201 protein-coding genes, 1 tRNA gene and 3 pseudogenes (2 of these 205 only partly in view) are annotated in these 230,686 nt (G+C 60.5%); 90 read left to right on the top strand and 115 right to left on the bottom strand.

Going from position 1 to position 230,686, the window contains the following annotated elements:
• The 4 genes in view from ROSERS_RS11330 to ROSERS_RS11315 are tightly spaced (at most 52 nt apart) and all read right to left on the bottom strand, a layout consistent with a single transcriptional unit that may run on beyond the window.
• A protein-coding gene (locus tag ROSERS_RS11330; RefSeq protein WP_041333527.1) for a TadE/TadG family type IV pilus assembly protein crosses the window boundary here: on the bottom strand, positions 1–740 show its 5' portion. The gene continues 244 nt to the left of window position 1, outside the view; the window shows 740 of its 984 coding nt (coding positions 1–740); the start codon lies at positions 738–740; the stop codon falls past the left edge of the window.
• A gap of 28 nt (positions 741–768) precedes the next feature.
• Positions 769–3,669, bottom strand: a complete 2,901-nt coding sequence (locus ROSERS_RS11325) for a DUF11 domain-containing protein (protein WP_011956922.1) — start codon at positions 3,667–3,669, stop codon at positions 769–771.
• Between the two features lie 52 nt (positions 3,670–3,721).
• Positions 3,722–4,393, bottom strand: coding sequence for a CAP domain-containing protein (locus ROSERS_RS11320; protein ID WP_041333526.1), 672 nt, complete (start codon positions 4,391–4,393; stop codon positions 3,722–3,724).
• Between the two features lie 39 nt (positions 4,394–4,432).
• Positions 4,433–5,113, bottom strand: a complete 681-nt coding sequence (locus ROSERS_RS11315) for a hypothetical protein (protein WP_011956920.1) — start codon at positions 5,111–5,113, stop codon at positions 4,433–4,435.
• Between the two features lie 640 nt (positions 5,114–5,753).
• Between ROSERS_RS11315 and ROSERS_RS11310 the strand changes: the two genes are divergently transcribed.
• Positions 5,754–7,007 (top strand): metallophosphoesterase family protein, encoded by a 1,254-nt coding sequence (locus ROSERS_RS11310; protein ID WP_011956919.1) that lies wholly within the window; start codon positions 5,754–5,756, stop codon positions 7,005–7,007.
• Between the two features lie 33 nt (positions 7,008–7,040).
• Here the strand turns inward: ROSERS_RS11310 and ROSERS_RS11305 are convergent, their stop codons facing one another.
• On the bottom strand, positions 7,041–7,463 hold the full coding sequence (locus ROSERS_RS11305; protein ID WP_011956918.1) for a HEPN domain-containing protein: 423 nt from the start codon (positions 7,461–7,463) through the stop codon (positions 7,041–7,043).
• A complete protein-coding gene (locus ROSERS_RS11300; protein ID WP_011956917.1) occupies positions 7,444–7,779 on the bottom strand; it encodes a nucleotidyltransferase domain-containing protein in 336 nt (111 codons plus the stop codon). Before ROSERS_RS11300 ends, ROSERS_RS11305 begins: the two co-directional genes overlap by 20 nt.
• A gap of 172 nt (positions 7,780–7,951) precedes the next feature.
• Between ROSERS_RS11300 and ROSERS_RS11295 the strand changes: the two genes are divergently transcribed.
• From ROSERS_RS11295 to ROSERS_RS11250, 11 genes are all read left to right on the top strand, one after another.
• Complete coding sequence (locus ROSERS_RS11295) at positions 7,952–13,960, top strand: Ig-like domain-containing alpha-2-macroglobulin family protein (RefSeq protein WP_011956916.1); 6,009 nt, start codon at positions 7,952–7,954, stop codon at positions 13,958–13,960.
• 87 nt (positions 13,961–14,047) lie between these two features.
• Positions 14,048–15,064: a Gfo/Idh/MocA family protein gene (locus tag ROSERS_RS11290; RefSeq protein WP_011956915.1), complete on the top strand. Its 1,017-nt coding sequence runs from the start codon at positions 14,048–14,050 to the stop codon at positions 15,062–15,064.
• Positions 15,065–15,195: 131 nt separating this feature from the next.
• Positions 15,196–16,041 (top strand): class I SAM-dependent DNA methyltransferase, encoded by an 846-nt coding sequence (locus ROSERS_RS11285; protein WP_232282826.1) that lies wholly within the window; start codon positions 15,196–15,198, stop codon positions 16,039–16,041.
• Between the two features lie 6 nt (positions 16,042–16,047).
• The gene (locus ROSERS_RS11280) at positions 16,048–17,010 is read left to right on the top strand and encodes an asparaginase (protein ID WP_011956913.1); all 963 of its coding nucleotides are present in this window, start codon (positions 16,048–16,050) and stop codon (positions 17,008–17,010) included.
• 87 nt (positions 17,011–17,097) lie between these two features.
• Entirely contained in the window at positions 17,098–17,865 is a 768-nt protein-coding gene (locus ROSERS_RS11275) for a type III pantothenate kinase (RefSeq protein WP_011956912.1), read from the top strand.
• Positions 17,862–18,578 (top strand): ubiquinone/menaquinone biosynthesis methyltransferase, encoded by a 717-nt coding sequence (locus tag ROSERS_RS11270; protein ID WP_011956911.1) that lies wholly within the window; start codon positions 17,862–17,864, stop codon positions 18,576–18,578. The genes ROSERS_RS11275 and ROSERS_RS11270 overlap by 4 nt, the downstream gene beginning before the upstream one ends.
• A gap of 18 nt (positions 18,579–18,596) precedes the next feature.
• On the top strand, positions 18,597–19,481 hold the full coding sequence (locus ROSERS_RS11265) for a DUF4230 domain-containing protein (protein ID WP_011956910.1): 885 nt from the start codon (positions 18,597–18,599) through the stop codon (positions 19,479–19,481).
• A 72-nt stretch (positions 19,482–19,553) separates the two neighbouring features.
• On the top strand, positions 19,554–20,600 hold the full coding sequence (locus ROSERS_RS25000; RefSeq protein WP_011956909.1) for a DNA methyltransferase: 1,047 nt from the start codon (positions 19,554–19,556) through the stop codon (positions 20,598–20,600).
• Complete coding sequence (locus ROSERS_RS11260; protein ID WP_011956908.1) at positions 20,600–21,523, top strand: hypothetical protein; 924 nt, start codon at positions 20,600–20,602, stop codon at positions 21,521–21,523. The genes ROSERS_RS25000 and ROSERS_RS11260 overlap by 1 nt, the downstream gene beginning before the upstream one ends.
• Positions 21,524–21,554: 31 nt before the next feature.
• Positions 21,555–22,910, top strand: a complete 1,356-nt coding sequence (gene era / locus ROSERS_RS11255; protein WP_011956907.1) for a GTPase Era — start codon at positions 21,555–21,557, stop codon at positions 22,908–22,910.
• A gap of 11 nt (positions 22,911–22,921) precedes the next feature.
• On the top strand, positions 22,922–24,355 hold the full coding sequence (locus tag ROSERS_RS11250) for an MFS transporter (RefSeq protein WP_011956906.1): 1,434 nt from the start codon (positions 22,922–22,924) through the stop codon (positions 24,353–24,355).
• An 11-nt stretch (positions 24,356–24,366) separates the two neighbouring features.
• Here the strand turns inward: ROSERS_RS11250 and ROSERS_RS11245 are convergent, their stop codons facing one another.
• Positions 24,367–25,533, bottom strand: a complete 1,167-nt coding sequence (locus ROSERS_RS11245) for a glycosyltransferase family 4 protein (RefSeq protein WP_011956905.1) — start codon at positions 25,531–25,533, stop codon at positions 24,367–24,369.
• A gap of 195 nt (positions 25,534–25,728) precedes the next feature.
• On the opposite strand from ROSERS_RS11245, the gene ROSERS_RS11240 reads away from it, so the two are divergent.
• The gene (locus tag ROSERS_RS11240; protein WP_041333521.1) at positions 25,729–26,574 is read left to right on the top strand and encodes a DUF11 domain-containing protein; all 846 of its coding nucleotides are present in this window, start codon (positions 25,729–25,731) and stop codon (positions 26,572–26,574) included.
• Between the two features lie 44 nt (positions 26,575–26,618).
• Here the strand turns inward: ROSERS_RS11240 and ROSERS_RS11235 are convergent, their stop codons facing one another.
• From ROSERS_RS11235 to ROSERS_RS11225, 3 genes are all read right to left on the bottom strand, one after another.
• Positions 26,619–28,202: a helix-turn-helix domain-containing protein gene (locus tag ROSERS_RS11235; RefSeq protein WP_011956903.1), complete on the bottom strand. Its 1,584-nt coding sequence runs from the start codon at positions 28,200–28,202 to the stop codon at positions 26,619–26,621.
• Positions 28,203–28,208: 6 nt separating this feature from the next.
• Positions 28,209–30,635, bottom strand: a complete 2,427-nt coding sequence (locus ROSERS_RS11230) for a CHAT domain-containing protein (RefSeq protein ID WP_011956902.1) — start codon at positions 30,633–30,635, stop codon at positions 28,209–28,211.
• Positions 30,636–30,738: 103 nt separating this feature from the next.
• Positions 30,739–32,640: a peptidoglycan recognition protein family protein gene (locus ROSERS_RS11225; RefSeq protein ID WP_232282825.1), complete on the bottom strand. Its 1,902-nt coding sequence runs from the start codon at positions 32,638–32,640 to the stop codon at positions 30,739–30,741.
• Positions 32,641–32,773: 133 nt separating this feature from the next.
• On the opposite strand from ROSERS_RS11225, the gene ROSERS_RS11220 reads away from it, so the two are divergent.
• From ROSERS_RS11220 to ROSERS_RS11200, 5 genes are all read left to right on the top strand, one after another.
• Positions 32,774–32,848 (top strand) — tRNA-Asn (locus tag ROSERS_RS11220).
• A gap of 124 nt (positions 32,849–32,972) precedes the next feature.
• The gene (locus tag ROSERS_RS24155; protein WP_011956900.1) at positions 32,973–33,404 is read left to right on the top strand and encodes a HEPN domain-containing protein; all 432 of its coding nucleotides are present in this window, start codon (positions 32,973–32,975) and stop codon (positions 33,402–33,404) included.
• Positions 33,401–34,723, top strand: a complete 1,323-nt coding sequence (locus ROSERS_RS11210) for a KGGVGR-motif variant AAA ATPase (RefSeq protein WP_011956899.1) — start codon at positions 33,401–33,403, stop codon at positions 34,721–34,723. Before ROSERS_RS24155 ends, ROSERS_RS11210 begins: the two co-directional genes overlap by 4 nt.
• Before the next feature lie 47 nt (positions 34,724–34,770).
• Positions 34,771–35,520: a hypothetical protein gene (locus ROSERS_RS11205; RefSeq protein ID WP_157041047.1), complete on the top strand. Its 750-nt coding sequence runs from the start codon at positions 34,771–34,773 to the stop codon at positions 35,518–35,520.
• A 21-nt stretch (positions 35,521–35,541) separates the two neighbouring features.
• Complete coding sequence (locus ROSERS_RS11200; RefSeq protein WP_011956897.1) at positions 35,542–36,204, top strand: hypothetical protein; 663 nt, start codon at positions 35,542–35,544, stop codon at positions 36,202–36,204.
• 76 nt (positions 36,205–36,280) lie between these two features.
• Here ROSERS_RS11200 and ROSERS_RS11195 read toward each other — a convergent pair whose 3' ends face one another.
• Positions 36,281–37,240, bottom strand: a complete 960-nt coding sequence (locus ROSERS_RS11195; protein ID WP_011956896.1) for an alpha/beta hydrolase — start codon at positions 37,238–37,240, stop codon at positions 36,281–36,283.
• Positions 37,241–37,324: 84 nt separating this feature from the next.
• Here ROSERS_RS11195 and ggt point away from each other — a divergent pair, with 84 nt between their 5' ends.
• Positions 37,325–38,986, top strand: a complete 1,662-nt coding sequence (gene ggt, locus ROSERS_RS11190) for a gamma-glutamyltransferase (RefSeq protein ID WP_232282824.1) — start codon at positions 37,325–37,327, stop codon at positions 38,984–38,986.
• Between the two features lie 323 nt (positions 38,987–39,309).
• The gene (locus ROSERS_RS11185; protein ID WP_011956894.1) at positions 39,310–39,831 is read left to right on the top strand and encodes a gamma carbonic anhydrase family protein; all 522 of its coding nucleotides are present in this window, start codon (positions 39,310–39,312) and stop codon (positions 39,829–39,831) included.
• On the opposite strand, the gene ROSERS_RS11180 is transcribed toward ROSERS_RS11185, so the two are convergent.
• A complete protein-coding gene (locus ROSERS_RS11180) occupies positions 39,810–40,724 on the bottom strand; it encodes a DUF4870 domain-containing protein (RefSeq protein WP_011956893.1) in 915 nt (304 codons plus the stop codon). The two genes, ROSERS_RS11185 and ROSERS_RS11180, sit on opposite strands and share 22 nt — an antisense overlap.
• A gap of 104 nt (positions 40,725–40,828) precedes the next feature.
• Between ROSERS_RS11180 and ROSERS_RS11175 the strand changes: the two genes are divergently transcribed.
• Together ROSERS_RS11175 and ROSERS_RS11170 are read left to right on the top strand one after the other, a co-directional pair.
• Entirely contained in the window at positions 40,829–41,719 is an 891-nt protein-coding gene (locus ROSERS_RS11175) for an AAA family ATPase (RefSeq protein ID WP_011956892.1), read from the top strand.
• 24 nt (positions 41,720–41,743) lie between these two features.
• Positions 41,744–42,949, top strand: coding sequence for a vWA domain-containing protein (locus tag ROSERS_RS11170; protein WP_011956891.1), 1,206 nt, complete (start codon positions 41,744–41,746; stop codon positions 42,947–42,949).
• Here ROSERS_RS11170 and ROSERS_RS11165 read toward each other — a convergent pair.
• The 5 genes from ROSERS_RS11165 to ROSERS_RS11145 all read right to left on the bottom strand — a co-directional run bounded on the left by ROSERS_RS11165 (position 42,946) and on the right by ROSERS_RS11145 (position 49,093).
• The gene (locus ROSERS_RS11165) at positions 42,946–44,142 is read right to left on the bottom strand and encodes a patatin-like phospholipase family protein (protein ID WP_011956890.1); all 1,197 of its coding nucleotides are present in this window, start codon (positions 44,140–44,142) and stop codon (positions 42,946–42,948) included. The two genes, ROSERS_RS11170 and ROSERS_RS11165, sit on opposite strands and share 4 nt — an antisense overlap.
• Positions 44,143–44,281: 139 nt before the next feature.
• Positions 44,282–44,791: a polyhydroxyalkanoate synthesis regulator DNA-binding domain-containing protein gene (locus ROSERS_RS11160; RefSeq protein ID WP_011956889.1), complete on the bottom strand. Its 510-nt coding sequence runs from the start codon at positions 44,789–44,791 to the stop codon at positions 44,282–44,284.
• Between the two features lie 42 nt (positions 44,792–44,833).
• Positions 44,834–47,887, bottom strand: coding sequence for a SpoIIE family protein phosphatase (locus ROSERS_RS11155; protein ID WP_011956888.1), 3,054 nt, complete (start codon positions 47,885–47,887; stop codon positions 44,834–44,836).
• Positions 47,884–48,630, bottom strand: coding sequence for an ATP-binding protein (locus ROSERS_RS11150; protein ID WP_041333516.1), 747 nt, complete (start codon positions 48,628–48,630; stop codon positions 47,884–47,886). The genes ROSERS_RS11155 and ROSERS_RS11150 overlap by 4 nt, the downstream gene beginning before the upstream one ends.
• 112 nt (positions 48,631–48,742) lie before the next feature.
• Complete coding sequence (locus tag ROSERS_RS11145) at positions 48,743–49,093, bottom strand: STAS domain-containing protein (protein WP_011956886.1); 351 nt, start codon at positions 49,091–49,093, stop codon at positions 48,743–48,745.
• 427 nt (positions 49,094–49,520) lie between these two features.
• Between ROSERS_RS11145 and ROSERS_RS11140 the strand changes: the two genes are divergently transcribed.
• Together ROSERS_RS11140 and ROSERS_RS11135 are read left to right on the top strand one after the other, a co-directional pair.
• Entirely contained in the window at positions 49,521–51,218 is a 1,698-nt protein-coding gene (locus ROSERS_RS11140; RefSeq protein ID WP_011956885.1) for a DUF1800 domain-containing protein, read from the top strand.
• Between the two features lie 8 nt (positions 51,219–51,226).
• Positions 51,227–52,546: a DUF1501 domain-containing protein gene (locus ROSERS_RS11135; RefSeq protein WP_011956884.1), complete on the top strand. Its 1,320-nt coding sequence runs from the start codon at positions 51,227–51,229 to the stop codon at positions 52,544–52,546.
• Positions 52,547–52,620: 74 nt separating this feature from the next.
• Here ROSERS_RS11135 and ROSERS_RS11130 read toward each other — a convergent pair whose 3' ends face one another.
• Together ROSERS_RS11130 and ROSERS_RS11125 are read right to left on the bottom strand one after the other, a co-directional pair.
• Complete coding sequence (locus tag ROSERS_RS11130; protein ID WP_011956883.1) at positions 52,621–53,040, bottom strand: secondary thiamine-phosphate synthase enzyme YjbQ; 420 nt, start codon at positions 53,038–53,040, stop codon at positions 52,621–52,623.
• 20 nt (positions 53,041–53,060) lie between these two features.
• On the bottom strand, positions 53,061–53,624 hold the full coding sequence (locus ROSERS_RS11125; RefSeq protein ID WP_011956882.1) for a thioredoxin family protein: 564 nt from the start codon (positions 53,622–53,624) through the stop codon (positions 53,061–53,063).
• Positions 53,625–53,882: 258 nt separating this feature from the next.
• On the opposite strand from ROSERS_RS11125, the gene crtI reads away from it, so the two are divergent.
• Both crtI and ROSERS_RS11115 read left to right on the top strand, forming a co-directional pair.
• Positions 53,883–55,544, top strand: a complete 1,662-nt coding sequence (gene crtI / locus ROSERS_RS11120) for a phytoene desaturase family protein (RefSeq protein ID WP_011956881.1) — start codon at positions 53,883–53,885, stop codon at positions 55,542–55,544.
• A 32-nt stretch (positions 55,545–55,576) separates the two neighbouring features.
• A complete protein-coding gene (locus ROSERS_RS11115) occupies positions 55,577–58,702 on the top strand; it encodes an outer membrane protein assembly factor BamB family protein (protein WP_011956880.1) in 3,126 nt (1,041 codons plus the stop codon).
• Between the two features lie 5 nt (positions 58,703–58,707).
• Here ROSERS_RS11115 and ROSERS_RS11110 read toward each other — a convergent pair whose 3' ends face one another.
• On the bottom strand, positions 58,708–59,904 hold the full coding sequence (locus ROSERS_RS11110; RefSeq protein WP_011956879.1) for a L,D-transpeptidase: 1,197 nt from the start codon (positions 59,902–59,904) through the stop codon (positions 58,708–58,710).
• A 121-nt stretch (positions 59,905–60,025) separates the two neighbouring features.
• Here ROSERS_RS11110 and ROSERS_RS11105 point away from each other — a divergent pair, with 121 nt between their 5' ends.
• Complete coding sequence (locus ROSERS_RS11105) at positions 60,026–61,204, top strand: hypothetical protein (RefSeq protein ID WP_011956878.1); 1,179 nt, start codon at positions 60,026–60,028, stop codon at positions 61,202–61,204.
• Positions 61,205–61,977: 773 nt separating this feature from the next.
• On the opposite strand, the gene ROSERS_RS11095 is transcribed toward ROSERS_RS11105, so the two are convergent.
• Positions 61,978–63,171: a glycosyltransferase family 4 protein gene (locus tag ROSERS_RS11095; protein WP_011956877.1), complete on the bottom strand. Its 1,194-nt coding sequence runs from the start codon at positions 63,169–63,171 to the stop codon at positions 61,978–61,980.
• Between the two features lie 21 nt (positions 63,172–63,192).
• On the bottom strand, positions 63,193–64,014 hold the full coding sequence (gene lepB / locus ROSERS_RS11090; RefSeq protein ID WP_232282823.1) for a signal peptidase I: 822 nt from the start codon (positions 64,012–64,014) through the stop codon (positions 63,193–63,195).
• A 40-nt stretch (positions 64,015–64,054) separates the two neighbouring features.
• Between lepB and ROSERS_RS11085 the strand changes: the two genes are divergently transcribed.
• Positions 64,055–65,065: a radical SAM protein gene (locus ROSERS_RS11085; protein ID WP_232282822.1), complete on the top strand. Its 1,011-nt coding sequence runs from the start codon at positions 64,055–64,057 to the stop codon at positions 65,063–65,065.
• A gap of 64 nt (positions 65,066–65,129) precedes the next feature.
• The gene (locus ROSERS_RS11080; RefSeq protein ID WP_011956874.1) at positions 65,130–65,543 is read left to right on the top strand and encodes an FHA domain-containing protein; all 414 of its coding nucleotides are present in this window, start codon (positions 65,130–65,132) and stop codon (positions 65,541–65,543) included.
• A gap of 2 nt (positions 65,544–65,545) precedes the next feature.
• On the opposite strand, the gene der is transcribed toward ROSERS_RS11080, so the two are convergent.
• From der to mvk, 11 genes are all read right to left on the bottom strand, one after another.
• The gene (der, locus tag ROSERS_RS11075; RefSeq protein WP_011956873.1) at positions 65,546–67,027 is read right to left on the bottom strand and encodes a ribosome biogenesis GTPase Der; all 1,482 of its coding nucleotides are present in this window, start codon (positions 67,025–67,027) and stop codon (positions 65,546–65,548) included.
• Between the two features lie 4 nt (positions 67,028–67,031).
• Entirely contained in the window at positions 67,032–68,729 is a 1,698-nt protein-coding gene (locus ROSERS_RS11070) for an HD domain-containing phosphohydrolase (RefSeq protein WP_011956872.1), read from the bottom strand.
• Between the two features lie 33 nt (positions 68,730–68,762).
• Positions 68,763–70,268 carry a DUF512 domain-containing protein gene (locus ROSERS_RS11065; protein WP_011956871.1) on the bottom strand — a complete coding sequence of 502 codons (1,506 nt, stop codon included), beginning with the start codon at positions 70,266–70,268 and terminating at the stop codon, positions 68,763–68,765.
• Positions 70,269–70,969: 701 nt separating this feature from the next.
• Positions 70,970–71,896 carry an MBL fold metallo-hydrolase gene (locus ROSERS_RS11060; RefSeq protein WP_011956870.1) on the bottom strand — a complete coding sequence of 309 codons (927 nt, stop codon included), beginning with the start codon at positions 71,894–71,896 and terminating at the stop codon, positions 70,970–70,972.
• 331 nt (positions 71,897–72,227) lie between these two features.
• Positions 72,228–72,758 carry a GTP-binding protein gene (locus ROSERS_RS11055; protein ID WP_011956868.1) on the bottom strand — a complete coding sequence of 177 codons (531 nt, stop codon included), beginning with the start codon at positions 72,756–72,758 and terminating at the stop codon, positions 72,228–72,230.
• A gap of 26 nt (positions 72,759–72,784) precedes the next feature.
• Positions 72,785–73,606, bottom strand: coding sequence for a DUF4388 domain-containing protein (locus ROSERS_RS11050; protein WP_011956867.1), 822 nt, complete (start codon positions 73,604–73,606; stop codon positions 72,785–72,787).
• A gap of 29 nt (positions 73,607–73,635) precedes the next feature.
• Positions 73,636–74,577: a DUF1385 domain-containing protein gene (locus tag ROSERS_RS11045; RefSeq protein ID WP_011956866.1), complete on the bottom strand. Its 942-nt coding sequence runs from the start codon at positions 74,575–74,577 to the stop codon at positions 73,636–73,638.
• A gap of 160 nt (positions 74,578–74,737) precedes the next feature.
• Positions 74,738–75,181, bottom strand: a complete 444-nt coding sequence (locus tag ROSERS_RS11040; RefSeq protein ID WP_011956865.1) for a hypothetical protein — start codon at positions 75,179–75,181, stop codon at positions 74,738–74,740.
• A gap of 62 nt (positions 75,182–75,243) precedes the next feature.
• The gene (locus ROSERS_RS11035; RefSeq protein WP_011956864.1) at positions 75,244–75,492 is read right to left on the bottom strand and encodes a hypothetical protein; all 249 of its coding nucleotides are present in this window, start codon (positions 75,490–75,492) and stop codon (positions 75,244–75,246) included.
• 18 nt (positions 75,493–75,510) lie between these two features.
• Entirely contained in the window at positions 75,511–76,632 is a 1,122-nt protein-coding gene (gene mnmA / locus ROSERS_RS11030) for a tRNA 2-thiouridine(34) synthase MnmA (protein WP_011956863.1), read from the bottom strand.
• A 112-nt stretch (positions 76,633–76,744) separates the two neighbouring features.
• Entirely contained in the window at positions 76,745–77,689 is a 945-nt protein-coding gene (gene mvk, locus ROSERS_RS11025; protein ID WP_011956862.1) for a mevalonate kinase, read from the bottom strand.
• A gap of 144 nt (positions 77,690–77,833) precedes the next feature.
• Here mvk and ROSERS_RS27405 point away from each other — a divergent pair, with 144 nt between their 5' ends.
• A complete protein-coding gene (locus ROSERS_RS27405) occupies positions 77,834–78,064 on the top strand; it encodes a hypothetical protein (protein ID WP_157041290.1) in 231 nt (76 codons plus the stop codon).
• 105 nt (positions 78,065–78,169) lie between these two features.
• On the opposite strand, the gene ROSERS_RS11020 is transcribed toward ROSERS_RS27405, so the two are convergent.
• The 3 genes from ROSERS_RS11020 to guaA all read right to left on the bottom strand — a co-directional run bounded on the left by ROSERS_RS11020 (position 78,170) and on the right by guaA (position 83,726).
• On the bottom strand, positions 78,170–81,244 hold the full coding sequence (locus ROSERS_RS11020) for an FAD-binding and (Fe-S)-binding domain-containing protein (RefSeq protein ID WP_011956861.1): 3,075 nt from the start codon (positions 81,242–81,244) through the stop codon (positions 78,170–78,172).
• A 51-nt stretch (positions 81,245–81,295) separates the two neighbouring features.
• Entirely contained in the window at positions 81,296–82,054 is a 759-nt protein-coding gene (locus ROSERS_RS11015; protein ID WP_011956860.1) for a PocR ligand-binding domain-containing protein, read from the bottom strand.
• A gap of 133 nt (positions 82,055–82,187) precedes the next feature.
• Entirely contained in the window at positions 82,188–83,726 is a 1,539-nt protein-coding gene (guaA, locus tag ROSERS_RS11010; RefSeq protein WP_011956859.1) for a glutamine-hydrolyzing GMP synthase, read from the bottom strand.
• 90 nt (positions 83,727–83,816) lie between these two features.
• On the opposite strand from guaA, the gene sixA reads away from it, so the two are divergent.
• Positions 83,817–84,296 carry a phosphohistidine phosphatase SixA gene (gene sixA / locus ROSERS_RS11005; RefSeq protein WP_011956858.1) on the top strand — a complete coding sequence of 160 codons (480 nt, stop codon included), beginning with the start codon at positions 83,817–83,819 and terminating at the stop codon, positions 84,294–84,296.
• Between the two features lie 638 nt (positions 84,297–84,934).
• Positions 84,935–85,760 (top strand): annotated as a pseudogene (locus ROSERS_RS27400) (IS5 family transposase).
• A 269-nt stretch (positions 85,761–86,029) separates the two neighbouring features.
• Here the strand turns inward: ROSERS_RS27400 and ROSERS_RS10995 are convergent.
• Positions 86,030–87,478: a TolB family protein gene (locus tag ROSERS_RS10995; RefSeq protein ID WP_198136377.1), complete on the bottom strand. Its 1,449-nt coding sequence runs from the start codon at positions 87,476–87,478 to the stop codon at positions 86,030–86,032.
• 235 nt (positions 87,479–87,713) lie between these two features.
• On the opposite strand from ROSERS_RS10995, the gene ROSERS_RS10990 reads away from it, so the two are divergent.
• Entirely contained in the window at positions 87,714–88,118 is a 405-nt protein-coding gene (locus tag ROSERS_RS10990) for a hypothetical protein (protein ID WP_157041043.1), read from the top strand.
• A gap of 34 nt (positions 88,119–88,152) precedes the next feature.
• On the opposite strand, the gene ROSERS_RS10985 is transcribed toward ROSERS_RS10990, so the two are convergent.
• Complete coding sequence (locus tag ROSERS_RS10985; RefSeq protein ID WP_011956854.1) at positions 88,153–88,725, bottom strand: metal-binding protein; 573 nt, start codon at positions 88,723–88,725, stop codon at positions 88,153–88,155.
• 102 nt (positions 88,726–88,827) lie between these two features.
• Positions 88,828–89,229 carry a VOC family protein gene (locus ROSERS_RS10980; protein WP_041333507.1) on the bottom strand — a complete coding sequence of 134 codons (402 nt, stop codon included), beginning with the start codon at positions 89,227–89,229 and terminating at the stop codon, positions 88,828–88,830.
• Between the two features lie 99 nt (positions 89,230–89,328).
• On the opposite strand from ROSERS_RS10980, the gene ROSERS_RS10975 reads away from it, so the two are divergent.
• Entirely contained in the window at positions 89,329–90,735 is a 1,407-nt protein-coding gene (locus ROSERS_RS10975) for an ATP-binding protein (protein WP_011956852.1), read from the top strand.
• Here the strand turns inward: ROSERS_RS10975 and ROSERS_RS10970 are convergent.
• Positions 90,720–91,349, bottom strand: a complete 630-nt coding sequence (locus ROSERS_RS10970; RefSeq protein WP_011956851.1) for an LON peptidase substrate-binding domain-containing protein — start codon at positions 91,347–91,349, stop codon at positions 90,720–90,722. The genes ROSERS_RS10975 and ROSERS_RS10970 overlap by 16 nt on opposite strands.
• 128 nt (positions 91,350–91,477) lie before the next feature.
• On the opposite strand from ROSERS_RS10970, the gene ROSERS_RS10965 reads away from it, so the two are divergent.
• The 4 genes from ROSERS_RS10965 to aat all read left to right on the top strand — a co-directional run bounded on the left by ROSERS_RS10965 (position 91,478) and on the right by aat (position 95,391).
• The gene (locus tag ROSERS_RS10965) at positions 91,478–92,098 is read left to right on the top strand and encodes an SGNH/GDSL hydrolase family protein (protein ID WP_442969655.1); all 621 of its coding nucleotides are present in this window, start codon (positions 91,478–91,480) and stop codon (positions 92,096–92,098) included.
• Between the two features lie 406 nt (positions 92,099–92,504).
• Complete coding sequence (locus ROSERS_RS10960; RefSeq protein ID WP_011956849.1) at positions 92,505–93,233, top strand: esterase family protein; 729 nt, start codon at positions 92,505–92,507, stop codon at positions 93,231–93,233.
• Between the two features lie 88 nt (positions 93,234–93,321).
• Positions 93,322–94,620, top strand: a complete 1,299-nt coding sequence (locus ROSERS_RS10955) for an ATPase AAA (RefSeq protein WP_011956848.1) — start codon at positions 93,322–93,324, stop codon at positions 94,618–94,620.
• A gap of 177 nt (positions 94,621–94,797) precedes the next feature.
• Entirely contained in the window at positions 94,798–95,391 is a 594-nt protein-coding gene (gene aat, locus ROSERS_RS10950; protein ID WP_011956847.1) for a leucyl/phenylalanyl-tRNA--protein transferase, read from the top strand.
• On the opposite strand, the gene ROSERS_RS10945 is transcribed toward aat, so the two are convergent.
• The 17 genes from ROSERS_RS10945 to ROSERS_RS10865 form a co-directional block, all read right to left on the bottom strand.
• Entirely contained in the window at positions 95,392–96,648 is a 1,257-nt protein-coding gene (locus ROSERS_RS10945) for a S1C family serine protease (protein ID WP_011956846.1), read from the bottom strand. It lies immediately after the preceding gene.
• A gap of 13 nt (positions 96,649–96,661) precedes the next feature.
• Positions 96,662–97,594, bottom strand: a complete 933-nt coding sequence (locus tag ROSERS_RS10940) for a TIGR01777 family oxidoreductase (protein WP_011956845.1) — start codon at positions 97,592–97,594, stop codon at positions 96,662–96,664.
• Between the two features lie 144 nt (positions 97,595–97,738).
• Positions 97,739–98,752 (bottom strand): phytoene/squalene synthase family protein, encoded by a 1,014-nt coding sequence (locus ROSERS_RS10935; RefSeq protein ID WP_011956844.1) that lies wholly within the window; start codon positions 98,750–98,752, stop codon positions 97,739–97,741.
• 276 nt (positions 98,753–99,028) lie between these two features.
• Positions 99,029–99,988, bottom strand: coding sequence for a MerR family transcriptional regulator (locus ROSERS_RS10930; RefSeq protein WP_011956843.1), 960 nt, complete (start codon positions 99,986–99,988; stop codon positions 99,029–99,031).
• A 106-nt stretch (positions 99,989–100,094) separates the two neighbouring features.
• Positions 100,095–100,982, bottom strand: coding sequence for a WD40/YVTN/BNR-like repeat-containing protein (locus tag ROSERS_RS10925; protein ID WP_011956842.1), 888 nt, complete (start codon positions 100,980–100,982; stop codon positions 100,095–100,097).
• The gene (locus ROSERS_RS10920) at positions 100,982–101,812 is read right to left on the bottom strand and encodes a methyltransferase domain-containing protein (protein WP_011956841.1); all 831 of its coding nucleotides are present in this window, start codon (positions 101,810–101,812) and stop codon (positions 100,982–100,984) included. The genes ROSERS_RS10925 and ROSERS_RS10920 overlap by 1 nt, the downstream gene beginning before the upstream one ends.
• Positions 101,805–102,194 carry a DUF309 domain-containing protein gene (locus ROSERS_RS10915; protein ID WP_011956840.1) on the bottom strand — a complete coding sequence of 130 codons (390 nt, stop codon included), beginning with the start codon at positions 102,192–102,194 and terminating at the stop codon, positions 101,805–101,807. The genes ROSERS_RS10920 and ROSERS_RS10915 overlap by 8 nt, the downstream gene beginning before the upstream one ends.
• Before the next feature lie 23 nt (positions 102,195–102,217).
• Complete coding sequence (locus tag ROSERS_RS10910; RefSeq protein WP_011956839.1) at positions 102,218–102,562, bottom strand: rhodanese-like domain-containing protein; 345 nt, start codon at positions 102,560–102,562, stop codon at positions 102,218–102,220.
• A gap of 79 nt (positions 102,563–102,641) precedes the next feature.
• Positions 102,642–103,091, bottom strand: coding sequence for a HesB/IscA family protein (locus ROSERS_RS10905; RefSeq protein WP_011956838.1), 450 nt, complete (start codon positions 103,089–103,091; stop codon positions 102,642–102,644).
• Between the two features lie 155 nt (positions 103,092–103,246).
• Entirely contained in the window at positions 103,247–104,317 is a 1,071-nt protein-coding gene (gene moaA, locus ROSERS_RS10900; RefSeq protein ID WP_011956837.1) for a GTP 3',8-cyclase MoaA, read from the bottom strand.
• A gap of 15 nt (positions 104,318–104,332) precedes the next feature.
• Entirely contained in the window at positions 104,333–105,436 is a 1,104-nt protein-coding gene (locus tag ROSERS_RS10895) for an Mrp/NBP35 family ATP-binding protein (protein ID WP_011956836.1), read from the bottom strand.
• Between the two features lie 300 nt (positions 105,437–105,736).
• Complete coding sequence (locus ROSERS_RS10890) at positions 105,737–106,714, bottom strand: ABC transporter ATP-binding protein (protein ID WP_011956835.1); 978 nt, start codon at positions 106,712–106,714, stop codon at positions 105,737–105,739.
• Positions 106,715–106,826: 112 nt separating this feature from the next.
• Positions 106,827–107,702, bottom strand: coding sequence for a universal stress protein (locus ROSERS_RS10885; RefSeq protein WP_011956834.1), 876 nt, complete (start codon positions 107,700–107,702; stop codon positions 106,827–106,829).
• Positions 107,699–108,634, bottom strand: coding sequence for an ABC transporter ATP-binding protein (locus tag ROSERS_RS10880; RefSeq protein WP_011956833.1), 936 nt, complete (start codon positions 108,632–108,634; stop codon positions 107,699–107,701). Before ROSERS_RS10880 ends, ROSERS_RS10885 begins: the two co-directional genes overlap by 4 nt.
• Positions 108,631–109,428, bottom strand: a complete 798-nt coding sequence (locus ROSERS_RS10875; RefSeq protein WP_011956832.1) for an alpha/beta fold hydrolase — start codon at positions 109,426–109,428, stop codon at positions 108,631–108,633. The genes ROSERS_RS10880 and ROSERS_RS10875 overlap by 4 nt, the downstream gene beginning before the upstream one ends.
• Before the next feature lie 85 nt (positions 109,429–109,513).
• Positions 109,514–111,139 (bottom strand): efflux RND transporter periplasmic adaptor subunit, encoded by a 1,626-nt coding sequence (locus ROSERS_RS10870; RefSeq protein ID WP_011956831.1) that lies wholly within the window; start codon positions 111,137–111,139, stop codon positions 109,514–109,516.
• Positions 111,140–111,189: 50 nt separating this feature from the next.
• On the bottom strand, positions 111,190–111,813 hold the full coding sequence (locus tag ROSERS_RS10865; protein ID WP_011956830.1) for a TetR/AcrR family transcriptional regulator: 624 nt from the start codon (positions 111,811–111,813) through the stop codon (positions 111,190–111,192).
• Between the two features lie 774 nt (positions 111,814–112,587).
• Here ROSERS_RS10865 and ROSERS_RS10860 point away from each other — a divergent pair.
• From ROSERS_RS10860 to mnhG, 7 genes are read left to right on the top strand one after another with little or no spacing between them, the layout of a single operon-like run.
• Positions 112,588–114,969, top strand: a complete 2,382-nt coding sequence (locus tag ROSERS_RS10860) for a putative monovalent cation/H+ antiporter subunit A (RefSeq protein ID WP_011956829.1) — start codon at positions 112,588–112,590, stop codon at positions 114,967–114,969.
• A gap of 11 nt (positions 114,970–114,980) precedes the next feature.
• Entirely contained in the window at positions 114,981–115,397 is a 417-nt protein-coding gene (locus ROSERS_RS10855) for a Na+/H+ antiporter subunit B (RefSeq protein WP_011956828.1), read from the top strand.
• Positions 115,398–115,401: 4 nt separating this feature from the next.
• Positions 115,402–115,749: a Na+/H+ antiporter subunit C gene (locus ROSERS_RS10850; protein WP_011956827.1), complete on the top strand. Its 348-nt coding sequence runs from the start codon at positions 115,402–115,404 to the stop codon at positions 115,747–115,749.
• A gap of 49 nt (positions 115,750–115,798) precedes the next feature.
• Complete coding sequence (locus ROSERS_RS10845; RefSeq protein ID WP_011956826.1) at positions 115,799–117,295, top strand: Na+/H+ antiporter subunit D; 1,497 nt, start codon at positions 115,799–115,801, stop codon at positions 117,293–117,295.
• 12 nt (positions 117,296–117,307) lie between these two features.
• On the top strand, positions 117,308–117,778 hold the full coding sequence (locus ROSERS_RS10840; RefSeq protein WP_011956825.1) for a Na+/H+ antiporter subunit E: 471 nt from the start codon (positions 117,308–117,310) through the stop codon (positions 117,776–117,778).
• Complete coding sequence (locus ROSERS_RS10835) at positions 117,778–118,041, top strand: cation:proton antiporter (protein WP_011956824.1); 264 nt, start codon at positions 117,778–117,780, stop codon at positions 118,039–118,041. The genes ROSERS_RS10840 and ROSERS_RS10835 overlap by 1 nt, the downstream gene beginning before the upstream one ends.
• On the top strand, positions 118,038–118,457 hold the full coding sequence (gene mnhG / locus ROSERS_RS10830; protein WP_011956823.1) for a monovalent cation/H(+) antiporter subunit G: 420 nt from the start codon (positions 118,038–118,040) through the stop codon (positions 118,455–118,457). The genes ROSERS_RS10835 and mnhG overlap by 4 nt, the downstream gene beginning before the upstream one ends.
• Before the next feature lie 32 nt (positions 118,458–118,489).
• Here mnhG and ROSERS_RS10825 read toward each other — a convergent pair whose 3' ends face one another.
• The 5 genes from ROSERS_RS10825 to ROSERS_RS10805 form a co-directional block, all read right to left on the bottom strand.
• A complete protein-coding gene (locus ROSERS_RS10825; RefSeq protein ID WP_041333498.1) occupies positions 118,490–118,870 on the bottom strand; it encodes a diguanylate cyclase in 381 nt (126 codons plus the stop codon).
• 285 nt (positions 118,871–119,155) lie between these two features.
• On the bottom strand, positions 119,156–120,718 hold the full coding sequence (locus ROSERS_RS10820) for a class I adenylate-forming enzyme family protein (RefSeq protein ID WP_011956822.1): 1,563 nt from the start codon (positions 120,716–120,718) through the stop codon (positions 119,156–119,158).
• A 182-nt stretch (positions 120,719–120,900) separates the two neighbouring features.
• On the bottom strand, positions 120,901–121,389 hold the full coding sequence (locus ROSERS_RS10815) for an acetone carboxylase subunit gamma (RefSeq protein ID WP_011956821.1): 489 nt from the start codon (positions 121,387–121,389) through the stop codon (positions 120,901–120,903).
• A gap of 17 nt (positions 121,390–121,406) precedes the next feature.
• Entirely contained in the window at positions 121,407–123,617 is a 2,211-nt protein-coding gene (locus tag ROSERS_RS10810) for a hydantoinase B/oxoprolinase family protein (RefSeq protein ID WP_011956820.1), read from the bottom strand.
• Between the two features lie 51 nt (positions 123,618–123,668).
• Positions 123,669–125,816, bottom strand: a complete 2,148-nt coding sequence (locus ROSERS_RS10805) for a hydantoinase/oxoprolinase family protein (protein WP_011956819.1) — start codon at positions 125,814–125,816, stop codon at positions 123,669–123,671.
• Positions 125,817–126,320: 504 nt separating this feature from the next.
• Between ROSERS_RS10805 and ROSERS_RS24140 the strand changes: the two genes are divergently transcribed.
• Positions 126,321–127,079, top strand: a complete 759-nt coding sequence (locus ROSERS_RS24140) for an AraC family transcriptional regulator (RefSeq protein WP_157041037.1) — start codon at positions 126,321–126,323, stop codon at positions 127,077–127,079.
• Between the two features lie 53 nt (positions 127,080–127,132).
• Here the strand turns inward: ROSERS_RS24140 and ROSERS_RS10790 are convergent, their stop codons facing one another.
• Positions 127,133–127,891, bottom strand: coding sequence for a sulfite exporter TauE/SafE family protein (locus tag ROSERS_RS10790; protein ID WP_011956817.1), 759 nt, complete (start codon positions 127,889–127,891; stop codon positions 127,133–127,135).
• 236 nt (positions 127,892–128,127) lie between these two features.
• On the opposite strand from ROSERS_RS10790, the gene ROSERS_RS26010 reads away from it, so the two are divergent.
• A complete protein-coding gene (locus ROSERS_RS26010) occupies positions 128,128–128,280 on the top strand; it encodes a hypothetical protein (protein WP_157041036.1) in 153 nt (50 codons plus the stop codon).
• A 14-nt stretch (positions 128,281–128,294) separates the two neighbouring features.
• Here ROSERS_RS26010 and ROSERS_RS10785 read toward each other — a convergent pair whose 3' ends face one another.
• From ROSERS_RS10785 to ROSERS_RS26005, 4 genes are all read right to left on the bottom strand, one after another.
• Positions 128,295–129,605: a TrkH family potassium uptake protein gene (locus tag ROSERS_RS10785; protein ID WP_232282818.1), complete on the bottom strand. Its 1,311-nt coding sequence runs from the start codon at positions 129,603–129,605 to the stop codon at positions 128,295–128,297.
• 47 nt (positions 129,606–129,652) lie between these two features.
• Positions 129,653–130,321 carry a potassium channel family protein gene (locus ROSERS_RS10780; RefSeq protein WP_011956815.1) on the bottom strand — a complete coding sequence of 223 codons (669 nt, stop codon included), beginning with the start codon at positions 130,319–130,321 and terminating at the stop codon, positions 129,653–129,655.
• Between the two features lie 114 nt (positions 130,322–130,435).
• On the bottom strand, positions 130,436–130,666 hold the full coding sequence (locus tag ROSERS_RS10775; protein WP_011956814.1) for an Lrp/AsnC ligand binding domain-containing protein: 231 nt from the start codon (positions 130,664–130,666) through the stop codon (positions 130,436–130,438).
• A 22-nt stretch (positions 130,667–130,688) separates the two neighbouring features.
• Complete coding sequence (locus ROSERS_RS26005) at positions 130,689–130,904, bottom strand: hypothetical protein (RefSeq protein WP_157041035.1); 216 nt, start codon at positions 130,902–130,904, stop codon at positions 130,689–130,691.
• Positions 130,905–130,965: 61 nt separating this feature from the next.
• On the opposite strand from ROSERS_RS26005, the gene ROSERS_RS25550 reads away from it, so the two are divergent.
• From ROSERS_RS25550 to ROSERS_RS10755, 5 genes are all read left to right on the top strand, one after another.
• Entirely contained in the window at positions 130,966–131,136 is a 171-nt protein-coding gene (locus ROSERS_RS25550) for a hypothetical protein (RefSeq protein WP_011956813.1), read from the top strand.
• A 239-nt stretch (positions 131,137–131,375) separates the two neighbouring features.
• Positions 131,376–133,151 carry a long-chain-fatty-acid--CoA ligase gene (locus ROSERS_RS10770; protein WP_011956812.1) on the top strand — a complete coding sequence of 592 codons (1,776 nt, stop codon included), beginning with the start codon at positions 131,376–131,378 and terminating at the stop codon, positions 133,149–133,151.
• A 95-nt stretch (positions 133,152–133,246) separates the two neighbouring features.
• Positions 133,247–134,473, top strand: coding sequence for a CpXC domain-containing protein (locus ROSERS_RS10765; protein WP_011956811.1), 1,227 nt, complete (start codon positions 133,247–133,249; stop codon positions 134,471–134,473).
• Positions 134,474–134,475: 2 nt separating this feature from the next.
• Positions 134,476–135,642 (top strand): iron-containing alcohol dehydrogenase, encoded by a 1,167-nt coding sequence (locus ROSERS_RS10760; protein ID WP_011956810.1) that lies wholly within the window; start codon positions 134,476–134,478, stop codon positions 135,640–135,642.
• Between the two features lie 907 nt (positions 135,643–136,549).
• Positions 136,550–137,287 carry a glycoside hydrolase family 38 C-terminal domain-containing protein gene (locus ROSERS_RS10755; protein WP_232282817.1) on the top strand — a complete coding sequence of 246 codons (738 nt, stop codon included), beginning with the start codon at positions 136,550–136,552 and terminating at the stop codon, positions 137,285–137,287.
• 332 nt (positions 137,288–137,619) lie between these two features.
• Here the strand turns inward: ROSERS_RS10755 and ROSERS_RS10750 are convergent, their stop codons facing one another.
• The 5 genes from ROSERS_RS10750 to ROSERS_RS10740 form a co-directional block, all read right to left on the bottom strand.
• On the bottom strand, positions 137,620–138,072 hold the full coding sequence (locus tag ROSERS_RS10750; RefSeq protein WP_011956808.1) for a YrhA family protein: 453 nt from the start codon (positions 138,070–138,072) through the stop codon (positions 137,620–137,622).
• Positions 138,073–138,215: 143 nt separating this feature from the next.
• On the bottom strand, positions 138,216–138,578 hold the full coding sequence (locus tag ROSERS_RS26000; protein WP_011956807.1) for a hypothetical protein: 363 nt from the start codon (positions 138,576–138,578) through the stop codon (positions 138,216–138,218).
• Between the two features lie 3 nt (positions 138,579–138,581).
• Complete coding sequence (locus ROSERS_RS27395; protein WP_011956806.1) at positions 138,582–138,941, bottom strand: PilZ domain-containing protein; 360 nt, start codon at positions 138,939–138,941, stop codon at positions 138,582–138,584.
• A gap of 285 nt (positions 138,942–139,226) precedes the next feature.
• On the bottom strand, positions 139,227–139,547 hold the full coding sequence (locus ROSERS_RS10745; protein WP_041333490.1) for a hypothetical protein: 321 nt from the start codon (positions 139,545–139,547) through the stop codon (positions 139,227–139,229).
• Positions 139,548–139,797: 250 nt separating this feature from the next.
• Positions 139,798–141,279 (bottom strand): hypothetical protein, encoded by a 1,482-nt coding sequence (locus ROSERS_RS10740; RefSeq protein ID WP_011956804.1) that lies wholly within the window; start codon positions 141,277–141,279, stop codon positions 139,798–139,800.
• Positions 141,280–141,710: 431 nt separating this feature from the next.
• Between ROSERS_RS10740 and ROSERS_RS10735 the strand changes: the two genes are divergently transcribed.
• On the top strand, positions 141,711–143,180 hold the full coding sequence (locus ROSERS_RS10735) for a GAF domain-containing sensor histidine kinase (RefSeq protein WP_011956803.1): 1,470 nt from the start codon (positions 141,711–141,713) through the stop codon (positions 143,178–143,180).
• Positions 143,181–143,202: 22 nt separating this feature from the next.
• Here ROSERS_RS10735 and ROSERS_RS10730 read toward each other — a convergent pair whose 3' ends face one another.
• The 4 genes from ROSERS_RS10730 to ROSERS_RS10715 form a co-directional block, all read right to left on the bottom strand.
• Entirely contained in the window at positions 143,203–143,826 is a 624-nt protein-coding gene (locus ROSERS_RS10730; protein ID WP_011956802.1) for a cation transporter, read from the bottom strand.
• A 1-nt stretch (position 143,827) separates the two neighbouring features.
• Positions 143,828–144,073, bottom strand: a complete 246-nt coding sequence (locus ROSERS_RS10725; protein WP_011956801.1) for a hypothetical protein — start codon at positions 144,071–144,073, stop codon at positions 143,828–143,830.
• A 420-nt stretch (positions 144,074–144,493) separates the two neighbouring features.
• Positions 144,494–144,709, bottom strand: coding sequence for a dodecin family protein (locus tag ROSERS_RS10720; RefSeq protein WP_011956800.1), 216 nt, complete (start codon positions 144,707–144,709; stop codon positions 144,494–144,496).
• 30 nt (positions 144,710–144,739) lie between these two features.
• Positions 144,740–145,231, bottom strand: a complete 492-nt coding sequence (locus ROSERS_RS10715; protein WP_011956799.1) for an aminoacyl-tRNA deacylase — start codon at positions 145,229–145,231, stop codon at positions 144,740–144,742.
• 639 nt (positions 145,232–145,870) lie between these two features.
• Here ROSERS_RS10715 and tyrS point away from each other — a divergent pair.
• A complete protein-coding gene (gene tyrS / locus ROSERS_RS10710) occupies positions 145,871–147,145 on the top strand; it encodes a tyrosine--tRNA ligase (protein ID WP_011956798.1) in 1,275 nt (424 codons plus the stop codon).
• Positions 147,146–147,201: 56 nt separating this feature from the next.
• Here the strand turns inward: tyrS and ROSERS_RS27390 are convergent.
• Positions 147,202–147,285: pseudogene (locus ROSERS_RS27390) on the bottom strand (DUF5615 family PIN-like protein); the annotation flags it as partial.
• A gap of 14 nt (positions 147,286–147,299) precedes the next feature.
• Positions 147,300–147,551, bottom strand: coding sequence for a DUF433 domain-containing protein (locus tag ROSERS_RS10705; RefSeq protein ID WP_011956797.1), 252 nt, complete (start codon positions 147,549–147,551; stop codon positions 147,300–147,302).
• Positions 147,552–147,814: 263 nt separating this feature from the next.
• On the opposite strand from ROSERS_RS10705, the gene ROSERS_RS10700 reads away from it, so the two are divergent.
• On the top strand, positions 147,815–149,539 hold the full coding sequence (locus ROSERS_RS10700; RefSeq protein ID WP_011956796.1) for an L-lactate permease: 1,725 nt from the start codon (positions 147,815–147,817) through the stop codon (positions 149,537–149,539).
• Positions 149,540–149,761: 222 nt separating this feature from the next.
• Here ROSERS_RS10700 and ROSERS_RS10695 read toward each other — a convergent pair whose 3' ends face one another.
• The 10 genes from ROSERS_RS10695 to ROSERS_RS10645 form a co-directional block, all read right to left on the bottom strand.
• Positions 149,762–151,198, bottom strand: coding sequence for a hypothetical protein (locus tag ROSERS_RS10695; RefSeq protein WP_011956795.1), 1,437 nt, complete (start codon positions 151,196–151,198; stop codon positions 149,762–149,764).
• Positions 151,195–152,493, bottom strand: a complete 1,299-nt coding sequence (locus ROSERS_RS10690) for a ParA family protein (RefSeq protein ID WP_011956794.1) — start codon at positions 152,491–152,493, stop codon at positions 151,195–151,197. The genes ROSERS_RS10695 and ROSERS_RS10690 overlap by 4 nt, the downstream gene beginning before the upstream one ends.
• Positions 152,490–152,903, bottom strand: a complete 414-nt coding sequence (locus ROSERS_RS10685) for a hypothetical protein (RefSeq protein ID WP_011956793.1) — start codon at positions 152,901–152,903, stop codon at positions 152,490–152,492. Before ROSERS_RS10685 ends, ROSERS_RS10690 begins: the two co-directional genes overlap by 4 nt.
• A 75-nt stretch (positions 152,904–152,978) precedes the next feature.
• Positions 152,979–153,977 carry a hypothetical protein gene (locus ROSERS_RS24135; protein ID WP_011956792.1) on the bottom strand — a complete coding sequence of 333 codons (999 nt, stop codon included), beginning with the start codon at positions 153,975–153,977 and terminating at the stop codon, positions 152,979–152,981.
• Complete coding sequence (locus tag ROSERS_RS10670) at positions 153,964–154,896, bottom strand: DUF4032 domain-containing protein (RefSeq protein ID WP_011956791.1); 933 nt, start codon at positions 154,894–154,896, stop codon at positions 153,964–153,966. The genes ROSERS_RS24135 and ROSERS_RS10670 overlap by 14 nt, the downstream gene beginning before the upstream one ends.
• On the bottom strand, positions 154,893–155,543 hold the full coding sequence (locus ROSERS_RS10665) for a metallophosphoesterase (RefSeq protein WP_011956790.1): 651 nt from the start codon (positions 155,541–155,543) through the stop codon (positions 154,893–154,895). Before ROSERS_RS10665 ends, ROSERS_RS10670 begins: the two co-directional genes overlap by 4 nt.
• A gap of 29 nt (positions 155,544–155,572) precedes the next feature.
• Positions 155,573–156,658, bottom strand: a complete 1,086-nt coding sequence (locus ROSERS_RS10660) for an AOC03_06830 family ribosome hibernation factor (RefSeq protein WP_011956789.1) — start codon at positions 156,656–156,658, stop codon at positions 155,573–155,575.
• A gap of 192 nt (positions 156,659–156,850) precedes the next feature.
• Positions 156,851–157,036 carry a hypothetical protein gene (locus ROSERS_RS10655; protein WP_041333480.1) on the bottom strand — a complete coding sequence of 62 codons (186 nt, stop codon included), beginning with the start codon at positions 157,034–157,036 and terminating at the stop codon, positions 156,851–156,853.
• 24 nt (positions 157,037–157,060) lie between these two features.
• Positions 157,061–158,890, bottom strand: a complete 1,830-nt coding sequence (locus ROSERS_RS10650; protein WP_011956787.1) for an SLC13 family permease — start codon at positions 158,888–158,890, stop codon at positions 157,061–157,063.
• 8 nt (positions 158,891–158,898) lie between these two features.
• Positions 158,899–160,413 (bottom strand): sensor histidine kinase, encoded by a 1,515-nt coding sequence (locus ROSERS_RS10645; RefSeq protein ID WP_011956786.1) that lies wholly within the window; start codon positions 160,411–160,413, stop codon positions 158,899–158,901.
• A gap of 180 nt (positions 160,414–160,593) precedes the next feature.
• Here ROSERS_RS10645 and ROSERS_RS10640 point away from each other — a divergent pair, with 180 nt between their 5' ends.
• The 8 genes and pseudogenes from ROSERS_RS10640 to ROSERS_RS10615 all read left to right on the top strand — a co-directional run bounded on the left by ROSERS_RS10640 (position 160,594) and on the right by ROSERS_RS10615 (position 167,560).
• A complete protein-coding gene (locus tag ROSERS_RS10640; RefSeq protein WP_011956785.1) occupies positions 160,594–161,916 on the top strand; it encodes a lactate racemase domain-containing protein in 1,323 nt (440 codons plus the stop codon).
• A gap of 156 nt (positions 161,917–162,072) precedes the next feature.
• Positions 162,073–162,264 carry a hypothetical protein gene (locus ROSERS_RS10635; RefSeq protein WP_198136376.1) on the top strand — a complete coding sequence of 64 codons (192 nt, stop codon included), beginning with the start codon at positions 162,073–162,075 and terminating at the stop codon, positions 162,262–162,264.
• Positions 162,258–162,567 (top strand): annotated as a pseudogene (locus ROSERS_RS24965) (type II toxin-antitoxin system PemK/MazF family toxin). Before ROSERS_RS10635 ends, ROSERS_RS24965 begins: the two are co-directional and overlap by 7 nt.
• 51 nt (positions 162,568–162,618) lie before the next feature.
• Positions 162,619–164,553 carry a S9 family peptidase gene (locus ROSERS_RS10630; RefSeq protein WP_011956783.1) on the top strand — a complete coding sequence of 645 codons (1,935 nt, stop codon included), beginning with the start codon at positions 162,619–162,621 and terminating at the stop codon, positions 164,551–164,553.
• A gap of 566 nt (positions 164,554–165,119) precedes the next feature.
• Complete coding sequence (locus tag ROSERS_RS10625) at positions 165,120–165,887, top strand: hypothetical protein (protein WP_041333475.1); 768 nt, start codon at positions 165,120–165,122, stop codon at positions 165,885–165,887.
• A 93-nt stretch (positions 165,888–165,980) separates the two neighbouring features.
• On the top strand, positions 165,981–166,415 hold the full coding sequence (locus tag ROSERS_RS26810) for a transposase (RefSeq protein ID WP_232282816.1): 435 nt from the start codon (positions 165,981–165,983) through the stop codon (positions 166,413–166,415).
• A complete protein-coding gene (locus ROSERS_RS26805) occupies positions 166,369–166,989 on the top strand; it encodes a transposase (protein ID WP_232282815.1) in 621 nt (206 codons plus the stop codon). Before ROSERS_RS26810 ends, ROSERS_RS26805 begins: the two co-directional genes overlap by 47 nt.
• Positions 166,895–167,560 (top strand): carbon-nitrogen hydrolase family protein, encoded by a 666-nt coding sequence (locus tag ROSERS_RS10615; protein ID WP_232282847.1) that lies wholly within the window; start codon positions 166,895–166,897, stop codon positions 167,558–167,560. The genes ROSERS_RS26805 and ROSERS_RS10615 overlap by 95 nt, the downstream gene beginning before the upstream one ends.
• On the opposite strand, the gene ROSERS_RS10610 is transcribed toward ROSERS_RS10615, so the two are convergent.
• The 3 genes from ROSERS_RS10610 to ROSERS_RS10600 all read right to left on the bottom strand — a co-directional run bounded on the left by ROSERS_RS10610 (position 167,557) and on the right by ROSERS_RS10600 (position 170,059).
• Positions 167,557–167,757, bottom strand: a complete 201-nt coding sequence (locus tag ROSERS_RS10610) for a hypothetical protein (RefSeq protein WP_041333473.1) — start codon at positions 167,755–167,757, stop codon at positions 167,557–167,559. The genes ROSERS_RS10615 and ROSERS_RS10610 overlap by 4 nt on opposite strands.
• Before the next feature lie 16 nt (positions 167,758–167,773).
• On the bottom strand, positions 167,774–168,931 hold the full coding sequence (fbp, locus tag ROSERS_RS10605; protein ID WP_011956780.1) for a fructose-1,6-bisphosphate aldolase/phosphatase: 1,158 nt from the start codon (positions 168,929–168,931) through the stop codon (positions 167,774–167,776).
• A 327-nt stretch (positions 168,932–169,258) separates the two neighbouring features.
• Positions 169,259–170,059: a hypothetical protein gene (locus ROSERS_RS10600; protein ID WP_011956779.1), complete on the bottom strand. Its 801-nt coding sequence runs from the start codon at positions 170,057–170,059 to the stop codon at positions 169,259–169,261.
• Between the two features lie 389 nt (positions 170,060–170,448).
• Between ROSERS_RS10600 and ROSERS_RS10595 the strand changes: the two genes are divergently transcribed.
• Together ROSERS_RS10595 and ROSERS_RS10590 are read left to right on the top strand one after the other, a co-directional pair.
• On the top strand, positions 170,449–171,390 hold the full coding sequence (locus tag ROSERS_RS10595) for a GNAT family N-acetyltransferase (RefSeq protein WP_011956778.1): 942 nt from the start codon (positions 170,449–170,451) through the stop codon (positions 171,388–171,390).
• Positions 171,391–171,433: 43 nt separating this feature from the next.
• Complete coding sequence (locus ROSERS_RS10590) at positions 171,434–172,237, top strand: ribonuclease activity regulator RraA (protein ID WP_011956777.1); 804 nt, start codon at positions 171,434–171,436, stop codon at positions 172,235–172,237.
• A 41-nt stretch (positions 172,238–172,278) separates the two neighbouring features.
• On the opposite strand, the gene ROSERS_RS10585 is transcribed toward ROSERS_RS10590, so the two are convergent.
• The 6 genes from ROSERS_RS10585 to ROSERS_RS10560 are packed head-to-tail and all read right to left on the bottom strand — an operon-like array spanning position 172,279 to position 178,755.
• Entirely contained in the window at positions 172,279–173,706 is a 1,428-nt protein-coding gene (locus ROSERS_RS10585) for a hypothetical protein (protein ID WP_011956776.1), read from the bottom strand.
• A gap of 7 nt (positions 173,707–173,713) precedes the next feature.
• A complete protein-coding gene (locus ROSERS_RS10580) occupies positions 173,714–175,390 on the bottom strand; it encodes an asparagine synthetase B family protein (protein WP_011956775.1) in 1,677 nt (558 codons plus the stop codon).
• A complete protein-coding gene (locus tag ROSERS_RS10575) occupies positions 175,387–175,965 on the bottom strand; it encodes a hypothetical protein (RefSeq protein ID WP_198136374.1) in 579 nt (192 codons plus the stop codon). Before ROSERS_RS10575 ends, ROSERS_RS10580 begins: the two co-directional genes overlap by 4 nt.
• A 13-nt stretch (positions 175,966–175,978) precedes the next feature.
• A complete protein-coding gene (locus ROSERS_RS10570; RefSeq protein WP_041335149.1) occupies positions 175,979–176,911 on the bottom strand; it encodes a hypothetical protein in 933 nt (310 codons plus the stop codon).
• Positions 176,912–176,958: 47 nt separating this feature from the next.
• Complete coding sequence (locus tag ROSERS_RS10565) at positions 176,959–178,068, bottom strand: hypothetical protein (protein WP_011956772.1); 1,110 nt, start codon at positions 178,066–178,068, stop codon at positions 176,959–176,961.
• The gene (locus ROSERS_RS10560; RefSeq protein ID WP_041333470.1) at positions 178,069–178,755 is read right to left on the bottom strand and encodes a cupin domain-containing protein; all 687 of its coding nucleotides are present in this window, start codon (positions 178,753–178,755) and stop codon (positions 178,069–178,071) included. It lies immediately after the preceding gene.
• A 150-nt stretch (positions 178,756–178,905) separates the two neighbouring features.
• Between ROSERS_RS10560 and ROSERS_RS10555 the strand changes: the two genes are divergently transcribed.
• The 9 genes from ROSERS_RS10555 to ROSERS_RS10510 all read left to right on the top strand — a co-directional run bounded on the left by ROSERS_RS10555 (position 178,906) and on the right by ROSERS_RS10510 (position 187,671).
• The gene (locus ROSERS_RS10555; protein WP_011956770.1) at positions 178,906–179,193 is read left to right on the top strand and encodes a type II toxin-antitoxin system Phd/YefM family antitoxin; all 288 of its coding nucleotides are present in this window, start codon (positions 178,906–178,908) and stop codon (positions 179,191–179,193) included.
• Between the two features lie 19 nt (positions 179,194–179,212).
• Positions 179,213–179,479, top strand: coding sequence for a Txe/YoeB family addiction module toxin (locus ROSERS_RS10550; protein ID WP_049767505.1), 267 nt, complete (start codon positions 179,213–179,215; stop codon positions 179,477–179,479).
• Positions 179,480–179,765: 286 nt separating this feature from the next.
• On the top strand, positions 179,766–181,544 hold the full coding sequence (gene metG, locus ROSERS_RS10545) for a methionine--tRNA ligase (protein WP_011956768.1): 1,779 nt from the start codon (positions 179,766–179,768) through the stop codon (positions 181,542–181,544).
• Between the two features lie 105 nt (positions 181,545–181,649).
• Positions 181,650–181,991, top strand: coding sequence for a hypothetical protein (locus ROSERS_RS10540; protein ID WP_011956767.1), 342 nt, complete (start codon positions 181,650–181,652; stop codon positions 181,989–181,991).
• Between the two features lie 484 nt (positions 181,992–182,475).
• Complete coding sequence (locus ROSERS_RS10530; protein ID WP_011956766.1) at positions 182,476–183,381, top strand: MBL fold metallo-hydrolase; 906 nt, start codon at positions 182,476–182,478, stop codon at positions 183,379–183,381.
• On the top strand, positions 183,363–184,484 hold the full coding sequence (locus tag ROSERS_RS10525) for a hypothetical protein (protein ID WP_157041033.1): 1,122 nt from the start codon (positions 183,363–183,365) through the stop codon (positions 184,482–184,484). The genes ROSERS_RS10530 and ROSERS_RS10525 overlap by 19 nt, the downstream gene beginning before the upstream one ends.
• Positions 184,485–184,486: 2 nt before the next feature.
• Positions 184,487–185,302 (top strand): universal stress protein, encoded by an 816-nt coding sequence (locus tag ROSERS_RS10520; RefSeq protein ID WP_011956764.1) that lies wholly within the window; start codon positions 184,487–184,489, stop codon positions 185,300–185,302.
• Positions 185,303–185,325: 23 nt separating this feature from the next.
• Positions 185,326–186,255, top strand: a complete 930-nt coding sequence (locus tag ROSERS_RS10515; protein ID WP_011956763.1) for a methylenetetrahydrofolate reductase — start codon at positions 185,326–185,328, stop codon at positions 186,253–186,255.
• 6 nt (positions 186,256–186,261) lie between these two features.
• Positions 186,262–187,671 (top strand): aspartate kinase, encoded by a 1,410-nt coding sequence (locus ROSERS_RS10510; protein ID WP_011956762.1) that lies wholly within the window; start codon positions 186,262–186,264, stop codon positions 187,669–187,671.
• A 19-nt stretch (positions 187,672–187,690) separates the two neighbouring features.
• On the opposite strand, the gene ROSERS_RS10505 is transcribed toward ROSERS_RS10510, so the two are convergent.
• Both ROSERS_RS10505 and rsmI read right to left on the bottom strand, forming a co-directional pair.
• On the bottom strand, positions 187,691–188,014 hold the full coding sequence (locus tag ROSERS_RS10505; RefSeq protein WP_157041032.1) for a hypothetical protein: 324 nt from the start codon (positions 188,012–188,014) through the stop codon (positions 187,691–187,693).
• Between the two features lie 903 nt (positions 188,015–188,917).
• Positions 188,918–189,619, bottom strand: coding sequence for a 16S rRNA (cytidine(1402)-2'-O)-methyltransferase (gene rsmI / locus ROSERS_RS10500; protein WP_011956760.1), 702 nt, complete (start codon positions 189,617–189,619; stop codon positions 188,918–188,920).
• A 159-nt stretch (positions 189,620–189,778) separates the two neighbouring features.
• Here rsmI and ROSERS_RS10495 point away from each other — a divergent pair, with 159 nt between their 5' ends.
• Together ROSERS_RS10495 and ROSERS_RS10490 are read left to right on the top strand one after the other, a co-directional pair.
• Positions 189,779–193,522 carry a PAS domain S-box protein gene (locus tag ROSERS_RS10495; RefSeq protein WP_011956759.1) on the top strand — a complete coding sequence of 1,248 codons (3,744 nt, stop codon included), beginning with the start codon at positions 189,779–189,781 and terminating at the stop codon, positions 193,520–193,522.
• 212 nt (positions 193,523–193,734) lie between these two features.
• A complete protein-coding gene (locus tag ROSERS_RS10490) occupies positions 193,735–194,886 on the top strand; it encodes an aminotransferase-like domain-containing protein (protein ID WP_011956758.1) in 1,152 nt (383 codons plus the stop codon).
• A gap of 36 nt (positions 194,887–194,922) precedes the next feature.
• Here the strand turns inward: ROSERS_RS10490 and ROSERS_RS10485 are convergent, their stop codons facing one another.
• From ROSERS_RS10485 to ROSERS_RS10450, 7 genes are all read right to left on the bottom strand, one after another.
• On the bottom strand, positions 194,923–195,441 hold the full coding sequence (locus ROSERS_RS10485; RefSeq protein WP_011956757.1) for an HD domain-containing protein: 519 nt from the start codon (positions 195,439–195,441) through the stop codon (positions 194,923–194,925).
• A 112-nt stretch (positions 195,442–195,553) separates the two neighbouring features.
• A complete protein-coding gene (gene meaB, locus ROSERS_RS10480) occupies positions 195,554–196,492 on the bottom strand; it encodes a methylmalonyl Co-A mutase-associated GTPase MeaB (RefSeq protein ID WP_011956756.1) in 939 nt (312 codons plus the stop codon).
• A 4-nt stretch (positions 196,493–196,496) separates the two neighbouring features.
• Positions 196,497–196,901 carry a cobalamin B12-binding domain-containing protein gene (locus ROSERS_RS10475; protein ID WP_011956755.1) on the bottom strand — a complete coding sequence of 135 codons (405 nt, stop codon included), beginning with the start codon at positions 196,899–196,901 and terminating at the stop codon, positions 196,497–196,499.
• A gap of 12 nt (positions 196,902–196,913) precedes the next feature.
• Positions 196,914–197,900, bottom strand: coding sequence for a prephenate dehydrogenase (locus ROSERS_RS10470; protein ID WP_011956754.1), 987 nt, complete (start codon positions 197,898–197,900; stop codon positions 196,914–196,916).
• On the bottom strand, positions 197,897–198,523 hold the full coding sequence (locus ROSERS_RS10465) for a hypothetical protein (RefSeq protein ID WP_011956753.1): 627 nt from the start codon (positions 198,521–198,523) through the stop codon (positions 197,897–197,899). Before ROSERS_RS10465 ends, ROSERS_RS10470 begins: the two co-directional genes overlap by 4 nt.
• A complete protein-coding gene (locus ROSERS_RS24120) occupies positions 198,523–199,005 on the bottom strand; it encodes a S1C family serine protease (protein WP_083763288.1) in 483 nt (160 codons plus the stop codon). The genes ROSERS_RS10465 and ROSERS_RS24120 overlap by 1 nt, the downstream gene beginning before the upstream one ends.
• A 101-nt stretch (positions 199,006–199,106) precedes the next feature.
• Positions 199,107–200,405 (bottom strand): MGDG synthase family glycosyltransferase, encoded by a 1,299-nt coding sequence (locus ROSERS_RS10450; RefSeq protein ID WP_011956752.1) that lies wholly within the window; start codon positions 200,403–200,405, stop codon positions 199,107–199,109.
• A 351-nt stretch (positions 200,406–200,756) separates the two neighbouring features.
• On the opposite strand from ROSERS_RS10450, the gene rpsB reads away from it, so the two are divergent.
• From rpsB to ROSERS_RS10420, 6 genes are all read left to right on the top strand, one after another.
• Positions 200,757–201,545 (top strand): 30S ribosomal protein S2, encoded by a 789-nt coding sequence (rpsB, locus tag ROSERS_RS10445; protein WP_011956751.1) that lies wholly within the window; start codon positions 200,757–200,759, stop codon positions 201,543–201,545.
• Positions 201,546–201,635: 90 nt separating this feature from the next.
• Positions 201,636–202,166, top strand: coding sequence for a translation elongation factor Ts (tsf, locus tag ROSERS_RS10440; protein WP_011956750.1), 531 nt, complete (start codon positions 201,636–201,638; stop codon positions 202,164–202,166).
• A 90-nt stretch (positions 202,167–202,256) separates the two neighbouring features.
• Complete coding sequence (pyrH, locus tag ROSERS_RS10435; RefSeq protein WP_041333457.1) at positions 202,257–202,988, top strand: UMP kinase; 732 nt, start codon at positions 202,257–202,259, stop codon at positions 202,986–202,988.
• Between the two features lie 93 nt (positions 202,989–203,081).
• Positions 203,082–203,639 (top strand): ribosome recycling factor, encoded by a 558-nt coding sequence (frr, locus tag ROSERS_RS10430; RefSeq protein ID WP_011956748.1) that lies wholly within the window; start codon positions 203,082–203,084, stop codon positions 203,637–203,639.
• Between the two features lie 118 nt (positions 203,640–203,757).
• Positions 203,758–204,468, top strand: a complete 711-nt coding sequence (locus ROSERS_RS10425; protein ID WP_011956747.1) for an isoprenyl transferase — start codon at positions 203,758–203,760, stop codon at positions 204,466–204,468.
• Positions 204,469–204,472: 4 nt separating this feature from the next.
• A complete protein-coding gene (locus ROSERS_RS10420; RefSeq protein WP_011956746.1) occupies positions 204,473–205,315 on the top strand; it encodes a phosphatidate cytidylyltransferase in 843 nt (280 codons plus the stop codon).
• On the opposite strand, the gene ROSERS_RS27385 is transcribed toward ROSERS_RS10420, so the two are convergent.
• The 7 genes from ROSERS_RS27385 to ROSERS_RS25995 all read right to left on the bottom strand — a co-directional run bounded on the left by ROSERS_RS27385 (position 205,231) and on the right by ROSERS_RS25995 (position 215,994).
• Positions 205,231–205,488, bottom strand: coding sequence for a PIN domain-containing protein (locus ROSERS_RS27385; protein ID WP_083763287.1), 258 nt, complete (start codon positions 205,486–205,488; stop codon positions 205,231–205,233). The genes ROSERS_RS10420 and ROSERS_RS27385 overlap by 85 nt on opposite strands.
• Positions 205,478–205,705, bottom strand: coding sequence for a hypothetical protein (locus ROSERS_RS10415; protein ID WP_011956745.1), 228 nt, complete (start codon positions 205,703–205,705; stop codon positions 205,478–205,480). The genes ROSERS_RS27385 and ROSERS_RS10415 overlap by 11 nt, the downstream gene beginning before the upstream one ends.
• Positions 205,706–206,546: 841 nt before the next feature.
• Positions 206,547–207,611, bottom strand: coding sequence for a DUF2157 domain-containing protein (locus tag ROSERS_RS10410; protein WP_011956744.1), 1,065 nt, complete (start codon positions 207,609–207,611; stop codon positions 206,547–206,549).
• Between the two features lie 472 nt (positions 207,612–208,083).
• Positions 208,084–208,377 (bottom strand): ribbon-helix-helix protein, CopG family, encoded by a 294-nt coding sequence (locus ROSERS_RS10405; RefSeq protein WP_011956743.1) that lies wholly within the window; start codon positions 208,375–208,377, stop codon positions 208,084–208,086.
• A gap of 63 nt (positions 208,378–208,440) precedes the next feature.
• Positions 208,441–210,027, bottom strand: a complete 1,587-nt coding sequence (locus ROSERS_RS10400; RefSeq protein ID WP_011956742.1) for a CHAT domain-containing protein — start codon at positions 210,025–210,027, stop codon at positions 208,441–208,443.
• A 982-nt stretch (positions 210,028–211,009) separates the two neighbouring features.
• On the bottom strand, positions 211,010–215,518 hold the full coding sequence (locus tag ROSERS_RS10390) for an NB-ARC domain-containing protein (protein WP_011956741.1): 4,509 nt from the start codon (positions 215,516–215,518) through the stop codon (positions 211,010–211,012).
• Between the two features lie 263 nt (positions 215,519–215,781).
• The gene (locus ROSERS_RS25995; RefSeq protein ID WP_157041031.1) at positions 215,782–215,994 is read right to left on the bottom strand and encodes a hypothetical protein; all 213 of its coding nucleotides are present in this window, start codon (positions 215,992–215,994) and stop codon (positions 215,782–215,784) included.
• 1,052 nt (positions 215,995–217,046) lie between these two features.
• On the opposite strand from ROSERS_RS25995, the gene recJ reads away from it, so the two are divergent.
• From recJ to ROSERS_RS10375, 3 genes are read left to right on the top strand one after another with little or no spacing between them, the layout of a single operon-like run.
• The gene (gene recJ, locus ROSERS_RS10385; RefSeq protein ID WP_011956740.1) at positions 217,047–218,765 is read left to right on the top strand and encodes a single-stranded-DNA-specific exonuclease RecJ; all 1,719 of its coding nucleotides are present in this window, start codon (positions 217,047–217,049) and stop codon (positions 218,763–218,765) included.
• Positions 218,766–218,776: 11 nt separating this feature from the next.
• Positions 218,777–220,648 (top strand): DUF294 nucleotidyltransferase-like domain-containing protein, encoded by a 1,872-nt coding sequence (locus tag ROSERS_RS10380; protein WP_011956739.1) that lies wholly within the window; start codon positions 218,777–218,779, stop codon positions 220,646–220,648.
• A gap of 10 nt (positions 220,649–220,658) precedes the next feature.
• Positions 220,659–221,351, top strand: a complete 693-nt coding sequence (locus tag ROSERS_RS10375) for a 3'-5' exonuclease (protein ID WP_157041030.1) — start codon at positions 220,659–220,661, stop codon at positions 221,349–221,351.
• Here ROSERS_RS10375 and ROSERS_RS10370 read toward each other — a convergent pair.
• On the bottom strand, positions 221,281–222,156 hold the full coding sequence (locus tag ROSERS_RS10370; protein WP_157041029.1) for a hypothetical protein: 876 nt from the start codon (positions 222,154–222,156) through the stop codon (positions 221,281–221,283). The two genes, ROSERS_RS10375 and ROSERS_RS10370, sit on opposite strands and share 71 nt — an antisense overlap.
• Before the next feature lie 433 nt (positions 222,157–222,589).
• Here ROSERS_RS10370 and acs (ROSERS_RS10360) point away from each other — a divergent pair, with 433 nt between their 5' ends.
• Together acs (ROSERS_RS10360) and acs (ROSERS_RS10355) are read left to right on the top strand one after the other, a co-directional pair.
• Positions 222,590–224,509: an acetate--CoA ligase gene (gene acs / locus ROSERS_RS10360; RefSeq protein ID WP_011956736.1), complete on the top strand. Its 1,920-nt coding sequence runs from the start codon at positions 222,590–222,592 to the stop codon at positions 224,507–224,509.
• A gap of 51 nt (positions 224,510–224,560) precedes the next feature.
• Entirely contained in the window at positions 224,561–226,513 is a 1,953-nt protein-coding gene (gene acs, locus ROSERS_RS10355) for an acetate--CoA ligase (RefSeq protein WP_011956735.1), read from the top strand.
• A gap of 102 nt (positions 226,514–226,615) precedes the next feature.
• Here the strand turns inward: acs (ROSERS_RS10355) and ROSERS_RS10350 are convergent, their stop codons facing one another.
• Entirely contained in the window at positions 226,616–227,164 is a 549-nt protein-coding gene (locus ROSERS_RS10350; protein ID WP_011956734.1) for a GNAT family N-acetyltransferase, read from the bottom strand.
• A 76-nt stretch (positions 227,165–227,240) separates the two neighbouring features.
• Here ROSERS_RS10350 and rph point away from each other — a divergent pair, with 76 nt between their 5' ends.
• The 3 genes from rph to ROSERS_RS10335 all read left to right on the top strand — a co-directional run.
• On the top strand, positions 227,241–227,978 hold the full coding sequence (rph, locus tag ROSERS_RS10345) for a ribonuclease PH (RefSeq protein ID WP_011956733.1): 738 nt from the start codon (positions 227,241–227,243) through the stop codon (positions 227,976–227,978).
• A 550-nt stretch (positions 227,979–228,528) separates the two neighbouring features.
• Positions 228,529–229,782, top strand: a complete 1,254-nt coding sequence (locus ROSERS_RS10340; RefSeq protein WP_011956731.1) for a tetratricopeptide repeat protein — start codon at positions 228,529–228,531, stop codon at positions 229,780–229,782.
• A 123-nt stretch (positions 229,783–229,905) separates the two neighbouring features.
• Positions 229,906–230,686 carry the 5' end (the start) of a M3 family oligoendopeptidase gene (locus ROSERS_RS10335; protein ID WP_011956730.1) on the top strand. Its footprint extends 1,031 nt past the window's final position, so the window shows 781 of its 1,812 coding nt (coding positions 1–781); the start codon lies at positions 229,906–229,908; its stop codon lies off the right edge, out of view.

Raw genomic sequence — 230,686 nt, 5'->3', positions numbered from 1 at the left:
GGATACTCCTGGTCGTCCATCAAGCCGCCGGTCGATCCACGCACCGCTGCCTGGTGCGCCGCAACCCGCACCGCCTGGCTTACGGTGTAGTGAGCGCCAACCGCCTGCACCGCCGCGACGCCGCCGAAAATGACAACCAGCACAACCATCAGCACGAGCGCCATCTCGATGAGCGCCTGTCCGTTGCGATGGTTCTTGATCGGTATGCTGGCAGCGCGATATGTGTCCTCCATCATCGCCGCTCCTTTCGCATCGTTTTTTGTCAAGCCAGCCTCACCACCTTTTGCGGAGCGCATATCCCTTCGCATCTTCCAGATGAATAGCAGGGCAACGCCAAAACCTCCGACGATCAGCGCCACGCCGATCATCACCCGACCAAGAACTGCGGAGGATGCCGTAGCACCTGCTGCACGATCGGTTGCCAGGGTCAATGCCGCCACACCCGCGCCGATGGTGATCAGTGCCAGCGCGCGCAACGCATTGATCGGCAGCGATCTCTTATCTTCGTCATCTGCAACGACATGCAGGAGCGCCAGCGCCGTGGCGCCGCTGGTCACGGCGCCAGCGCCGATCAACCCGACCAGTGCCGGAGTACTGGCGTCACCGGCGCGCGCAATCGCTTCCACTGCATCCGCCAGCAGTACCCAGCCGCCGACCCCAGCCATCGCGCCGAAGAGACCCATCCAGGCTTCAACGTCAACGGCGCGATCCGTTCGTCCGGTTTCAAAACGATGGTTCATCGGTCTTCCTCGCTTGCCAGAACGCCCCCTACCGCGCGTCGCGTGGTACGACGAATTCCACCCGATAGGTCGCCTCAAACACGTCGGTGCGTCGCTCCAGCACGCTGTCGGTGCGCCCGTCGCCGTCCACGTCCTCGTACCCTGTTTCCACGGCTTCCGTCAGCACCGCGTACTGGATGCGCAGGTCGGTTCCGCGCGTCGGCAACGGCGTGCGCACGTACACGTCCTGGCGCATGCGCTCCGGCGCGTACTGCCCCCAGAACAGATGCCCCTGCCAGCGCATCTGCGCCGACGACGGGCTGACGTGATAGCGATAGATGCATCCCTTCAGTCGCGACAGGTCGGCGTGCTGCACGTCTTCCGCAGTCGGCTCCTCACGCGCCTTGCACGTCGCGCCGATCAGGTTCAGGTTCCCTGTTCCGACGAAACTCCACGCCACGACCTTCCGATCCAGGCGGTAGTACGGCAGTCCGACCTGACGGTTGTCCGGCGCGATGAACGGCGTGAAGTCCATCACTTCGCCCGCCGGCCACGTCACCGTCGTCCCTTCGCTCAGGTACACCCCGCGCTCCGGGTCGAACTCCGAGTGAATGCGCAGGCGCTCTTCGCCGCGCTGCGGCGGCGGAACCACCAGCACCGTCGTCGTCGCCTGCGCCGCATTGTCCATCGGGTCTGCGTCCGCGTCCGCAGAGATGCGCGCCAGGTGCAGCACCGCCACCGGCAGCGCCGGACTGTCCGCCGGCGGAACCTGCACGCGCACGCGCACCGTTCCGCGTTGCCCGGCGGCGACCGTCCCCAACCGCCAGACCGGGCGTTCGTTGTTCATCTCCTGGTGTCCCGGCGTCGCGCCGACGATCGTTACGTCGGGGACGACCTGATAGTCGAGCAGCACGTTCGTGGCGTCCTCCGGCGAGGTGTTCTCGTAGGAGATCACCGTCTCGAACTCCTGCCCGGGTCGCACGATGCGCGGCGTCGTGATGCGCACCCTGACGTTCGTGCGCACGAAGACCGTCGTCGCTTCGGCGCGGTTGTCGTTCGGGTCGCCGTCATTGGCGGCGCTGACGACCGCAACGTTCGTCGCTGCATCCGGCGCCGCGTCGGTCGCCGGAACGGTCAGATCAATCGTCCGCACCTCGCCCGGCGCCAGATTGCCGAGGTTCCACACCAGCGTCCGTCCGTCGGTCCACGACGGCGCCAGACTGACCGTCGCCGTCACCCGCTCGGTGGTCGTTTCGCCCGTGTTCGGGTCGCGCAGCGTCAGATCGGCGCCGCCGAACGGCATGCCGAGCGGCAGCGTGTCGGTCAGCACGACGTTGTTCACCGTCGTCTGCGACGTGTTGCGCACCGTCAGACTGTAGCCGACCATCTGGTTGCGCGACGCGCGCTCCGGCGCCTGCTTCTCCACCGCCACGTTCGCGCCGGGGTCGGTGAAGAAGTAGAGTTGCGAGATGGTGGACAGCATATCGGTGTTGCACCCTGGAACGGTGTTGAGCATCACCATCCGGTACGCCCGTCCGCGTTCCGTGATGAAGCGCAGCATGAGCGGTCCGTGGTTGGTTCCGTACTCGTCCGTATAGAGCCAGTCTTCGGCGAATCGCGTCAGATTGCCGTTGGCGTCGCGCTGCTCCGGCTGCGGCCACGAACGCCAGGCGTACGGCGGCGTCCGGTTCCCCTGCCAGGAGAAGAAGGCGTTGCTCCAGACCTGCACGCCCGGCGCCAGCGCCGCCTGCCACCCGGACGGGCGTCCGGGCAGGTTGAGGCGGGGGTAGGCGTCGAGGCGCGACCCGTGCACGCGCAAGCGGCGGTTCGCCGGGTTATCGAACAAGTTTGCGTCGCCCATCGACAGGAACGCCAGCAGGCGGTCGTCGCCGCTGCCCGGTTGCATGTCGGCGCCGAGGTCCTGGAGAATGACCATCGCGCCGCGGGAACGGGCTACGTCCGAGGCGTCGAACATGCGCCGCCCGAACTCGAAGTGATAGCGCGCCTCCGCCACGGCGTTCGCCGGAACCTGCGTCCAGAGGCGGCGCTCCTGCGCCATGCCGTTGAGGTCAGTCAGGTCGCCGTGGAGCATCTGCCCCCACGCGGCGCCGTCATAGTATTTCGACCCGTCGGCGCCGGAGTAGCGCCCGCTGTACGGCGTGAACGGCTGCCCGTTGTTGTTGTAGTGGTTCGTGTTCCCCGCAAAGAGCGTCAGCGGCACGGGGTCGATCGGCGCAGGAATGCACAGCGGCGGCGTCGCCGTCGCCGTCGGAACCGGCGTCTGCGTCCCCGGATCGGCGGGTCTCGTCGGCGTGGTCGTCATGCTCGTGCCCGGCGGGGGCGTGCCCGGCGGGCGGGTGGGGGTTCCCCCGCCGCCCGCCGGGGTCGCGGTGGGAACCCAGGACGGAACTTTCTCGCACCCCTCTGTGGCGTAGAAGGCGTAGGTCGGTCCTGCCGTCGGGCGCCATTCCGATGTGATCACTACTTTATAGCGACGGTACTGGATTGGAAGATCGGCATAGGCAGGGTCGACCTCATAGGTGACTCTGACGGCTTTCACCCACCGCTGCCCGTAATGCCAGTTCCCCGGCGGATAGAAGATGAATTCGCCGTTGACGCGGCACTGCGGGCGGTCGATGACGACGGGCGGGGATGATGGGCGCTGCGGGTCAGTCGATGCGCCGACCGGGATGCGCCGCGGGACGAACTCGTACAGTCCTTCGGCGCGGACGACGCGCGAAAAGCAGTCGCTGCGGTTGGGACCGGACGGCACGCACTCCGATGACACAATGGCGTCCGCCGCGACCCATCCGGGTCCGGGCGTCGTGCTGCCGTCCGCCCGCGCAATGCCGGTCGCAGCGGCGCCGAGCGCGGCGAGGACGAGCAGGAGCAGCGCGAGCATGACCGCGCGGCGGCGCGGAACGGCGGAGCGACTGGAATGTTCGGGCATGATGATTCCTCCGTATGGTTCAACAACGATGCGCCGCGCCGCCGCGTGCGCGTCACGGGCGCGGCGTGCCGCTGAGCATGACGGTGCTGTAGCCGCCCAACTCATCTAGCACAGGATGCGCGCCGACGCCGATCTCGACCGGGATCGGGTTGAGCAGGATGGCGCGGTGGGGCGGGCTGTTCAGCAGTCCCTGCACGGCGTAGTACACCTCGTGACTGCCGCAACTGACCGCCTCGCCGTTGTAGTGACCGGGGTAGCCGGCCCACTCTACGCGGTCTCCTGGCTCCGTGCCGTCGGTGCCCCGGTGCCCGCGTCCGCCGCCGCAATCGCCGCGCGGCACCTTGTTGATGCCGAGGTCATACGCATGGCGGCGGGCGGCGAGGGTGAGGAGCGGGTGCTCGCGGAGCGGGTGCAGTCCGTGGCGGACGCGTTCCTCGTTGAGCAGGCGAATGAACTCCAGTTCCCACTGGCGGTTGACCGGCGGGTACGGCTCCGGGCGGACGACGAGCGGCAGGTAGACGCGAAACGCGGCGGCGTCCGCGCCTGCGATCTCGTCGGCGGGCGGCGCGGCGTCGGGGCGCAGCGCCGTAGACGTGCCGGTTGGCGTCGGGATCGGATCAAGCGGCGGCGCGTCCTGAGCGGCGGCGACGGCGCTTAGCATGAGCGTGAGCAAGATCGCTGCCAGCGGCAGCGCGATGGCGCGGCGTGGTGCAGTGCGGTGCATGGTTCGTTGTCCTTTGCGTTGGTTCATTGATAGCAGCGCTTACTTCGTTGACGGCGGATCGAGATCGAGCAGGATGAGCATAAAAGACGATACGGGTTCCTGTTCAAACCCCGGCATGGGGAAGAAGGCGACGCCTGCGGCGTCGATGCCCTCAAAATCGTCGGCGTCGAGGATGCGGCGCAGGTCGACGTCGCCGACGATGCACGGGTCGCCGTGGTTGAGATTGGCGGCGACGACGCCGGGAACAAGCATGGAACGCTTCAACTTCGGAATCAGGTTGCGTTCGCGGGCGACGCGCTCCAGGCGATTGAAGTCGCCGCCGTAGACGGTTTCGACGTACCAGAAGTCGGCGGCGGCGGCGTCGAGGGCGGGATCGAAGGTCAGGTCGCGTCCAGCGACGCAAGCGATGGCGGCGTGAAAGCGCGACGCAACGCTGGCGTCGGGGCGGCGCGTTGCGGGATCGATCTCGACGACGCCGCCGGATGTATCGATGCGCTCGGTGGACGATATGGGAACGGCGGCGGGACGCGACACAGGGGGCAGCGAGTCGGGCGGTGCGACGGTCGGTTCGATCACGGCGGCGTTCGGGTCGCCGAGCGGCGTGGCGCTGCGAGCGGGCGTGAGCGCAACGCCCGCGATGACGACGACGAAAGCGACGACGATCAGTGCAAAGGCGATGACGCCGAGGTTGCGGCGCACAAGCAGGGTCAGGGTCAGCATGGCATCTCCGTTTCTGGTGCGATGTGGCGACGATTGCTATGGACGCACGCCGCGCGTTTCTCCTGTTCGACAATCCAACAGACCACAACGCCCTCGTCGGCGGCAAACATTTGAACCGCCCACGTGTCCCGCCGCCGGGCGGGGGACGGGGGGGCGGATGCGGCATCCGATCCGGCGCCGCACGCCGCGTTACAGGCAGGCGTCTTGTCAGCAGTTGCTGCGTGGTATCTCGTGGCACTGGCATCGTCCCGTTGCGCCGGCGCTGCATCGCGTCGGAAGTCTCGCTGACCAGGGCGATCCGCCAACCACGCAAACGGCGTCCGGTGCGCGGGAGACGCAGCTTCGCGCACGAACGCCGTCTGCAGGTCGCGGCTGGGGGTTGGTTCCCTGCTGCGTGTCTGGTTTACTCTGTTCGATAGTATAGCCGCCGAGCGCCGAAATGAGAAGACCAACCATCTCCCACCTTTGTACCGGCAGGAATGCGACATTGGTACTATGCCCGGTGCAATCTCCAAAGCAGATCAGGTGACGATTCTGTGGCAGGATGGCTTGACGCAACGATTGCAACGGCGTACAATCGTTCGGGTTTATTGTTCGCCGGTTTTTCACAACTGGCGAGAGTACGTGGTACCGTGGTTCTATGCGCCTGCTCCATCTCGCGGATCTGCACATCGGCATCGAGAATTATGGGCGCGTCGATCCGGCGACCGGATTGCACAGCCGCCTGCGCGACTATCTGGAACGCCTGGATGAGGCGATCGATATCGGGCTTGATGCGGGGGTCGATGCGGTTCTGATCGCGGGGGATGTCTACAAAAACCGCACCCCCAATCCCACGCAGCAGCGCGAGTTTGCCCGGCGCATCCATCGCCTGCGCGCGCTTGGGTTGCCGGTGCTCATTCTCACCGGCAATCACGATGTATCGCCAGCAGCCGGGCGCGCCCACGCAGTCGAAATCTTTGACACGCTGGCGGTCGATGGGGTGACCATCGCCGATAGACCGCGCATCCACACCCTGCACACCCGATCCGGTCCGCTTCAGGTGATTGCGCTGCCCTGGGTGACGCGCCACGCGCTGCTGACCAGGGAGGAATTGCGCATGGCATCGTTTCTGGAGGTCGAAACGATGCTGATCGAGCGGGTGGAACGATTTTTGCGCCAGGCGGCCGACGATGTCGATCCGACCCTGCCGACCGTGTTGACCGTCCATGGGACTATCGACGGCGCGACGTTCGGCGCAGAGCGGCAGGTGTTGCTGGGACGCGATCTGGTGTATCCGCGCAGCCTGGTGGCGCTGCCGAATGTCGATTATGTCGCCATGGGGCACATCCATCGTCATCAGGCGCTCGGCGACCATCCGCCGATTGTGTATCCCGGCAGCATCGAGCGCATCGATTTTGGGGAAGAGGGGGAAGACAAGGGATGCATTATCGTCGATCTGGGCGCGAAGGGTGAGACGCAGTGGCGCTTCCACAAATTGTCGGCGCGCCCGTTTGTCACGATTGCGGTCGACGTGCGTGGCGTGAGCGACCCGATGGAACCGGTGTTGAGCGCGATTGGACGACGTTCGCTGCGCGGCGCGGTGGTGCGGCTGAAGATCGAGGCGCGTCCCGAACAGGAAGGCATGGTGCGAACGGAAGCGATCCGGCAGGCGATTGAGGAGGCAGGCGCATCGTTTGTCGCGGCCGTAGCGGTTGAAGTTGAACGCAGTGCGCGCGGACGCCTGGCGCGTGACGATACGAGCGTGCTCGATGGATTGACGCCGCGCCGCGCGCTGGAGTTGTACCTGCGCCAGAAGACGCCCCCGCTTGCCGAAGAGCGAATTGCCGCGCTCCTCGCTGCCGCCGATGAACTGTTGAATGAGGGGGACGGGATGGGTGTTCAGAGTCAGTAAATGCCTTCGCGATTGGCGATGGTTCCAGGGGTTTTATGATCCGGACGGATCGGGCGGCGCAAGGCGTTCTCCCACGGCGCGATGCACATCGGTCGCCATGCGGATCGCTTCTTCTGCATCGCGCGCACTGTAGAACTCGGCGGGGATAACGTCCTGGAGCGCATTGGGATAGCGCGCTTCGACGTAATAGTAGTCCAGTGTCTTGACGGTTTCCTTCAGACCGGCAAAAAAGGGGTCATAACGCGCGGCGAGGTCGCAGAGTTTGAAGATTGAATGGGTGAAGATGAGTTCTTCTCCCTGGCTGAAGAGATACGCTTTCAGCGCCTTTTCCGCCGTTTGCTGCGCCAGAAAACAGCACGTGTCATACTTCCCGGCTTGCGCCGCAATGGGAAGGAAGGCGAGATCGGCGCTCGCCTGACGCCACCAGCGGTCGGATTCACGTTGTGGGTCGTTCATAGATCACCTGACTGTGGTGCAGCGCGTGTTTCCAGAACGGTCTCTGTCGTGCGCGCTCGAAATCGGTTATGCTGTACGCCAGAATATCAACGCCTTCGCTGCTGTCGATGACACTGTACACCCAGCGCGTCAACTCGCGCGGCGAGCGGGGATCATCGAACAGCGCCAGCAGATCGATGTCGCTGAACAGCGAGATATTGCCGCGCGCCACCGAACCGAAGAGAATAACCCTGACGGCGCCGAGCGCGCCGATCTGTTCCGCCAGACGGCGGGCTTCGTTCAGTAATGTTTCGCGGCGCTGCGGCGATGCGCGCATAAGAGTACGCACCAGAACTGAACACTGACAACCGGAACCTGCTCTCGTGCTGAAGGGTATGATAACACACTGGAAGGACGCACCGCTGTCGCAGGCGGCGATGCGGAACTCCTGCTATCCTGTCGGCGTCTTGAGAGTACAGATGCTCTGTGACGCAAGGAGAGATGATGATATGCCTCCGCTCTACCGCCGGTTTGCGATCCTGTTGATACTTGCGGTGACTCTCGCCGCATGCGGCGGACCGCGCCCGCAACCAACCCCAACCCCGGTGACTGCGCAACCCACTCCGGTTGCCCCGCAACGGGATATTCCCCCACCGCCGGATCGCGCGGCGCCGATCCTGGTCGCCCGCTCGCCCGAACCGGGACAGGCGCTCGATCCGGGCGCGCCGATTGAACTGGTCTTCGACCGTCCGATGGATCGCGCGTCGGTTGCGGCGGCGCTGAATATCGCCGGGGTGACCGGCGCGATTGAATGGCGCGATGCGCGCACGGTGCGCTTCGTTCCGTCCGCGCCACTGCAACGCGCTTCCACGTATGAGGTGTTCCTGCGCGAAACGGCGAAAGGCGCGGACGGCTTGCCACTCGCGGCGCCGGTGCGCTTCCGCTTCGCCACTGCTGGATTCCTCGAGGTCGGGCAGGTGATCCCTGCTGACGGCGCGGCTGATGTGCAGCCCAATTCGACCATCACGGTCTTCTTCAACCGTCCGGTTGTGCCGCTCACGGCGATCGAGTCGCAGGCGAACCTGCCGCAACCGGTGACATTCGACCCGCCGATCGCGGGGCGCGGGGAATGGCTGAATACCGCCATTTATACGTTCGTCCCGGCAGCGCCGCTTGCCGGCGGCGCGACCTACACCGGACGCATCGCCGCAGGTCTGACCGATGTGACCGGCAATCCGCTCCAGTCGGAGTACACCTGGCGTTTCACCGTCGCCCGTCCGCAGGTGGTGATGATTGACCCATCCGATGGCGCAACCCTTGTGCCACTGCAACCACGCATCACGTTGCGCTTCAATGTGCCGGTCGATCCTGCATCGGCGCGCGCCGCATTTCGTCTGAGTCAGCCGGATGGCGCCCCTATTCCTGGCGATCTCCAGATTGACGGTGAGACGCTGGTGTTCACGCCGTCGCAGCGGCTGGACTTCGAGACGCGCTACACGGTCGAAGTGGCTGCCGGTCTGACGGGTGTTTCCGGCGGTCTCGGCATGGCAAACGATTTTCGCGCAACCCTGCAAACGGTTCCACGATTGCGCATTCTAGAGACCGATCCGCGCGATGGCGAGACGGATGCGCGGCGCGGCGGTTTGACGATCCGGTTCAATGCGCCGGTCGATCCGGCGACGGTGCTGCCGAATGTTGCGATCACGCCACAGCCGACGGAGGTGTACACCTATTTCAATGAGTATGACAATACGTTCTTCATCAGTTTCGACACGCGCCCTTCGACGGCGTATACGATTGCGATCGGACCGGATATCGCCGATCCTTACGGGAGTCGCACCGGTCAGTCCCTGACGGTGCGCTTCCGCACTGCGCCGCTGGATCCATGGGTCTATCCGCTGACACCCGGTTTCATCACGACGTTCGACGCTAACCGCGCGCCCCGGATTGCGCTGATGGCAACCAATGTCACCAGTGCGTCGCTGAGGCTCTACCGTCTGCCGATCGAGGCGCTGCTGCGCCGCGACATCCTCGGACCCGATGGTGCATCCCCTGCTTCCGGCGCGACGCTTGTGCGCAGCTGGCGCGAGCAGTTCAGCGTGCCGCGTGATGAACCGACGCCGGTGCGCGTCGATCTGGTCGAGGGGGGTGGTCGCCTCGATCCTGGACTGTACCTGCTGCTGCTGGATCTTCCCTCCGGCTATCCTGAGGCGCGAGTGCTGGCAGTGTCGCCGCTGCACCTGACACTGAAGGCGGCGGAACGCAATGCGCTGGTGTGGGCGAATGACCTGACGACCGGCGCGCCGGTTTCCGGTCTGACGCTGGAGTTGTTCGATGAGCAGGGCGGTTCGCTTGGAACGGCGACCACCGACGCGAATGGGGTGGCGACGGCGACGCTCAACCGCACCCAATACCGTGGAATGATCGCAGTGGCGCGGCAACCGTTCGCCATTTTCGGCGCAGACTGGAGCGCCGGCGTCAGCCCATGGGATTTCAGCCTCCCGGCATCATTCGATCTGCCAGAAGTCATCGCCTATGTCTACACCGACCGCCCGATCTATCGTCCCGGTCAGCGGGTGTGGTTCAAGGGCGCAGTGCGCGCCGATAACGATGTGCGCTACACCCTCATGCAGGGGTTGAACGCGGCGCAGGTCACGGTCTACGATGCCGCTGGCGAAGCGGTCTTCCAGCAGGCGGTGAATCTGAACCAGAACGGCGCCTTCGACGGCGGGTTCACGCTGGCGAATGGCGCGCCGACTGGTGAGTACGCTATCAGTCTGAATATCGGCGGTCAGGTGTTCCGTTTCCCCTTCCAGGTCGCCGCTTACCGTCCGCCGGAGATCGAAGTCACGGTGACGCCGCGCGCTGCTGAGGTTGTGCGCGGCACGCCAACCGATGCGACGGTGCGCGCCGGGTATTTCTTCGGCGCGCCAGCCGCGAACCTGCCGGTGCAGTGGAATGCGCTGGCGGAACCGTTCGCGCCTGCGCCCGATTGGGCAGGCAGGTACACCTTCGGCGAATATGGCGATCTGTGGATTTGCCGTTTCTGCTGGTGGGTTCCATCGCCTCCGCCGCAACCGATCCTCTCCGGCAGCGCGACGACCGATGCGCAGGGGGAGGCGATCATCAGTCTGCCGGGTGAACTGCGCGACTCGGAAGGGAATGTCATCACGCGCAGCGTGCGCCTCACCGTCGAGGCGACCGTCACCGGGCGCGACAATCAGGCGATCAGCGGGCGCAGCACCGTCATCGTGCATGCCAGCGACCTGTACGTCGGTCTGGCGCCGCGCGCGTATGTCGGCAGGGCAGGCGTTGCGCAGCAGATCGATCTGGTGACGATCGACACACGCGGCAATCGTCTGGCAAACCGCACGGTCGAAATCGAACTGGTGCGCACCACGTGGGAGAACCGCTTCGTGCAGGATGACGCTGGCGGACGGTGGGAATCGCGCGAGGTGCGCGAGCCTGCCAGCACGCAGACGGTCACGACCGACGGGAATGGCGATGCAGTCATTTCGTTTACCCCCGACAAAGGCGGCGCTTATCTGGTGCTGGCGCGCACACGCGACGCTGGCGGGCGCGAGGCGCGTTCATCGCTCTACGTCTGGGTGTACGGCGGCGATGCGCTCTGGCTGCGCGAGAATAACGACCGCATCAACCTGATCGCCGACAAAGGCGAGTATCGCCCCGGCGAGACGGCGACCATCCTCATCCCCTCGCCGTTCACCGGACCGCACTGGGCGCTGCTGACCGTCGAGCGCGGCGGTGTGCTGAGCCACGAGGTGCGCCGGGTCAGCGGCGGCAGCCTGGTCTATCAACTGCCGATCACCCCAGAGCACGCGCCGAACATTTTCGTCTCGGCGGTGCTGTTCGCGCCGCCCGACAGCAATGGCGCACCGGCGGATTACAAGGTCGGCATCCTGCCGCTGAGCGTGACACCCGTCCTGCAAACCTTGCAGGTCGCCGTGACAACCACAACGCCACAGGCAGCGCCTGGCGACACGGTGCAGTTTGAGGTGCGCGTCACTGATGTGACAGGCGCGCCGGTGGCGGCGGAACTGTCGCTCGACCTGGTCGACAAAGCGGTGCTGTCGCTGCAACCGCGCGAGCCAGACGCGATCGTGCAGGCATTCTACGGTCGTCGTCCGCTGGGGGTGTTTACCGGCGCCGGGCTGTCGGTCGCCGCCGAGCGATTCGAGCGGTTGCTGGACGAGGCGCAACGCAATGCGCCTCCGGGCGCGGGCGCGGCTGGACCGGAGGCTGCCGTACCGATGGTCGGGGCAGCGCCGACAGAAGCGCCGGCAGCGGCAATGCCTGCGCGCGCAGGAGACGCCGCACTTCAACAGGGATTGACCATCCGCCAGGAGTTTGCCGATACCGCATTCTGGCAGGCGATTGTGGCGACCGATGCCAGCGGGCGCGCCAGCGTGCAGGTGACGCTGCCCGACAACCTGACGACGTGGGTGATGCGCGGCGTGGCGCTCACCGCCGATACGCGCGTCGGCGAAGGGACCGGCGAACTGATTAGCACCAAACCGCTGCTGATCCGTCCGGTCACGCCGCGTTTCTTCGTCGTCGGTGATGTGGTGGAGCTGACGGCGAATGTCAGTAATCGCACGAATGCGCCACTGGCGACAGAGGTGACACTGGGCGCCGATGGGGTGACGGTCAACGCGCCAATCACGCAGACGATCCAGGTTCCGGCGAACGGCGAGGCGTCGGCGACCTGGCAGGTGACCGTCCTCGATGTCGAGGCGGTCGATCTGGTGTTCAGCGTAGTATCCGGTCAGCTGAGCGATGCGGCGCGACCGCGGATCGCCAGCGCGCCAGGTGGACGCATTCCGGTCTATCGCTACAGCGCACCGCAGACGGTTGCGACCGGTGGGCAGATCGACACGGCAGGCGCGCGGGTCGAGGCGGTGGCATTGCCGCCGAATGTCGATGCGCGCCTGGGAGAACTGCGCGTTCGGATCGATCCCTCGCTGGCAGCCGGCGTGCTCGACGGCTTGCGGGCGCTGGAGGAATACCCGTATGAGTCGGTCGATGCAACCGTGTCGCGCTTCGTGCCGAGTGTGGCTGCGCTGCGGGCGCTGCGTCAGTTGGGCGTGGCGAATGCCGAACTGGAGGCGCGTTTGCCAGCGCTGGTGACCGATGCGCTCGACCGGCTCTCCCTGTGGCAGAACGCAGACGGCGGATGGGGCTGGTGGGCGGAGGATGAGAGCAATCCGTATATGAGCGCGTATGTAGTGTTCGGCATGCTGCGCGCGCGCGAAGCAGGTTTCACCGTGCGTGATGATACACTGGCGCGCGGGATGGAGTATCTCGTCGCGCAACTCGCCGACGACGCCGATGTGCGCACTGTGCAGCAGGCGAACCGGCAGGCATGGCTGCTCTACGTGCTTGCCGATGGCGGCAGACCGGACGGCAGACGGATGGATGCGCTCTACAACAACCGCGAGCGCCTGGGCGTGTATGGCAAAGCGCTGCTGGCGCTGGCGATCCACCGCGTCAATGCCAGCGATGCCCGCCTGAAAACCCTGCTTTCCGATCTGAACAATTCTGCAATTGTGAGCGCGACCGGGGTCCACTGGGAAGAAGCCGGGCGAGACTATTGGGCGTTCAGCAGTGACATGTGCAGTAGCGCGATTGCGCTCCAGGCGCTCGTGCGGCTCGACCCGCAGAACCAGATCATCCCCAACGCCGTGCGCTGGCTCATGGTCGCTCGCCGCGGCGACGCCTGGCTCTCAACCCAGGAGTCGACGTGGGCGCTGCTGGCGCTGACCGACTGGATGGCGCTGACCGGCGAACTCAGCGGCGACTACGACTATGCCGTCTGGCTGAACGGCAACGAACGCATCGCCGGTCGCATCGACGCCACCAACGTCATGTCGCCGACGGTTGTGCGCATCCCGACGACCGACCTGTTGACCGGCGATCCATCGCTGGTGGCAGTGGGGCGCAGCGAAGGACCGGGGCGGCTGTACTACGCCGCGCACCTGAACCTTGCGTTGCCAGCCGATCAGGTGCAGGCGCTCGACCGGGGCATTGCCGTGACACGCCGCTATGTGGCGGCAGACTGCACCGACGGACCGCGTTGCCCCACGCTGACCAGCGTCAAAGCTGGCGACACCGTGCGGGTCGAACTCTCCATCGTTGCAGAGCGCGATCTCTCCTACGTGCAGGTGACAGACCCACTCCCCGCCGGTGGCGAAGCCATCGACCCGACCCTGGCGACAACCGCGATCGCCACACATGTCGGACCGACACTCCAACCGGCGCCGGACGCTACGACGCCGTACTTCTGGTGGTGGTGGCGCTGGTACGACCGGATTGAACTGCGCGACGAAAAGGTTGCACTGTTCGCCGATTACCTGCCGCGTGGCGCCTACCTCTTCAGTTACACCTTCCGCGCCGTGCAACCCGGCGAATATCGTGTTATTCCGACTATCGCGCAGGAGAGTTTCTTCCCCGAAGTGTTCGGAAGGTCGGATGGGCAACTGTTCACCATCACGCGGTAAGTCTTAAAAAAGCGGTATAATCAGGTTCTGTCAGCACAGCACAAGCGGAGGTCTGCGACCTCCGCCTTATTTTCGCCGGAGGTTCTCATGGCTCCCCAACCTGTACGCACGGTGATGATCGGATGTGGCGGCATGGCGCGTTACCATCTGCGCACCATGTATGAACTACGCGGCAGCACGCAGATTGTTGCCGTATGCGAACCGTCGCCATCCGCTTATGAAGCCACTGCTGCCCTCTTCGAGCAGGCTGGCGTCGCGCCGCCGCCCAACGAGCCGGACCTGGAGAAACTCCTCGCGGAGTATCGCGGCAAACTGGACGCAGCGTTCATCATCACGCCCCATGCCTATCATCACAATCAGGCAAAGGTATGCATGGAAGCCGGTCTCGACGTGCTGCTCGAAAAACCAATGGTCATGAACGCCGACGAGGCGCTCAGCCTGATCGAAACCCGTGATCGCACCGGACGATTGCTGGTGGTCGCGTTTCCTGGAAGCCTCTCGCCCAATGTGCGTACCGCTGTCGCACTGCTACGTTCCGGCGCATTCGGTCGTCTGCTGACGATCAGCGGCGTCGTCTGGCAGAACTGGGGACCGATGACCGTCGGTTCATGGCGACAGCAACCAGAGTTGTCCGGCGGCGGGTTCCTGTTCGATACCGGCGCGCACCTGTTGAACACCGTCGTCGATCTGGCAGGCGAGGATATCGCCGAGGTTGCGGCATACCTGGACAATCAGGGGCGTCCGGTTGAAACGCTGGGCACCGTCATTGCACGCTTGCGGTCAGGGGCGTTGATCACGCTGCATGCGTGTGGCGAAGCCATTCCGTCGTGCCATTCGGACGTGCGGGTCTTCTGCGAGCGCGCCATTCTGTACACCGGGGTCTGGGGCGAGCGGCTCGAGGTGCAGTACAACGGCGACAAACCGCCAGCTGCGATCCCTGTGCCCGAATCGCGCGGCGTATGGGAACAGTTCCTGGCGGTACGCGCCGGCAAACAGGAGAACCCATGCCCGCCGGAAGTGGGACTGCGGATGGCGCGTCTGTGGGATGCCATCCAGGCGTCGGCTGCGCGCGGCGGCGCATCGGTTCGTGTCGTTGAAGGTTGAAGGTTGGAAGGTTGAAGGTTGGAAGGTTGAAGGTTTTCCGGCGACACCCGCGCCATTCCTGGTTGATCCGTCCCAGGCACAGGGCAAACCCTGTGCCTTCGCACAAAACGCGGTATGGTACAATACGCGGGATGGAAGTTAAAGAAGGCGTCCCAACCGAGCATATGCCCGGTGAAACATCCGATATTTATCACGCTTATGCGCCCTTCTACGACGGGAGTGGTCAGATCCGATTTGCAGTCCTGTTCGCTCACTACCTCCTGGGCGACATCCTGCCCCGGCATCCGGTCGCCGGGCGCCGGGTTCTTGATCTCGCCTGCGGCACGGGAACCCTGGCGCTCGTTCTTGCCGACGCCGGATGGCAGGTCATCGGCATCGACCGATCGCCAGCAATGCTCGCAATTGCACGCAACCGCGCGCAAACAGTGGAACCCGCCTTCCGTCCATGCTTCATCGAGGCGGATATGCGACGATTCTGGCAGACAGCAGACCGGGGCATTGATTGCGAGTGGTTCAACCAGGTGCAGCCAGATTCCTTTCATCTGGTCACCTGCACCTACGACAGCCTCAACTATATGCTGACCGAAGAAGACCTGGCGGCGTGCTTCGCAACCGCTGCCAAAGCACTGGTTTCAGGAGGATTGTTCCTTGGAGACATGAACACGCGCCACTTTCTCGAGCATGAGTGGGGCGAGGTTGAGATCATCGAACGGCCCGGTTTCATTCAGATCAATCGCAGTCGTTTCGACCCGGAAACCGCCTGTTCGACAATGCGCCTGATCGGGTTTGTCGGTAACGACGATGACGGGTACGAACGCTTCGAGGAGATCCATGTCGAACGCGCCTATCCGCCAGAAACGGTCGCAGCATTGATCACCGGCGCCGGGTTGATGATCGAAGCAGTGTATGATTGTTTCACCACGCAACCGATCAGCGAGCGCACGCAGCGCATTGTATGGGTTGCCCGGAAGCGGTAGGCGCCTGTGAAGAAGGTCATTGTTGTCACAACCGGCGGGAGTATTGCATTCAAACGCAACGCAGCAACCGGCGCCATCGTTCCAATCGATGGCGAGGATATGCTCGCCCAACTGATGAACAGCGGCATTGCGGCAGAATTCAGCGAATTCAGCAGTCTGCCGGGCAGCCACATTACTCCAGCTCAGGGGTTGGAACTCGCGCGCCAGATTGATACGCTCCTGGACGACGAGACGGTGTCTGGCGTCGTCGTCACGCATGGAACCGATACGCTGGAAGAGACGGCATATCTCCTCGATCTGACCATCAGCCGTGACAAACCGGTGATCATCACCGGCGCTGCGCGTCCTCCAACGACCCCTGGCTACGATGGTTTGTCCAATCTCGCCAGCGCTATCCATGTCGCGGCAGCAACGGAAGTGCGCGAGACTGGCGTGCTGGTTGTGTTTGCCGGACAGATCTTCGCTGCCGCCGACGTGCAAAAGATATACAATCAATCCATCGAGGCGTTTGCCGCGCCCGGATCGGGTCCGATCGGCTGGATCGTGGCAGATCGCATCTGGTTGCGTCACCGTCCGGCGCAGCGGATGCACATTCCCTGTATGCACCTCGAAGAGCGGGTCGATCTCATCACCCTCGGTCAGGGAAGTGACGACCGGTTGCTGCGCCATGCAATTGCCGATCGCGTAGCCGGGATCGTCATCGAAGCATTTGGCAGCGGTCGCGTGCCTCCCTGGTGGTTGCCCGCCATTCAGGAAGCGCTTGCGCAACGCATTATGGTCGTGATTGCGACGCGCACCGGTAATGGTGTTCTGTACGATGAGTACGGCTACGTTGGCGCCTACCATGACCTTGCCCGCCTGGGAGTGCTGTTCGCCCATCACCTGAACGGTCCAAAAGCGCGGATCAAACTGATGCTGGCGTTGGGCGCGGTGCGCCGTCCGGAGGATGTGCGCGTCTGGTTCCCGTAGGGTATCGTTGCCCGATCCACGATGGAGCGCCGAACAATGAGCGCGTCACAGAATGGCATAGTGCAATGAATGCAGAACTGGTGATCTATGCTGCTCACGATCGACATTGGCAACACGAATATCAAAATCGGCGTCTATCAGGATGAGCGTCTCACGGCGCACTGGCGTGTTACGACGGAACGCCATCGGCTTGCTGACGAATACCTGGTGCTCTTGCACAATCTGTTCGACCTTGGCGGCATCGATCCGCGTGAGATTGATGGGTGCGCCATCTCGTGCGTGGTGCCGCCGCTGACCGGTGAGTTCCGCACGCTGTGCCGCACCTACTTCCGTGTCGAGCCGCTGATGGTCAACGCAACAACGCCAACCGGGCTGCGCTACAACGTCGATACGCCTGCTGAGCTTGGCGCCGACCGGATCGCCAACTCGCTGGCAGCCTTCCGCCGGTATGGCGGTCCGGTCATTGTGCTGGCATTCGGCACGGCCACCACCTTCGATGTGATCACCGCCGATGGCGAGTATATCGGCGGTGCGATTGCTCCCGGCATCGGCATTTCCGCCGATGCGCTCTTCCGCCTGGCGGCGAAGCTCTATCAGGTCGAACTGGTGCGTCCGCCGAGTGTTATCGGGAAGAATACGATCCATCATATGCAGTCGGGTGTCATCCTGGGATATGCCGGGCTGGTCGAGGGATTGGTGAATCGAATGCAGGCTGAACTGGGCACATCCTGCCCGGTGGTGGCTACGGGGGGATTGGCGGAATTGATCGCCGCCGAAACTGAAGCCATTACCACGGTTGAACCGTATCTTACGCTGGAAGGATTGCGACTGATCTACGAAATGAATCGCTCATGAGCACAACAGTGTTACCGCCGCCCGACAAAAAAGCCGAATATGTCGAGCGGATGTTCAGCCGGATTGCGCCCGGCTACGATACCATGAACGGCATCATAACCCTGGGGTTGGACCGGGAGTGGCGCGCGACGACGGTTGCCCTTGCCGCGCCGCCGAGTTGCGGTCGCGCGCTCGATATTGGCACCGGCACCGGCGACTTCCTGGTGGAACTGACGGCGTGGATGCCGGACGGACTGGCGGTCGGGGTGGATTTTACCGTGCCGATGATGCGCGCTGGTCTCCCCAAGATCAGGGACAGACGCGCAGTGTTTGTGGCGGGTGACGCACTGAAGCTGCCGTTCGCCGATGAGAGTTTCGACGCCATCACAACCGGCTTTACCCTGCGGAATGTGACCGACATTGCCGCAGCATTCCGCGAAATGTGGCGGGTCGCGCGTGTCGGTGCAACCGTCGCGTGCCTGGAAGTCGCCCGCCCGCGCCACCCGCTGCTGCGAGCAGGACACTGGTTCTATTTCCAGCGGATTGTGCCGTTGATGGCGCGCGCGCTCGGCGCCGATCCTGAAGCCTACACCTACCTGCCGCAGTCGGCGCGCATTTTCCCGCCGCCGGAAGAACTGGCGCAGATCATGCGCGCAGCCGGCTGGAGCGACGTGACGTACCGCCTGGTGGGGTTGGGGGCGGCCGCCATCCATACCGGCATCAAACGCGGGTAACACTGCCCGGAGGTCGCTATGCCTCGCCACGATGACGAAACCGAAGAAGAGGAGGAACGACCGCGTCCGCTCCGCCGCCGGGAACTGCGCCGCGAGTCGCTGATGGAGCGTCGCCTGCGCCGCGCGCGCGGTGAAGATGTGGACGATGTAATCGAAGAGGAGCCGCTGTATCTCCCGTATGACCCGGTCAGAACGGTTCGCTACGGTGTGCCGCTGGCGGGAGGAGGATGCGCGGCGACGGCGCTGTACGTGGCGCTCGGCGCCATCACCGTCGTGCTGCTGCTTATGCTCTTCTGGCAACAGGTCGTTGCGACATTTGCGCCGAATGTGCCGCAGCAGGTCTTGCAGGTGATTGCAACCCCCACGCCGACAATCCGTGATCGGGGCGGCGCGATTCAGCAGATGAAGAACCTCAACCGCCTGGAAACGCAGCGTTTCTCTATCGAGCGGGTGGTCGAAGCTTCAACAGCGCGGGGTGATCCGCTCGACGCGCTCCTTGGCGAGCGCCTGCTGCTGATCGCCAGCGGCGATGTGGTTGCCGGGGTCGATCTGAGCAAACTGACCGAGCGCGACATCATCATTTCGCCTGATGGCGCCAGCGTCACGCTTACCCTTCCCGCCTCCGAAATTTTCAGCGCGCGCCTGAACAACGAACGCACCCGCGTCTACGACCGCCAGACACGCCTGCTCACCCAACTGACCGGCGGACAGGATCCGAACCTGGAGACGCAGGCGCGCCAGGAGGCGGAACGCCAGATTCTGGCAGCGGCATGCGAAAATGGCATCATGCAGCGCGCCGCCGATGAAGCCAAACGCTCGATGGAGCAGTTTCTCCGCCTGCTCGAATTCGAGCAGATCACCGTGATTGCAACGCCGGGACCGTGCGTTGTTGAACAGCGGTAAAGATGCTCCTATAATCATTTTGCGGCAATGAATGTCGTTGTCGCTCCTATTTGATCGTATCAAAGGCAGGACATGGCTGAACAACGCATATTCACATTAGAAAATGTTACCATCTACCATCAAGACGCTGCTCTCGTTTACCAGGATTGGCCAACTCCCGATGTCATTATTTCTGATGGCGGATATGGGGTGTCAGGGTTTAAGGGCGACGCCAGAGAACCTGCGGAACTGAAAGCGTGGTATCTCGGTCATATCCAATCGTGGTCGCGCTACTCCAGACCCGGCACAACGCTCTGGTTCTGGAACACCGAGATTGGATGGGCGATCGTACATCCAGTGCTCGACGAGCATGGCTGGGAGTATGTTGGGTGCAATATCTGGAATAAGGGTATTCAACATATTGCCGGCAATTGTAATTTGCCGGTCTTGAAAGGTTTTCCGGTCGTTACAGAGGTCTGCGTACAATATGTTCGACGTGCAGAATTTTACCATGAAGGAGAATTATTAAGTTTGAAAGAATGGCTGAGAAATGAATGGGAAAGAACAGGTTTGCCAATGTACAAAACCAATGAGGCTTGCGGGGTAATAAATGCCGCATCGAGAAAGTATTTTACACGAGATCATTTATGGTACGCTCCTCCACCTGAAATATTCGAACGAATGGTCAAATACGCCAACAAATACGGCAACCCCAAAGGAAGGCCTTATTTTTCATTTGACGGAAAAAGACCAGCAAATCAGGATGAATATAAAAGAATATTCCCTACATTCAAAGGGAGATATGGAGTAACTAATGTCTGGAATCATCCTCCTCTCCATAACGAAGAAAGACTTAGAATACGAGGATCAGGGAAGTATGCTCACTTGAATCAAAAGCCAATCAAGTTGATTGAACTTATCATTGAAGCCTCTTCTAATCCAGGAGATGTTATATGGGAACCTTTTGGCGGTCTTTGCACAGCAGGGTTGGTTTCCTGCCTGATGTCCCGAATAGCCTATTGTGCAGAAATTGATGAACATATTTTCAAAATGGCGGTTTCCAGGATGGAAGAGCAAGTTCAAAAAGCCAGACAACAACCTCTCCTACTTGAACATCTGACTCAATATGAGGTCAACTGATGGAAATACCACAGCGAGTTATACCTGATACAAGTTGGCGGTACTTTGATGTTTGGGACTCGACAAAGTCTCTACTGTACTCAATTCCAAACCACTTCCAGTCTGATCTGTCAATTAGAGGAGTAAATGTAACCGAAATATTTTCAGTAGGCGCGCTTTTTTCTGGCATTCTGGAAACACAGATCGTTGAAACCTTGAACAGGATGAGAGAAATATGGGACAAGGATGCAAAATACTTTCCTTACTCCTTCGTCAGACAACCCCAAAATTTCCCTGACGTTTTGCTTATAAGAACGGCGGGTGGAGAAGAACCTAAGAGTAAAGATATCCTCTTTGGGATAGAACTCAAATCGTGGTATATTCTTAGCAAGGAAGGCGAACCAAGTTTCAGGTATCAGATAACCCCAGCTGCATGCGCCGATGCTGACTTGCTCGTGATAGTTCCCTGGATTCTCTCTGATGTGGTATCAGGAGCCCCCAAACTATTTCAACCATGGATTGAATCTGCAAGATATGTTGCGGAGTACCGCAATTTCTACTGGCAAGAATCGAGAAAGCAAAGAAATAAAAACCCAAACATTCGCACTCCCAAAGACACAAAACACCATCCTGACATCAGACAGGAGGCAGCTGACGAGGCAGAGGAGGATAAAGGAGGAAATTTCGGAAGGATAGCAAGAACAAATATTATCAATCAATACATCAACTCACTAAAGGACAGATCTTATCTTGGTATCAAAATATCTCATTGGATAGAGTTTCTTAAAGCCGTATCGGATACAAGTGCAGATATCGAGATAGAAAGAAAGATCAGGGCAATAAAAGAAAAAGTTCAAACAAGAGAAGACTGTTCAGAAAGAAGCGAGATATTCCTTGAAATCATGGAACTGGTCGAAAAATTATGGAGAGACAATCTGTGCTAAGACTCCTGCCTGATCCGCAAAGTTATACACCATGATCACTCTTCTCTATGACCCGGACGCCGGGACTCTCTTCTGGCGCTTCATCGAAACCGCCGAAGAAGACGCCTCGCTCGAAAGTGAATGCGATGCCACGCTCCTGCTCGATGCGCAGGGGCAGATTATCGGCATCGAACTTGCCCTGGACGAATCGATCAACGATGATGACCTGACCCAGGCGCTGGCGCATCCACAGGTGTCGTTCGATGCGTCGGAACGCACGCTGACCGTCAACCTCGTCGGTGAAGAACCGGCGTCGGTGCAACCGCTGGAGGAGCCAGCCATCCTCGATTTCGACCCGGACGAGCAGTTGCTGGGGTTCGAGGTGCTGCCAGCCGATGAGTTCGAACTGGAACATCGCCTGGAACGCCTGGCGCATTTCCTGGTTCAACGCGACGAGGAGCGTCAGGACGACGGGGAAGAACCGGCAACCGCTCTGCCGCCTGCCACGCGCCCGATGATGCCCGAAGGTCCCCATCGCTCCGGGTTCGTTGCGCTGGTCGGACGCCCCAACGTTGGCAAATCGACGCTGCTCAATGCGCTGCTCGGGCAAAAGGTCGCTATCGTTTCTCCCAAGCCGCAAACAACGCGCACTGCCATTCGCGGGATTCTGAGTCGTCCTGATGCCCAGATCGTTTTTGTGGATACACCCGGCATCCACGAGCCGCGTAACCGCCTTGGCGCGTATATGGTCAAACAGGCACGCCGCGCCATCCCCGACGCCGATGTGGTCTGCATGGTAGTGGATATCTCGCGCCCGCCGGGAAGCCTCGATGAACGGATTGCCGCGCTGGTGCGCAAAGCGCAGGCGCGTCGCATGCTGGTGCTCAACAAGATCGACCTCCCCACCAGATCCGGGAATGAACACCTGCAAGCGTACCGTGCCCTTGCCCCATGGGATATGGAAGTCGCCGTCTCGGCGTTGCGCGGTCAGGGTCTCGATGCCCTGGTGGACGAGATTGTGCGCCTGCTGCCGGAAGGTCCGCCCCTCTACCCGGAAGGACAGGTGACCGATCAGAGCGAACGCGAACTGGCTGCCGAACTGGTGCGCGAGCAGGTCTTGCGCCATACGCAGCAGGAAGTGCCCCACAGCGTGGCGGTCGAAGTCGAAGAGTGGGAAGAGAAAGAAAAGATCACCTACATTCGGATGACCATCCTGGTTGAACGCGAGTCGCAAAAAGCCATCCTGATCGGCGCCGGCGGCAGTATGCTCAAGAAGATTGGCAGCGGTGCGCGCCTCGCCATTGAGGACATGCTTGGACGACCCGTCTATCTCGATCTGTGGGTCAAAGCGCGCGACCACTGGCGCGATGACCCGAATGCGCTTCGCTGGCTCGGATACACTGAATAGAAAGCACTGCGATGGAACGCAAGTGGTGGGCGCTGCTGGCGGTGGCGACTGGCGTGTTCATGAGTACGATCGATGGCTCGATCGTCAACATTGCACTCAAAACGTTGCAGGAGTCGTTTGGCGCCGGATTGCACGAAGTCGAATGGGTGGTGCTGGCATATTTGCTGGGAATTACCTGTTTGCTGCCGGGTATGGGGCGTCTGGGCGATATGATCGGCAAACGGAGCGTCTACCTGATCGGTTTCGTCGTGTTCACCATCAGTTCGGCGTTGTGTGGTCTGGCGTGGAGCATCGGCGCACTGGTCGGGTTTCGCGTGTTGCAGGCAATCGGCGCTGCAATGATCCAGGGCGTTGGCGCGGCGCTGCTGGTGGAAGCTTTCCCGCCCTCTCAACGTGGACAGGCGCTCGGTTATATCGGCACGGCGGTTGCTGCCGGCATCCTGACCGGTCCAGTGCTGGGCGGCGCGCTGATCGATGCAGTTGGGTGGCAGGCGATCTTTTTCGTCAATATCCCAATCGGCATTGCCGCAATTGCGTTGATATTGTACGCGCTTCCCTCCGACCGCACGCATACCACGCAACGGTTCGATCTGGTCGGCGCAGCGCTGCTGGGTATCGGGCTGCTGCTCGTGCTGCTGGCATTGACCGAGGGGCAGGTCTGGGGCTTCGATGACTGGCGCACACTGGCGGCGCTGGGAAGCGGCAGCGCGTTGCTGGTCTGTTTTGTGTGGTGGGAATATCGCGCGTCGGCGCCGATGATCGACCTCCGCCTCTTTCGCACGCCAGCCTTCAGTTTCAGTTTGATGGCAGCCTTTCTGATCTTTCTGGCAGGCGCTTTCAATTTCCTTCTGATCCCCTACTATCTGCAAAAGGCGCTCGGATATTCGCCGCAAACAACCGGATTGACCCTGATCGCTTCACCGCTGATCCTGTCCCTCGTATCGCCGATCAGCGGGCGATTGTCGGATCGGTTCGGCGCGCGCTGGTTGGGGATCATCGGTCTGACGCTGACTGCTGCCGGTTTGTTGAGTATGGCAACCCTCACGACCGACAGTTCACAAATGGATGTGGTGCTGCGCCTGATGCTGATCGGCGCCGGTTTCGGTCTGTTCCAATCGCCGAACAACAGTCTGATCATGGGAAGCGTTGCGCGGGCGAACCTGGGCGTTGCGGGAAGCCTGCTGGCGGTTATGCGCACGCTTGGGCAGACAACCGGGGTTGCGATTGCCGGAGCGATCTGGGCAATACGGGTAACTGCGGCAGCCGGACAGCAGTACGAACCGATCACCGCCGCTCCGCCGTTTGCGCTGGTCGCCGGTATGCACGATGCCATGCTGGTCGCAGCGTTCCTGGCGGCGCTGGCGATTGTGCCGACACTGGTGCGTGGGCAACACTCCGGGGAGCAGCAGCGTGACGTGGTGCGCCCGGTGAAGGTGGAAGGGTGAAAAGCAAAGGTTCACCGGGGCGCTTTTTTCCGCTCGACCACTTCCCTGTACACCTCCTCGTGTCGTCGGGCGATCTCTTCCCAGGAAAACTGTGCTGCCAGCGCTGCGCCACCGGCGCTCAGACGCGCCCGCAACGTCGGGTCGCTCGCCAGCAGCGCAATGGCATCAGCCAGCGCCGCAGCATCTCCCGCAGGCGTCAGCAGAACATGGGTTTTATCAATGAGAGCAGCGGCGCCGGGCGTCGTGATCGTCGGCACGCCGTGCGCCAGCGTCGCCAGCAGGCTCCCCCGGCGAAACGAAGCGCCATCGACGAACGGCAACGCAGCCAGATCAGACGCCAGCAGGTGTGCTGAAACCGTCGCTTCATCGCAGTACCCGGTTGTGTGAACACGATCTTCCAGCCGCGCATCAGCGATCTGCTTCAGTACCTCACCGGCAAAGGCGCGGTCGTGGGGCGCTGTCGCTTCACCACCGATCACCAGCAGGCGAAAGGTGTCCGGCAGATGCGTCAACGCCTGCACCAGCGTGTCGATCCCCTTGCTCCGCGAGATCAGACCAAAATAGGCGATCAGCGTCTTCCCCGGTGTGATGCCCAGACGTGCGCGCCACGCCTGGCGATCATAGGCGGGCGGCGGCGCAACGGTCACATTCGCGCCGATAGGGATGGCTGCCAGCACATGACGTCCCTGTCCCGCGCCCCAGCCCTGTAGCAGCGCCGCGTCAACCTCGTTCGTCGCAACTGCGGCATCGGCGTCGATCAGGAGCCGTCGCGTAACCCAATTGCGGATCGGACCAGCCTTCGGAAACAGATAGGGGGGCAGCAGATCATGCGCCGTCGCCACAATGCGCGGGCGATTCGTCCATGAGCGCAACCGCCAGGGTAACAGATTGATCGCCGGATGCATGCCGTATGCTCCGGTCTGATACTGAATATGCAGAATATCCGGCTTCAGATCGACCAGCGCACGGCGTACAACATACCAGCAGCGCCAGTTCCACCTGCGCAACGGCAATCGGACGACCTGCACCTTCTGCTGCCCATCCGGATCGCCCCCGACGCCGGTCAGTACGGTTACGTCATGCCCCCGCTGAAGGAGCGCCGTCCCCAGATTGCGGGTATAGTCGCCAACACCGCCGGGCATCGGCGGGTATTCGGCGCTCAGCAGCACAATCTTCATAAACACCGGTTGTTTTGAGAGCGATCTGTCATGTACGCACCGATATGGTAGCGCACTATCGGTGCTACTATATCCCCACCGCTGTGCATTTTTGCAGTGAAGGGTACGCTCTCAATCCTCCAACACACTCCGAGGTTTGCGCCCATGCGCCCTTCAGACAACAGCAACTCAGGCGCGGATCCATGGTGAGGTGACATGATGCTGGAAAGACGCTCCTTGATCAAACCCGGATTTGTCGGACTGCTTGCACCATTCCTGTTCATCTGTCTCGTCATTATCGCCCGAAGTGTGACGGCATCGGATCAGGAGCCACCGCCGCTCGTGCCGACAGCGACCCCAGCAGTAATGCCCGAACGAACAGACGTCCCGGTTGGACCGGCGCCATTAGTGCTGACGAAGAGCGCCTCAACCACCACCGTAATTCCTGGTCAGTCGTTCACCTACACGCTCCACGTTACCGCCAACCGCGAACAGGCGCGCGTCGAAGTGCGCGACATGCCTGATCCGGGGATCGAGATCGTCAGCACCGACAGTAGCACAGGCTCATGCTCGATTGCCAGCATGGTCATATGCACGGTGCAGGCGGGCGCGAGCAAACCCGCCGTCATCACGATAGTCGTGCGAGCGCGCAACAACGTGGCGCCCAACACCTGGTTGATCGGTCAGGCATTGGCGCAGGACGACCTCAATTTTACCGCAGCGTCCGAGCGTGTCGCAGTCCAGGTTGTCGCGCCGCCCCCCGTCATATCAGCGCCAGTCCCCAGGATGCCAGTGCCGCCCGACAGTGCATCAGCACCTGCCGAAAGGACGCCCGATCAGCCGGCTGCGCCGGAACCCCCTGCTCATACACGCAGAGAGATGAGAACGGCGCCGTCCACTGTTCCCCAATCACCAACTGCGGCTCCACCATTGTTATCACGCGCCGCAGCTGCATTATCGGGCGCCGTTGAGCCAGTGCCGCCATCAACTGGTGCGGAAATGCCCGATCCTGGCGGTGCTCCAGAGTCCTGGCTGGATCTGGTCGTTCCTCGCACCCCCTGAGATCACATCTGGTAGAACACGATGCGTGGTCCTCGCGCCACTCGTCACGGCGGTATATGACCGGCTGCACCACGAAGCGTTGCCAGCAACCGCTCAATCGGGACGAGCGCCGCGATCAGGCGGTCGCGTTCATCGGGCGAAAGGAAGGCGACCTGATCAATCGGCAATGCTTCCAGCAACTGCATCGTGCGTTCGCGCACCACATCGGAAAGGGGCAACGCGCTGGCCGTTGATGGGCGCCGCGTCAGGCGCTGAAGAAATTCTCTGACAGCCGCCTGATCGGTCGAACCCGGCAGCGGGGGCCAGCGCTCTGTATCCGCCCACAGCGGCAGATCGCGCCCGGCGAGCGTCAGGCGGATCTCGCGCTGTTCATATGCCGTTGTCAATACGTCGAGCGTTTGAATGGCGTCGCTATCGGTCAGCCAGTGCGTGTTCGCCACAACAACCGCCCAGCGTCGCCCGCCAATCGTATTGGCGAGTATGTCGAGATGCCAGACGAGCGGGGTCGCGTCCGGCGCTGCCAGGTACCGCCACAGTTCATCATCGCCTTCCGCTGCCAGCGCAGCTGCAAGGGTTTGCAACAGACGCAATCCCGGTCGTGGTTCGGTGTCGAGCGGTGCAGCTGCGTGCCAGATGACCTTCTGCCCCCGGCTCTGCAAATGCGCTGCAAGCGTGGCAGCCAGGTTGTACGCCTCGTCCGGATCGCCCCAGATGAGCGCCAGACCGTCACGTCGCAAGGAGGACACGTACAGGTCGATCTCGTCTTCGTAACCGGGAACCGATACGGACGGAGGGGTGTAGAGGTGAACCGGTGGCGCCAGCGGCGGTAATGCTTCGATTGCGGACGGCAACAGCGCTGCCAGTCGTTCCAGCGCCTCGCGTTTCGCGCGACTATAGGTGCTGGCACTCAATGCCAGCATTTCCTGGAGATCGGTGCGCGTCTCTCCTGCTTCGTATTCACCAGCGATGATCAGGTAGTGTCGCCAGCGCGGATCGTTCAGAACCGGACCGGCATCGTCTGATGGGCGGAGTTGTTCGATCGCTGCGCGCAGTGCCGTCTGCAAGCGACGCCCACGTTGCTGCACATCGGTCTCGTCCGCCAGCACCAACTTCGCCAGGTCGCTACGTCCCAACGTAAGCGGCGGGTCTTCAGGAAGCGAGCCAAGCGCCTCACGCACCAGACGCACAGTGGCACTGCTCGATCCGGTGTCGCTCTCTTCATCACGCAGGCGCGCCAGCAGTCGATAAAAGGTGCTGCGCGGAACATCGACGACTCCTTCATCGCGCAACCGTGCCTGCACTCTCTTCCAGAGCACATTCGCAGGTAACCCTGGTTCAGCGGCGAGTTCCTGGCGCAAGGCACGCGCCAGCGGGCTGCCGCGCACAAGATGTCCTCCACCGCGCTTGCGACTCTTCAGCGCTGCCAGACCGCCACGCCGGAACGCTTCGCGCAACCGACGCAGGCTTTCGCGGCTGACGCCAAAGGTGCGCGCCACCTCTCCCGGTGAACGTCTTTCACGCAGCAGTGCCACAAGCATCCGGTATCGTCGCAACGCCGCCTCATCATTGCCGAAGCGCTCAGCAAGATCAGCACTGGTGAGGCGGGGAAGTTCGAGATCGGTTTTCATGACCGGTTACCCGTTACGTGTGACGATCAGTTCTGCGTTGCTGTACAGAGCATAGATCAACGGCAACACATTCCGTTTCTCGCGCAAATACTCGCGCCGCAGATCGCGGAGCAGATCGCCGAGGCGCGTGTTGCCAGCAGCAAAGCGGCGCAGCAGGACAGGCGCGAACTCGGCGGCGAAGTAGGCGGGCATCAACACTTCCGTGCCGATGACGCCACGCGCTCCACGCCCGATCAGGTAGGGAACGAGACCATTGTACAGTTCTGGCGATAATTCGGCGCTCTCACAGGCGTTGAGGATCACCAGCGGCGCGCTGTCGAACCGGTCGAGGTCAAGTCCGGCGTACAGGTTCATCTCGTCGAGCGTCACCGCTTCGCCGTTAATGCTCAGGTAGGAGTCGCCCAACCCATACTCGATGCCGGTGGCTGCGTCCTTCTCTCCCGGTGAACGACTGACGGCATGCCCGTAGAAATAGATAATGTGGGGCACGTCCTGGGAACGGCTCAAGAGATCGAGGAACTTATCACGGGTATCGTATTCGGTGACGGTCACCCCGCCGATGCCGGGCAGAGTCTGACGTTGCTCGCCGATAATCGGCGCATTGAACTGCGCGTCGATCGTCTGATCGAAGACGAAACCAAAATGGAGCCGGTCTCCTGCCCTGATTTCGGGTGCGAATGCGGTTGGTTGCCGGGCGCTGAATTGTGGTGTGTACTCGATAATGTGGCGGTACCCCCAGAAGCCGTTCGGATCGACCGGATCGGTCGGCTTGAAGGGCAGGGCATAGATCAGCGACCAGGGGAAGGCGAAGCGTTCAGCAATCACGTTGATGCGCAGTTCGCGTTCGGCGGTGGTGGCGCGCAACAAATGCCCCATCTCGCGCCCCTGATCGCCGCTGCCGGGGGCGAAGAACAGCGCGCGGAACAGCAGATCGCCGATCTGCCGCAGATCGCGTAGCACCTCTTGATGGATCGCCTCCGGGATCGTCGTATCTTTGAGTTGATAGGCATAGACGTTGCGTGATGGATCGAGTTTTTTGACGATTTTGTCGAGAAAACCGGCGCGCGCCCGGCGGATTGCATCGACGATCTCTTTTTCCGCCAGGTTCAGGCGCGCAACGGTGTACCCGCTTCCCAGCGAAAGGAGGAAGGTATAGCCGGTAGTCTCGCGAATAATAACCAGGCTTGCATCGGTCTCCGGGGGATAGGCGCGAGGATTGCTCATCGTCGTTGCGGCGGCGGCGAGGGTCAGCCCGCTGGCGCGCACCGGTTCGGCAGGCAACGCTGCCAGGGCTGTATCGCCAATCGCCACCTGCGCAACGATCTTCTGAAATGGCTTTTGATTGAGTGAAAGGATTGCGGTAATCTCGCCAACCCCCTGCTTCAGCGGTTCGATTGTGAAACTGGCGAGGTTCTTCGAGACGCCGCCGCGCGGGAAGATGATCTTCTGTTGCGGAATGCCGTACACCTTGAAGTATCCGACATCGGCGACCAGACGCACATCCACCTCGATCTGTGGTGCGGTTGTCATCTCTTCCGCCTGCTCGACGCCTCCTGATCGCACGCGGGCGCTGGCAAGCGGCGCGGCGACATTCACGTTGACCGTGTACATACCGCCAACGCTCAGCGCCTCGTTGGGCGGCACGACGCGCGTCAGGGTCCTGCCGCCGCCGACAATCTCCGCTTCCTGCACGAGCCGCTGTTCGATCCAGAGATTGAACACCCGATCATCCTGCGACCCTGAACCGCCGAGAGTGTTCAGCAAGGCTGAAGCGGAGCGCTCCGGTTCGCTCACGTCTGCCGTTTCTCCCCCAATACCATCAACCTGCGACTCAGGAGGCGCCGCTTCCGCATATATCATGTCAGCCGTTTCAGGCAGATATGTCGGTTCGTCGCTCGGAGCAGCCATTCTGAGTGCTGGTTGCGCAAATGGATCGGCAGCGACATCGCCAGACATGAGTGGTTCTTCAAAGACAACGCCGTAGATGACGCTGTTGTCCAGCACAACAACGCGCCTGCCGGGATGATCGTCGCGTGCGGTGCGCGCCTGGTGGGTGGTGTGCGCCTGGCGATCCAGAGCGGGCGCAGGTTTCAGGCGCTGGATCAGGTTCGCAAGCGGAATGGTTGCCAGTTTCGCGGCAATATGGTCGTCCGGCTCGACGTAGTCGGACGGCGGTGTGTAGTTCGCCAGATCGACGAGCGTCCAGTCGCGCACATCATCGTAGCGCAGCAACCGATGGACGATCTCTTCGACCTCGATCCAGCGTGCAACAATGAACGTCCCATCGGCAAGCGGCGTGACGACGAAGCGGTAGAGACGATCATCGCGCTTCGGCGGCAGCATCGCATAGATCTGCCAGAGCGATGCCGTCTCTTCAGCGACAACGCAGGCGTTGATCGGCGCCAGAGAGAGTTTGTTGAAATCAACAGGCACAGGGTTGCTCCTTCTTCTCGCCTTTTCAGCGTTGAACGTTCAACCTTCGCACTTTCAACCTTCAACCTTCAACCTTCAACCTTCAACCTTCAACCTTCAACCTTCAATCCCCTCGATACCAATCCCTGGGAAGATCGGCGAGATCGTTCGCCGCAGACGGCGCCATATCTCCCCAACGAACAACGCCGGATGGCGGGATGTCGTACCGTGCGCGCAGACGAGCGATCAGCCACGCCAGAGCGCGGCGTGATGCGTCGGTATACCCATGGTTCGGGCGCTCGAGGGCAATGCCAATACTGCTGCGATTGATGTTGCGGCGCGCGCCATTCCAGTACGCGATACCGCTGTGAAACGCGGCAAACTCATCATCGAGCAACTGATAGATCGCGCCGTCGGCGGCGACATAGTAGTGCGTCATCGAGGCTGCGCCGGGCATCGCCATCTGTTCAAGCGACCGGAGCGCCGGTCCTTCATCGCCATGCAGCACGATCAGGCGGATCTTCGAGCCGCTGCGACTGCCATACGCGCTCGGCGCGCGCCCGGCGACTGTAAACCGCCGGATGTAGAATGTGTCCCACTCCGGCGCGAGAACCGCGCCGGGCGAAAGGAGCGCCGCAACCGGCGTCGGCGCAGCAAGCAGCGTCTGCTGCGGACTGAAAATGGCGCTGAGGCGTTTCACGTCGCTCCAGTTCGGCACGATGTTGTAGAGCGTATCGGTAGCGTACACCTGAACGTTGTACTGCTTGCCGCCAACCGTGATCGGATCGGTTTTGCCGAGCGGTGCACCCAGGTTCCATGTACGCGCCAGTTGATGGAACGCCCAATCGGGACGGTACTGCTGTCCTGCAGCGGCGTAGGTGGCGTTGAGCAGCGCATCGCGCACCTTCGCCTGCGTCGGGTTTGTGGTGTTGGCAAGGGCGCTGAGACGCTGAATGTTTTGCCATTCTGTGCCGCGGTTGAAAATCGTATCGGTGGCGAAGACCTGGTAACTGTAGGAAACCCCATCCACAACCAGTGTTTTGCTCGGTTCCAGCGGCGGACCTAGCGTTTGACCGGCAATCGCGTACTGGTGAAATGCCCAATCGGGGCGAAACGGCGAACCGCCAGTCGCGTAGGTCGCATCGAGCAATGCACGCCCGAGGGTTCCGGGAGGCGGAATGGAACCGGCGAGCAATTGTGAGAGTCGTTGCACCTCACCCCAGTTCGGCACTTCACAGAAGAGCGTATCCCGCGCGAACGGCTGGTAATTGTACGTCTTCCCGCCGTGCGTCAACCGCTGACTTTTGGCGGTTGGGAAGCCCAGATTGTTCTCAACCGCAAACTGATGAAACGCCCAACTGCTGTTGTACCCCTCACCGCGACGGGCGTAACTCTGGTCGAGCAACGCCTCGGCGAGTTCTTCGACATCAGGCGGGATCGGACCGATCGGACCAGGTGGCGGAGGGGGCGGCGGCGCGACATTGTTCAGCCAGGCGTTGACCTCGCCGATCACCCATTCTTTGGTGACGGCCCATCCCGGACAACTCTTCTTGCTGTAGTCGCGGTGGAAAGCGATCAGTGTCGCGGGGGCGATCCCCAGACGACGTGAAAGCCCGCCGAGTACTGCTTTCGTTCCATCCCATACCGCGCCGGACGGTCGCTCACGGTCGTAGTCGCCAACCATTTCGACGCCGATCGAGTACCATCCTGCTTTCAGGCTGCCATTGCCGGGACCGGCATGGATGCCGATGTCTTTCATCGGCGTAAACAGCCAGATTCCGTCGGGGGCAACATAAATGTGGGGCGCGGAAGTCCATCCCTTGCCAGCATAGTAGCGTTGCATGCCCTGCATAGACGCAAGCCCGCGCCACTGTTGCACCGTCGGGCGCCAGGTGTGGTGGAGCACCACCTTCGATGGAGTCAACTGCCCGAACTGATAGCGGGCGACATAGTCGAGCCATTGTGGAATCGTCAGGCAGCGTCCGATCATTGGGGGCATGCCGGTCGTAGCGTCTTGTGTGGTCAACCCAACACCTCTCTGTCGGAGCGGAGGCGATAACCGGATCCGGAACAGAGAGCATCGTAGCACACAGCAAACGCGCGAGTCAAGTTTGACAGACTGACGGGGCGCGTGTATAATCTCACATTGGGATAGATGATCCCCGATAGCTCAACGGTAGAGCGGCTGACTGTTAATCAGTAGGTTCCAGGTTCGAATCCTGGTCGGGGAGCCAGTAATAACACGATCCAATGAATGCCCGGCACACCGCCGGGTATTTTATTGCCATTCAAATCTATCTTCCCTGGTGTCACGTCCGCAGATGGTCTGGTAGCAGTATAATTTTCGCAAGAGGGGCTATGTCTAACTTGCGTCAACCCAATGGCGATGATTATCCCGAAGCGGCGCGTAAACACCTGGACGATGCGCAGGCGTTGCTGGAAACCGCCCGCTACGACGGCTCCGGGTATCACGCAGGCTATGTTGTTGAGTGTGCGCTCAAAACGCTGTTGCAGATTGGCAGCGCTCCGCGGTGGGGGCACGACCTGAGCGCGATCAGCGTCCAGGTTGCGGCGCTGGCAACCGGCGGCAGTCCGCACACGGCGCGTTACATCCCCAATCCGCCACCGGGCATCGCCTACGCCAACCCGCCTGCCGGTTGGAAAGAGACCATGCGCTACCGCGCGCCGGGCGACCTCACATGGCAGCAGGCGCAGGACTGGCTCACAGAAGCCGAACGTGTGTACCGACAAACGGTGCAGCAGATGTGGATGGATGGAGTGATTCGATGAATAGTGCTCCCATACGCCACTTTGACCAGGCGCGGCAAGCGGCGCTCCACGTGTTGGAAGATCTTGTCCGCCAGCAGCGGGTCGAACGGGCCCTGCTTTCACCCGACATTTTTGCCCGCATCCGTGTGGCGCTGTGGTTTGCCGATGCTCCGTCGTCAGACCAACGCAACGAGCTGGAAGGTCGGCTCAGCGCTGCGACCGGCCCGTTCTGGGGCGGTTTGTGGATTGCCGCTGCTCAAACCTCGAACGCCGATCGCGCACTGCTGGAGTCGCTGTGGGAGGAGGGCGCACCGCACGCAGCGAGCGTCTCCATCCGCATCAACGAACGCCATCGCAGCCTGAGCGTCTGGCTCCGCCCACTGCCCGGTCCACCCTGGCCGACCGATCCAGAAGCCGACGCAGGCGGTCCGCCAATCCTCTCGTTCTACGCCTTCAAAGGCGGCGCCGGTCGCAGCACGGCACTGGCGATTTTCGCCGCGCAGCGCGCGCATGCTGGTGAGCGCGTGGTTGTGGTTGATCTCGATCTGGCGGCGCCAGGCGTCGGCGTTTTGCTCGGCGATCCCGCTGTAGCGCAGGCTGGCGTGGTGGATTACTGGCTTGAACAACCCCTGCTTGGCGAGCATCTCGACCTGCGCGATTACTATTTCCGGGTCAGTCAACCGGCGGTGATCGGTTCGGGGGAGATCCTCGTCTTCCCGGCCGGAAATTTCGATGAGGGGTATCTTGCTAAACTGGCGCGGCTGGATTTCGCTCCGCCAACCGAGGGGAAACATCCTCTGGAAACTCTGCTCCTACATATTCGTAACGAACTGCACCCGGATTGGATCCTGCTCGATGCGCGTGCTGGTCTCTCGGAAGCCACCGGTTTTGTCTTTGGGGGGCTGGCGCATCTGAATCTGCTCTTTGGGGGCACGTCTGAGTCCAATTGGCGTGGGTTGCGTCTGGCGGTGCGCCGCCTGGGTGCAGAACGTGTCCGGCGCAACTTCCCCCAGGCAGAGTGCCTGTTGATCCATAGCATGGCGCCGGCCAATCCCCAAACGGCCCGACTGGCGGAAGCAGAATTCCTGCGGCGCGCCGAGAAGACCTTTGAAGAAGAGTATTATCTGCCTGACCCTGACGATCCAGCAGAGGACTCTTTCTGGTATCTTCGTGATATGGAGAGCCGTGATGCGCCACATGTTCCTGTTTCCTTGTTCTACAGCGAACGGATAGCTTTCTTTACCCGCCTGGAGGACCTGGTTGACTATGGTCTGGCAGCAGAAGATTATCGGAAACTCGGCGAACGGATCACCGCGCGGTTTCTCAGGGGGTCAACATGACATTAACCGATGCCCAACGACAAACATTACTGACAGAACTGCGCGAGATGGGGCGCGCCTCCAGCGCCGAATTGGAAAGTGGGAAGCAGTTTCAACGCGCCTTTTACCCGGTCGCCGAACATCTGCGCGTCTTTGAGCCAAACGTCAACCTGATCATCGGCTATCACGGCGCTGGCAAAAGCATGCTCTTCAAAGCCGCCGTCGAGCAGCAGTTGTCTGCCAAAATGATCCGCATGCTGCCAGGGCGCGACTTGTTTCTTCACACCCTCGCAGAGGAGAAGGCTTCCTGGCTGGCAGGCTACCCAATGGGCGCCGCCTTTCCGGATCCTGGCACGTTGCGTCAGTTCGTTCAACACCTTCCTGCTGGATGCGACAATGCGCAGGCGCTGGCCGATCTGTGGCTGGCGTATCTGGCGCGGTTGTTGCGCCAGGAACTTAACGTGAGCGATCTTCAACCGCTGTTTGAACTGGCCGCAACGGAAGTCAAACTGATTTACGACACGTTGCAAGTCCAGCGCGCCACAGTCATCAAGGCGTTAGATGCGCTGGATACTCGCCTGAAAAGAGAAAATCGCTGGGTGTTCATCAATTACGATGAACTGGATACCCTGGGTGGGGTGGATTGGGAACTGATGGCTGCCCTGATTCGGGGGCTGTTGACCTTTTGGTCTGAATACGCGCGCCGCTGGCAACGCATACAGCCCAAAATCTTTTTGCGCAGCGATTTATACACCAATACCCACATCTTTGCCGCCGACCTGGCCAAACTGGCGGCCAGTCGCGTGGAATTGACCTAGACTGATCGCAACCTGTACGCCATGCTCATCAAACGCATGGCCAATAGTAGCGAGTCCTGGCTGACCTACTGTCGGAACGCCGGGTTGGGTTTTGACCACGACGAACGGTTGGGTTCGATCCCTCGTCTGCCCAATGTGGAGGCAGCCCAGCCGCTGATTGAACAGATTGTCGGGCCGTTTATGGGATGCACTATCAAGAAGGGGCGCACATTTACCTGGGTTCTGGATCATCTGCGTGATGGGCGGGGGCACATCACGCCGCGCAATCTGGTTAGCCTGTGGGGCTATGCGGCTGCCCAGGAATTGGATGCGGCGCGGGCTGGCGAGCAGCACCTGCTACATCCCACCTCGTTGCGCCACGCGCTGGATCAGGTGTCGGATGAGTATGTACGGTTGCTCAAGAGTCGTGAGATGCCCTGGTTAGAAGCGCTGACCAGACGATTGTTGCAACGCGAAGTGCCGATGACTCGCCAGGAGTGGGAAGAGATCCTGTCCCAGGATTGGTCGGCCTGGCGCAACGATCCACAGGAAAAGCAGCGCCCGCCGCGCACAACCCCGGCTGAATTTCTTGACTTTTTGCTCGAATTGGGCGTCTGTCGCACACGCCCGGACGACCGGATTGATGTGCCGGATTTGTTTCTCCACGGGCTGGGCATTAAACGCCGTGGCGGGGTAAAGCAATAGACGTCACCAGCACTTTATGTTCAGCTCTTCGGTTGAATGTCACCGGTCAGGAGCGCGACACCGCACCCCCGCACCTTCAACCACTCTCCCCACCCAGCGTCTCACGGAAGAACGCGATGATCTCCGCCTGATGCTCGACGACGTACAGGTAGCCGCCGTACCGTTCGCTCGACGGCGCGACGATCACCGGACGTGCGCGGGGCGTGTTCGCTGCCATTGCTTCGACGTCGGCGAGCGACCCCCAGCGGTCGCCAGCGCCCTGGATGTACAGCACGTCGGTGTCTTGCAGGCGCGGCGTCCAGGCGGCAGGCGCAATCGCAGCAAATGGCGGCGCGCCAAACGCCCGATGGATCAATCCCCCCATCCGGATCAGAGTCGGACCGGCAGGACCGAGGACGTCACGCGCGGCATTCGGCGCAAATACGTTCGCGCTCGTCGGTTGCACTGCGACGATGCTGCGGATGGAGGCGCAGTCGGGAGCAGCGCGCAGCGCGGCGTTCGCCCCCATCGAGTATCCGATCAGACCAATGCGCGCGCCGTCCACATCCTTTCGCGTGCGAAGCATCGTCACCGCACCGATGACATCGCGCGCCTCGTTGACGCCGAAGGTCACCGGCGGACTGGCATCGCTGAGACCGTGGTTCCGCAGATCGAACAGCAGGACATGAAACCCGGCGTTGCTGAGGGCGGACGCTGGTTCAAGGAAATCAACCGTGCGATCGGGCAGCACCGTGGCGCCAGCACGGTTCCCACAGCGATTCCAGGGCCATCCGTGAACAAAAACCACCGCTGGCGCAGGCGTGCCGTCATCGTTGACGCGATGAATGAACCATCCGCGCAACGTGACGCCATCCTGCGACGGAAACTCAACATCCTCCGCCATCAACCGGAGATCGGCAGGGTAGCGCCATAACGGTTGACGCATGCCGAACAGCATCAGACGCTGCGCCTGTGCTGCGCGATAGACCGTCGGACCGACCGCTGCTCCCAGGCTCAGGCCAAGAACGAATGGCGCCAGGCGCCGAAAACTCGTCATGGAGCGTTCTCCTGTCTTAACTGCTCAACAGGTATAGTATACTGCCTCGTACTCGTTCTCATACAATGAATGAAAGCGACTCCTATGGCAGGAATGATCGTAGCGCCTGAACCTGTGGCGGTTGAAGCGGGGGCGCGGGTGCTCATGGCGGGCGGCAATGCCATCGATGCCGCCGTGACCTGCGCCTTCGTGCAAATGGTTGTCAACCCTCAAATGTGTGGCATAGGCGGCTATGCCCTGGCTGTTGTGCGGCTGGCGGGCGAACCGACAACACACACGATCCTGCTGGATGCTCCGGCGCTGGCTGGCTCGCGGGTTCGTCCTGATATGTGGGTTGACCGATTCATCGGCATGAATCCGGATGGATGGGGCTATTTTCTCACCGGCAAGGTCAATGATGCCGGGTACCAGGCAATCTGTACGCCCGGCACAGTCAAGGGACTGGCGACACTCCTCGAACGGTGGGGCAACATTAGTTGGGCGCAGGCGCTCGATCCAGCGATACAGGTTGCAGAGGAAGGCTTTCTGGTGGACAGTGTGCTGGCGAACCGCTGGAAGATGCGATCTCCCTACCCGGAAGCATGTTCGTTACTCGACTATATTCTGGCGAATGCCGAGGCGCGGCGCATCTACCTGACAGCCGACGGACGACCCTACGACGAAGGCATGATCCTGCGCAATCCAGATTATGCTCGAACCCTGCGCCGCCTGGCGGAAGCCGGTCCCGACGATTTTTACCACGGCGAACTGGCGCGCCGTATGAGCGAGGATATTGCCGCCAACGATGGGTTTGTCACGGCTGAAGATCTGGCTGAGTATACGCTGCGCGAAGAATCGCCTGCCATCGGGACGTACCGCGGGTATACCATTGTCTCGTCGCAGGCGCCGCATGGCGGTCCGACCCTGATTGAGGCGTTGAATATTCTCGAAGGGTATGATCTGCCATCGCTGGGGCACAACAGCGCCGATTATCTATTCACTGTCGCAATGGCAATGAAAGCCGCGTTTGCCGATCGCAACCGCTACATTGGCGATCCGGCGTTTGATAATGTGCCGGTAGCGTGGTTGACCGGCAAGGAACGCGCGGCACAGTGGCGCGCGCAGATCGACGCCGGACGCCCCATCACGGTCGAGACACTGCCGGGCGGTCCTCCCGACACCACCCATGTCAGTGTTGTAGACGATGCCGGCAACTGCGTGGCGCTGACCCATTCGCTCGGCATGTCGTCAGGCGTCATCACGCCGGGGCTTGGGTTTATGTACAACAACTCGATGATCAATTTCAACCCGATCCCCGGCCACCGCAACTCGATAGCGCCGCGCAAAGGACGCGCTACCGGTATGTCGCCGACGATCGTGTATGCCGGCAATCGTCCGGTGCTGGTTATCGGAGCGCCAGGGGCAAACCGCATCATTACCGGCGTGCTCCAGGTGATTGTGAATATCATCGATTTCGGAATGAGTCCGGAGGAAGCAGTGCAGGCGCCACGTTTCGATTGTCAGGGTGATCGCATTGTGGTGCAGAATCGCATCCCTGAGTATGTCTGCGCCGATGTGCGTGCGCGCCACCCGGTTCTTCGTGCGCCGCAGAGTTATGGGTCATTCGGGTTGGTGCAGGTGATCAGCATCGATCCCGAACACGGCACACTGCGCGGCGCTTCCGATCCCGGTGGGGCGGGTATGGCGTTGAAGGTGGAAGGTGGAAGGTGGAAGGTTGGGGGTTGGGGGTTGGGGGTTGAAGGTTGAAGGTTGAAGGTTGAAGGTTGCACGGTGCGCGGTGCACGGTGCGCGGTGCGGATTGTACGTTGCGCGGTGCGGATTGTACGTTGCGCGGTGCACAGAGCATTGTTGAACGCTGGCAAGGTGGCAGAGAGCGCCGTTGTATCAAACTGTCGCAGGGCATTGCGCCATCACCCCAGAATTCTCGACGGGATCAGAACGGAGACAAACGTGATGGGGTAGTATTCGTCGCCGACTTTGTCCGCATCAGCGGTCTAGCCGTTGCTGGAGTGTTCAACTTCGTCCATATGTATAAGAACTGCTATAATCCTTAAAGGTGGACAGCGTGCATGAGCGAATCATTCCATTTCCCCGACATTACCGACCGTCTCGACATCCATCCAAGCGCGTACATTTCGCCGTATGCGTATGTGCATGGAACGGTCAGCATCGGCGCCGACTCATCGGTGTGGCCGATGGTCGTGATCCGTGGCGATAACGGTGTTATTCGCATTGGGGCGCGGTGTAACATTCAGGACGGCAGTGTGTTGCACGCCGACCCCGATGCCTGGTTGACGATTGGCGATGGTGTGAGCATCGGGCATGCGGCTGTGGTGCATGGGTGTACGGTCGAAGATGATGTGCTGATCGGCATTGGCGCTGTGGTGCTGAACCATGCGCAGATCGGCGCTGGCAGCCTGATCGCGGCGCGCGCGCTGGTGACCGAGGGCATGGTCGTGCCGCCGGGATCGCTGGTGATCGGCATCCCCGGCGTGGTTCGACCGCTCGGCGAAGGGCGACTCGAACGGATTCGCCGCACGGCGCAGCGCTATGTGGCGCTGAAAGAGCGCTACCGCTCATCGGGTGGGTGATCCGAACGCCGTTCTGCTGCGATCTCGTCGGGTTGCGGGCTGACGACCGGACGGGCGCCCTGATCGAGCGCGTCCTGGAGCGGTATAACCGTGGTATCGTCGGCAGGCGAAGGAGTGGTTGCGACGCTTTCCTGGGGCGCACCACCCGGCGCGGCGAGCGCCGGTGATCGGTCGGACGGCGATGGAACAGGCGGAGATGATGCCGTCCCGCTGATCGACGTTGCTGCTGGTTCGGACGAAGGCGCTGCCATCCTTTCCCTTTCCGTTCGCAATAGTGGATCTGCCGTGGCTGGATGCTGATCCACAGATGCTGGCATATCGGCGGGTGTCGGCTTTGCCCGTTCCGCCTGAGTGGGCAGTTGAGCGTTTGCCGGGATTGGACGTTCAGAAAGAGGGAGCGATTGTCCGGGAGTTGCCACGGACGATGCTGAGTCTGGTGTCGGAGACTGCGGTTCCTGCAAATCGCGCTGCACCAGTCGCCCGGCGAGCGGGTAGGCGAAGCGGTTGCCGCGATAGACCTGATACGCGCCGTAGATGGCGTACAGCGTGGCTGCGAACCCATACCCGATTGGCAGGATCAACCCGAACAACGCAATCCAGAACGTGTCCGGCAGGGTGCCGTCGCGGTAGAGATCTGGTCGCAATGCAGCAGGCAGCAGCGATAGCAGCAAACATCCAGACCACAGCAGCATCAGCGCGATAACGCCCAGGAGCGTGCCGATCTGATAAACGATCGCCTGCACAATATGCGCCCGCACGAAGCGCGACCGCCTGCGCTGAGTCGCCCAGAGCAGAACCGCCAGGATCAAACCGGTCAATCCTGCGACATTGGCAACGACGCTGGCGTGCGCCATTGCTGCGGTCAATCGCTCATCTTCATCGGGTAGAGCCATCGGTCGACACACTCATCGTTCATTTATGCGTTGTACTGGCGATTATAGCACACGCTGCCTGTGCTACAATAATTCTATACACCCGTCCGACAGGATCAACACCTATGCAGTTTGCAACCATTGACGATTTACAGCAGGCGCTTGCCGCGCACAACTACATTGCAGACCGCCCGCTGGCAACGGCGATCTTTCTGGCGCTCAAGTTGCAGAAACCGTTGCTGCTCGAAGGCGAGGCAGGGGTTGGGAAGACCGAAATTGCCAAAACACTGGCGCGTATGCAGGATCGTCACCTGATCCGCCTGCAATGCTACGAAGGTCTCGACGTCAACACCACCATATACGAGTGGAACTACACCCGGCAGATGTTGCAGATCCGCCTGATCGAGGCGCTCGGCGGCAGCGATGCGCACGCGGCGCTGAATGAAATCTTCAGCCCGGAGTTTCTGATCAAGCGTCCGCTGTTGCAAGCCATCGAGGAGAGTTGGGAACGCCCGCCGGTGCTGTTGATCGACGAGATCGACCGCGCCGATGAGGAGTTTGAGGCATTCCTGCTCGAACTGCTCTCCGACTGGCAGATCAGCATTCCTGAAATCGGAACCATCCGCGCCAGCCAGCCGCCGACAGTCATTATCACCAGCAACCGCACGCGCGAAATCCATGATGCGCTGAAGCGACGTTGCCTGTTTTACTGGATCGATTATCCGTCGCTCGACAAAGAACTGCGAATCGTGAATGCCAGAGTTCCCGGCGCGTCTGACCGTCTGTCGCGCCAGGTCGTGGCATTCGTTCACGAATTGCGCAAACTCGATCTCTTCAAACTCCCCGGCGTTGCGGAGACTCTCGACTGGACAACGGCGCTCACGGCGCTCGATGCGCGCGAACTCACCCCTGAAATGGTGGAGGATACGCTGGGCGCCATTCTGAAGTATCAGGACGATATTGCGCAGGTGCGTGGACAGGGGGTGCGTTCGTTGCTGGAGAAAGTGGGCGTGTAGACGACAGGGATTCGCGTTGCTGTTATGGACGAGTTAGAACCACTGATTCCCCACGGGAACCTGATGACGCATGTGGTTGCGTTCGTGCACCTGCTGCGCAGCACCGGCATCAAAGTCAGCAGCGAACAGACCATCGATCTGGCGCGGGCGCTGGAGCATGTGCCGATTGTGGCGCGTGGGGATTTTCGCGCAGCTGCGCGCTGTACCCTGATCTGCCGACGCGAAGATCTGCCGATGTTCGATGCTGCGTTCGATTTCTACTGGCGCACGCAGTCAGGGTTTGATCCGTTGATGCTGGCGATCCCGGTGGTCAAGATGCCGCCGAAACCGCTGCGTCTGCCGCGCCGACCGCGCAGCCAGGGCGATGGACACAATGAGCCGGATCGTCATGAAGAACAGCAGGAAGAGAAGGTTGGCTTTACGCTCACCTTTACGGCTGCTGAGACGTTGCGCACCAAAGACTTCGGCAACTTCAGTTACGAAGAGGTGCAGGCGTGCAAGGAGTTGCTACGCACACTCGAGTGGCGCATCGAGCCGCGTCGCACCCGTCGTCGTCGCCCGGCAGTGCGCGCCGGCGAGATCGATATGCGCCGCATCCTGCGCCGCAACCTGCGCCACGGCGGCGACCCGATTGAGTTGACCTTCCGCGAGCCGCGCTATCGGCAGCGTCCGCTCGTCGTGCTGTGCGACATCAGCGGTTCGATGGATCGCTACAGTCGTATCCTGCTTCAATTCGTGCATACTATCTCGAACGGCTTGCGTGACGTGGAAGCGTTCGTATTCGGCACGCGCCTGACGCGCATTACCCGTCTGTTGCGTGAACGCGATATCGATGAAGCCATCGCAGCCGTCAGCAAACATGTGGTGGACTGGTCGGGCGGGACGCGGATTGGCGAGGCGGTCAGGCACTTCAATTACTACTGGTCGCGCCGGGTGCTGGGGCGCGGTCCGGTGGTGTTGCTCATCAGCGACGGATGGGATCGCGGCGATCCGCAGTTGCTGGGGCGTGAAATGGCGCGGCTGCAACGTTCATGCTACCGCCTGATCTGGTTGAACCCGTTGCTGGGGAACCCGCGCTATCAACCGCTCACCCAGGGGATGCAGGCGGCGCTGCCGTTTGTCGATGACTTTTTGCCGGTGCACAACCTGGTAAGCCTGGAGCAACTCGGCGCAAAACTGGCGATGCTTGGCGCGCGCCGCCCTGAGCGACGCCAGCGGATTGGAACCTAGCGATTTGATTGGTTCAGCAACTGCTCCAGACTGGCAAGCGTCTGGCGCAGTTCACGCGGACCGGGGTGTGGCGTATTCGCGCGATGGGCGACGGCTGTCAGGCGTCTGGCAGCCTGTTGCGGCTGAAGCGCAATGCCGTGCCGCGCGAAGATATTGCGATAACTCTCGTACCGGTCGCTCAGGAAACGCGCTACCGTCTCGAAACCGTGCCGTGCGACTTCGGTGCGACTGGAGTAGCGCATCGGCATTTCGGAGAACATACGAACGTCATCGCGTGCCGGTTCGATCAGAATAATATCGACATCGGGATGCCGGCGATGGATCTGTTTCAGGTGGTAATGCAGCGCCGAGTGGAAGAGGGTGCGGAAGACCTGGTTGGCGATGCCAGGCGCCCCCATATCGCGAATGTGCAACTTCTCCTCCTCCGCCTCATCTAAATCGTAGGGCACAAGCGGATTGACGCAGACGATCAGGCGCGCCCCGCGTTCGATCGCCAGATCGAGGCTGGCATTACCGCGCACGCCACCATCGATGTAATCGCGCCCGTCGATCCGCACCGGACGGTAGACCAGCGGCATTGCTGAAGACGCAGCCACGGCGCGCGAAATCGGCACCGTGTCATACGGCGGGGTGCCGAACACCACGCGCGCACCGGTATCGAGATCGGTCGCAATGATCACCAGTTCACGCGAGAGGGCGCGGAAATCGTTGGTCAGACCGGGGCGGGAGAGCACGGCGCTGAGATAGCGATCAAGCGAACTGATATCGTACAGTCCGCCGGGGAGCGCCAGTGCAAACGATTCGATCAGGTCGAGCAGCGAGAGATGCTTCCGCGAAAAGATGAGCGCCTGCACCGCGCGTAGTATCGCCTGCGGCAGATGCATCCCCTGCGTCAGAATGTCGCGCCCATTGAGGGTGAACAGATCGCCGGTATTGAGCGGCGCGATGCCATCGAGCGGCACTTCGAGGTGCCGCATCAGTTCGTGCGGCGTCAACCCATTCGCCAGACAGGCGGCGACCAGCGCTCCGGCGCTGGTGCCGATAAAAACATCGAAGTCGTTGACGCTGAAGTGATGAAGAAGATCATCGAGCGCGCGCAGTGCGCCGATTTCGTATGCCGCACCTGTCACTCCGCCGCCCGCCAGTACCAACGCCGTTTTGCTCCGCTGCGCTTTGACACCCCTGTCGCTCATATGTACTCCTCTATATGCGGCGGCAACGACCGCGTGGTAGTTCACATGTATCAGTCCTGGGAACCGACGTCCATCCGAAAATCACCCACCCTCTCTGCCGGTTGCAGAGCCTGTAGCAAGCGGATGTCAGGTAGAACGCTTACTGCTTCCGTTGTGCCAGGAGTTGCTCAACGAGTCGGGTCAGTTCATCGACCTGTTCGTGAAGCCGATCAATGTCGCTCTTGCTGGGGAGATCGGGCGCCGTTGTTGACTGGTACTCGTCCACCAGCAACGTGCGTAATCGCTGAACCTCTTGATCGTTGAGTTTGCCCGTATCGCGGAGATGCGCCAGACGGCGTTCGATCTCGGCATTGACGAATCCGGCGCCTCCAAATACCCCCAGGAGCGAGCGTTGCAGCCCGCTCAACGTCCCTTCGCCAGCGCGGATCAGGCTGGTCAGCAACGAGGTTGGCAATCGCCCCTGATCGCCGCGTGTCTGGAGTGCAACCTGCGCCAGGATCTGTGCAGTAATATCTTCACCGGTTTCATTGTCCACCACCCGTACCTGCTCGCCTGCCTGAACCAGTGCAGCAATGCCTTCGAGGGTAATGTACTGTTTGCGATCGATGTGGTACAGTTTGCGATTGGCGTACTTTTTGATGGTTTGCATGCATGCTCTCCAGATCACACATACCTATTATAACACACTGCGTCAGGGCATCGTGTCAACACTCAACGGCGCCGCCACACGTTTGATGATGACCAGGGTGACATCGTCGTAGAGCGCTCCCTCGGCGTGGCGACCGAGGGCGTCGTTAATGGCGTCAAGGATGGCGGCAGCGCTGCCGGTGCGCACGGCGGCGACCTTCTCAATCAGTCGTTCGACGCCGAAAGGTTCTTCGGCGGCATTGATCGCTTCAGTGACGCCATCGGTATAGCATACCAGCACGTCGCCATCGCTCATCGACACATCGTCTTCAGTCAATGCAACTTCTTCGAGCACGCCAAGCGCAATCCCCGGCGTCTGCAAGGGGATGACGCCGCCGTCGGCGCGGAACAGCAGCGGCGGGTTGTGCCCGGCGCAACAGTAGCGCAGGCGTCCGGTGTGCGGTTCGAGCACGCCGTAGAAAACGGTCACAAACATGCCAGCTTCGGTGTCGCGCGTAATCCAGCGATTGGCGCGGGTAAGCGCCGCCGCAGGCGACGATCCGTCGAGCGCTGCGGCGCGCACCAGACTGCGCGCCAGTGCCATGAACAACGCCGCCGGCACGCCTTTATCACTGACATCAGCAATCACAAAACCGAGCGGTTGACAGACGGCGCCGTTATGGTCCGGTGTGGTGCGGATGCCGGATCGACCACCGCCATCGTATGGTTCTTGTGGAGGCGGAAGGTACCAGTAATCGAAAAAATCTCCGCCGACCATGCGCGCCGAGCGCCAGTCGGCAGCCGTTTCCCAGCCGGGCAGGTTGGGCGCGCGCGACGGCAGCAGGGTGCGCTGAATATCGCGGGCAACGCGCAGTTCTTCTTCCAGCCGCGCCGCCTGTGCTGCCTCCTGCGCCAGCAGTGCGCTTTCGAGCGCTCCGGCGATCTGTGAGGCAAACCCATTTGCCAGGATCAGGTCGCGCGCGGTGAAACGGTGTTCTGCCGGTCCATAGTCGATCACCAGCACTCCCAGGGCAGCGCCGCGCGTCCAGAGCGGCGTTGCCAGCAGCGACGCACTGCCGAAACGTTCGATAATCGGCGCGCAGAGATGCCCGTGCCCCCTGGCAGAGTCGAGCGCCAGCGGCGCAACCGTGCGCACCACTTCCGCCAGCAGCGGTGCATCCCGTTCGGCAATCGGGCATCCGACGAATGTCGCGCGATCGGCAGGACTCAAGCCATACGCGGCAAGTGGCGTAAACGAAGCCGCCTGTCGGTCCCAGATCAGGCAGGTACAGCGGACGCATCCGAGGAGCAGCGGCGGCAGGCGCACCACTGCTGGCAGCAGCACATCGAGCGATGTTGCGCGTGACAGGTTTTCGGCAACCTGCAACAGCGCATTCAGTGTCCAGGCTTCTTCGCGCTGCGCCTGGAATGCGCGCGCACGCTCCACCGCAACCGCCACCTGATCCGCCAGCGTTCGGGTGACGAACAGGTCGCTGCGCTGGAAGCGCCCCGCCTCGGCGCTTTGAATATCGAGCACGCCGATGACCTTTTCGGCATAGCGCAGCGGTACCGCAAGTTCAGCGCGGGTGCTTGAGTCGTCGCTGATGTAACGTGGATCGGTGCGCACATCATTCACCAGAGCCGGTTGACCGGTCAACGCCACACTGCCAACGATGCCCTCGCCCGGTTGCAGCACCATCCGCCGCAGGCGTTCGAGCGACTGTCCCTCAACGGTGCTGGCGCCGAAGTGCAGCCGTCCATCTTCACCGATAAGGAAAATGTGAACCGTATGGTATCCGAAGCGCTCACGGATCAGGCGAACGACGGAAGAGAGGAGTTGGTCCAGTTCGAGGATCGCAGTGATGCGCTCACTGACGTCCTGGATCGCCTGGAGTTGCACCGCACGTTCGTTGGCGGCGGCAAAGGCGCGCGCCTTTGAAATTGCGACTGCCGCCTGATCCGCCAGCAGCGACAGCATGCGCAGATCATCGGCATCGAAAGCGTAGGGCTGGTAACTCTGGATCGAGATCGTCCCGATCACCCTGCCGCCATCGAGCAACGGCACATAGATGCCGGAGCGCGGCGGTCGTTCACTCTGATAGCGTGGACGTGCCGGCAAGCGATCCATCTCAGTGGCGAAGTCCTCCACCAGCAACGAGCGCCCGGTCTGGCGCATCCAGCCGACCAGCCCATCGCCGCTCGGCAGATCGACCGTGAGCGGCGGCAGGCGCACCCGATCCTGCACACGCACGACCAGCGTATAACGGTCGCTCTCCGGATCGAACAGCCCCAGGTGAAACGAAGACGTATCGACGACTTTGCTGGCGGCGCGGTAGATCAATTCGCTCAGCGCATCGACATCGAGTTCAGCGCGGATAATCTCGCGACTGGCTTCGTTCAGCAACCCCAACTCACGGATGGAAGCGCCCTGGTTGCGCAGGTTCATCGCCGCCTGGCGCACGGCAATGCTGGCAGCAAACAACCCGGCTGCTGCAAACACGAAGTAGCCGATCCCCAGGCGGGTGTAAATGGCGGCGAAGAGCGCCGCCAGCGGCAACGGCGCAATTTCCGCCGCCAGGACGGGCATCCAGGATGACTGCCACCATGTCAGGACGCCGGTCGAGCCGCCCTGAATGTATTCACGGACGGCGCGATTCAGTTGAATGAGCGTTGGATAGCACAGGATCAGCGCCATGAGCGACAGCGCCTCGCCGGGTGTATCATCGGCAAGGAGCCACGCCAGCGCTCCGCCTGCTAGAACCGCGCCAGCGCGCACGCCGCTGCGCAGGAGCGGACGCGCCGCCAGCAGGTAGAAGGTGCGTGGACGGCGATAGATCAACGGCAGCAACACGCCGAAGATCAAACCTGCCACCGCAGCGACCAGCGCCCCGTCAGCAGGACCAAGCGCCAGCGCCGCAGCCAGAATGACGATGCCGGTCAGACTGTGTGGATCGGCTGGCGGAACCCGAAATGCTGCTGCTTCGATCAGCAATGCCAGAACGACGAACAACGCAAGTACACCCCAGGACGCAACACCAGGGTTGCTGAGGATGAGCGCAGTCCAGCCAGCTACGCCCACGACCAGACAGTAAAGAATGAGCTGCCGCTCACGATTCACACGTGTTCCTGACCGAATGCCGCCAGCGCTTCGGCGCGCGAGGAATGAATGGCAAACACCTGAGTAAAACCGGTCAATTCAAACACTTCGCGCACCTGCGGGCGCAGATTGCAGAGACGCAGTTCACCGTTACGCTCCAGCAGGTCTTTCCGTGCTAGCAAGAGCGAACGCAGCGCCGTGCTGCTGAGGAATGTGACATTGCCGAAATCGATCAAGACATATGCAGCGCCATCGGCGATCGCCTGATGGACCGGTGCGAGCGCCGACGCTGCTCCAACCGCGTCGAGCCTGCCGCTCAGGCAAAACTCTCGCACCTCGACGCTGACACGCGGTTGAATAATATACTTCACCATGGTCAGGAGGTTCCCGTTGGTATCGTCGAAGTCGAATCGCACCTGATCCATCAACCGATTCATCAGGTACAGTCCCAGACCGCCTGGCTGACGTTCTTCCAGCGGCGATGACACATCGGGCGGCGGAACATCATCCGGGTTGAAACGTCGTCCGTAGTCGCGCAGCGTAATGACCAGGCGACCGTCCTCGATCCGCCACGTCAGTTCGATGATTCCCGGATGATCGGGGGCATACCCATGCTGAATAATGTTCGTCGCCGCCTCATCCACCGCCAGTTCGACCTGCCAGGCGGTATGATCGTCAAGACCGGCGCATTGAGACGCCTCGTTGACAAAAGCGCTGATCTGCGCCAGAGATTCGAGAGTGGCCGGGACTGTCAGAGATTTCATTGGCATCGCCAGTCATCAGGCGTTACGCGCAATCGACGCGCGTCGAACAGGCGCCAGAGCCGGATCGGGCGACATGAGCAGCATGTGCAGCGCTGCTGACGTCGGTCTGTTTTCAGAAGGAGCCGACTGCTTCGACAGTGTCGGGATAGATCTCGAACAGCGAGGTAAAGCCGGTCAGATCGAAGACCTCCTTAATCCGTGGCGGCAGGTTGGCAATCCGCACATCGCCCCCTTCCAGGTCGGTCAGTTTCCAGTCACGCGCTCGCTTGCGCGCCTCGATCAACACGCGCAGCCCGGGGCTGGCCACATATTCAAGCCCGGCGAGATCGAGCACGATTCGATAGCGATTCTGGTCGAACAGTTCTTCGAACTTCTGCTTGAGTTGCGGCGCATTCATCGCATCGAGTCGTCCCTTGATCGTCAGCAGATCGACACGGTTGAGCCGTTTGTGCGTGATCTCCATGACCCGCCCTCCTTCGCGCGTTTGCATTGTTGAACACAATGGACTACTGACAGGAAACAGTGACGATTATAGCACAGGCACGGAAAACGACCGCGTTATGAAGATTGAAAATATGAACCAGTGCTCGACCTTGTGCCACGGGGCTAACGAAGGTCATCGAATGGGCGATTCAAACAGCAGGCATCCATGTTCTTCATACAGCATGAGCATAGCACACAATCGAATAGGCCTGGTGGGTTCTTGAGGCATCACAAGCACTATGCTACCTTGTGATACATCTGTAATCCACGCTGCACGAGTCGTACCTTACACTAAGTATCGCCACTGTTACGACCGGATGGGATCTCGCTCGATCTGTCCCGGCGTGCGTGCATTCGATAACGTACCAGTTTTACATCAACGCAAACGGTGAAGGAGAAGACACGCTATGACGTTTTCACGGCGTCGCTTCCTTGGCGCCAGCGCAACCATGGCAGGCGCAGGGATAGTTGATTTTCCCGGAAAACACACCAGCAGCATCACCTTTCGGACACATTCGCAGGCAGATCCAGCGGCAAACCCTCCCATCGAACTGATCGCGCTCAACCGAATGGCGTACGGACCTCGACCCGGCGATGTCGCGCGTGTCCAACAGATGGGATTGACCGCATATGTTGATGAACAACTCAACCCCAACGATGCGGACGATGCGCTATGTGCATCGAAACTTGTCAGTGCACGTCTGCGCATCCAGTACGACGCTGGCATGGGCTATCCGGCAGTCGATGAAATGCGCTCGCTGCGCACGATCATCGAAAACTGGGGACTGGCACAACTCTGGCCCCTCACAAAGCATCCAGCTTATCAGGAGCGCATCCGTCCCGTTGAGGAGGTGCGCGCTGCCACGCTGATCCGCGCCGTCTACAGCAAATGGCAGCTGCGTGAGGTGCTGGTCGAGTTCTGGCACAACCACTTCAATGTCGATGCCTACTCTGACACCCGCATTAGCGCAACCTGGCCCCTGTACGACCGTGATGTCATCCGGCGGCACTGTCTGGGCAATTTTCGGAACATGGTGCGGGATGTGGCGAAAAGCATCGCCATGGGGTTCTACCTTGATAACGCCTTCAGCCGCGACGGTCCAGCGAATGAGAATTATGCCCGCGAACTGTTCGAGTTGCATACGCTGGGGCAGGAGAACTATCTCAACCACCTGTACAACCGCTGGCGCGATGTTCCCGGCGCGCTTGAAGGAAATCCGATCGGCTACATCGATCAGGATGTGTACGAGGCGGCGCGTGCATTTACCGGATGGACGATTGCCCACGGTCAGACGATCAGCGGCAGTCTGCGTCTGCCGGATACGGGTGAGTTTGCGTATGTCGATCTCTGGCACGACAACGCACAAAAGAGAGTGCTGGCTTTTGAGATCGACCCCAACCGACCGCCACTTGCGGACGGCGAGGATGTGATTCGCCTGGTCAGCCAGCATCCCGGCACGGCGCGATACATCTGCCGCAAACTCTGCCGTCGCCTGCTCGCCGACGATCCGCCCGCCTCGCTGGTGAACACGCTGGCGAACATCTGGCTCACCAACAAGGACGCACCCGATCAGATCGCCAGAACCGTTCGCGCGCTCCTCCTGTCGGACGAATTCGCCAGCACGTTCGGCAGAAAGGTGAAACGACCGTTTGAAGTGGTGGTTTCATTCCTGCGTGCCACGAATGCGGAGGTCACGCCCAACCGCGATCTCTTCTGGCAGTTGCAGGAGATGGGGTATCGGATGTTCAACTGGGGACCGCCAACCGGACACCCGGAGGAGAGCGCGGCGTGGCTGAGCACGAATGGCATGCTCCGGCGCTGGAATATCATCAACCAGTTGCAGAGCACCTGGCTCAAGGCTGCAACGTTCGATCTGCCAGGGCAGACGCCACCAGGCTTGACGGCACGGCAGATCGTGGAGTTCTGGGTCGGGCGTCTGCTGGCTGTGCCACCTCCAACATCAACCATGAATCGCCTGATCGACCTGATGCGCCAGAACGGTTCGGCGGACGCCCCGCCGACCGGCAGCACCGACGAGATTGTCGACCGCATCAAGAGTGTTGTGACGTTGATTGCGATGACGCCTGAGTTTCAACTGCGCTAGAGGAGACTATGACTGTTTCACGACGTACCTTCATCGTTGGGTGCAGCGCTGCGATTGCAGCAATGACCGGTGGCGCGGTTCGCGGGCTTGCGTTTGCCCAACCCGGCGATACCACCCGCCGCGATATTCTGGTTGTGGTGTTCCTGCGCGGCGGTTGCGACGGTCTGAGCCTCGTCGCGCCGGTGAATGACCCATTCTACAAGGGAGCGCGCGGCGAACTGCGGGTCGAAGAAAGCGGGCAGAACGCCGGACTGTTGCTAAGCAACACCATTCCTGGCGCAGATTTTCGCCTGCACCCGCGTGCCACGCTGCTTCAGTCGCTGTACATCAACCGCTCACTGGCAATTGTCCACGCATGTGGTCTGAGAAATGGCACACGCAGCCACTTTGAAGCGATGGACTACATGGAAGGCGGGATTCCAGAGAGTGGCGTACCGGCGAATGGCTGGCTTGCCCGCTATCTGAACAGTATCAGCGCCAGTGGCTATCTTCCGGCAGTTGCAGCCGGAACACGCGTGCCGTTCTCGATGGTCGGCTTCAACGGCGCTGCTGCGCTGACCGATCCGGCTTCATTTAGCCTGAGCTGGAACTCGTGGCGTTATCGCTCACAACTCAACCAGGCGCTCGATGCGTTCTACTCTGGCGATTCGCCCGTCCAGCAGGCGGGCCGCACCACGCTGACGACGATTGCCAGGATCAACGAGCGTCTGCCGCGTGACTCGCAGGGCAGGGTCATTCCCTACACGCCGGAGATAGGGGTCAGATATCCGGGCGGGCGCGGCGCCAGTCTCGGCAATGCCCTGCGCACGGTCGCAAGCCTGATCAAAATGGATGTCGGTCTGCTTGCTGCAACGGTCGATTATGGCGGGTGGGATACGCACGAAGGGCAGGGATGGATTTTTCCCGAACTGGTTGCAGGGCTTGCAGAAGGGTTGTACGCATTCTACAACGATCTCTGGCGGTACCATGATCGGTTGACGGTGGTGGTTATGAGCGAATTCGGGCGGCGGCTCAAGTCCAACCGCAGTGGCGGCACCGATCACGGGCACGGCAATGTCATGCTCGTGCTTGGCGAGGGGATCCGCGGCGGGAAGATGTACGGCGTCTGGCCCGGACTGGCGACCGAGCAACTCGATAATGGCGTGGATCTGGCGATCACCACCGATTATCGCACAGTGCTGGCAGAGGTCCTGATCAAGCGCGGTGCGCTTCAGACGGTCGATCAGGTCTTTCCCGGCTTTCGCGGATCACCGCTCGGACTCGCCTACTCCCCCGGCGAAACGATCGAACGTCCAAACCGGGTGAACCTGCCGCTCGTGATCCGCTGATCAGTCACGGAGCGCAGTAGTGTCAGGTGAGGGGGAGGAGCGACGTTGCCACCAATATCGCTCCTCCCCGATGTTTACTCCCCAATGATTTTGATCAGCACGCGCTTGCGCCGTTGACCGTCGAACTCGCCGTAGAACACCTCTTCCCACGGTCCAAGGTCGAGTTTGCCGTCGGTGATCGCCAGCACCACCTCGCGCCCCATGATGGTGCGCTTCAGATGTGCATCGGCATTGTCCTCGCCGGTATCGTTGTGGCGATACTGCGACACCGGTGCGTGCGGCGCGAGTTTTTCCAGCCAGCGCTCGAAGTCGTGCCACAAACCCGATTCATTGTCGTTCACGAAGACGCTGGCAGTAATGTGCATGGCATTCACCAGACACAATCCTTCGCGCACCCCCGATTTGCGCACTGCGGCAGCGACCTGATCGGTAATGCGCACGAATGCAACCCGGGTTGGTGTGTTGAACCAGAGTTCCTCACGGTATGAGCGCATAGGCGCATGCCTCCGTCGTTCTACCGTTTCCACTTAATACTGCAACCAACACTCGGTTTCTGCACGGGGTTCACCGGCTGACCCGCCAGAATGGCATCGAGCGCTGCGCGCACATCGGCTGCGGTTGCTTCCCTGCCGCTGTTCGGGCGGGTGTCATCCAGTTGACCACGGTACGCCAGGCGCAGGTCGCCGTCGAAGATGAAGGTGTCGGGGGTGCAGGCGGCGCCATATGCGCGTGCGACATCCTGGGTTTCGTCGAAGAGATAGGGGAAGGGGTAGCCGACGCGCAACGCTTCTTCACGCATCTTATCGGGTGCATCTTCGGGGTACTGGACGGGATCGTTGGAACTGATTGCGATGAACGACACGCCCTGCGGCATGTAGTCCTTCGCCAGACGAACAAGCGCCTGATCGACATGCTTGACGTATGGGCAGTGATTGCAGATGAACATGACCACCGTCGCTTTCGACGATTTCAGTTCGCTCAGCGACATCTGCCGCCCCGAAACGGTATCGGTCAGCGTAAAATCGGGCGCGGTCGCACCCGGCTTCAGCACGGTCGATGCTTCGGATGTTGCGGGCATGGCACTCCTCCTGAAGATATCAACAGACAGACCGCTCAGCGCGCCGTGAGGCGCCCGGCAGCGACATAAACCTTCGCAGCAATGGTTTCCGAATAGTATTGTACCAGATACTGCCGGGCACAGCGCACCAACCGCATTTCGTGGTATGATTCACCCATCGCATCCAGGATGGTGCAGGGCGCGTATGGAAGGTGCAGGAGACCCCGGTTTGCCTGGTCTCCACCTGTTGCCTGTGTACAGAAAGAATATAGAACGCCTATGCAACGCAAACGCGCAGTGGTTATCGGCGCCGGTTTTGGCGGTCTGGCGATGGGTATTCGCCTGCAAAGCCTTGGCTTCGACACCATCATCGTCGAGAAACTGGACGGACCCGGGGGACGCGCGTATGTGAAGCGCGTCGATGGTTTTACCTTCGATATGGGTCCGACAGTCATTACCGTGCCGCACTTCATTGAGGAACTGTTTGCGCTCGAACGCGACGCGGCGAACCTTGCCGCGCCGGATTTTCCGCCAGACGTGCTTGCGCCGGGGGCGCGCGTCACACGCGGCGTCAGCAGCGGTCCCGCTACATCGAAATATGTGACGCTCACGCCAATCATTCCTTTCTACCGGATCTACTTTGATGATGGGACCTTCTTCGATTACGACGGCGATCCCGAACACACCCGCGAGCAGATTCGTCGGCTGGCGCCAGAAGACCTCGAGGGGTACGAACAGTTCCATGCCGCTGCTGAGGCGATCTTCAAGCGCGGTTTTCTCGAACTGGGGTACACCTACTTCGGCGACCTCGGAACGATGCTACGGGTCGTGCCCGATCTGCTGCGTCTCGATGCGGTGCGCCCGCTCTTTTCGTTCGTCAAGCGCTACTTCCGTAATCCCAAGATGCAGCAGGTGTTCAGTTTCGAGCCGCTGCTGATCGGGGGCAATCCATTGCAGGTTCCGGCGATCTATGCCATGATCCACTTTGTCGAAAAGACGTGGGGCATCCACTTCGCGCGCGGCGGCACCGGCGCACTGGTGCAGGGTCTGGTGCGGAAGTTCGAGGAATTGGGCGGGGTCATGCGATACAACAGCGAGGTGCGGCGCATTCTTGTGACCGATGAGCATGGTCGTGAACCGCGCGGTCTGCGCGCGCGGCGCATTGCCCGCGGCGTCGAACTGGCTGATGGAACCCACATTGAAGCGGACGTGGTCGTGTCGAACGGCGATTATGCGATGACCTATCTCCGCCTGATCGATCGCCCGCACCGGCGGATCAATAACGACCTGCGGGTGCGCCTGGCGCGTCAGTCGATGTCGCTGATCGTCATCTACTTCGGTTTCCGCGCCGATCCGCGTGATGCGCAGTTGCGGCATCACAATATCATCCTCGGTCCGCGCTACGAGGGGTTGCTGGAGGATATTTTCAATCGTAAGACGCTGGCGGACGATTTCTCGCAGTATCTGCACATCCCGACGCTCACCGATCCAGGTCTGGCGCCTCCCGGTCACCATGCGGCATACACCCTTGTGCCGGTTCCCCACAATGGTTCTGGCTTGAACTGGTCGCAGATCGCAGAACCATTCGTGGATCGGGTGCTGCGGTTTCTCGATGAGCGCGGCTATCTGCCGGGTCTGATGTATCGTCTGGTGCATAAGAGTTACATCACGCCTGACTATTTCGAGCGCACGCTCAACAGCTGGCTGGGGAACGGATTTGGCGTCGAACCGCTGCTGATCCAGTCAGCGTACTTCCGCCCACACAATCGGAGCGAAGATATCGAACGCCTCTACCTGGTCGGTGCAAGCGTCCAACCAGGCGGCGGCACGCCATCGGTAATGATGTCGGCGAAGATGACGGCGCGGATTATCGCGCAGGACTATGGCATTCCTGAGTCGATCATGCACCGTGCGCCGGAGTCATTGCAGGCGATACGGTAGCGGCGGATCATCTGCATCACAACGAGGCTTCCATGAGTTCAGGCGAGAAGGTTATCCATGATCGCTACCGCACGATCTACACGATCGACGAGCGACCCGGCGTGAAAACATATCGGTGTCGCGATGAACAGAGCGGCGAGTTGACGCTGGTTGCGGAGTTCACAGTTGATGATGAGGCACGGAGCGATCTGGCAATTCTCGCAAAGCAGATCGCGGCGGTGAGTCACGAAGCGCTGCTGCCGCTGCGCGATCATTTCGCCGGGGACTCACACTACTTCATGGTGTGCGCCGATCCCGGCGGTCAGGACCTGGAGCGGTCGATCCGGGCGCGTGGCGGTCCACTGCCGGAAGCCGATGTTCTGGCGCAGGCGAACCGTTTACTCCTGCTTCTGGAACATCTGCACAGTCAGCGTCCGCCCCTGTTCCTCGGCGACCTGGCAGTGACTGATGTCTGGATCACTGATCGGGGCGCCTGGATGGTGACCCCGTTCACGCTGGCGATACCGATTGGGCAGGGTCCATCGCCCTACCGTGCGCCTGAACTGGCACGCGCCGATGCGGAACCGACGACAGTGAGCGATGTCTACACCATCGGCGCGCTGATGTACCATGCATTGACGGGTTGGGCGCCGCCGACGCCGGAGCAGCAGAACGCAGGCATGCCGCTGCCGGGACCACGGACGCTCAACCCGCAGATCTCTCCGCTGGTTGAACAGGTATTGTTGCGCGCACTGCAACTGAAACCGGTCAATCGGTTTCAGCAGGCGCGTGAAATGCGGATCGCGCTGGAAACGGCGCAGATGATGGGCGGACGTTCGCTTGGTCTCGGTCCCGATGTGCTCACCCAGGTGACCACTGCCGAGGCTCAGGCAGCGCCAGAGCCGGTCGCCGCTCCGCCCGAAACATCGGTAACATCGGTTGCACCACCGAACATTGCACCCCCGCCAGCCGCTCCACCGGTTGCACCCGCTCCTGCGCCTGTCGCACCTCCACCATACCCGCAGCCAGTCGCCTATCCCCCTGGTTATGCCCCCGTCCCGCAGCGACAGGGGTTGAGCACCGGGTGCCTGATCACCTCGGCAGTCCTGCTGACTGTCGCGGCGATCGGTGTGTGCCTGGCAATTGCGGTGTTTCTGCCGGGAAGTCCGTTGCGCCAGATGCTCGGCATTGCCGGGTCTGCCCCCGCCTCGACTGCGGCGCCCGTTGATGCGACTCCCGCAGCGACAGCCACGCCAACCGAAGAGAGTGGCGCAAGCGCCGAACCAACTGTTCCGCCTCCCACACCGATCCCGGTTGACGGATCGACGACGCTCAGTCCGAACGCGATTTCACCCCGGAACGTCGCTGCAATTACTGCAACCCGTCAATTATCGATGTCGGTGCTCGGTCCAGTCGCCTATTCGCCCGATGGTCGTTTGCTGGCGGTGGGGGTGAGTGAAGCGGTGAGCCTGCACGATGCGACCACCCTCGATGATCGCGGCACGTGGTTCGACCATACGGGGAAGATCACGTCGCTCGCCTGGTCTGCCGATAGCACGCTCCTCGCATCGGGCGCCAGCGATGATAACGATATCCGAATCTGGGATGTATCAACCGGTACGGTCATCCGACGTCTGAGCGGGCACACCGGCTGGATCCGCAGTCTCGCCTTCGCCCCCGACGGAACATTGCTGGCTTCAGGGAGTACCGATCAGACGGTGCGCATATGGGATGCCGCTACCGGTCAACTGCTGGCGACACTTCGTGGTCACACCGGTTTTATCGGCGGCGTGGCGTTCTCACCCGACAGCGCGACGCTGGCATCTGCCTCGCGTGATGGAAGCGTCCGTCTGTGGGATGTGGCATCGGGGAAAGAAATCAGCGGCTTCAGTTTCCGCACGGCTCTTGACCCAACCACTAATCTGCGTTACTGGGCGACGGGCGTCACATTCTCGCCCGACGGCAAGACCCTGGCGGTCGGTTCGACTGAAGGGGTGGTCTACCTGATCGATGCCACGAGTGGTCAGATCATCCATCAGCTACGCGGTCATACCAACTGGATCGTCATCCGTGGACTGGCATTTTCGCCGGATGGGAAAACGCTCTATTCGGCGGGGCTGGATGCCACCGTGCGCATCTGGGATGTGGAGCGTGGCGTGCAGACCGCAATGCTCGATGTGCATCGGCTTGATATTTTCAGTATTGCCATCAGCCCCGACGGTGAGCGCCTGGCTTCGGTCAGCGACCAGGAAGGGCGCGTCATTGTCTGGGATCTGATGCAGCAGCGTCCCGACCTGAACCTGCGAATCGGTCTTGGATTGATCACGTCGCTCGTTTTTTCGCCAGATAGCGAGGTGCTTGGCTCGGTCGGCTACAACGGGATCATTCAGTTGCGACTGCTGGCGAATGACCAGGTGCGTCAATTCGCTGGCTCAGCCACATCGGTTCAATCACTGGCTTTCCTGCCCAATGGCCGCCTGGCGACGCTCACCGAGCAGGATACGGTGAGACTGATCGATTTCGTTCAGGAAACGACCAGTGATCTGCGGGGGATGACAGGAACACCGCTCTGCATCGCAGCCGATCCCGGCGGATCGGTTGTGGCAGTCGGTGCAAGCGATGGGACGGTGGTGCTGTGGGAAGGTTCGACCGGTCGATTGGTGCGTTCGCTCAAGACCGATCTGCCAGCCGTGTTTCTGGTGGCGCTCAGTTCCGATGGTGAGTTTGTGGCAGCAGCCGGGACGCCGAACGATCCACGGATCGAGATCTGGCGTGTTTCGGATGGTCAGCGGGTGCAAACGCTGAGCGGCATGCAGAATGCGATTACCAGCATCGCGTTTCAGCCGGGCGGAACGTTGTTTGCCGCCACAGGAACCGATGGGGTGTTGCGGATGTGGAACTATCGGACAGGCGTATCCGAACGCAATATTCGCGCCGCGCCGGAGGATGGCTGGTTTACTGCGCTGGCATTCTCGCCGGATGGTGCGCTTCTCGCAACCGGCACCCCTACCGGCGTCATGCAATTCTGGAACCCGGCAAGCGGCGCGGAGATGGGGCGCGTTGAGCAGCAGTTCGGCATTCTGGCGCTGGCGTTCAGTCCCGACGGGGTGCAACTGGCGGCAGCCGGTCGGGACGCCGGTGTCACCATTTATCGCGCCGTGCGCGCCGGGTCGTCATGAGCGAATTAGTAGGTCACACGCACCGGCGTGCCAACCGGCGCCCACTCATAGAGCCACGCTGCCGATTTCAACGGCAGGTTCACACACCCGTGCGAAGGACGCGCGCCGGTGCCGAAGAGATTGTGCCAGTAGGTTCCGTGGAGCGCGACGCCGCCGGAGAAATACATGACGTGCGGCACGTTCGGCACAACCCAGTATTTGCCATCGGTAACGCCATCCATCGTCTGCACCGGCAATTTGGCGTAAATCTGAAAGTTGCCAGTGGGCGTATTCATGCCGTCGCGCCCGGTCGCAACCGGCGCATCGAACACGAGACGATCGTCCTCGTATGCGTAAAGCCACTGTTTGCTCAGGTTGACGACGATCCGTTTGGCTTTGCCCGCAGAACGCGGAGCGGGAACGCTGGCGCGATTGGCGGGCGGGGACGGCGCAGGAGTGCGCGGTGAAGGCGAAGGACGCGCCGCAGGCGGCGGGGTGGGTGCGCCGGATGGTGCGTTGAGCGGAGCGACATCCGGCGCAGCAGGCGCAGGTGGTCCGAAGATCTCGAATCCACGGTTGGGCACAGGGGCAGTGTCCAATCCGCGCAATTCCGCCAGCGCGCGCCCGAGATCGCTGACCTGAATCTCATCGGGAGCGCCTGCAAGCGTTGGAACACGCTCCAGGCGGGCGCGCTCGAAGTACTGCACCTGACGCAATCCGGCGACGGTCTGTTCCCACAGCGGTTCGCTGATCGGCATCCCAAAGAACTCGACGCCACCGGCTGCCTGCCAGAAACCGATGAACGGCTCACGCACACTGTGCCCGGTTTCCGCAAAGAGCAGTTCACCTTCCACCGGCTGGCGATCAGGACGCGGCGGGAAGGTGCGGTAGAGCGCAGCAACATACTCAGCAACCACAGCGCCGGTTCGCACGACTGGCGTTCCGTCGGCGGCAGCAACGCGCTCCAGACGACCCTTCTCGAAGTATTGCGTCGGACCGATCCCTTCGACGGTCAACGTCTCGGTCACAGGGAAACCGAGCAGGCGCGGTCCATCGTGGCTGCGCCAGAAACTCAGGAAACCGTGATCATCGGTCAGGTGATGACCCGTGCGTGGAAAATAGAGTGCACCCGCCTGGGCGAACGCCGGTGTTGCTGCATCTGTTGTCGCCAGAGCGACGATCAGCAGGACAATGATGGTCGAGCGAGCAACGTGGCGCATCATAGATGTTCCCCGGCGGCTGCCGTCGTCGGCATGGACGATTGAAAACGGAGAGGATGGATTGTTGCGAAGACGCCTGAGCCGATTATAACGTCCAATCACGCGATGTCAAGCATGCAGGTTTATGACAGATGAACACCAGAATAACCCTGTGAGCGGGAAGCGCCGCGACATCAGCGACTCCGCCTGGCGGCGTCAACGCCGGTTGTTGATCGGCGCACCGCTCGTGATTGGCGCTGCGGCAGCTGAGTTCTGGGCGCTGCGTGCACCGCGGTCGCTCCACCTTCCCCCACAGCAGCAGGTCGTCACGATCAACCCGAAGATCGGCATCCATACCCGTCTCACCGGTATCGGTGACGAGGGGTACATCCAGCGAACGCTGGAACAGGTGCGTGAAATGGGGGCGCGCTGGGTCGTTGATCTGTTTCCGTGGGCGTATGTTCAGCCGCGCTCGCGCTTCGGGTACGACTGGGCAGGCGCCGATATGGTCGTGCGCCACGCAGTGCGCCAGGGATTGCAGGTTATTGCCCGGCTCGACATCGTCCCACAGTGGGCGCGTCCCCGCAATTCGAGCGACCGGTATCTCGATGAAGCGCACTACGCCGACTTTGCCAGTTATGCAGCAGCGTTCCTCCAGCGCTACCGCGCCGATGGAGTGCGGCATATCATTGTCTGGAACGAGCCAAATCTGGCATTCGAGTGGGGGCGGCGCCCCCCCGATCCCGCCGGGTATGCCGCGCTGCTGAAGGCAGTGTACCCGCGCGTCAAGGCTACCGTGCCCGACGCTGTGGTGATCGCCGGGGCGCTTTCGCCGGGCGGCGACCTGGGTGACCAGGCTGAAGTGCGGATGGGGGATTTGCGCTACATCACCGAACTATACGCCGCTGGCGCCGCTCCCTGGTTCGACGCCTGGGCGGTGCACAACTACGGGGCGCAACAACCGCACGACGCTCCGCCTGCCCCGGAAGAAGTCAACTTCCGACGTGTCGAACTGATCCGTGATCTGCTGACATACCTGGGTGATCGCCACAAACCAATCTTCATCACCGAAGGGGGATGGAACGATCACCCGCGCTGGTCGGCGGCGGTGCGTCCGGCGCAGCGCGTGCGCTGGACGATTGGCGCGTACCGGATGGCGCTGGAGTGGACGTGGCTGGAAGCGATGTGCCTGTGGCAATTCAGCACGCCCTGGCAGGCGCGCACCTACCAGGATAACTGGAATTTTGTGGCGGCGGACGGAACGCCGAAGGCGATCTACTGGGCTGTGCGCGACTATGCTGTACCGCCGGATCTGCGGCGATAAACGCGCGCGCGAGATCGCGATAGACAGCGGCCCGTCGCACATAGTCGCGCGCGGTCGGGTTGGCGGCGATATCCTCCGGAGCGACGATCCCCTGGTTGTGCCAGGCGGCGAGCGCCTGCCAGGTCACCGGCACGCCTTCGTGCCGCGCGCGATGGACGCCACGCTCCAGGTTGGCGGCAAGGTATTCGACCGCCAGCGCCGGCTGGATCAATTCACGGTTGATCGCGGCGTACAACTCCGTCTGCGTGCGGTAGCGTTCCGGATCAATCCGGCTCCCCTCGATGCGCAGCGGCATGAAGAGGTGTCCCGATACGCCTTTGACCGGAAGTTCGCCACGCAGCATTTCGAGCGCCACCGAAGGACGAATGTTGCTGGGCCAGACTGTCAGGTTTGCGCCGCAGGCGTTGATCACCATCTGCGCCGCCTGATACCACGGCGTCAACGGGCGCAACGGCGGCACCGCTTCCTCCAGCCATCCAAAATGCTCGTTGTAGAGCACCAGCGCAATCACTTCCGCAAATGCAGCGTCATCCATCCCGGAAATTGTTGGATCGTTGTGACGCGCCGCTGCATTGATGATCACCGGGCGCAATGCTTCCATCTGCCGCGCAAACGCCGGTCGCACGAAGGGTTGCGGGTGTGCTGGAACGGTAACGGATGCCGTCAAAGCGCTGGCGAGCAACGTGGTCAGTATGATGAAAACCAGCAGTCTGAAACCGAAAAGCAGGGGGCGCGCAACGGAATGCCGCAGTTTCGTGGATCGCCTGGAGCGTTCAACGTTCAGCATACCCGTATTCGATATGCAGCGGCGTCCCCATCGCCGCAGCGCGATACACCGCCAGTGTTCGCTCTGCGGTCGTGCGCCAGGAGAAGCAGCGCGCGCGCGCCAGCCCGCGTGCCCGCAACTCGGCGCGCAGGTCGGCGTCAGCGAGGAGACGCAGCATCGCCTGCGCCAGTACATCGGCGTCGTCAGGCGGAACGATCAATGCTGCCGCCCGATCCAGCGATCCCTGTGTCGCACCGACGACTTCAGGGAGACTGCTGCTGTTGCTGACGATGACCGGCGTACCGCACGCCATGGCTTCCAGCGGCGGCATGCCAAACCCTTCGTAGAGCGAGGGAAAGACGAACATCGTGGCAGCGGCGTACCAGAGCGCCTGATCGTCCTGATCGATGTAACCGGCAAAGCGGAGCCGGTCTCCGAGATCGAGTTGTTCGGCGCGCTTCAGGATCGGCTCGTACAGCCAGCCTTTTGCACCGCCGATGATCAGCGGCGCATCGACATCGCGCGCAATCCGGGCATACGCCTCGAGCAGCAGTGGCAGGTTCTTGCGCGGTTCGAGCGTGCCGAGAAACAGGATGAATCGATCGGGCAGGCCAGTGCGCCGGCGAAAGGCTTCGAGCCGGACAGGATCGGGCGGTGCGAAGCGTGCATCAGCGGCGTTGGGCGTCACCACCACGCGATCCGGCGGAACGTGGAGCCAGCGCACAATCTCGCGTCTGGTAAACTCCGATACCGCCAGCAGATAGCGGGCGCGTCGCGCTGCAACCCGGATCGCCCACTGCGTGTACGCCCGATTGACCCGGCGAAACGTCTGCGGGAACAGAAATGCACTCAGATCGTGGATCGTCACTACCGATGGAACCGGGCATGCCAGCGGAACGACATTGAGCACGCCATGATACACGTTTGCGCCTTCGAGACGCAGCAGCAACGGCGCCAGCAGTTGTTCCCATGGAATGCGCACACGCGGATTGATGGTCGGCAAACGACTGGGTTTGACTCGAAAATTGGTCGGCAACCCCAGCGCAGCGCCATCGAGACCGCGAGTGGTGTAGATCGTATAACGATTCTCCCTGTCGATACCACCCAGATGGATCAGCAGCGCCTCGACATAGTTCGAGACCCCTGCGCGGCGGAAGGTGCGCGTATGGGCAAGAAGATGCGCATTGACAGCAATATGCATGCAGGGTTCGTTTATAATAGATTAAGGCAATGCAGCATACGTCGGCGAAGGAATAACGCCCCAATGCTCACGCGGCCAGTACGAAATCCACGCCTGCCCGATGATCCGATCCAGCGGCAAACTGCTCCACTCGCGCGAGTCGCTGCTGTTGGCGCGGTTGTCCCCCATCACGAACACCGTGCCTGGATCGACCACGACGGGACCGCGCGCGCACGGGTCTTCCAGGCGGCACGTAGTGGTGATTCCCTGAAGGTACGGCTCATCGAGCAGAACGCCATTGATATACACGCGCCCCTCCCGGATCTCGACCGACTCTCCCGGCAGGGCGATCACGCGCTTGATATAATCTTTGCTCATATCACGCGGATACTCGAACACCACCACATCGCCGCGACGCGGGGTGCGAAAAGGATAGACGACGCGCGGCGGCAGATCGGCATTGCCGGGCAACAGGCGCAGGGGCGCATTCAGGTCGAAGTGAAAGAAGATCAGTTTGTTGACCAGAATATACTGCCCGCTGTGCAGATTCGGCTCCATGCTTTGCCCTTCGATCTTGAAGTTCTGGATCGCGCCGCGCACAATCAGAAAAACCAGGAGAATGAAGACGGCGGTTTCCAGCATTTCCCGCACCACACTGCGAACAGCAGGCATCGGGTGCGGGGCGGCGGTTGCGACGTCGGTCGTTTCGACCGGATGATCGGCGATTGATGGTCGATCAAGACCAAGGCGGCGACGGAGTGGTGTTTCGTCCATATCTTCTGTACCAGACCAGATTGTGCTGGCGCACAGGGTGATGCGCCAGATTTTCAGGAATTGATGACGATCGGCAATGCATGGCGCCATACGCACCATGCGTCAGGATTATACCTGATCAGGAACAAGAATGCTAGCAGGTGAACCCATGCGCTACACCGGTCTCGTTGACGCGCTCGATGATGAAACGTTGCGTTGCAATGTCTGTCAGTGGCGGTGCGCGTTGAAACCACGCCAGGCAGGGCGTTGCAGAGTGCGTGTGCGCGACAATAACGGTCTTGCGGTGCATAACGATGGTCTTATTAGCGTAGCGACAGTCGGACCGATTGATGAGCACCGGTTGTGGCACTTCTTTCCCGGCACCCAGGTGTTGACGCTTGGGGGGTGGGGCTACGCCTTCCCTGAGGACGGCCATCGTGGTCAGTATGGCAGCATACCTCCCGATGATCAGCATCGACGGCGGCTTGCGCCGGAGCGTGCTGCCACATTCGCGCTGGAGCGCCTGTGCCGCGGCATTGTCTGGGGGCACAGCGACCCTTCAGTGGCGCATGAGTATGTCTTCGATCTGCTGCGCACCGCGCGCGCCGCCAGCCGATACACGGCGCTGATCACCAGCGGGTTCCTGACGATTGAAGCGCTCGATCAGATCGGGCATTATCTCGACGGTATCTGCCTGGAATTGCGCGCATTCGATGATGCCGCCTACCGGCGTCTCGCTGGCGTTGAGCAATGGCGGGGCATTCTGGAGGTGGCGGAACATGCCTTTCATCGCTGGCACTGCCATGTCGAAGTGGTGACCCGCCTGCACCCCGGCGTGAATGATGCCGCCGACCAGATCCATGAACTTGCCCGCTGGATCCGATCCGCGCTCAGCCCGTTCACCCCCTGGCACGTTTTGCCGGGCGACGCAGGCGCGGCGGCGGCAGCGGCGGTTGCACGCGCGCGTCGCACCGGCGCCGAAGCAGGACTGTTCTATGTGTACGGACCGGAACCAGGACAGGAGACGATATGCCCGTCGTGCGCATCGGTGGTGATCGAGCGCAGCGGTCGGATCGCACGTATGACGGGTGTCCAGGATGGACGCTGCACCTGTTGTGGCGCAGACCTGCATCTGCGTACATCGATTTTCAAGCGATCATGACACACACCCACGATCCATGATCTGCTACAATCATACGGAGTAACCGAAACATTCAGGAGCAATCATGAACAGCGGTTCAGATCAACAACCTTCAGAAGCGCACAGCAGTACGTCCTTCATCGGGCTTTCGCCAGCTGCGCGCCTGATCGTCCGTCGCGATGGCGTGATTGAACGACGGATCGTGTTGGGAGAGGTTGCTGTGACAGCCGGACGGGCGCTGAGCAACGACCTGGTGTTGAGTTACGAGGGAGTCTCACGTCGCCACGCCGAGTTCCATCCCTGCCCGGAAGGGGTGATGGTTGTGGATGTCGGCAGCGCCAACGGCACCTTCGTTGACGGTCACCGCCTGACGCCCCACAAACCCCATTTACTGACCGACGGCATGTTCTGCACGATTGGTCCATACACCGTCTCGTACCACGCACCAGGGTCGCCGACATCAGTTGCCGCGCTGAAGACGGTTGCGCTGCCGGATTGACGCTACTCGTTCGTCCAGTAAACCTCGGCTTCTTCGTCGAAATCGTCGCTCTCCCAGGTTTCGATGCGCTCTTCCGGCGCCGCACTGTGAGCGCGCGTTGCAGGCGCAGCACGCGTCCGGGCGACTGCTGGCTTGTCGCGCTCATCACGCCTGGGGCGACTGCGGAAAACGATCTTGATCGGCGTACCGGTGAAGTCGTAACGCTCACGAATGCGGTTTTCCAGATAGCGCGCATACCCCCAGTGCACCTGTTCCGCCTGATTGGCGAAGAACAGAAAGACCGGCGGCGCAACCTGCGGTTGGGTTGCATAGTAGATCCGCAGATGTGCACCCTTGTGAACAGCAGTCGGAGGATGCTCATATGTGGCACGACGGAGCAGCGTGTTGAGTTCAGAGGTTGGGATGCGGCGCTGACGGTTGCTGGCGATCTCCAGCGCCAGCGGCAAGACCTTATCGACACGCTGCCCGGTCTTTGCCGAAATGAACAGCAGCGGCGCGTAGGAAATGAACTTGAACGCTTCACGAACATGACGGCTGAAGGCATCGAAGGTTGTGTTGTCCTTCACCACCAGATCCCATTTGTTGACCAGGATTGCCACCCCTTTGAGCGATTCGAGGATCATGCCAGCGATATGCGTATCCTGCGCAGTCACCCCTTCGGTCGCGTCGATGAGAAGCAGAGCGACATCAGCACGTTCGATGGCGCGCAGGGCGCGCATCACGCTGTAGCGTTCGAGTCCGCGTTCAATCTTGCCGCGACGACGGATTCCGGCAGTGTCGATCAGCAATGCTTTGATGCCGTCGATCTCAACCGGCGTATCAATACTGTCGCGCGTTGTGCCGGGAACATCGCTCACGACACTGCGCTCCTGACCGATCAACCGGTTGAGCAGCGACGACTTGCCAACGTTTGGACGCCCAACAATTGCGATCTTGACCGCAGCATCATCTTCCTCCGCTTCGATGATCGGCAACACGTCGGTCACCCGGTCGAGCACATCGCCAACGCCAATCCCGTGGTAGGCGCTCATCGGGATGGGTTCACCCAGGTTCAGCGCGTAAAACTCAACCGCATCAAGCGCGCGTTCGCGGTTGTCGGCTTTGTTGGCGGCAAGCACGACCGGTTTGCTGGCGCGACGCAACACTTCGGCAACAGCGGCGTCGGCAGCGGTCAACCCTTCGCGGCTATCAACAATGAAGATGATCGCGTCAGCTTCTTCGATTGCGATTTCCGCCTGTTCGCGCACGCGCCGGGCAATTTCCAGTTGTGGCGTGCCCGGCGTCAGATCATCTTCATCGAGGAGCAGACCGGCGGTATCGACAACGGTGAACACGCGACCGTTCCATTCGGTGTCACCATACAACCGGTCGCGGGTAGTGCCGGGAATATCTTCAACAATTGCGCGGCGCTCACCGATCAGTCGGTTGAACAATGTCGATTTCCCGACATTCGGGCGCCCTACCAGTGCAACGATCGGTTTCATAAGGTCATCCCTCCAGACTCACGGCAGTGCGCTCTCCCTGCGTCTTCACGAGCGGATGCCCCTTTGCGCGGGCGCGCGCCAGCGCCTCAACGCACGCGGCATCGAACTCTATCCCTTTTCGCTCACGAAGATAGGCAATCGCCTGTTCAGCGCTCCACGGTTCTTTGTACGGTCGAACGCTGGTCAGCGCATCGAATACATCGGCGACCGCGACGATGCGCGCGATCCACGAAATCTGGTCGCCGGCGATGCGGTGCGGATACCCATTGCCGTCGAGTCGTTCGTGATGCTGAAGCAACGCTGGCAGTTCAACACGCAGCAGACGCCTCAGTTCCTCCTGGCTCATGATCTCGTACCCCTTGACCGTATGGCTGCGCATCTCAATCAGTTCTTCTTCGGTCAGACGCCCCGGCTTATCGAGGATGGAGTCCGGTACGCCGATCTTGCCAATATCGTGCAGCAGACTGCCGATGCGCACATGGAATATCTGCTCGTCCGAAAGCTCCAATTCTTCCGCAATCGCAATCGAAAAATCTGAGACGCGGCGCGAGTGCTGCCGATTGTTGCGGTCGCGCGCGTCCACCGCTTCAACGAGCGCCTTGATCATGCCCAGCAGCAGGTTCTGCGTATCGGCGTAGAGGCGCGATAGTTGCAGCACCGTTGCCGAGAGGTTGGCGAACGACTCAAACAGGCTTACATCATCATCGGTGAACGCACCATCGATTTTGTTGAGCGCCTGAGCGCCGCCGATAATGCGCGCCTCGACCCGCCCGCGCCCGGCGCCGAGTTCGATACCCGGCGCACGAAGTGGCACGCACAGGATCGAGCGCGTCACAAACCCGCTCTGCTGATCGACCGCCTGGTAGTGGCGCGCATCCTCGCGCACATTGTCCACCCGAACGATCTGACCGGTCGCCACGACATGCCCGATGATCCCCTGACCAAGCGGCACTGTGATGCCGGTGACCTGCTCGCCGCGCGAACCGGTGGCGACGTGGGATCGCACCACCGGATTGGTCTCATCGCTATCGTCGATCTCCCACACCGACGTTGCTTCGCAGTTGAGCAGATCGCGGGCGTAGTCCATGATCAGGGTCAACAACTGCTGGCGGTCGAGCGTGGTCGTCAGGCGGGCGGCAATATCCGCCAGGGCGCGCTGGCGCCGTTCGCGGCGATACGTCTCTTCAAGCAGGCGGGTTTTGTCGATCACGCTGACCATCGTGTTGCCGAGGATGCGTAACAGCGCCAGTTCTTCTTCAGCATCGACCGCATCGTCGGGCAGGTTGAAGACCTGCACCACGCCAACCGGGCGCTCTTCGATCATCAGCGGAAGGCAATACATGGTGCGCAGGCGGATGGATGCCAGTTCGCCGATGCTGCGATCCCAGCGCGAATCGCTGGTAACATCGCTGACAAAGATCGGTTCACGGGTGCGCAGCGCCGCTCCCGCCACGCCACGGTTCGCCGGGATGCGCATGCCGAGCAGACGCTGGCTCGTCTCGTCGCCTTTGACCACGTGGAACACCAGTTCATCGCGCTCCGGGTCGTACAGGTAGAGCGTGCCAGCTTCGGCGCGGGCTTCTTCAACGAACAGGTCAAGCGTCCGATCGAGCAGCGCCGCCAGATTCGCCTGCGCAGCCGTCTGGGTGGCGCGCTGCACCACGTTCAGGATACGTTGAATACTCAGGGTGTGCACTGGCATGTTATTCCCTCCGCTCGATCCTGAAACCGTTGCTCAGGGCGCGACGCTCAAGGCGCGCACATAGCGCACAATATCGTCCGGTTCGCCAGCGACGGCAACCACGGCGCCGCTTTCGGCGCCAATGCGCTCGATGGTGTACTCATCGATGGTGCGTGCACCGGTATGATCGAACATAACCCGCGGCAACAGCACCCGGCGGGCCCCCGCCGCACGAATAGCCGGTGCGACATCCTGACCCATCAGCAACCCGGAGACGGTCACCGTTTCGCCGAAGAACCGGTTGACGACCGGCAACAGGCGGGCGTGCAGATTGACGATCCGGTTCAGACGGTCGATGACACGCTGAAGAATGGGAGCGATCAACGTCCCGCAGACAATTGTCAGTTCGGCGGGTTGCGGCAGACGGGCGGGCAGACGACGTTGCGCTTTCGCCCATCCATCCAGGAAGTCGCGCGTCATACCGACCCCATTCGAATACTGGGGCATGCCATCATAATCGGCAGCCGGCGGCAGGTCACGCCCACAGAGCAGGTAGAACTCGTCGGACGCATACACGAGACCGATGCCGTAGCGCCGACGAAAATCCGCCTGGTACGCTTCAACGAGATCGATAATGCGCGGCGCTTCGTCAGAGCGGTAGCAGCGCATCGGCACATCGGCGGCGACGATCTGACGTGCGCAATACCCCAGGTTCGCCACCTGTCGTTCGTGCGGATGCAGCGCATCGTCCCAGCGTGGTTGCCGTTCCCAGGTCGCATCGATCCATTCCGGCGTCTCGTGGATCTGGATCGCGGTTTTGATCGTTTGCGGTCGCTTTCCCTCGAAGCGATACTTCGTCAACCCAACCGGCACCACTGCAATCGTCTGCACAATCGGATAGAGCGCCGCCAGGTCGCGAATACTCTGATGGAGCGCCTCACCATCGTTAATCTGCGGCAGCGCAACGATCTGGGTATGCACCGTCACGCCGATCCGACCAAGACGCCTGATCTGTTCCAGGACATCCGGCACATCGGGTTTCCCCAGCAGCACCGCCCGCAACGCGCGGTCGGTCGCGTGGACGGAAATGTACTGCGGGCTGAGGCGCTGCTGCTCGATCCGCTGCCAGTCCGCCTCCGTCAGGTTGGTAAAGGTCACAAAATTGCCGTACAGAAAGCCGAGACGATAGTCATCGTCCTTCAGGTAGAGCGAACGGCGCAACCCTTTCGGCATCTGGGTCAGAAAGCAGAACGGGCATTTGTTGTTGCAGGTGCGCAGACGGTCAAAGAGCGGCTCGACGAACTCGATCCCCAGATCGTCATCAGGGTCTTTCTCGATCTCGTAGATGAACTCCTCATCACCGCGACGCACCAGCAACTCGATAGTCTCTTCGGCAATAGCAAAACGGTAATCGATCACGTCACGCAGACGGAGATCACCCACCGCCAGCACCACATCGCCCGGTTGCAATCCGAGTTCGGCGGCGATGCTGCCAGGGGCGACGGCGGCGATCTCGCCACCTTCGCCGGTTATACGCTTCAGATCGGGTTGATATTCCATAAACGCGCGCCTGCAAACAACTCAGCATTCAGCGATTGAAATCGCCTCTGGAAGGCTTTTCGCCGGGCGTCCACCTGCGTGGACGCTGCCACGGCGCCCGCCTGGGCGGTCGCCCGGCGCGAAGCGTCCTCTCAGGCGCGGTTTCAACCGCCGCCGGTTATACGCTTCAGATCGGGTTGATATTCCATAAACGCGCGCCTGCAAACAACTCAGCATTCAGCGATTGAAATCGCCTCTGGAAGGCTTTTCGCCGGGCGTCCACCTGCGTGGACGCCGCCACGGCGCCCGCCCGGCGCGAAGCGTCCTCTCAGGCGCGGTTTCAACCGCATGCCTGAGCAGTTACGCAAACACAACAAATTTGGTGCGGTTCGAACCGCACCCGCGTATCAGTATACCACAGGGGCAGGGGAATTGCTGCGTGCAACCGGCATCACACGTGTTTCGCCCAACTGGAAGTACGCGCGGTCGTCTCCGCGCCTACCTGATTGTCAGCGGGAGATACACGCGCACCGGGAACGACGAACGCACGATCTTCTGGTCTGACGTAGCATCGGCGTCTCCGCACCGCTGCGCCTCCATGTGAGCCCGTCCAGTGCACGCGGAGACGCGGAGCACGCGGAAGGATCAGAACCGTGACGGTACGATTCAACCTCTGTGAGAACCGCTATATTGCTCAATCTTCATCAACCCTACGGCGTTCTTCACGCCTCCATCTTTTTGCGCCAGTAGCGCGCCAGACCGTGCCAGCTCATCTCGACCGCGCCAGCCTGCGCATACTGCTGACGCACCGCTTCGTTCGCTTCGGCGCCCATCTCGGCATCGGCAAGCGCCGCAAGTTGCGCTGCCGCAGTCGCCTCGTCATCGCCGCGCTCGAGACCCGCGCGCACTGTTTCAGCCCAACGCATCGTATGTTCCCACATTTCGGCAATGTGCCGCTCCGGATCGTGCGCCGGACCAAAATGGGTCAGCAGCAGCATACGCGGCTTGAGCGCCAGCAGCATATCCAGCGTGCGCCGCCACGCTTCCAGATCAATGTCCGGCGGCGGCGTGGCTGGACGCACATAGGTATACCCCGGCATCCGCAGACCGGTTGTATCGCCCACCCATGCCGCACCGGTCGCCTCATCGAGATAGATCAGGTGATGAGACGCATGTCCCGGCGCATCGAAGACCCGCAGGGTTCGACCGGCGACGCGGATAGTCTCACCGCCGCCGAGGGTCACAACCGCCTCCACCGGAACCGGCAGGAACTCGCCCCACAGATAATCCATCTGCCCCCCGTAGATGCGCGTCGCGCTGCGTAACAACTTATCCGGCGCAATCAGATGCGGAGCGCCACGATGATGAACATAGACTTTCAGGTGCGGAAAATAGCGCACCAGCGATCCGGTGGCGCCCGCATGGTCCAGGTGGATATGCGACAGGACAATGCCGTGCAGATCGCTGAACTCCAGACCGATCTGTCTCAATCCGGTTTCGAGATTCGGCAGCACACTGGCAGGACCGGGATCGACAATCACCGGATTCTCCCCCAACAACACGTACGTTCCGACCACCTGGGGGCGTCCGAGGTGATAATCATCGACCAGCGCGATGTTCTCCGGCAATCCATAACGGTCGTCGGTCATGCGGGCACGCTCCGTTTCATTTCAGGGAAATGCTTGTTCCAGGCTTCTATGATACCGGAGATGGTTACTGGTATCACTCAAACACAGCGCAATCCGGGCTGAAGCGAGCGCCCTGCCGCTATCGGTGGAAGCTGAACGGTGCAACCGGCGCATCGCCAGGAGGCTTATGCGGAGCGAGAGAACTGCGGAGAACTGAACAAATCCGTCCTTTGCAGCGGCAAGGACGCATCCTGCATGACATGCCGCTGTACCGACGATGCTTACAACAATCACGCAGACGCACTCAGAACATTATGTCGATCTCGTGCTGTCACCCCTCCAGGGACAACGGCTAATCCTCGCTCCGCTGCATGATCACATCGAGGAGTTCGAGCAACACATTCTTGACGCTCTCGCGATCGGTCGCCATGCATGGCAACACTTTGATATGCGCCGGAAGGCGCAGCGCCAGGCGCAACTCTTCCGGCGACCATGCATTGGGGCGATCCTGCTTGTTGGCTGCTACCACGTAGGGGGTTTCGCGGTAGGACATAAAGAAATCGATGATGCGGTTCGTTTCGCGGAACGTCTCGGGGCGGGTGCTATCGACAAGGATAACCAGCCCCAGCATTCCTTCCGACAGAATCTCCCACATGAAATCGAAGCGCTTCTGCCCTGGCGTGCCGAACAGGTGCAACACCAGGTCATCACCGATTGCAATGCGACCAAAGTCCATTGCAACCGTGGTTTCCTTCTTAATCAGGCGGGTATCGTCAGTCGCGCGACGTTCAGTCGAAACCACCTCGATCTCGCTGATCGTCTTGATGAACTCAGTTTTACCGGCGTTGACTGCGCCGCTGATGACCATTTTTACCGTCTGCACACCGGTCCTCCGTGCTGACTGCGCCGCTACATACCACGAATGCGGTTGATAATGCGGGTTACCAGGCTCTTTTTGATACGTGGCGCCTCAGCCAGGGGTCGGCCCGTGGCCAGCATCGGCACCGGCGCCGGCTTGCGGATGACATCGACCAACCCGGCGGTGAGAAAGCCATAGACAATCCGACAGACATCGAACTCGCTCATACCCGTCTTGCGGGCAATTTCCGCCAGCGTGTCTTTGCCATTGATACGCGCAAACACGCGCCACTCATCGGCGGCGAGATTGATCCCCTTGGCACGCTCGATAGGCTGCTCAATGAACTTCACCACCATATCGGTGCTGGGAATGCGGTCTTTGATCCGCCCCCACTCATCGATACGCCGCACCCCCTCCATGATCAGGTGCTCGACGGGCAGCGGCGTCGGCATGATCGGCGCCGTCGGTTCAGGACGCTGCCCCTGCTCAAAGCGAAACTCACCCTCATTCCAGCCGAACAGCGCATACACCGACTCTTCGATATGCTGTTGCAGCACCCGTTGCAACTCATCACGCCCGATCAGGTTGAGATCGATCAACACCTGCGACATGCTTGCGCCGTTCTGATTCTGATGCGCCTGTGCTGCCTGCTCCGCCTGTACTGGCGTCAACTTCCCCTTGCGAACCAGCAGATCGGTCACCGGAACATTGTCGTCCTTGCGCGTTGCCGTGAGCAGTTTGCCCTTCTCGAAATAGAGCGACGCCATCTCATCGGTGCGACTCAGGTGCAGACAGCCTGTCTTGTAGCCTCGATCAACAAGGTACAGAAAATCCGAGAGACCAAAATCACGAATGTTACCGACCAGCGGCATGGGTTTCCTCCACTCGCAGCGTGCGAGGGTTATGCAAGCGCGGCATCAACAGGCGGGCGCGCCACGCCGTGCGCCAGCGATTCGTCGAAGGCGGCAGGAACAACACCATCGGCAGCAAGCACCGGTATCAATGCGGCTATCGCCACGGCGATCATTGTATCATCAGGCTCACGGGTTGTCAGGCGCTGCAATGCCAGGGATGGCGCAACCAGGCGCCGGACCCAACCGCGATGGAAATGCGCCGCCGACAGGCGGAGCAGTTCATATGAGACAGCTGCAATCACCGGTACCAGGATGATGCGTGACAGTAACCGTTCACCAAGCGGCAATCCCCCGAACAGTGCGAAGAAAGGAATACTCAGCACAACGACAACCAGCAAGAAACTGGTGCCGCAGCGGGGATGCAGCAACGTGAATGAGCGCACCGATTCGACCGTGAGCGGCGCACCGGCTTCGTAGGCGTTGATCGTTTTGTGCTCCGCGCCGTGATACCCAAACGTGCGCTGAATATCCGGCATCCGCCCGATCAGTGTCAGATAGCCGATGAAGATGCCAAGTTGAATAAAACCCTCGGCTGCATCGCGCATCAGCGGCGTGGCGCCCACCCGCTCCAGCAAACTGGCGATCAACAACGGCACAACGAAGAACAGCCCAAATGCGAATGCCAGTGCGATGATCAGGGTCAGTGCCACCGCGCCTTTCGACTGCGGTTGTTCTTCTTCACCGAGAGCAGCGCTGGCGGAGAAATTGAGCGCCCGCACCCCCAGGTTGAGCGTATCCCATAGCATGAGAATACCGCGCAGAAATGGTAGATTCTCCCACATGCGGCGACGCTCGACATTCAGTGGTTCGTGACGAAAGACAATCTCTCCCGAAGGCGTGCGCACGGCGACAGTCGCCTGCCGCAAACCGCGCATCATGACCCCTTCGAGCACCGCCTGACCGCCATACGAAAATGTTCGCTCGCTCATTCCCTACCCGGCGCACCGCACAATACAGACTGTTCAAAACCTGTTGATTAACAGACAACAGACGCGCGTAACCACCTGTTGACGTATGATACCACGGAGCGTAGTGAACGACAATAGTGCACCGGTACCGACGCGGAGTGGGTATATCGCCCCGGATGCACTAGGACGTCTGATCCTCATCACGCCTGGCAAGGTATGCCGCCGCAGCGCGCACTCCCGCCATGAGACCGGACACCCGAATGACCGGCGCAATCGCGCGATCTGCCAGGAACGATGTTGTGCCGCTGACAGTGCTGGTCGTATCACGCAAATTGGCTGCTACACCCCGCCCCTGTTCCAGCACCTGATCGAGTTTGACCGACACTTCCTCCAGTTTGGGGATCAGCGTCGTGCGCGATACGCGCGTCAGCGTTCGCACGGCATAAACCAGCACAAGCAGCAGCGCAATCGAGATCAGCGCTGAGATCATCTGAAAGATCGCCAGTATGACAAGCGCAATGTCGCGTGAGGCGACGCGAAAATCAGGGGACAGGTACGCGCCGATGATGAACCCGACAACGATCAGCAGCACAACGGTCAGTCCGATGCCGATCCATTTACCCACAGCGCATCTCCTTCTTCCAGGCGCGACAGCCATTCGGATGCCGCAGAGCGGCGCTGATTATATCACAGGCGCAATCGTGAAGCAACGATCAGCATGATCCAGGCGCCGAGGGTCGTTTCCAGAATCGGAACGCCCGCCGGGGTAATCAGGCGCAGCGGCAGTCGCACGCCAATCGCCAGGGCAATGAGCGCCCCACCGGCGGCAGCAAGCCAGAATATCGGAATCTGCACCCACCGACGCCCCCACAGTACGTGCGCCAGCGCCGCGCTGGCAGTCACGATCAGCAGAAGCAGCAGAAGCGCTGGCGGCATAAACAACCATCCGGCTCGTCAGTCACGCGCGATCCGCCCGCCCCCCAGAACGACGTCACCATCGTAGAAGACGATCGCCTGCCCTGGCGTGACGGCGCGCTGTGGACGTGAGAAATGCACATCGACCGTTCCTGCCTCTCCAGGTATGACGCGGGCAGGAACGGCATCGGCATGGGCGCGTATCTGCGCCAGGCAATCGAAGGGCGCTTCGGGCCACATGCCGCTGACGAACGTCACCCATTCGGCGCGCAGCGATTCGCGTCTGAGCGCCGATTCAGGACCGACAATCACGGCGTTGCGTGCAACATCGAGCGCTGTGACATACATCGGTTGACCGGTTGCGATCCCGAGACCGCGTCGCTGCCCGATGGTGTAGAGCGGCAGCCCCTGGTGCCGCCCGACTTCGCGCCCTTCGAGATCGAGGATCGGTCCGGGGCGCAGCGCATCGGGGCGCTCTTCGCGCAGCAGGTTGCGATAGTCGCCGCCGGGAACGAAGCAGATGTCCTGGCTCTCCGGTCGGTTGGCGCTTGCCAGTCCGCGTGCGGCGGCCATAGCACGCACTTCCGCCTTGGTGTACTCGCCAATCGGGAAGATCAGCCGCGCCAGGTCGTCCTGACCGAGCATGTAGAGCATGTATGACTGATCCTTTTCACGATCAACGGCGCGCAACAGGCGGTAGGTGGTGCGCTGCGCACGCTCCGCTGGCGGCAATCCGGCGTCTTCTCCATTGTGGCGCGTCTCATCGGCACGGATCCGGGCGTAATGTCCGGTGGCGACGTAGTCGAAGCCGAGGGTGCGGGCGCGCGCCAGCAGGGCGCGAAACTTGATCTCGCGGTTGCACTCCAGGCACGGGTTCGGCGTGAAGCCGCTGGCGTATTCGCGCAAGAAATACTCGATCACATAGCGCCGAAACTCACGCTGGTAATTGAAGACATAGTAGGGTATGCCGAGTTGCGCGCAGACACGCCGCGCGCTCTCGGTCATTTCCTGTGAGCAGCAGAGACTCTCCGCCAGGCGGTCATCGTCCCCTTCCCACAGGTGCAGGGTCACGCCGGTGACATCATGCCCGGCTTCGTGGAGCAGCGCCGCCGCCAGTGAACTATCGACGCCGCCGCTCATTGCAACCATGATCTTTGCCATTGCTTACGTGTTTCTAGACGCCCGGTTTTATGAACAAACCTCACAACCGTCGTTTAACAAAAAGCGGCCTGCCGCCGCTTCTCACCAATAAGTATAGCATATTGTCCGGTTCTCAGGCGGCAGCCTGAACAATGGTCTCCAGCACGCGCGTCGCTCCCGCCGCCTGTAATGCCTGCCGCACCTGTTGCGCGGTCTCCGGTTCAACCAGCGCAATCATCACCCCGCCCCAACCGCCGCCGGAGAGTTTTGCGCCCCCTGCGCCGGCACTGCGCGCAGCGGTGATCAGACGCTCCAGTTCTGGGGATGATACGCCGATTTCCTCCAGTAACGCCTGATTGCGGTCGAGCAATGGTCCTAACGCGGCACGATCACCCTCAGCCAGCGCACGCCGCGCCTGATACACCACGTCCGCCACTGCGTCGAACAGCATCTCATAGCGCGATGGGTCTCTCTCCCAGCGTCGCCGCACCTCGCCGACCGGCAGGCGCGTCGCGCTGCGCACGCCGGTATCGCCGATGAGCAGCGTGAACGGCTCAGCAATCGCGATCGGCTCGATCTGGTGTGGCGGCTCGCTGCGCCGCTGGAACCAGATTACCTGTTCATACGCAATCACCGTGTTGTCAATGCCGCTGGGCGTCCCATGAAAGCGCTGCTCACTCTCGTACACCAGCGCCGAGACCTCAGCCGCACTCAGGTTGCGCCCATACGCCGATGCCAGCGCCCGCACGATGGCGGTCGCAATTGCAGCACCGCTTCCCATCCCGCTTGCAATCGGGATGTCCGATGTGATGGCTATCTCGATGTCTGGCATACGCTGTACGCCAAACTGTCGCAGAATCGCCAGCGTCAGTTCAGAGAGAGGATCGTGCGGAGCGGATGTGATCAACCAGCGCCGCCCAAGATCGGGCGCGTCGAAGCAAACGCCGCTGCCCGGCGCACCGGGGATGATACTGACCCGCGCGCGCACATCGTTCAGCGGGATGGCAATCGCCGGGCGACCGTAGACGACGGCATGTTCGCCACAGAGAATGATTTTGCCGGGAGCGGATGCGTGCATAGAACCGAGAACTGAGAACTGAGAACCGAGAACCGAGAACTGAGAACTGAGAACCGAGAACCGAGAACTGAGAACCGAGAACCGAGAACTGAGAACCGAGAACCGAGAACCAGGAACTGAGAACCAGGAACCGAGAACCAGGAACTGAGAACCAGGAACCAAGAACTGAGAACCAAGAACCAGGAACCAAGAACCAAGAACCAGGAACTGAGAACCAGGAACCAGGAACTGAGAACCAGGAACCGAGAACCAGGAACCGAGAACCAGGAACCGAGAACCAGGAACCGGAGGTCAGGGGTCAGGGGTTGTCAGACCTTCCACTATCGGCTATCGGCTATTGGCTATCGGCTATCTCCTACCACCTTCCACCCCTGACCGGTCACGCTCATTGTTCCTCGACTATCGACCATCGGCTATCGGCTATCGGCTATCGGCTATCGGCTATCGACCATCGGCTATCGACCATCGGCTATCGGCTCGTCAGTTCAGCCGCGCCTGTTCGTGCAGGTAGTCGATCAGCGGTTGCGTCACGAGCGGCACAACGTCGCCGATCATGTGCGGCATCAACCGGTCGACGACTTTCGGCATCAGAACCGGCATTTGTTCCGCCATATAATCCGGCATCGGGATCATCTCCCCAACCCGCGCCAGCATGGTCGGCATCAGTTTGGGCATCATAAGCGGCAACAGACGCGGGAAGAGCGCCGGGAACAGCGGCTTCATCGCTTCGAGCGCGCCGGGAACCCTGCCCATCGCCCGCATCATCCGTCCCATACCCAACGGCATAGCGTCGATGATCTCGGGCCACATAGTCGTCATCAGATTGGCGAAGCCCTCCGGCGTCATCAGTTTGATCATCGCCTCGAACACCGCCCACTGCGCACGCACCTCCGGATTGGGATCGGGCAACTCGTATCCGAGCGCTTCCGCGGCAAAGTGCGCCAGATCGACAACTTCGACCGGCAAACGCTTCTTTTCGGCGCTCACCCGCAACTGGAATTCGCAGCACGGACAGAGCGCCAGCACCTTCTCTGCACCTGCCTCGATCGCCTCATCGATGCGAACCTTGCCCAGTTCGGCGGCGACATCCGGCTCTTTGATCAGGGTCAGCACCGAACCGCAGCATCTCCCACAGTCGCGGTTGTTTGCCATTTCGACGAAGTTGACATTTGGAATGGCTCTGATCAGATCGCGCGGCGGCTCGTAGACGCCCGATACCCGCCCGATGTGGCACGAGTCGTGCCAGGTGACGGTAACCGGCGCTTTGTCCGTTTGCGGGAACGCAAACTCACCGGCATGGATCTTCTCCGCCACGATCTCAGAGTAGTGCTTCGCCGTGATATTGTACTCGATGCCAACCTTCTTCGCCCACGCCGGGTAGACATGCCGCCACATCATATCGCATGCCGGGCAGGAACTGATCACCGTATCGGCGCCTGCCGCTTTCACTGCCGCGATGTTCTTCTTCATCGTCTCAACAAAGAGGTCCCAGCGACCGGCGACCAGCATCGGCGTGGCACAACAGTGTTCCTTCGGTCCCAGATAGGTGAAATCGACGCCTGCGGCATCAAGCAGGCGCACACTGGCGATGCCGATGTCCTGCTCAACGTAACTGGCGGTGCATCCGGCGAAGTAGACGTTCTTCGAGCGATGGTCGGGACCGTGCCGGTCTTTCAGGTCTTCGGGGAACCAGGCGTCGCGTCGCTCGCGGTAGCCAGCCCAGATGTTGCCCTGTTCGGTAAGAGCCGCACTCATCATCTCGAACGGCGGGAAGGTCATCTTCTTCTCTTCGTTGATCAACTGACCACGCAGTTTCATCCACGACGGTTCAATCGGCAGGTTGGCGGAGCAGCGCAGGTTGCACATCTCGCAGGTCGTGCAGGCGAGGAAAGTGTCCACCATTTTCTGATTCCACTGCTCGCGCCCCTCCATGTACTCACGCAGCCAGTACCACTTGCCGCGCGGACTCTGGCTCTCCCATCCGCGACCATAGAACTGATCGCACTCGTCGATGCAGTAGCCGCACTGCGAACAGGCATAGGCGTACCAGGCGACATCAGCGGGAATATCGCGCACCGGTGCGGTTGGTCGCTCGCCGATTGCAACCGGGGCGGCGTTGCCAAAACGACGCGCCAGCGGCTCGAAACGCGATGCCAGATCGATGAACGCACTGACCAGACCGCCGCCGAAGACCTTTCCCGGATTCATGACGCCTGCCGGATCGACCTGCGATTTGAAGGCTTTCAACCTTGCGGCGCGTTCTCTGCCCAACACCTGTTCCGCTTTGCGGGCGAAGTAGATGCCAGTCGCATATGGGCGTCCACCATGCCTGAGCGCGATCTGCATGACGGTGAGCGCCAACCCAAAGACCAGGTTGTAGCGGAAGGTGCGCTGATCGGCAGGGATGAAGCCGAGAATGACGACTTCCGGCTTGCCATCGACGCCATGCCGCACCAGCACGCCTTCTTTCACCAGTGGTTGCGCAACGCTGCGGCTGTATTCATCGAGTGTATCCGCCAGACGATCAAGCGGCACAATCACTTCCGCCGGAACCAGCGACGGACCAAGACGCTTGATCGTCATCAGTTTGAACCGCCCGTCCCACTCGTGCCGGGCGATCTCGTCGCTCAGGATCTCAGCGCCGTATGATGCCGCCAGTACTGGAATGGCGGTCTGCACCGCAGCAGCATCGGCATCACGGAAGGCAAGGGTCAGAATGTACGCTTTTGGCAGAACAATGCGATGCTCGACGACATGACCATGATGTTCGCGCAGCGGCGCTTCGTTCTTCATCTCCGCCATCTTCGGGTTGATGAAACTCATCGACCAGATCGGCAGCCTGCGGGTGATCAACGCCTCCAGCAACGCCTGAAACGCGCGGGTGTCATGCACCGCGAGCGCCAGCGTCTGAACGCCGGTCAACGGCATCACCCTCAGCGTTACCTGGCTGATCATGCCAGTAATGCCCTCTGCATCGGCAACCAGATCGAGATCGGCGTCGCGCAGTTCGCGCACCTCACCCGACGGCAGCACAAGACGCGCGGCAACGACGTTTTCGCGGAAGTAGCCGAACTCGTAACTGCCGATGCCAGCACCGCCCTGCGCCAGCCATCCACCCACCGTTGACGATGGATAACTGGTGGGATAGAGACGCAGGGTCAGTCCCTCTCGTTGCAGCGCCCTGTCGAGTTGCTCCCAGGTGATGCCCGGCTCGACCGTGACGACCTGCGCCGCCGCATCGATGCGCAGCACCTTGCGCATGCGGTAGAAATCGATGACCACTCCTTTCCTGACCGGCACGGCGCCGCCGTAGCCGGAGGACGCCTTGCCGCGCGGCGTCAGCGGAATACGGTGCGCAGACGCCCAGCGCGCCAGTTCGACCAGTTCCTCTTCGTTCTGTGGTTGCACCACGGCATCGGGAATGGCATCGCCCAGCAGTGGGGCGATGAGACCGGGAATGGCGGCGATGTCGTGACTGTAGAGTTTGCGTTCGATGCGATCAAATGAGACTCGCTCGCCAAACCGGTGGAGGAAGGACAGGTTGTGTGAGTTCATTGTTTGTCTCCCCCGCAACGCTGCGGAGCTGTCAACACGGACACCAGACGTTCAATGCGAGCGATCAATGACAGCCAGGTCGCTGATCGCCCGCAGCCGACCGATCATTGCGGCGCGTTCGCGCCCGATTTCCTCGAACGTATGCGCGACTTTCTGCAACCAGGACCCCAGTTGCGCGCGCATCCGGTCATCCAGGATCGTCACCTCGCCTAGCGCAGCATCGAGTTCGCCGGGATCGATGCCGAAGTCATGAGCAAGACGCCGGGTGTCGAGCGGCGCATCATCCACGCGGAACTGACCAGCGATCAGCATGGCTGCCGGTTGCTCGCCTATCTCGATGCGCGCGTGAATGTACTTCAACCCTGCGTGGCATGTCGCAATGCGCGGCGTGCGGTCGCTCCGCGCTGCGAGCGCGCGCCACGAAGCGCGGCAGGCGGCTCGACCTGCGTCGGTCGCCTGCACCAATGCGCAGAACCGACACCCATTGCTGACCTGTGTCAACGGCGCCCCATCGGTCGTGGTGGTAATCACGCCGACCCGCGCAAGATCGGCGAAGACATCCTGGATTGCCTGCACGCAATGGAGTGGCAGCGGCACAGGGGTGAGCGGTGATCTGGTGCGAGGATCAATGGTTGGAGCGGGACGATCCGCCGCAGCGGATGAAGCGCCCTGGATCAACGCCTCGACTTCTCGACGGTGGAAACGCCACTGCTGCCCGACCTTCACCCCCGTCAGTCGTCCTTCTTTGAGCATGCGATAGACGGTGGTTCGATCCAGTTTCAGCAGGTCCTGTACTTCTCGGGTGGTCAATAAATCGTTCACGTGTGCGACGTTGCAACAGGTTGCAATAGGATGCAATAGTATTTGAGAAAAGGATAACAAACACAGCGCGCCATGCAAGGATTAACATGACGCGTTGCAGTAAAGAAGTGATAACCGGAGGCTATTCCCATTCAATCGTTGCGGGAGGCTTGGAGGAAATGTCGTAGACCACGCGATTGACGCCGGGGACTTCATTCACGATCCGACTGCTGACACGCGCCAGCACATCGGCGGGCAGACGCGCCCAATCTGCTGTCATATAATCCTCGGTTGTGACGGCGCGCAGCGCGATCACGTCGGCATAGGTGCGTCCATCGCCCATCACGCCGACGCTGCGAACCGGCAGCAGCACGGCGAATGCCTGTTGCGTTGCGCGGTACAGCCCGGCGGTGCGCAACTCGTGCATAAAAATGGCATCGGCGGCGCGCAGGGTTGCCAGGCGTTCCCGCGTGACCGGACCAAGCACACGCACCGCCAGACCGGGACCGGGGAAAGGATGTCGCCAGACCCACTCTTCCGGCAAACCCAGTGCAAGACCGGCGGCGCGCACTTCATCTTTGAACAGGTAACGCAGCGGCTCGACCAGGGTCAACTGCATATCGGCTGGCAGCCCGCCGACGTTGTGATGAGTTTTGATCGTCACGCCCTTCTGACGATCCGGCGCCTTGCTCTCGATGACATCGGGATAGAGCGTTCCCTGCGCCAGAAAGCGCGCGCCTTCGATGCGCCGCGCCTCGCGCTCGAAGATGCGCACGAATTTTTCACCGATGATCTTCCGTTTCTGCTCAGGGTCGGCGACACCGGCAAGAGCGTCGAGGAACTCATCCGCCGCATCGACTGCGATCAGCGGAATATGAAAATGCTCGCGGAATGTGGCGACAACCTGTTCGGCTTCACCCTGGCGCAGCAGCCCGTTATCGACAAACACGCAGGTCAGGCGATCACCAATCGCCCGGTGAACGATCAATGCCGCCACCGCCGAGTCGACCCCACCAGAGAGGGCGCAGATCACCCGTCCATTACCAACCTGATCTCGTACTCGCGCAATCGCCTCAGCAATGAAACTCGCCGGTTGCCAGTCGCCGCGACATCCGCAGATGCGGAATGCGAAATTGCGCAGTATGTCGCGCCCGAAACGGGTATGAACCACTTCGGGATGGAACTGGATGCCGTACCAGCGCCGTTGATCGTCGCCGGCAGCGGCAAACGGCGCGCCAGAGCTGTGCGCCATCACGCGGAAGCCGGCGGGCAGCGCAGCGATGTGATCCCCATGGCTCATCCACACCTGCTGGTGCATCGGGGTGTCGGCGAAGAGCAGACCGGGATCGACCACCGTGATCTCAGCCGGACCGAACTCGCGGCTCTGCATACCCTCGACACGCCCGCCGAGCGCGTGCGCCTGCACCTGCATGCCATAACAGACGCCAAGCACGGGGAGATCGCTTTCGCGAAGCCATAACGGCAGTTGCGGCGCGCCCGGCTCATAGACGCTGGCCGGACCGCCAGAAAGAACGATGCCGCGTGGTTGCAGCGCCAGCACGTCCTCTTTTGGCGCATCGTGCGGCACAAGTTCGCTGTAGACGCCAAGTTCGCGCAACCGACGAACGATCAGTTGCGCCGTTTGCGATCCAAAGTCAAGGACAGGAATTGATTCGTGCATGATGAATACGGAAGGCGGTACATTGAATTATACTGGAAGACCCTTGTGGATCACCGTTGATCCATTATACCATTCCGAAGGAGTGACACGATGGACCTCTATCTGCTCCGCCACGCAATTGCGGAAGAACGCTCAAACGACGGCAGCGACTCGGCACGCGCCTTGACCCCCGAAGGGGCTGAAAAGATGCGCATTGGCGCACGTGGACTTCAGCGACTTGGCGTGCATCTCGACCGGTTGCTGACCAGTCCGCTGACCCGCGCCCGTGAAACTGCCGATATCGTTGGCGCAGCGCTGAACATCGCTCCTGAAACGGTTGGCGCACTGGCGCCGGGATGCAATGCGGCGACGTTACTCGACCTGCTGGCGGATATGCCCCGCGCGAAGAGCGTTATGATCGTCGGGCATGAACCAGACCTCAGCGGCATCGTCGCCGACCTGACAGGCGGTAGTCGGGTCGTGATGAAGAAGGGCGGTCTGGCGCTGATCGACCTCTCATCACTCGATCTCGGCGCTGGATCGCTGCTGTGGGTGTTGCCGCCGCGTGTGTTGCGGGCGCTTGGAAAATAGGGATCTGCGTTCAACCGAACATGGGGCGGCGACGAAAGTCGCGCCAGAGATGGGATGGGCTTTGAGCCGGGCGACCACCTGCGTGGACGCTTTCCTTTCGTCCCCGTCCGCGTTGGTGAACGAGTGGTCGCAATCTGCGATTGATGGCGGTTGAGAAATTGATCTGCTCCAGCCCGTGCAGGCGGGTGCGCCCCGGACGCTGGAATAGAACACGGATCGGCACGGATGCGACGGATCAGCGCGGATGAAGGTTTGTCGGGAATAGCCCGCGCAGGCGGGTGCGCCCCGGACGCTGGAATAGAACACGGATCGGCACGGATATGACGGATCAACACGGATTCGATACGTTTGAATTCGTCCGGTCCAGCCCGCGCGGGCGGGCTTCGCCTTGCATAGCCGAGGGCTTATGATCTTTGAACAATTACTCCGCTCTAGCCCGCGCAGGCGGGCTTTGCCCTGGATAGCCGAGGGCTTCAGCCCCACGGCTAGCGCAGTATAGCGGATTTATTTCTCAATCTTCATCAGCCCGACGGCAAGAGGCGCATACCGGATTATAGCAGTTCTCAGAGGGCGATCAGAAAACCGGATTTGTGGTATCATGATGGCGACCATGCCGTTCTGATGAGGAGCAATCTCATATGCCACGACGTGCACTTCGATCCTATCCAACCAAGTATGCGACCGATCTGACCGATGCGCAATGGGCCGCCATCGCGCCACTCGTCATCACCCCGTCGCCCAACGGCGGGCGTCCGACCGAAATCGATCGCCGCGCGATCGTCAACGCGCTGCTCTCCAAAAATCGCACGGGCTGTCAATGGCGCATGCGTCCGAAAGATGTTCCGCCAATGAGCTCCGTTCGGTACTCTTTCGACAAATGGAATCGTGATGGAACCTTTATCAAAATCAATGATACGCTGCGGAAACTGGCGCGACAGGCGCTGAACCGCGACCCGGAGCCGTCCATCAGCGTCCTGGACTCCCAATCCGTCAAAACGACCGAAGCAGGCGGAGAACGCGGCTATGATGGGGGAAAAAAAGGTCAACGGGCGCAAACGGCAGTTCTGGGTTGACACCAATGGGTTTTTGTTGCGCGTGTTGGTCCATCCCGCCGATATTTCGGATACTGAAGGCGCTGAGTGGCTTCTCGCCGCGCATCATCAATCGTTTCCTCGGATGCAAGAAATTCGGGTGGATGAAGGATACAAACAAGGGTTAAATGAATGGATGCAACAGAACACGACGATACGCCTGAATGTCATCGAAAAACCGCCTGGACAAAAGGGATTTGCCGTCATCCCGAAGCGATGGGTGGTGGAACGCTCGATTGCGTGGGCGGGACGCAATCGGTTGTTGCGGCGAATAATTATTCGCCGCAACAACCGCAATCCAGAATCAAGCGAAGCCTTTCTTTATCTCGGTTCTATTGCAATGCTCCTGAATAGGCTTTATCCGAGGTGTTAGTTTTTGATCACGCTCTCACAAAGGTTGAACCTGATGAACAGGGTTGAATACTCCTGGGAATGGCGCGCCCCACGCGATGACCGAAATAATGGTCTTTGAGTAATTATTCCGCTCTAGCCCGCGCAGGCGGGCTTCGCCTTGCATAGCCGAGGGCTTTAGCCCCACGGCTAGCGCGGGATAGCGGAATAAATTCTCAATCTCCATCAGCCCGACGGCAAGAGCCCGCGCCGACGGGCTGTGCACGGAGAGCCGCGATTTCCATCGCCAGGCTAAGGCAACCAGGCGAGCGGCGAGGCAAAGTCAACGTTGCTGATGAGACGAACTGACGGAGCTGCGTCGGGTTGCCACAACCACACCTCACCCGGACGTTCTGCGCCTGTCGGATCGAACGGCTCATTCAGCGACGCATCGGGCCGCCATCCGGGTGGAAGCAGGACAGCCAGGCGCGTCCCATCGGGTGACCAGGCGGCGCTGGCGGCGCGCGGCAGGCGCGTCGCACTGCCGCCAATCATTGTCATTGGACCCTGGGGAAGATCGACGGTACGCGAGCCATCGAATGTCACCACCTGCACCGACCAGGCATCATAGCCGCCAAACCCGCGCGCATCGCTGTAGTTATGTTCAATAATCGCCGCGCGCCGTCCATCCGACGCAAAGCGCACCGGCAACAACCATCCTGCTCCCTCGGCGAATGGACGCCCCTTGCCCTCAAACGACCCGCCGATCTCGCTCAGATTAATATCGACTTCGACCTGCATGCCGAGATACCGATGGTAGGTCACCGATGCGCCATCGGGCGACCAGGCGGGTCCGTAGACCAGCATGCCGGTGTTGGGCAGCGGAGCATCGGCGCCATCGGCACTGGCAAAGTTCCAGCCATTCTCACCGCGCCGATTGATCAGGCGCAGGGCATTCCCGAACACCGGCGCTCCCCCCGCCATTCCCGTATCACGAGCAGTCGGAGGTGCGCTGTATGCAATGCGTCGACCATCGGGCGACACTGCCGGGTCGCAGCCGCGCGCAAGCGTCTGACGCTGCCCGCTGGCGAGATCAATGACAGAGACCTGGCTTGCACCGCACCACAACGCCCAATCGGGCCAGAGTTGCGGCAATGGTTCGCTGGCATCGGCAGCGGCAAAAACCAGCGCCGACCCATCGGGCGCCCAGGAAAGCGAGGACTCGATATCACGATCATTGGTGATCCGCCGGAGTGCGCTGCCATCACGCGACACGATCCAGATATCGAACTGATCGGTTTCGCGCGTGACTGCGATCAGATTGCCATCAGCGCTAGAAGCGAACTCGTATGCCCGATCAACAAGCAGGCGCTCACCATTCGCATCGAAGAGCCAGAGCGCACCATCACGCAGGAAGATCAGCGCGCCGGTAAACGACCCTTCCGACGGACGTGATGGCGTGGGCGGAAGCGGTGAAGCAGTCGCCGTTTCGGGCGTCGGGAGCGGCGTGACCGTCGCTGGCGCAGGAGACGAGGACGGAAGCGGCGTCGGTTCAGGCAGGCTCGTTGGTTGCGGCTGCGCCGCTTCCGGCGTCGGCGACGGGAGCGCTGTGGGGAGGGGAATCGGCGTCGGCGAAGGCGCCGCAGTCGGCGTTTCCGGCAGCGACGTGGGAAGCGCAGCTGGCGGGGGTGGCGCACCGCCGCATGCTGCCAGCAGTAAGGTGAGGGCGGTAGACAGGACGATGGTTGCGAAGAAGCGCATGGGGTGTATCATCATTGAGAACTGAGAACCAAGAACCGAGAACTGAGAACTGAGAACTGAGAGCCAGGGTTTATGGACATTGTAGCATAGCAGCAGGTCACAAACCGATGAGGCATATCTGACACAACAATCATATTGTCGTCCAACCTGGTAATGACCCGGTAACCCTGACAGCGTACTATTGTATGGGGTTCAGGTTAAGGCATTTTGATGATTGGAGTGGACTCGAACAACCATGACATCGATCAACTCACAGGGCCACGATCAGCAGACCGACCGGCCAGGCAGCACGGACAGACTCGCCTCGCAGCGAAGCGGTAGACGACCTTCCCAACCACGATTCATCCTCCAACCGGTGGTGCTCGATGATACTGCGACAGTAACGACCGGGCGACCGTCTGACACCTTTGGAATGAACGAAGAGACCGGGAACCAGGCGCCATCCGCAGAAGAGCGCCAGCCCGACCGGTTGAACGAACTGAGCGGTAGTCGGCGCGCCCCACGCAAGGACGTACCGCTCGACTATCCCATACCGATGCCGGGGCGTCACGCGATAATCGGCGCACTGCTGGTGTGCGGCGTGATCGCCATTATGCTCTTCGTCACTCTGCTGCTGACGGGAAGGGGACCGGTCATCTAAAACGCGCACGAGGGGGACCTGGCGAGGGTCCCCTCTATTTTAGATCGTGGTTGCGATAGTCGCGGCGCAGGCGAATGCCTGCCATGCGCATATAGCGCTTTCCCCCGGTCACAAGCCAGTCGGCGATGGTGTGCGCCGCACTTCCACTGATGAAACCGAAAATGAACAGGCGCACCATATCCGGGTTGCGCCGCATCGCGTCGAAGAGCCACGCCGATGCCTGCGCGTGCAGATCGGGAACACCAACACCGATCCTCCCCAGGATCCACGCCCCCCACACGACGATCAGCAGCGTGACAAGATAGAAATAGACCAGGCGCAGCAGCGGCGCGAGAACCAGGCTGTGACTCCAGAAGTGACGGTGCGGAATAATCCACATGTACGGGCGCCATATCCAGAAGAAGAAACCCCAGCGATTGTCGATGGCCGAGTCAATGTCGAGATCGGGAGAAAAGAGGAGACCGGAGATCAGGTGAGCGCCGGTCAGCACGGCTGCGCCAGCCGCCGCATCGTCACGACCGCCCGACTCCAGCAGGACATAGGCGGCAGGCGCCAGAAGAGCGCCGGTCGCAACAGTGATGATGTCGTGCGTTCGCGTGTCTGGCATACCGCTTCCTTCAGCAGGCGGCGCTTCGTGGTGTCGGGTTACCTGGCGACGTCACCCTCTTCTATAGAGAAGACCATCTGCAGCAATCGCATCCGGCGGCATTCATTGCTTTCCCATGCCAGCGGGCCATGCCGGATCGAGAAACCGCTGAATCTCGACCAGGTAGCCATCCGGATCGCGCAGAAAGCAGTGGTAGATATTGTAGACAGGATTGTACTGAGGAGGTTTTTCTACAACAACGCCGCGCTCCGCCAGATAGCGATGCCATTCGTCAACATCGTGCGTCACCAGGGTCAGGATAAGCGCACGGGAAGGCGATGGATCACCAGCGTCGCTCCGTTGACAGATCCCAAGAAAAGCATCGCCAGCAACGCGGTAGATGCGACAGGAACCCTGATCGAGCGCCAGCGGCAAACCGAGCAGGTTCTCGTAGAATGCGGCGCTGATGTGCAGATCGCGAACGTACATGAATGTCACAAACTGATCGAACGATGGCGGTTTCATAGTTCCACTATAGCACATACATGCGAAGTGTGCAAGACGCGATCGCAATCTTGTGCTACAATCATGCCAGTTCGACGCAGGAAGGGCACAGGGCGAGCCATGGATGTTCAGGAACGGGCAATCGCCGATCTGCTCACGCAACCGGAGGATCGGCATCTGGCGTTCGTGCGGGCGAATACGCGCCCCGGTGACCTGGCACAGACGCTGGCGGCAATGGCGAATGGTTCAGGCGGAACGGTGGTCATCGGTATGCGCGGGCGACAGGTGGAAGGGGTGGCAGACGCCGATGCCGCACGCACGATGGTGCTCGACGCAGCGCTGGCATGCACGCCGCCGCTGGTGCTGCCCCTGCCAGCGGTTGTCACCTGTAACGGTGCAACGCTGCTGGTGGTTACCGTTCCTTCAGGGCTGCCGCATGTCTACAGCGTCAATGGAACCTATCTACGACGAGAAGGTCCCACGAATGCGCCACTTCCTCCTGATATGCTGCGACACCTTTTGATCGAACGTGGTGAAACCAGTTGGGATCGGATGACCCCGGCAAACGCGACCCTCGCCGATCTCGACCCGGACAAGATCGCGGCATATGCGCGTCGTGTCGGTCCAATCGCCGAAGCCGACCCGCTTGCCTTCCTGGTGCGACGTGGTTGCCTGGTGCAACGGACCGATCCGGCGAAGGGGACGCCTGACCTGATCCCAACCAATGCCGGTCTACTTCTCTTTGGCATCGAGGTCGAGCGCTGGTTTCCGCAGGCGGAAGTGACGCTGGTGCGCTACCAGGGGCGCGAGATGAGCGATGAGTTCCTGCGTGAAGACATCCGCGACACGCTGCCCGAGACGGCGCGCCGCGCCGAGCGCTGGATCGTTGAGCATATGCGGCGCGGCAGTCGGATGGTCGGGCTGGAACGGGAGGACTGGACGCAGTTTCCGCTGGGGGCGGTGCGCGAGGCGCTGATCAATGCACTGGCGCACCGCGATTACACCATCCGCGGCGACTCCATCCGGATCATGCTGTTCAGCGACCGTCTGGAATGCTATTCGCCGGGGCGACTGCCGGGGCACGTCACAGTGCACAACCTGGTCGACGAGCGCTTCAGTCGCAACGAAACGCTGGTGCAGGCGCTGGCGGACCTGGGGTTGATCGAACGTCTCGGCTATGGTATCGACCGCATGCTGCGCCAGATGGCGGACGCCGGGCTGCCGCCGCCGGAGTTCCGCGAAACTGCCGCCGGGTTTATGGTGACGCTGTATGGGCATACCGGAGATGACCGCGCCGATGCAGGCGGCGCCGATGTCGCCGCCTGGCGGCGCATGGGGCTCAACGAGCGACAGATCGCGGCGCTGCTGTTCCTTGCGGCGCATCAACGCATTACCAACCGCGACATGCAGGAACTGACGCCTGATGTTTCTGCTGAAACGTTGCGGCGCGACCTGGCCGACCTCGTCGAACGCGGGTTGCTGCTGCGCGTCGGCGACAAGCGCGGCGCATACTACATTCTCAAATGACCGCGCAGGATCGCCAGTTCCTGCGCCAGCAATGCGCCTATCCGCGCCAGACGCTCACCCACGTCGGTCAGTTCCAGCAGTTCCTGGCGTTCGGCAAGGGTGGCGCGCACCAGCAGCATCGACGCCATCAACGCTGCAAGATGCCGCGGATCATCGGTGGATTCCAGTTGAGCGCGCAACTCCTCGTTGGGTGGCAGCGCGTTGAGCAGTTCACGCGCCCGCGCCAGCGCCTCATGCATATGGGTGGTCATATCGGGGTTATCGAGACGATCCGGCAAACGGTGCGCCTGCACGCGCAGGTACGGTTCCTGCTGCGTCACCCCATCAATGACGACGCGATCAAATGCCTGGAGCGCAATACGGAGCGTTCCGTCGTGCAGGCGCACCAGGCGATGCACCAGCGCCGACGCACCGACAGCATACCACTGCGCGGGGTCATCGTCGCGCTGCGCGCTGACCACGACCAGACTGCCTGATGCGACTGCCTCGTCCACCAGGCGGATCGATGCCGGACGACTTACGGCGACCGGCACGACGCATGGCGGAAAGACCACCATGCCACGCAATGGCAGGAGCGGCAATTCATCAGGAAAAGCATCGTGAGCGTCGGTCACAATCGAGGTCTCCGCGCGACGTATGTTTCTTGCCTTGTTACTATAATACCAGCGAAAACCATCGTTCGGCGCAGCGAGTTGAGCATAGAAGCGACAGAGTGACCGGGTCGAGATTGGGTATATGGGAGGTGGCATTGGAGTGGTACGAAGATGAGGTTCGTCAGATTGAACAGTTGCACGAACAGGCGCCGCCGCAGCCGGGGGCGGTTGTGTTCTACGGCAGTTCATCGCTGCGCCTGTGGACGACGTTGAGCGACGATATGGCGCCGTGGCCCGTGGTCAATCGCGCCTTTGGCGGTTCCACGCTTGCAGCATGCGTTCACTTCTTTGATCGACTCGTCCCGCCGTGCGCACCCCGTGCAATTGTGCTATACGCCGGAGATAACGATCTTGGCGATGGACGAACACCCGACGATGTGGTGCGGTCGCTGCGCGCCATGCTCGCCAGGATCGACGCATCGCTTGGACCTATCCCCGTAGCATACATGTCGATCAAGCCAAGCCTGGCGCGCTGGAATCTGCGCGAGAGGATAAAACGCGTCAACGCCGAAGCGCGCCTCCTTATGGAGCAGCGTCCTGCCGGATATTATGTCGATGTCTATACACCCATGCTGGGCGCGGATGGACGACCGCGCGCAGAACTGTTCGATGCAGACGGCTTACATCTGAGTTCCGCGGGGTACCGGTTGTGGCGCGACGTTCTGCGCCCATATGTCGCCATACTCGCGGGCGCGGAGAAGGATCGATGAACCGCGCCCGTCATCACGAGCGTGCATCGTGAGCATAGCAAAGCGTACTGCACGTGATAAACATGCAAACGATCACAATCAAATCCGTACATGTCCTTAATGTATCCTTAACCACTGTATCGTACATCCTTAGGGTGAGGTTTCAACACATCAGTTCGGGAGAACGCGCCACAGGGTATCAGGGCGGGCAGAGCGCAGCCATCTCCTGTTCTTGAAAGATGATGTCGAACTGCTGGTATCGTGCGATGACGCATACCAGACCCGCAGGCGCGCACCCTGTTCAATGTCGCATTCCCACGCCAGGCAAGATGCAGAGGAGTCATCACCGATCGCAAGGACGCGGAAACAGGCGGACCAACGATGAGTGCCGGCAGAGAAGAACCATATATAGAGCGAGTGAACACCTGTGCAACGAGAGTATTACTGCTGGTGGAGTCCCCGCTTGCAGCGGGATATGGAGATGCTGATCATCGGACATGCAGGGGCGCGGGCGCTGGTCTTTCCAACCCGCACAGGACGGTTCTACGATTACGAAAACTGGGGATTGGTCGAGGCGTTACGTCCATCGATCGAACAGGGATTCCTGCAACTCTACTGTGTCGATAGCATTGATCGCGAAAGTCTGTATGCTTTTCACCGACCGCCGCACGAGCGCATTGCGCGCCACGTGCAGTACGAATCGTACATACTCGAAGAGGTCTTGTCGTTCTCACGACAACTCAATCCCAACCCTTTCGTTATTGCGCACGGGTGCAGTCTGGGCGCCTACCATGCCGTCAATATCGCTTTCCGCCACCCGCACCTGTTCAGTAAAGTCGTTGCACTGAGCGGGCGATACGATCTGACGGTCGCCATCGGCTCGTTTCGTGCGCTTTTCGACGGCTACTACGACGAAACGATCTATTTTCACACCCCCTGTCACTTCATCCCGCGCCTTGAGGATCCCGCCATCCTGGCGCATCTGCGGCGCATGGAGATCACCCTGGTCATTGGCGAGGAGGACCCGTTTATCTGGACGAATCGCGCCCTCAGCGCGGCGCTGTGGGAGAAGGATATTCCACACACGCTCCATATCTGGCAGGGCGAAGCGCACCGCATCGAGCACTGGCGCGAGATGGTGCGACATTATCTGTGATGTAATGCATTGCATTCACGTTCTTGCCGGGCATGCTATACTGATTCAACCGATGTCTGTACCGTCACGCTCAACGCAGGGGAAGGGTATGCAACCGATAGTATCCCAAACCGCACCGGCGGAACCCGACAAACCGCTGCTGCCGCTTCGACCGCGCAGTATCGAAGCAACCGGGCTATCCCTCTCATTCATTGCCGATCAGATCGTCCGCGCACTCTACATCGTCGGTGAGATGACCGGCGTGCAACTCGTGGAACTGCTGCACCTGCCGTGGGAAAACGTGCTCGACCAGGCGATGAACTATCTGCGACGCGAGCAGATGGCTGAAGTGAAGGGGAGCAGCGGCCTGGGAGAAAAAGCGTACCGCTACCAGGCGACGACCAAAGGGATCACGCGCGCCAAAGAGATCGGCGAGCGCACGCAATACCTGGGACCGGCGCCTGTCAACCTGCACGATTACAGTGTGATGATGCGTCAGTACACCACCCAGGGATTGATGGTCACCGAAGCGGCAATCCGTGAAGCGTTCGCGCACCTGGTGATCAACGACTCCTTGCTGATGCAGTTAGGTCCTGCTATCAACTCCGGTCGCTCGATCTTCCTCTTCGGTCATGCCGGGAATGGCAAAACATCAATTGCCGAGGCGACTGCGCGACTGCTTTCCGACTCTATTGCCATTCCTCACGCCATTATGGTCGATGGGCAGATCATTCGTGTCTTCGATCCAATCCACCACGAACGCCGTCCGCTGCCACAGGGTCAGGAACACGTCTACGACCAGCGCTGGGTACTCTCGAAGCGTCCGGTGGTGATTGCCGGCGGCGAACTGAACATGGACTCGCTCGACCTTGAGTACGATGAGTACAGCAAGTTCTATGAAGCGCCGCTTCAATTGAAAGCCAACGGCGGATTGTTCCTGATAGATGACTTCGGTCGTCAGCAAATGCGCCCGCGTGACCTGCTCAACCGCTGGATCGTGCCGCTGGAAAAGCGGGTTGATTATCTGACGCTGCACACGGGCAAAAAGATCGAGGTGCCGTTCGATCAGTTGATCATTTTCTCGACCAACATCGAACCGAAGCAACTGGTTGATGAAGCATTTCTGCGACGCATCCGCTACAAGATCGAGATCGGCAATCCGTCGCCGCCTGAGTACCGCGAGATTATGCGCCGCGTGTGCAAGGCGAAGAATGTGCCCTACAGCGACGATGGGTTGCGCTACCTGCTGGAAGTGGAGTATCCGCGTCGCAAACTGGAACTGCGCGCTGTGCATCCGCGCGACCTGATCGATCAGGTGATCGATTATGCCCGATTCCTCGGCGTACCGCCGACCATGTCGCGCGAACTGCTGGCTGCTGCGTGTAAATCGTACTTCGTCGAAATGTGACCTGACTTTACTGCAAAAACGCACCGCTGAGACGCTGAGAGCGCAGAGAACTTCAAAAATATGCGTGGCGAAGCATGATGCATTGGAGCGACTCGCTATGGCATCTTCCTCTGCGAACACTGCGACTCTGCGGTGAAATAGTCTTTTGCAGTGGACTCGTGACCTGCTATTACCGCTATGCTCACCCCAGAGATGCTGATCGCGGGGTACTGTCAGGGAATTTTCCCTATGGCGGACGAACGTGGCGTCATCACGTGGTACGATCCGCATCCTCGCGCCATTCTCCCGCTCGACGCCTTTCACGTGCCGCATCGCCTGGCACGCACGGTGCGCAAGGGCGTATTCACCATCCGCACCGATACCGCATTCACCGACGTGATGCGCGCATGCGCCGCGCCAGCGCCGGGGCGCGAGAGCACATGGATTTCGGAGGAGATGATCGAAGCCTATACTGCGCTCCACCGGATGGGGCTGGCGCACAGCGTCGAAGCCTGGCGCGAGGGGCGACTGGTCGGCGGCTTGTATGGCGTCGCCATTCGCGGGTTGTTTGCAGGCGAAAGTATGTTCAGCCGCGAACGCGACGCCAGCAAAGTCGCGTTGGTGCATCTGGTCGAGCGACTGCGGCGCGGGGGGTATGTGCTGCTCGACTCCCAATTCCTCGGATCGCCGCACCTGCTCCAGTTCGGACTCATCGAAATCCCGCGACGCACCTACAAGCAACTCCTGGCGCGGGCGCTCCAGGTGGAAGCGACGTGGAATGTTCCGGCATAATCACTCACGCGGGCGAGCGCCGAGGGTCATTTCAATCTGTTCCTGGCGGTCGCCGCGTTGCACGGTCATCACCACCGTATCGCCCACCGACGTTTCGAGTTCCAGGTAACTGACAAGTTCATCGCTGTTGCGCACCGGTTGCGCGTTGATGGCAATGATAATATCGCCGCCGACCCGCACCTCGCGCCCGCCGATCGTCACCACCTGCGAGCCGCTGCGCAACCCGGCGCGCGCCGCCGGGCTGTCGGGAACGACTTCGGTGATCAACACACCCTGACGCACTGGCAGATTCAACTGCTCCGCCAGGATCGGATCAACATCGCGCATGCCGATCCCCATCCACGGATGATCGTAGCGCCCGTCACGGATGAGCGCCGGAACCACACGACTGACCGCGTTGGACGGCACTGCATACCCGACGCCCTCGAACGCCCCTGAGCCGCTGCTGATGGCGGTATTGACGCCGATGACCTCGCCATAAATGTTGAGTAACGGACCGCCGGAGTTGCCCGGATTGATCGCTGCGTCGGTCTGGATGATGTTCGGAATGCGGAACCTTCCGCCGCCGCTGCTCGCTGGACCGCTGAGACTGCGACCAATACCGCTGACAACGCCAACCGTCAGCGTGTTGCGCAAGCCAAACGGATTTCCGATCGCAATTGCGCGCTGACCAACCTCAACAGTACGGGAGTCGGCCAGGGGCAACGGCGCCGTTCCCGGCGGCAACTCGTCTACCTTCAGCACAGCCAGATCGCTCCCCAGATCGCCACCGATCAGGCGCGCCAGCAGGATCGTGCCGTCGGAGAAGCGCACTTGAAACTTCGCTCCGTTTTCAACAACGTGGTTGTTGGTGACGATATGCCCCTGATCGTCGAAGAGAAAGCCAGACCCCTGACTGATGGGGACATTGAATGGCGATCCGCCGACCGGCGGATGATCAACAACAACTTCGATGCTGACGACTGCCGGGTTCACCCGTCGATAGAGGGCGATCAGCGCCTCCTGTTCAGCCGCCAGCGGATTGGTCAGTTCCGGCGGGAGCGTCGGGATCGGCGACCGTGTGGGCAGCGGCACGGATGTGGCCAGCGGCGCCGACGGCGTGGCAGGCGGAGGGGTCGCCTGCGTTTGCACCACAGCAGTTGGCACGGCGGTCGGATCGTTGACCACCGGGCGGGGCAATTCAATCGATGGCAGCGCGCACGCGGATGTCATCACGAGCGCTGCCAGCACTGCGGCAAGCATCAGAGTAAGGCGCATGGTGTCTTATCTCCTACGACGAACGCGCAAGCGCCGCGCGCAACGCCGGTTCTAATGTCGGATACGCAAACTGATACCCAAGCGCCAGCGCTTTTGACGGTACGGCACGCTGGCGTTCAATGAGCAATGCGGGTGCCATTTCGCCGAGAATCAGGCGGAGCACAAATCCGGGCAATGGCAACCACGACGGTCGGCCAAGCACCCGTCCCAGCGTTGCACTGAAATCGCGGTTGCGCTGCGGCTCCGGCGCGACACCGTTGAAGGGACCGCTGGCGCGCTCATCGTCGATGCAGCGCAGAATCAGACCAACCTCATCATCGAGATGGATCCACGACCACCACTGCGTTCCTGGAAGGATGGGACCGCCGACGAACAATTGAAACGGCAGCAGCAATCGCGCCAGTGCCCCCTCGCGCCGATCCAGCACAATGCCGGTGCGGATCATGACCGTGCGCACACCAAGGTCGGCGGCGCGACACGCTTCCCCTTCCCATGCCACGCATACCTGTGCAAGAAAATTGCGCCCGGGCGGAGCGCTTTCATCGACCGGCTCATCGCCGCGTGGACCGTAGTAGTCGATACCGGAGGCGCATACAAACACCGATGGCCGTTGTCGAGCGCGCGCCATAGCATCAACCAGCGCGCGTGTGCTGAGGGTGCGACTCTCAAGGATTTCGCGCTTGTAGGCTGGCGTCCAGCGGCGACCGGCAATCGACGCGCCTGCCAGATGCACGACTGCATCGACAGTCTCCAGCGCTGCTTCCCAATCGCCGGGCTTTGCGTCCCAGGCGACATACTGCGCAGCGCCTGGCATGATGGTGCGCGCAGTTGCAGGGTTGCGGGTAAACACCACCACACGGTCGCCGCGCGCAATCAGGCGGCGGCAGAGCGCCTTGCCGATCAGACCGGTCGCCCCGGTCACAAGAACCGATCTCTGTACCGACATGTCCACCTTTCCAGACGCTGCCGGAACACCCGTCAGCGATATGTATTATAGCCAATGGTGCACGTGCACGCACACCACCGGTTGCAGAGACGCACCGTGAAGTTCGGGGTTGGGCGGAAGATTGACGCCGGTAGAACGAACCGACTACCGGCTATCTCTGATCAGGCGGTTGAGTCTGCGGTACGTGCGCCAGAGGATAGCCAGTTTGCCTGCGAGCGGAACATAGGCGCGTTTCTGGAACACGTCGTAGTCATTCGCAACAATGCGCGGCAGGATGCCGCGATAAATCTCCGCCGCCGCCGCGATCGCCATGCGACCATCCGGATCGAGCAGGGCGATACCGGGCCAGGCTTCATCGTACAGCGCATGGGTACGCTCGATCTCGAAACGCATCAAAGCACGGAAGCGTTCGTCGCGCCGTCCCTGAAGAATATCATCATCGGTCAGATCAAAGCGCCGCAAATCCTCCTGCGGCAGATAGATCCGCCCGCGCTGCGCATCTTCGCCAACATCGCGCAGAATATTCGTCAATTGAAGCGCCACACCCAGTTTCACAGCGTAGGGAGCGGCGCCATCGCGATAACCGATGATATGCATCGAGAGCAAGCCAACAACCGACGCGACACGGTAGCAGTAGAGCCAGAGATCATCGAACGTCTCATATCGATGGAAGGTGAGATCCATCGCAATACCGGCGAGCAATTCATCGACAAGGGATTGCGGGATGGCATACCGTCGCACCGTATCATCCCATGCCAGCAGCACCGGATGATCGGCGGGGGGATGCGGCGCATGCACACGCGCCACCCATTGCGCCAGCGCGCGCGCCGGGTCGTCGGTCGCTCGATCAACCGTATCGTCGCTGGTGCGGCAGAACGCATAGAGCGCCCGTACCGCCAGGCGCTTCTCGAACGGCAGCAATTGCGAACTCAGATAGAAACTGCGCGAATTGATGCGCGTGATCTCGACACACTGCCGATAGGCTGCGTCGAGTGACAACGGTGGGAGTGCATCGACAGGATGCACGCCCAGCCCGATCTCATCCGGTTCGACCAGATGCCGGAGACTGGCGAGCAGGGCTGCGGCATCGCGGATTGGCGCCTCACGCTCGCCGAATGCCTGAACCGGTATGCTGGCAGAATGCTGGAGCGATGCCATGACCCCCTCGCGTGCAGATGAGCCTTCTTCCCATGATGCGCTGCCCGGTTACAGGCGCTGCCACCGCACGACGCGCGATTCAGAGCCAAAGCCTGCCAGACGCTGCCCGCAGCGCATGCCGCGTGCAGCGTTTGCAGGCACACTCTGCCACCAAACCAGAAACACGCGCGCACCTCGCCATGGCGTGCTGGCCGATTGTTTACTCAGAGCAGCGTATTCTATGCGACATTATAGCGCCGTTTGCGCTTGTCGCTGTCAGGCACGTTCTATCGGTATCTACGAACGTTGAGGGGGGGTGGATGTACCATTACTCGACATGAGCGCACTGACCGTTTGAACCAGTTCACGTGCATCCTGCCCGAGAAAGACGCCTGGAATGGCGGCACAGAGTTCCGGATTGACATTGAAGATCCGTCCGCCGTACCCGAAATGCACGTCAGGAAACTCGCGCCGAACCGCCCGCGCCACTTCGAGCAGATTCATCGCCGTTTCGAGCGTTGATGCCGAGAGACAGACGAGTTTCGGTTTGACCTTACGAATGGTTTCGAGCAGGTCGGCGAGCGGCACCTGCGCCCCCAGGTACACAACGTGCCAGCCACGCCGCACCAGGAAGAGGCTGGCGAACATGATCCCCACGTCGTGCAATTCCTGCGGAGCGCACCCCACAACAATCGTATCGCGCTGCACCTGGTTCTCGAACACATTCAGCAGGCTTGCCAGCTTGCGCCGCACGAACTCGGTGGCAAAGTGCTCCGCTGCGACATTAATCTCGCCGCGGTGCCAGCGCTCACCGACTTCGACCATCGTCGGCTGAATGAGTTCCAGCAACACCTTCTCGAATGGATACAGCGCGAATGCCTCGGAAACCACCCGTTCGGCGTTCTGCGCATCGAATGTTGTCAGCGCGGTAATGAGTTCCTCCGCCATCTGCTCAATTGCCCGCGTCGCATCCATCTCGATATGCGACGGCGGCTGGTCGGTCACACTGGTGAGCAGCATGATGGCGTGACTGATGTTCACCCCTTCCGCAGTGCGGTCGCGCAACCAGCGGATGATGGCGATGTCGCGCTCTGAGTACAGGCGATGACCACCCGGCGTGCGCTGCGGGCACGGAATGCCGTAGCGCCGCTCCCAGGCGCGAAATGTGTCGGGCGGTACGCCGGTTTCGCGCGCAACGGCTTTGGTGTTGAAAACGGGCGCGGTCGACAGCTGCCCAAGCGATGGAGGTTGCGCCATTGCTGTATCAGCCCCCGGTAATTGTTAAGTTTTCTGATTCGTTCCAGACTGTAGAGTAGCACAACGCACACCTCTTGTCAAAGCCTTGCACAGCAACATTGTACCGTTACGCGAGTCGGGCGGCGGCAATACTCCGCACAGGCGCCAGACCACGGCGCACCACCGTCCAGGAGCGACCGCGATCCACGCTGATCGCAACATCTCCATGTGCAGACGAAGCAAATACGGTATCCATGTGATACCCGGCGGGAGACAGGACGGTCGTGGCGCTCTCCCAGGGGAGCGCCACAATTGCCGGTTCCCAGGCATGCAGCGTACCACGCACGATGCCGCCGTCCGTCAGGGCTGCCAGCAGAGTCGGCGCAGCGCCCGCCAGCACAGCGCAGGTTGCCGCTTCACCCGGAAGATTCTCGACGCGATGCCAGGCATCCTGCGCAAAGACATACACAACCCCGCCAGCAAGCGCACAGAGCGCACCTGCGCCACCAGGAGGCGTTACCAGCATACGAATGACACCGGGAAGCGGTGAGCCGGGCAGTGTCCATTGTGCGCTCTGATCACCATCGATGAACACCTGATTGCCCGATGCAACCACAAGGCGCCCGGCGCCATCAATCGCACATCCGTTGCACTGTCCGGGCAGCGCAATCGCGCGCCAGGTTACGCCAGCATCACGACTCTCAAGCAGGACGTCGTCTGCCAGGAGATACACGAGCGCCGGACGACGCGGAGCGCCGTACAGAGCGGCGGTCGCGGTCAGGTCGCTTTCGAGCCGAACTGTCTGCCAGGTTTGACCGCCATCGCTGCTGCGCAGCACACGCCTGTCGGCGATAGCGAGCGTGATCAATGGATGAGAAGGATCGACCCATACCGACTGCACAACGCTGCCCTGCAACTGGTGCGCACTGCGCAACCAGCGACCCTGACCGGCAGGATCGCTGAGCAGCACCAGTCCATCATCAGTCCCGATAAACAGCAGCGTCGCTTTCGCCATCAGTCACCTCTGCCCCTGCTGCACTGTGTAAAGATCACGATGCCGTACTGTTCAGAGCGTTCCAGACGCAAACCGGCGGTGCGAAACTGCGTCAGCAACTCCTCACGCGACCAGAACGCGATGCCGCCAGGAGCAAGCGCCATTTGCACCGCGCGCCCGACCACTCCTTGCGCCGCCAGCAGGGTCATTGCCACAAAGCGACCATCGTCAACCAGCACGCGACGCACCTCACGAAGACAGGCGGCGAGATCGCCGATTTCATTGAGCGAGCCGCCAATCGTCACGCCCTGAGCGACGTTGCTGGCAAACGGCAACGCCTGCGCTGAGGCGCGCAGATACGACACCCGCACTCCGGCGGCGCGCGCACGCTGGCGCGCTTCACGAAGCATCGGCAGCGCATGATCGATCCCGACGACGTGACCGGTGAACGGACGCATCGCCCGCGCCAGCGCGCGCGCATACAGTCCATTGGAACAGGCGACATCGATCACCAATCCACCACGCGCTGCATCGACCCAATCGGTCACCAGCGTCAATTCGCGCTGGTACGGAAACGACTCGCCGCTCAGCAACGTCAGCGCGAATGGACGCCAGAGACGTTCGTATGCCCAGGCGGTCGCAGGAAGTTCATTCGTCAGTTGCGCAATCGTGGGTGGTCGGGGCGGACCGAGAAAATCGGCAATACCGTCGCGAATGGGGTAGACTGCACCGCAGGCGCAGTGCAGCGCGCCGGAGATAATCTCACCTCCGGTATCGCAGCGTCGGTCGCGCAGATCGAGCGCACCGGCGCATGTCGGGCAGCGCAGTGACGGCAACAGTTCATCATCCATGGTGCGGGTCCGCCTGGAGTGTCTGAATATGCGCTTCGAGCGCAGCGGCGGTGGGCGGATCGAGAACGATCCGTGGCGTCGGCGCTGGTGGACCGCCCATAGCCACGAACCGATCCATTGCGGCGATCAGATCTGCAACATCAAGACCGCGCATCGAAGGGCTGACCGCCACGAGTTTGGGGCGACTCTTCGCATAGTTGAGGCGCATACCGCGCGGTTGACCGCGCTTCCACTTCTCAAGCGCCGCAGCCGCCTGAATGATGCCTTTATAGAAGGTCGCCTCCGGTTCGGACGACCGACGCCAGCACCATTCCCATTCTTCGTGCGCGTGCCAGTATTCCCCTGCGTTGAACAGGCGAATACCTTCGAGATAGTGGTCCATAGCGCCTGTTTCGTCTATTCCTGTCAGTAGCGCGGCACAGATGGATCGATACGCAGCGACCATTCCTCGATGCCGCCGATCATATTCGCAACGCGCGCGAACCCAAGCGTGGAAGCGACATATTCCGCCACATACGCGCTACGCAGCCCATGATGGCAAAAAAAGACATACTCCTGATCGGGATCGAGCGTTCCGATCCATTCAGCGGCGCGACTGAGCGGCAAGAGTTCTGCGCCCTCAATACGTGCAAGCGCGTACTCTTCGGCTTCACGCACATCAATGAAGCGAAACGGCTCCCCCCGGTCGAGTTTTGCTTTGACCTGATCGGTGGTAAGGTCGCGATACGACCGCTGCATAAAGGATCGCATAGATGTTCGCCATCACAACAAGGAGAGGCGTTGCGACGCAACGCCTCCATACCTCGAAAAACCGGGCAAGAAAGGATGCCTAGTGACCGCTGCAGCAACCGCCGCCACCGCTGTAGCCGTCGTACTCATCATCGGCGCCCTGCTGATCGCGGGTGCGGAACGAGTGACCGCAGCCACAGCTCGAAACCGCGTTCGGGTTATCGATCTTGAACGCGCCTGCCAGCATGTTATCCTGCTGGTACGAGATTGTGGCGCCCATCAGATAGCGTGCGCTGATCGGATCGACCATAATCCGCAAGCCGTGGGCATTCCACACCGTATCGCCAAAGCGCTCCTCGTTGTCGAATGTCATCCCGTACTGCAAACCGGAGCACCCGCCGCCGGAGACGAAGACGCGCAGACCATACCCTTCCAGGTTGCGCTCCTTCATCATGCTTTGCAGGCGAAGCGATGCGCCTTCCGTAATTTCGAGCACCGGCGGGAATTCGTTCTCATGATGCTGAACCACGTCCTGCTCAATGGTTGCCATAATGTGTGCGCCTCCTGACTGTCACGAAGAATAATGCCTGTCTGTGTATCACCGGGCGACACTCCTGGTCGCCATCGCACTGCCAGCACAACCCGCATATCTATTCGTGCTGGAGTATACCAGAGTTACGCAAGAAACACAATATCTAAACGAACTTATCCCCCCAGTTCCGACATCCCGCGCAGGGTCGGCAGCACGCCTTCGGGCAGTCCGTGCCCCCAGGGTTTGAGCGCCACCGCATGACGGATGATCTGCTCGATCTCGTCCAGCGTTGCGCCGCCACGGATCGCTGCGCGCAGATCGACTTCCTGATCGCGCAACAGACAGAGATGCAATCGTCCATCGGAAGTCAGGCGCATGCGATTGCATGTTGCGCAGAACGGCTCACTCACCGAACTGATAAACCCCAGTTTGCCCGGTGCGCCGGGAATGCGATACCGTCGCGCCGAGTCAGACGGCGCCAGACCAAGGTCTTCGAGCGGACCATAGACCGATTCCAGGCGCTCGATCAGTTCGGCGCTCGTCACCACACTGTGCTGCGCCAGGTCTGCCACGCCAGCCAGCGGCATGACTTCGATGAAGCGCATCTCCCACGGGTAACGGAGCGTCAGCGCGGCGAGGTGTGGAACCTCATCATCGTTCATGCCGCGTACTACGACCGAGTTGAGTTTAATCGGATGCAACCCTGCGCGGTCGGCAGCCTCGATGCCAGCCCACACCTTTTCGAACGAACCACCGCGCGTCATGCGACGGAACTTGTCCGGATCAAGCGTATCGATGCTGATGTTGACGCGGTCAAGACCGGCTTCCCTGAGCGGTTCGGCGAGTTTTTCCAATCGCAGCGCATTGGTTGTCATGGCGACGTGGGTGATACCGGGAGTGCGCTTGATTTCTCGCACAATCTCGACAATATCAGGGCGCAGGGTCGGCTCGCCGCCCGTCAGTCGAATTTTGCGAAACCCGGCTCTGGCAGCGGCACGCACCACCAGCAGCAATTCACCGGTCGTCAACAACTCCGGGCGCGGCATGAACTTCATGCCGATCTCTGGCATGCAGTAGACACACCGCATGTTGCAGCGGTCGGTCAGCGAAATGCGCAGATAATCGATCCGTCTGCCATACGAGTCGTGTGCGGGAGCATCGGTTGGATAGAGTGGTCGTGCCTGACGAATCTGATCGGCGGTATAGAGCGGGATAGTTCCCCGGCGTACCTCTTCGTACTGCATAGCCCCCTCGATGCGTTAGGCATACTCCATAACGCTGATGCGCGCCGCCAGTTTGCGCGCAATCTCGCAAAAGACATCAGCATAGGCGTCCGGCAGGTCGCTGAGCACCGCCGGTTGACCGTGATCACCCCCTTCGCGGATGCTCAACCCGATGGGAATCTGCCCCAACAGCGGCACCCCAAGTTGCGCCGCCAACCGTGCCGCACCGCCCGACCCGAAGATGTCGTAGCGCTTTCCGGTATCCGGCGCGACGAAGTATGCCATGTTCTCGATGATACCGAGCAGCGGCACGTTCACTTTGCGAAACATTTCCATACTCTTCAGCACATCGGCAGTCGCCACCTGCTGCGGCGTTGTGACCGTCACCACGCCGGTCAGACCGGCATTCTGCAACGATTGCGCCAGGGTCAGCGCAATGTCGCCAGTGCCGGGGGGCATATCGATGATCAGATAATCGAGCGGCGCCCACAGCACCTGATAGAGGAACTGCCGCAACAGTTGCGATACCATGGGTCCACGCCAGATCACCGGTTGCCGGTCATCGATCAAAAAACCGATCGACATCATCTTGATGCCGTGCGCTTCAACGGGCAGCATACGCGGCTCGCCATCAGGACCGCTCACTGCCTCTGGTTGCTGCGAGCGCACGCCCATCATCAGCGGCACCGATGGACCGTACACATCGGCGTCGAGCAAACCGACCTGTGCGCCCTCACGCGCGAGCGCCACCGCCAGGTTGACGGCGACGGTCGACTTTCCCACGCCGCCCTTGCCAGCAGAGACCGCGATGACATGGCTGACGCCAGGGATGGCGACATGTTCGGGAATACCGCCACGGGGTCGCACCTGAGCGGTAAACTCGATGCTCACCCGTTCACGCGGGATGCCAGCGATCTTTTCGAGCGCTTCTTCACACTCGCGCTGGATCTGATCCTTGAGCGGACAGGCAGGAGTGGTCAATTCCACCGCAAAACGCACCGTATCGCCGTCGATGACCAGGTTTTTGATCATCCTGCGCGATACCAGATCACCGCCGAGTTCCGGCTCCTGGACGGTTGACAGCGCCTGCAACACGCGTTGCTCGCTCAACGCATCATCGCGACGTGAAAAGAGACCCATGCTCCCTCGCTTCCCAGCATGACTGTATCTGTTGTCAGTATACCATATTTTGATAGTAAAAACTATCGTAACTCAATAGTCATCCAGCCCGCTAACGCATGTGCCCACCCTGCCAGAAGGTCTGGCGGAAACCTTCCGCAGCGTTGCAACGGGGCAGCGCAGGCGCTATGCGATGCACGCAGGTGAACACGTGTCGAATATTCTACCACGCTTCCGGGGAAGCGCCACGGTTCGCGGTTGGTTCCTGACGCTTTGGGGGTGCTGCGCACAGTTCAGGACATTCGTAAGGCAAGGATGGCATCATTGGAGCGCGTCGGAGGAGGTTTCATTTTTTGCCAGAAAACGATCAACAATTGCAACAAACACATCTTCGAGCGAAGGTTCGATCCGTTCGATGCGAACATCACGCACCTGCGCCGATTCGAGGGCGACGGCGAGTTGCGGCATGCGCACGGTGGCGTCATCGACGAGCACGTGGAGACGCGCGCCATGCGGGGCGACATCGCGCACGCCGGGGTGCGCCAGCGCTACGGTGTGCGCCAGTTCCTGCGGCGTGCCTTCCACTTCCAGCACCGCGCCATTGATTGCCGTTTGCTTCAGCGCCATCGGGGCGTCGAGCGCGACGAGCGAACCGCCATACATCAGCCCGATGCGATGACAATGTTCGGCTTCATCCATGAAGTGGGTCGTCACAAAAACGGTCACTCCTTCTCCCGCCAGATCGTAGATCTGTTTCCAGAATGCGCGCCGCGCTTCTGGATCGACACCGCTGGTCGGCTCATCCAGAAACAACACCTGGGGACGATGAACGATGGCGCACGCCAGCGCCAGACGCTGACGCCATCCACCGGGAAGCTCAGATGTCAGTGTCCGGTCATGACCGCGCAGCCCGGACAGATCGAGCAACTCATCAATCCGCGCCGCGCGCACGTTGCGCGGAAGACCGTACACTTCGGCGTAAAATGTCAGATTCTCGCGCGCGGTCAGATCACCGTACAGACTGAACTTCTGCGACATGTAGCCGATGCGCTGGCGGATCGCCTCCTGATCGCGGGCAATGTCGAGACCCAGCACGCGCCCGCTGCCGCTGCTCGGCGTCAGCAAGCCGCACAGCATCCGAATAGTCGTCGTTTTGCCCGAACCGTTCGGTCCCAAGAAACCGAACACCTCGCCGTGCGACACCTGGAATGATACCTCGTTGACCGCGATGAACGAACCAAAACGGCGAGTCAGGCGGTCGGTTATGACTGCGCAAGAGTCGGTTGTCTTGATCGCCATGCCTGATCGCTCCGTTTCCCCTGCCAGACGTGTGGAACAGCGCACCGTTCGCCCCTGTTGACGACACAGGAGACATATCCAGCACACTGGCGCCGCGCCCGACGAACAGAAATCAGCCTTCTTCCTGATACGCCCGCACCAGCAGCACCGGCAACTCCGCACTATGCACCACTTTGGTCGCCACGCTGCCGAGCCAGATCTGGCGCAATCCCGTGCGCCCGTGGGTTGCCATGACGATCAGATCGGCGTGTTCGGTTTGTGCGACATAGATGATCTGATCCGCCGGAATACCTTCAACCACACGGGTCTGCACGTCGAAGCGGTTGGCGCGCAGACGCTCCGCCACACCCTCCAGATACTTGCGCGCTTCGGCAATGTCGTCGCCTGTAACGACGCAGACCAGCAGCAGGGTTGCGCCGATCCGCGCGGCAATTGGTTGGGCGGTAGCCAGTGCCTGTTCCGCGAGCGGCGAACCGTCGAGAGGCACGCAGATGGTGCGGTAGGGAACTTCAGTCACCGATGGGTGTTCTCCTCCGTTCGAGCGCACGACGAGCAACGGCGTCGGCGCGGCATGCAACACCTTCGCCGCAACGCTGCCGAATGCCCAGCGCAGGGCGCCGCCGTAGCCGTGGGTTGTCATTGCAATCAGGCGAACTTCCGGCTCGTGTTCTGCCCGCGCCACGATGGCAGTAGCGGCGTCGTCCGCCGGTTGTACGTCAAACACAACGTGCAGTCCTCTGGCACGCAGCCGTTCCGCCACGCTTGCCAGGTAGACATTTGCGCGCGTTAGCGCTTCTTCGGTCCACTCACGGCGCAATTCCGCTGGAATGGTGGTTTTCCAGAAGAGTGATTGACTGACCTCGCCAGGAGTGACAATGCGCAGCAGAAGCAGCGATGCGTCGGTAGCGCGCGCCAGTGACGTGGCATATGGCAGAATGGCTTCGGCGGTGACCGATCCATCGAGCGGTACAAGTATCCGATGTATCATTGCGACTTCCTTTCTCGTTGCAAATGCAGAAAGACATCCTCCATACCAGGCATGACGGGATGGACGGTATGCAGTGCGACGCCAGCATCTCCTAACGCCTGGCGCAATGCGGCGGCGTCGAATGAGGTTTCGGCGATAACGTGGAGACGGTCGCCGAAGATGTGCACATCCCGAATGCCAGGCAGTATGCGCAGCACCGCCTCCGCTGCGTGTCGCGGGTCGGCACGCACTTCCAGCACAACACCGGGCACGAGGCGCTGCAATTCGTGCGGAGCGCCGTGCGCCAGCAGCGCGCCCGCGCGCATAAAGCTCACCTCATGACAGCGTTCCGCTTCATCCATATACGGCGTGGTCAACAGGACGGTCATACCGTCGGCATAGACCGCTTCGCGCAGAATATCCCAGAACTCGCGCCGTGACACCGGATCAACGCCGGTGGTCGGTTCGTCGAGCAGCAGCACCTGGGGACGGTGGATCAACGCACACGCCAGCGCCAGTTTCTGTCGCATGCCGCCAGAAAGTGCATCGGTGCGGCGGTTCTGAAACGGCGCCAGGCGACTGAACCCGAGCAATCGCTTCAGCAGCGCCGGACGTTCTGCCTGTGGCACACCATAGACATCGGCATAAAAGCGCAGATTCTCGAGCACTGTCAGATCGCCGTACAGACTGAAGCGTTGCGGCATGTACCCGATGCGCTGCTTTACCCCTTCCGGGTCACGGGTCACGTCGATCCCGGCAACAATTGCGCGCCCGTGATCAGGTCGCAGCGCGCCGCAGATCAACCGCAGCGTCGTCGTTTTCCCTGCGCCATCGGGTCCGAGCAACCCGTGGATCCGTCCTGCGGTGACGGTCAGGTTCAGACGATCAACGGCGCGCACCGGACCGAATGCGCGGCTCAGATCGATTGCTTCGATAGCATACGTCTGATTCATCGAACAGTCGCCATTTCGGTTGCAAAGTCGCGTAGCGCCTGCGTGTACGCTTCGGGCTGATCCAGGTTCGCCAGATGCGCAGCGCCTTCGATCAGGCGCACCCGACCAGCGCGCAGCGTGCGCAGATACAATCGCTCGTCACGCCGGAAGAAGCGATCCGCAGCCCCGTTGAGCAACAAAACCGGACATTCGCACGCGCGGAGCGCCGGCAGCGGATCGAAGTCGATCAGCGCAGCTGAGATCTCAGGATAGAAACGGTAAAAGAACCCACGCGCCACAATAGCGTCAGCCAGCGCCGGAGGGTAGCGTTTGCGGAATGTGCGCTCTTCGGCGCGCGCCAGCAAAGGTGCGAAATTGGCGGTCAGCAGACGCGCAATCGCCAGATATGGCGCACGCAGCAGGCGACCGGCAAAACCATTGAACGCGAATGCGCATCCCGACAGGATCAGCGCCGTTGCGCGCGAAGGATAACGCGCGCCAAACGCCAGTGCAACATATCCGCCCAGCGATAGTCCACACACAATCACACGTTCGCCGACGATGGCATCGACGACTGCGGCGACCTGCTCCACTGCTGCATCAAGGGAAAACGGAACGCCAGCCAGCGCGCCATGCCCGGGAAGATCAGGGGCAATCACCCGAAACGTATCACTGAGCGCCTCGATCTGCGGTTGCCACATAGCGCGCGTCAGACGCGCCCCGTGGATCAGCACAAAGACAGGCGCACCTTCCGGTCCTGCGATAGCGCAATCGCGTCGCTGCACCACTCTCGTGTCATCGTCAGCGTCCTTCATCTCCTCCTGCCTCCCCTGGTTCTCAGTTCCCGGTTCCTGGTTCTCAGTTCTCGGTTCTCGGTTCCTGGTTCTTGGTTCTCGGTTCTCAGTCCTTCTCCACCAGCACAACATCCGCTGGCATCCCCGGCTTGAGGGCGTAGTCAGCATTCGGCAACTCAATCCGTACCGCGAACACCGTCGTTGCGCGCTCATCGCGCGTCTGCACGTTCCGCGGCGTAAATTCCGCTCTTTGGGCAATGAATGTTACTGTACCATGAAAGACTCGACCTGGAAAACTGTCCACTGTGACCTCTGCCGCCTGACCGAGACGCACACGCCCGATATCCGCCTCGCTGATGTACACCGTCAGGCGCACGGGATCGAGGGCGCCGATGGTCATTAACGGCGTGCCGGGGGTCACCTGCTCTCCTTCGTGGATCGGGCGGCTCAGGACGATGCCGGTGCGCGGTGCGCGCAACCTTGCCTTGTCGATCATCACCTCCACCTGATGCAGGGATGCCCGCGCCTGCGCCAGTTGCGCTTCCGCCGCCTGGATCTGCTCTGGACGCGCGCCATTGCGCGCCAGATCAAGCCGCGCCCGCGCCTGCGCCAGTTGCGCTTCTGCAATCGCTTGCTGCGTGCGCGCAGCATCAACGGCAGCGCGCAATTGCTGCGGATTGGCGCGCATTGCTTCGACCACGTCGAGCAACCGCTGCGCATTTGCGAGTGCAGTCTCGGCAGCAGCAATCTCCTGACGGGTCGGTCCTGCTTCCGCTTTTGCCAGCGTCGCCTGTGCGATACTCACCTGCAACTCCGCCTGGCGCACGCCGACCGCCTCTGCCTGGCGCGCCTCTTCCGCCTGCACCAACGCCTGTTCGAGCGCCGTCTCCGCCTGGCGCAGCGCGGCTTCCGCCTGAACGAATTGCGCATAGTACTGTTCGCGCACCCCGTCACTTACGGTATTCGGCAGACGTTGCACACCGGTCGGCAGTGTGACCAGCACGGTCGGCATCAACGCATCCTGACCCGTATCGCGCACATACTCCCAGTTGGTCTTCGCCTGCGCATACCGCGCCTGCGCCTGGGTCAACGCTGCCGCAGCCTGTTCCACCTGCGCCTCCGCCAGCGTTTTCGCAGCGGAGAGGCGGTCGCGGGCGGATTGTAACCCTTCCTGTGCCAGGTGCATCGATGCGCGCGCAGCATCGATATCTTCCTGGCGGACGCCAGCGCGCAGTTTTTCCAGCGTTCGCAGCGCCGCATCACGTTGCGCGCGCGCCTGCACCAGTTGCAATTCCAGTTCCTGCGGATTGTTCAGAATCTCCAGTGCATGCTCATACGCCTGCTCCGCCCCTCTTGCTGCCGCCTCCGCCTGTTTGACCTGCGCCTCAGCGATGGCAATCTCCTCGCTGCGGGTTCCGGCACGGATCTGCGCCAGGTTCGCCTCGGCTGCTGCAACCGCCGCCTTCGCCTGATCCAGTTGCGCCTCGAGCAATGCAGTGTCGATCTGCGCCAGATCCTCCCCGATCCGCACCTCCGACCCTTCATCGACGAAGAGATGCTGCACACGTCCGGCGATCTCGGCCGTCACCAGCACTTCTTCCGCTTCAATCGTTCCCGTGCCGGTCAGGGTTCCGTTCCTCGCCTGCGCCGATTCCTGCAACAACCAGTAGCCACCGCCGATGAGCACGGCGACCAGGACGAGCAGAATGATTATTCGTGCACGTGGGTGCATACTCGCCTCCCAGACCTTCAGTCAAGACGTTTGTGAAACCGCCTTGAACATTACATCTCCTCCGCTTCGAGGCTGAGACCGTGGAGAAAGATCTCAACTGCCAGTGCGACGATCTGATCATCGCTGATCTGGAGGGCTTCCGGCTGACGCAGCACCTCGCGCGCAATCACATGGATCAGAATGCCGCCAAGGAATGTGCGCACACTGACTCCCGTATCGTGCGGGCGGAGACGTCCGAGATCGATCTGATGCTGCAGGTAAGCGCGCACGACACCGAAGACACGATCGACGAAGTGCTGCCGGATCATGGTTGCAACTTCCGGGAAGTGGAGCGTTTCCGCCAGAACGATACGAAACAAGGCGACATTCTCTGGAACGCGCATCATCGTCAGGTAGGAGCGCCCAATCAGGGCCAACCCCTGACGGAGCGGCAGATCCATCAACTGCTGCGGATGATCGACCAGCGCCATAATTGCGGCGCGCTCACGCAACATGCAGAGAAAGAGGTCTTGTTTGTCCTTGAAGTAGTGGTAGATCAGGCCCGGCGAAATGCCGCCCGCTGCTTCGGCGATGTCCCGGTTGGTCGCTTTCTGAAATCCTTTGGCGCCGAACACCTGCAACGCCGCATCGAGAATGCGCCGTCGCCGATCGCGCGTATCGCTGTCGTCTTTCACCGTTATGACATCCTCATTGATCGATCAATCAATCAACATCAGTATACCAGGTGTTGATTGACTGATCAATGAAGAACCGACAATTCAGGGGCTTCTGAAAAAACGCGGCACGAAATCTTTGCCCATCCAGAACAGCACCCGTTTCCATAATGTCATGTGTACTGCGCGTGTCCAGCCGGTTTCCGTTCCATCCAAATCGATCATTGACTCCACTGCGAAAACGAACCGCTGAGACGCCGGGCGCGCAGAGGTTTATAGCAGTTCTCGCAAAGATTGGTCTTGTTGGGCAGGGTTCCACCCGCTAACGAAAGCAGATGCCCGGTGCGCCATCCCTCCGCGTGCTCCGCGTCTCGGCGGTGAACAGTACATACACCGCCGAGACGCCGAGAGCGCGGAGAGGCGGAGCGCAGCGCTCACACGGCCGTTTGGACAGGGCTGCACCTGTCGCCGCAAGCGGGCGCCGCGCGCAATGCGGCAGACCCGGACAAGGGTCGACGTCTCTGAGAACTGCTATAATCGCTCGCTGTGTCCACTGCATCGCTGTGGTGACATGACCTTTTCGGTCATCTCCCGGCACTCCTGATATTAGGGCGGAACACATCGGCTGGGGGCGCTGTTCTGAAGCAACCGGTCGGGCAAAGTTGACCAAATACATCAGGAAAGAGTACCCTGCCGATCCGACACCGAAGCATGTTATACTTGCGAAAGCGAGAGATTGCGGGGGCCGGAGTGGGCGGAACGCTTCGGACCCCGTGCTGTTTCTGAGTGACACCCATGCTGACTGCGGTTCTTTCAGGATTTGGCGGCGCAATTGCTGCGCCATGGTTGCACCGATTCGCGCCACGCCACGCTGGATGGCTCGCGGCATTGTTGCCGTTTGCATTGATGATCTATTTCATCAGTCTCGTTCCGGCAGTCGCTGGCGGCGATGCGCTGCGCTTCAGTTATGCCTGGGTTCCGGGCCTGGGAGTCAACCTGTCGTTTCGCATCGATGGCTTGAGTCTCCTCTTTGCCCTGTTGATCACCGGCATTGGCACACTGGTATTGATCTACGCCGGCGGCTACCTGGCGAATGACCCGATGCTGGGGCGGATGTTAACGCTGCTGCTGATCTTCATGGCAGCAATGCTCGGCATCGTCACGTCCGACAATCTGATCGCGCTGTTTGTGTTCTGGGAATTGACGACGATCAGTTCATACATGCTGATTGGATACAAGCACGAATACGAGAAGGCGCGCAAGGCGGCGTTGCAGAGCCTGCTGGTCACGGGTATCGGCGGACTGGCGCTGCTGGCGGGGATCGTGCTGCTGGGACAGATCGCCGGGACGCTGGAGCTCAGCGAGATGCTGAAGCAGGGCGATGTGGTGCGTGCGCATCCGCTGTACGGCGGCATTCTCGCGCTGGTGCTGTTTGGCGCGTTCACCAAATCGGCGCAGTTTCCCTTCCACTTCTGGCTTCCAGGGGCGATGGAAGCGCCAACGCCGGTCAGCTCGTACCTGCACTCGGCAACGATGGTGAAAGCAGGCGTGTTCCTGCTGGCGCGCCTGAATCCGGTGCTTGGCGGGACGGAAGCATGGCAATTGCTCCTTACCTTCTTTGGCGGCGCCACGATGATCGTCGGCTCGTTTCTGGCAGTGCAGCAGACGGACCTGAAGCGCATCCTGGCATATACAACCGTCTCGGCGCTCGGTACGCTGGTGCTGCTGATCGGCGTCGGAACGGATGATGCCATCAAAGCGGCGATGGTCTTTACTCTGGGGCATGCCCTCTACAAGGGTGCGCTCTTCCAGGTAGCGGGTTCGGTCGATCACGAAACCGGCGCCCGCGACATTTCGCAGCTGGGAGGTTTGCGCACTGCGATGCCGATCACCGCCGCCGCTGCCATGCTGGCCGCGCTTTCAATGGCCGGGCTGCCGCCGATGCTTGGTTTTATCGCCAAGGAAGTGCAGTACAAGGCGAACCTCAGTGAACCGATCCTGATCGGTGTTGCGCTTCTGACGAACATCCTGACGGTCGTTGCCGCCGGTTTCGTGTCGTTGCGCGTGTTCACCGGTCAACCGGTGCACACGCCAAAGCATGCGCACGAAGCGCCGCTGAGCATGTGGCTCGGTCCGGTTGCGCTGGCGCTGGGTGGGCTTGGCGCCGGACTGTTCTCGACACAGATCGGCAATTTCTTGATCGGACCCGCAACCGGATCAGTGCTTGGGAAGGTGAAAGCGGTCGAACTGGTGCTGTGGGCTGGCATCGAGGGCGCCGCCGGGCAGGCGCTGGCGTTGAGCGGCGTCACCCTGCTCGCTGGCATTGGTCTGTATTATGCGCGCAGCATCTTCCCGCGCATCGCTGCTGCAACCGCGCCGCTTGCAGCGCTGGGAGCGGAAAGCTGGTATCACCGCTCGGTCAACGGTATGCTTCTACTGGCAGAACGACAGACCCGCGTCTTGCAGAACGGCTATCTGCGCTTCTACATCGGACTGATCATTACGACAACTCTGATCCTGACCGGCCTGATGCTGCTGGTTGGTCGGGTGACGATCACCATACCACAGAACTGGACTGACGTACGCGTCTACGAACTGGTTGTGGCATTGATCATCCTTTCGGCGACGACTTTTGTTCTCCGTGCAACGTCACGCATGGCGGCAGTTGTCGGGCTGGGATTCGTCGGGTATGGCACAGCGCTCACGTTTCTGCTCTTCGGCGGTCCCGATCTGGCTATTACCCAGTTTGCTGTCGAGACGCTGAGCGCTATTCTCTTCGTTCTGGTTGTCTACCGCCTGCCACGCTTCGGCAATCTTTCGAGCGTCGGTGCACGAGTGCGATCTGCAGCGCTTGCAATTGCCGGTGGTGCACTGATGACGATGCTTACGCTTATCGCACTGGCAGAACCGACCGAGTCGCGCCTGAGCAGTTTTATGGCGGAGAACAGTCAACCACTGGCAAATGGACGAAACGTGGTCAATGTTATTCTGGTCGATTTCCGCGGTTTCGATACCATGGGCGAAATCACCGTGCTCGGCGTGGCTGCGATCGGCATCTATGCCCTGCTCAAACTGGTTCTGGCGCCTGAACGGGATCGGCGAGCGGAGACCGATGGATCGCGCGATGGGAAAACGGAAGGCGTGCCACGCGAGCGCGCCGAGGTGATCGACGCATAACAGGTGAACCGATGTATTCGCTTATTCTGGCAACCGCAACGCGCCTGCTGATCCCGCTGATGCTGATCTTCTCAATCTTTCTGCTCATCCGCGGGCATAACGAACCAGGCGGCGGATTCGTCGGCGGGTTGGTGGCAGGCGCCGCATTCACGCTGTACGCTGCCGCCTATGGCGTATCCCAGGCGCAAAGCGCGCTTCGTTTTGATCCCAAACAATTGGTGGGCTTCGGGTTGCTGGTGGCGGTCGTGAGCGGGTTGCTGGCGTTCATCCAGGGACTGCCGTTTATGACCGGTCTCTGGTACAAGGAGCCGCTGCCGGTGATCGGCAAAGTCGGCACACCGCTCTTGTTCGATGTCGGTGTCTACCTGGTTGTGCTTGGCATCGCAGCAACGATTGTATTTACCCTCTTCGAGGTGGAAGGAGAGTAGCGCGATGGAGTTTATCTGGGCAATCGTCATCGGTGCGTTGTATGCAGCCGGGCTTTACATGATCATGCGCCGCAGCATTTTCAAGATCGTTCTGGGGCTGGCGCTCCTCGGATACGCCGCGAATCTGCTGATCTTCATCGTCTCGAATCTGACGCGCGGCAATCCGCCACTGGTACCGCCCGGCGCAACCGCGCCGATCGCACCGTATGCCGACCCATTGCCGCAGGCGCTGATCCTGACCGCCATCGTCATCGGCTTTGGCGTCCAGGCGTTTACCATCGTTCTGTTCCGCCGTGCGTATCGGAGTTGCGGCGCGGATGACATTGATGAACTGAGAACAACAGAGCACTGATACGAATTGGGAAAGATCCTGGACTGAACATGTGCACACAGGCGCTCTTATGAATATACTGATCGTCTCGCCGGTTCTTATCCCGTTTATCACCGGCATTGTCATGCTCTTATTCTGGTCGCGGCGTGACATTCATCGCTTCCTGAATGTCGTCGGCGCTGCATTGCTGCTGGCGGCCAGTCTCGCACTGCTAGACAGCGTGGCTCGTCATGGCGTTCAGGCGACACAGCTGGGCAACTGGCCCGCGCCATTCGGCATTTCGTTTGTCGCCGATCTCTTCAGCGCCATCATGGTCGTGATCACCGGCTTGACGGCGCTTGCGGTCGCGGTCTATTCGCTGGGGAGCATGGACGAGGCGCGTGAGCGCTTTGGCTACTACCCATTGCTGCACATCATGTTTATGGGGATCTGTGGCGCCTTTCTCACCGGCGACATCTTCAACCTGTACGTCTGGTTCGAGGTGCTGCTGATGTCGTCGTTCGTGCTGATGGCATTGGGAGGCGAGCGAGCACAACTCGAAGGATCGATCAAGTATGTCACGCTGAACCTGCTCTCTTCAGCGCTGTTTCTAAGCGCAGTGGGCATTCTGTACGGCGCCGTCGGCACCCTGAATATGGCTGACCTGTCGCTCCAACTGTCACTGCTCAACCATCAGGGCATCGTGCTGACCCTGGCAATGCTCTTTCTGGTGGCATTCGGCATCAAAGCAGCGATTTTCCCGTTATTCGCCTGGCTGCCGGCGTCGTACCACACACCGCCGATCGCCGTTTCGGCGATCTTTGCCGGGTTGCTCACCAAAGTTGGCGTCTATGCGCTGATTCGTGTGTTCTCGCTGCTCTTCGTTCAGGATATCGCACTCACCCACGGGCTTATCCTGATCCTGGCGGGATTGACCATGGTGACCGGGGTGTTGGGGGCAGTGGCGCAGAATGAGTTCCGTCGCGTGCTCTCGTTCCATATTATCAGTCAGATCGGCTACATGATCATGGGGTTGGGTCTGTTCACCCCCCTGGCGCTGGCAGGCGCAGTCTTCTACATCATGCACCACATCATCGTGAAGATGAACCTGTTCCTGGTCAGCGGCATTGTGCATCGCCTGCGCGGTTCGTATGAACTGAAAGACCTTGGCGATGTGTACAAAACGCATCCCTGGCTGGCGATCCTGTTCCTGATCCCGGCGTTCTCGCTGGCTGGCTTCCCGCCGCTCTCCGGGTTCTGGGCGAAGTTGATACTGGTGCAGGCTGGATTGCAGGTCGAACAGTATATCATCGTTGCTGTATCGCTCCTGGTGAGCCTGCTGACGATTTTTTCGATGATGAAAATCTGGGCTGAAGCGTTCTGGAAAAAGGCGCCGATCCAGACCCAGCCCAATACACGCAATCTGGGATTCATGGTTGCGCCAGCAGTTGGGCTGGCGCTGGTGACGGTTACGATCGGTCTTGCAACCCAGCCATTCTATGAACTGGCGCTGGGCGCCGCCAATCAGTTAGCCGATCCCTCGGCGTATATCGCCGCAGTGCAGAGCGCATCGCTCGCGCTACGGTAGAAAGCGACTGGCATGTTCTTGCTGAACATTTTGCTGGCAATCGCCTGGAGCGCGCTGACGGGACAGTTCAGTCCAGGCGATCTGGCATTTGGCTTTGTGCTTGGTTACGCCATTCTCTGGTCACTCCGGCGACAATTGTGGGGCGAACGTTACTTTACCAAAGTACCGCAGGTGATCTATTTTGTTGCGTATGTGGCGTGGCAGATCATTCTGGCGAATCTCAATGTGGCCAGAACAGTGCTGTTCACCCCAAAAGAGCAGATCCGCCCCGGCATTGTCGCCATCCCGCTCGACATTCGCACCGATGCGGAGATCACGATGCTCGCCAATCTGATCACCCTGACGCCGGGCACGTTGAGCCTTGATGTCGCCGATGACCGGAGTTGCCTGTACGTTCACACCATCGACGTCGGCGACCCGGAGCAGTTCCGGCGTGAGATAAAAGATGGCTTCGAGCGATTGGTGTATGAGGTGTTTAACTGATGTTACAGACGATTGCGCTCTGGGTTGCGTTACCACTGTTGAGCATCGCGGTTGCGCTGCCGGTCATTCGCCTGGTACGCGGTCCGACCCTGCCGGATCGCGTGGTGGCGCTTGATGTGATGGGAACAGTTGCGATTGCGATGTTTGCCACCTACGCGCTGATCAATGCCCAGCCGGCATTTCTCGACGCAGCGCTGGTCGTGGGGTTGATCGGCTTTATCGGAACGATAGCCTTTGCGTATTATGCGGAGCGACGCCTGTGATTGCCATCATTCAAGAGATCATCAGCATTATCCTGATGCTCATTGGAGTGCTGCTTCTTATGGTCGCAGGCATCGGCGTTGTGCGAATGCCGGATATTTTCCTGCGCATGTCGGCAGCGTCGAAGGCGTCATCGCTGGGTGCCGGATGCGTCCTGCTGTCGGTGGCGGTGTCGGCGGCCGATATTGCAGTGACGGTGCGCGCGCTTGCCGGTCTCCTGTTCCTGCTGCTGACCGCGCCGGTCGCCGCGCACATGATCGGGCGTGCCGCCTATATGATCGGCGCGCCGCTGTGGAAAGGCACAATGGTCGATGAGCTTAGAGGGCACTACGACACGCGACGGCATACGCTGAGCGGCATTGGCGCTCAGCCATCGCAGCCACGCCGTGGCACCGGTCCGCTTGGGGATAAATCGTGAGGAGCAGCGCGATCCCGGTGCGACGCGCACTGCTAACCTGACCGCTCGATCATCACCCGATTGCGACCACGGCGCTTTGCGGCAGACATCAGGTCGTCGGCGGCACGGATCACCTGCTGATAATTCTTGTAACTATCGGCAAAAGTCTGGAGCGCGACATCGCCGATCTGACGCGAATACTTATCGTTGATCTCTTTCAGATGATCGATGTCGAGCATCGCAACCGCCAGCGTGCTATGCGAGTCATGATCGGCAAAAAGACAGGCAAGTTGCCCTTCGAGATACCGTCCCTTGAATAGACCGGTCAGACCATCGCGGATGCCGAGTTCACGGATCTGCTCGTGGAAATGCGCAACTTCGAAGATGCGCTGTTGCAACGCTTCTTCGGCACGGCGCCGGTCGGTAATGTCCATGAGCAAGCCATCCCAGAGAATGTCGCCATTGGGTTGTAATTCGGGACGCGAAGCGCCCTGGATCCACTTTTCTTCGCCGGTCGGAAGAATAAAGCGCCCCTCCCACCGCCAGGGGCGAAGGGGAAATAGGAACTACCGTCGGGCCGCCGCACAAACTGGTAGACTATTCCCGGTACGTTGGCAGCCAGTCGGCGGTATTGCGCCTCCATACGATCACTCGCATTGAGTGCAGCCAGCTGACGCTCTAACTCAGCAACGCGCTGACGCAGGCGCTCAACCTCTCGCTCAAGATCGGTCTGTGTCATCATAACCGGATTGTTGGCGGTATTGCTCGACCAACTGGTTTTTCTGGATCTTGCCCGTCGCCGTTTTGGGAAAGGCGTCAATGAACTCGATCACACGCGGACATTTGAAGTCTGCCAGGTTTGCCCGACAGTAGTCGGCAATCTCCTCAGTGCTTACTGCTTTGTCAGGACGGGGAACAATAAATGCCGCCACCTGTTCTCCCCAGATCGGATCGGGCAGACCAACCACAGCAGCCTCGACCACTGCCGGATGGCGATAAAGCACTTCTTCGATCTCTTTGGGATAGATGTTCTCACCGCCACGGATGATCATCTCTTTTTTGCGTCCAACGATGTAGAAATAGCCCTCAGCATCGCAGAACCCCAGATCTCCGGTATAGAGCCATCCATCACGGATGGCGGCGGCGGTCGCTTCAGGATTTTTGTAGTAACCCTGCATAACGTTTGGTCCACGAATGACGATCTCACCGACTGTCCCTGCTGGTGCCGATACGCCGTGCTCGTCCACGATGCGCACCTCTTGACCCGGCAACGCCACTCCAATCGAACCGATCTTGCGTGGACGACCGTCGAGAGGATTGAGCGTACTCACGCACGTCCCCTCACTCAACCCATACCCCTCCAGGATGAACGCGCGATAGGTCTGCTCAAAACGCTCGAACACTTCTACCGGCATCGGCGCAGCTCCACAAATGCACACCCGTAGATTGCTCAAGTCGTACTGCGATGCGTCGGGCAGATTGTTCAGAATAGCATAAATCGTCGGCACAGCACTAAAACTGGTAGCGCGGTAACGTGCCAGAGCTGGCAGGAACTCGCGTGGCGAAAAGCCTTCCAGCAGAATCAGGGCGCCACCCTGGTGCAACGCCGAGAGGACGCTGGCAACCTGTGCGTTGACATGGAAGAGCGGCAGCATGCAGAGTAACCGATCCGCTGCACTGATCTGGCACGCCGTGGCATACGACCAGACGTCGAACAAATAATTGCCGTGGGAGAGCAGAACTCCCTTTGGGCGTCCTGTCGTACCGGATGTATAAATGATGCTGGCAATATCGTCCGGGCTGACGGATGCAACTATTGGACGGTCATCCGAGGCGCTGAGACTGCTGAAGGGATGGAGCGGCACACTGACGGGCATATCCGGGATAGCGCCGACGATCACAACGTGGCGCAACAATGGACAATCACCAAGCGTGGGGGCGATCATTGACAGCAGATCGCTTGCAATAACGAGCGCCACGCTGTCGGAGTTCTGAAGGATGTACTGTACTTCTCCCGCCTTCAGACGTGGATTGATCGGTACCGCAACCGCGCCGAGCGCCGCACAGGCAAAGAAGACGCTGAGGAACTCGGGACAGTTGCCAAGCAACAGGGCAACTTTGTCGCCACGATCCACGCCAAGTGCACGCAAGCCGTGAGCTACCCGGCGCACCTGACGGGCAAACGCAGCGTAGCTCACCTCTTCATCACGCCAGTAGAGATACACGCGCGAGCCGCAGGCAGCAGCCTGTCGCTCCAGGAGCGTATAGAGTGAAGTATCCATAATCGATTCTTCCGTCGAGTAGACTGCCTGATACTGGCTACGACACGGAAACGACTCGTACCGGAAGAGCAAGCCCGTGGATAGATGCAGGACGATCCGGGTCTATCCACGGGAAGGCGCTCCATATTGTGAATCCCGGCAATCGAGCGCCAGCGCTTCATTGCATCGTACACGCCCGGATTCTACAGACTGCGCCCCAACCACTCCCGATAGAATGTCTCCAGATCGGGCTGGAAGCTATGTACCACCGGATAGCCGGGAGGCACTGCTTCGACTTCGAGTAGAGTGCCATCAAGCGGGTCAATATACTCGCGCAACTCCATCCAGCCCGGTGTGCAGTGCATCATCGCCGGGTAGAGTTCCTGAAGACTTGCATCAGTATCACGCACACGGATGCGCGCCTTGAGTTTCCAGTTCTGGCGGTAGTCACCAAACTCATAGCCGCTGCGACTCTTGGTGACGATGCTTCCATCAGCCTTACGTACAATGAACAGGTGCGGACCGAGAGGCAGCAGGATCTGATCGTCCCACGGCACCCGTTCCTGCAACACGGCGATGTACTTATCGAAGCGATCAGGGTCCTTGAAATTGCTCATCATCGCCTTGAGTTGCGACCATTCTAACCTGCCATCGACCAGATCGGCAATCGTCGATTTATCATAGTGCGTCATAAAACGCCTCCATATGGTTACAGCGACCAGTCAGCATCCAGACCCCAGAAAGAGCGGAAATGCGCAGCCCAGGTCGGGCTGAGACTCATACTCTCCTGGTACATCTGGCGCACGGGTTCGATGAAGTCCTTCTGAACGACTCTGGCTCGTTGTTGAGCGATCCACTCCTCCACTGGCATACTTTGCTCGATCCGCTCACGTCGCATCGCTGCACGTCGTTCGGCAGTGGCTTCGGCATCCAGTTCCCACTCACCTGCAGCATTCTGGAACGCCACCACGCCATAGGTGCTGGTAGCGAAACGGGGCAGCAGGTATCCCTCATTCAGGTCACGCACGACCGCCATCGGATCCCGCTCCAGCACATCTCCAAGACCATTGCCGCCACGCAACACACTCAGATAGAGGTCATACTCGGCGTGTGGATCGGGCAGATGAATGGTGCGCTTGTCGCGCTCCAGCACCCCCTCGACATGAGCCACCATCTGGCTATTCTCAGGGTCCTCATCGCTGACCGGGTAGGGGAGTTGATGAGCGATGCGACGAGCCATATCGGTGCGCTTGATGCTCTGACGATAGCCTGCAAAAGCCGGGTAGCCGCCAAAGAGACCCGTTCCAAGGAAGACATTGCCCTCACCAAGGTTGTAGAGTACCTGGTTGGGCGTGTTATACACCATACGGATCGACTCGAAACCGCTACCGCCGCGGAATTTGCCCGGACCGGCGGAATTAGGACGGATCCGTCGCCCCAGGTAGAGCAGCGGTTCGAGAATCTCCCAGGCTTCGACATCGCCCATGTCGCCTTCGGGATTCCACATCGCCGCGCAGGTATCCTCCCCATCCATAACATAGCGCGCCGAGGTGCCGCACGAACTCATCTCGAAGTTAGTCCAACCGCCTTGCTGTCCGTAGTGGTTAGGACCGCCGCCCTGGGTCATGTTCCACGTGCCGGGATGCCCGGCGATCACCTCTTCGAGGTAACCCCGACCCACATAAGCCATGCTCAGCGCCCGAAAGATCCCCGAATATCCAGGGATGAGATACACCCAGGCAATGCTCACCGAACAGAACTTATTGTCGGGGTTTGCCCACGAACCGTAGGGGAGATTGTTCTGAATAGCGAAGTAGGCGCCATCGTTGACCTTGTCATTCGGAACCAGCGTCTGGGTCAGCAGAACCCACAACCCGCCCTGCATGGCGCTCGGCGGAGCATTGAACGAGTGGTAGCCCCACTTGCTTGCTCCTTCAAAACTCACCTTGAATTCGCCTTTAGGACCGATCTCAACCTCCAGCGGAGCGTGCATCAGCGTATCTCTGGCAGCCTCTGGCGGCAACCGACCTGCCTCGCCGCCAAAGGTCACATCCATAAAGCTTGGCACACTGTATTTACCTGGAACGGTCAACTCCCTGACACGCTGGATGAAAGAACGGCGTCCATCCTCGATAACCTCACGGATAAAGCGCTTGTAGGTCTCGATCCCCTCTTCACGAATCACGCGATGGACCGCCTCTTTGATCATCTGGCAACCCGCAATACGGGTCTGTTGATCAAGCATCCAATAGAAGGGCAGTCTTACTGCCGTCTGGCAGCGCAACTCGTAATCGCGGTGCAGGCGGTTCTTCGAGCCAACCTTCTGCGCCGAGAGCATAAAGCCATCCTCGTAGCGATGGATCGGACCCATCGGCATGCCGGAGGGTAATGGCGCTCCCACGTCAATGACGTGGGTCACCCCGGCAGCCCAACCGATCAGTTCACCTTCCCAGAAGATCGGCAGGATGTCCTGCACATCAGCATTATGGACATCCCCGACGAAAGCATCGTTGTTACAGAAGATATCACCATCTTCGATGCCCGGATTTTCTTCGTAGTTGTTGCGAATCATCCACTTGATGGCATCAGACATAGTATGCACGTGAACCATGATGCCGGTCGAGAGTGTAATACTGTCACCTTCGGGTGTGTAGAGCGCAAAGCACAACTCACCGATCTCACGGACAATCGGTGATGCCGAGATGTTCAACGCTGTCTCGCGTGCATTCACCATACCCCCACGTAGGCGCGAGAAGAGTTTTTCATAGCGAATCGGATCCTCTTCCTTGAGCGTCAGGCGCTCGATGCCATAGTAACGACCGGTCTCTGCGAAAAGGCGCTCACTCTCCTCCAGCATCGCACGGAGTGGACGCCCCCCCCAACCAATTCCGGCACGGGCGATCTCAGTTGTAGCAGTCATGAGTCGTGTCTCCCTCGACAACATTGCAAGAACCTGCGCGTATCCTGCACGTCACACCTTCCGCATATGGAATATATCGTTCCGATCGAGCCATACCCATCGATCAGGCGGAACCACCAGAGTACAGGCGGGCGCTTCGATAATCGCCGGACCGACGATCCGGTTGCCGGCGTGCAGCCGGTCCATAGCAAAGATCGGCGTTGAAATCCAGGATCCTTTCCAGTAGACATCACGCATGCCAACCTGAGCTTCCGGATCGGGATCAGGCCCGGTCTCGACGCGATGCGGCAGAGCAGGCTTCTCCACATCCACCGAGCCGGTCATGATCGCCCGCGTCGCCAGGTAGCCAAATTGGGGTGTGCGCGCAGCGTTGTAGTAGATCTTGGCGTAGAGATCTTCGAATGCACGCACCAGTTGCAAAATGTCGCCCGGTTCCTCGATCCGCTGAACCGGCGAGCGAAACTCCAGATCGTTGAGTTGCCCGTAGTACTGCATGCGAATCGCTGGCTTAAAGCGGATCTGCTCGCGCGGAATACCGCTCTTGGCAAACTCGGCAGCCACCTGATCCGCCAGAGCGTCCCACGCAGCATTGATTGCATTGCCTAGTTGCATTCGGGTTGCATCGTCGATGCCAGGGAAGATCGGCAGGTCAATTGAGCGATCGTAGCGATACTCAAAGTCGCCACAGGCGCACCCAAAGGCGGAAAAGCCGGGCGCCCAGGAAGGGATGAGCACATCTTCAAAGTTGAGACCCGCAGAGTATCCGCCTACGTGCAGCGGTCCTCCCCCGCCATAGGAGAGCAGCGTGTAATTTTCGGGTCCATACCCTTTCCCAATAATGCGTCCCAGCAGGTTATTCTTCAGGCTATCCTCGAACAATTCCACCACGCCGGACGCTGCGGCGTACACATCAAGACCAAGAGGTTCGGCAATCTGTTGGCGCACTGCTGCGATTGCACGCTGGCGGTCAAGCTTGATTTCGCCGCCAAGGAAGTTGTCCGGGTTGAGGTAGCCTAGCACCACATTGCAATCCGTAATCGTCACCGTATCCACGCCGCCTTCGGGATAGCACATCCCTACTCGCGCCCCGGCGCTGTCAGGACCGATCTCGATCCGCCGGTTGCCCGGATTGACCCGCACAAATGAGCCGGTGCCTGCGCCAACTGAGTCAATCTGCACGAGAGGAATGTTCAACAGAAAGCGCGCAACGTCTGGCACATTCTTGATCTGGAATTCGCCATCGGTAATCAGCGCAATATCGAACGATGTGCCGCCGATATCGGTGCAGGCGACGTTATGCACACCGATCCGCTCCGCCAGGTACTTCGCACCGATCACTCCGCCAATTGGTCCAGAGATGAGTGTGCGCGCCAGTTCGCGCGCATCGATTGATATCGTGCCGCCGTGGCTGGCCATCACCCGCAGATCAAACCGGGCGCCGTGATCGCGCGTGACCTGACGCACCCGCTGCAACTGCTCACGTGAAGGCTCGGCTGCGTAGGCTTCGAGGAGCGTTGCGTTCAGTCGCGGAAAATCGGCCCGCAGGGGGTACAGTTCTGATGACAGATAGATCGGGACTTGCCGTCCTTCTGCAGCCATCACCTCCTCAGCGATCTCACGCACGCGCTGCTCGTGGGCAGGATTTTTGAAGGAGTAGATGAAATTAACCACGATCGAATCCACCCCCATTGCCAGCAACTGCTCCGCCGCCGCGCGCGCTTCGTGTTCGTACAGCGGAATGGCAACCTTGCCGAACACATCAACCCGCTCACGCACGCCAAAGATTCGCTTGCGTGGCACAAGCGGCGGGTTGTGATGGTGGGTCACAATGTGCAGGCGATCTGAGTAGGAGTAGCCAAGATAGGTTTGAATAGCCCGTTCCATGCGCAGGTAGTCTTCCATGCCAGCGGTGACGATCAGACCGACGGTGCGACCTTTGCGTTCGAGCAGGCGATTGAGCATCGCGGTACCTGAATAGATCCCGCTGACCATAGCACTGAAGGCTTCTTCAACCCCCATCCCCCAGTAGTGCAGCGCATCACGCGCCGAGTTGAGGAAGCCAATCGACTCATCATACGGGGTGGTTTGGGCCTTGCCAACGACAAACTCGCCACGTTCATTAATGATGAAGGTGTCGGTCATTGTGCCCCCGGCATCAATCGCCAGGATGCGCGGACGGTTCCCCATGCCGTTGCTCATGCTGTGCGCTCCTTTGCTCACCGCGCGGGATATGCCACTCAGGAAGGCGGAGATATATGGTATTATGGTGGAAATCCCTCCACCATGGATGACTGAGAGCGAACTGTTTCTTGCCTGTTTGCGAACACTCCGCCAGCGCAAACAGATGGTCAGCATTAGGGATACGACGTGGAGCGACACAACGTTGTGGAGCCTGCCCTGTGGCGCTACGGGGCTGTTGAACTGACAAGGCAGGAGAAAGCGGTGCAGTTCGCGCCCACGCTGGCATCCGAACAGCACCTGACACTCGTGCTGGCTGATGGCGGCACAGTAGATATTACTATCGCAGGACAGGACGCAACCACACTCGCCAGAATCCCAGATCCTGCGCACAGCGGGAATGAACAACCTCAGTTATCCATCCACAACAAACCGATAGGAGAGAGGCCAATCGCATCATCTTCGCTGCACGTCAGGTGCGGTGATGCGGATCACGTCGGTGAGACGCCAGCCAGATTGCCTCAGATGCCCCTGGTTGAACCGCTCCGCCAGTCGCCCAACCGGTTTGAGGCAGGGGACCCAACCGATGCTTTGCCACCACAGAGCAATACATTGATCCCCGGCACAGCACGGCTATGGCGAGAAAGCGCTACATTCGTCGTTACGCCACGTGCTCCTGGTCGCGCACTCATCGTTCGACTTCCGGCAGAGGCGCTCATAGCACGGCTTGGCAGCATCGCAAATCTCGACCGACGACCCCTGTCCTTCGCTCAGGGGAGCGGAGCAATTTGCTTTACTCTGCTGGTTGTCCTCATCGCCCAGGCGCCGTTGTTGAGCCAAGAACAACGCCAGATCCTGGGCGATTGCGCCTTTGACGCGATTGTTGTATGGCTTCGCAGCGAGCAGACGGTTCGTGTCGGCCTGTCCGCTCATCGCCGTGAATTACTCAACGCGATCTATGCCTATATCGAACGCTATCTCGACGACGATCAACTCTGTCCGCGCACCATCGCCAGCAGTTTCGGCATTTCAGTCCGCTACCTGCACTCCCTCTTCACTGCTACTGGCACAACCGTCGCTCAGTGGATCATGATCCGCCGCCTGGAAGCGATCCGCAGCGAGTTGCTGCTACGTGGCGGTGATCGGGGTTGTCTTCGTGACGTTGCTACACGATGGGGATTTCACGATCTCAGCCACTTCAGCCGGGTGTTCCGGCAACATTTTGGGACGCCGCCATTGACCTACATCCGCCAGCGCACAGGCAGCCAACGCACAGAACCATGATCGATCTGCGGCAATCCCTGGCTCACCGTTGCAGAAGGTGCATCCTGCGCCTGCTATTGCACAAGCGTCGCCAGTTTATACGCCGTCACCACCACAATCAGCACGGCAAACACCTGCTTGAGCCGCGGACCTGAGACGAATCGGCTGGTGAGCCGGGCGCCGATGAATGCTCCAGTTGCACCCACAACGACCAGGATGGCAGCCAGGCGCATGTCGATCACCATGGTCGAAAGGTGCGGTACAAGCGCCGAGAACGACGGCGGTGTGACGGCGACTGCATTGATCCCCGCAGCTCGCTTGGGTGCAAAACCTGCGATGATCAGCGTCGGCATCAACAGGAATCCTGGACCAACCCCCAGCAAACCTGCCAGGATCGAGATCGGGATGGCGAGGAGAAGCGCAAGCGAAAAGCGACGCGGCGTTACGGTATCACTGTCGGCAGGGCGATTTCCTTTCTCTGGTTGAAACATGCGCCAGGCAAGATAGAGCACCGCCAGCAGGTACAGTCCCCACAGCCACGACTGTGCGGTAAACTGCGCCATCCAGGATCCCAGCGGCGCAAACAGCGTTGTGACCAGCGCCAGCAATAGCGCTTCCCGCCATGCCACCAGACGACTGCGTGCGAAACCAAATGCAGAGAATAAAGCAGTGACCCCATTCAAAAACAGGCTCAACGGCTGCACTTCGTGAACCAGGTCGTTCATAAATAAGCCGAGAAATGGCACCGCAGCAAAAGCGACGCCCAATCCCAGCATGCCTGAAACAACCGACAGAACAAACAGTCCAGCGGCAATGAATACCGACCGTTCCATCACTGTCACTCCTGCATCGGACGAACATACCGATGCACGCTTCCGGGCTTACGATCTGGCATGGTACCGCACAGAGCATTTGGTGGCGTTACGCTTCGGTGACCCTTAAGAGCCATGTGCGTAACAATGCACAACGGGTATTTTTTCCCGTATCGAGCGGGATGCCGTTCTCTTTCGCTGCCGCAGGATGATTGCTATGCTATATAAAACGAAAAAAGAAAACAGGAGGGGAACGTATGCTTCAATCAACGGAGAATACGCGCATTGCCGCTCAACCATCGCTCCAGTCGCTGCCGCTGAGTGTTGCACAGGCCATTGCGGTAGCAATCACCTCGCTGCTGTTGATCGGACTGACCCTGCTGCTCAACGCCTTCGTCTTCTCTACGTAGCAGTGGATCAACCTTCATCCGATCAACACCTGTTCTTCGGGGTACGCCACCAGTTGCGGACGCTGGTTTGCCAGCGCCACCACGAGCGTCAACGCACCCAGGCGTCCCCAGAACATCATCACACAAATCACCAGTTGACCGAACAGGTTTAACTCGCTGGTCAATGTCAACGACAGACCACAGGTAGCGAACGCCGACACGACCTCGAACAGGGCATCATCGAGCGTTGCTTCGTGCGTCGCCAGGATCAACCAGGTCGCCGTCAGCACCACCAGCAGCGAAACGGTCAGAATAGCGGCGGCTTTGCGCACCGTTTGCGGCGCCAGGGTGCGCCCGCCGATCTGCGGTGACGCCAGACCGCGCGCATAGGCGCCAACCGCCAGCATGAGAACGGCGAAGGTGCCGGTGGTGATGCCGCCGCCCATCGATGCTGGCGCACAACCGATAAACATCAGGACAATGGTCAGCAATCGACCGGCAGGCGACAGTTCATCGAGTGGTTGGAGTGCACTGAAGCCAGCAGTTCGGGTTGAAATCGACTGAAACAGTGCGAGTGCAATCTGACGGTCGAGCGGCTCGCGTTCCAGAAGATGACCGGATTGCTGTTCTGTCAGGAACAATCCTCCTGCACCAATTGAAACCAGAATAATGACGACTGTCAACGTAATGCGTGTGTGGAGCGAAAATCGTATACGCCAGAAGGTGAGCAATTCCGCCAGCACCGGGATGCCCAACCCACCGAGGAAAATCAGTGATCCCAGGATTGCCAGCGTGATGCTATCATTCGGAATACCGTAAGGGTAGTCTGGCAAACCGGTGAACAGGTCGAAACCGGCATTGCAAAATGCCGAAACAGCGTGAAAGATAGCATACAGCAGGGCGCGCTCCGGTCCCAGCATATCGCGCCAGTGGATCCAGAGCAGGGCTGCGCCAATCGCTTCGAGCAGCAGCACTGTCAGCAAGACGCGCCGCACCAGTTGCACAATCGCGCCCGGAACCAGCAATCCCATCGAGTCGGTCAGCGCCAGGCGATCGGTCAGCGTAATGCGTCGTCCCAGCACCTGAAAGACGATCACTGCCACGACCATAAAGCCGACGCCGCCGATCTGGATCAGCAGCAGCAGCACAATCTGACCGGCAAGACTGAGATCATGGACGGGAGTAATGATCGAAAGACCGGTGACGCTCAGTGCCGAGACCGCAGTAAACAGGGCTTCGTTCCAGGTAAGTGGGCGTTCTGTGCCCATCCACGGCAGCATGAGGATCGACGTGCCGGCAGCTACCAGCACTGCCAGACCAATGACCAGCCGCAGGGCAGCGGGCATAGGACGCGGTCGGGCGGGTGAGCGCACCGATGGACGTGGCGCAAGCCTCATTTCAGTTCAGCGATGCGTGTGATGCTGCTGTTCTCACCAATGACCGCCAGCAGATCGCCCGACGCAAAGGTAAAATCCGGCGCGGGGAAGACGGTCAGATGTTCGCCGCGCTTGACTGCCAGCACCGTCACCCCGTAGCGGCGGCGTAAATCGCATTCGCGCAACGTATGCCCGACGAACGACGACGGAACGCGCAACTCGGTAATGCTATGCTCGACACCCAGCGCAATTTGATCAACCATGCCAGGAGCGGCGAGTTCCTGCGCCAGACGACAACCCGCCTCGTGTTCCGGCAGGATGACACGATCGGCGCCAACCCGCAACAGAATCGTCCGCTGGCGATCTGTCGTCGCCTTGCAGATAACGTGTGGCACGCCGAGCGACTTGACCGCGACCGTCGTCAGCAGGTTCGCCTCGAAATTCGATCCGATAGCGACGACGACCGTATCGAACGAAGGGATATCGACCGCACGCAGCGCCTGCTCATCAGTCGAATCGAGCGCAACAGTTTGCGTCAACCGGTCGGCGAGCGCCTGCACGATGGAGCGGTCGCGATCAATGCCCAGCACGCTAAACCCGCGTTCTGCCAGCGTAAGCGCCAGGCTGCTGCCAAACCGTCCAAGACCAATGACGGCAAACTCTGGTTTTCCGTTGAGCCGGGGCACAGTACCACCCTATCGAACCGCACATCGAACAGGTGCAGACATCCATTTCCCCTGAACGGGAAGACCGCCTCTCCCGGCGCCCTCCGGCAAACTGAACCGTATGCGACCTGTGCGTTAGATCGCCAGGCACGTCACGGTGCGCTTGATCCCTGGAATGCCATGCAGTTCATTCATCACCAGGCGCCCGATATCGCGCTGGTCTGGCACTTCGATCGTCACGATCACATCGTATGGACCGGTGACCGGATCGGCGAGCGTGATGCCCTTAATCGAGCGCAGGGTAGCAAGCACCGAACCGACCTGACCGGCTTCGACTTCGATCAGCACATAGGCTCTGGCAAGCATGACGCACCTCCACTTTCACCATCTATGGGGGCGATAACCCGTCCTCGTGGAGAAGATGCGCCGGTTGGGATCGGGAGATCGGGAATAGCGGCGCTGGCGCCTGTTCTGTGCATCGTCGACTCTCCAGTGAGTCGGGATCGAGTACATGTCCATTATAGCACAGCAGCACGCCATCAACACACAATGACGCGCCGCGTCCGAAAGAGAGTTGACGCAATGGCGCGCTGTGCGGTATCATACCGTTGCACCTGTTTTCAGACGTGCAGGGGAAAGATTGGACTGCGAGAGGAGTTCCGACCATGCGCAACGTTGTGGGCGCACTAGCATTTCTTATCGGTCTGGGCATCGGCATGATTGGCGGTGCAGCGTTGCTGGCATACGCCTATCAGGCTGCCGGTCTCTACCCGCCCGACGATGCCACAATTAAGTTCATCGCGCGTGAGCGCGGCTGGCTGCGCGACGACGTCTGACGTCGCGGATTTTCATCAGGGATGCGTCAGCGCTGCCAGGCGACCGCACCTGGCAGCAGCGCAGGATGGATGTTCGTTTGACGGCGCTGAGGTGGATGAAGGGATGTGTCGTTTGTGTGATCTGGCGCGCTGGCTGGCAGCGTAGCGTGATGGATGTTCGCTCGACGGCGCTCATGTGAAGGGATTGTGTGATTTCGTGGGGTCTGGTGCGCCGCCTGACGCCATGCAAAGGAGCATGAATGATGAACAACAACATGGATCGACCCTGGTTCGCGAGTTATGAGCCGAATGTGCCGCGTTCTGTCGAAATCCCCAACGTCACCCTGAACCACTTTCTGGCAGAGAGTACGAGGAAGTATCCGTATAACACCGCCACGAATTTTGTGCTGAGCTACCTGGCGCGCGGTCTGTACACCGTTGGCGGGAAGATGACGTACCAGAAGCTCAGCGAGATGGTCGACCGCTTTGCCAATGCTCTCTATCAACTGGGGGTTCGGAAAGGCGACCGCGTCGCGCTGATGTTGCCCAACTCGCCGCACTACGTTATTGCGTTCTTCGCGGCAATGCGCATCGGCGCCATTATCGTCAACAACAATCCAACGTACACCGCCCGTGAACTGAAGCATCAACTCGTCGATAGCGGTTCAGAAACGATCGTGCTGCTGAACCTGTTCTACCCCCGCCTGCAGGAGATCCGCAGCGAAACGCCGGTCAAGCGCGTCATTGTCGCCCATATCTACGATACGCTCGGTCCGCTGTCACGCTTCCTGGTGCACGCCAAACAGAGTAAGCAGCCGGATTGGGTCGATGTCTCGCGCGACTCCAGCGTGTATCTGTTCCAGCATCTGCTCGAACGCTACGGACCGAATCCGCCCGCCGTCGAGGTGCTCCCGGAAGATATTGCCCTGCTTCAGTACACCGGCGGCACCACTGGTCTGCCCAAAGCGGCAATGCTCACCCACCGCAATCTGGTGGCAAATACGGTACAGGTGGCTTCGTGGCTGACGAAGACGGATTACGGCGCCGAGAAGATGATGTGTGCCATTCCGTTCTTCCACGTATATGGCATGACAGTGGCGATGATCTACGGTCTGTACCTGGGTGGTGAGTTGACGATTGTGCCCAACCCGCGTGAACTCGACCACGTGATGGACGTGATGCAGCGCGAGCGCTCAACGCTCTTTCCCGGCGTCCCGGCGATGTACATCCGCATCGTCAATCATCCGCGCATCAATGAGTACGACCTGAAGTCGATCAAAGCCTGTATCAGCGGTTCCGCGCCGCTGCCGATTGAAATTCAGGAGAAGTTCGGTCAGATCACCGGCGGACGCCTGGTGGAGGGCTTCGGTATGACTGAACTTTCGCCGGTTTCACACTGCAACCCGGTGTTCGGCAAGCGCAAGAAGGGGTCGATCGGCATCCCGCTGCCGGATGTTGATGCCAAGATCATCGATCTGGAAACAGGTGAGGATATTCCGTTCGGATCCGACAAAGAGGGCGAACTGGTCGTCAAGGGTCCGATGGTGATGAAGGGGTACTGGAATCGCCCTGAAGAAACGGAAGCCACGTTTACGCCCGATGGCTGGCTGCGCACCGGCGATATTTGCAAGGTCGATGAGGAAGGGTACTTCTATATCGTGGATCGCAAGAAGGATATGATGATCGCGTCGGGATACAAAGTCCTGCCGCGCGATGTCGAGGAAGTGCTCTTCACGCATCCCAAAGTGCTCGAAGCAGTGGTTGTCGGTATTCCCAATCCAGCTCGCGGCGACGATACGATCAAGGCGTTCATTGTGTTGAAGCCAGGTGAGACGGCGACTGCCGACGAGATCCGCGAGTACTGCAAGCAGCAACTCGCACCGTACAAGGTGCCGCGTGAGGTGGAGTTCCGCGCCGAACTGCCCAAGACGATGGTCGGCAAGGTGCTGCGCCGCGTGCTGATCGAGGAAGAAAAAGCCAAACAGTCCGGCGCGCCAGCCATGGAAACGGCAGGTACGCCATCCGCCGGTGCTTGACGGTCAATCGTTCTGCGGTTGAGACAACGGAGGCGACAGAGGTTCGGGCGACCGGTTCTTTTCTAGCGCCTGGCTTCTGTCGCCTGTTCACCGGTATGTCGATCTCTTACGCCGAATTTGCTTCGCTGATCTGCCCTGTCTGCCGCACGCCTTTCGCGGCGGAGATCTGGACGATCATCGATGCCGGCGAACGCCCCGATCTGGCGGAGATGCTGCTGTCGGGCGCGTTGAATGTGGTCACATGCCCGCAGTGCGGTCACCAGGCGGACGCCGGCGGTCCGCTCCTGGTACACGATCCGGGGGGTCGGCGCGTCTATTTTGCGGCGCCAGCCGATGCACCGGAGCATGTGTGGCGTGAACGGGCGCAGGAACTGCTGTACGTGCTGATTGGCAGTCTTCCCGAGGAGCGGCGCCTGCCGTATCTCAGCGATGTGCAGGTAGAAGTCGAAGCCAGTGGTGTGCGTCGCGCAATGCTGCGCCGTGGACGACGGTTCGCTCCGCGAGCGTCGGAAGCGATGGAACGCACGACAGAACCATCGCCTCCCCCTCCAGTCGATGACATCCGACCGACGTCTCTGACAGCCGATTCGATGATTGGCACGATTGAAGCGTTGCTCGCCGCCGATACTCCCGCGGAAGCAGTTGCAATCATCGAGCGCCATCCGGAGATACGAACACCTGATGCCGATGCGCTCATCGAACACCTCATCGCTGCGGCGCATACGCAGGGGGATCATGATATTGCCCGCGCGCTGATGGAGGTTCGCGCGCTGTTGCACGATTTCCGCGCCAGCGCGATGCCCGCTGAACGCCAGAATGATGCATATGCCGCCTCTCCTCCCCATCCATCCGGATCGACGACGGGTGAACACCGCCTGGCAGAACAGGCGTATGAAGCATTCCTGCGCGCTGATAGTCCACACGCTTTGCGCGAAACCGTCTCGACCTACCCGGCGCTGCTCGAGCCGTGGGTCGATGATGAACTGGCAGGACGGGTCGAGAGTGCATTGGACGAAGGAAACGAACATCTGGCGCAGGTGATTGAACTCCGACGTGACGCACTTACCTGCCTGCGCACCGAAATGACCGGAGAGGAAGGGTTGTATCAGGCGATCCACGCCCTGCTGCGCGCTGGCGGTGAAGCCGACGCCCTGGCAGCGGTGGTGGGCGAGTACCCTGCATTGCTGACGGATGCGGCGCAAACTGCACTGCTCGAACTCGCCGCTGGCGCTCGCGCCCGCGGCGATGATGCCCTGGCAGAGCATGCGGTCGAGTGCCGCGCCTTGCTTCGTCGTGTTCGCGAAGGGCTTCAGGAGGAGTGATTATGATCGACTTTTTCGAGTACCATATGCGCACCCGATTGATGTACAAGATCGGTCTGGCGCGCGATTTTGCCAATGAGGTTGTTCAACTTGGCGTCCAGCGCGCGCTGCTCGTCGCCGATCCCGGCGTTGTGCAGGCCGGGCTGCTCGACCGGGTGCGCGAAGGGTTGGAAGGCTCGATCACGGTCGCCGGCGCGTTTACCGATGTCCCTCCCGACTCATCGGTGGCGACGGTCGAGCAGGGAGCGGCAGTTGCTCGTGATGCTGGCGCCGATGTGTTGATCGCCGTGGGTGGCGGTTCTGCCATTGATACCGCCAAAGCGATGCGCATCCTCTTGACCGAAGGTGGAACGCTGTACGATTATCAGGGCGCAAACCTGCTTACACGCCCACTCTTCCCCATGATTGCCATTCCAACGACTGCCGGCACCGGTAGTGAGGTAACGCCGGTCGCTGTTATTCGCGATGAGCAGGCGGAACAGAAACTCTTCTTCCTCAGCCCGTACCTGGGACCGGAACTGGCCATTCTTGATCCGGAGATGACGCGCACCCTGCCGCCGCGCCTGACGGCAGCCACCGGCATGGATGCCCTCAGCCATGCGATTGAGACGTTCGTCGGCGTTGGCGCCAACCCGATCACCGATAGTCTGGCGATCCAGGCTATCGATATGATTTCCAACTATCTGCGCGCTGCCACGCACAATGGCGAAGATATGGAGGCGCGTGGAAACATGCTGATCGCAGCGGCAATTGCTGGCATTGCATTTTCAACAACAGGTATCGGCGTCAACACCGGTATCATCCACGCCGCGTCGCATACTGTTGGCGCTGCCTATCACGTGCATCACGGCACCGCCAATTCAATCCTGCTACCGCACGGCATGCGGTTCAACGCTCCGGTCGTTCCCAACCGCATGGTCCGAATCGCGCGGGCAATGGGCGTCAATGCCGGTGGGCGTTCTGAAGAGGATGTCATTGCGGACGGAATTGCCGCCGTCGCCAAACTTGCCGCCGATTGCGGCTTGCCCACGCGCCTGCGTGATGTCGGTGTGCCAGAGGATGCGTTGCCCGCCCTCGCGGAAGGCACATTAATGGATGGCGCGATCATGAGCAATCCGCGCCCGGTCGAATACGAGGATGCGCTCGCCATCCTCCGCGCTGCCTGGTAGCAGAAAGACGGGCATCGCTCAATCTGCGGGTCGCCTGGATGTCGTGTATGACTGCATCCGGGCGACCTGATGGTCCTTGAATAAATAATCCGATATAGCCCGCACAGGCGGACCTCGCCCTGGAGAGCCTGGGGCTTATGGTCTTTGAATAAATAATTCGGTATAGCCCGCGCAGGCGGGCTTCACCTCGCATAGCCGAGGGGTTCAGCCCCACGGCTAGCGCGGTATAGCGGAATAAACTCTCAATCTTCATCAGCCCGACAACACGAGGCGCCCGTGTCCAGCGAGGTGTAGACCGAAATTTATTTCGGTCATCACATGGGGCACTGGTGCGGAACGCAAGGCGATCACGCCACAAGCGAAGAGGTGCGCCAGTTTTTCGGATAGGCTCTAATAGCGCTGCGGGCTACTGCTTCATGACGCTATCGAGATCTACCCCAATTCGACGTAATTGCTCACTCAGGTCCCATTCATCTGGTTTCAACTTCGGTTCGAACCATATGGCGCCCTGCCTGATCCATTCTTTACGGTACTTTTCCTTCGCCTGAATCGTTGCATCGTCATATCCAGATTCACATCCGCAGCACGGGCAAATATCAAAACCGGGCGCCCCTGTATGTGGATCCCAAGGGGGTTGATCCAGCTCCGAAAACCCACACACCAGGCATGTATACCTCTGCACAGTCATTCTCCTCACTGAGCATTATAGCAGTTCCCATAGAGGTTGAACCAATTGGACGGGGTTGAACACTCCCAGAATCGCGCTACCAAACACCACGGTGACCGAAATAAATTTCGGTCTACGCTCTGACGGAAACGGGCGCCTTACACGACACAGCAGATCCGGACAGGGGTCAACGTATCTGAGAACTGCTATAAAGTAGTCCAGAGCAGCGCCCTCCGGTCTATGCTCAGCCCAGGCGACGCACCCACTCGCCGAACGCATCCGCCTGGACGATTACCGGTGCTGGATCGCCTCCGCTGCCTGCAGCATCCGGTCGCAGAGGTCCGCCAGCCACACGCGCGCCGGGCGACCGTCGGCGCTGGAGCGGCAGGAACACCCCAGCGCTGCCAGCGCCGCCTCGATGCCCGCGTCGTCGCCACGCGCCGCGATCAACTGACACATCTGCGTCGCAATGGCCAGCAACTGCCAAAGCGTCGCACCGTCCGTTGCGAGTATCTGGCGTCCGACGAGTTTCGCATCGAGTTCGATACACATGGCGAAATTGGATCGCTCTACGATGCACGCTATGAGCGTGAAATCATTGCTGAAGGCGCCAGCGGCAACCAGCTCGTCCTGTACGAAGACCGCCCGATGTTCTGGGATGCCTGGGATATCGATCCGTTCTATCTCGAAAAACCGTACCCGATCCACGACATCAGCGAGTGGCGCGTGGTCGAAGACGGACCGCTGCGCGCAACGGTCGAAGGGGTCGAAACGATCAAAACTGCGGACGACGGCGATGGGTTGATTGTGCGCATGTACGAAGCGCACAACCAGCGCGGTCAGGTCTGCCTCGACTTCGGGCGACCGGTGGAGTCGGCGGTGGAGGTTGCGCGAGACCGGACCGGTCACGGTGGAGGGGAACAGGGTGCGGTGCAACGTGCGTCCGTTCGAGATTATAGCAGTTCCCATAGAGGTTGAACCAATTGGACAGAGTTGAACGCTCCCAGAATCGCGCTCCCGACACGGTGACCGAAATGAATTTCGGTCTACGCTTTGCCGAAAACGGGGCGTCTCGCGTGACACGGCAGACCTGGACGACGGTCAATGTATCTGAGAACTGCTGTAAGACGATTCGGGTACGGTTATAATGCGTGCCAGAGAGCGACGGCGCCTGTCCCATTCGCTGCTGCCGGCTCAGCGCCGGGAAGCCGGGTGGGATAAGCGCTGTGAAGATCGCGCCAGACCATCTGAAGGGCGCGCTGTCTCGATTGCGGGAACTGCCATGCCACTGCGTACACCGGCGGAATAGCCTATAAATGGTCTTCAATAGCTTGCACTATAAGGTCATCGAAGGATGGAAGAATATCTATGACATTCCCGGGAACACGATCAATAATGCGATATGAGTCATCAGGCAGGTGGAGGGTATAGTAATCCATGTTTCCCTGCCCAAAAACCAGGAAGTCATTATAAAAAGGGTCGCTTCGATGCAAGATATTCGCTTCGATAATACCCCAAACAGACAAATCTTGCCTTCCTTGAAGAAAAGATTCGTTCGACGCATATATCATCAGACCGTTATACAATAATCCATCGGTGTAGGAAAGGAACTCTATATAACCTTCAGGAAGTTTCGCACCTAATTCATTTTGCACTTTTTGTATAAGTTGATCGAGCTGGTCTCTAGTACATCCGGGTTGCAGCGTCCGTCCTATAGTCCTGATGTCTCGATCAATTTCCGTGAGTAAGTGTTTATATTTCATAGCGACTTAACTGCCAGATCGCCCTAGCTTTGGCACATTCATCCGCACAACGAATAGCATGGCGTCATCCTGGTCATAATTCCAGGAGGTATATCATAAATCAATATAAGTCCTTGCAAGTAACGTCTTTTGCCTAAAGCGTCTCATGATTGTGCACGACCTCCTCTTAACCGATAAGTTAATTCATTACGGGCTTCTTCTACCAGCCGTCCCAGTTCAGTCAATTTGGACATGTACATTGGAAAGTAGTCAGGGAGGTAAAAGTCGCTTCCACCCACTCTTGAGCGATAATCTATGACCTTCCCGACCAGCGATCTGAATTCTTCTAACACGGATAAATCGACACTCTCGAGGTATAAATCGTAAAGTTCTGTGTCGATACAAAACTTTATCTTGCTTTCTAATGAGGGAGCGGCATCTATGAATAACATGGCATCTTCAAGAAACGTGCGAGTTATCCATCGATTAGCCGCCCAAAGTCTTCCTGTAGGCAGTAGCACACTCATATCTTACTCCACGAGTATCAAGCGAGACTTCTCTGACGCCCATTGTGCATTAATATGCCTTAGTACCGTCTCTTTTTGAGCTGGGGTCATAAATCGTACATCAAGGACGATATAGTCGACAGACTTCAAGAAATGCATATCTACCGCAGGGAGAAAGTTCTCCATGTTATCCGAATGGAAAGCGCTGGCGCCTCGCGGAAGTCCGATAAGATCAAAAGTCTTGCCTTCATAAGAACCGCTTGTTCCAATCCAATCCGCTTCTGGATCGGGGCTACGTCGCAGCCCTCCAAACCAGTCCTCAATTATAGCACCGACTTCACCCTCATGAGGGCGATAACGCCCACCACGAGGCTCTGTTCCCAAAGCTCTTTGTCTGGCTTCCAGCGTGCGCAGCCTGAGGGGATCTACGTCGTCAGGGGTGATTCTGATTCGTCCTGCCAGTCCGGCGGCGTCATCGGCATGGCTCGCCGCCTTCCCCGCTGCCGTCCCCGCCGTCCGCCCGGCGTCCGCCAGCGCGTCCGCCGCCCGCCCGGTCGCCAGATCATCGTATCGGCTATGATACTACATCAACCCGCTGGCGTTCCGCCGCTGCCAGTGCAGTTGCGCATATCGGCGCACGGTCGGTACACACCACTATCATCGCAGCCGCTAAAGGGTCTCCCGCCTCAGGAGCCTTAGATTCGGAATCCTGGCGGTCAGTATCCGCTCAAGCTCTTCTGGCCGCTCTGTTCCGTTGACGTAAAGGAGAATACTAATCTCAGGAAATTCGTCTTCCACCACTTCCTCGTAGAACGGGTCGAAATTCCTCTGTAGTTCGAAGTTTTCCTCACCTACTGTATCAAGCCGATAGTAATCTCCCCGATGTAAGCTTTCGTGTGGCGCTAGTTGGACGCCGAGCGCCTGCTCGACAGCCACCCGCGCCGCCTCCAGGTCATCGTGGTCGAATCCATAGAGGTCATACGTCTTCATGCTTCCTCCTTTGACCGAGAGAAGTCGTGAGAGTTTTGTATAATCGGTCGGGACAAAAGCCGCATCCAACTTGTAAAGCAAAGGGCAAGCGTTGATGTCCATCCGCAATCGAGCTTGTATCGGATACTGCACAGAATGACCAACTCCAGGGCACAACCTGTCGGGATTTGTATGGCTGCTCAATCGCCAGCGCTTGACCCGGCGCAGGATTTTCTCGGCTTGCCTGCGAGTTGGCCTGAACGGTTTATGATTAGCGCACGATGATGTAAGGACCCCTTTGTGCGATGGACTCGATGGACTCGTAGATCATAAAGGTCACAGGTCTCCCAGCCATCTCATTAAGTTCTTGTTGTAAATCCAAGAGCCCCAGCATTTTAAGGTGTTTGTCTTTGAGCGGCACGGTCCGTGTTCCGCCGCCCCGAAGCCCGATGCCGAGTTCTTTAGCGCGCTGCAGGAGAGTGGAACTCGCCAAAGCGAGATCAAAGTCACTCACGCGTCCGACGTCGAAGGGTGCACCTGTCTTGAAGCTTACGCCAGTGACGGAACTACCACGGAAGGCTGCCTGAACATCTCCGTACCCTGCATTTTGCAATCCTTGTTTTAGTCGAGCGCCAAATTGGGCGAACTTATCGGCGTTCCTGAAACCAAGAGGGAGGGTGCGCTGAGCTGCTTCCTGAGCCAGGTTCTCGGAAATCCTGGTTGCTGATCGGGCCAGGTCTGCGGCGTCATCAGCATGGCTCGCCGCCTTCCCGGCTGCCGTCCCCGCCGTCCGCCCGGTATCCGCCAGCGCGTCCACCCCTCTGGCCGCATCGTCCACTCGCTCTACAATCCGCCCAACGTCGTCAACGTGACTCACGATCCGCCCGGCGTCCGCCAGCGCGTCCGCCGCTTTGCCCGCGTTCCCCGCCTTCGCCGCATACCCCGCAGCGCTCCCGCCCCCGGTAACAATGGCGAGGATTGCCGGCAAAAGCTCAAACACCGCTCTGCCGATCGCTTCCCCGTAGCGCCCCGCCTGCCAGTCGGTCTTGATCGGCGCGATTATCGCCTCAAAAATGCCTGCGAGGGTTCCGAGCGGGTCGCGCGCCAGCGCCTCCAGCAGCGCGCCGTATGTGCGGCGCGTGGCCTCATCGCCCGCAATGAGTTTGACCACATCGACGACCAGGGTGACCAGTCCGGCTATCGTGTCGACGACCCCCTCGCAGAAACCGATGACCAGCCCTGCGCCCTGCCGGATGAGCCAGTCGACTGCCGCGCCGACCAGACGAAGCCACGCCCCGGCGTCCGGTTGCAGCGCTCCGCCGGTCGCCGTCCGCCACGCTGCGGCAGCCGACAGCAGACCGCCCGCGATCCCGATCCCCCACGTCGCCCACGGTGCGGCGTCCGTCGTCTGCACCAGCAGCTGCGGCAGGCTCACGACGGTATGGGGCGGCGCCGTTACCGTCAGCGGCGTGATGCCCGGCGTCCCGCCGACCGACGCCGCACCCGGCGCGCCTGCCAGCCAGCCCGCGAGCGTCGCCGTCGCCGCAGCGCCGATCGCGGCCGCCCGGTCGCGCACGACCAGGCTGAGAAGCGCCAGCAGCGCAATGAGCGCGGCGACCAGCGCCAGCGCTTCGACGGCTTCTGCGCCGCATTCGTGCGCCCATACGCGCCGGACGCCGATGACGCCCCGCGCATGGCGCACTGTCGTCCCCGATTGATGCGACCCCGGCATTCGCCGGATGACCTGATGCATCGCCGGCATCCCCCTTTCGTGCATCCGTTCCGACCTGTATGGACATCACAGACGCTCCCCGGATGCGCTACGCTGGTACAATACCAGAAGACGCCGCACGATGGAAGATATGGGTCGTAACAAAGCTGTAAACGTTCGCGGATGCGATGGCCGCCGCGTCACGTCGCTCCGCCAGCGACGACGACCAGGCCCGCGTGCGCCGACCGGTATCGGAAGTGGTCAAGGGCAGTCCCGGCTGGAAAGTCTAGGCGGTCTGTTGTGCAGGCGGCAGACTGACCTTTCTCAACCCGGCTATCGATTATCGGCTATCGGTTATCGGCTATATGTCGCTCACAATGGCGACAGATTGACCTTTTTCACTCCTCCACGTACCTCCGACATACTGTAGTAACGTTCTCTTCATGCGGATAACTGCGCAGTAGGAGATCACCGTGGGACAAAAATCCACATTGGTGGACACTTATCTACGGGCGCGATTGCTTGGCATGGTGCTGGTGAACGTGAGCCTGGCGCTCCTGCTGGTCTTTCTGTACCTTGGACTGCTTATCCTGTTATCGCAGTTCGGGATCCGGGATCACGCAACCCTGCATATGCTGGCGTCGGTCGGGCTGGCAGTTGCCGTCGTTCCGTTGCGACGACGGTTGGTGATAATCAGCAACCATCTCCTGCGCCTGCGCTGGCAGGATAGCGAAGAAATCCTGCGTGAGTTCAGCGCTGCACTCAGCCGCACCATCGAGCCGGACGCATTGCGCGCGCTCCTCATCGATGATCTGCCAGGTCGATTGCGATTGTACAGCGCAACGCTCTGGATGCTCGAACCGCCGGATGACCATGTGTTTGTCGCGCTTGGTCAGGAGAAACATTTTCCCGGTGCAACCCTGCTGGCGCAGGGAGCGAGTGTGAACAAACTGCGGCGCTGCGGTGAGTATGTGCGCATTCCAGCACACTCTGACGATGAATGGGTCAAACCCTTCGTGGCGCAGGGCGTAGGGCTTGCATTTCCGCTTCGCATCGGCAGTCGCCTGGTGGGGATCTACGGATGCGGCTGGTCGATGAGTCGACGCGGATACTCACCCCAGACGATCAGCCTGCTCGTCACGCTGGCGCCGGCGGTCGCCAGCGCACTCGAGAATACTCGCGCATACACCGAAATTGCGCGCCTGAACAATCAACTGCGTCGGCTCGATAAACTGAAGGACGAATTCATTGAGCACGTCGGTCACGAACTGCGCACGCCGGTCACGAGCCTTTCTCTGGCACTGCAACTGCTGACGCGCCAACCGGAACTGATGCGCGAACTCATCCACGTTGTACGCAACAGCATCCTGCAACTCGAGACGCTGGTCGACCGGGTGCTGCTGATGGATCACGCGCTCGAAGAAACAGAAGAGCGCCTGCATCGCGCCTCGTCATCGATCGAACTCCTTCCTTTGCTCGAAGAAATTGCCGAAACATTCATGCCAGCAGTGCGCGCAAAAGGGCTTCACCTGCACGTCCAGGCGCCTGAAGGACTTGCAGTATGGGGTGACGTCACCACGCTTCGTCATGCACTGCACGAAGTCGTCGATAACGCCATCCGATACAGTGACGCTGGAACGGTGACGATCACGGCATCCCTGCGTGATGGTCTTGCCGTTATCACTATCGAAGATCAGGGTCCAGGCATTCCACCCGAAGAGCAGGACTTGCTGTTCAATGCGTTTTATCGCGGGCGCCGCACCCGTGCGCTGGCAGATCAACCCGGCGCAGGGCTCGGACTGAGCCTGGCGCGTCGTGACGTCGAGGCTCTCGGCGGGCAGATCTGGCTGGAACGCACTGGCAGTGACGGATCGGTTATGTGCATCGCAGTACCGGCAGTGGAACTCTCGCATGAAGCAGTGGACAGAGGTTCATCGTCATAGAGCGTTCCGCAGTGTTCCATCCTCAGTTTCCAGTCTCTTCTGCCAAACGCACTTCACATCGCGCAGCAATCCAGACCTTACGGGCAGCATCGGCATTAATCACCAATATCCCCAGCCCCACGATCAGATCGGGCCAACCGGAAAGAACCAGCGTTGTTGCAATCCCCGCCACAACGATAGCAACATTCGCCAGCGCATCATTGCGCGCAGAGAAGAAAGCCGCCTTAATTAGACTCCCCTGATGCTGTCGATGACGCGCAAGCACGAGGGCGCAGGTGAGGTTGACTGCCAGCGCACCCACACCTGCCACCGCAAGCCACACAGGATCAGGTGGCACAGGACGGAGAAATTTCTCCCACGCCTTCCAGACCGTTGCCAGGCTGGGGATCAAAAGAATGCCTGCCAGGATCATGCCCAGGCGCCCACGCCAGACAGCCGACCAACCCAGACCGATGAGGATGAGCAGATTGAGCGCCGTATCTTCGAGGAAATCGATGCTATCGGCAAAGAGCGCAACCGAGCCGATTGCAAGGGCAATGGCAAACTCCACACCAAAATACGCCAGGTTCGCCAGGGCAACAAAGCGCACAGCGCCACGCAACGCCTCATCGCTCGATGGAAGGGGGGTAGTTTCGTCGATAGTCATATCAGCGTTGTGCAGCAACCATTGCGGTGCTCAGATCGTGGCTCAGAGCAACGTGCCGCGGCAGGCGCCTGGTAAGACGGCTGATGAGAAGGGATTCATCGTAGCACTGACCGGCGTGGAGACAGCTCAGCGCCCAGAGGTGCTGAAGGTGCAGACGTGTGAAGACACGACCGTCGCCAAGGTCGCGATCAGCAAGAACACGCGGCAGAAGACGGTCGATAAGTGCATCCAGTTCAACAGTAGACATCCACGTCCTCCCTGGATGATGTCGATAGAGTTCGTGTCAATACTTTATCAGATGCCTGTCAGAATGCTGGCATATTGTAACACAAACCTGAGCAGAGTCCAGCAGGCAACATGACAGGATGGTCACCGACCAGCATCGACGCATAGTCGATATACCGGCGGCGCCACGCACGGCGACAGTCTTGATGACGGCTGTCCACACGGTCTCTGCTGTCACGCGCCTCCCGTCTGAGGATGGCTGCGTGAGGCGGAAAAAGCGCCAGTGCGCAATAACCCTATTGCGCCCGGAAAATCCCCCTTCCGGTGATAAACTTCTCCCCCTGCACGACGTAGTTCCCACGAGCGAGAAGGCGATGCAGGGGGAGAACGACATCACATATCATATGCGAGCGCTACGACCAGGACCGGTTGCTTCACCCGCTCAGAGATCCTCGTGATACTTGAACGACAATCTCAGTTTGGTGCGATAGACAAGATTCTTGCCATCCTCCAGATGAATGTCCATCTGAACCACCTCACCCACCCGCAGATCTTGCAGATGGCGCGAAGCAGTCTCGATAGCATTCGCCGCCGCCTTTTCCCACGACTCAGGGCTTGTGCCGACCAGTTCGATGACCTTGTACACACTCTCAGACATGGCTTCCCTCCTTACGAACCGGATTCCGAATCAGAAATGACCCGCCAGCATACGTGTATCGCGCTCAAACGATGCGATAAACGGACGCGCGAGCCGGATGAAGTCCTCACTCCGCATACTGATTGCATCCTGGTGTGTGCCAGCCTGGAACATGATCGTTTCGCATTCAGCAAGATCGCGATCAAGATACACCGGCAGACCGTACAGGTTGCCGAACGGCGGCATTGCGCCGGGTTCGCAATCGGGAAAGAGCGGCGCAAATTCGCGTTCATCCGCCAGACAGATCTCATGCGCGCCGATCACACCGGCAAGACGCGCCAGATCGGCGCGAGTATCGGCAGGCACGACAAGCATCGCCATCCGTCCGTCAATGAAGACCATGACGACCTTGGCGAAGGTATGCGGCGGAATGTGTTCGCTGGCTGCGATGGCGAAAGCGGTATACGCGGCAGGATGATGGCGGATCGTGTACGAAACGCAGTTCTCGCGCAGATACGCGCTCAGGCGTTCGAGACACGTCATCGAAGCACCTCCTTGTGCCTGTTAATCTCCAAGTATACTGCATCTTTCGTCGCTGATCCAGTCAAAATCAATGACGACCAGGGGAATATTCATTCACTTTTGACGATCAGCGGCATTGCTGGTATGCTAACAGTGAGGGGCGAGAGGGTTGAGGGGTGAACGTTGAAGGTTGAAGGTTGTAGGGTTGAAGGTTGAAGGTTGGGGGTTGAAGGTTGGGGGTTGAAGGTTGAAGGTTGCGAGTGGCAATCGAGGGTTGAGGGGTGAACGTTGAAGGTTGAAGGTTGTAAGGTTGAAGGTTGGGGGTTGAAGGTTGAAGGTTGAACGTTGTGAGTGGAGATCGAGGGTTGAGGGGTGGACGTTGAAGGTTGAAGGTTGTAAGGTTGAAGGTTGAAGGTTGGGGGTTGAAGGTTGAAGGTTGCGAGTGACGATCGAGGATTGAGGGGTGGACGTTGAAGGTTGAACGTTGAACGTCAGGCAGGTGGGAAGCCCGATCAGTCGGTAGGTTTGGATGATACGATTCGGTTCTCAGTTCTCAGTTCCTGGTTCTCAGTTCCTGGTGCTCAGTTCTCGGCTATCGGCTATCGGCTATCGGCTATCGGCTATCGGTTCCCGGTTCTCAGTTCTCGGTTCTCAGTTCCTATGACCACAATCCTTGACGAACTACGCTGGCGCGGGTTGCTGTACGAAAGCAGCGATGGTCTTGACGAACTGCTGACGCGGGAGCGCGTCACGCTCTACATCGGTTTCGATCCCAGCGCCGATAGCCTGCACATCGGGCACCTGCTGCCGCTGCTGACGCTGGCGCGCTTCCAGCGTTGGGGGCACACGCCCATTGCGCTGGCTGGCGGCGGCACCGGGCTGATCGGCGATCCGAGCGGCAAAACGCAGGAACGCCCCCTCCTCAGCAAAGAACAGGTTGCTGCGAACGTCGAAGCCATCAAAGGTCAACTCGCGCAATTCCTCGACTTCAACGCCGGTGATCACTCCGCTCTGCTGCTCAACAATGCCGACTGGTTGACGCGCCTGTCGTTGATGGATTTTTTGCGCGACGTCGGCAAACACCTGACGGTCAACTACATGCTGGCGAAGGACTCGGTGCGCTCGCGGATGACGAGCGAAACCGGCATTTCGTTCACCGAGTTCAGTTATATGCTGCTTCAGGCGTATGATTTCGCCTACCTCTTCGAGCACTACGGCTGCAAACTCCAGGCAGGCGGCAGCGATCAGTGGGGGAATATCACCGCTGGCATCGAACTGATCCGCCGCACCCTCGGTCAGAAGGCGTATGGTCTGGTGTACCCGCTGGTGACCAAAGCCGACGGCACCAAATTCGGCAAGACCGAATCGGGCGCCGTGTGGCTCGATCCGAAGCGCACATCGCCCTATCGCTTCTACCAGTTCTGGTATAACGTCGATGATGCGGATGTCGGGAAGTATCTGCGGTACTTCACCTGGTTGAGCGCCGATGAAATCGAGGAACTGGAGCGGATCACGGCGAGCCAGCCGGAGCGCCGCACGGCGCAACAGCGCCTGGCGCGTGAAGTGACGCGCATGGTGCACGGCGAAACGGCGCTGGCGCGCGCCGAAGAAGCGTCGCAGGCGCTGTTCGGCGGGTCACTGGCACGCCTTAGCGCCGGTGATGTGATCGACATATTCGAGGACGTGCCATCAACCACACTCCCGCGCCAGGACTTCGAGGGTGACGGCTTCCCCCTGATTGATGTGTTGCTGCGCTGCGGCATCGCCACATCGAAGAGCGATGCACGTCGCACGATTGAGGGTGGCGGTATTTATGTCAATAACATCCAGTGCCCCGATGTCGGGCGGCGCCTGACACTGAACGACAGCATCGACGGGCAGTTCATCGTGCTGCGCAAAGGACGCAAACAGTACCATCTGGTGAAGGTCGGGTGAGTGCAAACGACGAAACCATGCTGGCGTGCCCATCCCACAATAACATCATCGCTTGCGCGTGGATCGCCCACGTGCGACCAGTGTAACGTTTCCCACCCCTCGGCTTGGAGCGTTTCCACCCATCGAGGGGAGAGGTTCATGTCAAGCAGGATTTTCATGCACCCAGAGGGAGTTCGATTTCTTCCACGCGCCAGGCGGCATAGTGCAAAGCCGCGCGAATATCGGCTTCTTCCAGGTAAGGGTAGTCCTCGAGAACCTCCTCTATGCTATGACCAGCCGCCAACAAGCCGATGATAGTCCCAACGGTCACGCGCAGGACACGAATACACTCTAACTGCTCGCCGGGAATGACACTGTATATCTCGACCTGGACGAAGAGCAGACAGTGCGCGACTCTGCGGTGCATCGCACGCTGAACGAACCGAAAGACCTCGCCTCCTCAACCATCGGACACCTGCGCCGCACTATCCAGAAAAGTTATCAACCCGTTATAACCTGTTGACAACTATTATCAAATATCGGTCGCATCTCCTGATATGATGCACCCGACGCCACAAAGTTTCGATCCGATACAACCACCACGAACGTGGCATACCCGGCAGGCGCCGGGCGGATTTCGTGTGCACAGTTGCTGTGCACTGTTCGACGTTGAGCGGGAGGTATGGTTCCATGAGTCTCGGACTTCAGGCGTTGCTGGCATTCAGTCCAATTCTGATCGCAGCGGTTCTCCTCGTCGGTTTGCGCTGGCCCGCACGGCGGGCGATGCCGGTCGTCTACGTGATTGCTGTCCTGATCGCCCTCTTTGCCTGGCAGGTCTCGCCGCTGCGGGTGATCGCCTCGACCATTCAGGGGTTGTTCATTACGCTTGATATTCTCCTGATCATTTTTGGCGCTATTCTGCTCCTCAACACGCTCAAGCATTCTGGCGCCGTGACGGTTATCCGAAATGGGTTCAGCAGGATCAGCGATGACCGGCGGGTGCAGGCGATCATCATCGGCTGGCTGTTCGGTTCGTTCATCGAAGGGGCGTCGGGATTCGGCACGCCAGCCGCAATTGCTGCGCCGCTGATGGTTGCGCTCGGTTTCCCGGCAATGGCGGCAGTGATGATCGGGATGATGGTGCAGAGCACCCCGGTGACGTTCGGCGCGGTGGGAACTCCAATCCTGGTCGGAGTACGCGGCGGGCTGGAGACGCCTGAATTGAGCGCACAACTTGCCGCAGTCGGGCTGACGTTCAGCGACTATCTGCGCCTCATTACGGTGCGCGCCGCAGTCATTCATGGCATAACCGGCACGCTCATGCCGCTGCTGATGGTCGTGATGATGACCCGTTTCTTTGGCAAGAATAAATCGTGGACGGAAGGATTGTCGATGGCCCCGTTCGCCATATTCAGCGGTCTGGCGTTTACCGTTCCCTACACCCTTACCGGCATCCTGCTGGGTCCGGAGTTTCCGTCACTCCTGGGCGCGCTGGTGGGGCTGGCGATTGTCGTTGCGGCGGCGCGACGCCGGTTTCTGCTGCCGAAGGATACCTGGGATTTTGCACCGGCGAGCGAGTGGCAACCGGAGTGGCTTGGTCGAATTGAGATGAAACTCGATGATCTGACGGGCAAGAAGACGATGAGCACCTGGCTGGCATGGACGCCGTATTTGCTGGTGGCGCTCTTCCTGGTGCTGACCCGTCTGCCGCAACTGCCGATCGGTTCCACGCTGCGATCAGTGCTGAAGATCGAATGGAGCAACATCTTCGACACCGGGATTACGGCCTCGACAACACCGCTCTATCTGCCAGCATCGATCCTGATCACGGTGGTGCTGATCACCTTCTTCATTCACCGGATGAGTCGCAGTGAACTCCAGGCGGCAATCAGCGATTCGAGCAAGGTTATTCTGGGTGCAGGCTTTGTGCTGATCTTCACCGTACCGATGGTGCGCGTCTATATCAATTCGGGGGTCAATGCGCTGGGCATCGCAAGCATGCCGATCAGCATGGCTGAGTGGGTTGCGGTTAATGTGGGCGGTATCTGGCCTCTCTTCGCGCCGACGATCGGCGCGCTCGGAGCGTTCATCTCCGGCAGCAACACTGTCAGCAACCTGATGTTCAGTCTCTTCCAGCACGGTGTCGCCGAGCGCCTGCTGATCTCCGGCGCAGCGATTGTGGCGCTGCAATCGGTGGGTGCGGCGGCTGGCAATATGATCGCCATCCACAATGTGGTTGCCGCCTCGGCAACGGTGGGGCTGCTGGGTCAGGAAGGGGCAACGCTGCGCAAGACGGCGATCCCGACACTCTACTACCTGCTGGTTGCTGGCGCCATCGGGTTGATTGCGATCTACGGCTTGAGTATCAGTGATCCGCTGGTTGCCGAAGCAGTGCGCAACGCTGCTTCAAGGTAGATCAACCCCATACAGCAGCGCCACCCGCGCATCCATCGTCGCTTCGGCAAGGGCGCGGGCGTCGGTGAGCGCAGCGCGCCGGACAATGGCGTCGGCGTGCTGCGCCTGCCATTGTTCCCGGAAGCGTGTTTTGGCGGGCAGTTAAGGCGTGTTTTGGAGGGCAGGTGAGGTCGCAGTTCGTCTGCCGAAAACGGCGCCTGTGCCCGCTTCTTCCTATGCGGATCAGGGTTGTCGAATAGGTTTCACGCCGCCACGACGGCCCAATCCAAAGCCAACGCGGTACAGGTCGGGCATATTAATACGCATATCGTGCATCCGCTCAAAGATACCCAGTCGCTCCAGATCGTTGCACACCCCCCTCCATCCCTGCTCCGCGTGCTGAGGCGGAAGGCGTGTACTCCTGATCTCGTCCGGTCCATGCGGAAAGTATTCGTTCCAACGTCCTTCGATGACGCTAAACGAACATGGTACGGTCAAGCCGCGCAAAGGCGCCATAAGTTTCGTGACCCATGGGTAGTCCTCAGCCAGTTCATCGACGCGTATCTGGGATGCACGCTGCACGCCGCGCTTGATGCTTTCATAGTGAAGAGCATATGCATGATCCGGGTAGCGTTCACGAGAGTCTTCCGCAGCAGCACGGATTGCTGCAAGAAACGAACGCGGCGATGTGCGTCGACGTCCATCGGCCAGGTGGCTCACTGACCAGACGTAGGGAACGCCACGCCGGTGATCACTGCCCATCCACTTCCCTGCCAGTTTCTCGAACAAGAGACGTTGTTTTTCTCCCTCGCGCTTTACGTCTTCGGCGAGGCGCCAGACGTTATCGTGCCAGAGAGGCGGAGTTCCAACAACGCTGCTATACACCGCTCGCAACGTCTTTCCGTACTCATCTGGTGCATTGCAAAGCATTTGCCAGAGAAGACCGTGCAGATCGTGCGGCGCCCATGTCAATTCGGACATTGTCGCACGCAATTTTGATGCATCGGGAAAGTCTGTCACCGTGCGATCAAACTGATCTTCGCGCAGGAAGACCTTCGCATGAAGACGCGCATAGGATTTGAGCCACAGAACCACACGCAGCAGATCACGCACGATGGCATCCATTGTCCGCCAGTCGTTACTGGTACGGTCAAGCGCATCGAAAACAATCAATCCGTAGCGTTGCTCCGCCTCCAGACGCATATTCGCATCCTGCACCATTTTCGCAATCGCCTCGGGATGACTGGAAGCCCACCGGACTGTTTCCTCCCAGGTAGTGCGAGGCAGAGTTGCTGGAGTTATCTCCGCCAGCCAGCGTGCGATCACTGCACGCCAGATATCATAGGCGGCATGCTGTTTGATAAGCGCCCTGAAAATATCGCTATCGGGATATGCGTCAAGCAATGGTGCAACCGAGAATCCAATGCGCACATCGGTGCTTTCAAGTTCGCGCACCGATTGACCGAGTAAGGCGCGTAACGTTCGCGCATGCAGCGCCGCCGTCCAGAACGATTTTCTGACGCCCCGGGCGCCGATGACCAGGTTGCACTCCAATCGAAGCGCCTTGACATGCGCCGACGGAACGTACATGTGGCCGGGATGGGGTTCTTCGCCATAACTCGACGTGGCTATGGGGAGAGCCTCCACGAGCGCCTGTCGGATGAACTGAACATTGCTCATGACTGATTCTGGCTACTGATAAACACCCGCAGATTGTCAATAAGGTGTCCGAAGATCAGATCGACTCCTGCTGCGTCGATGGCTGACACGTGATCGTGCAGCGAACGGATTGCCATCCACTCAGGATGCCAGCGAATCACCCAGGGAGTATGGGGGGCGTTTTCGTCGGCCAGATCGAAACTCCAGGGTCCCATTGGCTCGGCTTCGGGTAAAACCTGATCATAGAGATCTTCGACAAAGAGAAACCAGGCGCGTTCGCGGAACCGTTCGAGATACGCTACGCGATTGCTCTCAGGAACCATCGCACCGACGACCTGTAACCGTTCACGGATGGTACGCGCAACTCCGGCAATTCGCCAGTGACGAAACAGAATACGATAGCCTGACCACGTTTGTTCACTATCGACTGCAAAGAGAAGCGCCAGATGAGCGCCAAGATCGGTGATACAGGCTGATGCCGCCTCATCGATGCCAGCGCGCGAGTCGATCAGGATAACATCTGGATGGTAGCGCCGCTCCAGATTATCGATCAAACGCCGGAGGCGCAGCGACCAGATCTCACGCCGGCCCTTGGGATCGACCCTGGGCATCCAGACGCGGCCAAGTTTTGGAATGTATTCACCTGGATCTTTACCGTGCGCCGGTACGACATAAATGTCGCCGTCACGTGATAAAGGACTGATCGCTACCATCCCTTCAAACACCGCTCCGCCGTTATCCACCAGATCTTCGACCAACCAATCGGTGATGCCGTACTCTGGATGGCGATGTTCAGGCAGCAGCGCCGACGAGAGACCCGGCGACTCAAGATCGAGATCAAGCGCCAGGACACGATATCCTTCCTGGGCGAGCGCCCAGGCTGATACCGCCATGGCTGTCGAGCGTCCAACCCCGCCCTTGAGGGAAAAAAAGACCACGCGCGGCGCACCCCCTGCTACCGGTGAAATGGCAGCCCAGTTACTTTCGGTCACAAGCCGATCAACAACCCAGATGTTGTCCAGCCCTTCGAGCGTGAATCCCGGCAACTCTTCACGAATCGCATCGATATGTGCATCAAAGAGCACCGCTTGATCCGACGGAAAGGTGTGGCGACCAAGGCGTTCCGCCATCTGACGGGTCAACGCGCGTATGTGTTTCATCAATTCGGGGTTCGATTGCACCTCTTCGTTCACAATTAATCGCACGCGACCATTGAGATCGCGATTGACGATCAACGGGCCGATCCTGGAGAGCGCTTCGCGTTGATCGCGTAGCATCTCAGTGAGCGCTGGCACAATCTGGTCAAAGGTCGTCATACCAAACCATCTATCTGAGCCTGCTGAATCAGTTTGCGAACAAGGTCCGCACCGATACGGTGAGCGTTAACGTGGCTTTGGGTGAAGTTCGTCTGCGCGGCATAACGCTGAGAAACATGCCAGTTATTGAATGGATTCGGTGATGGCAGGGCGTAGCCACTGCCGGAACCGTGACCTGAACGGTACGTTTCGTAGCGTATCCAGACCTGATCCGCATGAACGCGATCATTCCGGTGTTGAGGATCGCCATCGGTTGTCACCGGCATACCAAAGGCGATCATGAGACGTTTCAGTCCGCACTCTGCTGCCAGTCCGTAGAGATGGTCAGCGTTCGCCCAGCGCTCCGAACCAAAGAGCACCTCGGCATCCTCCCAATGCCGGAGATACGCGTCGAGAAAGTCGATATTCATCTTTGCCAGATTATTCAACAATCACAATGAGTTCGTGATAGTATAACCTTTTCTCGCAAAAAGAGGCAAATGACATCACAACATCATTGTGCCCTGCGGATCAACCCCATACAGCAGCGCCACCCGCGCATTCAACGTCGCTTCGGCAAGGGCGCGGGCGTCGCTGAGCGCAGCGCGCCGGACAATGGCGTCGGCGTGCTGCGCCTGCCATTGTTCTCGGAAACGCGCCGGGATGTCGCCGCCGAAGCGCGCTGCAACTGCCTGGCGCAGCGCCGCAAAATCCAGTTCCCACCAGCGTTCCAGACGCGCGCCCGGCGTCGCGCCGGGAGGTCCAAAATCCCTCAACAGCCGTCGGGTAAACTGGCGCTCCAGCGCAACCCGTTCGCGGGTCAGGTCAACGATCCGTTGCACCAGCGCTTCAATCGCCGCACGCTCGTTTTCCGTCGCCTCCGGTATTGGTATACGTCCGATCTGCTCCGGCGCCAGCCGGTAGACCCGCCCAACCCGCCCCATCGCCGTTACTGCCAGCCACCCCAGACGACTCATCAGCACCCCCAGCAGAAACAGGGACGCGGGGATGTGACAGGCGCCGGGACCGACCAGACAACCAGGATCGGTGAGCGCATACCGTTGTGTCACACTGGCGGCGGGCCAGACGATGCGCGCCTGCGCAAAGGGTGTCAGGTCGCAGTCTGGGAATTCCCACCACGCCACATCGCACGTTTTACGGGTTGCTGCCGACGCAAGATGACGATGGAGCGGCGGACAACGCTGCGCCAGATATTCCCATGCCTGTTCAGCGCGCACATCCGCTCCAGCGCTCCATCCCGGCGGCAGCACCACCAGGTAGCGGGAAGGTTCGCAATACCAGGGATGGATATCAACACCGCGCACGATCCGTCGCAGGAACGGCGCCAGCGCTGGCTCGAAAAGAACGATCTGATCGCGCGTCGCCTTATCCGCCAACAGGCGCGCCGTCGCCAGCCGCCCGATTCCGCGCTGCGGCACACCGACCAGATCGCTGAGCGGACGACCAGCTGCCTGCAAGGTTGTCAGGATGTCAGTGGGATTCATGCGTTCTACTCAGACGACCCATAAGATTATGAACGATGGCGTGCAGCGCATCGAGCGGGTGGGTGCGCAGATAATGATCGAGATAGTGGCGCGTGGCCCGTTCTGGTCCCGGATCACTCCCGGTCTGCTCAAGAAGCGTCCAGCGATGCGCAGCGATCCAGCGGTACAGATCGGCTTCGGTACGCCCTGGAAAATAGTCCAGCGCCCGGTGCTGACGAATAGCCTGCACCACCGGCATATACACTGTATCGTACCAGTCGGCGACAGCTTCTGCCCGTGAAATCTCGCGCTGCTGTTCCAGACCCATAAAGTAGCGATGCGCGTTGATATGCTGCACCAGATCAAGATACCCGCCCGGTTCGCTGAACTCGATGCGTTGATCGGGACGAAGCAGGTGCAGTTCCGTCCACTCCAGAAAATCGCTGTATTCCTCCTTGAGCAACAGATCGCACACCGAGTCGTCCGGTCCAAGCGGGACATCAACCAGCAACTCGGTCACATACGCATCGATCTCCTTCTGCCCGATCTGCCGTGCAACCGACACACGATGATTGCCATCGCGCACAAAATAGGCATCGCCGATCTTGTACAGATCGACCGGCGGAAGCGTCGCCATCTGCCGGGCAAGTGCGTGGATTTTCGCCCAACGTCGCTTGAGTTTGCCGGAACGCGGCAAAAAACGCCGATCAAAATCGAGATAACGTCCTTCGCTACCGATAATTCGATCAACAGGAACGGTCTGTAATCCCAGGAAACGCTGACCACGCACCTTCAGGCGGGCGCGCACTTCGTCGAGTGATAACATGTTGCCCGATTGTCGGAGTAATGTATCAAAAATACCGGCAATGAACGCCTTACGACGCGCCTCTTCGAACTGATGCAATCCTTCGTTTTGGGAAAATGTGTTCAGTGGACTCACGACATCACTGCTTTCGATATTTCGATCGATACCAGACGATATCCGGCTGTGTTAATGACCAGTGTGCGACGGTAGCGCGTCTGCCACGGTTCACGCACACCATACGAACGGTGCACATGACCGTGAATGAGATAGCGCGGCGCGAACATGTCCATAAAGAACAAAAATGCGCGAAACCCGCGATGCGGACGATCAGGACCATTGTGGATTCCGAGCGGCGGCGCGTGGGTCAGCAGCACATCGAGATAGCGCCCATAGCGCAACCGGTTGACGATCAACTGCGGCGCCATGCGCCAGATGCGGGTCAACATTTCAACCTCGGTGTACTGCGGGCCCGGTTCCTGATTGTACCGCACGCTTCCTCCCAACCCACCGATCAGCGTCCCTTCGTGCACCACGCACGTGGTCTCCAGCGAAACACAACCGCACGGTTCGGTCAGCACATCGCCGTTCTCACGGATTTCAACCGTGTCGTGATTGCCTTTCACGTAATAGCACGGCACACACAGCATCGTGACGATGAACTCCAGGTAGTAGTAGGGAAGATCGCCACAACTCAGCACACATCCCACATCGCCGAAGCGCTGTTTGATGTTCAGGCTGTAAATCGCCGGAACAATCTCATCACTGATAGTCAGGCAGATCATGGACATGTTCACGCCGCAGCATGCGACGATTAGTATCGGAGTATCACCGCAATACGCTGGTGTTGGGGCAACGCGCCATCATCCACGAAAACCACGCGCCCACCCTTTTCCAGCACGAGCGAGATGATCTCATCCACTGCATCATCCACAACGTCCGGCAGCGTCGGGTCATCTACCAGCGTCAGTGTGACGCCATCAGCGGCGATCCGCGCCGGTTGATGATAGTTTTCTTCAACGAGGAGCACGCTTACGCGCCCTTCGTGGGCAAACCGCCAGACCTCGCCAATTGTCGAGGCATACTTCTGCGCACCGACTGCTGCTTCGAGTTCCTTCAGCGCCCCGGCGCGGAGGACAGCCAGGTTCTGTTCGACCAGGGGCCACACCAGTTTCCCGAGTTCTTGCGCTGGCGTCTTATCGTGACTGCCGGTCAGTGTCGTTATCACGGCGCCAGCATGCGGCGACACTTCACGAAAGAAGGCAATATATCGATCAATGCCGACCAGCGCCAGCGGCAACGGGTCATCCGTGATGAAGGGCGTCAGCGCCGCGCTGACCTGGCGGAAAAACTGGCGGTGTCGCTCATCACGGTACGCTGAACGATTGATCGCAGGGTCATTCGGCAATCCGCGCTCTCCGCCTGGACCGGTATGTGTCATCGGGAAACCTTCCCCGGTGATCTCCTGCAGATGCTCACGCACCCCCTCAAACAGGCGCGTCGGTTGTTCACTGAGCGCCAGCACCCAGTAGCGTGGCGTGCGATTGAGTGCAAACACCAGGCTGCGCGTCCAGAACGTTTCATCAACCACAACACGCTCCGGCAGCGTAAACGGCAGAATGAATTGACGGCCAATATCGCGATTGACGAACAGCGCCAGTCCATCGAGGGTGTAGCGGTAATCGATATCATTGACCAGCGCCTCCAAACGGGAAAGCAGCGGCTCGACATCGCGCCTGGAAAACTCAGCGAGCAACCGATTGGTCGCCTCGGTCACCAGATTCCGCACGCGAATCGGGTCCTGCTTGTTGTCGGGTGTTGTGCGATGGGTCGGCGACGTGATCGTCACCGAAGGATAGAGTCGCACCGCCTGGAGCAAACGGATGTCGTGGCGATTCATCAACGTCCCTTTCTGTCAACACAACGCATCAACCTGCGGGTCCTCAATCAAGAAAGCCATTATAGGAGATTACGGGCGTCTCTGCTGATGGAGTTGGCATCAGGATGCACCGTGATCCTTGAAACCGTGTAAAAGCAAGAGGCAACCCGACGGGTTGCCTCCGGGGGAGCATCTATGATCGGCGACGGAGCATCAGTCCTTCCAGTTTCCCGTCTCCCATTTCTTCAAGAACCGATCCGCCTCTTCCGGCGTGCGCACCAGATCGAAACCGGTGTCCACGAAGGGCGGATAGGTCTTTTTGTTCACCACGATGTCGTACAGAATACCGACCGCATCGTAGCCCCAGCCATAGAACTTTTGCCCGATCAGGGCGTGCACCAGCCCTTCCTTGAGCAATTTCAACTACAACGGAAACAGCACCGGCACTACCAGCAGCGACGCGATCAGCATCACCACTAGCAGTGGCGTCCCTACTCGCACGAAATCGGTAAAACGGTAATCGCCCGGTCCCAGCACCAGCGTGTTGACCGGTGATGCCACCGGGGTGGCGAAGGCGGTCGAAGCTGCAAGCGCAACAACCATGAGCAGCGGATACGGCGATACGCCAGATTCGATCGCTGCCTGCAATGCAATCGGCGCCATCAGCACCGTGGTGGCGGTATTTGAGATGAACTGGCTAAAGATCGCCGTGAGTATAAAGAGACCTGCCATCAACGCCAGCGGACTCACCGCGCCGAGAGTCGCAGTCAACCCGCTCGCAACAAGACTCATACCGCCTGTTTTGTCGAGCGCAGTCGCCATCGGCAGCATGCCAGCGATCAGCACCACACTCTCCCAGTTGATCGCCCGATACCCCTCATCCATCGACAGGCAGCCGGTCAGCACCATTGCCACGGCAGCCAGCAGCACCGCAGTGACCATCGGCATCACCTCAAATGAAATGAGGAGCAGCATGCCGATCATGATCGCCAGCGCAATCGGAGCGCGTCGGGTCAGCGCGCGTCTGACGGGCGGACGGCGCATCTCGCCGACAACCACAAAATCGTTGCGTTCATCGAGGAGAGATGCGATCCGTTCCCAGTCGCCCTGCACCAGAAGAGTGTCGCCGAAGCGCAGTTCCACCTGCGACGTCGGTGCATCGAGCGGCGCACCCATCCGCAGGATCGCCAGCACCAGCACCTGATACGCATCCTGAAAGCGCACTTCGCGCAACGTGTGACCGATCAACCGCGACCGCGGCGTCAGCACCAGTTCGACGATCCCGGTTTCTTCGGTGATCAGGTCATCCGGGTTGACGCCGGTCGCAAGCACGCGCACCTGCAGATCCTTCGCCAGACGTGCAACATCGTCCGCTGATCCTTTGACCAGCAGCACATCCATCGGCTTGAGCGTTATCTCGGAGCGTGCAACCTGTGGCGAGGCGATCATTCCCTGCGACGCTGGCGGCTCGACATCGACCACATTCACGCGATAGCGCGCCCGCAGATTCGCCTGCGCCAGCGTCTGCCCGACCAGCGGCGAGGCTGGTTCGACCTGCACCCGCGCCAGTTTGCCGGGAAGATCGTACAGCGCCAGCAGGGTAGCCGGGTCAATCAGTGTTTTTCCATCACGCGACGCACCCGATAGATGGGCGCGTTCTGGCAGCAACCGACGCCCAACTGTCGCCATATACGCGATTCCTATCATCAGCATCACTGCGCCAACCGGCGTGAACGAAAAGAAGCCGAAGGGCGTCATGCCAGCGGACTGGAGTTGATTGCTGACGACAATGTTGGGCGGCGTACCGATCAATGTCAGCATGCCGCCGATCAGCGAAGCATAGGCGAGGGGCAGGAGCAGTTTCGTCGGGCTGATGCCCGTGCGCTGCGCCAGGCTGACGACCACTGGCAGAAAGACGGCAACCGTGCCGGTCGAGCTCAAGAATGCTGAGAGAAAGGCGACGATCAGCATGATCGCAACGATCAGACGCGCTTCACCCGTGCCTGCAAGCCGCACCAGTTGCTGCCCCAGCGCATCGGCGACGCCGGTCCGAAACAGGCCCGCGCCGACAATAAACAACCCGGCGATAATCAGCACAATCGGATCAGAAAACCCGGCAAGGGCTTCGGCGGGCGTCAGAATGCCGGTCAGGAGCAGCAGCAGCACCGCCATCAGTGCAACCACATCCAGACGCAGACGATCACTGGCAAACAGGATGACCGTCAGCGTCAGGATGCCGAAGACGATGATCATCGCAGGGTTCATGCGGCATCGACCGTTTGGGGGGCAGTTTCAGGGGCGGGGTTGATCTCGAGCGGGGGTGTTCGATCCGGTTGAACCGCAAGCGGCAACAGCATCGTAAAGACGCTTCCCCTGCCCGGTTCGCTGGTCACCAGTACCTGCCCGCTATGCGCCTCAACTACTGAACGAACGATTGACAATCCCAGTCCCGCTCCGCCGCCGTTGCGACTGCGGGAACGATCCGCACGATAGAAACGATCAAAGATGTGCGGCAGATCCTGCGGCGCAATGCCGTATCCTGTATCGGCGACACTCAACACGGCATACCCGTCGCGCACTGTAAGGCTCAACGTCACTTCGCCGCCGGGCGGCGTGTGTTGAATGGCATTGACGCCAAGATTGAGCAGCGCCTGTTTGATGCGATCACGGTCGCCTGTCACCACTGCCTGATCCTCCTCGCCGATGCGGAGATGCACCTGCCCCGCCAGCAGACGCAACTCACGATACGTTTCAAGGAGCAGCGTATCGAGTTCGACAGGATCGCGACGGATCTGAATACCGGCATCGCTCCGCGCGAGCAAAAGCAGATCATTGACCATACGGATCAACCGGGCAACCTCACGGCGCATATCATCGAGCGACTCGTTCAGCAACTGCGGGTCGCGCGCCGCGCCGCGCGCCAGCACTTCAAGATTGCCCTGCATCGCCGTCAACGGCGTGCGCAACTCGTGGGACACATCGGCAATGAAACGACGCTGCGTATTGAAAAGTTCCTCCATCCGCGCCAGCAGATCATTGACTGTAATCGTCAGACGCTGTAACTCATCGGCGGCTGGCGGCACTGGAATACGCCGGCTCAGATCTTCGGCGCGCACAATACTCTGCGCCGTCTGAGCAATCTCGTCAATCGGACGAAATGCAGCGCGCGTCAACCACGCGCCGCCGCGTGCTGCCGCCAGCAGGACGATCACACCACCGAAGGTCAGCGCATAGAAGAGGAGTTGCAACGCATGTTGGGTCTCCGCCATTGAGCGCGCGACCTGGAGAACGCCGACGACCTCCTCGCGGCGAGTGACCGGATTGAAGAACCACAGTGGCGCCATTAACTCACGGACATGAATGTTCCCGTGTTCAATGGTCGTAATCTGCTCGCCGCCTTCGAGCACGCTGGCAAAGCGCTGCCGGTCGAGAGCAAGCGCCGTCGCCAGTTCACCATCGCCAATGTTCGGTGAACGACCGACAAGATCGCCGTCGGTATCGAAAAACTGGACGTACAGACTGGTCGCTTCGAAGTCGCGCACCGGCGGCTGGCGCAACAGAATGGCGCGCAACTGATCATCACGGAAGTAGCCGTATGGCGTCTGATTGCTCTCGGCGAAACCTCGCCGCAGCACTTCGACGCCGAGGCGCAACTCATTATCGACGCTGTTCAACAGCGCGCTGCGCACGATCAGGTACAATCCAACATGCAGCGCCAGTAACGCAATCGCAAAAAAGCCGACGTATGAAACTGTCAACCGGGTGCGTATCGACATGGCTTTGATTATAGCACCTTGGGCGGTTGTAGGGTTGGACGTTGAAGGTCAAAAGTTGCACGTTGAAGGTTGCACGTTGAAGGTTGCACGTTGAAGGTTGCACGTTGAAGGTTGCACGTTGTAAGGTTGCACGTTGAAGGTTGAACGTTGCACTCATCTGAACATCAAACAGGGACGACCATGCACGCACCAAACCGGAACGCCACACCCATCGATCTGCCGGAAAAAGTCTATGGATCCGGCGATGCAGCCCGTTTCCTCAGTGATGATGAGGTTGCTGCTGCCGTGCACGAAGGGCTGGATCCTATCGCTGTCGATGGGCGACGGGTGTTGCTCATCGTACCGGACGGAACTCGCACCGTACCACTGCCGCTGTTGTTTCGCTGCATCCACGCAGCCCTTGCCCCCCGCGTCGCCGCCCTCGACGTACTGATAGCGCTCGGCACACACCAGCCAATGACCCCTGCACAGATCAACCGGCATCTCGGAGTAATGCCCGGCGAATGGGAAACAACCTTCCGCGGCGTCCGCGTCTTCAACCACGAATGGTCAGACCCCGCCACATGCATCCCGGTCGGCGTCATCGACGCTGCTGAGATCGAAGCGTTGAGCAACGGACTGCTGGCTGTACCGGTCGAGGTGCGGATCAACCGGAAGGCGCTGGAGTACGACCATCTGGTGATCTGTGGACCCGTGTTTCCCCACGAGGTCGTCGGGTTCTCCGGCGGCAACAAATATCTGTTCCCCGGCATCAGCGGTCGTGAGGTAATCGACGTATCGCACTGGCTCGGCGCGTTGATCACCAGTTACGCCATTATTGGCGTGCCAGGCGCAACGCCGGTGCGCCGCCTGATCGACCGCGCGGCTGCGCTCGTGCCGACCCCGAAATGGTGCATTGCGGTTGTCGTGGCGCCGGAGAATGGACGGCTCTGCGGCATCTTCAGCGGGACGCCGGAAGAAGCCTGGCAGGCTGCTGCCCATCTCTCGGCGCAGGTGCATATCCGCTACGTTGATCGCCCCTTCCGGCGGGTATTGTCGATCGTACCAGAAATGTACCGGGATATGTGGACTGCCGCCAAGGGCATGTACAAACTCGAGCCGGTGGTTGCCGACGGGGGCGAGATCATCATCTACGCGCCGCACATCACCGAATTCAGTGCGACCCACGGCGCAACGCTGGCAGAAATCGGGTACCACGTGCGCGACTACTTTGTCCGGCAGTGGGATCGCTTCCGCCATTACCCCTGGAGCGTCCTGGCGCACAGCACCCATCTCGCCGGCAGCGGGGAGTACGACCCGGAGCGGGGTGAGCGCCCGCGTATCCGGGTAACGCTGGCGACCGGCATCTCGCCAGAACGCTGCGCCGCCCATCATGTCGGCTACTGCGACCCCGCGACGATCAACCCCGCCGAATGGGCAGGGCGCGAGGCGGACGGATGGCTCCTCGTGCCAAAAGCCGGTGAACTGCTCTATCGCCTGCGCAGTATCAAAGCCGCGACTTAAGAGCCTGTACAGATGATATACTTGAACGACGTGCGTCGCACCCTATCGGTCAAGCAAATGGAAACATTCAATCTGTCAGTGGTCAGACTCAGCGTCTGATAGAAAGGTAGAAACATATGAATGTGTATGATACGACTGTCACCAAAGATTCGTCAGTTGCCCGAGTCACTTGTGCAGGAAGTGAACGATTTCATCGACTTTTTGCTGGTGAGACAGGATAGCACTCGCTGGCAACTGTGGATTCACTTTACCGATGCGCTCACGCTTTCCGAGTCGGGCTTCGCTGATTACTTGCCCAATCTCGAAGACTACGAGAATCGCCTGGCACGAGGAGAAATCCAGTGGTGATCATCACGCGCGGTGACGTGGTTTTGTGTGATCTCAATCCAGTGACGGGTACAGAACAGGCTGGCGTGCGCCCTGTTGTCGTGTTGCAAAATGACCGTGCTAACGCCGTCAGTCCACATACCATCATTGCACCGTTCACGACAAAAATCCGTCGTGCGCTTTTGCCTTCCCATTGTATTCGTTCCCGCAGGCATCGGTGGCTTGACCCAGGACTCGGTTGTGCTTTGTGAGCAGATTCGGGTCATTGACAAGCGGCGAATCATCAAAGTTCCTGGTCATCTGGATGAGCCACATATGCAATAGATAGCGCACGCGCTGTCCGTCATTCTCGGTTTATGAACGGGAGAAACATCAATGTCCCATTCGCAGATCGCGCCATACGGTTCGTGGCGCTCGCCGATCACTGCTGCGCTGGTGGCAACATCGGGCGTTTCGTTGAACGACGTTGCTCTCGACGGCGACGACATCTACTGGCTCGAAGGGCGACCGGCTGAAGGCGGTCGGGTGGTCATTGTGCGGCGCGCCGCCAATGGAACGATTGCCGATGTGACCCCGCCCGGCTTCAACGTGCGCACCCGCGTCCACGAATATGGCGGCGCACCATACACAGTTGATCAGGGGGTCGTCTATTTCAGTAACTTTGCCGATCACCGGGTCTACCGCCAGCAAGCGGGTGAAACGCCAACCCCCGTTACTCCTGAAGCGCCGTTGCGCTATGCGGATATGACTGTCGATCGCGGGCGGAACCGTCTGATCTGCGTGCGCGAGGATCATTCCGGCGATGGCGAGGCGGTCAATGCGATTGTTGCCGTTCCACTCGACGGAACAACCGGGCAGCAGGTTCTGGTCGCAGGTTCGGATTTCTATGCCCATCCGCGTCTCAGCCCGGATGGAACCTGGCTGGCGTGGCTCTCCTGGAACCACCCGAACATGCCGTGGGACGCTGCCGAACTGTGGGTTGCGCCATTGCGCGAGGATGGCTCACCGGGAACTGCCGAACGGATCGCGGGTGGACCGGACGATGCCGCTTTTCAGCCTGAGTGGGGACCCGACGGCGCGCTCTATTTCGTTGCCGAACGTACCGGATGGTGGAACCTCTACCGCTGGCACGCTGGCAATGTCGAGGCGCTCTGCCCGATGGAAGCCGAGTTCGGTCTGCCGCTCTGGGTCTTCAGTGCACGCACCTATGCCGTCGAATCGGCGGGACGACTGGTATGCACGTATATCGAGCGCGGTGAGCAGAAGATGGCGACGCTCGACACGCAGAGCGGAATGCTGACGCCGCTCACTCTGCCATTCAGCGACTTTGGTTTCAGCGGTCCTCGCGCCGCCAATGGCAGGGTTGTCTTCATCGGCGCTTCATCGAACACGCCCTCGACGCTGGTAATGCTCGATCTGGCGAGCGATGCACTGATGACTATTCGCCGTTCGATGGATATCCAGATCGATCCCGGCTATATCTCGACGCCGCAGGTGGTGGAATTTCCCACCGAAGGCGGCGTGACTGCGTTCGGCTTCTATTATCCGCCGCACAACCGCGACTTTCGTGCGCCGGAAGGTGAAAAGCCGCCTTTGCTCGTTTTGAGCCATGGCGGACCGACCGGCGCAACATCGGCGTCGTTCGATGTCGGCATTCAGTTCTGGACGAGTCGCGGCATTGCGGTAATGGATGTCAACTACGGCGGCAGCACCGGGTTCGGTCGTGCGTACCGTCAGCGTCTCGACGGACGCTGGGGAGTCGTTGATGTGGATGATTGCTGCAACGCAGCAACATACCTGGCGGCGCAGGGTCTCGCCGATCCAGCGCGATTGATCATTGCTGGCGGCAGCGCCGGCGGCTACACGACCCTGGCGGCGCTCACCTTCCGCCGGGTGTTCAAGGCTGGCGCCAGTTACTACGGCGTCAGCGACCTGGAGGCGCTGGCGCGTGATACGCACAAATTCGAGTCGCGTTACCTCGACCGCCTGATCGGACCGTATCCTGAACGCATCGATCTCTACCACGCGCGTTCGCCGATCCACCATATCGAACAACTCAACTGCCCGGTCATCTTTCTGCAAGGACTGGAAGACAGAGTCGTGCCGCCGGATCAGTCCGAACGAATGGCGGCAGCCCTGCGCACAAAAGGGATACCGGTTGCATACCTGGCATTCGAAGGCGAACAGCATGGCTTCCGCAAGGCAGAGACGATCATCCGGGCGCTGGAAGCCGAGTTGTACTTCTACGCGCGCATCCTGGGATTTGAACCCGCCGATCCGGTCGAACCGATTCAGATCGACAATCTTTAGGACCACAAAGACGCACTCTACGACGCAGGATGGTTATCGAATGGTTATAGTCGCTGCCGACAATAGACATGCAGGCGCCTGCACGCGCCCCCGCGACCGTGGCGCGGCTGCGTCCCCAGATGCTTCTGGGGGCGCAGTTTTTTGCCAGAGATCGGGTAACGTCATCGTACAATGACAACGTCCATACAGCGTAGACCGAAATTTATTTCGGTCATCATGTGGGGATGCTGCTCCCGCCAGTCGTGATGGGGCAGCGCAGCGTAGACCGAAATTATGGAGATTGAGAATTAAATCCGGTATGCGCCTTGTGCCGTCGGGCTGAAGCCCTCGGCTATCCAGGGCGAAGCCCGCCTGCGCGGGCTGTAGCGGATTATTTACTCAAAGACCATTATTTCGGTCATCGTGTGGGGATGTTGCTCCCGCAAGTCGTGATGGGGCAGCGCAGCGTAGACCGAAACTTATTTCGGTCATCATGTGGGGCGCACCATTCCCAGGAGTTTTCCACCCCGTCCATTGGGTTCAACCTTTGCGAACAATGCTATAGACAACCAGCGCCAGAACGTCCTATGAACGAAACATTTCGCCCCCGTCCACAACCTGGCTGGCGACTCACGCAGACTGGCGGCGGTCGCCTGGTTCTGACTCCTGAGGGTATGCGTTTTGTGGTCGCTGGCGCGACGACGCGGCGCTACGCAAATGCCCAGATCGACGATTACACCGGTCTGCCGCGCCATCGCTTCCCCTGGCACGCGCCGCTGCGCCTGACGGTGGTCGCGCGAGTCGGGACGCCGGTTCGGGGAACGGCGGGGTTCGGCTTCTGGAATGCGCCCATTTCGCCGATCGGGAAAGTGTTACCGGTCTTGCCTGCGGCGATCTGGTTCTTCTACGCTTCGCCGCCTGCCAATATGCCGCTGGCATATGGCGTTCCAGGTTTTGGATGGAAAGTTGCGACAATCGACGCAACCACGCGCCGGGCGTTGCGCTGGGCGCCGGTTGCGCCGCTGGTGATGCTGGCAAATCGTCTGCCCGGCATCTACGAGCGCCTCTGGCATCATGTGCAGCGGGCGCTTTCGGTCAGCGAGGCGACCATCCCGCCGCCGGACGACACGTTCCGCACCTTCACCCTTGAATGGTTGACCGGCGGCGCGCGTTTTTTGATCGATGGTCAGGTCGTTCACGAAACCGACTGCGCGCCACGCGGTCGGCTTGGCTTCGTCGCGTGGGTCGATAACCAGTGGCTGATCGCCACACCGCGCGGTGAGTTCGGTTGGGGTCTGCTCGACATACCGGGGGCGCAGTGGATGGAGATTGCGCAGGTGAGGATTGAGAGGTGAGAAGTGAGAAGTGAGAAGTGAGAGGGCGATCAGAAAACCGGATTTGTGGTATCATGATGGCGACCATGCCGTTCTGATGAGGAGCAATCTCGTATGCCACGACGTGCGCTTCGATCCTCTCCAACCAGGTATGCGACCGATCTGACCGATGAACAGTGGGCCGCTATCGCGCCACTCGTCACCGCGCCGTCGCATGGCGGCGGGCGTCCGACCGAAATTGATCGCCGCGCGATCGTCAACGCGCTGCTCTACAAAAATCGCACCGGTTGCCAATGGCGCATGCTTCCAAAAGATTTTCCGCCGATGAGCTCCGTTCGCTCCTATTTCGACAAATGGAATCGTGACGGAACATTCATCAAAATCAATGATACGCTGCGCAAACTGGCGCGACAAGCGTTGAATCGCGACCCGGAGCCGTCCATCAGCGTTCTGGACTCCCAATCCGTCAAGACGACCGAAGCAGGCGGAGAGCGCGGCTACGATGGGGGAAAAAAAGGTCAATGGGCGCAAACGGCAATTCTGGGTTGACACCAATGGGTTCTTGGTGCGCGTGTTGGTCCATCCCGCCGATAGTTCGGATACTGAAGGCGCCGAGTGGCTTCTCGCCGCGCATCATCACTCATTTCCCCGGATGCGCGAGATTCGCGTGGATGAGGGATACAAACAAGGGTTAGATGAATGGCTGCAACAGAACACGGCGATACGCCTGAATGTTATTGAAAAACCGCCTGGACAAACGGGATGTGCGGTCATTCCGAAGCGATGGGTGGTGGAACGCTCGATTGCGTGGGCGGGACGCAATCGGTTGGAGGTTGGAGCGGCGAATAATTATTCGCCGCAACCGCAACCCAGAATCAAGCGAAGCCTTTCTTTATCTCGGTTCTATCGCAATGCTCCTGAATCGGCTCTATCCGAGATGTTAGTTTTTGATCACGCTCTGAGAAGTGAGAACAATGCGTGCGTGTCTTCTTCCACTGAAAATCGAGCCTCGAAATCCTTCGGTGAATATGCAGCATTTCCGGCGACGACTGGCAGAAGTGGCGCAGTATGCTCCCGATCTGATCTGTTTGCCGGAATGCGCATTCACCGGGTATCTGTATGAGCCACACGATCTCGAACAGTATGCCAGGCCGATACCCGGTGAGACGACGTCGATAGTTGCGGCGCTGGCGAGGGCGTATCGCTGCGCCATCTGCTTTGGGATGCTGGAGCGCGCGGCGGAAGGGTGGTATAGTTCCGCCGTCCTGGTGGAACCATCCGGTCGTCTGGCGCTTGTTCAGCGCAAGATGAGCGAACAGCCTCCCCTTGCCGCCGGTGACGACATTCACATCGTGGATACGGCGGCTGGCAGGCTGGCGATCCTGATATGCGGCGATCTGTTCGATGAGCGTGCCCGGACGATGCTCGGCGCCCGCGCAGACATTGTGGTTGTTCCGCTGGCGCGCAGTTTCGATGGAACATCCCCCGACACGGAGCGCTGGCTGCGTGAGGAGCGTCAGGCATACGCGGATGCCGTCAGAACCCTGCAGGTGACGGCGTTGATCGTCAATGCACTGGAAGACCCCACGCAGCCCGAAGCATCATTCGGCGGCGCAATGGTTGTCAGCCCGACAGGTGACATCCTGGCCGAGTCGCCGCACGGCACAGAAGATGCGTTGATCTTCGATGTTTAACTGCGCGCCTGCCGCTGCTGCTCAGCCAGTTCCGCCGCCTGACGTTCGAGCCAGGCGCGGATCTTTTCTTCTGCCTGCGGATCCCACTGTCCAGTGCGGATCAGCCAGTCGATGATCGCCCCTTCCACGTAATGTTGACGATCATCGATCAGGTGCGCGGCACGCTCCTCAGCATGTCTCCAGTCACAGATCGGCATTGCCCCCTCCTTTCAATCACGATGCAACGCTGGCGGGCAACGTCTCCACCACTTCGCCGCTCACCGCATGACCATTCACCGGTTGCCAGCGGTCTGCCAGTTTTTTCATCACCTCTGGAAGCGTGGTGTACTCCATTTCTTCCATCGGCAGACGATGCGGCTCGAACGGTCCATGACGGCGCAGATGATCGGCGATGACGTTGCACAAATGACGCGCCTCATCAAAACTGGGATCATCGAACATATCCCGCGGTCCGATCAACTGTCCCTCGGCGATCTGGAACCCTAACGCAATGACCCGCGGCGGTCCGTCAAAGCGCCCCGGATGGGCGTCTCCCACACGACACGGCATCAGCGGACCGTAGTGCGATCCGCGCATCCACCCCTCGACGATGTGCGGCATGGTGAATGGCTCCAGCACCTCGCCGACCGCCGGGAACTCGCCCTGCGCCCGCACGATGCACACCGGGTCGTCCTTCCCGACATAGCGCCCGGCAATCAGCGCCAGTCGTTGCGTTGACGAAACCGCACCAATCGCGCCGGTGCTCTTCGCCGTCACACGTTCGACGACGTAGCGCCCCGGTGCGCCAATGAAGACCAGCAGGTCGTACATCTCTTCCGGCGTGCTGAGGGTGATCGTCGTGCCCTTCCTGACATCCAGCACGCGGAAGCGAAACCCGTCGTGCATCGCCGGTGAAATCACCAGACCCGCCGTGTTGAACGGATCGGCGAACATGCGGAAAAGCGGCAGGTTCCACGCCCCTGCGCTGGTTTTGTCGGCGAAGAAGACAATGATCGGCTCCGATGGACGCTCGACAATCGTCATTTCGGCGATCCCCGGACCCATCCCGCGCACGTTGCCGGAAAATGCATCCTTCAGCAGGTCCTGTCCGGCGCCGTACAGTTTCAGTTCCTTCGCCACACGGGTGCAGATATCGAATACATCCCAGGCAAGCCGATGGACCTCATGGTTGTCGATCCCCAGACGATGGGTCATCAGCAACCCCAGGTCATCACCGCACGCAGTGACGTGGAAATCGATCAACATACCGCGACGACGCGCGATCTCCAGTTGCCGCCCGGCTTCGTCCTGCAACGCCGGATGGATCGCCGAATGCCCGACAAATCCGCCGACATCAGCCTTGATGCAACTGATCGTCAGTTCCGCTGCCATAGCGATTCCTCCTTCCTCGCTGGCAATCGGCGCGTGGCATCGTGCTGTGCCGTCTGGAGAAAAAAAACACGCGCCGTTGCGCCCGCTGCCGCACACGACACGGACGCCCACGCGTGTTGAGAGGTATTGCACATGTGCGCAGACACCGTCGTCAGCGGCACACCAGACGCGAACGGACTGCTCCGTTCAAGGTATAGTATACCCTATCTGAACCTGATCCGACATAGTGTCGTCGCTTCTTAACCTATGGTTGCGTTTCGACAACACTGAGTGGTATCTGAACAACAGAGAGATAGAAATGCGCATCATGCGCACGTGAGGAGCAGGTCAGGCAACCGGCGCCTGACGCCGCACCAGAATGAGCGCGACAATCGACAATGCCAGCAATGGTATGTGCAACACCCCCATCCACCACACTGCCGGATCGAACCACGACATCATATTGACGAGACCGTAGGGCAGTGCGTTGAATGCGGTGATGCGATAGGCAAGCGGCGGAACGTTCGGTAACGCAACGATCAGCAAAAACAGAAAGACCGGCGTCGTCAGGCAGTACGAGAGACCATATGCCGGTGAGGTGAGCAACAGGATCGGATTGAAGTCGGGGTACACGACACCGTCGATGACCGCAGCTGGCGACCAGAATGCCAGCAGCGCAAGCGGCAGCAACAGATAGTGGCGCCAATCCAGGTTGTTGAACGAAATGTTGAGACGGTTCTGAAAGGACACCGCCAGCCACATCACTCCCAGCAGTGCGCACGCAACCAGGTTGCCCGTGTGCACGACATAGCCGTAGGACTCGGTAACACCCTGCGACTGAACCCACCCGATCACCAGGTAATTCACCCCCATATACGCTGCCAGGGCGCGACCGGCAGAGGCAGGACGCAGCGCAATCAGCACGATCAACCCGATGGTGGCAAGGTGAAACAACGGCGCCAGCAGGGTGTACGGCGCCGGATTGTTGGTGACGAACAGGAGTTCCCTGATGACATTCGAGGTTTCCTGCGGCGCATACGGTTTTTCGGTGGAGAGCGGCAGGAAGAAGATAATCAGCAACAGCAGATATGTCAGCGGATACACCCACCGATGGGTCTGCGGTTTCGCGGCTGTGCGATTGACGAGCATTGGAGAAACCTTTCCTGACAATTGCCCGTGTTGTTACAGGAATAACGCACGATGTCATCATCAGCGTAGCATAGTGGCAGGGATGCATGGATTGAGGTATGGTTGGCGTGAATGGCGATTCGTCAACCAGGCGGCTTGAATCGAAGAGCACCACATAACCGTAACGTTCAACGTTCAACGTTCAACGTTCAACGTTCAACGCTCAACGTTCAACGTTCAACGTTCAACGTTCAACGTTCAACGTTCAACGTTCAACGTTCAACCCGCAACCCGGCTCGCCTCTTACCCCCGCATAAACAAACCGCCACCCCGCCAGCCTCCAAAAACAGGTATACTGAACATAACACCGGTTCAACGTCGAACAGGATCGTTCGTGAAAGGAGGCGACAATGAAGCCGCCTGCGAGCCATCCGTATCGTCACCCCGACGATCTTGAGGGGGTGATAGACCTGATCCTCACGTGCCGCGCCGAAGCGCCCACCGATCCCTGGCCCCCCGTTCACGACATCCGCGCGCGGCTCAGTGCACAACCCGGCATCTCGAACGATGCACGGGTGTGGGTCGATGATCGTGAACGTCCTGTCGCTTTCGCAATGATCTGGGAGGGTAACATCTTCCTGTACCACGCTTTGCCACAGGCTGGCGACGAAACGCTTGAGATGCATGCGCTCACCTGGGCGACTGAACGGGCGCGCACTCTTGCGGAACAGTGCGGCGAGCGCACCGTCCTCTGCGTTCCTGTGCGTGATGACGACCATCACCGCATGGCATTGCTGGCGCGCGCCGGTCTGCGTCTCGAGGAGTGGCATATGATCCGTATGCGCCGCTGGCTCCATCAACCGATTGCCGATCCTTCCATTCCTCCCGGTTTCACGCTGCGCACCGTCGCCGGTGAGTCCGAAGCGCCTGCGCTGGTCGATCTTCATCACGCCGCATTCGCAACTGCATCCGAAACGGTGGCAGAACGGGTGGCGTGGATGCGCAGCCCGGCATACGATCCGCGGCTCGATCTGGCGGCTGTTGCGCCGGACGGTGCGCTGGCGGCATTCTGTCGCTGTTCGGTCTGCGCGGAGGAAAATACGCGACCTGGATTCAGTGCTGCCTGGATTGACCTGATCGGCGTGCATCCCGCGTACCGACGACGGGGCGCAGGGCGCGCGCTGCTGCTGCTGGCGTTACGAACCATGCGCGCGATCGGGATCGCGCAGGCGCTGCTCAGCGTTGGGAGCTGGAATACCCCGGCGCAGCGCCTGTTTGAGTCGTGCGGATTCGCCGTCGCCTGCCGCATCGTCTGGCATGTGTACGATGCAGAGATGGAGATGGCGGTATAATGGCGCAACCATGCGCAGGTTGCTGACGCGCCAGGAGGATGGAATGATTCCCAACGAGATTGTCAGCGTTGATCGGCTGCCCCCCGCCGACATCACCCTGCCGGTTCAGGGGCGCATTGTGCGCCCTGAGCGGGCGCTGATCGAGCAGTTGCGTGATGTGAGCAGCGCGGCGGCATGCGCAACGCTCTATGCCATGGGGATCCGCTCCGCGTTCATCCATGGTCCACTGCCGCGCACTCCCGGTCGCAGGGTCGTCGGTCCGGCGGTGACACTCCAGTTCATGCCGCAGCGCGAGGATATTCCTTCGGGCATGGGCGCGGAACACGCCGAGAAGAGCAGTGCGCTATGGCAGGTGTTTGAGACGATTGAGCCGGGTGATGTGCTGGTTGTGCAGGCGTTCGGCGATCTGTCCACCGGTTGCGTGGGTGAGATGTTGACGACGTACTTCAAAGGGCGCGGCGGTGCAGGCATGGTTGTCGACGGGTGCGTGCGCGATTGGGCGCGCATTCGGGAACTCGATGTGCCGTTGTGGTCGGTCGGGTTCACACCGAACTACACCACTCAGGGCGGTCTGATGCCGTGGGGCTTCAATGTACCGGTGGCATGCGGACGGGCGCTGACGCTGCCGGGTGACATTATTATTGCCGACGACGATGGGGCAGTGGTTGTGCCGCAACAACTGGCGAGCGAAGTGGTGCGGGTAGCGCGTCATCACGCGGAGTGGGAAGATTTCAGTCGCATGAAACTGGCGCAGGGCGGCTCACCCCAAGTCTACTATCCGCTGAGCGACGAAGGTCGCCGCGAGTATGAAGCGTGGCGTCAGGAAAGGTTGACGGGTGAAGGTTGAACGTTCAACCTGCAACGTTGAACGTTGTGCGGGAAAGATTCCTACTCCTCACCTCCAACCCAACGCATATCATTGAACGCTGCGCCCACGATGCGCCCGTGTTCGTCGATACGCGCCGATCTGCCGCTGACCTTCCAATCGCTGCTGAAGTTGCCCAACCCGCCGATCATCTGTGGCGATCCGGCTGGATCGACGGTTGCGTAGACCATAAAACGGGCGTGGGCGTCGATGGGCTGCAATGCGTGCAGCGCCCATGGCGGGCATACGTCCAGCGGATAGGTCACATCAACATAGCGCTGGATAATCCACGGTTCCCCCTGCGCCAGCCGTTCTTTCACAAATGCCAGCGTTTTTTGGGCTGCGCTGCGCGAACCGTTGAGACGCAGCACGCCACGTCCCTGGCTGTAGTATGCCCCGATGCCCGCACCGCACTTCAACACCAGCATGCGCCGCGCGGCGGTCGACAGATGGGCAAGGTCGTCCAGGGTGCGGATCGAACATAACTGACGCGCGATCCCTTCAGGTGCGCCATCGGCGAGCGGAGAGAGATCGATTGTTCGGGGATGCACCAGGACGACTGCACCAAACAATGCGCGTAGCCGTGCATCGAACAGGTGCGCATAGGCAGGCATAAATGGCAGCGCCATTCCCCACTTCTGACGGTACACATAGTTGATCGGCGTTTCGATCCAGAGCCTGCCATCAGCGGCGGCGCGCGCCAGGCGCACAATCATCGGCGGCGCGATCGCCGGTAACAATTCCTGAGCATACAGGAAATCGATCCGCAGCAGTTTCCCGCCGTCGGTCACCATGACATTGCCGCTCCGCTCGACAATCCGCCGCATCCCTTCGCGTCGGTCGAAAACGATATAGCGCATGCCCTGATGGTCGCAAACGCGTCGCAGGTAGTGCTCACCGCGTAGCCAGACCGAACGAACAGCATTGACAGCAACCGGTTCACCATTGCCGCAGCGCAGGATCAGCGCGCGTAACCCCTGCACCAGATCGCCAGCACGCACAGCGGTTGCCGATGCGACACCGGCGCAGATGTCATGAATCCCGAAGAAGAGACCGACCCCGCCCGATTTCCACTGCACTTCGGCAATCGCCCGCGTTGCACCGATTGCGATATAGTCCACCCGACAGAAACGTGGTTCGAGACCGGCGGCAAGCGTGATACGCTGCGCCTGAACTTCTTCGGGACGAAGTCCATATTCGCACAGATCGGCAATCCAGCGCGGCTCTTCACCCGCCAGCGACGCGCGGTACAGATCGTTCCAGGTGCGGTAGAAGCGCCAGATCAGCGCAAGATCAGCGGTTATTGCCGCAGTTTCAGCGCCGTCGAGCACGCACGACGAAGGTGTAATCAACGACGGATATGCCTCCCCCGTTCCGTAGATCAAACCATGGGCGGTGAAGGCTTCGAACAGGTCACCCGCAACGCTATCGGGATGCCGGAGAAGTTCCACGATCCTGCTACAATCGATATGCGCGCAACCACAGTTCCAGCGTGAGCAGCAACCAGATGAATTGACCGTGACGCCGCCAGATCAGACCCCTGCCCTGCATCCAGACACGCACCGTCTGTTCACGAAAGAGACCCCGCGCCTGCGCCTGTGATCCCAGCAACAGGTCGTTCGCCATCTCGCGCAACGGACCGTGCAGCCAGTACTGCACCGGCATCAACATACCGCTCTTGGGACGGTTCAGAATGGTCTCCGGAAGAAGATCGCGCACTGCGAGCTTCAGGATCCATTTTTCCTGCAAACCGTGGAGTTTCAAAGCAGGCGGTGTCGCAAATGCAGCATCGATCAGGTGCGGGTCAAACAGCGGCGAACGCCCTTCGACACCACTGGCTGCGGTCAGGCGCTCGACTTTCGGCAGAATGTGGTGCGCGCCTTTCGTGCGCAGGTTGGTGTACAGCAGACGGTTCAGGAACGAGGTCATGCGCGGCGACTCGAGGTACGGTTGCACGTGGCGCTCCAGCGATGGCGCATCACGCAACGCTTCCAGCACATCGGGGGTGAGCAACCGATCCAGTTCGCCGTAGCACTTCTGATACGAGCGCAAATAGGCGCGTGCCCGCGCCGCCGGGTCTGGATCATCGCGGTGGAACTCGAACATCAGCATCGGCAGGTTCTTGGGACCGCCAAACACCGGATCGCCGCCTTCGCCGTTCAGGATCACCGCCAGACCATCACGCGCTGCGGCGCGCGCCAGGAGCAGGTTGGGCGTGGTGAGCGGGTCGCCGACCGGACAGTCGAGCAGGGCAACGGTTTCCGCCAGATGGTCGGCGACAGTCTTTCCATCGAATGTGAGCACAGTATGCGTTGTACGGCAGTGTGCAGCGACCAGACCGGAGTACGCCAGTTCGTTGGGGTATTCATCGCCAAAATTGATCGCATACGTGCGTACCGGTCGGTCGTGCAACCGTGCTGCCAGCGCAGTGACCAGGCTGCTGTCGATGCCGCCAGAGAGGAAGACCCCCACGTCCTGGTTGACCGGCAGGCGTGCAGCAACCGCCTGTTCGAGCAGATTGCGCAACCGCTGTGCATATACTTCTGGCGGGTCAGCTTCGCACCATTCATATTCGCGCGGCTCCCAGAAGACGTCCTCACGGCGCGCACCATCGGCGCACAGGCGGAGACAACGCCCTGGACGCATCTCGTACACGCCATCGATCAGCGTTTCGTCACCCGGCAGATAGGCAAACGTCAGGAACGAACGGACGGCATTCAGGTTCAGGCGCGCATGCTGACCGATCAGGGAACGCAACGCGCCCAGTGACGCAGAAGCGACCCATCGTTCCTCGAAGCGGGTATAGAACAGCGTGCGCGCTCCAGCGTGATCGCGCACCAGGATCAGGTCTTCGCCGTCGAGGATGGCGAGCGCAAACATACCATTGGCAAGCGCAAAGCCACGCGAACCATACTGTGTGTACAGGCGCAACAGGATCATCCCATCGGCGCAATCGTCCGGCAATGAGACGCCATCGCGCCGCAGCGCATCGATCAGAGAGGCACGGTTGAACAACCGCACCGAGCCAGCCGCAACCAGACCATCGAGCCGGTACGTTTCCGACCGACGTCCGTCGGGCTCGATCCAGGAGGCAAGACGACCGCTAACCGATTCTGTGATTGTCGTCTCAATCATCCGAAGTCTCCGACATCAAGATCGCCAATATCGTCACTGTCAAATTCCGATCCCTGTTCAACAGGTTCATACTGTATTGCACTATCGTCGCTATAACTGCTATCCCAATCAGTATCGACACCGCCGCCGCCGATGCCGCCATCGCTCCCATAACCGGTCTGCTGTTGTTGCAGCGCTTTCTGGCGCAACATTTCTTCTTCCTCAGGCGACAGAAACTCCGGCGGCGGCACGAGTGCGCCAAGCAGAAACCCGGCGCCCATAGATGCCAGGATCATACCCACTCGACCACTAAACGACGTCTGGTTCACCGTCAACACCCTTCCACCATGCCAGAGTGTGCGCCCATACCCCTGTTCACGGGCATAGATGACCTGTCCATTATTGAATGTGCGCTTGATGATACCGTCACCGAGCAACTCGTCTATCCCTGCATACCCCTGACTATCCTGCCACTCGACCCGTCCGTCCGGCAGACGACGACGCCATTCGTAGCGACCATCGCTGAAGGAACGGCGCAAACTGCCATCGGCGAGCACTTCGTCCTGATACGTCAACACATGGGGATTCGATTTCACAACCACCTCCAGGTTACGCAGTCCAACTCATATAGCCAGATGCACGCCACCGATGGAACCCAGACCACCAGGAGTCGCGGCGCGGCGTCGGGCGAGTGGCACGTCGCAGCGCGCGCAGCAACACAACCGGGGAGAGGGCGGCGAGTTCCGCCTGATACCCGGCACGCAACCAGAGACGTTCGATCAGGTTCAGCGACGCGGGCAGTTCGCCGGTGTCCGCAGCGTGACGCAAAGCGAACAGATGGCGCCGCAACGCGTGCATGGGACGCAGTCCCAATGCCGTTACCCGGAAGCCGCGCGGTACATCGAGCAGTTCGGCAGCGTGAGTGATCCACCGCAGACCTGCCAGGCTCGCGTCGTGCACCAGTAGCACCCGTGGTGAGGATGCGCGTATGAGCATTGCAACCAGCGCATCGGGCAGGGGCGTCGCTTCTTCCCGCGCGAGAATGGCGCACGCCATCTCCATGTGCAGGAAGTTCGCGCGCAACATTTGCGCAATCGAGGCATCCTGACAGACGAGCGCATATGCCAGCCCATAGTCGTAGAGGTCAGGTTCACGTCCATCGATTGCACGCCAGGGCGCCGGATCATCGGGAAGCAAACCCGGCGGATCGCCGTAGCGGATGCGGTATGTCGTCAACACTTCATCGAACAACGCATCGGTCACCGGCGGCGTGAGCGTAAATGGCAATCGGCGCACAAGGGACGGAACGGCGATCCGGGCGCCCGCGCCCATGATGCCGGACCAGAGCGGGCGTGAAGGGCGCCACGCTGCAAGCACCGAAGCGCTGCCCACTGCTGCCACGCTCGACCACGAAGCAACCACCTGTGCGAACGGCAGCAACGTGCGACAGAACTCATAGTAGAGTTGCTGGCGCGTGTAGCGCACCCCGCTGATGCCGATCTGCGTCACACTCTGATCGAGTGCGGCAATGAGGCTTGCCATTGATGACGTCCGTTTCAGAAATAATCCGTTCATGCACTGCTCCGCCGCTACGAGGGCCAGGTCATAAAACCGACGGCGCGCGCCTGCGCCTGCGCCTGCGCTTCAGGATCGACAATGCGCGCGGGCGCCAGGCGTTCCACTGCCTGCGTCACAATCGTCACCAGGCGCGCGGGCGGGATAAACAGAGCCGACGTCACATACCCCCTGCGCAACCATTCGCGCTCTTCCGGCGTCAGCGCCAGACCGCCCGGCATCTGCGCCCGGCGTTCGAGTAGATCGAGCAGTTCGCGCGGCGTTGCCTCACGCTTCCACGGCAGGCGCAACTGCTGCACGTGGCGGGGACGCAGCCCCAGATCGACGATCCGGTGGTTCGGCGCGAGACCCCATCGGGCGGGCAGCAGCGCTGGCAGCAAACATCCGGACACGCTGGCGTCGTGCACCAGCAGCAGCGGCAATTGCGGACGGCTGCGCAGCAAGGCGATGATTGCCTCATCAGCGCTGGCGGGTTGATTGGGGTTGATCAACGCCAGACCGAGGCGCTGCGGCAACCCATTCGCCCGCAGGCAGTCGAGCACATCGGCGACCGGCGACGTCAGCACGGCGCGCACCTCAGATGGCGGCAGTTGAAACCGGCGCAGCGCCGTCGCCTCCTGAGCGGTCACCCTGCCGGGCAACACGCCGTGGATGCGTTCCCAGGGAGCAATATACCGCTCCTCGAAACGCTCAAGTATCGGCAAAAACCCATACAGGGGAGGCTTTGAAAACTCAAGATACTGCCTGGCTGCCGAGATTCCGAGAATAATCATAACCAGAAATGCAATGCAGGAGAAGATACGAACAGGTTCAATGAAAAGGCTTACAAAGAGGCTTACCAGAACCATGATGGCAACAATGCCGATCACAAGCATTCTGTCCCTTAAGTCGAACTGCGGTTTTCTCCTTATTCTGTTCCGAACCGCAGCGTGCCCGAGTTGCGCCGCCGTATACCAGCACTTTCCCTGATCGCTCAGACGTTCGGCAAGCCCGCGCAGGCGCAGGTCGCTCATTCCCAGCACATCGCCGCGCGGTTCCAGCGCGAATGGACGGCGGCACTTTGCGCACTTCCCATCGCGCCGATCACGGTATTTCAAATCAGCAAGGCAATGCGGACATTTCATTCATGCGCCTCCCTCCAGTACGCCAGCAAGCCGACGCAGGAACCCTGCCAGACGCTCACGCAACGACACATCTGCATGCACACGTTCAGATGCCATCTCTGCTTCCAGTTTCCGCAGCGCGGCAACCAGGCGCTCCGCCGCCTCATCGCCGCGACGGGCGCGCTCTTCCGCCATTGCCGCTGTAATCGCATAGTCCTCGTGATCGATGCCCATGCCGGTGTTGGCAATCACCAATGGTAACGGCGCATTGGCGCGATTGTTGAACGAATGGGGCATCATTGCCGGAATATGGAGCAGTGAGCCGGGAATCAATCGCACGTGAGCGACTGCCTCCTGGTCGTGGTCGTACAACCCGCACGACGCATACCCCATGCTCAGCACGAAGTGCTCCGCGCCGTGTGCATGGGGGGTAAAGGCGCTGTGCGGGTGAACAAATCCGAGTTTGAAGGTGGCATTCGCCGGATTGTCGTCCGAGGTAGAGGCGGAACCGATCAGGTAGCGCGTATACTGCCCGGTATCGATAAAACGCAGCATGTCGACGCAATCCTCGGCGCGTCGGGTCGGATCCAGGCGACGGATCGAGTTCCTGCTCACTGTATAGACGATCCCGTCTGGACTGAAGACATAGACAGTCGCACCGCGTGGAAGAGTGGTTGCGAGGCGCTCGAGATATCTGGCAAAATGCATAGGCGCTATTGCAGTGCTATCAAGCACGATTAATGCTACCATGTCGCACTGTGTTTGTCATCAAGAAATTGTTAAGTGTTTGTCGGTTTTGACAGTAAGCAGGACATGCCGTACAGTACTTCTGTACAACATTGAGTTCGGGAGACTGATATGCCCGTCCAGACGACCTACACGCAGGCGTGCGCCCGACTGGCAGCGCTGCTCGATGACGTGGTCAATAATCGTGATATTGTTATCATTCAGCGTCGCAGCGGTGAAGATGTTGCCTTGATAGCTGCCGACGAATTGCAGAGCCTGCTTGAAACAGTGCATCTTCTCCGCTCGTCAGCCAATGCGGAGCGTCTGCTGGCGGCGCTCACACGGGCGCGGCAACGCAATGGAACGCCACAGTCCATTGATGACCTGCGTCGTGAGGTAGGGCTTGTCGAAAACGAGTAAGAACGATCGGGCGCAGAGCATGCTGCGTGATGCTGTGTTCCAGCCAGAGTTTCGCGATGATCTGAGCTGCTGGGTTGAGAAGGACAGGCGAACCGCATTGCGCATCATGACCTTGATCGAAGCCATTATGCGCGATCCTTTCACCGGTACAGGCAAACCAGAACCGATCAGGTATCTGGGTGCGGATGTCTGGTCGCGGCGGATCACTCAAGAGCACCGTCTGGTGTATGTCGTCAGTGACGACCGGATCGATTTCCTTCAAGCGCGCTATCACTCCACCGATTGACTCTCCTCTTGCGGACGTGCTATACTCCTGATACGTATTCGCCGGTTGGAACCCCTCGAAACACATGCGTACACCACGTGACATGCCTGATGACCGTCTTCCCCGCGCGATGCGCATGATGGGGATAATGTCGCCTGCGGTCTGCATGTCGCCGGGGTAACAGCACGACAATACGCGACATCCGGGCCGTGGGTAGCATAAGCGCCCACGGCTTTTGTATTGAGAGTTGCATAATCGCCCGGTTTCGCCTATCCTTGCATTAAGCATAGAAAGTCAGAGGTTCTCTATGCCCGACAACATTCTGGTCGCAGTTGCCTGGCCCTACGCTAACGGTCCGTTCCATGTCGGTCATATTGCGGGCGCGTATCTGCCCGCCGATGTTTTCGCGCGCTACCAGCGCTTGCGCGGCAACCGGGTGCTGATGGTCTCCGGTTCTGACTGCCACGGGACGCCAATCACCATCGCCGCCGAGCGTGAGGGTATTACGCCGCAGGATGTCATCCGACGGTATCACCCGACGTTCCTTAAAACCTTCCAGACGCTCGGTATTTCGTTCGACCTGTTCACGCAGACGTATACCGACAATCACTACCGGGTGACGACCGATATCTTCCTGCGCTTGCTGGAAAACGGCTATCTCTACAAGGAAACAATGGTCGGCTCGTACTCTGAGACGCTGGGACGCTTCCTGCCGGATCGCTTCGTTGAAGGAACATGCCCGAACTGCGGGTATCCGCGCGCGCGCGGCGATCAGTGCGACGGTTGCGGGCATCTGCACGATCCGCAAGACCTGATTGCGCCGCGTTCGGTGCTCGATGGTGCACCGGTTACCTTCCGCGAGACCGAGCATTTCTTCCTCGACCTGGCGAAACTTGAACCGCAGTTACGCGCCTGGCTCGACAGCGTTGACCGGAGCTACTGGCGCCCGAATACGCTCCTGTTTACCCAGAACTGGCTCCGCGAGGGGTTGCGCGGGCGCGCCATCACCCGCGACCTGGAGTGGGGCGTACCGGTGCCGGTTGATGACCCGACGTTCAAGGACAAACGCATTTACGTCTGGTTCGATGCGGTCATCGGCTATTACTCGGCGTCAATCGAATGGGCGCAGCGCAGCGGCGCGCCGGATGCATGGCAAGAGTGGTGGGTGTGCCGTCCCGATGGTTCGTCGCCAGCGCGGTCGTACTATTTCATCGGCAAGGACAATATTCCGTTCCACACGATCATCTGGCCCGCGATTCTTATCGGCTATGGCGACCTAGCGCTCCCCTATGATGTGCCCGCCAACGAATTCCTCAATCTCGAAGGCGACAAAATGAGCACCAGCCGGAACTGGGCGCTCTGGGCGCCAGAGATTGAGGAGCGGTATCAATCTGATGCCATTCGTTACTACCTGATCGCCAACGGACCGGAAACGCGCGATAGCAACTGGAGTTGGGCGGATTTCGTGCAGCGCGTCAATAGCGAACTTGTGGCGACGTGGGGGAACCTGGCGAACCGTGTGATCAGCCTGACGCACCGCAATTTTGGCGCGGTGCCGCAACCCGGCGCATTGATCGACGCCGACCGTCAGTTGATCGCTGCGACGCAGCAGGCGTTCGAGCAGGTGACGACGCTGCTCGAAGGGGTCAAATTGCGCGCAGCATTGCAGGAGGCGATGGCGCTGGCGCAGACAGCCAATCAGTATCTCAGCGATCAGGAACCGTGGAAACTCGTCAAGAGCGATCAGGAGCGCGCGGCAACCGTGTTGTTCGTGGCGCTGCGCACGGTCGATACGCTGAAAACGCTCTTCTGTCCGTTTTTGCCGTTCAGCAGTCAGCGCCTGCACGAGTTGCTCGGCTACAGTGGAACCATCGCACCACAGCCATACGTCGAAGAAACCGACGCGCCGGATGGCGCGCCGCGCCTGATCCTGACCGGTGATTACACCACAGAGGCAGGCTTGTGGACTCCCAGTGTACTTGCGCCAGGACAGCCGATTCACGCGCCGGCGCCTCTGTTCCAGAAACTGGATGAATCGATCGTGGCGGACGAACTTGCGCGTCTGCACGCAAAAGTGCGTTCGTGAAAGGAGATGATGGAAGACGAAGATCAATGCGAAGATGCGGTCGTGAGGAGGAGAGCGAGCATCGAGGATTGGGAAGGAGCATCGTCACAGAGGAGAACAGCAGGAATGAATGAGTGGACAATTCGCCTGATCGTCGCGCTCATCTTCGCAGCAATTCTGGCATACCAGGCGCGCGGAGCGGTTGGTCGACCGATGACGCGCCGCGCATATACGTTGGGGGCGACGGCATTTCTCGCATTCGCGGCGCTCAACCTGGCGCTGGCGACCGGCGCCGGGTTTGGCATCATCCAGATCGTACTGGGCATCCTGGCGGTCGGGTTGTTGTTCTATGCAGTGGTATCACTGTTGATGGGCGCGCGCGCTGGCGAAATGCGACGGGGACAGGAATCGGCAGCAAAAATGATCGAGGAGTTCAAGAGACGTAGCGAGCGGCGGGAGGAGGGGTGAAGGTTGAACGTTGCGGGTTGAACGTTGCGCGTTGAACGTTGCAGGTTGAACGTTGCGCGTTGAACGTTGCAGGTTGAACGTTGCGCGTTGAACGTTGCAGGTTGAACGTTGCGCGTTGAACGTTGCAGGTTGAACGTTGCGCGTTGAACGTTGAGCGTTGAAGGTTGAAGGTTGAACGTTGAACCCACCGTTCGCTCATTTTTCTGACGAATGGCTTCCTGATGCGATCCGCGACTTGACAAATAACGATCTGGCTGCGAGGACGCCCCCGTTTTATGGCATCAGGAAGCCTTGCATGAAAACAAGCGAACCGAGGGTTGAAGATTGAACGTTGAGCGTTGAAGGTTGCACGTTGAACGTTGAACGTTGAACGTTGAACGTTGCGGGGTGAACGTTGCGCGTTGAACGTTGCAGGGTGAACGTTGCGCGTTAAACGTTGAGCGTTGAAGGTTGAAGGTTGCAGGCGTTGTAGGGGCACGATTCCATGTCATTATTCCAGCCAATCACGACTCATACCGCATACATTCCGGGCGCTAATAATCTGGGCATTGTTCTGACCGACGATGGCGGCGCGATTGCGATTGATACCGGTCTCGACAGAGATACCGGTCGTCTGGTGCGGCGCGCACTCGATGAGGCGCAGCGCCAGCTGCGGGCGATCATCAGCACACACCATCACGCCGACCATATCGGCGGCAATGAGTATCTGGTGCGCAACCTTCCCAATGTCGCCGTCTACGCCGCGCGTCTGGAAGCGCCCCTGATTGAACATCCGCTCCTCGAACCGATCTACCTGTCGCTTGGAGCAACCCCGCCATCTGCCCTGCGCACCAAATGGTTGATGGCAAAGGGCGTGCCGGTTCAGCACATCATCGATGGCGACGCCATCGAGATAGCCGGGACGACGCTGGAAATCGTGGCGCTGCCGGGGCATAGCATCGGACAGATCGGCGTTGCCGTCGATGGCGTCTGTTTCGCCGCCGATGGGTTCTTCGGTCCTGAGGTGATCTCGAAGCACGGAATCCCGTATGCACACGACGTTGCTGCTCAACTTGCATCGCTGGATCGCCTGGCAATGCGAAAAGAACGTTTCTTTCTGCCGGGTCATGGTGCATTGACGCCGCAGAGTGAACTGGACGCGGCGATCCGGATCAATCGGCTTGCCATCGAACGTGCAATGCATGCGGTACGCGACGCACTCTCCGAACCCGGCGACACATTAACCGTCGCGCGTCGGGTGCAACGCACATTGGGACTGACCATCACAGGGTTGCCGCAGTATGCCATTTTTGTCGCAGCAGTTGCTGCCCACCTCAGCCACCTCGAATCGACAGGTGCGGCAACGCTGATAATGACCGATGAAGGCGCCGTATGGCGTGGTGGGTCATGAACGACGATGATATGACCGGCGTCAGGGCAGGACAGCGCGCGGCGGTTGGTGTGTCGCTCCACGCTGGCTGGTTGCTGCGCATCGTGTGCGCCGTTGCTGGATTACTGGTCTTCATCCTTGCGCTCAATCTGCTCAAAGAAGGCGCACGTGACTATGGACGCGCCATGGTTGCGTCATTCAACGTCACCAGCCCGGTCAGCGCCCTTGGCTTCGGCTGGTTGCTGGCGTATATGTTTCTCAGCGGCTCACCGGTTGCAGCGATTGCGATCGCCTTCTTTGCTGCAGGCACACTCGATGCGCTGCAAACGTTTACCATGATCACCGGATCGCGCCTGGGCGCATCCCTGATTGTGCTCGTGGTCGGATTCTTCTACTATTTGCGCGGGCACCGGCGCGCTGCGAGCATTGCTATTGGCGTGCTGGCGCTGCTGACCACGGCAGCGATCTACCTGCCAGCGATGGCGCTCGGCTATTGGGCATTGACGTCGGGCTTCGTGCAGACGATCCAGGCGGACGCGGACACGCCATTGATGTCGGTGCTCGATTGGATGTACGAGCCGATCATGAACGCAATCAATGCGCTCGGCTTGCCTGGATGGGCAAAGTTCGGCGCTGGTGTTGTGGCGCTGCTCACAGCATTCGCCCTCCTGGATCGTGCGCTGCCGCAGGTCGAACCGGAGTCGAACGCCTTCAGCCGTATCGGTCGGTTGGTGTATCGCCCTATGGTGATGTTCGCGCTCGGCATGGCGGTCACCTCGGTGACAATGTCGGTTTCGGTTTCGCTCTCGATCCTGGTGCCGCTCTCGGTGCGCGGATTGGTACGGCGCGAAAATACGCTGCCCTACATTATGGGGGCGAATATTACGACATTTATTGATACCCTGGTTGCCGCATTGATCGTCGGCGGCGCGGCTGCCTTCACGATCGTCCTGGTGGAAATGGTGAGTGTGGCGATCCTGTCGCTGATTGTGCTGTTGTTTTTCTATGACGCTTTTCAACGATCAATCCTGCGTCTCCAGGACTCGATCGTGCGCCATCGCAGGACGCTCGCCGCTTTTCTGGTTGTGATGTTTATCATTCCGGTCATTCTTCTTGCCTTCTGAGTATGAACCTGTTGATCTACGCTGGTCCCGGTCCCTGGCGCAACGAAGCGCTCGCCACCGCCGCTCAGTTTGCCGGGCGTGTTGCGACGCTGGTGACCCTGGTGACGGGCGGTGGTATGAGCAATGCCCCCCTGCTCGACGATGCACTTGCACGATTGCGCCTTCCACCTGATGTGGAGGTCAGGCGCCGGGTGGTGGAAGGCACGCCGCAAGAAGCGATCATGACCGTCGTTGACGAAATGACGTATCACCTGGTCATCTTCGGACGTTTTCAGCGTCCGCTGGAACGTCTGCTGCCCCTCCGCCGCAGCGACGCGCTGACGCGCCGTTTACGCTCCGCCGTCCTGCGGGTGCACGGCCCGGCGCGCCCCATCCGGCGCATTCTGCTTGCCAGCGGCGGCGATCAGCATACCTTCGCCACCGCCGGATACACGGCGCAACTGGCAGCGCCCCTCGGCGCTTCTATCACGCTGCTGCATGTCGTCTCCCAGCAACCAATCGTGTTCGAGGCGCTGGCGCCATCGATATCCGACGAAGCAACCTTCCTGGAAAGCCAGACGCCAGAAGCGACGACGCTGCAACAGGTGGCGGCATGGCTGCACGCGCGCGGGATCGCCGTCGCAATCCGGGTGCGCTTCGGTCTGGTGCTGGACGAAATCCTGACAGAACTGGACGAGGGCGATTACGACATCCTTGCGGTCGGAACCCATCATGCCGCCGGGCCCCTCGATCGTGTGCTGCTCGAAGACCTGACCGGCGACCTGCTTGATCGCTGCCCGCGCACCGTGCTGGTCGCCCGACGCATGCCTCGTGATTGAACGTTTGTGTTAGAATACGCGCTATGAAGAGTTTCAGCGAATTCCAGCGGCGATTGCAGGCCGGTCATATCGTCGTAACCGGTGAGATCGCGCCCCCTCGCGGCGCTTCGCGCGCCACGGTCGAACGCCTGGCGCTTGGTCTGCGCGATGCGGTCGATGCCATCAATCTGACGGATAATCAGCGTGGTCTGGGGCGCATGTCGGCGCTTGGCGCTGGTATTATCATCCGCCAACTCGGGCTGGAGCCGATTGTGCAGATGACGTGCCAGCATCGTAACCGGATCGCACTCCAGGCGGATGTGTTGAGTGGCGCAGCATGCGGCATCACCAACTTCCTGGCGATGACCGGCGACCATCCCAAGATCGGCGACCATCCCGATGCCAAGAATGTGCTGGACCTCAATTCATTCCAGTTGCTCAAAATGCTGCGCACGATGCGTGATGAGGGGAAGTTCCAGTCAGGCGTTGCGCTGACCGAGGCGCCGCGCTTTTTCCTCGGCGGGGTCGCCAACCCGAATATCGAGCGCGTTGCCCGGCTCGAACGCAAGATCCAGTTCGGCGCAGAGTTCATCCAGACGCAGATCCTGTTCGACCTTGATCGCTTCCGCCAGTGGATGGCAGACGCGCGCGCCGCCGGGTTGCATCAAAAGGCGTATATTCTCGCCGGCATTATGGTGGTCAAATCGGCGCAATCGGCGCGCTTCCTGCGCGACCATCTGCCGGGTTCGCGCGTGCCCGAATGGGTGATTGAGCGGATGGAACGCGCCGCGCATCCCGAAGAAGAGGGGATCGCGATTGCCGCTGAACTTGCGCAGGAATTGCTCGCCATCGAAGGAGTGCGCGGCGTTCATATCATGTCGGTCGGATGGACGAAGGCTATTCCTCAGGTCGTTGCGCGCGCCGGATTGATCCCACGCCCGCCAGCGCCGCCAGCAGACGATGTTCAGGAATAATGCGCCATGGTTGTGATGAAATTCGGTGCAGTTGCGGTCAGTGACGCCAGCCGGGTTAATGATCTGGTGCGTATCGTCCGCCACGCTATCGACGAAGGCGAAGCGGTCGTGGTTGTATGTACCGCGATTGCGGACCTGACCAACCTGTTGATCGGCGCAGGACGCGCCGCAGCGCGCGGTAACCTTACTGCCGCCGAGCAGGCGCGCCGCGAATTGTGGCAACGCCACCGCACGCTCGCTGAACGCCTGGTAACCGATGACTGGGAACGCGAGACTCTCTACCGGGCATGGGCTGACCTGCTCAAATCGTTCGACCGGATTGTACGCGCGATTGCGACGCTCGGTGAACATTCGCCACGCAGCAGCGACGCCGTGGCTGCTATCGGCGAACGCTTCATCGGGTTATTGCTGGCAGTGGCGCTGCGGCGCGGCGGGGTTGCGGCGCAGTTGATCGATGGCGCCGAGTTAATCGTGACTGATGATCACTTTGGCAATGCACGCCCGCTACCGGAGGAAACCACTGCACGGGCCCGCGCACGCCTGCTGCCGTTGACCCAATCGCGGATCGTTCCAGTGGTGACCGGGTACATCGGCGCGACTCGCCAGAAGATAACCACGACGCTTGGGCGTGGCGGCGGCGATTATTCGGCAACGCTGATCGCCGCTGCGCTCGAAGCCGATGAAGTCGTGATCTGGACAGATGTGCCCGGCATTCTTACTGCCGATCCGAAACTGGTGCCCGAAGCACGCACACTGCCGGAACTGTCGTATATCGAAGCCACTGAGATCGCCACCCTTGGCGCGGAGGTGCTCCACCCACGCTCCCTGACTCCGCTCGCCAATCGCAACATTCCGCTGCACATCCGCAGCCTGGAACAACCCCACATTCCGGGCACGCGAATCGTTGCCGCACCGCACATCTCTTCTGACACAGCACGCACGATCATCTCGGCGCCGTCCATCAGTCTGATCGAGATCAGCATGAGTCCTCTGGCGGCAGCTGAACTTGGATGGGCGCCGGACCTGGCGGCGCGTATCCTGGCAGAATTGACCGGATGCGGCATCGAAGTGCTGACCTTCGCGCAGAGTTTCAGCGAACGAGGGTTGGTGCTGGCAGTGCGTGCCACCGATGCCGAGTATGCCTATGAGCGTATCGAAGCCTGCCTGCAACCAGAGCGGGACAGCAAGGCGCTGCGTGCGATCAGTTTGCGTGCGCCGGTGGCGCTGGTGGCGGTCATCAGTGCGCCGGAGAGTACACGTCTGGCGCCGCGCGCGCTGACAGCGCTGGCGCGGGTGCAGGGCACGGTGCTGGCGATGGTTCACGGCAACACCTCACGGCACCTGTCATTCATCGTGCCAGAAGAGGAATTGAGCGCCGTCGTGCGTGCCCTGCACCGTGAATTGATGGCGGGATAAACCGGAGCGATCAGTACCGCTACTTGCCGCCGGAGATCAATTCGTATGCCGCGCGACTCCGGTTCCAGCGCACCCCGACCGCCTGCGTGTACGGTTCGCCGCTACTGTTGACCGGCAGCGCCGCCACAACCGGCGGCTGATTTGTGTCGATCAGCAGCATCACAGCAACCGGGTTGTTCCATGCCTCACGCGACGATGGAAAACCAACCACGACGCGCCCCCCAGGCGCAACACCCGACCGGCTCATCGTTACCAGCGCCTGCGGTCGTCCGGCAGCGTCCGTCTGCACAATCACCGCTTCGCTGACGCTGCCGATATATGCGAGAAATATAGCAGTTCTCACTAAAGATTGGTCTTGTTGGACAGGGTTGAACACGCCAGCGAAAGCAGACGCCTTGTGCGCCATCTCTCCGTGTGCTCTGCGTCTCCGCATGCATCGGACCGGCTCACGCGGAGGCGCGGAGGCGCGGAGATGGGGAGCGCAGCGGAAGCGGGCGCCTTGTGCGACACAGCAGCCCCGGACAGGGGTCAACGCATCTGAGAACTGCGGGCGCGACTCCGCGCGTGCGGGCTGATGGAGATTGAGAAATACATCTGGTATACGCCCTTGCCGTGGGGCTGAAGCCCCCGGCTATGGAATGCAAAGCCCGCCTGCGCGGGCTATGGCGGATTATGTACTCAAAGACCATAAGCCCTCCCTGAGCGCGTGGAAGCCCCTGCAGGGCTGGCGTGTCCGTCACCCTTCCCTATGCCGGTTTAAGGGCAGACAGAACATTTGAGCAAAGACACGTTTTCTGGCATTGCAGTGCGCAATCTGCTATTCTGTCCACCCCTGCGCACCGCACTGGCAGGGGCGGGTTCCAAACTTGCCCACCATGGCGTTCTGATGCTGCCGGAAGTGTGCATCGCACATATTTTCTGTCCGCCCTTGAACCTATGCCGGGGGGTGCCGGGTTGATCCAGCCCGCAGGGCTTGCCCGACCTCAGCCAGGGCTTATGGAGATTGAGAATTTATTCCGCTATCCCGCGCTAGCCGTGGGGCTGAAGCCCTCGGCTAGCCAGGGCGAAGCCCGCCTGCGCGGGCTGTAGCGGATTATTTACTCAAAGACCATCAGCCCGCAGCGGGCGTCTTCGGTCATAAGTAGAAATTTATACCAGTTCTCAGATACGCTGACCCCTGTCTGGGACTGCTGTGTCACGCCAGACGCCTGCTTTCGGCGGAGCGTAGACCGCTGCCAGGCTCGTCTCATTCGTGATCATCCGTGTCTATCGACGCCGGGCGCGCGCCTGCTCCGGCGACCACCAGCACATACTCGCCCTGGACGCGCGCAGTTGCAAGATAGCCAAGCAGGTGAGACAGCGTACCGCGTTCGACGTGCTCGAACTTCTTGGTCAGATCGTTCGCCAGAGCCGCCGGTCGGTCGCCATACACTGCCAGCGCATCCTGCACGAGCGCCACAATGCGATAGGGGCTTTCGTAGAAGATCAGGGTATGGGGCGAATCGCGATCAACCTCGAGGAAGCGCCGTCGCGGACCGGGTTTGCGTGGCGGAAAGCCGCGGAACGTGAAACTATGCAGCGGCAAGCCGGAAAGAACAAGCGCCATGATCAGCGCCGTCGGTCCCGGAATCATGGTCACATCGATCCCCCCGGCAATCGCACTGCGCACCAGCGTGAAGCCGGGATCGGCGATGCCAGGAGTGCCGGCGTCACTGATGAGCGCAACCGTCTTCCCCTGACGCAGCAACCCGATCAGGCGTTCGCCCGCCTGACGTTCGTTGTGTTCGTGAAAGGAAACCAGCGGTTTATGAATATCGTAGTGCTGAAGCAGGATGCTGCTCTTGCGCGTATCTTCGCACGCAATAACATCTGCCGCGCGCAGCGTTTCCAGCGCGCGCAACGAAATATCGCTCAGGTTGCCGATCGGAGTAGCGACGATGTACAGCATCACCGGTATTGTACCCGACCTTGCCTGACTGTGCCACAATCACCTGATAGTGACAGAAACCGTTCAAACTCTGTGCTACAATGCAACAACATCAGGCATTCTCACAGCGTAACACTTGAAACAGCGCGTGGGAACGGCACAACGCCATCATGGTGAACTATGCCACCGGTCGCAGCACCGCAGGAACAGGGGCGTCTGGCAGACCATGACGCACACATCAGACGCACAGTTTTGTGTCAATCGGTCGAGTCGGCGCCGTGGCCCACACTCCTGATCGATTCTACTGACGCTATCGTGGCAGTGAGTCCGTCCACGCAGCACATCACGGGCGTGACCGGCGGCGCTCCTGCATATTCCATTCTACCCGACAGCGCCGACGAGCAAACTCGAACCCGCTTCGAGCAGACGCTTGAGTTCGCGCGCGCCAATCATCCCGGCGATCCCTTCGTGTTCCGGCGATCCGATTGCTCAGATATCGAAATCGAAGCGCTTCCAGTATCGATCAACGGCACGGGATGGCTCTCGGTCAACCTGTACCAGGTATCGCGCGCAGCAGTGCTGCAACGGTTGATCGCCTCGCTGCGTCAGCGCCTGCACCACCTGCACAGCGTGGCATCACTCCGCGACGTATGCACCCAGGTGAGCGCGTTGCTTCTCCCGGCAGGGATGGGGATCACGGTCTTTGAACACAGGCAGCCTGACGCATTGCCTGTCCCGCTCTATGCCACGCCTCCGCTCGATAAGGTCGCCTTTGATCAGGCAACGCTCGCGCTGATCGTCCAGCGACGTCTTCCTCTGTTTCTGTCTGATATTGCGCCCGAAACGCTCAACGACATCGCCCGCGCAACAGGTGTGCGCGGGCACATTGTTCTCCTGCTGCCGGAAACCGGCGACCGTCAGCACATTCTGCACCTGTGGGGAAGCAGCGTCGCGGCGGAAGAACAGGAACAACTGGAAACGATCGCCCTGCACCTGGCATCGCTCCTGGCGCATATCATCGAGCGTGAACAGGCTGCACACCGTCGGCGACGTCTCGATGCGCTCTCCGACGCCGCCCGGACGATCGTATCTCTCAGGTCGGTGGACGATGTCCTGTACGAAATCTGTCGTCAGGCGACTATGCTGCTCGACGTCGAGCAGGCTGGCATTTTTCTGCCGACCGACGACCCCGCCATGCTGGTATGCGCTATGACCGCTGGCGCTGCGGAACATCTCAAGGGCGAACCGATTCCGCTGGTTGGCAGCCTGGTGGGGCGGACCTTCCGTGAAGGCATCCCCCTGGCATTTACCAACGTCGAAGCCGAGCCGGACGTGTACCGTCCGTTCTGGGAAGCCCATCGGTTGTGCGCGGCGTTGTTTCAGCCATTGCACCATCGAGGGAGCGTCATCGGCGTGCTCAGCGTCGCGCGGCGCCTGCCTACATCCTTCGATGATGACGACCGGATGATCATTCACCGCTTTGCCGAACTCGCCACTGCCGCAGTCGCTAATGCGCAACTGCATCAGGCGCTGGCGCACTCGGAACAACATTACCGTCTGTTGTTCGAGCAGGCGGACGAACTGGTGCTGAGCCTCACACCCGATGGATACATTCGACGCTGTAATCGTTCTGCTCACGCAGTTCTCGGCGCAACCCCCGGAATGTCGTTGTTCGACCTGATCGATCCCGCTGAACAGCACGACATCCAGCAACGTCTGAACGAGGTGCGTCTGCATCAGCGCCTGCCCGCACCCTGGATATTCACAGCGCGCAGCCAGCAGGGGAAGGCGATTGTGCTGGAAACGACGGCGCAGGTGATCCAGATCGATGCACATATGATTGAGATCGACCTGATCTGCCGTGATATTACCGCGCGCCGCGCCGCCGAGCACGAATTACAACGGTTGAATCTGGAACTGACGACATTGCTTCGTATCAATCAGGAGTTGACGCGCCTGATCACCCTTGACGACGTGCTGGCTTCCGCACTGAACATCATTACCGGCGCAATGCGCCTGCGGAGTGCGGCGATTGTGCTGTACAATCCTGAAGGAGAACTGCACATACGCGCTATATCTGGTGCATCATCCCAGACGGCGCAATGCATTGATCGCCTGCTGGTTCATCTGTTCCCTGAAGAGCGGGAAGCCCTGGCAGGCAGCACGTCCCCTACCGTGATCGATATTGCAGCATTGCACGTGCAGACCCCTGACTTGCCCGCTCTGCAGCGTCTGCCGCCAGAGGTGGCATTCCTTGCGATTGTGCCGTTGCAGATCGAAGGAACAGTCATCGGGTTGCTCGAACTGCTCAGCGAGACAAAGCCATTCCAGGCGCATGACGTGCAACTGGCGGAGGCGATAGCGTTACAACTGGCACAGGCGATCCGGAATGCGCAGACCACCCAGGAGATGCGCGAAACGTCGCTGATGAATGCGCGCCTCTACCGCGAGGCGGAAGCGATGCGCGCCTACCTCGACGCAATCATTCAGAATGCGCCCGATGTGCTGATCGTGTGCCGACCCGACATGTCGATGCAACCGCTCAATCAGGAGCCGTTGACTCTGATCGGGTATCAGCGTCACGAACTTGCCGGTCAACCGCTGTTGCGCATTGTGCCGACCGATCAGCGGGCGACGCTGACGCGCGCATGGCTGGAGGTGCGACAGGGCGAATCGCAACGGTTCGAGATGAACCTGCTGCGCGCCGATGCCAGTTATTTCACCGCGCTGGTGTCGCTGGATCTGATCCCCGATTATGACGAAGTGCTGGTGGTCATCAAGGATGTGACCGAACTGCGCCGGCTGGAAGAACAGGTGCGTCAGCACGAAAAACTGGCGGCGCTCGGACGCCTGGTTGCTGGCGCAGCCCATGAGTTGAACAATCCACTGGCAGTGATCCTGGGGCTCTCGCAGTTGCAAATGGACGAGGATATTCCGCCGTCGATCCGCGCCGACCTGGAGCAGATCGAGCGGGCTGCGCGCCGCGCCGCAGCGATTGTTCATCAACTACGCGCCTTCGGGCAACCGCGTACACTGGAACCTGTTCCCATCGATCTCTCACTGGTTATCGATGATACGCTGCAACGCCTGGCTTCGCAGATCGCTGCCGGGCAGGTGATCGTGACGGTTGATCTTCCCCCCGATCTCCCAAACGTTCTTGGCGAACTGCATCAGATTGAGCAGGTGGTTTTCAATATTGCGCTGAATGCCATCCAGGCGCTTGCGTCACGTTTGCCCGACGAGCCGCGCCATCTGCGCTTCAGCGCCAGAGCCGAACAGGAAAGTGTTGTGCTTGCAATCGAAGACACCGGTCCCGGCATTGCGCCAGAACATCTGTCGCGCGTGTTCGAGCCATTCTTTACCACCCGCGACGTTGGACAGGGGATGGGGATGGGACTGGCAGTGGTCTACAGCATTGTTCAACAACACCGTGGCGAAGTATGGGTCGAGAGTCGTCAGGGGGTTGGAACGACGTTTTACGTCCGCCTGCCACGCGCCGACGATGACCCCGCAACTGCCAATCCGCCGACCATCGCACTTCCGCGTCATCTGTCGATCCTCCTGGTGGAAGATGACGATCTGGTGCGCACCATGGCGCAGCGCGCTCTGGAACGTCTCGAATGTCGCGTTGACGCGGTGAGTAGAGGTGAAGAAGCATTTGCGCGCGCACTTGCCGCAGATTACGATGTGGTGATGACCGATCTTCAGATGCCTGGCATGGATGGCGTCGAACTGTATGAACGTCTCCGTGCGCTCAGACCGTCGCTGCGCTGGTTGATCCTGACCGGCGACACCATGGGGGAACGCAGCAGCCTGTTTCTCGAACGTACCGGGCTGCCGGTGCTGCACAAACCGTTTACTCAGGATCAACTGATCGAGCGACTCGCCGAGAGCCTGCACCACAATCCTTCTTCCCCGTTATAATGGTGCGCCATATCGTATCTGTTCACACCTGGGGTAACACACGCGCCTGGGAGCGAGGGCGTCGCGTCTCCGAGGGCAAGAGGCCCTCGCTCCCAGGAGAAATGTGAACACTTCCCGCCATATCTCTCCGTCCCGGAGTTCTGGCGGGCGGGAAGGTCGCACCTCCTGGAAGCCCTTCGGGGCAGCGCAATACGTTCGGATAAGAGACACGTATGCTTCCTATCGTTCAACTCGTTCATCGACCCGGCATTCTCGATCTTGGTTGGGGGCACCCCGACCCCGCGGCATTACCGGTGGCAGCGCTCCGGCGCGCGACGGATGCGACGCTGACGCGCTACGGCGCCGATGCGCTGGCGTATGGCGCAGAGCGTGGACCTGGACCGCTGATTGAATGGATCTGCGCGCGCCTGGCGCACATCGATGCACGCCATCCCGACCCCACAGAGGTGCTGATTACATCGGGCGCATCGCAGGCGCTCGATCTCCTCTGTACGCTCATCGCTGCACCCGGCGATACGGTGCTGGTCGAATCGCCGACGTACCACCTGGCGGTGCGCATTCTGCGCGACCATCCATTACACCTGGTCGCCGTTCCATCCGATGCCGACGGTATCGATGTGGAAGCGCTGACGATCATCCTGAGGCAACTGGCGAAGCGCGGCAGACAGGCGCGTATGCTCTATTTCGTTCCCACCTATCACAACCCAACCGGCGTTTGCCTGAGCCTGGAACGCCGTAGGGCGCTGGCAATGATTGCCGCCGAGCATGGGTTCGTTCTGGTCGAGGACGATGTGTACCGCGAACTGAGTTACGATGCGCCTGCGCCGCCGTCGGTGTGGAGCATCGCACCACCGGGTGCAGTGGTGCGGATCGCATCGTTCTCGAAATCGCTGGCGCCAGGACTCCGCCTTGGTTACCTGACCGCCGATGCATCGTTGACCAGACGGTTAATCGGCAGCGGCTTACTGGACAGTGGCGGAGGAGTCAATCCATTCACAGCGCTCACCGTCGCCGAAGTGTGCGCTACGGGTGATTTTGAGGCGACAGTAACACAGTTGCGTGCGATGTATCGGGAGCGACGCGATGCACTGGCGCAGAGCCTGCGTATGTATCTGCCACCCGGATGCCGATTCACCGTGCCGGGCGGCGGATTCTTTCAGTGGGTGGAATTGCCGGAAGGGGTCGATGCGGCAACCCTGCTGCCACGCGCTGAACAGACAGGCGTCTCCTATCTTCCCGGATCACGCTTCTATCTCGATGCAGCGCGATCCAACACACTGCGTCTCTCATTCAGCCTGTATCCGCCGCACCAACTGACCGAAGCAGCGCGACGATTGGGAGAAGCGCTTGCAGCGATCAGGTGATGGACTTCGTGACCGAGGCGCAGAACCGCCCTGTTGCTACAGCAGACGCTGCGCGCGCCAGCGCCGGAACAGGCGGCGCCGTGTACGCTGGCGATAATAGGGGTCGGTTTCGCGCAGGCGACGGCGATTCATCAGGCTGCTGCCATCGATCAAGCCGACCAGAAACTGCTTGATATCCCCCAGTGATGCCGCTTTATCCGCCAGCACCAACACCCACGCCTCACGCGACGTCGGCGCCGGACCGAGCGGATACATATGACTCTCGATGGCTGCACACACAGCCGCATCTTCGCCTTTCTCCGCCGCCCAGCGCGCCGCTACACGCCCATGCGTCGTCAGAGTGCCAGCGCGTGAATTGATATCGTGGAGCAGCGCAGCGCGCACACAGGTGCGGACATCGGCGCGCAGCAGACGGCTCAGGTGGTACGACATGCGCACTGATCGAGTCAGGTGGTCGTGTTTGGGGATGCTGTGGTGCATATGGTGACGGGTTTCGACAACCTCCGGCAGGGTCAGAAGATCACGGATGTAGTCGAAGGCAGCGTGATGTTCCATGAGACTTCTTCCTGAAGCAGCAGTGTGCGACGGCTCCTCGAATAGACCTGTGGTTGTTCTATCACATCTGCGACGCGAATGGTATTCCCCAGGAGTACTGTTTTGGCGAACATTACGCCATCATTCTATCGAGCAGTTGATCGGCTGCAGCATACGGATCGATCATGCGAGACGCGATCTGTGCGACCAGCGTCTCCCAATCGGAGACCGGAACACGCGCCCGCGCCCGTTCGAGCACTGTCTCTTGCAGGATCAGGCGCAACTCACGTTCGGCGCGTTCCTGCTCGCGCCCGACGAACCGCCCGCTTTCGCGGAGATAGACGAGATGCTGTTCTGCCGCCGCAATAATCGACTCGATGCCTTCACCGCGGGTCGCCACCGCAGTCAACACCGGCGGCGTCCATCCATCGACGGGAAGATCGCTCAAACTGAGCATTGTGCGCAAATGGCGAACCGTCTGATCGGCGCCCTCGCGATCGGCTTTGTTGACCACCAGCAGATCGGCGATTTCGAGAATGCCAGCCTTGATCGCCTGAACATCATCGCCAGCGCCGGGGGTTTCGATGACAATCGTCGTATGGGCGGCAGCGGCGATCTCCACCTCACCCTGCCCGGCGCCAACCGTCTCCACCAGGATGACGTCGAAGCCAGCAGCATCGAGAAGCGCTACCGCATCACCGGTGGCGCGCGCAATACCGCCCAGACGTCCGCGACTCGCCATACTGCGGATGAACGTCCCTGGATCGCCGCTGAGCGCCTGCATGCGGATCCGGTCCCCCAAAATAGCGCCACGGGTGAAGGGCGACGTCGGATCGACCGCAATGATGCCAACCGTGCGACCGGCGCGCCGCCAGTGCGCAGCAAGCGCGGCGACCAGCGTCGATTTGCCGGCGCCGGGGGCGCCGGTCACGCCAATGATATGCGCACGACCGGTATGGGCGAAGAGCGCGCCGAGCAGCGCCCGCGCCTGTGGTCCTCCCGTCTCGACGAGGGTCAACGCCTGCGCAAGCGCCCGTCGGTTCCCGTTGAGCAGAGCCTGTGCCAGATCCACGCGATCAGGTCCTCGTTCTGCACCGTTCCTGAATGAAGCGCACGATCTCGTGCGTCGAGGCGCCGGGTCCGTACACCTCGGCGATACCGTGCTGATCTTTCAGCACCTGCGCATCCTCGTCGGAGATAATGCCGCCAGCCACCACCAGCACGTCGTGCATATCGTGTTCGCGCAGCAACTCCATCACCCGTGGCAGGAGCGTCATATGCGCACCGGAGAGGATCGAGAGACCGATCACATCGACATCTTCCTGAAGCGCCGCTTCGACGATCATCTGCGGCGTTTGTTGAATGCCGGTGTAGATTACCTCCATACCGGCATCGCGCAAAGCACGGGCGATCACCTTCGCCCCACGGTCGTGACCATCGAGACCTGGTTTTGCGATCAGCACGCGGATTGGGCGATCCATACAGCTATCCTGCTATGACTGCTTGCGTTGACGCGATCCCGGTCCCCAGCGCCCGAAGAGACCCGGTCGGTCGTATGCCATATCGATCATCGCATTGAATTCCTGCTCACCGGGGCGCATGTTAGGGCGCTCCGCCAGCCACTGATCACGCACGTCCTGCGCGTGGCGAAACCACTCCAGCAACCCTTCGCCATCACCTGCGGCAACCTGATCGCGCAGTTCCGTCAGGCGACGCGCCATCTCATCGAGCCAGCGCGCCAGCGCTTCTCGATTGGTCAGGCAAATATCACGATGCATCTCGGCGCTGCCCGATGCCAGACGGGTCACATCACGAAAACCGGTCGCCGCCAGTGGCGCCATCTCACGCCATCCGGGACTGCGACTCACCACATCCACCAGCGCCGTCGAAAGCATGAAGGGCAGATGCGAAACACCGGCCACATAAGCGTCGTGTTCGACCGGATCGATATAGTAGAGTTTGGCGCCGATCTGATCCACCATCGCCTCAACCAGGCGCACTGCCGTTTCGCGGGCGTTTTCCTGCGGTGCGAGACAGTAGATAGCATTGCGGAAGAGATCGGGCGAAGCAGCGGCAGGACCGGACTTTTCGCTTCCTGCCATCGGATGCCCGCCGATGAAATCAACGGTTGCGGGCAACAGTTCACGCGCCCAGGCGAGAACCTGCGCCTTGGTGCTCGCCACATCGGTGACCGTTGCTCCGGGGGGGAGCAGCGGCGCAAGATCGGCAAACACCTGACGGATCGTCTGCACCGGCGTTGCGACAATCACCAGATGCGCGTCACGCACTGCGTCTGCCAGCGTACGCGCCTCGCGATCAATAGCCAGACGTCCACGCGCCTCCGCCAGTGTACGCGGATCGAGATCGAAACCGGTGACCGTTATGGCGCCCAGCGGAGACTCGCGCTCAGGAGCGGAACGCAGCGCCATACCGAGTGATGCGCCGATCAAACCAACACCGATGATAGTAATCTGGATCATGGCTCAGGCTCGACAAACGACAGAAACAACAATTCAGCAACACCGATAATCAGCGCGATCAGCGCAACCGCAACCGGAGTAAGCGCCCGCAGACCCGCGAGTATCACCGTCAATGCCGCCAGCAACCCGATCTCATACGCCTGACGACGTGCACGCCGCCGATCATAGCGCCGCGCGCGCTGGTGGAAGATACGTTGCCCTGACGCATACAGCAGCGGCATTGCAATCGACGAAAAGAACCAGAACACAGCCAGCGCCATCACAGCATAGACTGGTGCATCCGGCGGCGAGAGCAACCATTCGACAGGCGGGGGCACAAATGCCAGCGTATAGAGCAATAAACCTGTGCCCAGCAGACCCTCGACACTCAAACCTGTCAGGTGAAACTGACGCTCGATCGGGACAAACGTCAGGAGCGCGGCGGACACAACTACCATATAATATACCATGCGTTCGGGCGCATCGTATGGCTGCTGCCGATCCACCACACCCCAGAGCAGCATCGCCAGCGCGCCTGCCCAGCAGAGACCGGCAAGCGCTGCCAGCAGCAGCACAACTCGCCGTGATCGGGGCGCAGGAGCAACGTCGGTCACCGGTACGTCTGACGAGTCAGAAAAGCGCATCACAGATCAGCCGGTTCTTCGCCACGGGCAGTGTAGTACACGCCAAGGTACGGCATCCTCGGATTGCCGGGAAACGCATTGAGCGCGACATTAACTGTTTGTTCTCCACGATCGCGGAGAAGGGTCAACCGAACGGTATCACCGGGGCGATAGCGCAAGAGTTGTTCGCGCAGGTCGCGCGCATCCTGCACGTAGACCCCCTCGATCGCGACAATCACATCACCGCGCGCAACCCCTGCGCGTGCCGCCGGACCGCTCCGGTCAAGGCGCGTCACCAGCACACCCAGATCGGGCAACACCGGCTGCACCGCAGCAGTCGCACTCAGTTCCAGACGGGCTTCGCGCCGCCCAATGTCGCGCCCGGCAACCCAACCGCCAACGCCAGCAAACACCCCACACCACATGCACAAAAGCGCTGTGGCAACTGTCCATCCTGCAATCCACCAGCGTCGATCCGATGATCTGCTTGAACCTTCGGTCATGCGGCTTCCAAAGACGTTTAGCAGGGAGTTATTAGAGTAACCGTCCCACCTTCAACCTTCACCCCCCAACCTTCAACCGTCCCTCCTTCAACATTCAACGTTCACCTTCGTCTCCCTGGCAACGGTCTCCGCCAGCGCACGAGTCCTCTCACCCGCGGCAGGCGCAGCCGCCGCACAATCGCACGCGGGCGCAGCATCCGTACAGAAGGGAGGCGGAAGCGTCGATACCGACGGACCGGCGGCTCAAGGTGCAACTGTTCAAGCAGAATAGATGCAATCTGCATCGCGCCATCGCGCGGAACGGCATCGACCAGGCGCGCAGCCGTCGCTGCATACGTTGACGGTTCCATCAACTCTGCCAGCACCGGCACAATCCGATCGATCGTCGGGCAAAACAGACCCAGTTCATGGTTCAGCACAAAATCGATATTGCCACGTTCCTGCATCCCAACCGCCTGCGTCACAATCACCGGACGGCGCATCACCAGCGCTTCCATCAGCGTGCCCGGACCCGCCTTCGAGATCACAATATCGCTCGCCGCCATCAACTCTTCCATATTCGTGACGAAGCCGAAGATATGCACATTCGGACCGAAACCACTCTTCTCGAGCCGTTCACGCAACGCACTGTTTCTGCCGGTCACTGCCAGCAACTGGATCTGTGGATACGCAGTATGGATATTGCGCACCAGTTGCTCCATATTGCCGGATCCAACCCCGCCGCTCGTCACCAGAACGGTAAACAACTCTGGCGAGAGGCCCAGGATCGTCTGCGCTTCATCGCGCGTCCGATGGTATGCCGCAAACTTCGGATGCACCGGGAACCCGGTGCGCATCAGTTTCTCTGGCGGCATTCCCAGACGCAGCATACGCTCGAACGCCTCATCGGTCGGCACAATGCACAATTCCGCGCTCGGGTCGGCCCATGATGCATGCAGGCTGACCAGGTCGGTCACAACGGTGATAAAGCGAAACGAGAGGCGATACGTGCGGCGCGCATTGCCAACCAGACGGTTAAGCAACGGATGCACCGAAACCACGAGCGTCGGGCGCACGGCTTCGAGCACACGCAAAATATTGCGATGCGCCGCCAGATAGACAACGCCGGTCAATGCATCGATACGCCGGCGACCGTCAGTCATGCGATAAAGGGCATCATAGAGCGGGAGCCAGCGCGTCGAGAGTTTATCGTAGACCACCGGGGCGTTCCGAACCACCGGCACGCCGGTGTGAGCGAAGATATCAATGATATATGTTTCGACTGCTTCGCCGACCTGCTGTTCAATCGCAGCGGCGATTGCCTGCGCTCCCGAGCGGTGACCGCCGCCGGTATCCGAGATCGCAAACAGAATGCGCGGCTTGCCGCCGGGCGCCACTGCTTCATGTGAAACATCGGGCATATCGCATACCGCGAGGCGCGCTCTTGACTCGAAAGAGACTCCGGCGCGCCACCTTCCCCCATCCGCCCCCCGTCGTTCAGGGCTGCCGGACAGATAACGCTTTCCCTGCACCTGTTTCGACGCCATCGTACCATACCGCCCCGTAATCTGCAAAATCGGGGCGGATTTGCCCGCCCCCTGCTTGTATGCTATACTACCAGACGGCGCGCTGAAGCGCGCTTCATTCCACACATCGCTCTATCGCCCGCCTCTCCTGCCGGTCAAACCGGTCGTGCGGCGCGTTCAGGAGCGGTGGAGGCATTCGTCAGGCAGGTGCAACCTGCCGATCTGAAAAACAAGGAGCACTCAGGCATGACCCAGGGAGCGCAGCGTCTCGTTTCGATGCGAGCACTGCTTGAGTCGGGAGCGCACTTCGGACACCAGACCAAGCGCTGGAATCCAAAGATGCGGCCGTACATCTTCACGGCGCGCAACGGCATTCACATCATCGATCTTCAGAAAACGATCACCGGTCTCACCGAAGCGTACCAGTTCATCGTTGAAACAGTCGCGGCAGGTCAGAAGGTGCTGTTCGTCGGCACCAAGAAGCAGGCGCAGGAAACCATCGCTGAAGAGGCGACGCGCGCGGGGCAGTTCTATGTCACCCAGCGCTGGCTCGGCGGCACACTGACCAACTTTGCCACCATGCGCAAGCGGTTGCGCTACCTGAACGATCTCGAGGATCAACGCGCACGGGGTGAGTTCAACAAACTGACCAAAGCCGAAGCGCTGAAGCTCGACGCGGAGATCGAAAAACTCAACAAGGTCTTCGGCGGTATGAAGACGATGGACCGGTTGCCAGGGGCGCTCTTCATCGTCGACCCGCACAAGGAAGCCCTCGCTGTCAAGGAAGCCAACAAAACCGGCATTCCAGTCGTGGCGATGGTCGATACCAACTGCGACCCCGACCTGATTGATTATGTCATTCCGTGCAACGACGATGCGATCCGCAGCATTCGTCTGATTGCCGCGAAAATCGCCGACGCCGCCATCGAAGGTCAGAATCGACGCGAGTCGCTTCAGGCCGACGTGCACGGCGCCGGCTATGAGCAGGAGATGACGGCTCAGTTGATCGCCAGGGAAGCTGAGGCGGTCGAGTAAAGCGGTGGTACAGAGGGGCAAGGAAGACTGAAGGCAGCAGTGCAGCCTTCGCTCTTCCCTGTTTTTATGTCAGAGAGATAAGGAGTCATCGTGGCTGAAATCACTGCGCAAATGGTGAAGGAACTGCGCGAGCGCACCGGCGCTGGCGTTAAGGAGTGCAAGGATATTCTCGAACAAACCAACGGCGACATCGAGAAGGCTATCGAAGAACTGCGCAAGCGCGGGTTGCGCGTGAGCGATAAAGTCGCCGGTCGTGAAGCGAAAGAAGGACGCATCGAAGTGTACATCCACCACGGCGCGCGCGTCGCGGCAATGGTCGAACTGAACTGCGAAACCGACTTCGTTGCCCGCACCGATGACTTTATCCAGCTGGCGCGCGATATTGCCATGCAGGTCGCGGCGATGAATCCACGCTACCTGCGCCCCGAAGAGGTCCCCGAGAGCGAGATCGCCGCCAGCGGTCTGTCGCCCGATAAGTTCTATCAGGAACATGTCCTGCTGAAGCAGGTGTTCATCAAAGACTCGTCGCAGACGATCGAGGAAAAAATCCAGGCGGCGATAGCCAGAATTCGTGAGAATATCGTCGTGCGCCGCTTTGTCCGGTATGAAATTGGCGGCTAAGCCAGAAGCGGCGCCGCCAGACGACGACTGCGTGCGCTGAGCGTATGCAGTCGTCGATATGACTGGGTGCGCCCGATGTGTGGAGGCGTCATGGCTGAACCTCGATATCGCCGCATCCTGCTGAAACTCAGCGGCGAAGCGCTTGCCGGCAAGGGCACGCACTCGATCGATCCGAACATGCTCGATTACTATGCCGAAGAAATCGAGCGCGTCCACCGCCATGGCGTGCAGGTCGCCGTTGTGCTGGGCGGCGGAAATATCTGGCGCGGCAATCAGGCGATTGCCCGCGGGATGGACGCAGCACAGTCGCACTATATGGGGATGCTGGCGACGATCATTAATGCACTGGCGCTTCAGGACGCATTGGAGCGCCGGGGTATCTTTACACGCGCGATGACCGCCATTAAAATGGACGAGGTCGCCGAACCGTACATCCGCCGCCGCGCGACGCGCCACCTCGAAAAGGGTCGGGTTATCATTCTTGCTGCCGGAACAGGCAATCCCTACTTTACGACCGATAGCGCGGCGGCGCTGCGTGCGGCTGAGGTTCATGCCGAGGTCATCCTGATGGCGAAAAATGGCGTCGATGGCGTCTACAGCGCTGATCCGCGTCGCTACCCGGACGCAAAACGCTTCGAGTATATCAGTTATATGGAAGCGCTGAGCCGTGGGCTTACGGTGATGGATAGCACGGCGCTGACGTTCTGTATGGACAATAATATTCCGATCATTGTGTTCGATCCGCTGACGCCCGGAAATATCGAGCGGATCGTCATGGGGGAGCATGTCGGGACGCTGGTCAGCAGTCATCCGTCCCAGTAACCCCGGCAGATGGGCAGTGAGGTCAGGCAACGGCAGTGGAACGACGCATCTGCGTGCGCCATTCCTGCCGCGTAGAAGGAAACGAGGGAACGTATGGTCAATGATGTCCTGCGTGAGGCTGAGAGTCGGATGAAGAAAGCGACGGAAGCGCTGCGTAACCATCTGGCGACCATTCGCACCGGGCGGGCGTCGCCAGCGCTGGTGGAGCATCTGCATGTCGAAGCGTATGGCGCGACCCTGCCGCTGAATCAACTCGCCACCATTACTGTACCCGAACCGCGTTTGCTGGTGATCCAGCCGTTCGATGCAAATACCGTCAAGGCGATTTCCAAGGCGATTATGAACTCCGAACTCGGCATTACACCAACCGATGATGGTCGGGTCATTCGCCTGGCAATCCCGCAACTGACGGAAGCGCGTCGCAAGGAATTAACGAAACTGGTGCGCGCGCGCGTCGAGGAGTCGAAAATTGCGCTGCGCAATATTCGGCGCGAGGCGCTTGAAGATTTGCGTGACCTGGAGCACGAGAAGATGATCTCGGAGGATGAACATCGTCGCGCCCAGGAAAAGTTACAGGAATTGACCGATCGCTTCGTTCGGGAACTTGATCACATCGGCGCGACTAAAGAAGCCGAAGTGATGGAAATCTGATCAGCGCGCTCCCTGACCGGGCAGCGCATCCATCATCCAACCCCTTATGCTGTCGATGGTCACGCCTGCGCCGCTGATGTCGTTGGATTATTGGATTTCGTGATAGGATACTGGTGCCATGTCGCAGCGCGCACGCGTTCCCCGGCATATTGCTATCATCATGGATGGGAATGGTCGCTGGGCGCGTCAGCGCCATTTGCCGCGCCTTGCCGGTCATCGCGCCGGCACGGAGAATATTCGCCGCATTGTGACTGAGTGTGCGGAGCAGGGGGTGCAGTATCTGACCCTGTATGCCTTCTCGACCGAAAACTGGTCACGACCATCGGCGGAGGTCGATGGCTTGATGCGCATTTTGAGCGATTTCATCGACCGCGAGACGATCAATCTGCACCGCGAAGGGGCGCGCCTGCGCCACCTCGGGCGCCTGGAGAATATTTCCGCTGAACTTCGTCAGAAGATTCTTGATGCTATCGAATTGACGCGCCACAATACCCGGATTACGCTGGCGGTCGCCTTCAACTATGGCGGGCGCGCCGATATTGTCGATGCGGTGCGTGAATTGATCGCGCTCGGCGTGAAACCGGAAGATGTGACCGAAGCAGTGATCAGCGATCATCTCTCGACCCGCGGGATGCCCGACCCCGACCTGATCATTCGCACCAGTGGCGAATGGCGCCTCTCGAACTTCCTGATCTGGCAGGCAGCCTACAGCGAATACTGGACTACGCCGGTCTACTGGCCCGATTTCAGCCCTGAACATCTCCGTCAGGCAATTTATGACTATGGACAACGCGAACGCCGCTTCGGCGGACTCTCAGAGGAATCCTAGCGCGTTGATCCAGCGTGTGCTGAGTGCGGTGGTTCTGCTGCCGCTCGTGGTTGTCTGTGTGTGGTGGAGCTTCTGGTCCTTCACCCTGCTGTTGGTTGCTGCTGCTGCTCTCGGCTTGAGTGAATTGTACGCGGCATTCAGTCGCGGCGGGTATCAGGCGCAGACTGCGCCCGGCATGGGTGCAGCCGCCATCTTGATCGGCGTATCGATCATCAGGGCGCTCACCGCTCTCGATCTGACAGCGCCCGCCCTGGCGCTGATCGTGATGGTCAGCCTGGCGATGTTCGCGCCGCGTCATGCGCAGCACGGCGTTGTGGCTGAATGGGCGTTGACGATCAGCGGTGCGATCTATATCGGCGGTCTCCTTGGGTTCCTGGTATTGATGCGGGCGCTGGAAACGCCGCTGCGCGACGGATTGCTGGCGCCGCTTCAGCCGCAACCCGGCGCGGCCTGGATTGCGCTGGTGTTGATGACGACCTGGGGGCAGGATGTGTTCGCATATTTTGTCGGCAAACGCTGGGGACGCCGGCGGATGGCGCCCTCACTCAGCCCGCGCAAGACGTGGGAGGGCGCGGCTGGCGGCATGGTCGGCGCGCTTGCTGGCGCATTTGTGGCACTGGCACTGTTCGGGTTGCCGCTCTCGCTCTGGGCGACGACGTTGATCGGCATCGCGGCGGGGATCGTCGGTCCTATCGGCGATCTCTCCGAGTCGTTCATCAAGCGCCAGGCTGGTTTGAAAGACGCCGGTACGCTGATCCCCGGTCACGGCGGCGTCCTGGATCGGATCGATAGTCTGCTGTTCACAGCGCCAACGGTGTATATGCTGGCGCTGCTGCTGGCGGGGTGAGGGTGGTGAGAATGAGAGGTTATCTGCGACTTCCACGCCCCATAGTACAGCTCTCCTATCGCAATACTGGGGATGAAAACTTCACTCGCCTGAGCTAACTTCTCTTTGACTGCTGTCTCATTGGCGAACAAGGCGATCAGGATGCTGGTGTCCAGGAGGTATCTACCACTCATCGGTATCCACCTGTTCGCATCCTTGCTCTATTGCTTTTTGCATCAACTCAACATCACTGCGAGGAATTGCCCCGGCAAACTGTAACAACTCTCTCCCTGCCACACCGCGCGGCGCAGCAAGCGCCAGAGCACGAGTGAATGCTAACACCTGACGCTGTAAGTCATACGGCAGAGATTGCAATTGTTCTATCACTTTTTCTATAATTCTGGCACTCATCTCTTTTACCGATTATCAGTTCTTATGTTTCCACACTCACACCAGACCTGAACGGGTTGCGGCGCTTCGGTGACTATTGTACCTCTTCCCATCGTCAGGCGCAACGCAGCGACCCGGCTTCCTTTTTGTGTACGTGTTCACATTTCTCCTGGGAGCGAGGGCATCTTGCCCTCGACCGCTCCGCGAGCGCGGGACGCCCTCGCGCCATGGCAGCCAGCGCGGATGGTGAACGAACACGTCCCTGCTGCCTGACCCGCCCCGCGCCTGCACGTTGACCGCAATTCATTTCGGTCGCCCCGCTTCCGCCCCTGCCCCGCTGCTTCCGCCAACCCATGCCGAAATGAATTGCGACGAACCCTTCCGCGCCAATCCCGTGCGCCTTTGCCCCTCATCCCCCCAACCCCCTTCTCCCACAAGGGGAGAAGGGGGTGTTTGGGCATCCTGATGCCTGAAACAAGAGATGGCGCGCAGGGGCTTCCCAAAAAACCTGCACCTGTCAGGTCTCCGCCCCCGCCCCGCACCGGTACGTTGACCGCAATTATGGAGATTGAGAATTTAACCCCGTATGCGCCCTTTGCCGTCGGGCTGAAGCCCCCGGCGATGCAAGGCGAAGCCCGCCGGCGCGGGCTGTAGCGGATTATTTATTCAAAGACCATAAGCCCCCGGCTATGCAAGGCGAAGCCCGCCAGCGCGTTACGCGAACTCCAACGGCGACCCTCTCGACCATCGGTTATCGGCTATCGGCTATCAGTTATCGGCTATCGGCTATCAGTTATCGGCTATCAGTTATCGGCTATCCAGGGCGAAGCCCGCCTGCACGGGCTACATCAGCACGAACATTTCACCGCTCTGCCGCCACTCGATAACGCGCTAACTGATTTTCTAACCAGGAACGAAGATATTTCTGGTATCCCACCGCCGTCAGAACGATCAGGAGACCGATAACGCCAAGCGCGAATACAAACCCCAACGCCCCTTGAAAAACCTGGAAAGCCAGGTAACTCAGGTAACTGTAACAGCCAATAGCGCCGAACACCAGAAACACGCGGCGTTGAAGCCATACGCTGGCAACAACGAATGATATATAGACGGCCAGATAGACGATGCCGAGAAAACCTTCTCGATTCAATGTCAGAGCGGATAGATGGCTCAGGACGATGATGTGTCCAAAGAGATAAAACCAGAAACTGTAATCCTGCTTTGTCCTGCGTTGGAGCCAGACTCCAAGTCCTAACATTCCCACGCCGATCGTTGTGCTTACAATCTGCTCGCGATCCGACCAGGTCCAATAATCGCTCCGTGAAACCCAGCGGGTGATGTCCATCGACAGGAACCAGGTCCAAAAGGCGATCAGCAAGGAGATCAACGTAAAACGAACGCGCCAGATGACGATGACCGCTACCCCGATACTGATTAATTCAAGCAGAATCCAGGTTTGTGCCACAATCCGGTAAAATTCCATATAAGCATACGTCTGGTCATCAGGCCATATGCCGAGTGCGCGTTGCACGGTAAAAACGAACAAAGGCACGATTCCTGTACCGGCAAAAATCAGCAATCCACCGGCGATGCGAAAGCCGCTTCGTTGGAGAACATAGCCAATAGCCCACAGAACAACGATAGTAAAAAGAGAAATGGCAATCTGACCGGTAAACTCTAACGACTCCCATTGCAGGCCCATGAAAATTGTGTAAGCCAGGAGAATCATAAAGCCGCCGAAGTAATAGGCGAGAGAGACGAAATTCAGCCCCTTGCGCTGTTCCGGGCCAGCCTTTGCCTGCTCTGCTACGGGCCCGGCGGCTTCGATGTGTGACCGTATGTTTGTCAGTTGCTCAGGAGTGATTAAGCCTTTCTCTACCCACTGCTCCAGGTCAGCCAGCGTGAAATGCACTGGAGTGGTTGGCATAGAGCCTCCCTTAAGGTGATCGTCCGACGATGTACGGCTGAGCCGCAGCGCCGGAGCGAGCGCAGTACGTAAAGCGGATTGGCTTTGAATGCCTGGATGAGCGCCTTTAGCCGGTCAATTCGCGTGCGCGATGTGGTGTTGCCAGTCACGCACCCCTGTATCGCAGGAGTTACGCCGGGTGTCACCCTGTCCGGGTGGTTTGTCGTGATGGGGGGTTCCGCCCTGCCGCGCCATTGCCTGCAGTTGCTGTGCTGTTGCGATGTGCCGCCTGTGCCTTATCAGGCTTGAACGGGTTGCGGCTCTCTGACGATCATTGTACCTCTTTCCGTTGCCAGGCGCAACGCGACAACGCGGCTTACTTTCTCTTTTGCGTCCATTGCCTGCACCTGCGACTGCCCGGTTGTGCTGTCCAGGGATTTGAGCATGAGCCGCCTGCAAAGCGCGGCGGAGCAGCGTCGGGCGCAGGCGCGGGTCAGACGCTGTGCGGCTTTTTTTCGACCAGATCCCCCGTCACATACTGATGCACAATGGTAGCAATCAGTGCCTGATATGACATCCCTCTGGCAGCCGCCTTCTCGCGGATGGCGTTGAGATCCTCTTGCGGGAGCGTGATGCTGATCAATCCTATTGCTTCAAAGGTGGCGACAGCATAGGATTGATATTGGCGCAAGTTCTCCTGGAACGTTGGTACAGATCGCCATTCGTCTCGCTCGTATGAATCTACGAGTTCCTGCTCTTCTGGTTCTAATTTCGCTTCATGGTTCATTGTCTTCATTTCCCCAAATACTTCCTGGTTGCCTTGCGACTATCATTCGATTGCCTGTCACTATCACCCGCGCCAGCCCGCCGCCAGCAGCGGAACCTCCGCATCCAGCGGCGCAATCAGCTTCAGCCGGATCAGCCCCTGAGCGAAGGCCGCTTCAATCGGAGTGTCCTCGCGCGCGGCGAGGGCTTCATAGAACCCCCCGGCAAAGGCGATCGCGGCATCGACGCTGACCTGGCCACGCATGGCGATCAGGTACGGCTCGCCGCTGCCGGTTGCACTCGCGGCATAGGCCGAGTCGCAGGCGCTGAGCAGGACGCAGCGGAGGCCAGGCGTGGCGCGCACCATTTCCGCCAGCAGCGGGTAAGGGAGTTTCCAGCCACGCCCGCCCTCGCCGTCATCGAGCAGGATGCCATCAACTGCGCCATGGGCGAAGAGATGCAGATAGCGCGGGCGAAACTGCACCAGCGCGCGCTGCACGTCTTCCGGCGTCGCCAGCGGCACAACGTCGAGACGGAAGCGGTCGGGGTAGGGCGCAAGCGCCTTGCCCAGCGCGCGCACATCGCGTTCCCAGTGCAGCAGCGCGCTGCCGGGCGGCGCAGCATACACCGCCAGCACCGTCGCCGGTTCAACGCGCGCCACAGGTTGAGGCGCGTTGTTGAGCACGGTGGCATTACCGCCGCCTTCGGCGTGCGCCGAACCGCTGTAGATGCGACGTGCCTTTGCCGGTGGCGGTGCAACGCTGCCGCCCTGGTTCTCCACCCGCGCATCACCGCCGCCTTCGGCATGCGCCGAACGCTGGTAGAGCCGGTCGGCATCAGGCAGCGCGGACGGCGCCGCTTCGCCCGCTCCCTGATTGCGAACGCTGGCAGCGCCGCCTTCGGCGTGCGCCGAGTCCAGGTACACCCGCGTATCTCCCGGCAGCGTGTCGCCGACCGGCATGAAGCCGTACCGATCCTGCAACGTTACAATATCGAGCGCGTACAGGAAGGCGCGCTGCGCTGCGCCGGGGGTCGCGCCGGCGGGCGCGATGTGGGCATTGAGGTATTCCTCGCCGGCCCGCACGGCGCGATCAAACGACATGCACCCATCGCGCCGTTCGCGCCCGCGCCCTTCGGGATACTCCCGGCTCAGACCGGCCCCGGCAGCGAAACCGGTACACTCGACCGGCAGATAGAGCCGGGGAACCTGGTCGCGCAGTGCGTCGAAACTGGCGAGCATGCCTCGCTCGAACGCCGGCATGCCTTCGCCATGCGGTTGTTGGAGCGTTCGTCCGGTCGTAACAGCAACAAACGCATGCCCCTCCAGCACAATCAGCAGCGGCGCCAGGTCGTGCGCCAGGCAGACGGCGCAGAAGAGGAGCGAGAGGTCGAGACACGTACCGCGCTTCTCAGTCAGAGTCGTGTCGATGGTGCGGATCGGCTGGCGCACCGCCATCGCCGGGGCGGGCGGCTCAACATCACAGGTGATGCCCTGGTCGCGCAGCAGATTGTAGAGTTCGCGCAGCAGCGCCTCGACGCCCTCCTGGTGCAGCAGGTCGAGGCGGTTGATCTCCGGCGGCAGGCGCAACGCAGGCGGAACCGTGCGCGGGATGAAGCGCGCCAGCGCGCGCGGTTCGACTTTGAGGTCATGGGAGCGTGGCATCTCAGGCATCGCTTCTCGTTTGTCTCGATGTTTCCGTGAGCAATACGTTTTCCGGAGATCGTGCGGGCTGATGGAGATTGAGAAATAAATCCGCTATCCCGCACCAGCCGTGGGGCTGAAGCCCTCGGCTATCCAGGGCGAAGCCCGCCTGCGCGGGCTGACGCACGCCGTCGGGCTAAAGCCCCCGGCTAGGCGAGGCAAAGCCCGCCTGCGCGGGCTGGATAAAGACTATAAGCCCTCGCTGAGCGCCGGGAAGCCCCGGCGGGGCTAGGGCGTCGAGTCCTGGGGGCGCGGGCGTCCTCGCCCGCCTGCGCGCCGGAGGCGCGCGCACCCATTTATGGAGATTGAGCATTTATTCCGCTATCCCGCGCTAGCCGTCGGGCTGATGGAGATTGAGAAATACATCCGGTATGCGCCCTTGCCGTGGGGCTGAAGCCCTCGGCTATGGAATGCAAAGCCCGCCTGCGCGGGCTATGGCGGATTATTTCCTCAAAGACCATAAGCCCTCGGCTAGACAAGGCGAAGCCCGCCTGCGCGGGCTGGATAAAGACCATAAGCCCTCGCTGAGCGCCTGGAAGCCCCGGCGGGGCTATGGCGTCGAGTCCTGGGGGCGCGGGCGTCCTCGCCCGACTGCGCGCCGGAGGCGCGCGCACCCATTTATGGAGATTGAGCATTTATTCCGCTATCCCGCGCATGCCGTCGGGCTAAAGCCCTCGGCTCGCCAGGGCGACGCCCGCCTGCGCGGGCTGACGCATGCCGTCGGGCTGAAGCCTTCGGCTAGGCGAGACGAAGCCCGCCTGCGCGGGCTAGAGCGGAGTAATTGTTCAAAGACCATAAAGCCCTTGGCTATACGGGACGACGCCCGCCTGCGCGTCACACGAACTCCAACGGTGATGCTATCGGCTATCAATTATCGGCTATCGGTTATCGGTTATCGGCTATCGGCTATTTGTTGATGCCGGTCTACTTCCCCTACCAACGACGCCATGCGCTACCCCTCATCCCTCAACCGCGCCTCCAGTTCCGCCAGGCGCGCGGCGTCCGGCTCGAGCGCGCGGGCGCGCGCCAGTTCCTCCGCCGCCTCAGCGCGCCGCCCCAGGTCGATCAGCGTCGCGACGCGATTGCGCCGCAACATGGCTTTATCAGGTTGCAGCGCAATGGCGCGATCATAGGCGGCAACCGCAGCCTCTCCGTCGCCAGCGTCGTGGAGCGCATTGCCAAGAGCATTCCAGGTTGACGCAACATGCTCGCGCACAGCATCCCCAATCCCCAGTGTATCGGTGAACTCCGGCGCGAGCAGCGCCTCGCCGGCTTCCACCGCAGCCCGCCATGCGGCGATGTCATTTCCCGACGCCTCAGCAGCCTCGACCAGTTCAATGTAATGCTGCCAGGCCTGCTGAATCTTTGACTGAGCCGCATCCGCAGCGGCGCGGATGGCGCGCAGACCTGCGGCGCGCTCACGCAGCGCCTGCGCCAGCGCCGCGTCGCCAGCCTGCCGGGCCCGGCGCGCCGCTTCCTCAGCAGCGGCAGCCAGCGGTTCGTCCAGTTCGGCGGGCAGTTCGCGCCAGAACGCCAGCAACTCCTCGCCAGACGACACCGCCAGCAGACGCTGGACAAGCTGGTCCAGCAGCGCCTGGTGTTGCTGCGCCATCGCCGCCTCAACCGCAGCGCGCAATTCCGGATCGGCTGCCAGCGCCGCCAGGAAACTGTCCTCAACGGTAACGCCAGCAGCCGCCAGGCGCGCCTGAAGGTCAGGTGGCAGCGACGGCGTCTCACCTTCCTCCGGCGCGATCAACCACCCCGGCGGCGGTCCCGTATCCAGCGCTGCCCACAGCGTATCGAAGTCGTCGCCGCAGGCGGCGCGGAGACCGCGAAGCTGGCGCATGGCATGTTGCTGAAAATCCGAATGTTGTAATGCCGTAAAAAAGCCGAACGCCGTCCATCCAGCGCGAAGCGCATCCAGCAACCGGGCCAATCGATCTTCACCCGGCTCGCCCGCAAGGGTTTGATAGAGATTCAGCAGATTACCCTGCGTCATCGCATAATCGAGCGGCGCGCTGGTCGGGGTTCGGAAGCGCAGCGCCTCGTCGTAGGCGCTGAGCGCCTGGCGCAAGCGCGCGGCGCGGTCTTCCTCCGCCAGCGTCGCCAAATCCTGCAACACGGCGCCCCGGTTGTTCTGCGTGGTGGCATACGCGAGCGGCGCGCTGGTCGGGGTTCGGAAGCGCAGCGCCTCGTCGTAGGCGCTGAGCGCCTGGCGCAGGCGCGCGGCGCGGTCTTCCTCCGCCAGCGTCGCCAAATCCCGCAACACGGCGCCCCGGTTGTTCTGCGTCATCGCATAATCGAGCGGCGCGCTGGTCGGGGTATAAAAGCGCAGCGCCTCGTCGTAGGCGCTGAGCGCCTGGCGCAAGCGCGCGGCGCGGTCTTCCTCCGCCAGCGTCGCCAAATCCTGCAACACGGCGCCCCGGTTGTTCTGCGTGGTGGCATACGCGAGCGGCGCGCTGGTCGGGGTTCGGAAGCGCAGCGCCTCGTCGTAGGCGCTGAGCGCCTGGCGCAGGCGCGCGGCGCGGTCTTCCTCCGCCAGCGTCGCCAAATCCTGCAACACGTTCCCCCGGTTGTTCTGCGTCATCGCATAATCGAGCGGCGCGCTGGTCGGGGTATAAAAGCGCAGCGCCTCGTCGTAGGCGCTGAGCGCCTGGCGCAGGCGCGCGGCGCGGTCTTCCTCCGCCAGCGTGGCGACGTGTTGCAGGGCATTCCCCAGCGATACCCGGGCGCGCGCGATCTGCGCCGGCGTGCCGCGCTGTTGCGCTGCGGCGAGCGCCTGCTCAGCCCAGGCCAGGTTGTCGCGGCCATAGCCATGCGCTTTTTGCAGGTTCGCGGTGTTGGCAACCAGATCCAGCGCCAGTTCCAGGTCGTTCTCGATCGCCCAGGCGAAGGCGTGCCTGAGTTGCGCGTAGTCGCCCAGCACGTCGTAGAAGCGCTGCGCATCGTCGGCGGTGCGCATGGCGGCGGCATAAAAAGCGGCGTGGCGCGCGGCGGCGGCTTCGTGTTCGCCTTCGCGGCGCAGCAGCGCCAGCGCGTAGCCGCGTAGCAGGCTATGCTGGCGCCAGCGATCATCATCGCCGCCGGCTTCCAGGAGCGCGGCGCCGGCAAATGCGCTGAGCATCTCATCCGCCGGTTCCACATCACACTGCCAGAGTGCGGCGACGGCGGCGCTGCCAAAGGTTGCTTCCGGCGCAAATGCACCCAGCATACGGAAACGCGCGCGCGCCGTGTCGTCCATCCGGTCGTAACTATACGCCAGGACGGCCTCGACATTCTGGTTGCGTTCGCTGTCCGGCAGCGCCAGACGTTCAAATCCCTGCCCGCTCCGAATATGGTCCAGCAACCGGTTGACCTGTTCGCGCCAGCGGGGGGCGCCGGGTGAGCGCGCGTCGAGGCGCAGGCGACGGATGGCGACATCGAGCGCCAGGGTGTGGTAGCCGACGCCGACGGCAAGCGCATCCGCCCAGTCATAATGGTCGGCCGGCAGTTCGGTCCAGTTCAGCCGCAGCGCAATCAAGGCGCGCGCCTCGTCCGGCGTCAGCAGGCCCAGCACATACTCGCCGCCCCCCAGACCGATCATCACCGTTTCCAGGCGCGTGGTAATCACCAGATGGGCGTTTTCCGGCAGCGCTGCGCGCAACCAGCGAATCGCTTCCAGCGACCAGACATTGTCGAGGATGACCAGCAACGGTTGTCCCTGGGCGGCGAACAGCGCGCGCACCGCGCTGGCGTCGAATGCGAGCTGGTTGTCCAGGTTCGGCGGTACGGTCAGTGCGTACCGCGCCCAGCGATTCAGGATGGGTTGCGTATCTTCCGGCGCGCGAACCTCCGGTCCGATCTCTTCCCAGATCACGCCGCCGGGGTAGCGGTCGTTCAGCGCCAGCGCCAGCTGGCGCGCGAGAATGGTCTTGCCGATGCCGGGCATGCCCTGGACTGCAGCGGTGGCCGTGCGCGTCCCGCCGGTAATCGCCAGTTGCCCGCGTTCGGTGATGATCCTGGCGACCTGTTCGAGATCGCGCGTGCGCGCGATGGCGTCGATGGACAGGCGTTCCGGGTATGGGCGGTTCCAGCGGCGTTCCATCACGATGTTATTGTAGACAATCGCCGTGCCACTGCCGCCTTCGACGACTGCCGAGTTAATATAGACGATACTGCCGGGCGTGACCGTCCTGGTCTCAGCAGGGGTTGCCGCCGCCGGGGTTGGACGCGGCGCGGGATCGCCGCCGCGCAATCGCCGCAGCAACGCCGCGCGGGCCGCGATGGCGGCGCGCTGCTCATCGGGCGCCTGCTGCGCCAGGTCGTCGAGTTCGCGTTGCGCCTCGAACGGCTGGAGAATTGCTTTGTGTTCGTTGAAGACCCGCGTGGCGTCGGCGTCGGTTGCGGCATCGAGGAATGCGCGCAACGCCTGCACGACCGGGTGGTTGGCGCGCTCCTGGCGGCGGTTGCGTTCGGCTCGCATGCGGGCGTGCGCCGCGCGCAGCCGTTCGGCCAGACCCGTATCGTCGCGTTCGACTTCTTCGATACGTTCGGTGATTGCCTGAAGGAACCATTCCTCAAGATCACCGGGGAGATCGAGCCACACCTGCCATGCGTCGTCGCTGCTAGACGCGGCTTCCAGGCGTTCGAGCGCCTGGCGCACCATGTCTCTCGCTGTTTCACGTTGCACCCGCGCCTGGCTCAGTGCCGCAATCCATTCGCGCAATCGCGCGGCGGTTGCGGCGTCGGTCTGTTCCAGTTCGCCAGCGAGATGTTCGGTCAGTTGCAGGAAGGGTTCTTCCAGCTCCAGCGGGATGCGGTTCCAGACGTCGGCAACGCCCTGATGATCGGCGGCGGCAGCCAGGGCTTCCACATCCGCTGCTAACTGTTCCAGCAACCGGCGCATGGTTTCGGCGCCAGCGCGCTGCTGCTGCTGGATCGCGCTGAAGCGTTCATGGCAGGCGCGGACGTGCGCTGCGCGTTCGGCGTCGCCATGCTGTTCATGCTCCTCGGCCTGCAGCGCGACAAGGTTCAGGAAGGTTTCCTCGAGTTCCAGCGGCACATCGCGCCACACTGCCGCCAGATCATCGTCGGTCGCGGCGGCTTCCAAGCGTTCGAGCGCCTGGCGCAGTATCTCGCCATCCCTGGCGATGTCCTGCTGAAAGGAGCGCAGCGCGTCAATCCGTTCGCGCAACGCAGCAGCCAGTCCGGCGTCGCCGGATGTTTCGGCAGCGGCGGCGCGGGCTTCGGCGGCGGCCAGGAAGGCGTCTTCGTCCTTGGAAGGGATCATCTGCCAGAGGGCGCGCAACTGCTCTTCATCGGGGATTGCCGGCAGCGCGTCGAGCAGGAATGCCTGGTACTCGCGCCGCAGCGCCGGGTCGGCGTCGAGCGCGGCGGCCAGCGTCGCGGCATCGGTGACGCCAGCAGCGTCCAGGCGTGCCCGGAGTCCGGCAGGTAGTTCAGGGAAGGTCGGCGATGTCATCGGTGGCTCCTGGCGTAGAAGGCGCGTATGTTGATACTATAGTACAGTGCGCCCCGCACGCAGTCAAGGGGGATGATGGACTCGCGTGGCGGGGTTCTGCGTTCCTATGCGCGTTTGCCCCTCATCCCCCCGACCCCCTTCTCCCACAAGGGGAGAAGAGGGAGTTGGGGCGTCCTGAAGCCCACCACGAGCGAAGGAACGCGGGGGCTTCCCAAGGGTTATTCTTCATTCAGTGCGTACGAGCGGGGACGCCCGCGCCCCATTCAAATGGGTGCGCGCACCTCCGGCGCGCATATCAGCAGCGTCTGCTCCAGGTGCGCGCGCCTCCGGCGCGCATGCGGGCGGGGACGCCCGCGCACCCAGGACTCGACGCCATAGCCCCGCCGGGGCTTCCCGGCGCTCAGCGAGGGCTTATAGTCTTTATCCAGCCCGCGCAGGCGGGCTTTGCCCTGGCGAGCCGAGGGCTTCAGCCCCACGGCTGGCACGGGATAGCGGATTTATTTCTCAATCTCCATCAGCCCGCAATCTCCGCATGCGGGCGGGGACGCCCGCACCCCATTCAAGTTCATGGGTGCGCGCGCCTCCGGCGCGCATATCAGCAGCGTCTGCTCCAGGTGCGCGCGCCTCCGGCGCGCATGCGGGCGGGACGCCCGCGCACCCAGGACTCGACGCCCTTGCCCCGCCGGGGCTTTCAGGCGCTCAGCGAGGGCTTATGGTCTTTTCTAGCCCGCGCAGGCGGGCTTTGCCCTGGCTAGCCGAGGGCTTCAGCCCCACGGCTAGCACGGGATAGCGGATGTATTTCTCAATCTCCATCAGCCCGCAATCTCCGCACGCGGGCGGGACGCCCGCGCTCCCAGGCGCCAGGCATGCAGGCGAGACGCCCGCGCACCCAGGCGCCAGGCATGCGGGCGAGACGCCCGCGCACCCAGGACTCTACGCCATAGCCCCGCAGGGGCTTCCAGGCGCTCAGCGCGGGCTTATGGTCTTTGAGTACATAATCCGCTCTAGCCCGCGCAGGCGGGCTTCGCCCTGGATAGCCGAGGGCTTATGGTCATTGAGTAATTATTCCGCTCTAGCCCGCGCAGGCGGGCTTCGCCTTGCGTAGCCGAGGGCTTCAGCCCCACGGCAAGGGCGCATACCGGATGTATTTCTCAATCTCCATCAGCCCGCAATCTCCGCACGCGGGCGGGGACGCCCGCGCTCCCAGGACTCTACGCCCAAGCCCCGCCGGGGCTTCCAGGTGCTCAGCGAGGGCTTCAGCCCGCAGTCTCCCATACGCCCAAGCCCCGTAGGGGCTTCCAGGTGCTCAGCGAGGGCTTCAGCCCGCAGTCTGAGCATTTGTAGCAGTTCCCATAGACATAGAGATGATGGAAAACTCCGCGCCCCCGGCGTCCCGGCGGTGCGTGTTTGCAGCATTGACTCAAAGACCATCAAGGAAAGAATGGTCGCCTCGCATCTGGAGACCCCCGCATCCCGAACTCACGTTATAATAGGCGCATACTTAAACATTTTCAGAAAGCACGCCAGTATGTCCACATCTCGATTGTCCGCACGCAACAAACGCTGGCACATTCTCGAAACGCCGCCGGAGTTCATCGCCGCCTGTCGCGCATTGCCGCCGTTGATCGCGGCGTTGCTGTATCAGCGCGGGGTGCGCAGCGATGCTGCGATGCGCGAGTTCTTCAGCGCCGACTATCGCCTGAACGATCCTTTCAGCATGCGCGGGATGGAGACCGCGGTGCAACGTATCGCCGCAGCCATTCACGATCACGAGTTGATGGCGGTGTACGGCGATTACGATACCGACGGCGTGACCGCAGTGACGCTGCTGGTGCAGGCGATCAGCGCCATGGGCGGGTTGATTCTGCCCTATGTTCCACACCGCATCCGTGAGGGGTATGGCTTGAATATCGAGGCCATCGATGCGCTTGCCCGTGAAGGGGTTCGCCTGCTGATCACCGTCGATTGCGGCATCAGCAATGTACGCGAAGCCGCCCATGCGCGCGCGGTTGGCATCGATCTGATCATTACCGATCATCACCATCCCCCCGCTCGCCTGCCGGATGCGGTGGCGATCATCAATCCCCGCCAGCCGGGGTGTTCCTATCCGTTCAAACATCTGGTCGGCGTCGGGATCGCCTTCCAGCTGGTGCGCGCACTGGCGCGACGCGGGTTCCGTTCTACCCTGCAAAAGGACGATCTCCTCGATGTGGTCGCCCTCGGCACGGTGACCGATATGGGTCCGCTGATCGGCGAGAATCGCGTGCTGGTGACGCACGGGCTGAAGGCGCTCAATGCGGCGCAGCGACCAGGGGTGCGCGCACTGATCCAGGCTGCCGGCATGACTCCCGGCAGGGTGACCTCGACCGACATCAGTTTCGGGTTGGGACCGCGGTTGAATGCGTCCGGTCGCATCGATAACGCGCGATTGAGTTATGAACTGTTGCTTGCAGAAGAGTTCGAGACGGCGCAACGCCTGGCGCACGAACTGAATCTTCAGAACCGTCAGCGCCAGGAGTTGTCGAAGACGGTTCACGAACAGGCCAGCGCCCAGATTCAGGCGCTCGGCAAACAGAACCAGCGGCTGATCATCCTCGATGGAACCGATTACCCCGCCGGTGTGGTCGGTCTGGTGGCAGCGCGTCTGGTCGAGGAGTATGGGCGCCCGACGGTGCTGATTGAACGCGGTGAGCAGTGGTCGCGCGGTTCGGCGCGCTCGGTGCCCGGATTCAGCATTATCGATGCGTTGACCGACTGCGCCGATCTGTTCGAGCGTTTCGGCGGGCATACCGAAGCAGCCGGGTTTACCATCGCCACCGATCGGTTGCCGGCGCTTGAAGACCGCCTGCTCCGCTATGCCGCAGAGCATCTGAGCGATGATCTGTTGATGCCAGGGATCACTATCGACGCCGAAGTTCCGCCAGCGTCGTTGTCGTATGAATTGCTGGGGGAACTGGCAAAACTCGAACCGTTTGGGCACGGGAATCCGCAACCGGTGTTGATGAGCCGACGCTTGCAGGTCACCGGTGCCTGGCCGCGCGGCAGCGAGGGACAGCACCTGAAACTCCGGTTGGTCGGCGCCGATGGCAGTGGACCCTTCGACGCAATTGCGTTCCGTTTCGGGCATCTGGCGCGCTACTTCGAGCAGCCACGCTGGATAGATATTGTCTACACGCTCGAAGCCGATGAGTGGAACGGAAGCCCTTCACTTCAGTTGAATGTCAAAGATTTCAGGAGCGCGCGGTAAGGTAGGACGCTATGGAAGAGATCGTCCGCTTCCTGCTCGAGCACCCGCCCTTCAGTCAGCTGCCCCTGCTCCAGATCCAGCGCATCGCCGGAGCGATCCAGATCGAGTATTTCGGGCAGGGGGTGCAGATTCTGGTGCAGGGCGGCAAACCGGCGGCGTTCCTGTACATCATCCGGCGCGGCAGCGTCGATCTGCTGCGCGAGCGTGACGGTGTGGTGGAGTTGACCGATACGATGAGCGAGGGGGAGTGTTTTGGCTATGTGTCGCTCATCCAGGGCAAACCGCCGATCAGCACGGTGCGCGCGCGCGAAGCGACCCTCTGTTACCTCCTCCCTGCTGCGTTGTTCCATCAGTTGCGCCGCGATTACCCGTCATTCGCCCAGTTTTTTGCGCGTTCGATCACCGAGCGACTCGAACAGGCGTTGCAGCAGCGCCACGCCACCGCTGCGCCTGAGTTGTTCCAGACGCGGCTCCAGGACCTGATCACCGAGCCGCTGGTCGTCGTTCCCCCCAATACCACGATCCTCGAGGCGGCGCGGCGCATGCGCGATGCACAGGCGTCGGCGCTGATCGTCGATCTGCCGCCATACGGCATGCTCGATGCGGGGAGCGGCATTGTGACCGACAGCGACCTGCGCAACCGGGTCGTTGCTGAAGGTCTCGATTACACCACCCCGATTGCGCATGTGATGAGCGCGCCAGCAATCACCGTTCCAGCCGATAGTCTGGTGTTCGAGGGGTTGCTGAAGATGATCGAACATGGGGTGCGCCATCTGGCGTTGAGTCGGGACGGCCAGATCATCGGCATCGTCAACTACCGCGATTTTCTGCGCCTGCAAAGCAATAATCCGCTGCTCATGCCGCAGCGCCTGGCGCTGGCGCACAGTGAAGCAGACCTGCGCGCCTACACCGAACAGGTGACCGCAACTGTCGGCGGGTTGCTCGACGCCGGTGCGCGGGTGAGCGACATCGGGCGCGCCGTGGCGGCGGCGCACGACGCCCTGCTGGTGCATATCATTCGTGATGCTGAAGCGGCGCTGGGTCCGCCGCCCTGCCCCTACGCCTGGCTGGTGCTGGGAAGCGAAGGACGCTACGAGCAGACACTGCGCACCGATCAGGACAATGCCTTGATCTATGCCGATAATGCGCCGGAAGAAGCCGAAGCCTATTTCACGGCGCTGGCGGAACGGGTTGTCGAGCAACTGGTGCGCTGTGGCTTTCCGCGTTGCCCCGGCAATGTGATGGCAACCAACCCGCAGTGGCGGCAACCGCGCGCTGTCTGGCAAAACTATTTCCGCCAGTGGATCAGCGTCCCCGACGAAGAGGCATTGTTCCGCACCGCCATCTTTTTCGATCTGCGATCGGTTTACGGGACGCTGGATATCGAAGCGTCGCTGCGCCCGATCATCCTGCGCGCGCGTGACAATCGCGTCTTCCTCGGGCGCCTGGCGCGCGCCGCGTTGCGGCAAACCGCGCCGATCAATTTCTTCCGTCAACTGGTGCTGGAACGGCGCGGCGATCAACGTGGACTGATCGACCTGAAGTACCGCGGAACGGCGATGATCGTCGATCTGGCGCGCCTGTTCGCGCTGGAAGCCGGCGTGCCCGATACCAACACCATTGCCCGCCTGCGCAAGGCGGCCAATCACAGCAGCCTGGGTGAAACCAGCGCCGAAGAACTGATCGCCGCCTTCGAACTGATCGGGCTGCTCCGCCTGCGCTGGCAGTATCAGCAACTCCGCCAGGGACTCGAACCCGGCAATCAGGTCGAGGTCGATAAACTCACCCCGCTTGAACGGCGTGAGTTAAAAGAAGCGCTGCGCGCCGTCGCCGTTGTGCAACGCGCAGTTGCTGCAACCTATCAAACCAATATGATCGCCTGAGATGGGTGCTATGTTCCTGTTTCGTCGCCGACCGATCAATCTTCCGGAAGCCGTCCGCGCCTATCTCGATGCGCCGCGTCCCGATCCCGACCTTCCCTGGCGCGACGTGCCGTACAGCGTGATCGATGTCGAGACCACCGGACTGAACCCGCGCCGTGATGCACTGCTGGCCATCGGGCTGGTGGATATTGACGACGGGCGCATCCGCATGGATCAGCGCTGGTACACGCTGGTGCGTCCGCCAGACGATGCACCGGTCAACCCGGAAGCCATCCGCGTCCACGGATTGTTGCCCCAGGATGTGGAACAGGCGCCGCCTCCCGGCGACGTTCTTCCCGTGTTGCTCCGCCGCCTGACGGGGCGGGTGCTGGTGGTGCATGTCGCCGATATTGACATCGGCTTCCTGCGTCAGGCGCTCCGACGGTTGTACCAGGTCGATCCGCGTGGTCCCGCTATCGACACGGCGCGCCTGGCATGGCACTTCCAGCGCAACCAGCGGCTCATCGACGGCGCCGACCAGGAACCTGCGCTGCAACTGCGCGCGCTCGCCGAAAGCGCAGGACTGCCGGTGTACGCCGAACACAACGCGCTCAACGACGCACTGACGACGGCGCAGGTCTTCCTGGCTCAGATCAACGCCATGCAACCGAACGGCACGCCGCGCCTGCGCGATCTGCTGCGCGCGGGGGGATGCCTGCGGTAACACAATTTTCTGCATTCCTGCGCGCTTTGATGCCGACGCGGAGGCGCGCAGGCGCACCCGGCTGCGGAATGACGATCCCATCGTGATCGCTGCCGCGCCGGATTGCAGCGACGCCACGCCAGCGCGGCGCTGTTCGGGCGCGGCGCTGTTCGGGCGCGACGCTGTTCGGGCGCGGCGCTGTTCGGGCGCGGCGCTGTTCGGGCGCGGCGCTGTTCGGGCGCGGCATGCCGCGCCCCGACGGGCATGAGACGCGATGAAGCTTCATTAGAGCGACAACTGCGGCAGCGCCGAATTGCAGCGACGCCACGCCAAGGCAACACAGTTGGGGCGCGACGCTGTTCGGGCGCGGCGCTGTTCGGGCGCGACGCTGTTCGGGCGCGGCATGCCGCGCCCCGACGGGCATGAGACGCGATGAAGCTTCATCAGAGCGACAACTGCGGCAGCGCCGGATTGCAGCGACGCCGCGCCAGCGCGGCGCTGTTCGGGCGCGGCGCTGTTCGGGCGCGGCGCTGTTCGGGCGCGGCATGCCGCGCCCCGACGGGCATGAGACGCGATGAAGCTTCATTAGAGCGACAACTGCGGCAGCGCCGAATTGCAGCGACGCCGCGCCAGCGCGGCGCTGTTCGGGCGCGGCGCTGTTCGGGCGCGGCGCTGTTCGGGCGCGACGCTGTTCGGGCGCGGCGCTGTTCGGGCGCGGCATGCCGCGCCCCGACGGGCATGAGACGCGATGAAGCTTTATCAGAGCGACAACTGCGGCAGCGCCGGATTGCAGCGACGCCACGCCAGCGCGACGCTGTTCGGGCACGGCGCTGTTCGGGCGCGACGCTGTTCGGGCGCGACGCTGTTCGGGCGCGGTGCTGTTGGGGGCGCGGCATGCCGCGCCCCGACGGGCATGAGACGCGATGAAGCTTCATCAGAGCGACAACTGCGGCAGCGCCGGATTGCAGCGACGCCACGCCAAGGCAACACAGTTGGGGCGCGACGCTGTTCGGGCGCGGCATGCCGCGCCCCGACGGGCAGTGACAATCGCATTGTCATCACAATTTTACAGGATCTTTAATCTTTTCTTATGCACGCTTGACATACCCGGCGTAGAGTGTTTACAATCAGTATACACATCCCCGCCTTCGCAAGAAGCACAGTTCTGGTTAAGCCCTGTACAGCACGATGTCGTGCGGCAAAGGGCGCTCGCCGCGAGTCGCTCTGTTCGCACAGCATTGACGCCAGGAGGTGAACGGATGACACTCACCCACGCGATTGGTTCGACCAACAGCGTCGAAACCGCCGACGTTGTTGTGAATCCGCCGGAAGAGGCAGCACGCATTGCGAACCTGACCGACTATGAAGCGGTCTATCGCCGTTCGATCGAGGATCCGCAGGGGTTTTGGGCAGAAGCAGCGCAGGCGCTGCACTGGTTCGAGCCGTTCCACACCGTGCTCGACGACAGCAAGGCGCCCTTCTACAAGTGGTTCGTCGGCGGCAAGACGAATATGGCGTACAACGCGCTGGATCGGCATGTGCAGACCTGGCGCAAAAACAAGGTGGCATTGATCTGGGAAAGTGAAGACGGCGAAGTTCGTACCTACACCTACTGGCAACTCTACCGCGACGTCAATAAGTTCGCCAATGTGCTCAAGTCGCTCGGCGTGCGCAAAGGAGACCGGGTCGCCATCTACACCGGTCGCTGCCCGGAACAGGCGATTGCGATGCTGGCGTGCGCCCGAATCGGCGCGGTTCACACGGTCGTTTACGGCGGTCTTTCAACCGAAGCGTTGCGCAGTCGGATCGACGATGCCCACGCGAAGGTGTTGGTCGTGGCGGATGGCAGTTTGCTGAACGGCAAGATCGTCAAATTGAAAGAGATCGCCGATCAGGCGGTCGAACATGCTCCTTCCATCGAAACCTGTGTTGTTATCAGACGCACCGGTCATCCGGTCGATATTCGCAGCGGGCGCGATTACTGGTGGCACGAACTCATGGCGCTGCCAATCGCAAGCGCGCGCTGTGAGAGCGAAGTCCTCGATGCCGAAGACCCGTTCTTCATCATTTACACCTCCGGTTCCACCGGCAAACCCAAAGGGGTGGTGCATACGCTTGGCGGGTACATGGTCGATGTCTACACCACACTGAAGTATGTGCTCGACTTCAAGGAAGAAGATACGCTCTTCTGCACATCCGACGCTGGCTGGATCGTCGGGCACTCGATTGTGCTGTACGGTCCGTTGATGCACGGCATCACGACGCTGATGTACGAAGGCGCTCCCGCCTACCCCTACCCGGATCGCTGGTGGCACCTGATCGAACGCCACGGGGTTACATTAATGTTCACGGCGCCGACCGGGGTGCGCGGATTGATGCGGTACGGCGATGCCTGGCCCAAACGCCGCGATCTGAGCACGCTGCGTCTGCTGGCGTGCGCCGGTGAACCGCTCAACCCTGAAGCCTGGCGCTGGTTCTATGAAGTGATCGGTCAGCGACGATGCCCGGTGATCGATAACTGGTGGCAGACTGAAACGTCGCGCCCGATGCTCTCCAACTTTGCCTGTCTGCCGATGAAACCTGGCTCGTGCGGTTTCCCGGCGCCGGGTGTTGCAATTGATGTTGTTGATGAGCAGGGGCAGAGCGTGCCGCCGGGGGTCGAGGGATCACTGGTCATTACCCGCCCGTGGCCCGCGATGCTGCGCACCATCTATGGCGACGACCAGCGCTATATCGAGCAGTACTGGAGCCGCTATCCGGGCATGTATCTCACCGGCGACGCGGCAAAACGCGATGCCGACGGGTATATCTGGATCATCGGGCGCACCGACGATGTGATCAAAGTCTCCGGGTATCGCCTGGGCACCGCCGAAGTCGAAAGCGCGCTCGTGTCGCATCCGGCGGTGGCGGAGGCCGCTGTGATTGGCTTGCCGCATCCGGTGCGCGGCAATGCGATCCACGCCTTCGTCCTGCTCCGCGCCGGTCATTCGCCGTCGGAAGAACTCGCCAACGAACTGAAAGCGCACGTTGGCAAGGTGATGGGACCGATTGCCAAGCCGGAAACGATCTCCTTCCCGCCCACACTGCCCAAGACGCGCTCAGGAAAGATCATGCGTCGTGTGCTGCGCGCCCAGGCGCTCGGTGAGCCGCTTGGCGACCTCAGCACTATGGAAGGCTAAACGAATCGGGAGTCGTTTGGTGTTAAAAATGATACATAGGGAGGAACCTGCATGTCGATCGATGTAGCCTCGCCAAAGACGATCACACAGTTCGAGGACGAACAGGGTATCTACCATCCTGCGCCGCACATCGTCGAGAACGCAAATATCACAGCGTATATGCGCTCGAAAGGCTTCTCGACCTGGGAGGAGTTGTACCAGTGGTCGATTGAATATCCAGAACTCTTCTGGACCGACATGGCGAACCGCCTGGAGTGGTATCAACCATGGGAAAAGGTGCTGGACGACTCGAACAAACCGTTCTACAAATGGTTCGTCGGTGGAAAGATCAACATCGTTCACAATGCCATCGACCGCCATCTGAGAACGGCGCGGCGCAACAAACAGGCGCTGATCTGGGAAGGTGAGGACGGGAGTTATCGCGCTTTCTCGTACTTCGGCATCAACCGCGAGGTGTCAAAGTTTGCGAATGTGCTGAAGAGCATGGGGGTGCAGCAGGGCGACATTGTTTCGATCTACATGCCGCGTGTGCCCGAACTGGTCTTCGCCATGTTGGCGTGCGCCAAGATCGGCGCGGCGCACTCAGTGATCTACGGCGGCTTCTCGGTCGAAGCGCTCCGCGAACGCATCGCCGATGCCCAGTCGAAGGTGCTGATCACCGCCGACGGCGGCTATATGCGCGGAAAGATCGTCGAACTGAAGAAGATCGCCGATGAAGCGATGAGCCACAGTCCGTCGATCCAGACCTGCATCGTGCTGCGGCGCACGGGCCACGAGGTCGAGATGCAGGCAGGACGCGACTACTGGTGGCATGATCTCATGAACCTGCCGATCGCGTCGCCCAAATGCGAGACGGTTCCGGTCGATGCGGAACACCCGCTCTATATTCTGTACACCTCCGGCAGCACCGGTAAACCCAAAGGGGTCATGCATGTCCACGGCGGCTACGCCGTTCACGTTTCTGCAACCCTGCACTTCACGTTCGACATCAAAGAAGAAGACCGCTACTGGTGCGCCGCCGATCCGGGGTGGGTCACCGGTCACTCGTACATTGTCTACGGTCCACTGATCGAAGGTGCAACCTCGTTCATGTACGAAGGCGCGCCCAACTACCCCTATCCGAACCGCTGGTGGAGCCTGGTTGAGAAGTATGGCATCAATATCCTCTACACTGCGCCAACCGCCATCCGTGGTCTGATGCGCTTCGGTGACGCCTGGCCCAACCGCCACGATCTCTCAAGCCTGCGCCTGCTCGGTTCGGTTGGCGAGCCGATCAACCCTGAAGCATGGCGCTGGTTCTATCAGGTCATCGGCAAGGAACGCTGCCCGATCATGGACACCTGGTGGCAAACTGAAACCGGCGGCTTCCTGATCACGCCCAACCCGACAACGCCGCTGAAACCGGGATCGGCGACGCGTCCGTTCCCCGGCATTCAGGCTGACGTGGTCGATGAGCAGGGACGCAGCAAGGCGCCGAACGAAGACGGGTTGCTGGTGATCAAGTCACCCTGGCCCGGCATGATGCGCACCATCCTGCGCGACCCGGATCGGTACGTCAATCAGTATTGGAACAGCGATCCGCCCGGCATGTACACCGCCGGCGACTCGGCGCGCAAGGATGAGGACGGCTACTTCTGGATCATCGGGCGCATCGACGACGTGATCAAGGTATCGGGGTATCGCCTGGGCACGGCGGAGATCGAGAGTGCGCTGGTGTCGCATCCCGCCGTGTCGGAAGCGGCTGCCATCGGCCTTCCCCACGAGGTGAAGGGCACCGCGATCCACTGCTTCGTCATTCTGCGCGCTGGCATCGAGGGGACGCCTGCGCTCGAAGATGAACTCAAGGCGCACGTTGCGCGCGAGATGGGACCCATCGCCCGCCCGGAGAGCATCAAGTTCGTCTCGATCCTCCCCAAGACGCGGTCGGGCAAGATCATGCGGCGCGTGCTCAAGGCGCAGGCACTGGGGCAGGACCCTGGCGACCTGTCAACTCTGGAAGGATAGAACAGCGTTGGACGCGACGTCCGGCGCTCCGCACAGCGTTGGGCGCCGGATGTCGCCCATACAGGATGGCGTGCGTATCGGGAAACGCTTGATACTCCACGATCACTCGACGTGATACGCCAGGACAACCAGATTGTGCAGGTTCCCCTGGCGATCACGGATGTGATTCACGAGCCGCCCTTCAAGTTTGAATCCCAGACGGGTGAAGATGGCCTGCCCGGCTGTTTGTTCCTCGACCATATCGACAAACACTTTTGCCGCTCCGAGTTTACGTGCATGAGCGACAATTTCACCCGCCATGACGGTACCCAACCCACAGCGACGCCATGCTTCACCCACGATCAACTGAATATCCGCCACGTGGCTGGAACGAGACGGCAGCAGGCGCGCCGATGCGTATGCCACAATCGCGCCGTCTGGCGCAACTGCGACGATCTGACGCCAGTGCTCGGCGTCGCGCGCATTGACCAGGCGCGCAACCATATCCGGGCTACGGAGATCATTCTCGGCATGCAACCAGTCATTCTGCGGCAATGCCGCACCAAGTGCAATCAGCCGTTCGTTGTCACCGGCTTCCAGCAGACGGATCGTGACTGTTCGCCCATCGCGCAGCGTTGCGCTGAAGGGAACACGTGGAGGGGCAGTCGTCATTGGCAGCTCCTGTTAACATCAAACGTGAAATCTTGCACAACATTGATTATACCATCGACGGTTCACAGGAGTTTGTATGGTTCGTAACGATGGACGGGCGCCTGCTGACCTGCGTCCGGTTCGGATCACGATTGACACGTATGGCTATGCCGAGGGATCGGCGCTGATCGAAATGGGGAATACGCGTGTGCTGTGCACTGCCAGCGTCGAAGAGGGTGTGCCACAGTGGCTGCGTGGCCAGCAGCGCGGTTGGGTCACTGGCGAATACGCACTGTTGCCGCGTTCAACGGCACAACGCACCCGCCGCGAACGCAACGGCGTCTCAGGGCGTACCCAGGAGATCCAGCGCCTGATCGGACGTGCGCTGCGCGCTGCGGTTTCACTCGAGGCGCTCGACGGGTTCACGGTGACGGTTGACTGTGATGTGCTTCAGGCGGATGGCGGTACGCGCACGGCGTCGATCACCGGCGGGTATGTGGCGCTGGCGCTGGCGCTGCACCGCCTGACCGCCGAAGGACGACTGGCGTCCAATCCGCTGCAACGCGCTGTGGCTGCCGTCAGCGCCGGGTATGTCGCAGGCTGCGCCTTGCTCGATCTCGACTACAGCGAAGATAGCGTCGCCGATATGGATTGCAACCTGGTGCTGACCGACGACGGCGCGATTGTCGAGGTGCAATCGACAGCAGAGGCGCGCGCCGTCAGTCGCGCAGAGTTCGACGCCCTGATCGATCTTGCAACCGATGGCATTCGCCGCCTGCTGGCAATCCAGCGCGCTGCACTGGCGCCGGTGGCGGGAGGATCGGTTGAAGGTTGAAAGTTGAAGGTTGGACCCTCGGTTCGCTTGTTTTCATGCAAGGCTTCCTGATGCCATAGAACGGGGGCGTTCTCGCAGCCAGGTTGTTATTTGTTAAGTTGCGAATCGCATCAGGAAGCCATCCGTCAGAAAAATGAGCGAACGGTAGGTTGGAGGTTGGAGGTTGAAGATTGGGGGTTGAAGGTCGGGGGTTGAAGGTTGAAGGTCGGGGGTTGAAGGTTGAAGGTCGGGGGTTGAAGGTTGAAGGTCGGGAGTTGAAGGTTGAAGGTTGAACGGTTCTCAGTTCTCGGCTATCGGCTATCGGCTATCAGCTATCGGCTATCAGTTCTCGGCTATCAGCTATCGGCTATCAGTTCTCGGCTATCGGCTATCAGTTCTCGGCTATCGGCTATCGGCTATCAGTTCTCGGCTATCGGCTATCGGCTATCAGTTCTCAGTTCTCAGTTCCTGGTTTTCAGTTCCTGGTTCCTGGTTCTTGTATGTTATAATTCTGAGAAATTGGTGAGAAGCCATACGATCCCTGCGCGGCCCAACTGAAGGAGAACCGGCTATGCTCAGCGAGCCGCAACACGACGAGGCGATTGTCCACTTTCAGCGGGGCCTGGTGCTCGAACAGGCGAACCGCGTCGAAGAAGCGGTGGAAGAGTATCGCCGCGCGCTAGAGCATAACCCGCATCTGGCAGAGGCGCACGACGCTCTTGGCAACTACTATCACCGGCACGGCCTGCTGGCGAAGGCAGCTGAAGAGTTTCGCATCGTTGCCAATCTGGAGGGTGGATTTCTGGCGCACTTCAACATTGGTTGCGTGCTGATCGAACTCGGCAGATACGATGAAGCCATTGATGCGCTGTTGCAATGTCTGACTCTCGATGCCGACGATCCTGCCGTCCACTATCAACTCGGGCTGGCGCATTTCCTGAAAGGCGATGATTACGCCGCACTCTATCATCTCCAGATCACCCGCCAGCGCTATCCGAATGACAGCAGCATCCATACGCTCATCGGGCGCTGTCATCTGCGCCTCGGCGCGTATGATGATGCCGAAATGGCGCTGCACACCGCGCTCCGGTATGCGCTCCGCGACATCGATCGGCTCCGTATTATGATGTATGTGCAGGCAGTGGCGCGTTACCGCGAGATCGGCGTCGTCCATTCGATCAGAGAACGCTTCTATGCCGATCATGGCGCAGCGTACCTGGGTTCGACGCACGATGACGGACGCAGTTCCCATGAGTTCGCCGACTTCCACTTCACGTACCCCGATATTGCCGTCACGCTCTATCGCCTGACCCGCCTGGCCCGCTGGCAGCACTGGCGCCTGAGTTGTGTCGTTCCCCTTGATCGCCTGACGGAACCGCTGGCGCGTGCGCTGGCAATGCTGCTCGAGATACCGGTACGTCGCCCCGAAGATCTCCGCGCCGACGATGTGGCGCTCCTTGTGCTCGCGGTTGGTCATCAGGCGGAACTGCTGAAACTGGCGCTCGAACGGGCGCCATGCCCGGCAGTGACGTTCTGCCTTGGGCTGAACTGGTTGCGCCATAGCGCCGTGGTTCCCGATCTGATCGGCGTTGCCGCACGCGATACGTGCAGCATTCCCTGGGAACCGGAGTTTCGACGCCTGCGCGCGCATGGCGCACCCGCCGATCAACTCGACCATTGCCTCAACCAGGCATTCCATCACCTGGTTGCGGTGATGCAAACCCTTTCACCGGAAGCGATCAACGTCCAGAATCTGACATTCTTTCAGACCTTCCGCCACCTGCGCTTCCTTGAACGCGCCTCTGGCGCTTCGGCAGTCCCCTGATACTAATGTTCGACTATACGACGGACAGCATTGCCTCCCCACGCCGGTGGAGCAGAAATGCGACACGCTCTGAGTCGCCCGTATCGCGCCTGGCAATGGCGCTGAAAACCGAAGGAAAGACCGATGACACTATCAGTCAGTGAACCACTGCCTCATTGGGATATGACGGTCGTCTATCCCGCGCTCGATTCGCCGGAGTTCAACCACGACCTTACGGCGACACGTCAGGCGTTCGACACGATGACCTCGCTGTTCGACCGTCTGGGAATTAACAGGCGCGACCGGCAATCGACCGATGACGCTGCTGTCGCCGCATTCGAAACGGTTGTTCCGGCGCTGAACGAACTGCTCGAACAGTTCTCCACCCAGCGCGCCTATGTCTACAGTTTCGTGGCAACCGACTCACGGAACGATCAGGCGCAGGCAACGTTCAGCATGCTGATGCGGGAAGGGGTTCGGCTAACAAAACTGTTGCGGCGATTGACCGCCTGGCTTGGCGGGTTGGATGTCGAAACGTTGATCCAGCGCTCGACTATCGCGCGTGATCACGCCTATCTGGTGCGCCGCGCCGCCGAAGAGGCGCGTCACCTGATGTCGCCTGCCGAAGAGGAACTTGCCGCAGAACTGGACCTGTCGGGCGGTATTGCCTGGGCACGTATGTACCAGAATCTGACGTCGCAGATACTTGTGCCCATCGAACGCGAGGGGCAGACAGTCGAACTGCCGATGAGTCAGGTGCGCAATCTGGCGCGCGACCCGGACCGGGCAGTGCGCCGCAGCGCGCACGAGGCGGAACTCGCAGCCTGGGAACGCGCAGCGTTGCCGCTCGCATCCGCGCTCAACAGCATCAAAGGGCAGGTGCTCACCCTCAGTCGCCGTCGTCGGTGGGAATCGCCGCTCGAGG

The organism is Roseiflexus sp. RS-1, from assembly GCF_000016665.1.
In the GTDB taxonomy this organism is placed as follows: Bacteria; Chloroflexota; Chloroflexia; order Chloroflexales; family Roseiflexaceae; genus Roseiflexus.
Note: the sequence above shows the minus strand (reverse complement) of the source record. Positions and strands in the feature narration are given on the sequence as shown.

Bases quoted from the DNA above. Each gene is read 5' to 3' on its own strand.
- ROSERS_RS11325 (WP_011956922.1), bottom strand. From the start codon at position 3,669: ATGCCCGAACATTCCAGTCGCTCCGCCGTTCCGCGCCGCCGCGCGGTC.
- ROSERS_RS11320 (WP_041333526.1), bottom strand. From the start codon at position 4,393: ATGCACCGCACTGCACCACGCCGCGCCATCGCGCTGCCGCTGGCAGCG.
- ROSERS_RS11315 (WP_011956920.1), bottom strand. From the start codon at position 5,113: ATGCTGACCCTGACCCTGCTTGTGCGCCGCAACCTCGGCGTCATCGCC.
- ROSERS_RS11310 (WP_011956919.1), top strand. From the start codon at position 5,754: ATGCGCCTGCTCCATCTCGCGGATCTGCACATCGGCATCGAGAATTAT.
- ROSERS_RS11305 (WP_011956918.1), bottom strand. From the start codon at position 7,463: ATGAACGACCCACAACGTGAATCCGACCGCTGGTGGCGTCAGGCGAGC.
- ROSERS_RS11300 (WP_011956917.1), bottom strand. From the start codon at position 7,779: ATGCGCGCATCGCCGCAGCGCCGCGAAACATTACTGAACGAAGCCCGC.
- ROSERS_RS11295 (WP_011956916.1), top strand. From the start codon at position 7,952: ATGCCTCCGCTCTACCGCCGGTTTGCGATCCTGTTGATACTTGCGGTG.
- ROSERS_RS11290 (WP_011956915.1), top strand. From the start codon at position 14,048: ATGGCTCCCCAACCTGTACGCACGGTGATGATCGGATGTGGCGGCATG.
- ROSERS_RS11285 (WP_232282826.1), top strand. From the start codon at position 15,196: ATGGAAGTTAAAGAAGGCGTCCCAACCGAGCATATGCCCGGTGAAACA.
- ROSERS_RS11275 (WP_011956912.1), top strand. From the start codon at position 17,098: ATGCTGCTCACGATCGACATTGGCAACACGAATATCAAAATCGGCGTC.
- ROSERS_RS11270 (WP_011956911.1), top strand. From the start codon at position 17,862: ATGAGCACAACAGTGTTACCGCCGCCCGACAAAAAAGCCGAATATGTC.
- ROSERS_RS11265 (WP_011956910.1), top strand. From the start codon at position 18,597: ATGCCTCGCCACGATGACGAAACCGAAGAAGAGGAGGAACGACCGCGT.
- ROSERS_RS25000 (WP_011956909.1), top strand. From the start codon at position 19,554: ATGGCTGAACAACGCATATTCACATTAGAAAATGTTACCATCTACCAT.
- ROSERS_RS11260 (WP_011956908.1), top strand. From the start codon at position 20,600: ATGGAAATACCACAGCGAGTTATACCTGATACAAGTTGGCGGTACTTT.
- era (WP_011956907.1), top strand. From the start codon at position 21,555: ATGATCACTCTTCTCTATGACCCGGACGCCGGGACTCTCTTCTGGCGC.
- ROSERS_RS11250 (WP_011956906.1), top strand. From the start codon at position 22,922: ATGGAACGCAAGTGGTGGGCGCTGCTGGCGGTGGCGACTGGCGTGTTC.
- ROSERS_RS11245 (WP_011956905.1), bottom strand. From the start codon at position 25,533: ATGAAGATTGTGCTGCTGAGCGCCGAATACCCGCCGATGCCCGGCGGT.
- ROSERS_RS11240 (WP_041333521.1), top strand. From the start codon at position 25,729: ATGATGCTGGAAAGACGCTCCTTGATCAAACCCGGATTTGTCGGACTG.
- ROSERS_RS11235 (WP_011956903.1), bottom strand. From the start codon at position 28,202: ATGAAAACCGATCTCGAACTTCCCCGCCTCACCAGTGCTGATCTTGCT.
- ROSERS_RS24155 (WP_011956900.1), top strand. From the start codon at position 32,973: ATGTCTAACTTGCGTCAACCCAATGGCGATGATTATCCCGAAGCGGCG.
- ROSERS_RS11210 (WP_011956899.1), top strand. From the start codon at position 33,401: ATGAATAGTGCTCCCATACGCCACTTTGACCAGGCGCGGCAAGCGGCG.
- ROSERS_RS11205 (WP_157041047.1), top strand. From the start codon at position 34,771: ATGGGGCGCGCCTCCAGCGCCGAATTGGAAAGTGGGAAGCAGTTTCAA.
- ROSERS_RS11200 (WP_011956897.1), top strand. From the start codon at position 35,542: ATGCTCATCAAACGCATGGCCAATAGTAGCGAGTCCTGGCTGACCTAC.
- ROSERS_RS11195 (WP_011956896.1), bottom strand. From the start codon at position 37,240: ATGACGAGTTTTCGGCGCCTGGCGCCATTCGTTCTTGGCCTGAGCCTG.
- ggt (WP_232282824.1), top strand. From the start codon at position 37,325: ATGGCAGGAATGATCGTAGCGCCTGAACCTGTGGCGGTTGAAGCGGGG.
- ROSERS_RS11185 (WP_011956894.1), top strand. From the start codon at position 39,310: ATGAGCGAATCATTCCATTTCCCCGACATTACCGACCGTCTCGACATC.
- ROSERS_RS11180 (WP_011956893.1), bottom strand. From the start codon at position 40,724: ATGGCTCTACCCGATGAAGATGAGCGATTGACCGCAGCAATGGCGCAC.
- ROSERS_RS11175 (WP_011956892.1), top strand. From the start codon at position 40,829: ATGCAGTTTGCAACCATTGACGATTTACAGCAGGCGCTTGCCGCGCAC.
- ROSERS_RS11170 (WP_011956891.1), top strand. From the start codon at position 41,744: ATGGACGAGTTAGAACCACTGATTCCCCACGGGAACCTGATGACGCAT.
- ROSERS_RS11165 (WP_011956890.1), bottom strand. From the start codon at position 44,142: ATGAGCGACAGGGGTGTCAAAGCGCAGCGGAGCAAAACGGCGTTGGTA.
- ROSERS_RS11160 (WP_011956889.1), bottom strand. From the start codon at position 44,791: ATGCAAACCATCAAAAAGTACGCCAATCGCAAACTGTACCACATCGAT.
- ROSERS_RS11150 (WP_041333516.1), bottom strand. From the start codon at position 48,630: ATGAAATCTCTGACAGTCCCGGCCACTCTCGAATCTCTGGCGCAGATC.
- ROSERS_RS11145 (WP_011956886.1), bottom strand. From the start codon at position 49,093: ATGGAGATCACGCACAAACGGCTCAACCGTGTCGATCTGCTGACGATC.
- ROSERS_RS11140 (WP_011956885.1), top strand. From the start codon at position 49,521: ATGACGTTTTCACGGCGTCGCTTCCTTGGCGCCAGCGCAACCATGGCA.
- ROSERS_RS11135 (WP_011956884.1), top strand. From the start codon at position 51,227: ATGACTGTTTCACGACGTACCTTCATCGTTGGGTGCAGCGCTGCGATT.
- ROSERS_RS11130 (WP_011956883.1), bottom strand. From the start codon at position 53,040: ATGCGCTCATACCGTGAGGAACTCTGGTTCAACACACCAACCCGGGTT.
- ROSERS_RS11125 (WP_011956882.1), bottom strand. From the start codon at position 53,624: ATGCCCGCAACATCCGAAGCATCGACCGTGCTGAAGCCGGGTGCGACC.
- crtI (WP_011956881.1), top strand. From the start codon at position 53,883: ATGCAACGCAAACGCGCAGTGGTTATCGGCGCCGGTTTTGGCGGTCTG.
- ROSERS_RS11115 (WP_011956880.1), top strand. From the start codon at position 55,577: ATGAGTTCAGGCGAGAAGGTTATCCATGATCGCTACCGCACGATCTAC.
- ROSERS_RS11110 (WP_011956879.1), bottom strand. From the start codon at position 59,904: ATGATGCGCCACGTTGCTCGCTCGACCATCATTGTCCTGCTGATCGTC.
- ROSERS_RS11105 (WP_011956878.1), top strand. From the start codon at position 60,026: ATGACAGATGAACACCAGAATAACCCTGTGAGCGGGAAGCGCCGCGAC.
- ROSERS_RS11095 (WP_011956877.1), bottom strand. From the start codon at position 63,171: ATGCATATTGCTGTCAATGCGCATCTTCTTGCCCATACGCGCACCTTC.
- lepB (WP_232282823.1), bottom strand. From the start codon at position 64,014: ATGGCGCCATGCATTGCCGATCGTCATCAATTCCTGAAAATCTGGCGC.
- ROSERS_RS11085 (WP_232282822.1), top strand. From the start codon at position 64,055: ATGCTAGCAGGTGAACCCATGCGCTACACCGGTCTCGTTGACGCGCTC.
- ROSERS_RS11080 (WP_011956874.1), top strand. From the start codon at position 65,130: ATGAACAGCGGTTCAGATCAACAACCTTCAGAAGCGCACAGCAGTACG.
- der (WP_011956873.1), bottom strand. From the start codon at position 67,027: ATGAAACCGATCGTTGCACTGGTAGGGCGCCCGAATGTCGGGAAATCG.
- ROSERS_RS11070 (WP_011956872.1), bottom strand. From the start codon at position 68,729: ATGCCAGTGCACACCCTGAGTATTCAACGTATCCTGAACGTGGTGCAG.
- ROSERS_RS11065 (WP_011956871.1), bottom strand. From the start codon at position 70,268: ATGGAATATCAACCCGATCTGAAGCGTATAACCGGCGAAGGTGGCGAG.
- ROSERS_RS11060 (WP_011956870.1), bottom strand. From the start codon at position 71,896: ATGACCGACGACCGTTATGGATTGCCGGAGAACATCGCGCTGGTCGAT.
- ROSERS_RS11050 (WP_011956867.1), bottom strand. From the start codon at position 73,606: ATGCCGCTGGTCGGTAACATTCGTGATTTTGGTCTCTCGGATTTTCTG.
- ROSERS_RS11045 (WP_011956866.1), bottom strand. From the start codon at position 74,577: ATGAGCGAGCGAACATTTTCGTATGGCGGTCAGGCGGTGCTCGAAGGG.
- ROSERS_RS11035 (WP_011956864.1), bottom strand. From the start codon at position 75,492: ATGCCGCCAGCGCTTCTGCTGCTTCTGCTGATCGTGACTGCCAGCGCG.
- mnmA (WP_011956863.1), bottom strand. From the start codon at position 76,632: ATGGCAAAGATCATGGTTGCAATGAGCGGCGGCGTCGATAGTTCACTG.
- mvk (WP_011956862.1), bottom strand. From the start codon at position 77,689: ATGCACGCATCCGCTCCCGGCAAAATCATTCTCTGTGGCGAACATGCC.
- ROSERS_RS11020 (WP_011956861.1), bottom strand. From the start codon at position 81,244: ATGAACTCACACAACCTGTCCTTCCTCCACCGGTTTGGCGAGCGAGTC.
- guaA (WP_011956859.1), bottom strand. From the start codon at position 83,726: ATGCACGAATCAATTCCTGTCCTTGACTTTGGATCGCAAACGGCGCAA.
- sixA (WP_011956858.1), top strand. From the start codon at position 83,817: ATGGACCTCTATCTGCTCCGCCACGCAATTGCGGAAGAACGCTCAAAC.
- ROSERS_RS10995 (WP_198136377.1), bottom strand. From the start codon at position 87,478: ATGCGCTTCTTCGCAACCATCGTCCTGTCTACCGCCCTCACCTTACTG.
- ROSERS_RS10990 (WP_157041043.1), top strand. From the start codon at position 87,714: ATGACATCGATCAACTCACAGGGCCACGATCAGCAGACCGACCGGCCA.
- ROSERS_RS10985 (WP_011956854.1), bottom strand. From the start codon at position 88,725: ATGCCAGACACGCGAACGCACGACATCATCACTGTTGCGACCGGCGCT.
- ROSERS_RS10980 (WP_041333507.1), bottom strand. From the start codon at position 89,229: ATGAAACCGCCATCGTTCGATCAGTTTGTGACATTCATGTACGTTCGC.
- ROSERS_RS10975 (WP_011956852.1), top strand. From the start codon at position 89,329: ATGGATGTTCAGGAACGGGCAATCGCCGATCTGCTCACGCAACCGGAG.
- ROSERS_RS10955 (WP_011956848.1), top strand. From the start codon at position 93,322: ATGCAACCGATAGTATCCCAAACCGCACCGGCGGAACCCGACAAACCG.
- aat (WP_011956847.1), top strand. From the start codon at position 94,798: ATGCTCACCCCAGAGATGCTGATCGCGGGGTACTGTCAGGGAATTTTC.
- ROSERS_RS10945 (WP_011956846.1), bottom strand. From the start codon at position 96,648: ATGCGCCTTACTCTGATGCTTGCCGCAGTGCTGGCAGCGCTCGTGATG.
- ROSERS_RS10940 (WP_011956845.1), bottom strand. From the start codon at position 97,594: ATGTCGGTACAGAGATCGGTTCTTGTGACCGGGGCGACCGGTCTGATC.
- ROSERS_RS10935 (WP_011956844.1), bottom strand. From the start codon at position 98,752: ATGGCATCGCTCCAGCATTCTGCCAGCATACCGGTTCAGGCATTCGGC.
- ROSERS_RS10930 (WP_011956843.1), bottom strand. From the start codon at position 99,988: ATGGCGCAACCTCCATCGCTTGGGCAGCTGTCGACCGCGCCCGTTTTC.
- ROSERS_RS10925 (WP_011956842.1), bottom strand. From the start codon at position 100,982: ATGGCGAAAGCGACGCTGCTGTTTATCGGGACTGATGATGGACTGGTG.
- ROSERS_RS10920 (WP_011956841.1), bottom strand. From the start codon at position 101,812: ATGGATGATGAACTGTTGCCGTCACTGCGCTGCCCGACATGCGCCGGT.
- ROSERS_RS10915 (WP_011956840.1), bottom strand. From the start codon at position 102,194: ATGGACCACTATCTCGAAGGTATTCGCCTGTTCAACGCAGGGGAATAC.
- ROSERS_RS10910 (WP_011956839.1), bottom strand. From the start codon at position 102,562: ATGCGATCCTTTATGCAGCGGTCGTATCGCGACCTTACCACCGATCAG.
- ROSERS_RS10905 (WP_011956838.1), bottom strand. From the start codon at position 103,091: ATGGCAACCATTGAGCAGGACGTGGTTCAGCATCATGAGAACGAATTC.
- moaA (WP_011956837.1), bottom strand. From the start codon at position 104,317: ATGCAGTACGAAGAGGTACGCCGGGGAACTATCCCGCTCTATACCGCC.
- ROSERS_RS10895 (WP_011956836.1), bottom strand. From the start codon at position 105,436: ATGGGTCTCTTTTCACGTCGCGATGATGCGTTGAGCGAGCAACGCGTG.
- ROSERS_RS10890 (WP_011956835.1), bottom strand. From the start codon at position 106,714: ATGGCGATCAAGACAACCGACTCTTGCGCAGTCATAACCGACCGCCTG.
- ROSERS_RS10885 (WP_011956834.1), bottom strand. From the start codon at position 107,702: ATGATACATCGGATACTTGTACCGCTCGATGGATCGGTCACCGCCGAA.
- ROSERS_RS10880 (WP_011956833.1), bottom strand. From the start codon at position 108,634: ATGAATCAGACGTATGCTATCGAAGCAATCGATCTGAGCCGCGCATTC.
- ROSERS_RS10875 (WP_011956832.1), bottom strand. From the start codon at position 109,428: ATGAAGGACGCTGACGATGACACGAGAGTGGTGCAGCGACGCGATTGC.
- ROSERS_RS10870 (WP_011956831.1), bottom strand. From the start codon at position 111,139: ATGCACCCACGTGCACGAATAATCATTCTGCTCGTCCTGGTCGCCGTG.
- ROSERS_RS10860 (WP_011956829.1), top strand. From the start codon at position 112,588: ATGCTGACTGCGGTTCTTTCAGGATTTGGCGGCGCAATTGCTGCGCCA.
- ROSERS_RS10855 (WP_011956828.1), top strand. From the start codon at position 114,981: ATGTATTCGCTTATTCTGGCAACCGCAACGCGCCTGCTGATCCCGCTG.
- ROSERS_RS10850 (WP_011956827.1), top strand. From the start codon at position 115,402: ATGGAGTTTATCTGGGCAATCGTCATCGGTGCGTTGTATGCAGCCGGG.
- ROSERS_RS10845 (WP_011956826.1), top strand. From the start codon at position 115,799: ATGAATATACTGATCGTCTCGCCGGTTCTTATCCCGTTTATCACCGGC.
- ROSERS_RS10840 (WP_011956825.1), top strand. From the start codon at position 117,308: ATGTTCTTGCTGAACATTTTGCTGGCAATCGCCTGGAGCGCGCTGACG.
- ROSERS_RS10835 (WP_011956824.1), top strand. From the start codon at position 117,778: ATGTTACAGACGATTGCGCTCTGGGTTGCGTTACCACTGTTGAGCATC.
- ROSERS_RS10825 (WP_041333498.1), bottom strand. From the start codon at position 118,870: ATGGACATTACCGACCGGCGCCGTGCCGAAGAAGCGTTGCAACAGCGC.
- ROSERS_RS10820 (WP_011956822.1), bottom strand. From the start codon at position 120,718: ATGGATACTTCACTCTATACGCTCCTGGAGCGACAGGCTGCTGCCTGC.
- ROSERS_RS10815 (WP_011956821.1), bottom strand. From the start codon at position 121,389: ATGACGCACTATGATAAATCGACGATTGCCGATCTGGTCGATGGCAGG.
- ROSERS_RS10810 (WP_011956820.1), bottom strand. From the start codon at position 123,617: ATGACTGCTACAACTGAGATCGCCCGTGCCGGAATTGGTTGGGGGGGG.
- ROSERS_RS10805 (WP_011956819.1), bottom strand. From the start codon at position 125,816: ATGAGCAACGGCATGGGGAACCGTCCGCGCATCCTGGCGATTGATGCC.
- ROSERS_RS24140 (WP_157041037.1), top strand. From the start codon at position 126,321: ATGCCCCTGGTTGAACCGCTCCGCCAGTCGCCCAACCGGTTTGAGGCA.
- ROSERS_RS10790 (WP_011956817.1), bottom strand. From the start codon at position 127,891: ATGGAACGGTCGGTATTCATTGCCGCTGGACTGTTTGTTCTGTCGGTT.
- ROSERS_RS26010 (WP_157041036.1), top strand. From the start codon at position 128,128: ATGCTTCAATCAACGGAGAATACGCGCATTGCCGCTCAACCATCGCTC.
- ROSERS_RS10785 (WP_232282818.1), bottom strand. From the start codon at position 129,605: ATGCCCGCTGCCCTGCGGCTGGTCATTGGTCTGGCAGTGCTGGTAGCT.
- ROSERS_RS10775 (WP_011956814.1), bottom strand. From the start codon at position 130,666: ATGCTTGCCAGAGCCTATGTGCTGATCGAAGTCGAAGCCGGTCAGGTC.
- ROSERS_RS26005 (WP_157041035.1), bottom strand. From the start codon at position 130,904: ATGATACCGCACAGCGCGCCATTGCGTCAACTCTCTTTCGGACGCGGC.
- ROSERS_RS25550 (WP_011956813.1), top strand. From the start codon at position 130,966: ATGCGCAACGTTGTGGGCGCACTAGCATTTCTTATCGGTCTGGGCATC.
- ROSERS_RS10770 (WP_011956812.1), top strand. From the start codon at position 131,376: ATGATGAACAACAACATGGATCGACCCTGGTTCGCGAGTTATGAGCCG.
- ROSERS_RS10765 (WP_011956811.1), top strand. From the start codon at position 133,247: ATGTCGATCTCTTACGCCGAATTTGCTTCGCTGATCTGCCCTGTCTGC.
- ROSERS_RS10760 (WP_011956810.1), top strand. From the start codon at position 134,476: ATGATCGACTTTTTCGAGTACCATATGCGCACCCGATTGATGTACAAG.
- ROSERS_RS10755 (WP_232282817.1), top strand. From the start codon at position 136,550: ATGCTCAGCCCAGGCGACGCACCCACTCGCCGAACGCATCCGCCTGGA.
- ROSERS_RS10750 (WP_011956808.1), bottom strand. From the start codon at position 138,072: ATGAAATATAAACACTTACTCACGGAAATTGATCGAGACATCAGGACT.
- ROSERS_RS26000 (WP_011956807.1), bottom strand. From the start codon at position 138,578: ATGAGTGTGCTACTGCCTACAGGAAGACTTTGGGCGGCTAATCGATGG.
- ROSERS_RS10745 (WP_041333490.1), bottom strand. From the start codon at position 139,547: ATGAAGACGTATGACCTCTATGGATTCGACCACGATGACCTGGAGGCG.
- ROSERS_RS10740 (WP_011956804.1), bottom strand. From the start codon at position 141,279: ATGCATCAGGTCATCCGGCGAATGCCGGGGTCGCATCAATCGGGGACG.
- ROSERS_RS10730 (WP_011956802.1), bottom strand. From the start codon at position 143,826: ATGACTATCGACGAAACTACCCCCCTTCCATCGAGCGATGAGGCGTTG.
- ROSERS_RS10725 (WP_011956801.1), bottom strand. From the start codon at position 144,073: ATGTCTACTGTTGAACTGGATGCACTTATCGACCGTCTTCTGCCGCGT.
- ROSERS_RS10720 (WP_011956800.1), bottom strand. From the start codon at position 144,709: ATGTCTGAGAGTGTGTACAAGGTCATCGAACTGGTCGGCACAAGCCCT.
- ROSERS_RS10715 (WP_011956799.1), bottom strand. From the start codon at position 145,231: ATGACGTGTCTCGAACGCCTGAGCGCGTATCTGCGCGAGAACTGCGTT.
- tyrS (WP_011956798.1), top strand. From the start codon at position 145,871: ATGACCACAATCCTTGACGAACTACGCTGGCGCGGGTTGCTGTACGAA.
- ROSERS_RS10705 (WP_011956797.1), bottom strand. From the start codon at position 147,551: ATGCACCGCAGAGTCGCGCACTGTCTGCTCTTCGTCCAGGTCGAGATA.
- ROSERS_RS10700 (WP_011956796.1), top strand. From the start codon at position 147,815: ATGAGTCTCGGACTTCAGGCGTTGCTGGCATTCAGTCCAATTCTGATC.
- ROSERS_RS10695 (WP_011956795.1), bottom strand. From the start codon at position 151,198: ATGAGCAATGTTCAGTTCATCCGACAGGCGCTCGTGGAGGCTCTCCCC.
- ROSERS_RS10690 (WP_011956794.1), bottom strand. From the start codon at position 152,493: ATGACGACCTTTGACCAGATTGTGCCAGCGCTCACTGAGATGCTACGC.
- ROSERS_RS10685 (WP_011956793.1), bottom strand. From the start codon at position 152,903: ATGAATATCGACTTTCTCGACGCGTATCTCCGGCATTGGGAGGATGCC.
- ROSERS_RS24135 (WP_011956792.1), bottom strand. From the start codon at position 153,977: ATGAATCCCACTGACATCCTGACAACCTTGCAGGCAGCTGGTCGTCCG.
- ROSERS_RS10665 (WP_011956790.1), bottom strand. From the start codon at position 155,543: ATGATCTGCCTGACTATCAGTGATGAGATTGTTCCGGCGATTTACAGC.
- ROSERS_RS10660 (WP_011956789.1), bottom strand. From the start codon at position 156,658: ATGAATCGCCACGACATCCGTTTGCTCCAGGCGGTGCGACTCTATCCT.
- ROSERS_RS10650 (WP_011956787.1), bottom strand. From the start codon at position 158,890: ATGATCATCGTCTTCGGCATCCTGACGCTGACGGTCATCCTGTTTGCC.
- ROSERS_RS10645 (WP_011956786.1), bottom strand. From the start codon at position 160,413: ATGTCGATACGCACCCGGTTGACAGTTTCATACGTCGGCTTTTTTGCG.
- ROSERS_RS10640 (WP_011956785.1), top strand. From the start codon at position 160,594: ATGCACGCACCAAACCGGAACGCCACACCCATCGATCTGCCGGAAAAA.
- ROSERS_RS10630 (WP_011956783.1), top strand. From the start codon at position 162,619: ATGTCCCATTCGCAGATCGCGCCATACGGTTCGTGGCGCTCGCCGATC.
- ROSERS_RS10625 (WP_041333475.1), top strand. From the start codon at position 165,120: ATGAACGAAACATTTCGCCCCCGTCCACAACCTGGCTGGCGACTCACG.
- ROSERS_RS26810 (WP_232282816.1), top strand. From the start codon at position 165,981: ATGCCACGACGTGCGCTTCGATCCTCTCCAACCAGGTATGCGACCGAT.
- ROSERS_RS26805 (WP_232282815.1), top strand. From the start codon at position 166,369: ATGGGGGAAAAAAAGGTCAATGGGCGCAAACGGCAATTCTGGGTTGAC.
- ROSERS_RS10615 (WP_232282847.1), top strand. From the start codon at position 166,895: ATGCAGCATTTCCGGCGACGACTGGCAGAAGTGGCGCAGTATGCTCCC.
- ROSERS_RS10610 (WP_041333473.1), bottom strand. From the start codon at position 167,757: ATGCCGATCTGTGACTGGAGACATGCTGAGGAGCGTGCCGCGCACCTG.
- fbp (WP_011956780.1), bottom strand. From the start codon at position 168,931: ATGGCAGCGGAACTGACGATCAGTTGCATCAAGGCTGATGTCGGCGGA.
- ROSERS_RS10600 (WP_011956779.1), bottom strand. From the start codon at position 170,059: ATGCTCGTCAATCGCACAGCCGCGAAACCGCAGACCCATCGGTGGGTG.
- ROSERS_RS10595 (WP_011956778.1), top strand. From the start codon at position 170,449: ATGAAGCCGCCTGCGAGCCATCCGTATCGTCACCCCGACGATCTTGAG.
- ROSERS_RS10590 (WP_011956777.1), top strand. From the start codon at position 171,434: ATGATTCCCAACGAGATTGTCAGCGTTGATCGGCTGCCCCCCGCCGAC.
- ROSERS_RS10580 (WP_011956775.1), bottom strand. From the start codon at position 175,390: ATGATTGAGACGACAATCACAGAATCGGTTAGCGGTCGTCTTGCCTCC.
- ROSERS_RS10570 (WP_041335149.1), bottom strand. From the start codon at position 176,911: ATGGCAAGCCTCATTGCCGCACTCGATCAGAGTGTGACGCAGATCGGC.
- ROSERS_RS10565 (WP_011956772.1), bottom strand. From the start codon at position 178,068: ATGAAATGTCCGCATTGCCTTGCTGATTTGAAATACCGTGATCGGCGC.
- ROSERS_RS10560 (WP_041333470.1), bottom strand. From the start codon at position 178,755: ATGCATTTTGCCAGATATCTCGAGCGCCTCGCAACCACTCTTCCACGC.
- ROSERS_RS10555 (WP_011956770.1), top strand. From the start codon at position 178,906: ATGCCCGTCCAGACGACCTACACGCAGGCGTGCGCCCGACTGGCAGCG.
- ROSERS_RS10550 (WP_049767505.1), top strand. From the start codon at position 179,213: ATGCTGCGTGATGCTGTGTTCCAGCCAGAGTTTCGCGATGATCTGAGC.
- metG (WP_011956768.1), top strand. From the start codon at position 179,766: ATGCCCGACAACATTCTGGTCGCAGTTGCCTGGCCCTACGCTAACGGT.
- ROSERS_RS10540 (WP_011956767.1), top strand. From the start codon at position 181,650: ATGAATGAGTGGACAATTCGCCTGATCGTCGCGCTCATCTTCGCAGCA.
- ROSERS_RS10530 (WP_011956766.1), top strand. From the start codon at position 182,476: ATGTCATTATTCCAGCCAATCACGACTCATACCGCATACATTCCGGGC.
- ROSERS_RS10525 (WP_157041033.1), top strand. From the start codon at position 183,363: ATGGCGTGGTGGGTCATGAACGACGATGATATGACCGGCGTCAGGGCA.
- ROSERS_RS10520 (WP_011956764.1), top strand. From the start codon at position 184,487: ATGAACCTGTTGATCTACGCTGGTCCCGGTCCCTGGCGCAACGAAGCG.
- ROSERS_RS10515 (WP_011956763.1), top strand. From the start codon at position 185,326: ATGAAGAGTTTCAGCGAATTCCAGCGGCGATTGCAGGCCGGTCATATC.
- ROSERS_RS10510 (WP_011956762.1), top strand. From the start codon at position 186,262: ATGGTTGTGATGAAATTCGGTGCAGTTGCGGTCAGTGACGCCAGCCGG.
- rsmI (WP_011956760.1), bottom strand. From the start codon at position 189,619: ATGCTGTACATCGTCGCTACTCCGATCGGCAACCTGAGCGATATTTCG.
- ROSERS_RS10495 (WP_011956759.1), top strand. From the start codon at position 189,779: ATGCCACCGGTCGCAGCACCGCAGGAACAGGGGCGTCTGGCAGACCAT.
- ROSERS_RS10490 (WP_011956758.1), top strand. From the start codon at position 193,735: ATGCTTCCTATCGTTCAACTCGTTCATCGACCCGGCATTCTCGATCTT.
- ROSERS_RS10485 (WP_011956757.1), bottom strand. From the start codon at position 195,441: ATGGAACATCACGCTGCCTTCGACTACATCCGTGATCTTCTGACCCTG.
- ROSERS_RS10475 (WP_011956755.1), bottom strand. From the start codon at position 196,901: ATGGATCGCCCAATCCGCGTGCTGATCGCAAAACCAGGTCTCGATGGT.
- ROSERS_RS10470 (WP_011956754.1), bottom strand. From the start codon at position 197,900: ATGATCCAGATTACTATCATCGGTGTTGGTTTGATCGGCGCATCACTC.
- ROSERS_RS10465 (WP_011956753.1), bottom strand. From the start codon at position 198,523: ATGCGCTTTTCTGACTCGTCAGACGTACCGGTGACCGACGTTGCTCCT.
- ROSERS_RS24120 (WP_083763288.1), bottom strand. From the start codon at position 199,005: ATGACCGAAGGTTCAAGCAGATCATCGGATCGACGCTGGTGGATTGCA.
- ROSERS_RS10450 (WP_011956752.1), bottom strand. From the start codon at position 200,405: ATGCCCGATGTTTCACATGAAGCAGTGGCGCCCGGCGGCAAGCCGCGC.
- rpsB (WP_011956751.1), top strand. From the start codon at position 200,757: ATGACCCAGGGAGCGCAGCGTCTCGTTTCGATGCGAGCACTGCTTGAG.
- pyrH (WP_041333457.1), top strand. From the start codon at position 202,257: ATGGCTGAACCTCGATATCGCCGCATCCTGCTGAAACTCAGCGGCGAA.
- frr (WP_011956748.1), top strand. From the start codon at position 203,082: ATGGTCAATGATGTCCTGCGTGAGGCTGAGAGTCGGATGAAGAAAGCG.
- ROSERS_RS10425 (WP_011956747.1), top strand. From the start codon at position 203,758: ATGTCGCAGCGCGCACGCGTTCCCCGGCATATTGCTATCATCATGGAT.
- ROSERS_RS27385 (WP_083763287.1), bottom strand. From the start codon at position 205,488: ATGAGTGGTAGATACCTCCTGGACACCAGCATCCTGATCGCCTTGTTC.
- ROSERS_RS10415 (WP_011956745.1), bottom strand. From the start codon at position 205,705: ATGAGTGCCAGAATTATAGAAAAAGTGATAGAACAATTGCAATCTCTG.
- ROSERS_RS10410 (WP_011956744.1), bottom strand. From the start codon at position 207,611: ATGCCAACCACTCCAGTGCATTTCACGCTGGCTGACCTGGAGCAGTGG.
- ROSERS_RS10405 (WP_011956743.1), bottom strand. From the start codon at position 208,377: ATGAACCATGAAGCGAAATTAGAACCAGAAGAGCAGGAACTCGTAGAT.
- ROSERS_RS10400 (WP_011956742.1), bottom strand. From the start codon at position 210,027: ATGCCTGAGATGCCACGCTCCCATGACCTCAAAGTCGAACCGCGCGCG.
- ROSERS_RS10390 (WP_011956741.1), bottom strand. From the start codon at position 215,518: ATGACATCGCCGACCTTCCCTGAACTACCTGCCGGACTCCGGGCACGC.
- recJ (WP_011956740.1), top strand. From the start codon at position 217,047: ATGTCCACATCTCGATTGTCCGCACGCAACAAACGCTGGCACATTCTC.
- ROSERS_RS10380 (WP_011956739.1), top strand. From the start codon at position 218,777: ATGGAAGAGATCGTCCGCTTCCTGCTCGAGCACCCGCCCTTCAGTCAG.
- ROSERS_RS10375 (WP_157041030.1), top strand. From the start codon at position 220,659: ATGTTCCTGTTTCGTCGCCGACCGATCAATCTTCCGGAAGCCGTCCGC.
- acs (WP_011956736.1), top strand. From the start codon at position 222,590: ATGACACTCACCCACGCGATTGGTTCGACCAACAGCGTCGAAACCGCC.
- acs (WP_011956735.1), top strand. From the start codon at position 224,561: ATGTCGATCGATGTAGCCTCGCCAAAGACGATCACACAGTTCGAGGAC.
- ROSERS_RS10350 (WP_011956734.1), bottom strand. From the start codon at position 227,164: ATGACGACTGCCCCTCCACGTGTTCCCTTCAGCGCAACGCTGCGCGAT.
- rph (WP_011956733.1), top strand. From the start codon at position 227,241: ATGGTTCGTAACGATGGACGGGCGCCTGCTGACCTGCGTCCGGTTCGG.
- ROSERS_RS10340 (WP_011956731.1), top strand. From the start codon at position 228,529: ATGCTCAGCGAGCCGCAACACGACGAGGCGATTGTCCACTTTCAGCGG.